The following is a 226300-nucleotide window of genomic DNA, read 5'->3' on the forward strand; positions in this document are numbered from 1 at the left end:
GTGGCCCGCACTCCCCTCGTAGTGCGGGCCACCCGTGCTCGGAGTGCCGGGTCAGCCGCGCTCGCCGGCCTTGTCCACCACCGCCCACGCCGCCGTCGAGCTGCCGCCGACGGCCTTGCCGTCCAGGAGCATCCGCGTCCCGACCATCCGGTACGTCTGCGGATCGAACAGCCACTGATCCGCCTCCCCTGACTTGAGCGTGCCGCTCCGGACATAGGTCAGGGCGATCACCCGGCGCCCCGCCGCGTCCTTCACCAGGTGGTCGGTGACCTGGCCGCCGGGCAGGGTCGCGAGGGCACGGTAGAGCGAGGCCAGCCCCTTGGACGTCATCAAGTGGGCGGTCAGGAGGACGCTGATCTCGGTGTAGTCCGCGTCGGCCTGCGTCTGCCCCTTCCGGTCGGCGATGGCGTTCTCGTGCCGGAGGAACTCCAGGGTCTGTTCACCGCCGGCCGGCAGCTCCGTCAGGACCCGGTACATCTCGCGCGGCGAACGGTCGTCGCCCTCCCCGCCGTTCTCCAAGTGCATGGGGGTGACGATGAGTTGGGGGCGCTGCCCCTTGGGGGCGATGCCCTCGGACGCCGTCGCGCTGCCGTCGTACCGGATCCAGCTCGGCATCTCGGTCACCGCCGCCGTGGACGCCTCCGACATCTGCATCGTGTAGATCCACTGATCGGCCCTCGGTACGGCGGAGTCCGGCTCCGTCTCGACCAAGTCGGCGGCGCGCTCCAGGAGTTGGGCCGCGCTCAGCCCCTTCAGACTCGTGCCGGGCGTACGCGCGGGCTCCACCTTGCGGCTGCCGGGCGCGGTACCGCCCAGCAGTACGGTCACGGTGACGGCCACGGCGGTGACCGCCGCCACCACCGCGACGATCACGAACTCCCGCCGCCGCCAAGGGACTTGGCGCCGCGCTCCGGCCCGCGCCGCCTCGGTCAGCCGCGCCCGCCCCGCCGCGAGCCGTCCGCGGTCGGGCACCGGCGCTCCGGCGCGCAACTCACGCACCTGCGTCATCTCGTCCATCGCTACGCCACCTCCGCCGCGTCGTGCACGAATGCGGGATCGGCGCCCAGTGCCGAACGCACCTTGCGCCGCGCCCGGTTGAGCCGGGAACGGACCGTGCCGACCGGTATGTCCAGCGCCTCGGCGACCTCCTGATAGGTGAGATCGGCCCAGGCGACGAGCAGCAGCACGTTCCGGTCACCGGCCGACAGCGCGGCGAGGGCACCGGCCAGCGGCCCCTGCGCGGCGATCCGGCTGTCCGTCTCCTCGACCCAGGAGTCGCCCCAGGACGCGGCCACGGCGTCATGCCCGGTCCGGGCCAGCGCCTTGAGCGCCCGCACTTCGGTACGGCGCTGCCTGCCGATGAGGTTGCCCGCGATGCCGTAGAGCCAGGGGCGCGCGTTGGCCCGCGTCAGGTCGTACCGCGAACGGATGCGGAACGCCGTGAGGAAGGTGTCGGCCGTGATGTCGTCGGCCGCCCCGTCGCCCAACCGCCGCGCCGCGTACCGGTGGATGTCCGCCGCGTACCGGTCGTAGAGCAGGGCGAAGACCTCCGGCTGCTCCAACGACCGGGCGACGACCTCCGCGTCGTCGCCGTCCCGAGCCGCGCCCGGCGGTGGTCCACTCACGAAACTTCCCCCGATTCATCAACGCCGAATACTGCCGTGCCGCCTCCTGTTACCCGGTGAGGGCCGAAGAGTTCACGGGCGGAGAGTTCGCGGGAGGGAAAGTTCGCCGGGGGGCCGGGAAAGCGCTTCAGCCCTCCGCGGGCCGCGGGATCACCCGCCCCAACACCTCCCGCGCATATGCCTCGTCGTACACCGCGTCCGTCAGCAGCACCTGCAGACAGATCCCGTCGATCAGCGCGACGAGTGCCCGCGCGGTCACCGGGTCGGTACGGCGGGCCAGTTGCTCGGCGAGATCGCGGCCCCACTCGTCGGCGACGGGGCGCAGGGCGGGGCGGCGCAGGGCGGCCAGGTACAACTCGTACTCCAGCTCCACGCCCGTGCGGTCGCCCGCGAGCCACTCCCCCATCCAGCCGGCGAGCTCCCCGGCCAGGTCGGTGCGCGGGTCCTCCAGACCACCGCGCGAGGCGATCACCTTGGCGAAGGCCTCGTTGGCCTGGCGCAGTGCGGCGACCATCAGTTCGTCGAGGGTCGTGAAGTGGTACGTCGTCGAGCCGAGCGGCACATCGGCCTCGGCGGCGACGGAACGGTGGCTGAGGCCCGCGATGCCCTTCTCCCCGACCACCCGGATCGCCGCGTCGATGATCCGCTGCCGCCGCTCGGGGTCGTAGCGCCGGGCCATCAGTGCGTGCCTCCCCTGGTCATCAGTGCGCTCCGCCCAGGTTGAGGACCACGACCCCGACGATGATCAGCGCGATGCCGGCGGCCTTCGCGAGGGTCATGCCCTCGCCGAGGAACACCGTCCCGATGCCGACGATGGCGGCGGTGCCGAGGCCCGCCCAGATCGCGTAGGCGGTACCCACCGACATGGACTTCAGCGTCTGCGCGAGCAGCGCGAAGGAGAGCACGTATCCGAGGACCGTGAGAACCGACGGCCACAGCCGGCTGAAGCCGTGGCTGAACTTCATGGCGGTGGTGCCGCCCACCTCCGCGGCGATCGCCGTGAGGAGCATCAGGAATCCCATGTGTACGAGTGTACATAACAGCGGCGACATGGCGGGCCCACAGGACCGACCTGAGGGATGACCTGTAGGCCTGTCGCCCAACTGCCGTACAACTTGCGCCTGTTGACGAGCCGGTGCCGGGAGGGCGGCGCCGAGAACGCACACGGCGAAGGCGCCGAGAACCGGGCGCGGAGTCCCATACGTCACGCGAGTACCCGTACGTCTCGCACGGACCAGGGAATCTCGTAGAAACCGCTCACCGAAACGGCTGCTCACACTCCTCCCGCTCCACTACTGTTTCACCGTTCACACACCTGGCTTTCACGGTCACGGCCGTCGCCACGGGCGCCGCTGGAGGAACAGCGCATGCCAGACAGTTCACCCCCGCCCTCCCCCAGCCCCCCTTGGGAGAACGGCTGGACCCCCGACAGCTCCCGGGCACCCGGAACCCGCCGGCTCTATCTGGCCGGGGCGCTCGCCGTCACCACGATCGTCGTGTGCGTCACGGCAATCGTCGTGACGGACAAGCAAACTGACGACACATCACGCACGAAGAAGGCGGACCCGACGACATCGGCCGGCGCGGACGGCCCCGGCCTGCTCTCGTACGCGTCCCCGTCGAAGCAGGGCACGCCGACACCGGACGAGCACACATCGAAGTCGACGCCCGCGAAGGCGACCGGCACGGCGTCCGCCACGGCCACGGAACACGGCTCGACGCCCTCCGCGAAGGCACCGTCGCCGTCCAAGTCGACCTCGTCCCACGGGAGTTCGTCCGGGTCGTCAGGCTCGTCGGGCTCCTCGTCCTCCGCCGCCTGGAAGTCCGTCCGCTCGGTCAACTACCCGGACCGCTACTGGCAGGTGAGCGGCGACTTCGTGAAGCTCAACCCGGCCAACTCGGCCACGGCCCGCCGTGCTTCCACCTTCAAAGTGGTCAAGGGCCTTGCGAACAGCTCCTGTTACTCCTTCACGACGACCAACGGCAGCTACCTCCGCCACCGCAACTTCATCCTCCGCGCGGAACGCGACGACGGCTCCCCCCTCTTCAAACAGGACGCCACGTTCTGCCCCCGCCCGTCCCCCTACTCCGGCGCGGTGATGCTGGAGTCGGTCAACTACCCGGGCCGCTTCCTCCGCCACCAGAACTTCCAGCTCAGACTGGACCGGTACCAGGACAGCACCCTGTACCGGTCGGACTCGGCGTTCCGGCTGGTGGCGGGGCTGAACTAGGCGGACGCTCACGGAAGATGAGGCGCGTCACCGAACACGAGGCGCGTCACGAAAGGTGATCAGCGAGGCCTTGGGCCGCAGGACGCAGAACTCGTTGCCCTCCGGGTCGGCGAGGACCACCCAGCCCACGGCCTCGCCCTGCCCGATGTCGACCCGCTCCGCGCCCAGCGCGAGGATCCGCTCGACCTCGGCCTCCTGATCGTCGGGGGCGAGGTCGAAGTGCAGCCGGTTCTTCACGGCCTTCGGCTCGCTCACCGGCATGAAACAGATGCCGGTCCCCGCGAACTCGTCGGGCCCGATGACCACTTCGCGCGGCTTCTCGGAGAGCACCCGCCAGCCCAGGACCCCGCACCAGAAGCGGGCGAGCCCGGGAAGGTCGTAGGTGTCGACGACGATGTGATGCAAAGAAACGGCCATACCCCGAAGGTATGGCCGTTTCCGGTGCGTCGGACAGCTCCGACTCAGACGTTGAACCCCAGCGCCCGAAGCTGATCGCGGCCGTCGTCCGTGATCTTGTCCGGGCCCCACGGCGGCATCCACACCCAGTTGATGCGGAGTTCGTTGACGAGGCCGTCCGTGGCGGACTTGGCCTGGTCCTCGATGACGTCGGTCAGCGGGCAGGCCGCTGACGTCAGGGTCATGTCGATGGTGGCGATGTTGGCGTCGTCGATGTGCACGCCGTAGATCAGCCCGAGGTTGACGACGTCGATGCCCAGTTCGGGGTCGACGACATCGAGGAGGGCCTCGCGGACCTCCTCCTCGGAGGCGGGCTTGATCTCCATGGTCTCGGTGTCGCTCATGCCGTCTTCCTTTCCGCGTCGGAGTCGGCTCCGCCCAGGGCCTGGGCCGTCGCGTCCTTCCACGCCATCCAGCTGAGGAGGGCGCACTTCACCCGTGCCGGGTACTTGGAGACACCGGCGAACGCGATCGCGTCCTCCAGCACCTCCTCCATCGCGTCGTCGGGCTCGATCCTGCCCTTGGACTGCATCAGCTCCAGGAAGGTCCCCTGGATCTTCTGCGCCTCGGACAGCTCCTTGCCGACGAGGAGGTCGTTCAGTACGGAGGCCGAGGCCTGGCTGATCGAGCAGCCCTGGCCCTCGTAGGAGATGTCCGTGATCTGCTCGCCGTCGTACTTCACGCGCAGCGTGATCTCGTCGCCGCACGTCGGGTTGACGTGGTGCACCTCGGCGTCGCCATCCCGCAAGCCCCGGCCGTGCGGGTGCTTGTAGTGGTCCAGGATGACTTCCTGGTACATCGAATCCAGCTTCACGTTCAGCCAGCTCCTCAGCCGAAGAAGTTCCGTACGTGCTCCAGACCGTCGACCAGTGCGTCGATCTCGGCCGGCGTGGAGTACAGATAGAACGACGCTCGCGTGGTCGCAGGAATTCCGTAGCGGAGGCAGACGGGCCGCGCGCAGTGGTGGCCGACACGGACCGCGATGCCTTCCTCGTCCAGTACCTGGCCCACGTCGTGCGGGTGGATGTCACCCAGCGTGAACGAGATCGCCGCGCCCCGGTCCTCGGCCGTGGTGGGGCCGATGATCTTCAGACCGGGGACGTCCAGCAGGCGCTTCACCGCGTACTCGGTCAGCGCGTGCTCGTGGGCGAGGATCTTGTCCATGCCGATCGCCGACAGATAGTCGATCGCCGCGCCCAGACCCACCGCCTGCGCCACCGGCGGGGTGCCCGCCTCGAACTTGTGCGGCGCCGGGGCGTACGTCGACGAGTGCATCGACACGGTCTCGATCATCTCGCCGCCACCCAGGAACGGGGGGAGGTCTTCGAGCAGCTCCTGGCGGCCCCAGAGGACGCCGATGCCCGTCGGGCCGCACATCTTGTGGCCGGTGAAGGCCACGAAGTCGGCCTGGAGGGCCTGTACGTCCAGCGGCATGTGCGGCGCGGCCTGCGAGGCGTCGATCAGGACCAGGGCCCCGACCTCCTGCGCGCGGCGCACGATCTTCTCGACCGGGTTGACCGTACCGAGGATGTTCGACACCAGCACGAAGGAGACGATCTTCGTCTTCTCGGTGATGATCTCGTCGATGTTCGAGAGGTCGAGCCGGCCGTCGTCGGTCAGGCCGAACCACTTCAGCTTCGCGCCCGTGCGCTGCGAGAGCAGCTGCCACGGCACGATGTTGGAGTGGTGCTCCATCTCCGTGATGACGATCTCGGTCTCGTGGTCCACGCGGTAGGGCTCGTCGGCCCAACCCAGCATGTTCGCCACGAGGTTGAGCGACTCCGAGGCGTTCTTGGTGAAGATCACCTCGTCGCGGGAGGGCGCGTTGATGAACGCGGCGACCTTGTCCCGCGCGCCCTCGTACAGCGCCGTGGCCTCCTCGGCGAGCACATGGATGCCACGGTGCACGTTGGCGTTGTGCTGCTCGTAGTACTCGGAGAGTACGTCGATCACCTGGCGGGGCGTCTGCGAAGTCGCCGCGTTGTCCAGGTACACGAGCTTCTTACCGTCGTGAACCGTACGGTCCAGGATGGGGAAGTCCTTGCGGATCGCCTCGGTGTCGAGGAGGCCCGGCAGCTCTGTCACGCGGATACGCCACCCTTCGTGGTGTAGGCCTCGTAGCCCTCGTTCTCCAGCTTGTCGGCGAGCTCGGCGCCGCCGGACTCGACGATCTTGCCGCCGGAGAAGACGTGCACGAAGTCGGGCTTGATGTAGCGCAGGATGCGCGTGTAGTGGGTGATCAGCAGGGTGCCGACCTCGCCGGTCTCGCGGACGCGGTTGACGCCCTCGGAGACGACGCGCAGGGCGTCGACGTCCAGGCCGGAGTCGGTCTCGTCGAGGATCGCGATCTTCGGCTTGAGCAGCTCCAGCTGAAGGATCTCGTGGCGCTTCTTCTCACCGCCGGAGAAGCCCTCGTTGACGTTGCGCTCGGCGAAGGAGGGGTCCATGGAGAGGCGCTCCATGGTCTCCTTGACCTCCTTCACCCAGGTCCGCAGCTTGGGGGCCTCGCCGCGGACGGCGGTGGCGGACGTACGGAGGAAGTTGGAGACCGACACACCGGGGACCTCGACCGGGTACTGCATCGCGAGGAAGAGGCCGGCGCGGGCGCGCTCGTCGACGGACATCTCCAGGACGTCCTCGCCGTCGAGGGTGACGGTGCCGCCGGTGATCGTGTACTTCGGGTGGCCCGCGAGCGAGTAGGCGAGGGTCGACTTGCCGGAGCCGTTCGGGCCCATGATGGCGTGGGTCTCGCCCTGCTTCACGGTGAGGTCGACGCCCTTGAGGATCTCCTTCGTGGCGTTGTCGGCCTCGACGGTGACGTGCAGGTCGTGGATTTCAAGCGTTGCCATGGGTTCCTCAGGACTCCTGGGTGAGGGAGGCGCGTACGTCAACGAGGACGCTGCCCCCTTCGATCTTTACGGGGTAAACGGGTACGGGGCGCGTGGCGGGAAGGCCGGACGGCTTGCCGGTGCGCAGGTCGAACGCGGAGCCGTGCAGCCAGCACTCGATCTGGCAGTCCTCCACCTCGCCCTCGGAGAGCGAGACGTTCGCGTGCGAGCAGATGTCGTTGATCGCGAACACCTCGCCCTCGGTCTTCACGACCGAGACCGGCGTGCCGTCGAGTTCCACCCGCTTCGGGGTGTCCTCCTCCAGCTCGCCGAGGCCACAGGCGCGTACGAAGGACATCAGACCGACGCCTCCAGCTCCGCGTCGATCTTCTCCAGCAGCCGCTCCTGGATGTCGGCGACACCGATCTGCTGGACCAGTTCGGCGAAGAAGCCGCGGACCACCAGGCGTCGGGCGTCGTCGGCGGGGATGCCGCGGGCCATCAGGTAGAAGAGCTGCTCGTCGTCGAAGCGGCCGGTCGCGGAGGCGTGGCCGGCGCCGACGATCTCGCCGGTCTCGATCTCCAGGTTCGGCACGGAGTCGACGCGGGCGCCGTCGGTCAGAACCAGGTTGCGGTTCATCTCGTACGTGTCGGTGCCCTCGGCCGTGGCCTCGATGAGCACGTCGCCGATCCACACCGCGTGGGCGCCCTCGCCCTGGAGCGCGCCCTTGTAGACGGCGTTGGACTTGCAGTGCGGGACGTTGTGGTCGACCAGGAGGCGGTGCTCCTGGTGCTGGCCGGCGTCCGTGAAGTACAGGCCGAACAGCTCGGCCTCGCCGCCGGGTCCGGCGTAGGCCACGCGCGGGTGCAGTCGTACGAGGTCTCCGCCGAAGGTGACGACGAACGACTTGAAGGTGGCGTCCCGGCCGATCAGGGCGTTGTGCTGGCCGACGTGCACGGCCTTGTCGTCCCAGTCCTGGACGGAGACGACGGTCAGCTTGGCGCCGTCGCCGAGGATGTAGTCGACGTTGGCGGCGAGGACCGCGTCACCGGTGTGGTCGATGACGACGACGGCCTCGGCGAAAGCTCCGAGTTCGACGACCTGGTGGCCGTAGGCGACCCCGCCCTCGCCGTGCACGACGATGCGGATCGGCTCGGTCAGGACCGTCTCCTTGGGGACGGTCACGACCGAGGCCTTCTCGAAGGACGAGTAGGCCTGCGCGGCCACGCGGTCCACCGGGGTGCCGGCCTTGCCGAGCCGCGCGTCGTCACGGCCGACGGTCTCCACGGTGACCCCTTCGGGGCTTCCGATGGCGACCTTCACGCCGTCGCCGGTGGCGACCGCGGTGCCGTCGTGCAGCCCGCGCAGGCGCTCCAGCGGGGTGAACCGCCACTCCTCCTCGCGGCCGTGGGGGACCGGGAAGTCCGCCACGTCGAAGGAGGGGGGCGCGCTCATGCGCGTGGCGACGGTCGACTCGGCGGCAACTGCCACCGCGCCGGCGGTGGTTGACCCCACCGGAATGCTCTGAGCCTCAGCCATGGCTGTCGGTCTGCTCTCTTTCCTGCGTCAGAATTCGCTTGCTGCTGTGCGGACGGCCGGTCTTAACCGACCGAACCCTCCATCTGCAGCTCGATCAGCCGGTTGAGTTCGAGGGCGTACTCCATCGGCAGCTCCTTGGCGATCGGCTCGACGAAGCCGCGCACGATCATCGCCATCGCCTCGAACTCCGTCAGACCCCGGCTCATCAGGTAGAAGAGCTGGTCCTCGGAGACCTTGGAGACGGTCGCCTCGTGGCCCATGGACACGTCGTCCTCGCGGACGTCCACGTACGGGTACGTGTCCGAGCGGGAGATCGTGTCGACGAGCAGCGCGTCGCACAGCACGTTCGACTTGGAGCCGTGGGCGCCCTCGCCGATCTCGACGAGACCGCGGTAGGACGTACGACCGCCACCACGCGCCACGGACTTCGACACGATGTTGGAGGAGGTGTTCGGCGCCATGTGGACCATCTTGGAGCCGGCGTCCTGGTGCTGGCCCTCGCCCGCGAAGGCGATGGAGAGGGTCTCGCCCTTGGCGTGCTCGCCCATCAGGTAGACGGCCGGGTACTTCATCGTCACCTTGGAGCCGATGTTGCCGTCGATCCACTCCATGGTCGCGCCCTCGTACGCCACGGCGCGCTTGGTGACCAGGTTGTAGACGTTGTTCGACCAGTTCTGGATGGTCGTGTAACGGCAGCGGGCGTTCTTCTTGACGATGATCTCGACGACCGCGGAGTGCAGCGAGTCCGACTTGTAGATCGGCGCCGTACAGCCCTCGACGTAGTGCACGTAGGCACCCTCGTCGACGATGATCAGGGTCCGCTCGAACTGACCCATGTTCTCCGTGTTGATCCGGAAGTACGCCTGCAGGGGGATCTCGACCTGCACGCCCTTCGGCACGTAGATGAAGGAACCGCCGGACCAGACCGCGCTGTTCAGCGACGCGAACTTGTTGTCGCCGACCGGGATGACGGTGCCGAAGTACTCCTTGAAGAGCTCCGGGTGCTCCTTCAGCGCGGTGTCGGTGTCGAGGAAGATGACGCCCTGCTCCTCCAGGTCCTCACGGATCTGGTGGTAGACGACCTCGGACTCGTACTGCGCGGCGACACCGGCGACGAGGCGCTGCTTCTCCGCCTCGGGGATGCCGAGCTTGTCGTACGTGTTCTTGATGTCCTCGGGCAGGTCCTCCCAGGACTCCGCCTGCTTCTCCGTGGAGCGCACGAAGTACTTGATGTTGTCGAAGTCGATGCCGGAGAGGTCGGAGCCCCAGTTCGGCATGGGCTTCTTCTCGAACAGGCGCAGGCCCTTGAGACGGAGCTTGGTCATCCACTCCGGCTCGTTCTTCTTGCTGGAGATGTCCCGGACGACGTCCTCGTTGATGCCGCGCTTGGCGGAGGCACCGGCCACGTCGGAGTCGGCCCAGCCGTATTCGTAGGTGCCCAGACCCTCGAGCTCGGGGTGGGCGGTCTCCTCGATGGGGAGCGTCATGCGGGGTTCCTCCCGGCGGTACTTGCAGATGTGTCAGATGCGTTCTTGGAAATCTTCGGGATAAACGTGGTGCACACGCCGTCGCCGTGGGCGATGGTGGCCAGTCGCTGGACATGGGTGCCGAGCAGCTGGGAGAAGAGCTCTGTCTCCGCCTCGCACAGTTGCGGGAACTGCTCGGCGACATGGGCGACCGGGCAGTGGTGCTGGCAGAGCTGCTCACCGACCGGTGCGCTACGCGCCGTAGCAGCGTACCCGTCCGCGCTCAGGGCCTTGGCCAGGGCTTCCGCGCGGCTCTCGGGCGCGGCGGCCTCGACGACCTTGCGGTAGGCGATGGCCTGGGCGGCCATGCGGTCACGGGCGAAGGCCACGACGGCCTCGTCCCCGCCGCCGTGCGTCGCGATCCAGCGCAACGCGTCCGCGGCGAGCTTGTCGTAGGACTGGTCGAAGGCGTCCCGGCCGCAGTCGGTCAGGGCGAACACCTTGGCGGGCCGGCCGCGCGTACGCGCTCCGTAGACCCGCTGCTCACGTGCTTCCACCACGTCGTCGGCGACGAGTGCGTCGAGATGACGGCGTACGGCGGCCTGGGTCAGCCCCAGCCGGCCGGCGAGGTCGGCCACGGTCGACGGGCCGTGGTCCAGGATGGAGCGCGCGACACGGTTGCGGGTGGACCGCTCACCGGTCGCGAGTTCCTCCTGCGGAGCCTCGCCAACGTTTTTCACAACGCCATTGTTGCGTAATTCCTCAGAGGCAGGCAACCCGCGCCCGGCGGATGGACGGTGCGCTGCATCACTTAGGCATACCTAATCTGACCTGCGAAAACGATCTTTGATCGATCAATTCACTGGCACCCCGGACCCCCTTCGAGGACACTCCACGACCATGCCCACACCCCCTCCCACCGGCCCACTTGTCACCCGGGACACAGTCGCCGCACACCTGCGCGAGCTCGGCGTCCGCCCCGGCGAGACCCTCCTCGCGCACACCTCCCTGAGCTCCCTCGGATGGGTCTGCGGAGGCGCCGTGTCGGTCGTCCGGGGACTCCTCGACGCCCTCGGCCCGGACGGCACCCTGGTCGTCCCCACCCAGTCCGCCGACCTCTCGGACCCGGCCCACTGGGGAAACCCGCCGGTCCCCCGCGAGTGGTGGGACACCATCCGCAGGTCCATGCCGTCCTACGCCCCCCTCGTCACGCCCTCGCTGGGCGTCGGCGTCGTCCCGGAGACCGTCCGCACCTGGCCCGGCGCCCTGCGCTCCGCGCACCCGCAGACGTCCTTCGCGGCGCTCGGCCCGCGCGCGGCGGAGATCCTCACCGACCACGCCCCCGACTGTCGGCTCGGCGAGCGCAGCCCGCTGGCCCGCCTGGAGGCCCTCCACGCGCGCGTGCTGCTGCTCGGCGCGGGCTACGACACCTGCACGAGCTTCCATCTCGCCGAGTACCGCATCCCGTCCCCGCTGGTCGAGGTCGGCCGCCCGGGCCCGGACGGCTGGGAGACGGTGACCGAGGTGTCGATCTCCTCGGACCGCTTCGACGAACTGGGGCACGACTTCGAACGGGACCGTCCAGTCGACCGCCCTGTCATCCGCGGCAAGGTGGGTGCGGCCGACGCACGCCTGTTCCCGGTGGCGGACGCCGTGGCGTACGCGGAACGGTGGCTGCCGCTGCACCGCCCCCGCGAGGAGGAGATCCCGTACGGGGAGTTCTCGTCCGAGGGGAGATCACGTTCGGGGCAGATCCCGTCCGGGGGAAATCTCGTCCGGGGGGAGATCCCGCACCCGCCCGCCTGAGGCGCGGGCCGCGTACCTAGACTCGGGCTCATGCGAAGCGAGCCCGTGCTCCAGGTCCAGGCCCTGGTGAAGCGGTACGGCACGAAGACCGCGGTGAACGGCCTCGACCTGGTGGCCCATGCGGGTGTCACCGCCGTGCTCGGCCCCAACGGGGCGGGCAAGACGACCACCGTCGAGACCTGCGAGGGGTACCGGAAGCCGGACGCCGGCACGGTGCGCGTCCTGGGCCTCGACCCGGTCCGCGAGTCCGCCGCACTGCGCCCCAGAATCGGCGTGATGCTCCAGTCCGGCGGCGTCTACTCGGGCGCCCGCGCCGACGAGATGCTCCGCCACATCGCCAAGCTGCACGCGCACCCGCTGGACGTGGACGCGCTCATCGAGCGCCTGGGTCTCGGCAGTTGCGGCCGCACGACGTACCGCCGTCTGTCGGGCGGCCAGCAGCAGAGATTGGCCCTCGCGATGGCGATCGTAGGCCGCCCGGAGCTGGTCTTCCTGGACGAGCCGACGGCCGGCCTGGACCCACAGGCCCGCCGCGCTACTTGGGACCTGGTCCGGGACCTCCGTACGGACGGTGTCTCGGTCGTCCTCACGACCCATCACATGGACGAGGCCGAGCAGTTGGCCGACGACGTGGCGATCATCGACGCGGGCAAGGTCATCGCGCAGGGCTCCCCCGAGGACCTGTGCCGGGGCGGCGCCGAGAACACCCTCCGCTTCACCGGCCGCCCCGGCCTCGACGTCGGCTCCCTACTGAAGGCCCTCCCGGCCGACTCCACGGCCGCCGAACTGACCCCGGGCTCCTACCGCGTCGGCGGCAAGGTCGACCCGCAACTGCTCGCCACGGTCACGTCCTGGTGCGCGCAGCACGGGGTGATGCCGGAGAAGATCTCGGTCGAACGGCACACCCTGGAGGACGTGTTCCTGGAACTCACCGGCAAGGAGCTGCGCTCATGACCACGACTGTTCCGGGGACCTACACCCCGCGGCCCGGGGCGGCCCCGCTCCCCCGCATGATCGCGGCCCAGGCGGCGCTGGAGACAAAGATGCTCCTGCGAAACGGCGAGCAACTCCTTCTCACGGTAGTCATCCCGACCCTCCTCCTGGTCCTGTTCAGCTCGGTGGACATCGTCGACACCGGCAAGGGCAAGTCCGTCGACTTCCTCACCCCCGGCATCCTGGCCCTCGCCGTGATGTCGACGGCGTTCACGGGCCAGGCCATCGCCACGGGCTTCGAACGCCGCTACGGCGTCCTGAAGCGCCTCGCGTCCTCCCCGCTCCCCCGCTGGGCCCTGATGACCGCGAAAACGGCATCGGTCCTGGTCACGGAGATCCTCCAGATCATCCTGCTGACGGCGATCGCCTTCGCCCTGGGCTGGTCCCCGCACGGCAACCCGCTGTCCGTCCTGCTCCTCCTGATCCTCGGCACGGCGGCCTTCTCGGGCCTCGGCCTGCTGATGGCAGGCACCCTGAAGGCAGAGGCCACGCTGGCCGCCGCCAACCTCGTGTTCCTGCTGCTCCTGGTCGGCGGCGGGGTGATCGTGCCGATGGACAAATACCCGTCGGGCGTCCAGGACGTGCTGGGCCTGCTGCCCATCTCGGCACTGTCGGACGGGCTGCGGGACGTGTTGCAGCACGGGGCCGGGATGCCGTGGGGGGACCTGGGGATCCTGGGGGTGTGGGCGGTTGTGGGGCTGGCGGTGGCCGGGAAGTGCTTCCGCTGGGAGTGACGTTCGTACGGAGCGGGAAGAGTCGCTGCGTGTTGGAGACGGCGGAACCGAAGAGTGTCCGCGCCCTGCACCCGCTGCTGCACGACGTGGCGAGCGGACGTGTTGGGACTGCTCGTCGGCTGGAAGTCAGCGGCGGAGGGTGACCGTCAGCGTTTCCCGGTTGGTATCACCGAGTGATCCCGTGCACAGCGGGCAGGTGTGCTTCATGGCAGACGTCTCCTGGCCTGCGTTCCAGCGCCTGTTCGTGTGCGGCCGCACCGGCATCCGAGTTGCCGTGGACTGGGAACGGCTCGCGCTCTTTCACAGGCAGGGAGCTGCCACGATCCTGCGCGAGGACGCCACGCTGGACCAACTGCCGCCACCACACCGCTACTACGCTCCGTGGTACGCCGACAGATCAGGACGGGCCACCGACTACCGGGCCACCGACGCCCGCCCCTTGCGCTCCGTCGACATCGCAGGCGACGGGCGAGCTCTGTCCCCAGCACAACGTGAGCAAGTTACGTACTTCGAGCGCATCCTTCCTCGATCTGGTAGCAGGCTCCCGCTGCCTGTCCTCGATCTCGGCGGCGGCCGTCGGCTTGTACTCGACGGCAACCACCGGCTCGTCGCGCTGTTGCGCCACGTGGCCACAGGTGGCTCGTTCCGAATCGCGGAGTACCGGATCACCGCACCCCTGGACCCGCATTTCCTTCCTGATCTTCGTCACTGGATGGCAAACTGAGCCGATCCGGAACAAGCCGCTTGTGTGCCGGTGACTTTGGGGGGAGTCATGAGGGATCCGAACACGTCACCGAGCGCCTTACGGGTCAGGTTATGGGGGCGTTACGGGCCATGGTTGATCGGAGCGCTGGCCGCGCTGGGCAGCTACGCCTCGGCCGTCGCGACGATCCCAGGTACTGGTTGGTGGCGTTATCTCGCCGCTGCCGCAGGGGCCGTGGCGGCTGCCAGCGCGGTGATCGCCGCCTTGCCACGAGACACGCACGCTCTCCCTGGCCAGGCCCCCGTCGTTCCCGCGCCTCGGCCACGCGTGGCCGTCAGGTACACACCAGGGGACGCAACGTGGGCAAAATGGCTGACCGATCTGCTGGAGCGCACCAACCGGAACCCGGTGGTGGAGCAGTGGGACCAATCTGCAGCGGGCTCGCAAGAAGTGGCTCTCACCGTCGTGATTGTTTCGGCGGCCGCGGCTTTGTGGCCCGGCACGTCCGTCACGGATCGGCGTTGTCTGTACCTGCGTGTTGAGGAGTGCCCGGCACCTGAAGACACTGCGGACAGCACCGTGCTGGACCTGGCTCCGCTAGCCGCCGAGATCGCGGTCGAGCACGTGTTGAACGGGATCGACTCCGAGGTGTCGCCCTCGGAAGAACCAATCGCGCACACGGAGGCCGTCCCCTACCCGGGGCTGGACTCCGCCGTGTCCAACGTTCCGCCCCGCAGCGCTTTATTCATCGACCGCGCCGATGTCCTGGCCCGCGTCGTCACAGTGTTCCTGGGCCCGCAGCAGGTCGGCACACTGCGCTCGTGCGCGGTCGTCGGAGTCGGAGGGGTGGGCAAGACGCAGCTCGCCCTTGAGTACGCTCACCGCTTCGCCTCGCACTACGATGTCATCTGGTGGATCAGGGCCGAGTCCCCGGTGTCACTCCTGGACGACCTCACCCATCTCGCCCGGCGGCTCGGGGTTCCCCGTGACGACGACAGCGGGGTGGTTCTAGGTGCTCTGTGGGAGACGCTTCGTGTCCGCCGCCGCTGGCTCCTGGTGTTCGACAACGCGCTCGACAGCGCGGCCGTGGCCTCGCACTTGCCCCCGCTGACCAACGGGGATGTGTTGGTGACGTCGTACGTGCGCAGCTGGCATGGGGGCACCGTCACGGAAGTCGTCCCGCTGGAAGTCTTCCAAGAAGAGCACGCCGTGGAATTCCTACGCAGGCGCAGCCACGACCGGGTGACAGCGTCGGCCACCGCCGCCCACGTGGCACGTGCCCTGGGGCGCCTACCGCTGGTGCTGGAACATGCTGCGGCCTACGCCGAGGAAACCGGCTCGACGCTTGCACAGTTCGAACGGGTCCTGCACCAACAGCCGGTTTCACCTCCCGTCCTCTCCCAGGAAACCTGGTATCAGCCCGTCATGACCGCGACGTGGCGGATGTCCCTGCAGCAGGCCTGCGAGGAGGAGCCCCGGTCCCGCGAACTCGTCCTGCTCTTCGCCTTCTTCGCCTCCGACCGCATCCCGCGCGCTCTGTTTCCAGACCACGTGCAGGTCCTGTCGTCTCCGCTGCGCGACCACCTGGCGACCGAATTGGGCGTCAACGCGCTCTTGCGGCCGCTGCTGTCCTTCTCCTTGGTGCGCGCGGACGACGACGGCACGCTGGGAGTCTCCCGACAGATCCAGGACTTCCTGCGTTCCACATTGCAGGCCGACGAACACAGGTGGTACGCGGACGCGGCGTCGCTACTTCTGGAATCGGCCTTTCCGGCCGATCCGGTCGCCTCCCCGAACTGGCCCGCTTGCGCCGCGCTTCTTCCGCACGTGCTGTCAGCCGTGCAGCACGGCGGGAGGAACGGCACCACCGAGCCTCTGGCTCTGGGCCGGCTGCTGTACCGCACGGGCACGTATCTTCACCACCGAGGGGACTATCCACGAGCCCGGGACCTGCTTGAGCAAGCTCTCGCGATATGGGAGACCGCCCCGGATGACCATCGCCCGGAACTGGCTCGGACCCTGGCCTCGCTCGGCCGGGTGCAGTATCACTTGGCTGCGCTCGACGAGGCACGCCGCACCACGGAGCGAGCCGTGCGGCTCAGCGGGGAACTGTACGGCGAGGATGACCCCCGCATCGTGCCGCAGTTGCTGCACCTCAGTCGGATCCAACGCGAGCAGTGGCAACTGGCCGAGGCCGAGGAGACGGCCGCCAAAGCCCTTGAACTGTGCACCACGGCCCATGGTGAGAACCACGCCGCCCGCGCGGACTGCCTGATGGTCCTCGGAGATGTGCACTGGCGCGGTGACGCCCTGGACGCGGCACAGGACTGTTATCTCACCGCCCTCACGTTGCGCGAACGGTTGCACGATTCCCGCCCCGGCGAACTGGCCACCGGCCACAAACACCTGGCGATCATCGCCCTTGAGCGTGACGTCCCCGAGGAGGCCGCAGGCCACCTGGCCCAGGCTCGGACGCTGCTCACTTCCGTGTACGAGGAGGACCATCCAGACGTCGCCGACGTGGACAATCACCTGGGCGATGCACTGCGCAGGCTCGGGCGCACTGATGAGGCGCGGGTGGCTTTGGAACATGCCTTGAAAGTGCGCAGCCGCCTCGGTGACCACCCCGACGGGGTCGGCACACTGATCGGGCTGGGACGGCTCGACCGTGACACGGATGAACTGACACGGTCGGCCGAGCACCTGGAGGAAGCGCGCCGGATGGCGTCGGCGGCAATGGGCCCGAACCACCCCTACGTAGCCAACGCGGAGCGCGAACTGGCCGAGACGCTGTTCGCCCAAGGCCATGCGGACCAGGCGATCGCCGTCCAGACAGAGGCCGTACGTCGCTACGAAGAGGCGTACGGCCATGACCACACTCAGTCCAGGCGAGCAAGGAGCCGTCTTGAAGAAATACGCAGGAGTACTTCCGGCGGTAACACTCCCGAGAGCTGACAGGCCATTCACTTCGTCCCGTGAACACCGTCACTCGGAATCTGGTAACAGAGCGACCCTCAACGTCCTTTTCCCGCTGACACGGTCGAATGACCAGACGTACGGCTTCCTCTGTCAATGCAGAGGATTCTTTACTTTCTCAGCGCGGAGGCATGAGCCACGAGAGCGCCCCGAGAACGAGCCCCATCGTGGCAGCAAAGCTACTACCGCCAAAGCCGAGGGCAACCACAACAGGCTCACCAGCTGCCACCGCCACGATTCCCACGCTAAGGGCGACTACCAGAGCACCCAGCAACCCCGCAACGAGCAGCACCTTTCGTCGGGCGAATTCCTCATGGCCAGGTGTCGGGTTGGGCGTGTGATCCATGACGTGCCCCCTGTTTCCCGCGTTGGAAGTGTGGCTGCCTGTTCCCACATCCGGTAAACGGCAGAACAACTTTCGCGAGCCGGGATCGTATCCGAACGACTCGCTGCTTACCTGTTTAACGAAACGCTTGCTCACCAGTTGCAAGGACAAGTACCGGGGAAAACTGAGGATTAGACGACATTCGCCCGCAAACTCGAGTGAGAGCTCGTGGGATGGCGGGCGATCCCAAGGGGGCACATGCGGTCGTGGGTGATCAATTTATCCGCTGGTATGGGGACCGCGGTGGCCACCGTCCTCACCGTGGCAGCCGGCGACGCCGACTCGGGCAAGGCGCCGCTCTGGTGGCTGGCCGCCGGCATCGCGGTCGTCATCGGCATCAGCGCCGCCGCCGGCACCCACATGGCACGCAAGCCTGCCGAGAGCCTCCGTCCGAAATCGACCAACCCTTTGCAGGGCCCGCCGAACAACCTGCCCATGCTCAGCATGTACTTCACGGGCCGCACGGCGGAGAGCGAGCGGATCGTGAGCGTACTGCGCCGCCCGAACGCCGAACGCCGCGAGAAGAACGAAAGGTCTCTCCCACGCGTCTGTGTCCTCTACGGGGCGACCGGCGCCGGCAAGTCCCAACTGGCCGTGGCCTACGCCCACCGGCATCTGTACCGGCACACCCTCACGTGGTGGCTCCACGCCTCCCGGCCCGACGCGCTGCGTACCGAACTGCTGGAGCTCGCCGAGTACGTGGGCATCCCCGACCAGAAGAGCAAGAACGTCGTCCTCATGAATCTCTGGTCCCTGCTGCGCGACCAGCCGGGATGGCTCCTCGTCTACGACGGGTGCCCGGCGTACGACGATTCCCTGCGCACCCTGTTGCCGTCCGAGGGCGACGGCGAGGTGCTGATCACCACCCAGCAGCACCACGGCTGGACCGGCCTGTGCGCCGACCCGATCGAACTGCGGGCCTTCCCCGAGCGCGAGGGCATCGAGTTCCTGCGCCGCCGCTTCAGTATCGCGACCAAGGACGTCACGGACGAGGACCACCAGGCCATGGCCTCCCTCGGCCGCCAGCTCGGCTGGCTGCCGCTGCCCCTCGAACAGGCCGCAGCCCACATCGTGCAGGCCGAGATCACCGTGGCCGAGTACCTGCGCGACCTGCCCGGCGGAGCCTCCGTCGAGGACACCTTCCGGCTGTCCATCACCAGGGTCTCGGAGGCCTCACCGGCCGCCGTGGACCTGTTGCAGTTGCTCGCGTTCCTGGCGTCGGAGGACGTGCAGAAGACAACGCTGACCCAGCACCGCTCGGTGCTTCCGGGCCGGCTGTGCGCCGTCATGACCGACCCGGTCACCTTCAACCGCGAGGTGATGCTGCTGGTGGGCCACTCCCTGGTGACCCGCAGCGGCGACTGGCGCGACGGATCGGCCGCGTACGGCATGCATCCACGGGTCCAGATACTGATCCATGACGAGTTGAACGAGGCGGAGCACCTGGAATGGTCCCAGGCGGCGGTACGGCTCATGGAGGCCTGCTTCCCCGCGACACCGGACCTGCTGGCGTCGTGGCCCGTGTGCGAGCGGCTGATGCCGCATGTCGAGGCCGTGATCGACAAGCTGGCCTGGGGTGACGACGCGGACGGCGGATACGGCGCCTCGCAGGACCCGGAGGCGTTGGCCCGGCTGCTGCACCGCGTCGGCATGTACCAGGAACACCGCTGCGACTGGGTACGAGCGCTGGACTTCTTCGAGCAGGAGGCCGAACTCCGCGAGATAGGGGACGACGACGAACTCGCCCGCGCCACCGCCCGCTACGCGATGGCCCGCCAGCACTACCTGCTGGCCGCGCTGGACGAAGCCGAACATGAGTGCCGTCTGGCCCTCGGCCTCTGCGCGGACCACAAAGGGGAGACGTTCCTTCGGCTACGGGCGCAGTGCCAGCGGCAGTTGGGCGGCATCATGCGCGAGCGCAACCGCTTCCCCGAGGCGCTGAAGGCCGTACAGACGGCGGTGGACATCTACGAGGGGCAGACCTGGCGGGAGGAGAGTCTCGACTGGGCCGTCGCCGAACAGGAGATCGGCCTGATCCACCGCAACGCGGGCCAGCTCGCCCAGGCCGCCGTCCACTATGAGCGCGCCGAGCAACGAATACCCAGCCGGGGCAGTCAGGAGCCGCCGGAGTACACGGTCTTCCGCGCCATGCTCCAGCGTGACCTCGGCATCGTCGCCCAGGACCGCGGAGAGTTGGAAGTCGCCGAAGAAAGGCTGAACTCGGCCCTGGAGGTGTTCAAGGTCCACCGGGGAGGAGAGGACTTCGAGACGGCGCAGGTCGCCAAGTTTCTGGCGGACGTGCTGCGTCGGCTGGGCGAACAGCACCGGGAGGACGCCCGCCGTACCGTGCAACCCCTGCGCCGCCTCGACCTCATGCGCCAGGCCCGTGCGGCACTGGTGCGGGCCGACGCGATACTCGGGCCCGTGGTGGAATTGCACAGCAAGCGCAGCGAGGCCGAGGAGCACAAGTACGCGTCCTGCCTCAACAAACTGGGCTCGTTGCGGCTCGCCCAGGGCAGGACAGCCGAGGCGAAGCAGGCTCTGGAGCAGGCCGAAGGAATCTACCGGCGTGCGTACGGCAATCAGCACTACTACCGTGCCAAGTCGCTCACCCGGCTCGGCCCCGTGCTGCGTGCCGGAGGCGACGTCCCGGGCGCGGAGCGCGCACTGCGGGACGCGGAGGAAATCTTCCGGACCGCGCTCGGCGGCGACCACCCCGTGCTGATGACGGTGTACGAGCACCAGGCCGACTGCGCCGCGGACCGGGGCGACACCCGTGAGGCCCGGCGGCTCAGGGCCGAGGCCCACCGTATCCGGCAGTCGCTGTGACCAGCGCCTCCGTACGCTGCACGAGACAAAGCCCGGCCCACGTGAATTCGTGCACAAGCACCCCCCTACGATGGTCCCCGTGCCAAACGTGACCCGTGCCGACGTCCTAGCCGCCGCGCGCAACCCCCTCGCCTTCATCGCCGCACGTTGGACCCCGGATCCCCGGACGGTTCAGCGGGCGGCTCTCGCCGCGCTCGTCATGTCGGTGGTCATCGTGGTCACCGGCGGTGCCGTGCGGCTGACCGGATCCGGGCTCGGCTGCCCGACCTGGCCCAAGTGCACGGACGACTCGCTCACCACGACCAGCGCGATGGGCTTCCACGGAGCCATCGAGTTCGGCAACCGGATGCTGACGTACGTGCTGTGCGCCGCCGTCGGCTGGGCGATCATCGCCGCGCGCTCGGAGAAGCCGTACCGCCGCACCCTCACCCGGCTGGGCTGGGCGCAGTTCTGGATCGTGATGAGCAACGCGATCCTCGGCGGGATCGTGGTGCTGGTCGGCCTCAACCCGTACACGGTCGCGGCCCACTTCCTGCTCACCACGGCGCTGATCGCGGTCGCCGCGCTGATGTGGCAGCGCAGCCGGGAGGGCGACGCTGAGCCCAAGCCGCTGGTCGGCAAGGCCGTGCAGCAGCTGGTGTGGTTCCTGGTCACCGCCTCCGTGCTGCTGATCGCGGTCGGCACGGTGGTCACCGGCGCGGGCCCGCACGCGGGCGACTCCAAGGAGGTCGAGCGGATCCCGATCGACTGGGAGACGGTCGCCAAGCTGCACGCCGTGCTCGCCTGGATCGTGGTGACGCTGACGTTCGCCCTGTGGTTCGTCCTCAAGGCGGTCGACGCCCCCAAGGGCCCCCTGGACCGCACCCGCGACCTGTTCCTGATCCTGCTCGCACAGGGCGTCATCGGGTACGTCCAGTACTTCACTAACCTCCCCGAGGCCCTGGTCGGCCTGCACATGTTCGGCGCCTGCCTGGTGTGGATCGGGGTGCTGCGGGTGCTGCTGTCGCTGCGCGAACGGCCGGACGTCGTGGCCGACCTTCCGGGCCCGTCGGTGGAACAGTCACTGCCCACGCGCGCGTGAAGCGTCACCCGTAGCGAACGGCTCACCCGTAGCGCGTCACGAACTCGTCGATCGCCGGGCCCAGATAGGCCCGGGTCAGCTCCGCCCTGCGGTGGAGCCAATCGCCCTCTACGGAGGCGGCGGACGGTACCGGATCGTCGTAACGCCGCCGTACGACGTCCTCCACGACCTCCACCGGAGCGCCGAGCGAGGGCAGCAGGTCGAGGGCCTCGCGCTTGGTGATCAGGCGGCCGTCGCGGCGGGTGACGGTCGCGCGGGCGAAGGTGGTCAGGCCCACGTCGACCCAGCCGTTCTCCAGCCAGACCTCCGGCTTGTCGACGGCCGGCCGCCAGTACTCCCGCTGGTCCCGTACGACGAACTCGGCCAGCTCCTGGTCCGTCACGGCCGGCAGCAGGTCCTTCGGTGATCCGCCGTGCAACACCCGCCCGAATTGGTGCAGTTCGCGACGCGTGACCGGCGTGACGGGCCGACGGATGACATGGTCGTGGGCCCAGGTGAGGTGGCGCTGGTTCGGGGCGTCCTGTGTCCCCGGGGCGAGGTAGCTGCAGTGCAGCCGGACGGCGAGGGGGTCGGTGCGCAGGCCGCGGTGCAGGGTGATGAGCTGTCGGGCGGTGCTCGGCTTGAGGGGATGGTCGAGGATGGCTATCAGGTCCAGGTCGCTGCGCCCCTCCTGGTAGTCGCCCCCGGCGAGCGAACCGTGGGCCCACACGGCGATGGGCTCCAGGGGGGCCAGTTCGTTCAGGAAGCGGTCGAGCAAGGCGTCGGTCGGCATGGGCCCAGTCTGTACAGCTCACTCCAGCCCGTACACCCTCTTCGCGTTGCCGACCGCGATCAGTCCCGCGACCCGTTGCGCGTCGGCCAGTGACCAGGCCCCGTCGGCGACCCAGGTACCGAGCACCCGCGCGAGCGCCTCGCGGAACAACCGGGCTCCTACGACGTGCAGTTCGGGCAGTCCGTGGGCCCCGCTGGAGAAGAGGATCTTGCCGAAGGGGGCCAGCTCCAGGATCTCGGCGAGTACGGTCGCGGCGCGGGCGCCTGTGCGGACGAGCGCGGCGCCCGAGTCGGCGTAGACATGCGGGAAGACGCCCGCGAGATGGGCCGCGTGGCGGTGGTACGGGTAGCTGTGCAGCAGGACCAGGTCGGTGCCGAGCCCGGCCGTCGCGCGGACGAAGTCGGTGAGCAGGACGGGGTCGGTGCGGTCGATGCGGGCGCCCGGTTCGCCCAATCCGGCGTGCAGTTGGAGCGGCAGACCGGACGCTACGGCGATCCACAGCAGGTGCCGTAGCAGGACCGGGTCGCTGAGCGTGCCGCCGACCCGGCGGCCGGCCAGCCAGCGGCCCGCCGCGCCGCGTACCTCGCCGGGGCCGGGCGGTTCCGGTGCCAGCGCGAGGCCGTGCCGTACGCCCGCCACGGATGTGAAGGCGACCGCGCTCGCGGCGGCGCCGTGCACCGACTCGGCGAGGTTGGCGAGAAAGGACTCCACCGTGCCGGACGTGTCGGCGACCTGTTCGGCGAGGAGTTCGAGGCGGACGATCTCCCGGGCGTCCGCCTGCCCGGCCGTCGCCATCTCGGCGGGGCCCGTGAGATCGCCGGGCAGGCCCGTGTCGATCAGGTACGTCGTGATGCCGCTGCCGCGCAGGAGTCGGCGGCCCGTTTCCAGTACGCCCAGTTCACGGCGCCGGGCGAGGTAGCGGGCGGGGGGACAGTGCGGCTCCAGGCCCAGCAGGGGTGGACACCATCGTCGTACGGCGAAGCCCGTCTGGGTGTCGAAGAGAGTGGTGCCGGGGGCGGGTGGGCCTTCGGTGCGGGCGAGTTGGGCCTCGAAGGTGCCGAGGCCCAACTCCGTTCTCAGTACGCCGTGGCAGTACTGGTCCACGAGGGACGGCGTTTCGATCATCCGGGCTCCCCGTTGCTGGACCGTGCGTTCCTCAGGTCCTAACGGGTGAATCGGGTGTGAGGTGTTGCTCGTCCACACCCCGTGTGAGGGGGCGCCATGGGGAGGGGGTGCGGGTGAGTCTCGCGACCGACGGTCCGTTGTGGCTTGTCGCGCCCACGCGGCGGAGCCGCAAATCGATACAGCCCCGCGGCCCCCGTTCAGCTGTTGCTCGGGCCGCCCACCTGGATGCCCGCCATGCGGCTCCACTCGTACGGCCCGGTCTTCACCTTGGCCGCGAACTCGCCGTCGAAAGCCCCATGGACGGTGATCCCGGACTTCTCGACCGCCTGCTGGGCGATCTCGTACGTCGTGGCGACCAGGTCGCCCCAACCGCCGTCCTCGCCCACGAGGACGATGCGGGCGCCGCGTTCGCCGATGTAGGCGACCTGGGCCTCGGCGCCGCCGTGGGCCTTGGAGAAGGTGCCGATCTGCTGGGCGAGGCGGGCCACCTGGCGCTCGGCCTTCGCGTCAACCTGCTGCGTGTCTGCCATGGTCAGGATGCTACCGACGGGTAGGTCGAACGGCGACGGGCGGGGTGAGTGACTCCCGCCTCAGCGGGACCCGTACCTCAGGGTCCCTACCTCAGGAAGGGGTCCACCGCGATCGCCACGAAGAGGAGCGACACATAGGTGATCGACCAGTGGAACAGCCGCATCTCCTTGAGCTTGCCGCCCGTCACCTCGGCCTTGGCCCGGTTCTGGAGCCCGTGCGCCTCCCACAGCCAGAAGCCGCCGGCCAGCAGCGCGACCGTGGTGTAGAACCAGCCCGTGTAGCCGAGAGGCGTCAGCAGGAGCGAGACCGCGACCATGACCCAGCTGTAGATGACGATCTGCTTGGCGACGACCTTGTTCGAGGCGACGACCGGGAGCATCGGCACGCCCACGCGCGCGTAGTCGTCGCGGACCTTCATGGAGAGCGGCCAGTAGTGCGGCGGCGTCCAGAAGAACATGACGAGGAAAAGAATGACCGGGGCCCAGGACATGGAGTCCTTGACCGCGGACCAGCCGATGAGGACGGGCAGGCAGCCCGCGATGCCGCCCCACACGATGTTCTGCGAGGTACGCCTCTTGAGGATCATCGTGTAGACGACGACGTAGAAGAGGAGTGCTCCGAGCGCCAGCCAGGCGGACAGCCAGTTGACGGTCAGGCCGAACAGCAGGGTCGAGATGACGCCGAGCGAGATGCCGAAGGCGAGGCATTCGCGGGGGCTGACCATGCCGGTGACCAGGGGGCGCTGCGAGGTGCGGTCCATGAGCGCGTCGATGTCGCGGTCGATGTACATGTTGAGCGCGTTGGCGCCACCCGCGGAGAGGTAGCCGCCGACACAGGTGAGGAGGACCAGCTTGAGATCCGGCACACCCTGCTGCGCCAGGAACATCACCGGAACGGTGGTGATGAGCAGCAGCTCGATGATTCGCGGCTTGGTCAGCGCCACGAACGCCATGACCCGGGCCCCGATCGGCCGCCGGCTCGGGCTCTGGCTCGCCCCGACAATCCCCGCTGGACGGGATTCAACGGCCGTCACGCACACCCCTGACAGAGACATCCCAGCAAGCCTTCGGGTGTGAACTCCCCGTAAAGGCTCACGCGTACCACGCCACTGTAGACGTTGCCCAGACCCGGACATTCGCGGGGGTGGGGTCGTGTTGGGGACCACCCCCGGAAGAGCCGATCACCTCTCTGTTGAGCACTCGAACGAGCACCTCCGTATTCAGTTGCCGGATGCGAAACGACCCAGTCGGGAGGCGGATCCGCGAGAGTCCCGGCAGTCTGGAATGACTCGAAAAAATGCACGTTCTTACGGGGGTAGGCTCGACAACGGCCGGTGGGCGCCGCGTGCACCGGCATTCGACATGCGTGACATGTGGAGAGGAGCCCTGACCCAGGGTGAGCACCAAGCCGACCACAACAGACCTCGACTGGACCGAGTTGGACCAGCGCGCGGTGGACACCGCGCGCGTCCTGGCAGCCGATGCCGTACAGAAGGTCGGTAACGGCCATCCCGGTACGGCGATGAGCCTGGCCCCGGCCGCGTACACCCTCTTCCAGAAGGTGATGCGCCACGACCCCGCCGACGCCGACTGGGTGGGGCGCGACCGGTTCGTCCTGTCCGCCGGGCACTCGTCCCTGACCCTCTACACGCAGCTCTACCTGGCCGGGTTCGGCCTGGAGCTGGCCGACCTGGAAGCGTTCCGCACGTGGGGCTCCAAGACTCCGGGTCACCCCGAGTACGGCCACACCACCGGTGTCGAGACGACGACCGGCCCGCTGGGCCAGGGTGTCGCCAACGCCGTGGGCATGGCCATGGCCGCCCGCTACGAGCGCGGTCTGTTCGACCCGGACGCGCCGCAGGGCGAGTCCCCCTTCGACCACTTCATCTACGCCATCGCCGGTGACGGCTGCCTCCAGGAGGGCATCTCCGCGGAGGCCTCCTCCATGGCGGGCCACCAGGAGCTCGGCAACCTCATCCTCCTGTGGGACGACAACCACATCTCCATCGAGGGCGACACCGAGACGGCCGTCTCCGAGGACACCGTCAAGCGCTACGAGGCCTACGGCTGGCACGTCCAGCGTGTCGCCCCGAAGCCGGACGGCGACCTGGACCCGCACGCCATCTACAACGCCATCGAGGCCGCGAAGAAGGTGACGAACAAGCCGTCGTTCATCGCGATGCGCTCGATCATCGCCTGGCCCGCGCCGAACGCGCAGAACACCGAGGCCGCGCACGGCTCGGCGCTCGGCGCCGACGAGGTCGCGGCCACCAAGCGTGTCCTCGGCTTCGACCCGGAGAAGTCCTTCGACGTCTCCGACGAGGTCCTCAAGCACACCCGCCAGGCGCTGGAGCGCGGCCGCGAGGCGAAGGCCGCGTGGGACCCGTCGTACCAGGAGTGGCGCACCAACAACCCGGAGCGCGCGGCCGAGTACGACCGCATCCGCGCGGGCGAGCTGCCGGCCGGCTGGGAAGAGCAGCTCCCGGCCTTCGAGACGGGCAAGTCCGTCGCCACCCGTGCCGCGTCCGGCAAGGTGCTCCAGGCGCTCGGCGCGGTCATCCCGGAGCTGTGGGGCGGCTCGGCCGACCTCGCGGGTTCGAACAACACGACGATCGACAAGACGTCGTCCTTCCTCCCGGCGGACAACCCGCTGCCGGAGGCGAACCCGTACGGCCGCACGATCCACTTCGGTATCCGCGAGCACTCCATGGGCGCGGAGCTGAACGGCATCACGCTGCACGGCAACACGCGTGCCTACGGCGGTACGTTCCTCGTCTTCTCCGACTACATGCGCAACGCGGTCCGGCTTTCCGCGCTGATGCACCTGCCGGTGACGTACGTGTGGACGCACGACTCCGTCGGTCTCGGCGAGGACGGCCCGACCCACCAGCCGGTCGAGCACCTGGCCTCGCTGCGCGCCATCCCGGGCCTGAACGTGGTCCGCCCGGCCGACGCCAACGAGACGGCGATCGCCTGGCGCGAGGTCCTGCGCCGCTACACCAAGGTGTACGGCGAGGGTCACCCGCACGGTTTCGCGCTGACGCGCCAGGGCGTGCCGACGTACGACGCCAACGAGGACACCGCCAAGGGCGGCTACGTGCTGTTCGAGGCGTCCACGGGTACGCCCGAGGTGATCCTCATCGGTACGGGTTCCGAGGTGCACGTGGCCGTCGAGGCGCGCGAGCAGCTGGAGGCCTCCGGGGTTCCGACGCGGGTCGTGTCCATGCCGTGTGTGGAGTGGTTCGACGCGCAGGACCAGGGGTACCGGGACAGCGTGCTGCCGCCGTCCGTCAAGGCGCGGGTCGCGGTCGAGGCCGGGATCGGTCTGACCTGGTACCGGTTCGTCGGGGACGCCGGCCGCATCGTTTCCCTGGAGCACTTCGGGGCTTCCGCCGACGGCAAGGTGCTCTTCCAGGAGTTCGGCTTCACTGCCGAGAACGTGGCCGAGAAGGCCCGGGAATCCATCGCCGCCGCCCAGAGCTGACGCTGACAAACGACACGTAGGAGATGCATTTTCCATGACAGACGCACTCAAGCGCCTCTCTGAAGAAGGCGTCGCGATCTGGCTGGACGACCTGTCGCGCAAGCGGATCACGTCCGGCAACCTCGCCGAACTGATCGACCAGCAGCACGTCGTGGGCGTCACCACCAACCCGTCGATCTTCCAGAAGGCCATCTCGTCGGGCGACGGTTACGAGCAGCAGCTCGCCGACCTCGCCGCCCGCAAGGTCACCGTCGAGGAAGCCATCCGCATGATCACGACGGCGGACGTCCGTGACGCCGCCGACATCCTGCGCCCGGTCTTCGACACGACCGCCGGCCAGGACGGCCGGGTCTCCATCGAGGTCGACCCGCGCCTGGCGCACAACACGGCGGCGACGATCGCCGAGGCCAAGCAGCTGGCCTGGCTGGTGGACCGCCCGAACACCCTGATCAAGATCCCGGCCACCCGGGCGGGTCTGCCGGCGATCACCGAGGTCATCGGCCTCGGCATCAGCGTCAACGTCACGCTGATCTTCTCGCTGGCGCGTTACCGCGAGGTCATGGACGCGTTCATCTCCGGCCTGGAGAAGGCCAAGGAGCGCGGCCTGGACCTCTCGAAGATCCACTCCGTGGCGTCCTTCTTCGTGTCCCGCGTGGACACCGAGATCGACAAGCGGATCGACGCGCTGGGCACCGACGAGGCCAAGGCCGCCCGCGGCAAGGCCGGTCTCGCCAACGCGCGGCTCGCCTACGAGGCGTACGAGGAGGTCTTCTCCTCGGACCGCTGGGCCGCCCTCGACAAGGCGCAGGCCAACAAGCAGCGTCCGCTGTGGGCCTCGACCGGCGTCAAGGACAAGGCGTACAAGGACACGCTGTACGTGGACGACCTGGTGGCGCCGAACACGGTGAACACCATGCCGGAGGCCACCCTCGAGGCCACCGACGACCACGGCCAGATCACCGGCAACACCATCTCCGGCACGTACGAGCAGTCGCGCGCCGAGATCGCCGCCGTGGAAGCGCTCGGCATCTCGTACGACGAGGTCGTGCAGCTGCTGGAGGACGAGGGCGTCGAGAAGTTCGAGGCGTCCTGGACCGACCTGCTCAAGTCGACCGAGGCGGAGCTCGCGCGCCTCGCCCCTTCGGAGGGCTGAAACCTTGTCGAGCAGCAACCCGCTGCGTGACCCCGCAGACCGACGGCTCCCGCGTATCGCGGGGCCGTCGGGCCTGGTCATCTTCGGCGTCACAGGCGATTTGTCACGCAAAAAGCTGATGCCCGCCGTGTACGACCTCGCGAACCGTGGTCTGCTGCCGCCGGGTTTCTCGCTCGTCGGCTTCGCCCGGCGCGAGTGGGCCCACGAGGACTTCGCCCAGGAGGTCCACGACGCGGTCAAGGAGCACTCCCGTACGCCGTTCCGTGAGGAGGTCTGGCAGCAGCTCGTCCAGGGGATGCGCTTCGTCCAGGGCACCTTCGACGACGACGACGCGTTCGAGCGGCTCCGCGACACGATCGACGAACTGGACAAGGCCCAGGGCACGGGCGGCAACTTCGCCTTCTACCTGTCGGTGCCGCCGCGTTCCTTCCCGGTCGTCATCCAGCAGCTGAAGAAGCACGGTCTCGCCGACCAGGAGAAGGGTTCCTGGCGCCGCGCGGTCATCGAGAAGCCCTTCGGCCACGACCTCAAGTCGGCCGAGGACCTCAACAAGGTCGTGCACGAGGTCTTCGCCGCGGACCAGGTCTTCCGCATCGACCACTACCTCGGCAAGGAGACCGTCCAGAACATCCTGGCGCTCCGCTTCGCCAACACGATGTTCGAGCCGATCTGGAACCGGTCCTTCGTGGACCACGTGCAGATCACCATGGCCGAGGACATCGGCATCGGCGGCCGGGCCGGCTACTACGACGGCATCGGCGCCGCCCGTGACGTCATCCAGAACCACCTGCTCCAGCTGATGGCGCTGACCGCGATGGAGGAGCCCTCCTCCTTCTCCGCCGACGCGCTGGCCGCCGAGAAGGAGAAGGTGCTCGGCGCGGTACGGCTGCCGAAGGACCTGGGCAAGAACACGGTCCGCGGGCAGTACGCGGAGGGCTGGCAGGGCGGCGAGAAGGCCGTCGGCTACCTCCAGGAGGACGGTATCGACCCCAAGTCGAAGACCGACACCTACGCCGCGATCAAGGTCGAGGTCGACAACCGCCGCTGGGCGGGCGTCCCCTTCTACCTGCGCACCGGCAAGCGCCTGGGCCGCCGCGTCACCGAGATCGCGGTGGTCTTCCAGCGCGCCCCGCACTCCCCCTTCGACCAGACGGCGACGGAGGAGCTGGGCCAGAACGCGATCGTCTTCCGCGTCCAGCCCGACGAGGGCGTCACGGTCCGCTTCGGCTCCAAGGTGCCCGGCACCTCGATGGAGATCCGGGACGTCTCCATGGACTTCGCCTACGGCGAGTCGTTCACGGAGTCCAGCCCGGAGGCGTACGAGCGACTGATCCTCGACGTCCTGCTCGGCGACTCGAACCTCTTCCCGCGCACCGAGGAGGTCGAGCTGTCCTGGAAGATCCTCGACCCGATCGAGCAGTACTGGGACAAGCACGGCAAGCCCGCGCAGTACCAGTCCGGGACGTGGGGTCCGGTCGAGGCGGACGAAATGCTCGCACGAGAGGGACGGAGCTGGCGCCGGCCATGAAGATAGACCTCACGGACACCACGGCCAGCAAGATCAACAAGGGGCTGGTGAAAGCCCGCCGCGCCATCGGCACCCCGGCCGTCGGCATGGTGCTCACCCTCGTCGTCGTCACGGACGAGGAGAACGCCTACGACGCGCTGAAGGCCGCCAACGACGCGTCGCGCGAGCACCCCTCGCGCACGCTCGTGGTCATCAAGCGCGTCTCGCGCTCACCCCGGGACCGCACCCAGTCCCGCCTCGACGCCGAGGTCCGGGTGGGCACGGACGCGGGCAGCGGCGAGACGGTCGTCCTGCGGCTCTACGGCGAGGTCTCCGACCACGCCCAGTCCGTGGTGCTGCCGCTGCTGCTGCCGGACGCGCCGGTGGTGGTCTGGTGGTCGGTGGACGCGCCGCGCGACCCGGCGAACGACCCGCTGGGCGCCCTGAGCCAGCGCCGGGTCACCGACAGCTACGCGGCGGAGAAGCCCGTCGACGAACTGCGGTCCCGCGCCGAGAGCTACGAGCCGGGCGACACCGACCTGGCCTGGGCCCGGATCACCCCGTGGCGTTCGATGCTGGCCGCCGCGCTCGACCAGGTCGACTCGGAGATCGTCTCCGTCGAGGTGGCGGGCGAGGAGTCCAACCCGAGCGTCGAACTGCTCGCGATGTGGCTCGCCGACCGCCTCCACGTGCACGTACGGCGTGCGGTCTCCGCGGGTCCCGGTCTGACCCAGGTGCGCCTGGAGACGACCGGCGGCCCCATCACGCTGCACCGGTCGGACGGGGCGATGGCCACCCTGGCCCTGCCCGGCCAGCCGGACCGCGCGGTGGCGCTCAAGCGCCGCGAGACGTCCGAGCTGCTCGCGGAGGAGCTGCGCCGGCTCGACCCGGACGACACCTACGCGTCCGCGCTGCGGTTCGGCGTGGACCGGCTGGGCGGTATCCAGTCGGCGGCGGAACGCGCGGAAGCGGCGGCTCAGCCGGTGCCCGCCCTGCCGGTGCGCGCGGTGACGGAGCCGGCGGCGACCGGTGTGCAGCCGGCCTCCTCGGAGAGCGGGGGCGCCGACCGGCCCACCCCCGCGAAGATGCCCCCGGTCAAGAAGCAAGAAGGCTGATCCGCAGTGAGCACTCCCCAGCTCGTCGTCCACCGCGACAAGGAACTGATGGCCCAGGCCGCCGCGGCCCGGCTGATCACGAAGATCGTGGACGCGCAGGCCTCGCGCGGCTACGCCTCGATCGTGCTCACCGGCGGTCGCAACGGCAACGGTCTGCTGGCAGCCCTGGCGGGTCAGCCCGCCCGGGACGCCGTCGACTGGGGCCGGCTCGACCTGTGGTGGGGCGACGAGCGGTTCCTGCCCGAGGGCGACCCGGAGCGCAATGTCACCCAGGCCCGCGAGGCACTGCTCGACGCGGTGCCGCTGGACCCGAAGCGCGTGCACGCCATGCCCGCGTCCGACGGTCTCTACGGCAACGACGTGGAAGCGGCCGCGGCAGGCTACGCCGAGGAACTCGCCCGGTCCGCCGGTCCCGAGAACCACGGTTCGGTCCCGACCTTCGACGTCCTCATGCTGGGCGTCGGCCCGGACACCCATGTGGCGTCGCTCTTCCCGGAGTTGCCCGCCGTACGGGAGACCGAGCGCACGGTCGTCGGCGTCCACGGGGCGCCCAAGCCGCCGCCGACCCGGGTCACGCTGACCCTGCCGGCGATCCGCTCCGCCCGCGAGGTGTGGCTGCTCGCGGCCGGCGCGGACAAGGCGGAGGCCGCGGCCATCGCCCTGTCCGGCGCGGGCGAGATCCAGGCACCGGCGGCCGGTGCGCAGGGCCGCGCCCGCACCCTGTGGCTGCTGGACGCGGCGGCGGCTTCCCAGTTGCCCCGCGCGCTGTATCCGCCGGCTTCCGCCTGACACCGGCGCTTCCGGCACCCGGCTGAAGAGCCCGTACGACCTCGGTCGTACGGGCTCTTCCGTGTCTCAACGCCCGCGCAGCTCGCGGTACTTGGCGACCAGGGCCGTGGTCGACGCGTCCAGACCCGGGACGTCCGCGCCTTCGCTCAGGGCGGGTTCGACGCGCTTGGCAAGGACCTTGCCCAACTCGACGCCCCACTGGTCGAAGGAGTCGATGTTCCAGACCGCGCCCTGGACGAACACCTTGTGCTCGTAGAGCGCGATGAGCTGGCCGAGGACCGAGGGGGTCAGCTCGCGGGCCAGGATGGTCGTCGTGGGGTGGTTGCCCTTGAACGTCTTGTGCGGCACCAGCTCCTCCGCCACACCCTCCGCACGCACCTCGTCCGGCGTCTTGCCGAACGCCAACGCCTGTGTCTGGGCAAAGAAGTTGGCCATCAGCAGGTCGTGCTGCGCCTTGAGTCCCTCGCTCAGTTCGGCCACCGGCTCGGCGAAGCCGATGAAGTCCGCCGGGATCAACTTCGTGCCCTGGTGGATGAGTTGGTAATACGCGTGCTGGCCGTTCGTACCGGGCGTACCCCAAACCACCGGCCCGGTCTGCCAGTCGACCTCCTGGCCGTCCCGGCCCACGTACTTGCCGTTCGACTCCATGTCCAACTGCTGCAGATACGCGGTGAACTTGGAGAGGTAGTGGCTGTACGGCAGCACCGCGTGCGACTGGGCGTCGTGGAAATTGCCGTACCAGACGCCCAACAGGCCAAGAAGCAAAGGCACGTTGGACTCGGCGGGTGCGGTGCGGAAGTGCTCGTCGACGGTGTGGAAGCCGTCGAGCATCTCGCGGAAGCGGTCGGGTCCGATGGCGATCATCAGCGACAGGCCGATGGCCGAGTCGTAGGAGTAGCGGCCGCCGACCCAGTCCCAGAACTCGAACATGTTGTCCGTGTCGATGCCGAAGTCCGACACCTTCCCGGCGTTCGTCGACAGCGCCACGAAGTGCTTGGCGACGGCGTCCTGACCGGCCTTCAGCTCGGTGAGCAGCCAGTCGCGGGCGGAGGTCGCGTTGGTGATCGTCTCGATCGTGGTGAACGTCTTGGAGGCGACGATGAACAGCGTCTCGGCCGGGTCCAGGTCGCGGGTCGCCTCGTGCAGGTCGGCGCCGTCCACGTTCGACACGAACCGGACCGTCAGACCTCGGTCGGTGAAGCTGCGCAGCACCTCGTACGCCATCGCGGGACCGAGGTCGGAGCCGCCGATGCCGATGTTGACCACGTTCTTGATGCGCTTGCCGGTGTGACCGGTCCACTCGCCGGAGCGGACGCGGTCCGCGAAGCCGGCCATCTTGTCGAGCACGGCGTGGACTTGGGGCACCACGTTCTCGCCGTCGACCTCGATCACCGCGTCACGCGGGGCACGCAGCGCGGTGTGCAGGACCGCGCGGTCCTCGGTGACGTTGATCTTCTCGCCCCGGAACATCGCGTCCCGCAGGCCGAACACGTCCGTGGCGGCGGCCAGCGCGTGCAGCAGCCGCAGGGTCTCGTCGGTGACGAGGTGCTTCGAGTAGTCGAGGTGCAGGTCACCGACCTTGAGCGTGTAGCCGGTGCCGCGCTCGGGATCGGCGGCGAACAGCTCCCTCAGCTGCACCTCGCCGAGCTCCTCACGGTGCCGGGCCAAGGCGGTCCACTCGGGCGTCTGGTTGAGCCTGGTACGGCCGTCTGCGTTCATTGCGACTTCAGCCTTCTTTCCTACCGACCTGCGGGCCTGTTCCAACCTAATTGATCAGCCCGTGACGCGAGCTGTCGTCGCGTCGTCCTCCAGGGCAACAACAGGTACGTCCGGCTTGAGTGCCGGTATCAGTGCCAGGACCGACAGAACGAAGAAAACCGCGGTGAGCAGGGCGGGTGTGTTCAGCCCCCAGGCCGTGGCAACGGCGCCACCGAGGAGGGCGCCCAGCGGGGCCCCGGCGACGGCCAGGGTACGGAAGGCGGAGCTGACCCGGCCCAGCATGTCGGCGGGGGCGCGCTGCTGCATCAGCGTGGTCGTGTTGACGTTCCACACCATGCCCATGAATCCGAAGACGGCGAGGGCCACCGCGACGAAGGCAAGGCTCCGCACGCTGCCCATGACGACGAGGGCGCCGATCTGCACGAGACCCGCGAGCAGCACGCTCCGCAGTGGGCCCAGCCGGGTGGTGATCCGCCGGTGCACCACTCCCCCGGCCAGGCCGCCGATGGTGTACGCGGTGGTCGCCGCCGCGTATCCGGCGGTTCCGGCGTCCAGCCAGCCGGTCACGAGGACGACCAGGGTGGCGATCAGGGCGCCCATGCCCATGTTGCACAGCGCTGTCGCGGCGCACAGTCCCCGCAGGGGCCGGTCGCGCCACAGCGTGCGCAGCCCGTCCGCGATCTCTCCGCGCAGCGTGCTGCCCGCCGGTTTCGGTGTGCGCTCGGGCGCCGTGATCCGCAGCGAGGCGACCAGCGCGGCGGCAAGGAGGAAGGTCCCCGCGTCGGCCGCGAAGGGCACGGCCGCCCCCGCGGCGAACAGCACCGGCACCACGGGTGCCCCCATCAGACCGCCCGCGATCTGCTGCCCGGTCATCAGCCGGGCGTTGGCGCTGCCGAGCGCCGCACGGTCCACCAGGGCCGGCAGCAGGGCCGTAGAGGCGTTGTCGAACAGGGTCTGGAGCGTGGTCAGTGCGAAGGCCAGCGCGATGAGCAGCGGGATCGAGGCGTGGCCGAGAGCGACGGCCACGGCGAAGGCGGCGACGAGCAGTCCGCGCACCGCGTCGACCGTCCACATCGCGCGCCGCTGGTCCACCCGGTCCGCGACCGCGCCGCCGAGCAGGCCGAAGATGATCCAGGGCAGATAGCCGCAGGCGGTCACGGAGGCGATGAGGAGAGGCCGGTCCGTGAGCGACACGGCGAGCAGCGGCAGTGCCGCACCCCGCAGCGCGTCCCCGAAGCGCGACACCACGGCCGCGCTCCACAGTCGCCCGAACCCCCCGCGCCACGCGGGCACATGACTGCCCGTCACCTCGACCGTCGTCACCGCTCCCCCTCACGATTCGTCACTTCACAAACCGTAGAGGGCACCACTGACAATCGGTCCGGGGCGGGTCGGCCACCGGACTGCGAAACAGCTCCGGCCAGACACCTTGTGGGCGTCCGGCCGGTTCAACTCCTAGATTTCTCCCCGCAGTTTGGCGAGCGCCTCGGCGAGGATCGCCTCGCCGTCCGCGTCGCTGCGCCGCTCCCGTACATACGCGAGGTGCGTCTTGTAGGGCTCGGTGCGCGGCGGGTCCGGCGGGTTGTCCCGGTCCTGTCCGGCCGGGAAGCCGCAGCGCGGGCAGTCCCAAGTGTCGGGAACCTGCGCGTCGCTGGCGAAGCTGGGCTGCGTCTCGTGCCCGTTGGAGCACCAGAAGGAGATGCGCAGCCGGGGCGCGGACTCGCCACGCTCGGCCTCGCCCATCGGCCCCGCCCCGACCCGGCTTCCACGGATCGCGTTGCCACTTGCCACGGTCGTAACTCCCTGCGTGATGGTGCCGCGAAGCGAGTCGGCGTTTTCGCTCCGTTGCGAGCGCCTCAGTCTACGTAAGGCCCAACGCGCGTCCAGTGGTTGGAGTTACAGCCCCTACACCTAGACGCAAGCCCCATGATAGGCCGCGCTCAGCTGCGCGTACCGAACATGGGGCCTTACGTACGGAATGTGCGACGGAACGTGCGGTCAGCTCGTCTTCATCAGCAGACCGAGTACGACGATGCAGGCGAACCAGAGCACACCGAGCACCACGGTGATGCGGTCCAGGTTGCGCTCGGCGACCGACGAGCCGCCGACGGACGACGCCATGCCGCCACCGAACATGTCGGAGAGACCGCCGCCCTTCCCCTTGTGCATCAGCACCAGCAGCATCAGCAGCAGGCTGAAGACGATCAGGGCGATCGAGAACCCCAAAACCACGGCTGGACCAACTTCCTCGGATTCGGATGGACGACAGGGGCATAGCGGCTGGCGCTATGCCCCCGCAAGGGTACGACGGATCGTCGCTACCGCCTACACGCGGCCGGACTCACTGGTCGCGGAAGCGCACGATCTTGACGAACTCGTCGGCGTCCAGGGAGGCACCGCCGACCAGGGCGCCGTCGACGTCGGGCTGGGCCATGATCTCGGCGACGTTGCCGGACTTGACGGAGCCGCCGTACTGGATGCGGACCTGGTCGGCCAGCTCCTGGGTGTACAGCTCGGCGAGCTTGCCGCGGATGGCCTGGCAGACCTCCTGGGCGTCGCCGGCGCCGCAGACCTTGCCGGTGCCGATGGCCCAGACGGGCTCGTAGGCGATGACGATCGACTCGGCCTGCTCGGCCGGGACGTCCTTGAGGCCGCCCTCGACCTGGGAGAGGGTGTGGGCAACGTGGTTGCCCGCCTCGCGGACGTCCAGCTCCTCGCCGACGCAGAGGATCGGGGTCAGGCCGTGCTTGTGGGCGGCCTTCACCTTGGCGTTGACGACCTCGTCGGTCTCGGCGTGGTACTGGCGGCGCTCGGAGTGGCCGATCGCCACGTAGGTGCACTTGAGCTTGGCCAGCATCGCACCGGAGATCTCGCCGGTGTAGGCGCCGGAGTCGTGCGCCGAGATGTCCTGGGCGCCGTACTTGATCTTGAGCTTGTCGCCGTCGACCAGGGTCTGCACGGAGCGCAGGTCGGTGAAGGGCGGCAGGACGGCGACCTCGACGGCCTCGTAGTCCTTGTCCGCGAGGGCGAAGGCGAGCTTCTGGACGTGGGCGATGGCCTCGAGGTGGTTGAGGTTCATCTTCCAGTTGCCCGCCATGATCGGCGTGCGCGTGCTCATGTAGGTCAGTCCTCCAGTGCGGCGAGGCCGGGGAGCGTCTTGCCCTCTAGGTATTCGAGGGAGGCGCCGCCGCCGGTCGAGATGTGGCCGAATGCGGTCTCGTCGAAGCCCAGGATCCGGACGGCCGCGGCGGAGTCGCCACCGCCGACGACCGTGAAGGCCGGGGAGTCGAGAAGGGCCTGGGCGACCGCCTTGGTGCCCTCGGCGTAGTCGGGGTGCTCGAAGACGCCCATCGGACCGTTCCAGAAGATGGTGGCCGCGTCGGCGAGCTTCGAGGCGTACAGGGCACCGGTCTCGGGACCGATGTCGAGGCCCATCTGGTCGGCGGGGATGGCGTCCGCGGCGACGGTGGTGGGGTTGGACGGGGCCTTCGTCTTCAGGTCCGGGAACGCGGACGAGGTCACGACGTCGACCGGGACGACCAGCTCGACGCCGTTCTTCGCGGCGCGCTCGACGTACTCGGTGACGGCGGGAATCTGGTCGTCCTGTACCAGGGAGGCGCCGATCTCGTAGCCCTGGGCCTTGAGGAAGGTGAAGGCCATGCCGCCGCCGATGAGGATGCGGTCGGCCTTGCCGAGCAGCTGGTCGATGACGGCGAGCTTGTCGGAGACCTTGGAGCCGCCGAGGGCGACCACGTAGGGCCGCTTGACGTCCTCGGTGAGCTTCTTCAGGACGCCGACCTCGGTGGCGATGAGGTAGCCGGCGTAGTGCGGCAGGCGGGCCGGAAGGTCGTACACGGAGGCGTGCTTGCGGTGCACGGCACCGAAACCGTCCCCTACGTAGACATCCGCCAGGGCGGCGAGCTGGTCGGCGAACTCGCCGCGCTCGGTGTCGTCCTTGGAGGTCTCGCCCGCGTTGAAGCGCAGGTTCTCGATGACCGCGACCTGGCCGGGCTCCAAGCCGCGCACCGCGTCGTGGGCGGCGGGGCCGACGGTGTCCTGGGCGAACGCGACCGGCGCGCCGAGGAGTTCGGCGAGGCGCTCGGCCGGCTGGAGGAGGGAGAAGGCCGGGTCCGGGGCGCCCTTGGGGCGGCCCAGGTGCGAGGCCACGATCACCTTGGCGCCCGCCTCGACGAGGGCCTTGACGGTGGGCAGCACGGCGCGAATGCGGCCGTCGTCGCTGATGAGGCCGTCGGCCAGCGGGACGTTGAGGTCGGCGCGGACGAAGACCCGCTTGCCGTCCACGCCTTCGGCGAGAAGTTCGTCGATCGTCTTCATAAAGGGACTCCTAGGGAGGGCTCTTCAGATCCGAGAGGGCTGATCGATCACTACGTAGCGAAGGTTCGGACACTACGTAGCAAGGGCTCGGACAGCGCGGCGTGCGCTGCCCGAGCCCTGACTCACATCGAGTTGCCTGCTCTGGGAGTTAGAGCTGGCCGCCGACGAAGACCGTGAGGTCGACGAGGCGGTTGGAGTAGCCCCACTCGTTGTCGTACCAGCCGAGGATCTTCACCGTGTTGCCTTCCTGAACCATGGTCAGGAGGGAGTCGAAGGTGCAGGAGGCCTGGTCGCCGACGATGTCGGAGGAGACGATCGGGTCCTCGGTGTAGGACAGGTAGCCCTTGAGGTCGCCGTCGTCGGCGGCCTTCTTGAACGCGGCGTTGACCTCGTCCTTGGTGACCTCGCGCTGCAGCGTCACGACCAGGTCGGTGGCCGAACCGGTCGGGACCGGGACGCGCATCGCGATGCCGTCCAGCTTGCCCTTGAGCTGCGGGAGGACCAGGGCGGTCGCCTTGGCGGCACCGGTCGTGGTCGGGATGATGTTCTCGGCGGCGGCACGCGCGCGGCGCAGGTCCGAGTGCGGGAAGTCCAGGATGCGCTGGTCGTTCGTGTACGCGTGGACCGTCGTCATCAGGCCCTTGACGATGCCGAAGTTCTCGTCGAGAACCTTGGCCATCGGCGCCACACAGTTGGTGGTGCAGGAGGCGTTCGAGATGACGTGGTGGTTGGCCGCGTCGTACTTGTCCTGGTTGACGCCCATCACGATCGTGATGTCCTCGTCCTTGGCCGGAGCCGAGATGAGGACCTTCTTGGCGCCGCCGGCGATGTGCTTCTCGGCGTCGGCCTTCTTCGTGAAGATGCCGGTCGACTCGATGACGATGTCGACGCCCAGCTCGCCCCACGGGATGTCGGCGGGGTTGCGCTCGGACAGCACCTTGATCGTGTGCCCGTCGACGGTGATCGTGTCGGCGGTGTGCGACACCTCGGCCTGGAGGCGGCCCAGGATGGTGTCGTACTTGAGCAGGTGAGCGGTGGTCGCGGTGTCACCCAGGTCGTTGACAGCCACGATCTCGATGTCAGCACCCTGCTTCAGCAGCGCGCGGAAGTAGTTACGACCGATGCGGCCAAAGCCGTTGATGCCTACGCGGATCGTCACGAACCGATCTCCTCGTTGGTACGCCGGCTCAGTGCCGGCGAGTTGTATGGGATGTCCCCGACCGCCTACGACCCTACCTCCCTGAGGCCTCCGTGGTGACATCGAGATGCCCCATACACGGCAGGGCGGTCCGTACCCGCCAGTAGGGGTACGGACCGCCCTTGATGTTCATGACATCGTCACACAGGGTCAGCTGGTCAGAGCCGTCAGCGCCTTCTTGAGCAGGGCCGCACGGTCGGTCGCCGAGGTCACCTGTTCCAGGCCGAAGCCGAGCAGCACGGTGCGGTCGGTGGTGATCGCGCCGTACGTCTGGAACAGGGCTCCGGTGCGGGCCCAGTCGTTCAGGACCGCGGGGCTGCCGGCGGGCGGGCCCGGCACGCTCCAGGCGCCCAGCGAGGTCTCGAAGCCCTCGGTCTGGGTCGCCGTGCCGCCGACGACGAGCGAGGTGTCGTCGGCGAGGACGCCGTGACCACCGGTGTTCGGGTCGGTGATGTAACTGAGCGAGACCTCCACGGACTTGCCGGCGTAGGCGCTCAGGTCGAAGCCGACCTGCTGCCAGCCGTTGGAGGCGCCGGTGAAGCTGTTCCACGAGCCGGAGGTGCCGGTCGCGGTGCAGCCGCTGGTGGCGACGGTCAAGTAGTGCTTGAGCCACGGGTGTTCGGCGACCAGGAAGCCGGCCGCGCACTCGGACGGAAGCGCGGTGCTGCTGGCGCCGCCGAGGTCCGGGAGCGTGGTCCAGTCGTCGGCTCCGGTGGTGTGGATCTCGACCACGGCGTGGTCGTAGCCGGGCTCGGTGTCCCACAGCAGCTCGCTGCGCAGCGTGGGCTTGTCGGCCGCGCTCACGCCGGTGAGGTCGATGGTGCGGGTGAGGCGCTTGTAGGAGTCGTCGGTGTGGACGGCGGCCGCCATGTAGGAGCCCGCGTACGGGCCGTACGGGTTGACGGTCCCGGCGAACTGGCCCGCGCCCGCGCTCGCGAACTGCGGGTACGTGGTGGGCGACAGCGAGTCGGAGGTGACGCTGTAGGTGCCGGCCCGGTCCAGCGGGTTGCCGGGCGCGCCGCTGAGCGGCCCGGTGAAGCCGGCGAGCTTTCCGGAGCCGGTGAAACCGGTGGCCCCGGGGGTCGACGTACGCGAATAGGCGCCCAAGTAGTACTGGCTGAAGTCGTTCGAGGGGGTGCCGTCGCCGAGGTCGACGGAGCCGCCGGCCTGTTCGCCGGCCTCGATCAGCTTGCCGCCCTCGTTGAGGAAGGCGCGCAGCTGGAGCTGGGTGTCGTTGCCCGGTCCCGCCGCGCCCGAGTAGTGGACGACCGTCTTGAAGTGGTCGAGCACGCCGAGCGCGTCGGGCGCGCCCTGGGTGGCGACGTCCCAGACGACCGCCTTGCGTCCGTCCGCCTTCAGGGCGTCGACGTAGGTCTGCGCCTGGGTGGCGGCGGCACCTTCCTCGGCGACCACGAGGGTGTCGGCCGCGGGCCTGTTGGCCACCGTGTAGGTGAAGTGCGCGCTGGAGGTGGGCTTCCCGGCCTTGGTCTCGCCGGTGAACCAGACCTCGACCTTGTCGCCCGGGTCGCCGTCCTTGACCTTGGCCCGGTACTCGTCGAAGTACAGGTTGTCGTCCCCGCCGTAGGTCTGGCCGCCCTTCCAGGACTTGAGTGCCATGTCCTCCGTACGGCCGCCGTTGACGCGGTACTTGAGCTCCTTGTCGCGCACGGACTTCCGTACGACGACGGAGACCTCCTGGTCGGCGCCGCGCGAGTACGACGTCGGGAAGGTGGCCGGGGTGAAGTCGGCGGCGCTGAGGCCGACCGACGACGTGGGCTGGTCGGGGTGGACGGCGGTCTCGGCGACGGAGAGCGCGAAGGGGATGTTCTTCTCGAACTCGTCCTGGATCAGCTTCTCGTCGTCGGGGAAGTTGAAGACGGACTGGCAGTCGGCCGCGTTCCAGGCGTCGTTCGGGTCGATGTTCGACGCGGTCTGGCAGGTCGACATCTCCGGGGTGAACATCGACATGCTGTTGACGTTCGACGCGTGGCCGTCCGCCTCGCCGTTGGTCGTGTACAGCTCCGAGGAGACCTGTGAGCGGTAGCCGGGGATCGCCGGGTTGTCCGGGGTGCCGGCGAGCGCCTTGTAGAGGACGTCGTCCGGGGTCGGGGTCGCGACCTGCCAGCCGACTCCGTAGAGGAGGAGTTCGGCGGCGGAGTGGTAGTTGATGCCGTAGGTGAAGCCGATCCGCTTCTCGAAGGAGTCGAGTGCCTGGGTCTCCGGTTCGGAGGCCGGAGCCGTGCCGCGGTAGGTCTCACTCGTGGGGTTCGGGGACGAACCCTCGTCGTCGTAGCCCCACTTGTAGGCGAAGTTGCGGTTGAGGTCGACGCCGTCGCCGGTGGAGATGGTGCCGTCGCCGTTGACGTCCCGCAGGTTCTTGCGCCACAGGCGGGTGTCGGAGTTCTGGAAGGTGTAGTCGTAGCCGTCCGGGTTGGCGGAGAGCACGAACCACAGTTCCGTGGAGTCGACGATCTTCTTGATGCGCTTGTCGGTCTTGTAGTTGTCCAGGTAGTAGTGCATCAGCCGGCGGGTCATTTCCGGCGTGATCCACTCGCGCGCGTGCTGGTTGGACATGTACAGCACCGAGGGCTTGGAGCCGTCCTTGGTCGTCTTCGCGCCCTTGGTCAGTTTGAGCGCGAGGATGTCCTGGCCGTCGATCGTCTTGCCGATGGACTCGACCTTGGTGAGACCGGGGTTGGCCTGGCCGGTCTTGACGATCTCCTCTTCGAGCCCGCCGCTTCCGCTGTACGGGCGGAACACGCCCTGCGCCGCGTCCTCGACGCGCGTCTCGGCCTTGGCCGACAGGGTGTGTTCGGTGAGGTCGACGCCCTGCTTCTCCAGCTTCTGGGCCTGCTGGTCGGTGAGGTAGACCTCCACGGCGGTCTTGCCGGACGCGGAGAACTGGTTGTCGCCGAGTTCGTGGGCGTCCTGCCCGGCCTTCAGGAGCAGGGGTATCTGCTTCTGGGTGACGTCGGCGTGGAAGACCTTGACCTCGGCGGGGTCGGCCTTCGTCGGACTCCCGCCCTGTGCCTGGGCGATCGGTGCGACGCTCGCCCCTGCGATCAGGAGCGCGCCGACAGCGAGGATCGATCTCGCTCTGTGTCTCATGAACCCCCCTAGCAATCGTTCGCCGCAGCGGCGAACAGTTGCCAGGCTCATGACACTTCATGATCGAGTCAAGGGCGCTTCAAGGACACACAAATGGCCGGGTGGGGTCTTTCGGGAACGTGGCGGACCGTGCCGGGGAGACGGGAGCCGCCAGCCGTTGCTCTGCGGGACCCATGCAGCCTTGCGTTTCGGCCGGGCCGGGCGGTGCTGACGGGTCGTCAGCGGCCGATCGAGGAGACCCAGGACAGCAATACGCCGGTGCCGACGCCCCAAGTGGGCGTCGGCACCGGCGTATTGACGGATCATCGGCCGACCCGCGTCGAGTGATCGTCAGCCGACCATGTTGTCGGCCATCTCCTCGGTGATGCTGGACTCCGTGCCCGGGATGCCGAGGTCCTGGGCGCGCTTGTCGGCCATCGCCAGCAGGCGGCGGATACGGCCGGCGACCGCGTCCTTGGTGAGCGGCGGGTCGGCGAGCGCGCCCAGCTCCTCCAGGGAGGCCTGCTTGTGGTCCATGCGCAGGCGGCCCGCTGCCGCGAGGTGCTCGGGGACCTCGTCGGCGAGGATCTCCAGCGCGCGCTGGACACGGGCGCCGGCGGCGACGGCCGCGCGGGCCGAGCGGCGCAGGTTGGCGTCGTCGAAGTTGGCGAGGCGGTTCGCCGTGGCGCGCACCTCGCGGCGCATCCGGCGCTCCTCCCAGGCCAGCACCGACTCGTGCGCGCCGAGCCGGGTGAGCAGGGCGCCGATCGCGTCGCCGTCACGGACGACCACGCGGTCCACGCCGCGCACCTCACGGGCCTTCGCCGCGATCGACAGCCGGCGGGCGGCGCCGACCAGCGCGAGCGCGGCCTCGGGCCCCGGGCAGGTCACCTCCAGGGAGGAGGACCGGCCGGGCTCGGTCAGCGAGCCGTGCGCCAGGAACGCGCCTCTCCAGGCCGCCTCGGCGTCACAGGTCGCCCCGGAGACCACCTGCGGCGGCAGACCCCGGATGGGGCGTCCGCGGCCGTCCACGAGGCCTGTCTGCCTCGCCAGCTGATCGCCGCCCGCGACCACCCGGACGACGTAACGGGAGCCGCGGCGGAGGCCGCCGGGCGCCATCACGATCAGTTCGGAGCTGTGGCCGAAGATCTCCAGGATGTCCCGCTTGAGCCGGCGCGCCGCCATCGCGGTGTCCAGCTCCGCCTCGATCACGATGCGCCCGCTCACCAGGTGGAGGCCTCCGGCGAACCGCAGAATGGCGGAGACCTCCGCCTTCCTGCAGCAGGTCCGGGTGACGGGGAGCCGGGAGATCTCATCCTTCACCGCTGCCGTCATCGCCATGGGCCGATCCTTCCATGCATCCGAAAAATACGGTCGTACGCGGCGGCCAACAGCTCCGGGTCGTGCCTTGGAGTTCCGTCGGTCCGGGCCACCGGCGCCAGCTCGACCGCGGCGTCCAGCCGCTTGGCGGCTTCGGTGAGCGACGCGCGATCGGGCACGGCGGCCTCGTCGGCCAGCACCACGTCCAGGGCGAGTTTAGGGGCGTGTCGTCCCAAAACCTCCAAATGACGCTGCGGGGAGAAGCCATCGGTTTCTCCGGGCTGCGGCGCGAGGTTCAGGGAGAGTACCCGGCGCGCCTTCGTCTCGGTGAGCGCGTCGAGCAGTTCCGGCACCAGCAGGTGCGGGATCACCGACGAGAACCAGGACCCCGGGCCGAGCACCACCCAGTCCGCGTCGAGCACGGCGGCGACGGCCTCGGGCACGGCGGGCGGGTCGTGCGGTACGACGTGCACGGACATCACCTCGCCGGGCGTGAGCGCCACGGTCGCCTGCCCCCGCACGGTGTCGACGTCGTCGGGCCGCGCCGGATCGTGCCCCTTGACCAGGGCCTGGAGCTCCAGCGGTACGGCGGACATGGGCAGCACGCGCCCGTGCGCGCCGAGCAGCTTGCCGACCAGGTCGAGGGCCTGGACGTGGTCGCCGAGCTGCTCCCACAGGGCGACGATCAGCAGATTGCCGACCGCGTGCTCGTGCAGGTCGCCCTTGGACTGGAAGCGGTGCTGGATGACGCGGGCCCAGGTCTGGCCCCAGTCGTCGTCGCCGCACAGCGCGGCGAGGGCCTTGCGGAGGTCGCCGGGGGGCAGTACGCCGAGTTCGTCGCGCAGGCGTCCGCTGGAGCCGCCGTCGTCGGCCACGGTGACGACGGCGGTGAGGTCGCCGGTGATGCGGCGCAGTGCGGTGAGCGAGGCGGACAGGCCCATGCCGCCGCCGAGGGCGACCACCTTGGGCTGGGTGCCGCGCCGGCGCGGCTTGCCGCCGCGGGCCTCCACGGGCCGGGTCGTCCGCCCTTCGGGCACCACGCGGCGCAGCCTGCCCAGCCGTGGGCTACGTCCTGTCATTCCCGTCCCATGTCCCGGTGTACGACCACCGTCTCCACGCCCTCGGCCGCGAGGCGCGCGGCGAGCTTCTCCGCGGTGGCGACCGAGCGGTGCTTGCCGCCGGTGCAGCCGATCGCGATCGTCACGTACCGCTTGCCCTCGCGCCGGTAGCCGGCCGCGATGAGCCGCAGGAGCTCGGCGTACCGGTCGAGGAACTCCTTGGCGCCGGGCTGGTTGAAGACGTACGCCGAGACCTCTTCGTTGAGGCCGTTGAAGGGGCGCAGCTCCGGGATCCAGTGCGGGTTGGGCAGGAAGCGCATGTCGGCGACGAGGTCGGCGTCGACCGGGAGGCCGTACTTGAAGCCGAAGGACATGACGGTGGCCCGGAGTTCGGGCTCCTCCTCGCCGGCGAACTGGGCGTCCATCTTGGCGCGCAGTTCGTGGACGTTGAGGCTGGAGGTGTCGATGACGAGGTCGGCGTCGCCGCGCAGTTCGCGCAGGAGTTCGCGTTCGGCGTCGATGCCGTCGACGATGCGGCCGTCGCCCTGGAGGGGGTGGGGGCGGCGCACCGACTCGAAGCGGCGCACCAGGGCCTCGTCGGAGGACTCCAGGAAGACGATCCGCCGGGTGACGTGCTTCGACTCCAGGTCGGCGAGGGACTCGCGGAGGTTGTCGAAGAAGCGCCGGCCGCGGACGTCGACGACGACCGCGATGCGTGCCACGTTGCCCTGGGAGCGGGCGCCGAGCTCCACCATGGTGGGGATCAGGGCGGGCGGGAGGTTGTCGACGACGAACCAGCCGAGGTCCTCCAGGCACTTGGCGGCGGTGGACCGTCCGGCTCCGGACATGCCGGAGATGATCACCAGCTCGGGGATGGCCGCTTCGGGCACCCCGGGGGTCGTGCTGTCCGTACTCACCTGTGCTCCGTCGTCCTGGACCTCTTGTTGCGGAGCCCGATCGTCGCCGGTTTCCTTGTGCGTCCGATCTCGGTCCGCTGTGGGCTGCTTCTCTTGTTCGGTCATGTCTCCTGCCCCCGTCGCTCGTCCGGGGCTCCCGCGGGTACGGGCTCCCCTGGGGCACCCGCCGTGGTCCCGGGTGTCCCGTCTTCCGTGTCTTCCATGATCTCTCCAGTCGCCGTGTTCACGGCGGGTGCGGCCGGGGCCGCCTGGGCGAGGGCGACCGCGATGGTCTCGGCGGTCTTGCGACCTATGCCCGGAACCTCGCAGATCTGGTCGATTGTCGCGGATCGCAGCTTCTTCACCGAACCGAAGTGCTTGATCAGCGCCTGTTTGCGGGTCTCGCCGAGGCCGGGCACGTCGTCCAGGGGGCTCGACCGGAACCGCTTGGCCCGCTTGGCGCGCTGATAGGTGATCGCGAAACGGTGGGCCTCGTCGCGGACGCGCTGGAGGAGGTAAAGGCCCTCGCTGGTGCGGGGCAGGACCACCGGGTCGTCGTCGTCCGGGAGCCAGACCTCCTCCAGGCGCTTGGCGAGGCCGCACACGGCGATGTCGTCGATGCCCAGCTCGTCCAGGGCCTTCTTGGCGGCGGCGACCTGCGGCTGCCCGCCGTCGACCACGACGAGCTGCGGCGGATAGGCGAACCGCTTGGGGCGGCCCTCCTCGTCCTTGAGGTCCCTCAGCTCGTCACCGTCCGCCCACTCCCCCGTCTTCTCCTTCTCGGCGAGATAGCGCCGGAAGCGGCGGGTGATCACCTCGTGCATGGAGCGGACGTCGTCCTGGCCCTCGAAGCCCTTGATCTGGAAGCGGCGGTACTCGCTCTTGCGCGCCAGCCCGTCCTCGAAGACGACCATCGACGCCACGACGTCGTCGCCCTGGAGGTGCGAGATGTCGTAGCACTCGATCCTGAGCGGGGCGCTGTCCAGGTCGAGGGCCTCGGCGATCTCCTCCAGGGCGCGGGAGCGGGTGGTGAGGTCGGAGGCGCGCTTGGTCTTGTGGAGGATCAGCGACTGCTGGGCGTTGCGCGCGACGGTCTCCATGAGGGACTTCTTGTCGCCGCGCTGCGGGATGCGCAGCGACACGTTCGCCCCGCGCCGGTCGGTGAGCCACTGCTGGACGGGCTCCACCGGGTCGGGCAGGGCCGGGACGAGGACCTCCTTGGGGACGGAGTCCCCGGTCTCCTCGCCGTAGAGCTGCTGGAGGGCGTGTTCGACGAGGGCCGCGGTGGTGACGTCCTCGACCTTGTCGGTGACCCAGCCGCGCTGGCCGCGCACGCGTCCGCCGCGGACGTGGAAGATCTGGACGGCCGCCTCCAGCTCGTCCTCGGCGACGGCGATCAGGTCGGCGTCGGTGGCGTCGGCGAGGACGACGGCGCTCTTCTCCATGGCCTTCTTGAGGGCGTCGATGTCGTCGCGCAGGCGGGCGGCCCGCTCGTACTCCATCTCCTCGGCCGCGTCCGTCATCTGCTTCTCCAGACGGCGGATGTACGTGCCCGTGCGGCCGGCCATGAAGTCGCTGAACTCCTCGGCCAGTTCGCGGTGCTCCTCCTCGGAGACGCGGCCGACGCAGGGGGCGGAGCACTTGCCGATGTAGCCGAGCAGGCAGGGGCGGCCGGTGCGCGCGGCGTTCTTGAAGACGCCGGCCGAGCAGGTGCGGACGGGGAACACGCGCAGCAGGAGGTCCACGGTGTCGCGGATCGCCCAGGCGTGTCCGTACGGCCCGAAGTAGCGGACGCCCTTCTTCTTGTGACCGCGCATCACCTGCACGCGCGGGTACTCCTCGTTCATCGTCACCGCGAGGTACGGGTAGCTCTTGTCGTCGCGGTACTTGACGTTGAACCGGGGGTCGTACTCCTTGATCCAGGAGTACTCCAGCTGGAGTGCCTCGACCTCCGTGGACACCACCGTCCACTCCACCGACGCGGCCGTGGTGACCATCGTGCGCGTGCGCGGGTGGAGTCCGGCCAGGTCCTGGAAGTAGTTCGCCAGGCGCTGGCGCAGGCTCTTCGCCTTTCCGACGTAGATCACCCGGCGGTGCTCGTCGCGGAACTTGTAGACCCCGGGCGAGTCCGGGATCTCTCCCGGCCTGGGGCGGTAGCTGGAGGGATCGGCCATGTTTCACACCCTACTGGCGCGGGGTGACAGCGCGGCGGGGCTGTGGACAACGCCGGACACGCCCGGCGGAACTCCTGACGGAAGGATTGTCGGATGTCCTGCCGGAACTCTTACCGGGACTCCAGAAACGTGAGAACCGCCAGGACACGGCGGTGGTCGTCGGAGGCTTCCGGAAGGCGGAGTTTGCCCAGGATGCTGCGGACGTGCTTCTCGACGGTGCCCTCGGTGACCCACAGCCGGCGGCCGATGCCGGCGTTGGAGCGGCCCTCCGCCATCAGCGCCAGGACCTCGCGCTCGCGGGTGCTGAGGAAGGACAGCGGGTCGTCGCGGCGCTGCGCCGAGAAGAGTTCGTGCACCAGGGAGGGGTCGACGACCGAGCCGCCCTTGTGGATGCGGTCGAGGGCCTCGATGAAGTCGTCGACGACCGTGATCCGGCTCTTGAGGAGATATCCGACCTTGTGTCCGCCGGCCAGCAGCTCCAGGGCCTCCTCGACCTCGACGAACGCGGACAGCACGAGGATGCCGGTGTCGGGGTGGCGCTCCCGGATCGTGCGGGCCGCCTTGAGTCCCTCGGTGGAGTGGTCGGGCGGCATCCTGATGTCGACGATCGCGAGGTCGGGCCGCTCGGTGTCGACCAGTTCCAGGAGCCGTACCGCGTCGCCTGCCTGGCCCGTGACCTCGTAGCCCAGGCGTTCGCACAGGCTCGCGAGACCCTCCCTGAGCAGGACGTCGTCGTCGGCGAGGACGACCCGTCCCTTCGCGGTCTGCTGCGATGCGTCCATCGTCCCGGCTCCCCTTGCCCGACCAGTGCCGTGCGCCACGCACAGCCTGCCGGACCGGGTCGGGTACGGCTAGCCGGTAAGGGAATTGGGGGGTGACAGTGAAGACAGGGCGCCGCGTCCGGGCGATTCTCGTAGGAGTGCGAACGCGGGCGGACCGGTCGCCTCGGGCGAGGTGACGGCCCCGGGCAGGACGGTCGGAAGGGCTGCGGGAGATGCGGCGGACACGGGCAGACAGACGACGGCGGTCGGTCCGTGTCCGCCCGTACGAGGACGACACACGGTCCCTGAAGGACCTCCTCGACCCGCGGGACCCCGACGTGGTCCGCGCCAAGCAGCTGCGTGCGAGGACCTCGCGGCACCCCTAGAGCCGGACGGCTGCCTCTCCGTCCGAGAAGACCGCCCGACGCGTACGCGACGTCACCGAGTCCAAGGCTCCCCCCGACCTGGACCTCCGTCGCGTACGCCTCGGGCGGTCACCCCTCCGTGCGGGGAAGTGGCAGTCGTACGACGAGAGTTGTGCCCTCCCCCGGTGGGCTGACGACGTGCAGCTTGCCGCCGATCGCCTCGACGCGGTCGACGAGTCCGATGAGCCCGGAGCCGTGCCCGAGGTCGGCGCCGCCCACTCCGTCGTCGGCGATCGTCACCTCCAGGACGTCGTCCTCGACCCGCGCGGACACCGCCACGAAGCTCGCGCGCGCGTGCTTGACGGCGTTGGTGAGGCACTCGGAGGTCACGTAGTAGACGGCGACCTCGATCCGCTCCGGGAGGCGGCCGGCGGGCAGCCGCAGATCGAGTTCCACGGGGACGGCGGAGCGGCGGGCCAGCGCGCGCAGGGCCGGGCCCAGGCCGCCCTTGGAGAGGATCGCGGGGTGGATGCCGCGCGCGACCTGCAACAGGTCGCCGAAGGTGTCGTCCAGGCCCTTGGCGATGTGGTCCAGCTGCTCGGCGAGTTCCTCCGGCTGCTCGTCCAGCATCGACTGGGCCATTCTCAGGTCGAGTTGGAGCGAGACGAGCCGCTGTTGGACGCCGTCGTGCAGATCGCGTTCGATACGGCGCCTGGAGGCGTCGCCGGCGGCCACCACGCGCGCGCGTGACGCGGTGAGCTGGTCGCGGCTGTCGGCGTTGGCAAGGGCGGTGGCGACGAGTTCCGTGAAGTCGGCGAGCCGGGACTCGGTGCCCGGGGGCAGCGGCTCGGGTCCTGCGGCAGCCGCGACGACGGCACCCCACAGCCTGTCGTCGACGACGATCGGGACGCCCACCGAGCGGCCCACGCGCGCGGGGCGGGCGGTGCGCGCGACCTCGGCAGCGGCGGCGGTCTCGGCCTCGGCGGCGGGCCCTCGGGCGGAACCGAGGACGGTGGCGGCTCCGTCGGCGCCGTAGCGCAGGACCGCGGCGGAGCCGCTGCTCAGGACCCTGCCCACCTGGTCGGCGACTTCGGAGAACACCTCGTGCGGTGGCACCCCGCGTGCGACGAGGGTGGCGACCCGGCGCAGCGCGGTCTGTTCGCGGGCGGCGCGGCGGCTCTCGGTGACGTCGCGTGCTGCGGCGTAGATCAGGCCGTCCCGGGTGACCGGGCGGGCGCTCCACTGGAGCCAGCGTTCGGTGCCGTCGGCCCGGACGAAGCGGTTCTCGAACTCGGCCAGTTCGACGCCGCTGGCCAGCCGGTCGAGGACGGCACGCGTGCGTGCGCGGTCCTCCGGGTGCACGAGCTCCAGCCAGGGTCTGCCCAGGAGTACGTCGGCGGAGTGGCCGAGGGTCCGCTCGAAGGCGGGGTTCACGCGCTTGAAGTAGCCGTCGAGTCCCGCGATGCACAGCAGGTCGAGGGAGAGGTGGAAGATGCTCGCCAGTTCCTGCTCGGCCTTGTCGCGCCGCCCGTGCGCGGCGGCGAAGGACGCCATGGTGCCGTTCATGCCGCCGAGCAGCTGTGCCCAGGTCCCCTCGAACGCGGCGACGTCCGCGCGGTGGCCGAGCCGGTTGTCGTCGATCGCCGTGTTCATGGTGTGGATCTCGCCGGCGAGCCGTTCGGTGGTGACCCGCAGTTCCCTGAACGTGTCGGCCACGGCGCCGAGTTCGTCCCGGCCCGCGTACCGGATGTCGTACGACAGGTCGCCCTCGGAGAGCGCCCGGGCGCCCGCGGAGACCTCGCTGAGGGGGCGGGTGATCGACCGGCGCAGGGTCAGGGCGAGGAAGGTGACAGCGAACAGGACGGCCAGCGACACGCTGAGGTCGCGTGCCTCACGCGTGCGTGCGGTGTCGAGATCGCTTGCGGCGTCGCGGCCCAGTTCGGCGGCGGCCTGGTGCTGGATGACGCGCAGGGCCTCGATGCGCTGGGTCGACGCGGTCAGCCAACCGGCGTACGTGGGCCAGGCGTTCTTGTCGGCGTGCGGGTCGGCGAGGGTCTCGCGGGTCGTGCGGACGACGAGGCCGGGGTGTTGGAGGAGCGCGACGTAGAGCCTGCCCTTGAGGCCGGCGGGCGCGGTCTGGCCGAAGTCGTCCAGGAGGGCCTTCTCCAGGGCCGACCAGCGGTCCGTGGCGGTGGCGTGCGGGGCATCGGGGGTGTCGAACAGCACGGCCAGTTCGGTGCGTTCGCGTTCGGCGGCCTCGATGGCGTTCAGGAGCGCGATGTGGGCGTCGGCCGCCTGCCCGGAGGTGCGGGTGGGGCGGCCTGACTCCAGGGTGGCGGCCAGCTCCAGGAGGTCGTCCTCGATCGTGTCGTACTGGGCGGCGAGTTGGGGCGCGGTGAGGGAGCCGGTCCCCAACTGGAGCCGTAGGGCGTGCAGTTGGCGGCTCCGGGCGTCCAACCGGCCCGGTACATCGGGCGGTCCGGACCGGCCGGCGGCGCCCAGGAGGGCGGCGTTCAGGGCCTGGTCGGTGGCGTGCTGCGCGCCGGTGCGTTCCTTCAGGGTCGCCGGGCCGGGACGCAGCCTGGCCTTCACGGCGGCGATGCGTTCCCTGGCGATGGCATCGGTCAGCGCGGTGGTCCGGAACGACAGCCCGGTCGCCGTACGGAAGTCCCGCATCCTCTGCGCTTCGTGCCACTGGGTGAAGGCGCCGAACACGGTGAACGCCAGCATGCCAGTCACCGGGAGCAGCACCAGGAGCATCAGCTTGCGCCCGACGCGCAGCCGGGCGAGGAACGGGACGCGAGGGGCGGTGCCGGGCCGCGGGCGCCGTCGGCGGGGGCCGTGCGGGGCGGGGTGGTCGGAGCGCGGGCTGCGCAGCTCCGGGAGCGCGGTGGGCGTGGCGAGGTCGGGCTCGGGGCGGAGCCCTGCGAGAACCCTACGGAGCGGGCCCGGGGACAGGGGGCGACGCACGGCGGGCTCTCAGCGGCCCGGTGGCGGGGAGTGTCGATGATGGTGGGTCACGTGCCCAGCCTGCCCCCAACAGGCCATGATCGTCAGGGCCTTGGGGAGGAGGGCTCCCTCGAAATCGGTCACGCGCGCGTGACACCCGCTATCGCTATGCGTCGGGCACACGCGCGTGGCACCCGCTTTCGCCACGTGTCGGGCACACGCGTGCAGTGCCCGCTTTCGCTACGTGTTCGGCGGATAGCCGTCGTGTGCCGCGAGGTCCTTGTCGATCTTCGTGGCGGCTTCGTCGAGGGTGGCCTTGACCGGCGCCCGGTTGAAGATGATCTTCGCGAAGGCCCGGGAGAAGGCGTCGGTGATCGCCGGATAGGCGGGCGTCTGCGGCCTGGGGCGGGCCACTCCGTCCCGGAGCTGCTCGATGAAGAGGTGCTCGGGGCCGCCGGGCGCGTACTGCGGCGAGAGCTTGATCGCGCTCTCGGTGGCCGGGATCGCGCCGTTGGCCACGGTCATCCGGTGCACCTGGGCGGGCCGCAGCAGGAAGGACAGGAAGCGCCAGACGGCGTCACCGTCGGCGTTGCCCGCCGGGACGCCCCACTGGAACGAGCCCATGCCGGTGACGGTGCCCTGGCCGAAGTCGGGCAGCGGGACGATCGCGACGTCCCCGGGGAATGCCTTGTTGAATTCCGGATAGGTCCAGTGCCCGCACCAGGAGATCGCGCTGCGGCCGCTGACGAACGCCTTGTCGTCCTTGACCATGTCGATGAGCCCCGCCTTGGCCCAGTTCTGCATGTCGGTGAGCGCCTCGACCGAACCGGGGCCGTTCACATAGCCGTCGGCGGTGCGGTAGTTCCCGGGTTCGACGAGGTCGCCGCCCGCGGACCACACGGCGGGCGCGAAGCCGTACGTGTTCCATTCCTCGCCCGGCTGGGAGTAGACGAGCCGCAGGTCGAGCGGCGCCTTGTAGCCCTGCTTGCGGAGCTTGCCCAGGATGCCGGTCATCTCGGTGGCGGTCCAGGCGTCCTTGGGGCCGGTCGGGAGGCGGATCCCGGCCTTCTTCATGACGGACTTGCGCACATACAGGCCCATGCCCGAGTCGAAGGTGCCGATGCCCCACAACCTGCCCGCGTAGGTGCCCTGTTGACGGATCGTCGGCAACAGGTCGGCGCGGACGCTCGCGGGCACACAGGAGTCGATCGGCCGGAGCTTGCCCGACCAGGCGTAGCTGTAGAGGTTCGGCCCGTCGAAGTCCAGGAGGTCGGGGAGGTCGCCGCTGGCCGCCGCCGACAGCACCAGGGCGGTGTAGGCACGGTCCTCCGGGAGGGTGACCAGCTCGACCCGCACCTGTTTCTGCTGCCTGTTGAAGTCCTTCACCTGGTTCTGCAGGGTGGTGAACTCGCCGCTCGGGCCCGCGTGGTACCAGACCGTGATGTGCGCGGTGCCGTGGATCTTCCCGTCGCAGGTGGTGTCCTTCGGGGTCGCGCTCGCCCCCTTGGCGCCGCTCCCGCCGCCGTCGCACGCGGCCAGCAGCAGGGCCGCGCACGCCACCCAGGGGACCAGGGTGGCGCGGACCCGGCGGATCCCGCGGCTGCCGGTCCACGCGCGCGTGGCGCTCGTTCCGTTCATGGCACACCCCCCACTCGACCGGACGACACGGTCTCCCCCAGGGCGCGGTCATGCTACCGCCCGTCGTATCCGCATCGCCCTGCGTGCACGAGAACGTTCGTTTGTGGCACAGGACTTCAGCACTTTCCGGCTAGCTGGAAGGCGCGACCGACCACCGGTTGGCAAGCTGAGGACATGTCGCTGCGCTGTCTCCTCGTCGATGACAGCGCCCGGTTCCTGGAGGCCGCTCGCGCCCTGCTGGAACGCGGCGGCGTGGAAGTCGTCGGCATCGCCTCGACGGGCGCGGATGCCCTCTCCCAGGCCCGGGAGTCGGCCCCCGACGTCGTCCTGGTCGACCTCGACCTCGACGGCGAGAACGGCTTCGAGGTCGCACACCAACTCGTGGGCAACGTACCGGCGGTGATCCTCATCTCGACCCACTCCCCGGAGGACTTCCAGGAACTCATCGCCGCCAGCCCCGCGCACGGCTTCCTCCACAAGTCCGCCCTGTCCGCACGGGCGATCAGGGACGTGCTGGGCGACACCGGGTCGCCCGCACCACCGTGAGAACACCCACCACGACTCGGCCAGGTCACATATGCCCGATGGGCGACAGGTGTTGTCGGGACTTGGTCAACACGCTTCAATGCGGGGGAACTCGGGGCGTGAACGACGTCGTACGGATGTGAAGACTTTCCTCCGGCGCCGACGGGGGCCCCGAAAGCAACTCGCGTGAACGGCCTGACCAGCCGTTGTGAACATTCACAGAAAGGGCCCCTGCATGCCGCACGCCACACAGCAGGCGGACGTCGCCACCGCGGAACTGGACTCGGCCCTGCGCGGCGGCCCCTTCCACGTCGCGCTGCGCGCGGCCATCGCCGCCCGGGGACTGCCCCTGCAGCGCGTCCAGCACCATCTGACGCGCTACGGGGTCAAGGTCGGCGTCACCAGCCTGAGTTACTGGCAGCAGGGCGCCCGCCGCCCGCAGCGCCCCGAGTCGCTGCGCGCCGTACGAGCGCTGGAGGAGATCCTCCAACTCCCGGAGGAATCACTGATCCGGCTGCTCGCCGAGGCCGAGGAACGCTCCGTCGCGCAGCGCCCGGCGGCCCGCTCGTACCGCTCCTTCGTGGAGGCCTCCGGCGTCCTGGAGCAGCTTCTGGCCGAACTGGAGTCCTCGCTCGACACCGGCCTGCACTCCCTCGGGCTGCACGAGCGCGTGCGCGTCGGGCCGCACCGCGAGCTGGCCGGCCGCGAGTCCCACCACATCGTCCGCGCCCACCGGGACGGCATCGACCGCTTCATAGCCGTCCACTACGGAGACCCCGGCTGCGCCCCGGACCGCATGACCGTGCACGCCCTGGAGAACTGCCGCACCGGCCGCGTCCACCGCCACCACGAGACCGGCATCCTGGTCGCCGAGCTCCTCTTCGGCACCCGCTTGCGCTCGGGAGATACGTTCCTCTTCCGCTACGGCGTCGAGGACGGCACCGCCGGCGTCTCCCGCGAGTACGTCCGTGACTTCGGTATCGCGGGCGGCCAGTACGCGCTCCAGGTGCGCTTCGACGAGAACGCGCTCCCGGTGCGCTGCCACCGCTTCACCCAGCACTCGGCGGCGGCCCCGCGCAGCGGCCGCCAGGAACTGCGCCTGGCCGGAGGACACCACTCGGTGCACCTCGTCGAGCCGAGGATGCGGTCGGGGATCGTGGGGATCGGCTGGGACTGGGAGTGAGCCGCCGGGGCGCGGACGCCCCGAGGATCAGGCAGCCGGCCCCGCGACGATCTTCCCGTTCTCGGCCGTCACCTTCAGCTCCTGCAAGGGCTCGGTGGCCGGCGCCTGCACGACCTTGCCGGTCATCGCGTCGAACTCGCTGCCGTGGCACGGGCAGACGAGCGTCGTGCCGTCCAGCTTGTTGATGGGGCACTGCGCGTGCGTGCAGATCGTGCTGTACGCCTTGAGGGTGCCGTTCGCGGCCCGGCTGACGACCACATTCTGATCGCGGTACAGCTTGGCGCTCCCCTTGGCGACCTCGCTCTCCGCGCCGAGCTCCACGGGCGCGGTCGGGGTCGCGGCGGCCCCTGAGCCACCGCCCGAGCAGGCGGTGAGTCCGAGCCCGGCGACGGGCGTGAGGGCCGCGCCGCGCAGGACGGTACGACGGCTCGGGGCGGGGCGGCCGGGCATGGGGGTCTCCAGCTGTTGTCGTTCGGGGCGTTCTGGCTGTTCAAGGCGCGGTGCGCACCTGCGCGGCGGCCGGTGCGCGACTGCCCAGCGGTCGGTGCACGGCGACGATACCCGTGGCGTTCCGACCGCTTTGAGGTGGGTTCACCGGACGGGCACTCACGGTACGTAAACGTTTGCGCAAGCGTTTACGTCGGGCGGCGGATGGGATACGTTCCCGACCGGAAGGCCCGCCGCAGTTCACGGCCAGCCGCACCTCGGGGAGGGGGATCCGCAATGGCCACCATGGTCGACGTCGCTCGGAGCGCCGGTGTGTCCGTCGCGACCGTCTCGCACGTCCTGAACGACACCCGGCCGGTGCTGCCCAGTACCCGGGAGGCCGTGCTGGCCGCGATCGAGGAGCTGGGCTACACGCCCAACACCCTCGCCCGCTCCCTGGTCACGTCCCGCACCCGTTCCATCGGCCTCGCGGTGTCGGCGATCAGCAACCCGTACTTCACGGAGATCCTCCAGGGCGTCGAGGCCGGCGCCCTGGAACAGGGCTACAGCCTGCTCATCGCCGATCCGCACGACGACCCGGAGCACGAGCGCACGGTCGTCCAACTCCTGCACGAGCGCCGGGTGGACGGCATGATCGTCGCCCCCTCGGCGGCCCCGGACGCGCTGATCGCCTACCTCGGCCGGCACTCCGTACCGACGGTGTTCCTCGACCGGGTGGTGGAAGCACCCTCGGCCGACGCGCCGCCCGTCGACCAGGTGTGCGCCGAGAACATCGAACCGATGACCCATCTCGTCACACACCTCGCCGGGCTCGGCCACCGCCGGATCGGCCTCGTCGCGGGCCTGCCCGGGCTCAGCACCACCGGCGAGCGGATCGCCGGGTACCGGCACGGTCTCGCCGCCGCCGGACTCCCGTACGACGAGCGGCTGTTGACGTACGGCGACTCCGAGTCGGCCGCCGCCGAGCGGGCCACCGAGAAGCTGCTGTCCCTCGCGGCCCCGCCCACGGCCCTGGTCACCGCCAACAACGCGATGACCATCGGGGCCCTGCGGGCCCTGCGCGAGCGCGGTCTGTCGGTCCCCGGCGACCTCGCGCTGTGCTGCTTCGACGACTTCGCCTGGGCGGACCTGTTCGAGCCCCGGCTCACCGCGATCGCCCAGCCCAGCAAGGAGATCGGCGCCGAGGCCGTACGGCTCCTGCTGGACCGACTGACCGCGCCGGACCGGCCCGCCCGTGTCGTACGTCTGCCCTGCACCTTCGTCCACCGCACGTCCTGCGGCTGCCCCACCCCGTCCGAACAGTCCCAGAAGGGAAACATCTCGTGATCGTCGTAGCCGGTGAGGCCCTGATCGACCTGGTGCCGCAGGGCACGGCAGCCCTCGCCGCCCTGAAGCCGGCGCTCGGCGGCGGCCCGTACAACACCGCCATCGCGCTCGGCCGCCTCGGCTCCCCCACCGCCTTCTGCTCACGCGTCTCCGACGACGCGTTCGGCGAGGCCCTCCTCGCCGGACTGCGGAAGGCCGACGTGGACGTCCTGGACGTACAGCGCGGCCCGGAGCCGACCACCCTCGCGGTCGCCACGCTCGACGCGCACGGCTCGGCCACGTACTCCTTCTACGTCGACGGCACCGCCGACCGGCTCTTCACGGTGCCGGCGGCGCTGCCCGCCGAGACGGAGGCGGTGTCCTTCGGCACCTGCTCGCTGGTCCTGGAGCCGGGCGCGACCGCCTACGAGGAACTGCTGCGGACCGCGTTCGGCCAGGGCGTGTTCACGCTGCTCGACCCGAACATCCGGGCGGGCCTGATCCCCGACCCGGACGCGTACCGGGCGCGCTTCAAGAGCTGGCTGCCGTACGTCTCGCTCCTCAAGCTGTCCGAGGAGGACGCGCTGTGGCTGGGCGGCACCCCGCGCGAGTGGCTGGACGCCGGTCCCTCGGCCGTCGTGATCACCCAGGGCGGCGACGGGCTCGCGGCGTTCACCCAGGACGGCACGGTGTACCCGGTGCCGGGCGAGAAGGTCGACGTCGTGGACACGATCGGCGCGGGCGACACCGTCAACGCGGCGCTGCTGCACAACCTCTCCACCCGGAACGCGCTGTCGGCGGAAGGGATGGCCGTCCTGGGCCGCGACGGCTGGACCCAGCTGCTGAAGTTCGCGGCGCGGGCGGCGGCGATCACGTGCTCACGGGCGGGGGCGGAACCGCCGTACGCCTCTGAACTGGGCGGTCTGTAGAGGCTGTTGAACGCGTGTGGCGCCCGGCGGGGAATTCCCGCCGGGCGCCACACGCGCGTGCTCGCTGCCGGTCAGGCCTTGCGGGCTCGCGTCGTCTTCTTCGCGGGCGTGGCCTTCTTGGCGGGCACGGACTTCTTCGCGGGGACCGCCGCGGTCTTCTTGGCGGCCGTCTTGCGCGGGGCCTTCACGGGGGCTCCGTCGCTGATCCGGTCGGCGTCGAGGATCTCGCGCAGGAACTTGCCGGTGTGGCTGGCTCCTACTGCGGCGACCTGCTCCGGGGTGCCCTCGGCGATGACGAGACCGCCGCCCGCGCCGCCCTCCGGGCCCATGTCGACGACCCAGTCGGCCACCTTGATCACGTCGAGGTTGTGCTCGATGACGATGACCGTGTTGCCCTTGTCGACCAGTCCGCCGAGCACGGTGAGGAGCTTGCTGATGTCCTCGAAGTGCAGGCCGGTGGTGGGCTCGTCCAGGACGTAGACCGTACGGCCGGTGGAGCGGCGCTGGAGCTCGCTGGCGAGCTTGACACGCTGGGCCTCACCGCCGGACAGGGTGGTCGCGGACTGGCCGAGCCGGACGTAGCCGAGGCCGACGTCCTTGAGGGTGTTGAGGTGGCGGGCGATCCCGGGGACCGCCTCGAAGAACTCCGTGGCCTCCTCGATCGGCATGTTCAGGACGTCGGCGATGGACTTGCCCTTGTAGTGGACGTCCAGCGTCTCCCGGTTGTAACGGGCGCCGTGGCACACCTCGCACGGGACGTAGACGTCCGGCAGGAAGTTCATCTCGATCTTGATGGTGCCGTCGCCCGCGCAGTTCTCGCAGCGACCGCCCTTGACGTTGAAGGAGAAGCGGCCGGGCAGATAGCCCCGCACCTTCGCCTCGGTCGTCTCGGCGAACAGCTTGCGGACGTGGTCGAAGACTCCGGTGTACGTCGCCGGGTTCGACCGGGGGGTGCGGCCGATGGGCGACTGGTCGACGTGCACGACCTTGTCGACGAGGTCGTCGCCGTCCACGCGCGTGTGCCGTCCCGGTACGTTCCTCGCGCCGTTCAGTTCGCGGGCCAGGTGCGTGTACAGGATGTCGTTGACCAGGGTCGACTTGCCGGAGCCGGAGACTCCGGTGACCGCGGTGAACACACCCAGGGGGAACGAGACGTCGATGTCCTGGAGGTTGTTCTCCCGGGCACCGTGCACCGTGAGCCGGCGGGAGGGGTCGAGCGGGCGCCGGATCTCGGGCAGCGGGATGGCCTTCTTGCCGGACAGGTACTGCCCGGTCATCGACTCGTCGTTGGCGAGCAGCTCCTTCAGGGAGCCGCTGTGCACGACCTTGCCGCCGTGCTCGCCCGCGCCGGGGCCGATGTCGACGATCCAGTCGGCGACCTTGATGGTGTCCTCGTCGTGCTCGACGACGATGAGCGTGTTGCCCATGTCGCGGAGCCGGACCAGGGTCTCGATCAGCCGGTGGTTGTCGCGCTGGTGCAGGCCGATGGACGGCTCGTCCAGGACGTACAGGACGCCCACGAGGCCGGAGCCGATCTGGGTGGCCAGGCGGATGCGCTGGGCCTCGCCGCCGGAGAGCGTGCCGGCCGCGCGGTTCAGCGAGAGGTAGTCGAGGCCGACGTCGACCAGGAAGCGCAGCCTCTCGTTGCACTCCTTCAGTACTCGCTCGGCGATCTTCTTGTCGCGGGCGTCGAGCTTCATCCCGCCGAGGAACTCCGCGCAGTCGCTGATGGACATGCCGGAGATCTCGGCGATCGACTTGTCCATGATCGTGACCGCGAGGACGACCGGCTTCAGACGCGTGCCGTGACAGGTGGGACAGGGCACCTCGCGCATGTAGCCCTCGAAGCGCTCGCGGCTCGCGTCGCTCTCCGCCTCGCCGTGCCGCCGCTTCACGAAGGGGACGGCGCCTTCGAACGGCGTCGTGTAGACCCGCTCGCGTCCGTACCTGTTCCGGTACCGCACCTCGATCTGCGTCTTGTGGCCGTAGAGCAGGGCCTTCTTGGCGCGCTGCGGGAGGCCCGCGAAGGGGATGTCGGTGCGGAAGCCCAGCGCGTCCGCGAGGGCGCCGATGAGCCGGCTGAAGTAGTCCTTGGTATGGCCGTGCGACCAGGGGTGGATGGCGCCCTCGTCCAGGGACTTGTCCTCGTCCGGGACGATCAGCTCGGCGTCGACCTCCATGCGCGTGCCGATGCCGGAGCACTCGGGGCAGGCGCCGAAGGGCGAGTTGAAGGAGAAGGAGCGGGGCTCCAGCTCCTCGAAGGAGAGGTCGTCGTACGGGCAGTACAGGTGCTCCGAGTACATGCGCTCGCGCTCGGGGTCGTCCTCGGGGAGGTCGACGAAGTCGAGGACGACCATGCCGCCGGACAGTCCGAGGGCGGTCTCCACGGAGTCGGTGAGGCGGCGCTTGGCGGAGTCCTTCACCGTGAGGCGGTCGATGACCACCTCGATGGTGTGCTTCTCCTGCTTCTTCAGGGTGGGCGGTTCGGAGAGCTGGATGGTCTCGCCGTCCACGCGCGCGCGGCTGTAGCCCTTGGTCTGGAGGTCCGCGAACAGGTCGACGAACTCGCCCTTGCGCTCGCGCACCAGCGGCGACAGGACCTGGAAGCGGCTTCCCTCGGGCAGCGCCAGGACCTTGTCGACGACGGCCTGCGGCGACTGGCGCGAGATGGGCCGGCCGCACTCCGGGCAGTGCGGCTTGCCGATGCGCGCGAAGAGCAGACGCAGGTAGTCGTAGACCTCGGTGATGGTGCCGACCGTCGAGCGCGGGTTGCGCGAGGTCGACTTCTGGTCGATGGAGACGGCCGGGGAGAGACCCTCGATGAAGTCGACGTCCGGCTTGTCCATCTGGCCGAGGAACTGGCGGGCGTACGAGGAGAGCGATTCCACGTAGCGCCGCTGGCCCTCGGCGAAGATCGTGTCGAAGGCCAGGGAGGACTTGCCCGACCCGGACAGGCCCGTGAACACGATGAGCGAGTCGCGTGGAAGGTCGAGCGAGACATTCTTCAGATTGTGCTCGCGCGCGCCACGGACGATGAGACGGTCGGCCACGCCGGTCCGCACCTTTCTTGAGAGAAGTGACAGGGGCGGGGCCCCCGTCGTTCTCAGACTAGGGGGAGCCACTGACAACGCCGGTCGGAATCCCGGCCGAGGCATAACAACCTCCGGCCTTCCAGCATGCCCGACGCCGCACCCGACGATATAGCACGTGCATTCGATTTACGGCACTGCTTCACCACCTTCACCCAAAGGTGTGGCGGGACTAGGGTCAGCAGCATGATTGATCACGCTCATGACCTGGCCTCTGTACGTGATGCGACCGAACGGGTGCTCACCGCAGCCGCCGAACTGGACAACGCCTCTGTGGCCGAGCCGTCACGGCTTCCCGGCTGGAGCCGCGGCCACGTCCTCGCCCATCTCGCCCGGAACGCGGACGCCCTCGTGAACGTCCTGGAGAGCCGCCCCATGTACGCGACGGCGGACATCCGCGACTCCGACATCGAGCGCGACGCCCCGCGCCCCCTCGACGTCCAGCTCGCCGATGTGCGCGAGAGCGGGGCCCGCTTCCAGGCGGTGGGCGCCGCTCCGGCGGACTGGTCGCGCCGGGTGGAGCTGCGCAACGGGGTCATCGACACCGCGTCGCGGGTGCCGTTCCGGCGGTGGGTCGAGGTCGAGCTGCATCACGTGGACCTGGGGATCGGGTACGAACTGGAAGACCTGCCCGAGGAGTTCACCCAGCGGGAGATCGACTTCCTGGTGGAGCGGTTCGACGGCCACCCGGATGTGCCGTCTACCCACCTCGCCGACGGCACGCACGCGTGGAGCACGGGCCGGCCTGCCGAGAAGCCCGAAATCACCGTCACCGGCAGCCCGGCGGATCTGCTCGGGTGGCTCTGCGGGCGCCGGGACGGGTCGGGCCTGACGGTCGACGGGGGCTCCTTGCCGACGCTGCCTCCGCTATAGCCCCACGGCCCGGCGGTACAGCCTTTGATGCCACGCGTCGGCGTCGGGTGCGGGCTCGGCGGCGAGCACGGGGTTCGGGCCGGTCTCGATGAGGTGGAGAAGCGTCCAGGCGACGCCGTAGCAGTCGTCAGGGCGGAAGCAGGCGACGAGCGCGCGCACTTCGGGTCTCATGGGCGAATGATCGGCCTCCGTCGCCGCGGCGGGGAAGGCGTCACGCTCCCGCACCCGAACGCCGGAGGGCGCCGGTCCCTTCGGAACGTCTTCGAGAACGCACTAGGCTGACCGCCATGACGTACAGCGGCGAGGTGACGGTCGGTGGACCGGCGGATGTGCACGAGCTCACGGACCTGATGATCACCAAGATCGCAGTCGGGCCCATGAACAACAACGCCTATCTGCTGCGCTGCCGGGCCACGGACGAGCAGTTGCTGATCGACGCGGCCAACGACGCGGAGACCCTGCTCGGCACGATCGGCGACGACGGCATCGCGTCCGTCGTCACCACCCACCAGCACGGCGACCACTGGCAGGCGCTCGCCGAGGTCGTGACGGCCACGCGCGCGCGTACGTACGCGGGCCGCGAGGACGCCGACGGCATCCCGGTGGCGACCGACGTCCTGGTCGACGACGGCGACACGATCCGGGTGGGCCAGGTCGAACTGACCGCGCGTCACCTCGTGGGCCATACGCCGGGTTCGATCGCGCTCGTCTACGACGACCCGCACGGGCACCCTCATGTGTTCACCGGGGACTGCCTGTTCCCCGGCGGCGTGGGCAACACCTGGAAGAACCCCGCGGCGTTCGCGAGCCTGATCCACGACGTCGAGACGAAGATCTTCGGCACGCTCCCGGACGAGACCTGGGTCTACCCGGGGCACGGCAACGACACGACGCTGGGCGCCGAACGCCCGCACCTGCCGGAGTGGCACGCGCGCGGGTGGTGAGGATCGGCCGGAGTGGTCAGCGTCCGGCGTGAACCGGCGTGTGCGCGCCCCGTGTGAACCCTTCGCACGCGCCGGTGTTCCGCGCGCGCTCCCAACGCACGTGGTTGCGCGGTCAACTGGAAGCAGCCCCGCTCAGGACGACGGCTCCTGCGCGGATGGGCCGCCGGTCCGTCATTCCCCCGCCCTCGGCCGGCGGCCCCGGCGAGCGGGCCGGAATCGGCGGCCCCACAGGCGCCGTTCACAAGAGCGCAACAAGTGTTCCCACTATGCGGACATTCGGGGCTGTGACCTGGACAATCAGGACGTCTGACTGTCACTCTCCCGCCATGCACCTTGCCCCTCGCGTACTGCGACGCGCGATATCCGCCGCGACCATAGCCCTGCTCGCCACCGCCGTCGGCTGTGCTCCGCAGCCGGAGGAGAAGGCCTCCGACCAGGCCTCGGGTTCGACCGCGACCACCTGTGCCAAGGGCAAGTTGGCCACCCAGACCTCCGGCAAGCTGACGATCGCGACGGACGAGCCCGCGTACGAGCCGTGGTTCGAGGACGACAAGCCCGCCAACGGCAAGGGCTTCGAGTCGGCGGTCGCCTACGCCGTGGCGAAGCAGCTCGGCTACGACAAGAGCGCCGTCGCCTGGCAGAGCGTCCCCTTCAACAAGGCCTTCGCGCCCGGCGTGAAGACCTTCGACTTCGACATCAACCAGGTGTCGATCAGCGCCGAGCGCAAGAAGGCCGTCGACTTCTCCTCCGGCTACTACGACGTGCGGCAGGCCGTCATCGCGCTCAAGGGCAGCAAGGCCGCCAAGGCGACGACCATCGCGGGCCTGAAGGGCCTCAAGCTGGGCGCCCAGGTCGGCACCACGAGCCTGAACTACATCAGCGACGTGGTGAAGCCGACGCAGCAGGAGGCCGCGTTCTCCAAGAACGACCAGGCCGTGTCCGCGCTCAAGAACGGCCAGGTCGACGCGATCGTCGTCGACCTGCCGACCGCGTTCTACATCACCTCGGCCGAGGTGACCAACGCCAAGATCGTCGGCCAGTTCGAGAACCAGGGCGGCACGCCCGAGCAGTTCGGGCTGGTCCTCGACAAGGGCAGCGACCTCACGTCGTGCGTGTCGTCGGCCGTGGACGCGCTCCGCAAGGACGGCACGCTGGCCGCGCTGGAGAAGCAGTGGCTCTCCGACGCCGTCGACGCCCCGGTCCTCAAGTGACCGTGGTGAAGGACGAGTCGGGCCGGGAGGCCGCGGACGACAAGGGCGACATGCCCGGCGGGGGCGACACGTACGTCCCCTCGCAGCGGCGCCTGGACCGCGAGCGCCACAAGCGCACGCGTGCCCGGCGCGCGACCGCGATCGCCGCGGTGTCGACCCTGGTCACGGCCGTCGTCCTGTACGTGGTCGTGGTCAGCGCGCCGGGCTGGGAGCGCACCAAGGAGACCTTCTTCGACGGGCACTACGCGCGCGAGGCGTTCCCCAAGGTCCTCGAAGGGCTGTGGCTCAACGTCCGGCTGCTGCTGATCTGCGGCGTCCTGGTGCTCGTCCTGGGCATGCTGATCGCCATCGCGCGCACCCTGCGCGGCCCGGTGTTCTTCCCCCTGAGGGTGCTGGCGGCCGCGTACACGGACTTCTTCCGGGGACTGCCACTGATCATCAACTTGATGATCGTGGTCTTCGGAGTGCCCGCCCTGCGCCTCCAGGGCGTGACCGTCGACCCCGTATGGCTGGGCGGTGCGGCCCTGACGCTCACGTACTCGGCGTACGTCGCCGAGGTGTTCCGCGCGGGCATCGAGTCCGTGCACCCCTCGCAGCGCGCCGCGGCCCGCTCCCTGGGCCTGAGCAACCGGCAGGCGCTCCGGCACGTGGTACTCCCCCAGGCCGTACGCCGGCAGGTGCCGCCCTTGTTGAACGATCTCGTGTCCCTCCAGAAGGACACCGGGCTCGTGTCCATCGGCGGCGCGATCGATGCCGTACGGGCGTCCGACATCATCGCGCAGCGCGCCCTGAACTACACGCCGTACATCGTCGCGGGGCTCGTCTTCGTGGCGCTGACCATCCCGATGACCCGCTTCACGGACTGGGTGACCGCGCGGATGGACAAGCAGCGCGCCCAGGGAGGCACGACATGAGCACCGACACCACCTCACCCGTGCTGCGCATGGAGTCCGTCCGCAAGACCTTCGGTACGTCCGTGGTCCTACGGGACGTCGACCTGGAGGTCCCGCAGCACACGGTGACCGCGCTGATCGGCGCCTCCGGCTCCGGCAAGTCGACGCTGCTGCGGTGCGCGAACCTCCTGGAGGACATCGACGACGGCGCGATCTGGCTGGACGGCGAGGAGATCACCGACCCGCGCGTCGACCAGGACGCGATACGGCGCCGTATCGGCGTGGTGTTCCAGGCCTACAACCTCTTCCCGCACATGACCGTCCTGGAGAACATCACCCTCGCCCCGCGCCGGGTGCACGGCGTGTCCCGCGCGGAGGCCGAGGCACACGCGCGTGAGCTGCTGGAGCGGCTCGGACTCGAGGACAAGGCGGGCGCCTACCCGGACCGGCTGAGCGGTGGTCAGCAGCAGCGGGTGGCGATCGTGCGCGCCCTGGCCGTACGTCCGCGACTGCTGCTCTTCGACGAGATCACCGCCGCGCTCGACCCGGAGCTGGTGGGTGAAGTGCTCGCCGTGGTGCGGGACTTGAAGGACGAGGGCATGACCATGGTGCTGGCCACGCACGAGATGGGCTTCGCCCGGGACGTCGCCGACCAGGTGTGCTTCCTGGACGGAGGCGTGGTCCTGGAGCGCGGCACGGCCCAGCAGATCTTCGGCGACCCGCAGCAGGAGCGCACGCAGCGCTTCCTGCGACGGATCGTGGAGGCGGGCCGCCTGTAGCAGCGGCCTTGTGCAACGGGCGGTCTGTAAGGGGTGTGCGCCAGGAGGCCGGCGCTTACCGCCCTACGCCTTACGCGTCGGCCTTCCCCGCCCCCGCCAGCGCGGCGACCCGCTCCACGCCGAACACGTACCCCTGCACACCGCACCCCGCGATGACCCCGTCGGCGCGCAACGAGACGTACGAGTGGTGCCGGAAAGCCTCGCGCTGGTGGATGTTGGAGATGTGGACCTCCACCACCGGCAGCCCGTCACAGGTGTTGAGGGCGTCCAGGATCGCGACCGAGGTGTGCGAGTAGGCGGCCGGGTTGATCACGATGCCGCAGTGGTTCAGCCGGGCCTCGTGGATCCAGTCGACCAGTTCGCCCTCGTGGTTGGACTGCCGAAAGTCCACCGTGCCGCCGAGCCCGGCCGCCGCCTTGACGCACAGGGCCTCGACGTCGGCGAGCGTGTCGGAGCCGTAGATCTCCGGCTGGCGCTGGCCCAGGAGGTTCAGGTTGGGGCCGTTGAGGATCATGATCGGGGCGTTGGCCAGGGTGCGGGGCACGGTTCCTCCGGTCCGTTCGGACATGTCGTTCGAGGCGGGGCCGCCGGTCGACGGTCGCTGCTCGGACCCGGTCTATCACGACCCCTCCGCACCTCCGCGCGCCCCCGTAACCGTTGCTCACTGTGGGTAGTTGACGCGGCATGTACGATGCACGCACCGTAAACCCCCCGTCCATGCTGCGCCTCGCGGCCGCCTCCCTCGCCGGCACCGCGATCGAGTTCTACGACTTCTTTGTGTACGGCACGGCGGCGGCCCTGGTCCTCGGCCCCCTGTTCTTCCCGACGTTCTCACCGGTGGCGGGGACGCTCGCGGCCTTCGGAACGTTCGGCGTGGGCTTCGTGGCGCGACCGCTGGGCTCGATCCTGTTCGGGCACTTCGGGGACCGGCGTGGGCGGCGGCCGGTCCTCGTCGCGTCCTTGCTGCTGACGGGAGCCTCGACGGTCGCGGTCGGCTGCGTACCGTCGTACGGCTCGATCGGGGTGGCCGCTCCCGTTCTCCTCCTGGTGCTGCGTTTTCTGCAGGGGCTGGGTCTCGGCGGGGAGTGGGGCGGGGCGGTGCTGCTGACCGCCGAGCACGCGCCGGCCGGGCGGCGCGGACTGTGGTCGAGCTTTCCGCAGGCCGGGCCCGCGGTGGGGTTCCTGTTGGCCAACGGCGTGATGCTGGCGCTCTCGGCGACGTTGACGGACGCGCAGTTCGCGCGGTGGGGCTGGCGGGTGCCGTTCTGGGTGGCCGGGGTACTGGCCCTGGGCGGGCTGTGGCTGCGGTCGTCGCTCGCCGAGAGCCCCCGGTTCCTCGAAATCGACGACCACGCGCGTGTGCCGCTCGCCGAAGTGGTGCGCGGGCACTGGCGGTTGGTACTGCTGACCGCCGGGGCACTGTCCGTGGGGTACGCCATTTTCTACGCGGTCACGACGTGGTCCCTCGCCTACGGCACGGAGCGGCTAGGGGTGAGCCGTACCGTCATGCTGGCCTGCATCATGGCCGCCGTGGTGGTGAAGGGCTCGCTCACCCCGCTGGTGGCGCTGCTGAGCGACCGCTACGGGCGCCGTCCGCTGTGCCTGCTGGGGTGCGCGGGCGCCGCGCTGTGGATGTTCCCGATGGTCGCGCTGCTCGCCACGGGTGCGCCGCTGCTGATGTTCCTCGGGTTCCTCGGGGCGCTGCTCGCGTTCGTGACGATGTTCGCCGTGCTCGGCGCGTATCTGCCGGAGTTGTACGAGCCGCGGGTGCGCTGCACGGGTGCCGCCGTGGGCTACAACCTCGGCGGGGTTCTCGGCGGCGCGCTCACCCCGATCGTGGCTACGGCGCTCGCCGAGCACGGCGGGCGCGTCCCCTGGGGTGTGGGCGCCTATCTGACGGGGGTCGCCCTGTTCAGCCTGGGCTGCTTCGCGCTGCTGCCGGAGACGCGGCCGGTGGGGGTGGCGGCGGTGGAGCCGGTCACCGGGTGAGGGCTCGCGCAACAGGCGGCAGAGGGACGTAAAGGTTTGCGCAAGCGTTTACGTCCCGCCCGAACCCCCGCGCCTCACGGACGTCCTCGCTTCACGGAAATTCTCGCCTTGCGGAACCGCACACGCGGCGGGCGGGACGCCTCCCGCTACGGATTGATCGCCAGCTCCAAGTACGCCGCGAACAGCACCAGATGGACCCCACCCTGAAGCGGGGTCGCCCGTCCCGGCACCACCGTCAGCGAACTCACCACGACCGTCAGGGCGAGCAGCACCATGTGTGTGGAGCCGAGGCCGAGGACGAGGGGCCCGGAGAGCCAGATGGACGCGAGGGCGACGGCAGGGATGGTGAGGCCGATGCTGGCCATCGCCGAGCCGAGCGCGAGGTTGAGGCTGGTCTGCACCCGATCGCGGCGGGCGGAGCGCAGGGCGGCGATGGTCTCGGGGAGCAGCACGAGCAGCGCGATGATCACGCCGACGACGGCATGGTGCAGCCCGGCCGCCTCGACGCCGGACTCGATGGTCGGCGAGACTCCCTTGGCCAGTCCGACCACGCCGATCAGGGCGAGGCCCAGCAGGCCCAGGCTGATCAGGGCGGTACGGGCGGACGGTGCGTCCGCGTGGAGGTCCTTGGTGATCGTCTCGCCCTGGTGGGAGACGGGCAGGAAGTAGTCGCGGTGCCGCACGGTCTGCGTGGCCACGAAGAGGCCGTACAGGGCGAGTGACGAGAGCGCGGCGAAGGTGAGCTGGGCGCCGGAGAACTCCGGGCCCGGCTTGCTGGTGGTGAAGGTCGGCAGGACCAGGCTGAGCGTGGCCAGGGTCGCCACGGTGGCGAGGGCGGCGCCGGTGCCCTCGGGGTTGAAGACAGCCGTGCCGTGGCGCAGCGAGGCGACGATGAGGACCAGGCCGACGATGCCGTTGCAGGTGATCATGACGGCCGCGAAGACGGTGTCTCTGGCGAGGGTCGAGCTCTTGTCGCCGCCGTCGGCCATCAGGGTGACGATCAGGGCGACCTCGATGATCGTCACGGCGACGGCGAGCACCAGGGAGCCGAAGGGTTCTCCGACCCGGTGGGCGATCACCTCGGCGTGGTGCACCGCGGCCAGCACGGCACCGGCGAGGACCACGGTCACCAGAGCGACGACCACGCCGGGCAGGTCCTTCCGACCCCAGGTGAAGACCAGGAGGACGGCCGCGAGCACCGGTACGAGGGTCGTCCACCGGGTGGTGAGCGGCCTGAGCCGAGTGATCATGAAGCGATCCTCGCAGAGGCGTACGGGCCCCGCATTCCGGCGGCGCGGGGCCCGCCGGGCGCTACTTGAACTCGGTCATGTCCAGGACGTCGCAGTCGGTGAACGACGGCGGCCTGGTACACAACGCGGCCATCTGCTCGGCCATTTTGCCGGTCTCGGGATCCTGGCTGTTGCGCATGGCGTCCTCGTACGAGTCGAACTCGATCACGACGAGGACATGGCCGGGATTGTTCCGGTCCCGCAGGACGAGGCGGTGCGTCGGCCCGCCGGGCCGGCCGGCGATCCGCTTGTCGGCCTCCTCGGCCACCGCCTGCATCTCGTCGAAGCGATCGGTCTCGAAGTCGACGATCTGCACGAACTTCTGCGATACGTCCATGGATACCTCCACCCGGCCGTGGCGCTCCCGGACCGGTCGCGCTCGGTATCCAACGAAGCACCGGGAGCAGCGGTCGGCAATTCATCGTGCGGTGCTCCCGGTGATCGTTTCTCCTACGTCGGACGTGGTCAGGCGTCGATGCTGTCCTTCGGGGCGCCTTCGGTCCCGGACTGCGCCGCCTCGGCCGCCGCCTGCTTCTTGTTGGCCATCAGGCTGGTGATCGTGGTGACGATCAGGACCGCGCAGATCACGCCCAGCGAGACCGGGATGCTGATCTCCGGGACATGTACGCCGGACTCGTGCAGCGCGTGCAGCACCAGCTTGACTCCGATGAAGCCGAGGATGACCGACAGGCCGTAGCTGAGGTGGACCAGCTTCTTGAGCAGGCCGCCGATGAGGAAGTACAGCTGGCGCAGGCCCATCAGGGCGAACGCGTTGGCCGTGAACACGATGTACGGGTCCTGGGTCAGGCCGAAGATCGCGGGGATGGAGTCGAGGGCGAAGAGCACGTCCGTCGTACCGATGGCGAGCATCACGACCAGCATCGGCGTCATGATCCGCTTGCCGTTCTCCCGGATCCACAGCTTGGTGCCGTGGTACCGGTCGGCCACGCCGAAGCGGCGCTCGGCGGCCTTGAGCAGCTTGTTCTCCTCGAACTCCTCTTCTTCCTCGTCGGCGCGGGCCTCCTGGATGAGCTTCCAGGCGGTCCAGATGAGGAAGGCGCCGAAGATGTAGAAGACCCACGCGAAGCTGGCGAGGATGGCCGCGCCGGCCGCGATGAAGATGGCCCGCAGGACCAGGGCTATGAGGACGCCGACGAGCAGCACCCGCTGCTGGTACTGCGAGGGCACGGCGAACTTCGCCATGATCAGGACGAAGACGAAGAGGTTGTCGACGCTCAGCGACTTCTCGGTGATGAAGCCGGCGAAGAACTCGCCGCCGGCCTGGCCGCCCCCGAAGAGGAGCAGGCCGAGTCCGAAGAGTCCGGCGAGAGCGATCCAGACGATCGTCCAGATCCCGGCTTCCTTGATCGACACGTCATGCGGCTTGCGGCCGATGAAGAAGTCGACCGCGATCAGGGCCGCCAGCCCCACGATGGTCAGGACCCACAGGGTCACGGAAACATCCACTACTGCTCCTCCGGCGGTATTAACGGCAAATGGTCAGCGTCGTCGCTACCGGAGGTCTCTTCCACCTTGGACGGGCGCCCAGGGCCGACGCCCCGGGATCTGGCCTGATCCGTATTGACGGGTACGCCGCAGCAGATAGGGAGTACTCCCCTCCGTACGGAAAAGCCTACCCCAACCACCAAGGAAAGGTAAAGCGATTACCAAAGAAAGGATAAACGTGCAGGTGGGAGCCCTTTACCTGAGCTTGGTGCGGGCCGTCGCGACCTCCGTCAGCACCTGCTGGAGCACCTGGCTGCCGCGCGGTACGAGCGAGGGCTCGTACGTCCAGGCGTGTCCGACCCACGGGTCGGCGAGGTGGTCGTCGGGCAGCGGGGTGAGTCGCATCAGCGAACGCCAGAGGGGGTCGAGCAACGGGCCGTAGCCCGCGGCGTCCTCGCGGTCCGCGACCATCATCAGATGGACGCCGACGCTCGGGCCCTCGTCGGCGAGATAGCGCAGCTGGGTCACGGCCCGGTCGTCGAAGCCGTGCGGGAAGTCGTTGACGATCAGCAGCTGCTCGGCCGTGTCGAGACCGGGCGGCAGTGAGTCGGCGGCGCCGCCGCGCACCGCCATCTGCACCAGGTCCACCCGCTGGGTGAGCCGGGCCAGGACGTCCGCCACCCCGGCGGCACCCGCGGCGGGCGGCGCCGCGAGCACTCCGGTGTGCACCAGCGGGGCCAGCGCCTGCGCCGCCGAGCCGGCCGGGTCGATGACGTGCACGGCGAACTCGCCCGCCGGATAGACGGCGAGCAGCCGGGCCGCGTGCGCCACGGCCGTGTCCAGTGCGAGACGCCGCAGTTCGTGCGAGTCGGTGAACGAGCCGTCGAATGACTCCGCGCCACCGCTGTCGATCCACAGGCCGCGCTCCAAGGGCAGCCGGACCAGCATCGGGATGCGCAGCTCGGGGCTCTCCGGGAGGTGGAGATCACCGAGGCGCACGGCCATCGGGATCTCCATGGGGACGCGGTAGCCGTGCCAGACGGGGTTGTCCCAACCCGCGAACGCCAAGGGGAGCGCGGGTTCGACCACCTCGGACTCGGCGGCCAGCTGGTCGAGGTCCCGGTCCAGGGCCGCCCGTGCCTGGTCGACGAGTTGGGCGTGCTTGGCCTGCGCCGCCTCGCGGGCCGCGTCGCCCTGCCCGCCTATCCGGCTGCGCGGGTCGGACAGCGCCTGGTCGAGCTCCTTCTCCATGCGCGAGTCCGCGAAATCGACGGCGCTGCGGTACGCGGCCATGGTGCGCGCCAGGTCCTCGAACATGCCCCACACCTGGTTGTACAGCCGCTCCTCCATCGACCACCCGGTCGCGTCCCCGGCAACGGGCCGCGCGTGCTGCCCGGGCGGAGCCGGCGGCGCGGTCGGCGCAGGCGCCGGAGGCGCCCCGGTCTGCCGACGCGGATGGCTGTAGTCGATCGGACCGCCGGTCGCGGGGGTCGCGGGCTGGGTGGCTCCGGGGTCCTCGGGCGCGGCGGAACCGGGGAATCCGGACTGCGGCCCTACGGCCCCCGGGGTGCCCTGCGCCCCGTACGGAGATGTCGGCTGCGGTGCTACGGCTCCGGAGGCGCCCTGTGTCGTGGATCCGCTCCCCTCGGGGCCGAGGGCCGGAGTGGCGCTCTGGCGGGTGCGGTCGCCGTCCGCAGTGCGGGGCGGGGGTGCGGCCACGGAGCGGGCGACGCCCTGGGCCACCGCTTCGTTGATGCTGCCCGCGAGGTGGGAAGCCTGGGGCAGGCCCTGGTCGGTGAGGAGTTCGGCGAGGCCGCCCGCGTAACCCTGGCCGACGGCTCGTACTTTCCAGGCACCCTGTCTGCGGTACAACTCCAGGGCCACGACGGCTGATTCGGCGTCCAGGCCGGTGATCGTGTAGCTGGCGACCTCGGTGCCGTCGAGGCCGGTGACCGCGACGAAGGGCGCGGCCACGGCGCCGAAGCGGGCGGGGCCGTCGCCGTCGAGGGGCAGGGCGAGGAGGACGCTGACGCGGTGCACGGCCTCCGGCATGGCGCCCAGGTCCACGGCGAGGCGGTGGTCGGCGGCCGCCTGCTTGGAGACCTCCAGGCCGGGCAGGGTGGGTGTGCCCGGGTGGGCCACCCACTCGATGCCGTGGATCCGGCCGCGCTCGTCGCCGAGCGTGGCGGCGGCCACGACCGGTTTGCCGGCCGCGACCCGGATCTCCAGGCGCACTTGGGAGAGCGGGTGGTTCTGCCCCCGCACCAGCTCGGCTGCCATCGCTCGCGTCCCCCTGCTCAGCCGTGTCGTGTCGTGTGCGCCGGGCCGTCCTACAGGTGGGGCAGGATCGCCGGCATCAGGTCCTGGAAGGTGCGGCCGTTGGTCGGCGTACCGAGGGCCGTCAGCGTCCAGCCCGAGCCGGTGCGGTGCACCTTCGCCATGATCTGGGCCGTGTACTGGCCGCCGCCCGCCAGCGTGTAGCGGGCCAGCTCCTGGCCGTTGGTCTCGTCGACCAGGCGGCAGAACGCGTTCTGCACCTCCTGGAAGGTCTGGCCCGTGAAGGAGTTCACGGTGAAGACGATCTGGTCGATGTGGACCGGCACGCGCGCGAGGTCGACGAGGATCGCCTCGTCGTCCCCGCCCTGGCCGACACCGCCGACGAGGTTGTCACCGGTGTGGCGCACGGAGCCGTCGTCGCTCACCAGATGGCGGAAGAACACCACGTCGACCGGCTGCTTGTCGGCGAACAGCACGGCGGACGCGTCGAGGTCGATCTCCCGGGTGCGCGAGCCGAACAGGCCGCGCCGGGGAGCCGCCTGCCAGCCGAGACCCATGCGCACCGCGGTCAGGCCGGACCCGTCGTTCTTCTGCAGACTGATGGCCTGACCCTTGGTCATGTTGACCGTCACGGCTGTTCCCCTCTCGAACTGTCCCCTGTTGCCGCGGAATCCGCGGATGTCCAGAACCCTACGCAGCGCCACTGACAGTGCCGAACCCCGCATCGGACTTTGTGTCGGTCTTGCAACACAGAGCGCATACCCCGAGGTCCGGCGGTCCACCCGGGCGGTCAGGCCAGGCCGCCCTCCTTCATCTGGCGCAGCTCCTTCTTCATCTCGTGGACCTCGTCGCGCAGCCGGGCCGCGACCTCGAACTGCAGGTCGGCGGCGGCGGCACGCATGCGTGCCGTCATCTCCTCGATCTGCTCGGCGAGTTCGGCCGCGGGACGGTCGGTCGGCACCGTGTCCTTGGCCTTGCCCTTGGCGGACTTGGCGCTCTTCGCGGCCTTGCCGCCGAGGGCGGGCACGGGGGTCTTGGCGCCCTTGCCGTCCTTGGACTGGCGGTAGCCCGAGCCGAGCAGCTGCTCCGTGTCGACGTCCTCGCGGGCGATCTGCGCGACGATGTCGTTGATCTTCTTGCGGAGCGGCTGGGGGTCGATGCCGCGCTCCGTGTTGTACGCGACCTGCTTCTCCCGGCGGCGGTTGGTCTCCTCGATGGCCTTCTCCATCGCCGGGGTGATCCGGTCGGCGTACATGTGGACTTGACCGGACACGTTGCGCGCCGCGCGGCCGATGGTCTGGATCAGGGAGGTGCCGGAGCGCAGGAAGCCTTCCTTGTCGGCGTCCAGGATGGCCACCAGGGACACCTCGGGGAGGTCGAGGCCCTCGCGGAGGAGGTTGATGCCGACCAGGACGTCGAACTCGCCGGAGCGCAGCTCGCGCAGCAGCTCGATGCGGCGCAGGGTGTCGACGTCGCTGTGCAAGTAGCGGACCTGGATGCCGAGTTCGAGGAAGTAGTCGGTGAGGTCCTCGGCCATCTTCTTGGTGAGCGTGGTGACCAGGACCCGCTCGTCCTTCTCGGTGCGCTTGCGGATCTCGTGCACCAGGTCGTCGATCTGGCCCTCGGTGGGCTTGACGACGACCTCGGGGTCGATGAGGCCGGTGGGGCGGATGATCTGCTCGACGGCGCCGTCCGCGCGCGACAGCTCGTACTTGCCGGGGGTCGCCGACAGGTAGACGGTCTGTCCGATGCGCTTCTGGAACTCCTCCCACTTCAGGGGACGGTTGTCCAGGGCGGAGGGCAGCCGGAAGCCGTGGTCGACGAGGGTGCGCTTGCGGGAGGCGTCACCCTCGTACATGGCGCCGATCTGCGGGACCGTGTTGTGCGACTCGTCGATGACGAGCAGGAAGTCTTCCGGGAAGTAGTCGATCAGGGTGTTCGGCGCGGAGCCGGGCTCGCGGCCGTCGAAGTGCATCGAGTAGTTCTCGACGCCGGAGCAGGAGCCGATCTGGCGGAGCATCTCCAGGTCGTACGTGGTCCGCATGCGCAGCCGCTGGGCCTCCAGGAGCTTGCCCTGCTTCTCCATCTCGGCCAGCCGCTCGGCGAGTTCCTTCTCGATGTCGTTGACGGCCCGCTCCATGCGCTCGGGGCCGGCGATGTAGTGGGAGGCCGGGAAGACGTAGAGGTGCTCGTCCTCGCTGATGATCTCGCCGGTGAGCGGGTGGAGGGTGGAGAGGGCCTCGATCTCGTCGCCGAACATCTCGATGCGGACGGCCAGCTCTTCGTAGACCGGGAAGATCTCGATGGTGTCGCCGCGGACGCGGAAGGTGCCGCGGGTGAAGGCCACATCGTTGCGCGTGTACTGGATGTCCACGAAGCGGCGCAGCAGCTGGTCGCGGTCGATCTCCTCGCCGACCTTGAGGGGGACCATGCGGTCCACGTACTCCTGCGGAGTACCGAGGCCGTAGATGCAGGAGACCGAGGCGACCACGATGACGTCGCGGCGGGTGAGCAGCGAGTTGGTCGCGGAGTGGCGCAGGCGCTCGACCTCCTCGTTGACCGAGGAGTCCTTCTCGATGTAGGTGTCCGACTGCGGGACGTAGGCCTCGGGCTGGTAGTAGTCGTAGTACGAGACGAAGTACTCCACCGCGTTGTTCGGCAGGAGCTCGCGGAACTCGTTGGCCAGCTGGGCGGCCAGGGTCTTGTTCGGCGCCATCACCAGGGTGGGGCGCTGGAGCTTCTCGATCATCCACGCGGTGGTGGCGGACTTGCCGGTGCCGGTCGCGCCCAGCAGGACGACGTCCTTCTCACCTGCCTCGACGCGTCGGGCCAGCTCGGCGATGGCCGCCGGCTGGTCGCCGCTGGGCTGGTAGGGGCTGACGACCTCGAAGGGCGCCACCGTACGTTCGATGTGAGAAACGGGCCGCATGGAACCAACCGTACGACCCACCACTGACAACGGGGTCGGATCAGCGGTTCTGCGGGGTGCGGGAGCGGCGGTGACCGAGGTCGCGGACGGCGCGGACGGGGGCGCGCCGGGGGTGCGGGACGAGGGCGCCGGCCGGGACGCCGGGCTTGTGCTCGACGGGGGCCTGGGCGGGCTTCCCCATGACCATCAGCGGGTCGAACATCACGACGACGCCGGCCAGGAGGAGGAAGGCGAGGGGGCCGATCATCATGGGCGCGAGGAGGGACGCGGGCGACACGCCGTCGCTGGTCGGGGCCGTGCCGTGGACGTGGACGCTGAGGGCGGCCATGCCGGTGTAGTGCATGCCGGCGACGGCGAGCCCCATGACGAGGCTCGCGCCCACGCTCCACAGGAACCCGCGGACCTGTCCGGCGGCCCAGAGGGCGCTGATCGCGGCCACGACCGCTATGACGACGGACACGGAGACGGTGAACGTGTTGTATTCGAGCTTTCCGTTGAGCCGCATGCCGGCCATGCCCAGGTAGTGCATCGAGGCGATGCCCAGGCCGGTGAGGGTGCCGCCGGTGAAGAGTGCCGTCCCCCTGGCTCCCCTGTAGCCGACGATGAAGATCCCGACGCCCACCATGACGATGGCGACGGCGAGGCTCGCGAAGGTCATCGGTTTGTCGTAGTGGACCGGTGTCTGGCGGACCGAGAAACCCATCATCGCGATGAAGTGCATCGTCCATATGCCGGAACCGATCGCCGCCGATCCCAGGGCGAGCCAGCCGGGGCGCCAGGACTGGGCGACGAGCATCGATCTGGTGGTGCAGCGCAGGCCGAGGGCGCCGCCGAGGCACGCCATGAGGTAGGCCACCAGCGGTGTGACGAGTCCGTAGCTGAATCCGTCGACCGTGCCCTGCATGCGCAGTTACCCTTCCGCCCTGTTCTGTCCCGGAACTCCGTGAACGCGCCCGGCCCCAGCACCGCGGGAACGGTCAGGGTCGACGCAGAGAGTATGACCCCCACCGGAATGGTCGAACGATTTTCCGGCAAAGAAACACGGCCCTGCCCCAGTTGTGCGGCACCGGTGAGCGGACTTGGGCAACACCATTCATTCTGTGTCCATCCTGTACCCCACGGGTAGTGACGTTCCGCTGTCATCCTTGAGCCGTATGTGATCGCTCGATGCGAGGAGTACGCATGCACCTGCGCGCAGTTGCCGCCTCGACCACCGCGCTCCTGGGGGCCGCCGCCCTTCTGCTCCCTTCCCCCGCCGCCCGGGCCGGCGACGCCACCCAGTGGCCCACGGTCGTGGCCCACCGGGGTGCGTCCTCGTATGCGCCCGAGAACACCCTGGCCTCCATCGACAAGGCAGCCGAGCTCGGCTTCCAGTGGGTCGAGAACGACGTCCAGCGCACCAAGGACGGCGAGCTCGTCGTCATCCACGACGACAGCCTGAAGCGCACCACCGACGTCCAGAAGGTGTTCCCGGATCGAGCTCCCTGGAAGGTGAAGGACTTCACCGCCGCCGAGATCGCGCGCCTCGACGCGGGAAGCTGGTTCGGGCCCGCGTTCACAGGCACGCGCGTGCCCACCCTCACGCAGTACATGCGCGAGGTGGAGCACAATCACCAGAGCCTGCTCCTGGAGATCAAGAACCCGGAGCTGTACCCCGGCATCGAGCAGCAGACCCTGAAGCTCCTGGGCAACGAGGGATGGCTGGACGAGGGGCACCTCGACGACCGGCTGATCGTGCAGAGCTTCAGCGCGGACAGCATCCGCATCGTGCACGACCTGAAGCCCGCCATCAGGACCGGCTTCCTCGGCACACCCGCCGTGTCCGCGCTGCAGTCGTACGCCGCCTTCACCGACCTGATCAACCCGTCGTACGGCTCGATCTCGATGGGCTACGTCTCCGCCGTGCACGGGCACACGGGCCCGCACGGCAGTCCGATGGAGGTGTACGCCTGGACCGTGGACGACGCTCCCACGGCCTGGAAGGTCGCCGGGTACGGCGTGGACGGGCTGATCACGAACAAGCCGGACGTGGTGCGGTCCGCGCTGAACGGGTTCTGAGGCCGCTCGCAGGGCGTTGTCAGTGCCGGGTCGTACGGTGGGCGCATGGACAGCCATGGGCAGAACGAGCAGCGGGTGGTGTGGACCGTCGTCGGCACCGACATCGGTCCCCTGCTGCTGGCCGCGACACAGGACGGCCTGGTCAACGTCGTGTTCCACGCCACGGACGCGGTGCGCGACAAGACCCTCGACCGACTGGCGACCCGGCTGGGCACCGAGCCGGTCGAGGCGCCCGACTCCCCGTTGCTCGCCGAGGCGATACGTCAGATCGAGGCCTACTTCGCCGGTGACCGGCGCGACTTCGACCTGCCGCTCGACTGGTCCCTGATCTCCGGCTTCAACCGGCAGGTGCTGCGCGAGCTGGCGTCCGGTGTGCGGTACGGCTCGGTCGTCGGGTACGGCGATCTGGCCGGGCGGGTCGGGCAGCCGCTCGCGGCCCAGGCGGTGGGGGTGGCGATGGGGTCCAATCCGCTGCCGGTCGTCGTGCCGTGCCATCGGGTCGTCGAGAGCGACGGCGGCATCGGCGGGTTCGGGGGCGGACTGGAGACGAAGAGGAAACTGCTGGCGCTGGAGGGGGTGCTGCCCGAGCCGTTGTTCTGAGGGCTCGGGCGGACACGGAAACAGGGGGGCTTTGTGCTGGTGAGGACCGGCTTCACGTGCGCGTGCGGCGACGGCGGTACCGGGTGCGCGCCATGACCGCCGTCGAGGGGCGGAGCGCGCCGCCCGTCGCCGCCGACCGGCTGCCCGCGCTGCGGCGCAGGGTGTCCGGTGTGCTGATCACGACCCAGATCCTGGGCGGGCTCGGCGTCGCCACCGGGGTCGCGCTGGCCGCCGTACTGGCCAAGCAGGTCAGTGGGACCGAGTCGCTGTCCGGGCTGGCGCCCACGGCGACCGTGACGGGGACTGCGGTGCTGTCGATGCCGTTCGCGGCGCTGATGACGGCGCGTGGGCGGCGTCCCGGGCTGGTCCTCGGGTATCTGGTCGGGGCGCTGGGAGCCGGGGTCGTGGTGCTCGCGGCGAGCATCGGGAGTTTTCCGCTGCTGTTGTGCGGCATGGCCGGGTTCGGGGCGGCCTCGTCGGCGAATCTGCAGTCCCGGTTCGCCGCCGCCGATCTGGCCGAGCCGGAGCAGCGGGCCCGGGCGATCTCCCATGTCGTGTGGGCGACGACCATAGGGGCGGTCCTCGGACCCAACATCGCCGCGCCCGCGGGCCGTAGCGTCTCCGGGCTCGGGATACCCGCGGCGGCGGGGCCCTTTCTGTGGGCGGGCGGGATCTTCCTGGTCGCCGCCGTCGTGGTCGCCGTACTGCTGCGGCCCGATCCGTTGCTGACGGCGCGGGCGCTCGCGCCGGACGAGGACCGGTCGCCTGCCGCGCGGTCGTTGCGGGCCGGGTTCGCCGCCGTGGCGGCTTCGCCGCGGGCGCGGCTGGCGTTGGTGACGGTGGCCGTGTCGCACACGGCGATGGTGTCGGTGATGGCGATGACGCCGGTCGAGTTGGGGCACCACGGGGCGAGCATCGATCTGGTCGGGCTGGTGATCAGCGGGCACATCGCGGGGATGTACGCGTTCTCGCCGCTGATGGGGAGGCTGTCCGACCGGGTCGGGCGGCTGGCGGGGATAGGGCTCGCGGTGGGGCTGCTGGCCTGTGCCGCGTTCATCGCCGGTACGGCGGGCGGGAGTCACGGCCGGATCGCGCTGGGGCTGTTCGTGCTGGGCCTGGGCTGGTCGGCGGGGCTCGTGTCCGGCTCGGCGCTGCTCACGGACTCGGTGCCGCAGCCCGCGCGGGCCGCCGCACAGGGGCTGTCCGACCTCACGATGAACACCTCGGCGGGCATTGGCGGGGCGGTCGCCGGGCTGGTGGTCGCGGAGGCGAGCTACGGCTGGCTGAACCTCACCGCCGCCTGCCTGCTGATACCCCTGGCCGCGCTGGCCCTGTTCACCCGCTCCCGGAAGATCCCGGTTTCCGATGTCCCGCGAAGGGTGGCCGGGAGGCCGAGCCGGTAGCAGACTCCGCCGTGCGCGCGCACAGCCACTGGCATCCGGGGGATCGGAGCCGAAGGGACGGCGAACACGCATGAGTGGAAGCGGAAACAGGGCAGTCGCGTATCTCAAGCCGGGAGCGGTCGAGGTCAGGACCATCGACTACCCGACGCTTGAACTGCAGGACGGGCCGGGAGTCGCCCCCGCCAACGTCGGCCGCAAGGTCCGGCACGGGGTGATCCTGAAGGTGCTCGCCAGCAACATCTGTGGCAGCGACCAGCACATGGTGCGCGGCCGGACGACCGCGCCTGAGGGGCTGGTCCTCGGACACGAGATCACCGGAGAGGTCGTCGAACGGGGTCCGGACGTCGAGTTCATCGACGTGGGCGACATCGTCTCCGTACCGTTCAACATCGCCTGCGGCCGGTGCCGCAACTGCAAGGAACGCAAGACCGGCATCTGCCTGAACGTCAACCCGGCCCGCCCCGGGGCGGCTTACGGCTATGTCGACATGGGCGGCTGGGTCGGCGGTCAGGCCGAGTACGCCATGGTCCCGTACGCGGACTTCAACCTGCTGAGGTTCCCGGACCGGGACGAGGCACGCGAGAAGCTGCTCGATCTGACCATGCTGTCGGACATCTTCCCGACCGGGTTCCACGGCGCGGTCACCGCGGGCGCCGGGGTCGGGTCCACGGTGTATGTCGCCGGGGCGGGTCCGGTCGGGCTTGCGGCGGCCGCGTCGGCGCAGCTCCTGGGCGCCGCGGTCGTCATCGTCGGCGACCTGAACGCCGAACGCCTCGGCCAGGCAAGGAGTTTCGGCTGCGAGACCGTCGACGTCTCGCGCGGCGACATCGGGGAGCAGATCGCCGAGATCCTCGGCGAGCCCGAGGTGGACGCCGCGGTCGACGCGGTCGGCTTCGAGGCACGGGCGCACGGCCCGGACGCCCCGGAGGCGCCGGCGACGGTGCTCAACTCGCTGATGGGCGTCACGCGCGCGGGCGGTGCCCTGGGCATCCCCGGGCTGTACGTCACCGCCGACCCCGGCGGGGTCGACGAGGACGCGAAGAGCGGCACCCTGAAGGTGCGGCTCGGGCTCGGGTGGGCCAAGAGTCACGCGTTCACGACCGGTCAGTGCCCGGTGATGACGTACCACCGGAGTCTGATGATGGCGATCCTGCACGGGCGCGTGCACATCGCCAAGGCCGTCAACGCGACCCCGATCTCCCTGGAGGACGCACCGCGCGGCTACGCCGAGTTCGACCAGGGCGCCAGCCGCAAGTACGTGCTCGATCCGCACGGGACGCTGGCGGGTGTGAGCCCGGTCTGACGCACGGAAAAGTGGGGGCCACGCACGCGTGGCCCCCTTTTTCCACGTCGAGTGGTGGTGTCCCCCACAGTCCGCGAGGGTTTGACCGGGCCCGACGCCCGCCAGGGATGAGGGAAGACCGAACGACAGGAGGCGCGTGGTGCTGGTGGTGTCCGAGGAAGTACGCGAGGCGATCGACGCGCGTCGACCCGTGGTGGCCCTGGAGTCGACGATCATCGCGCACGGGCTGCCGCGCCCGCGCAATCTCCAGGTGGCGCTGGAGCTGGAGGCGGCGGTACGGCAGGAGGGTGCCGTACCCGCGACGATCGCCGTGCTGGACGGGCGGCCCCATGTCGGCCTGGACAAGGAGCAGTTGGAGCGGGTCGCCAACGAGGACGGCATCCGCAAGCTGGGCCACCGCGACCTGCCGCTCGCCGTCGCGGCGGGGGCCAGCGGAGCGACCACGGTGTCGGCGACGGCGCTGCTGGCGGCGCGGGCGGGCATCCGGGTGTTCGCGACCGGCGGGCTCGGCGGGGTGCACCGGGAGTGGACGGTGACACAGGACGAGTCCGCCGACCTGGGACTGCTGGCGTCCACCCGGATCACGGTGGTGTGCGCGGGCGTGAAGTCGATCCTGGACGTGCCGGCGACGTTGCAGCGACTGGAGACGCTGGGCGTGGCCGTCGCCGGGTACGGCACGGACCGCTTCCCCGGCTTCTACCTCTCCGACTCGGGGTACCCGGTGGACTGGACGCTGGACACACCTGAGCAGGTCGCCGCCGTGATGCGGGCGCAGAACTCGCTGGACGCCCCGGAGTCGACGCTCATCGTCGCCAACCCGGTGCCCGAGGACGAGCAGTTGGATCCCGAGCTGCACGCGCGTGTGCTCGCCGACGCGCTGCACGCGTGCGAGGCGGAGGGCATCACCGGACAGGCGGTCACCCCGTTCCTGCTCGGCTACCTGGTCGAGCACACCGACGGCGCCTCGCTGACCGCCAATCTGGCGGCCGTACGCGGCAACGTACGGCTGGCGGGCCGGATCGCGGCGGCCTGGGCCGAGGCGTGACGACGGGGCCGAACGGCGCGCTCCTGGTCGTCGGGGACGTCGTCACGGACGTCGTCGCCCGGCACCGGGGGCCGCTCGCCCCGGGCACCGACACCGCCGCCGCGATCCGCACCGTGCCGGGCGGCGCGGGCGCCAACGTGGCGTGCTGGGCGGCCCATTGGGGCTGCGCGGACGTACGGCTGCTCGGCCGCGTGGGTACGGACGCGGCGGCGTGGCACGAGCGGGAGCTGGTCGCCTCCGGGGTGCGGCCCCGTCTCGTCGTCGATCCGGAGGCGCCGACCGGGACGGTGATCTGCCTGGTCGACACGGGGGCGGCGGCCGAGCGGACGTTCCTCACCGACAGCGGCGCGGCCCTGCGGTTCGATCCCGACGACTGGTCGGACGCGCTGCTCGACGGTGTCGTACGGCTGCATCTGTCGGGGTATCTGCTGTTCTCGGAGCCGAGCCGGGCGCTGGTGGCCGTGGCGATGGAGTCGGCACGCGCGCGTGGGGTGCCGGTGAGTCTGGATCCGGCGTCGGCGGGGTTCCTGGTGGAGCTGGGCGTGGACCGCTTCCTCGCGCTCGTCGAAGGGGTGGACGTCCTGCTGCCGAGCCGGGACGAGGCGTGCCTGCTCACGGGGTTGCCCGATCCGTCGGACGCGGCGGCCAAGTTGAGCCGCCATGTCCCCCTGGTCGTCACCAAACAGGGCGCCGAGGGAGCCCTGGTCGCCCACTCCGGCACGGTCCACGCACGCGTACCGGCCGAGCCGGCCACACCCCGGGACACCACGGGTGCGGGGGATGCCTTCACGGGGGCGTTCCTCGCAACGCTGTTGGCGGGCGCGGAACCGGAGGAGGCGGCGCGGGAGGGTTGCCGGGCCGGGGCTCGGGCGGTGGAACGAGTGGGAGGGCGACCGCCTGGGCGGGGGTGACGGCCAGCGACCCGCGCAGCAAAGGCCCACGGCACCCCGTCGCCAAGGTCACCGGCGCCCGAGCCGACACCCGGAACCGGGTAACCCGGCACCGCATCTGCCGGCACCGCGCCTGAATCAACCCCGGCGTCAACTCCCGCTCCCCCACTGCCCCTTCGCCTACGCCTTCCGCCCCCACGCCGAGATCATCGGAGCCGTCGCCAGATCCATCGTGCCGGAGGCGACGTTGGCCAGGTGGCGGTCGATGTCCTCGTCCGTGGCCAGGCCCGCGGTGACGAGCTGGTCGCGGATCTGGCGGACCGTCGCGGACTCCAGGGCGGCGCAGGCCGGTGAGGTGACCGGGAAGTACGCGTCGGCCTCCACGCGGCGCAGGCCGGCCTCGCGGAGCAGGCGCGGGAGCCGGCGGCCGTAGGAGAGGTCGGCGCCGCGGTCGGCGAGGAGTTCGCGGAAGCCGTGGCGGAGGCGGTTCGCGAGTTGCTGCTCGGGGCCGTGTTCGTCGGGGCAGAGCAGGGGCTGGAGGGCCGGGTCCGCGTCCTCGATCAGGAGACGGCCGCCGGAGCGCAGGGACTTGATCATCGAGCGCAACGCCCGTTCCCGGTCCGGGACATGGACGAGGACGAGCCGGGCGTGCACGAGGTCGAAGCCCTCCCCCGGCGGTTCCTCGGCGCCCACGTCGTGCACGCGCACCTCGATCGGCGGGCGGGCGGCCGAGGCGACCTGCGAGGTGTCAATGTCGGTCGCGACGACCTTCCCGGTCGGGCCGACCTTCTTGGCCAGCCAGGACACCACCGAGGTGCCGCCGACGCCGACCTCCCAGACGCGCCAGCCGGGTCCGACGCCGAACCCCTCCAGGTGCCGGAAGGTCGTGGGGTCGAAGAGCGTGGCGAAGGCGTCGAAGCGCTGCCCCGCCTCGGACTGCCGGTTGTCGAGGAGATACCCGTCGGATCGCGTCATGCCGCGATCATCCCAGTTGCTCCGGTTGTGGGGAGGGGGCGACGCTCCGGTTCGCCACCCCCGTGCCACAACCGTGCTCCGGTTCCTCAACGGCTTCGTCCACAGCCGGGAACAAAGCGGAGGATTCCGTTCCCACAGGCTTACCCGCGGCTCACTTCGGCCTGGCAAACTGGCACGCCAAGGCGCAGAAATGCGATGCGAGGGGATCCACGCAAGGAGATCCGGATGTCCATGGCAGGGAATCTTCGGAAGGTCACGGGCCTCGGCAGGGTCGGCGGCCTCCGCAAGGTGGCACGGCTGGCCCGGCGGCACCCGCGGGTCGACCTGAGCCACCACGCCCGGTCGCCGCTGGGCTCCTCGGTGGTGAAGTGCGTGACGTACCAGGACGGCGTCCGGGTCCCGCTCGGCGGCGATCTGGTGGACGCCGTCGAGCGGGTGCGCAAGAAGGACGACGGCTTCGTCTGGCTCGGTCTGCACGAGCCGACGAACGAGGAGTTCGCGGGCATCGCCGAGCTCTTCGACCTGCACCCGCTGGCGGTCGAGGACGCGATCGAGGCCCATCAGCGCCCGAAGGTCGAGCGCTACGGCGAGACGCTGTTCGCGGTGTTCAAGACGGTCTGCTACGTCGAGCACGAGAAGCTGACGGCGACGAGCGAGGTCGTGGACACCGGCGAGATCATGGTGTTCGTCGGCGCCGAGTTCGTGATCACCGTGCGGCACGGCCGGCACGGCTCACTCGGGCCGCTGCGCGAGGAGTTGGAGTCGAACCCGCGGCAACTCGCCAAGGGCCCGGCCGCCGTGCTGCACGCGATCGCGGACCACGTGGTCGACGACTACCTGAGCGTCACGGACTCCGTGCAGGCGGACATCGACCAGGTGGAGACGGACGTGTTCGCGGAGAACGGCGCACGGGCGGACCCGGGCCGTATCTACCAACTGAAGCGTGAACTCCTGGAGTTGAAGCGGGCGGTCGTCCCCCTCAGCCGCCCGCTGGAGGAGCTCGCCACCCGGCCGATGCGGGTGGTCGGACCGGAGATACAGGCCTACTTCCGCGATGTCTCCGACCATCTGCTGCGCGCGAAGGAACAGATCGCGTCCTTCGACGAACTGCTCAACTCGATTCTGCAGGCGCACCTCGCCCAGGTGACGGTCGCGCAGAACGAGGACATGCGGAAGATCACGGCCTGGGCCGCGGTGATCGCCGTGCCGACGATGGTGTGCGGTGTGTACGGCATGAACTTCGACCACATGCCGGAGCTGCACTGGCGGTTCGGCTACCCCCTGGTCATAGGCGTGATACTCGTGTCCTGTCTGGCGCTGTACCGGGGCTTCCGGCGCAACGGCTGGCTGTGAACGGCAGCGGCAGCCGCTGAACCGGAAACGGTCCGGTGGTGCAACGCCCGGGAACGGTCCGGCAGTTCGGTGCCCGGAACCGCCCGGCGATTCAGCGCATGCCGCTCCGGGCGTAGACGCTCTCGACCCAGCCGGCGAGCTGTTCCTCCGTCAGATGCTGGGCCAGGTCGGCCTCGCTGATCATGCCGACGAGGCGTTTGTTCTCGATGACGGGGAGCCGGCGGATCTGGTGTCCCTGCATCTCCTGGAGCACCTCGCCGACATCGGCGCCGGAGTCGATCCAGCGGGGGGTGCCCTGGGCCATCTCGCCGGCGGTGATCTTGGCCGGGTCGTGGCCCATGGCCACACAGCCGACGACGATGTCCCGGTCGGTGAGGATGCCGCAGAGCCGTTCGTTCTCGTCGCTGATGGGCAGGGCTCCGACGCCCAGTTCGCGCATCAGCTGGGCGGCGCGGTCCAGGGTTTCATGGGCGGGGATCCACTGGGCGCCCCGGTGCATGATGTCTCCGGCGGTGGTCATGAAGTACCTCCCGGTGCCGGACGGCCGGCGCGGCACAGAACGTTCCGCTAGTCCCGGCGCCCTACATTCTCGCCGCGCGACGGGACGAACGCACCCGGACGGACGGTCACGACTTCAGGTGCGCCGGTGCGGATCAGCCGCCCCACGCCGGGTGCCGCGGGTCGTCGGCGCGGACCAGGACGTCCGCGGTGCCGGCCGGGTCGGTCTCGTCCTCGTAGCGCTCGAAGGCGGGGAGGGTCCAGTGCTCGGTCTCGGGGGTACGACGGCGCAGGGCGCCGGGTGAGAGGAGGACGTGGACGGTCAGGTCGAAGGGGAACCAGTGCCGAAGGAGGAGGGGGCCGTGCAGCAACAGGACGGCACCGGGCGGGAGTTGGACGTAGGGGCTGCGGGTGGCACGGTCGGCGACCGGGTCCCACAGGTCGGGCAGGACACGGCCGTCGCCGTCCGGTTCGAGCGGGCCGAAGACCTCGCGCCACAGGGCACGGGTGTCGAACCAGCCGTCGTAGTACGTCTCGACGTCCTGACGCCCGTACTCCAGGCGCAGCGAGGCGGGGCGCAGGAAGCCCTCGGTGCCGACGACGAGCGAGGAGCGGCCTCGGACGCGCAGCGCCTCCGCGACACGTTCGGCGAGGTCGCCGGGGCGGCCCGCCGGGGCGCCGTCGAAGGCGACGCGCGGCCAGGGGCTGCCGTCGGCCGGCTTCAGGTCGAGCAGACGCTCGGCGAGGAGGTCGCCGAGCCGGTCCCAGGTGATCGCTTCCAGTCGCACACGGCCCATGATGCGTCAGGCCGGAGTCGGGCATGACCGGGATCGCGGCCCTCGGGGCGGACTGGGGACGCTCACCCCCGGCGGCGAGCGGGCGCGCCCGCGCTGTCACACGTGGAGACGCGCCCGCGCTGTCATACATGGAGAGAGGAGAGAGGCCCGCAGCAGAAGGGAATGCTTCTCGTATGGCTCGTCTGGCTCGCACGGCTCATACCGGACCGCTCGCGACTCCATCGCCCCGTAGTGGACTGCTCGTTGTCCAGCCGCTCAGGAAGCGGAACTGTGCCGAGTGCCGGCGGGGGCCGTTGCCGCTGCTGGTCGTCGAGGGCGGGGTGCCGAGGTGCCTCGACTGTGTGGATCTCGGGCATCTGGTGTTCCTGCCGCGCGGCGACACGGCGCTGACGCGCAGGGCGCGGGAGGAGAGCGCGCTGTCGGCGGTGGTCGTGCGCTTCAACCGGCGCCGGAGCCGGTACGAGCGGCAGGGCGTCCTCGTCGAGGAGGCGGGGCTCGCTCGGGCCGAGGCGCGGTGCCTGGCGGACGCGGAGGCGCGACGGCGGCGCCGGGTGCGGGACGCGGGGCGGCGGGCCGCGGAGGACGTGCGGTTCACGGAGGCGTTCGCGGCGGAGATACGACGCCTGTTCCCCGGCTGCCCGGAGGCCCGGGCCCGGGCCGTCGCCGCTCACGCCTCGGCGCGGGGCAGCGGGCGGGTGGGGCGGAGTGCGGCGGGGCGGGCGTTGTCCGAGGGCGCGGTGGTCTCGGCGGTGGTGGCGTCCGTACGGCATGTGGACACGCCCTACGACCAGTTGCTGATGAGCGGGGTGCCGCGGCACGAGGCGCGGCGGCGGATCTCGGTGGGAGTGGAGGGGGTGCTACGGGGGTGGCGGGAGGGCGGGGTTCGCACGGGGACCGGGGCGGAGGCGGAGGCCGGATGAGGAGGTCAAGGGGGAAGCCGGTTGCCCAGGGTGCCGTCGCCGGCCCGGAGGATGTCGTGGACGTTCGCGTACGCCCCGGCGATTCTCGGCCATGGTGACCGGGCCGGGGACTGTTTCGACTTGTCCCGGTGGTTGGTGGTGGGCAGGATCTCGGCTCTACGGGCGGGAGTTGATGTCGGCATGATCGGTGAACCGTATTTCACCCTGACGGTTCTGGGGGTGCTGACGACCGGCGTGATGGCCGGGGTGTTCTGCGCCTTCTCCGTGCTGGTCATGCGAGGGCTGGCCGAGCTGCCGCCCGCGCAGGGCGTCGCCGCGATGAACGCGATCAACACGGCGGCGATGACGCCGGCCTTCATGCTGCTGTTCGCCGGTTCCGCGGTGGTGTGCGCGGTGATCGCGGTGGTGACGTTCGTGCTGTGGCCGGATCAGGGCACCGTGGAGTTGCTGCTGGGCAGCGCGCTGTATCTGTTCGGGGCGTTCGGGCTGACCCTCGTCGCGAACGTGCCCCGCAACGAGGCGCTGCTGAAGCTGGACCCGGGGACGCCGGAGGCCGCCGCGTACTGGCCGTCGTACGTACGCGAGTGGACGATGTGGAATCACGTCCGCGCGGTCGCCTCGGCCGCCGCCGCGCTGGTGTACATGCTGGCCCTCACCTGAGAGAAACCCCATGATCAACTGAGCGAGGGCTGGTGAGAGGCCGCACAACCCCGCGGAAAGCCGCCGAGAAAGCCGTCTCGTCCACTCTGCGCACCTGGCCGAGGGGCCTTATCGTGGCTGAAAGAGTGCCGCCCGATGACGCACGGCCTGTCGTAAGCGGACGCGAGGAAGACGGCCATGGCCGATCCCAAGGGTTTTATGACCACTCCGCGCGAGGAGTGGCCCCGCAGGCCTGTCGAGGAGCGGGTGCGTGACTGGGACGAGGTGTATGTCCCGGGCGCGCTGCTGCCGATCGTCACGAAGCAGGCCGACCGCTGCATGGACTGCGGCGTCCCGTTCTGCCACGACGCCTGCCCGCTCGGCAATCTGATCCCCGAGTGGAACGACCTCGTCTCGCGCGAGGACTGGCGCGCGGCGAGCGACCGTCTGCACGCGACGAACAACTTCCCCGAGTTCACCGGGCGGTTGTGCCCGGCGCCGTGCGAGGCGGGGTGCGTGCTCGCCATCAACCAGCCCGCGGTCACCATCAAGAACGTCGAGGTGGCCATCGCGGACCGCGCCTGGACCGACGGTTTCGCGCCACCTCGGCCACCGGACCGGCTGTCCGGCCGGACCGTCGCGGTGATCGGCTCCGGCCCCACCGGCCTCGCCGCGGCACAGCAGTTGACCCGCGCCGGGCACACGGTCGCCGTGTACGAGCGGGACGACCGGCTCGGCGGCCTGATGCGGTACGGCATCCCCGAGTTCAAGATGGAGAAACGGCATCTCGAACGACGCCTGGAGCAAATGCGGGCCGAGGGCACCAAGTTCCGTACGTCGACCACGGTCGGCCGGGACATCGGAGCGGCCGAACTACGGGCGCGCTACGACGCGGTGGTGATCGCCACGGGAGCCACGGCCTGGCGTGAACTGGCCGTGCCGGGGCGGGAGTTGACCGGCATCCACCAGGCCATGGAGTACCTCCCGCTGGCCAACCGGGTGTGCGAGGGCGACTTGACGGCCTCACCCCTGTCCGCCGCCGGGAAGCATGTCGTGATCGTGGGCGGCGGCGACACCGGGGCCGACTGCCTGGGTACGGCGGTGCGTGAAGGGGCCGCGTCCGTCACGCAGTTGGACATCTACGCCCAGCCGGACGCCGAGCGCGACGAGGACGCGGAGCCCTGGCCGACGTATCCGAAGATCTATCGGCTCTCGGCCGCGCACGAGGAGGCGCGGGACCTGGAGACGGCTCCGGCGGCGCACGCGGACGCGCGGCTGTTCGCGGCGTCGACGCTCCACTTCGAGGGCGACGGGGACGGACACGTGCGGTCCCTGCATCTGGTCGAAGTGGACGCGCAGCGGCGCCCGTTGGACGGTTCCGGGCGCAGTCTGCCCGCCGATCTCGTGCTGCTCGCCCTCGGCTTCTCCGGACCCGACCGGGCGGACGGGCTCATCGACCAACTGGGGCTGGCGATGGCCCCGCGCGGCACGGTCACCCGGGACGCGGACTTCGCGACGAGTGCGCGCGGGGTGTTCGTCGCCGGGGACGCGGCGCGCGGGCAGTCGTTGATCGTGTGGGCGATCGCGGAGGGACGGGCGGTGGCGGCGGCCGTCGACCGTTATCTGACGGGGAGTTCCCAACTCCCGGCGCCCATCGGGCCGTACGACCGGCCGATGACCGTGTGAGGAGCCGGCGGAGGTCGAGACACCTCTGCCGCCGGACGAGCAGGCGTACGTCGGGGCTCCCTCCTGCGGAGGAGGCGGGGCGTACTGCGCCGGTACGAGGCGTGGCGTCCGTTCTCCTCCCGGCTCACGAAATCCGTCGGCGGCGGGCCGGAAAGTGGCTTCCGGCCGACGCGTGAACCGACGGCGGTGGGATCATCGGCGTAGGAGGCGAGTCGTGGTCGGCCCGGAGTGGGGTCGGTCGCGGCGGCGCCCCCATCCTTCGTTCCGTCGTCAGGCGCAGGGCCACCCCCGCGCGTCCCCCCTGTTGGCGGTCGGTCCTGGAGGGTGTTGATGACGACGCTCGACGAACGTCATGGCGAGGGCGCGCGGGAAGCGGCGGGGGCGTACCGCCCGTACTCCGCCCTCCCCCTCGATCAACTCGCGGCGGAACAGCCCCTGTTCGCCGGTTCCAAGGCGGCGAACCTCGCCCGCGCGGCCCGTGCCGGACTGCCCGTGCTTCCCGGGTTCGTGATCCCCGAGGGCGCGGGCGACGACCCCGCCGCCCTGCGCCGCGCCTGGGAGAACCTCTCCGAATCCGGCAGGCTGCCCCTCGTCGTACGGTCCTCCTCTCCGCAGGAGGACACCGAACAGTCGTCCCTGGCCGGGCAGTTCGCCTCCGTGCTCGATGTGCGCGGGTGGTCCGCCTTCCGTACGGCCGTGCGGACCGTGCTCGATTCGGCGCACCGGCCCGACGGGTCCACCGCGCCGATGGCGGTGCTGGTGCAGCCGATGCTGACGGCGCGGGTCGGCGGGGTGATGTTCGGCGCCGATCCCGTCGAGGGGCGGGCCGACAGGATGCTGGTGAGCGCGGTGCGCGGCGGGCCGGACAGTCTGGTCAGCGGTGAACAGGCGGGCACCGCCTACTGGTTGAGCCGACGCGGACGACTGCTGCGCACCGAGCCGCCGACCGCCGACGCGCTGCTCACGCCCTCCGAACTACGGCGGCTGGCCCGGCTCGCGCACCAGGCACGGCAGGTGTTCGGCGGACCGCAGGACATCGAGTTCGGATTCGGGTTCGACGAGGAAGGGGATCAAGTCGGGCGCGGGCGGCTGTGGTTGTTCCAGAGCCGCCCGATCACCGCCATGGCCGCGCTGCCGTCGCGCGGGGCGCGGTTGCTCGGGCCGGGGCCGGTCGCGGAGACGCTGCCTGAGCAACTCCAGCCGCTGGAAGAGGACTTGTGGGTCACGCCGATGGCCCGTGGGCTGACCGCCGCGCTCGACATCGCGGGCAGCGCACCACGTCGGCTGCTGCGGACGGTGCCCGTGGTCACGACGGTCGACGGCTGGGCCGCGGCCGACCTACGGCTGCTCGGCGCGGCCCCGCCCAGGCACCGCCGGCTCGCCCTCCTCAACCCGGCGCCGGGAGCACGGCGGCTCGGCGCGGCCTGGCGGGTCGGCCGACTCACCGCCGCGCTGCCCGGGTTGGCCGCAGACCTCGTGGCGGACATCGACCGCCGGCTCGCCCAGATCCCGGCACCCGGCGAACTCCCCGGCCCCGACCTGGCCGCCCAACTCCGCTGGACCCGCGCCGCCTTGGTCTCCCTGCACGCCCAAGAGGCCCTCGCCGGGGCCCTGTTGGCCGAGCCGCCAGGGTCCCGTACGGCGGCGGGGGCCGCCCTGACCGCCCTCGCGGAGACACGGGCCCTGGGCATACCGGACGACCAGGCAGCCGCCGTAGCGCCGACCGTCCTGGCGCTCACGGCACAGAGCCTGCGGAAGCCGGAACACGGGCAGGGGCTGGGGCGCTTGTCGCAGGGCCAGGCGCCGGGTTCCGGAAACGCCGGCCCGGAACAGCGGCCGGTCGCGCCGGCCGAGCGGAGAACACCGGGCGACCGGATGCCGGGGCCCGCACACGCACCAACGCATGGCGGCAACGGCCCCTCCCCAACACTCACGCCAACACTCACGCCAACACCCGCACCCGCACCCGCACCCGCACCCGCACCCGCACCCGCACCCGCACCAACGAACCACCACTCCCCCGCCCCCCTCACCGCCTCCCGCACCCCCGTCCTCCCACCCCGAGAATCCCTCCGCCTCCGCATCCGCTGGGTCCAAGAGCTGCAGGTACGCCTCGTGCGAGAGGCCGCGCGCCGGCTCGGCCCGGCCGACGCGGACCGCGTAGGGCTGCTGCGCTGGCGGGAGTTGGCCGCCGTACTCGACGGTGAACCGCTGCCCGGCGATCTCCGCGCGCGCGTGCCGCAGGCCGAGTCGCCGCCGTTGCCGGACGCCTTCCGGCTGGCCGCAAAAGGCACGGTGGTCGCCGAACGCACCGGAGCCGCCGGCAACGACGACAGCCGGGGCGTGTCCGGTGGCCGGGCCGTCGGGACAGTCTGGGACGGAACCGGCCCGCGCCCCTCCGACCCCGTGCTCGTCGTCCGCACCCTCGACCCTGCCCTCGCCCCACTGCTGCCCCAACTCACCGCGCTGGTCGCCCAGACCGGCAGCCCGCTGTCCCATCTCGCGGTACTGGCACGGGAGTTCGGATTGCCCGCCGTGGTCGGCGCGACGGATGCGGTACGGCGCTTCCCGCCCGGGTCACGCGTCACCGTCGACGGCACCACCGGTGACGTACGGACGGAGGGCGCCCGGTGAGACGCATCGCGTACGTCTTCGGGAGCCTGGCCGCCGCCGGAGCGGGGACCTACCTCGTCGTCTACCTGTACCGCTGGCAGTGGCAGCGCGCCATCCTCTGCGGAATCCTGCTGCTGGTCGTCGAAGTCATGCTGCTCGGCATCGTGTTGCTCGCCCGGCTCACCCGGATCGAGGAACGGGTGAAGGAAAGTGACGCCAGGCAACGGGAGTTGACGGCACGTCAGGAGGACGTGCTGGCGCGGCTGCGGCAGACGTCCACCGAGCGCGAGGGTGCCCGTTTCCGCTGGCTGGAGGAGACCGCCGACCGTACGTACGTCTTCGTGCCCGTCCTCATGGTCACCGGGGTGCTGCTGTCCGGGCTCGCCTGGGTGGTGCAGCGGATCGCCGCCGCGACCGGGCGTCCGGCCGAACGGCGGCTCGCGGGACGCCTCGCTGTGCTGGCCGCCCCCGAACAACCGGGCGCTGTGGGCGAGTTGGAGGACCGTCCCGCACTCGGCCGGCGTTCCAAGGGCCGCGCCACCCGCGTGGCCGTCGTCGGTGTCGTCGGCGCCGCACTGCTCGCCGCGCTCGTCGTCGGGCTCGCCGATCTCACGCAGACCCGGGAGCAGAGCGCGAGCGACTCCGAGGCGACCTCGGTCCTCGTCCAAGTCGACGTGCGGGGCGCGGACATGACCGCCGAACGGCAGGCCCTCGCCGCCCAACAGGTCTGGGAACGCTGCCGGGACTCCACCTCCGTGCCGCTGAACCACGCCACCCTCGGCAGCCTCGGCGACGGCATGTTCGCCGGGGTCGTACGGCCCGCGCTCGCCGAGCACGACCGTATGCGGCTGCGCGGCTGCCTGGAGGACGCGGCCCTGGACCGCGCCCACCTCACGGTGATGGGCATGGGCGACACGGACGCGGACGACGACTGAACGGGACGCGCGGAGCGGACGCCGGACGGCAGGCCACACCCCACCGGAACACACAATGCGGACGTACGATGCCAAGGCGCCCCCGTCCCCGAGCACCCCGGGTCGCCCATGGCAACCGTACTCACGCCCGCACCCCGACTCCGCCTGCCCAGGCGCACGATGAGGCTGCTCCTCGCCGTCGCCGTCGGCTACCTCGCCCTGTGGGCCACCGGTGCGCTGGGCATCCTCGTGTTGTCGTACTGGGCACGTGAGGAGACCCCGCCGCCTCCGGGGACCCGTACCGTGCAGGGCATCCGTCACTTCCAACCCGTCGACACCGAGGGGCGGTTGTGGCGAGGCGCCGCTCCCTCCCCCGGCGGCTACCGGGAGTTGGCCCGCCTCGGCTTCACCACGGTCGTGGATCTGCGGGCCGAGGACCTGACCGCGGCGCAGCTCGCCGAACCGCGCAGGGCCGGGCTGGATGTCGTACGACTGCCCATTCGGGACGGGCAGACGCCAACTCCCGTGCAGGTGGGGCGGTTTCTCGATGTCGTCGCGTCGGCCGCCGGGCCGGTGTTCGTGCACTGCGGAGCCGGGGTGGGCCGTACCGGAACGATGGCGGCGGCGTATCTCGTGCGGACCGGGGAGGAGTCCTCCGCGCGGGCGGTGCGGCGGAATCTCGCCGTCGGGCCGCCGTCGATCGAGCAGATCTACTACGCGCTGAGCCTCCGCCCCGGCCCGGGCCGGCTGGAGCAACCGCCGTTGCCGGTGGTCGCCGTCAGCCGGCTGGTGGACGCGCCACGACGGATGCTGTCGTGGTTCTGACGCCGCAGGCAAGGGACTTCAGGGCTTGCGCCCCACCGCCCCGTACCCGGGGATCGTGCCGTCGTCCTGGCCCGGCACCGGTTCGCCCAGCTCCGGATGCCATCGGTCGACGACCGTCACGCCCGGTTCGACCAGGTCGAGCCCGGTGAAGAAGCGGGCGAAGCCGGTGCGGGAGCGGAGGGCCAGGGTGATGCCCGCCGCCGTGAGCTTCTCGACCGCCGCCGTCGACTCCTCCGGGGTGAAGTCGGCGGTGGCGTGGGTCATCATCAGGTAGCTGCCGCTGGGGAGTTGGGACAGCAGGCCGTCGACCAGCTCGTGCGCGCCGTCCTCGTCGGGGACGAAGTGCAGCAGCGCGACGAGGGACAGGGCGACGGGCCGGGTGAGGTCGAGGACCGCCCGCGCGGCCTCGACAACGGTGTCGGGATCGCGCACGTCGGCCTGCACATACGCGGTCGCGCCCTCGGGTGTGCCGCGCAGCAGGGCCGCCGAATGGGCCGCCACGGCCGGGTCGTTGTCGCAGTAGACGACACGTGCCTCGGGCGCGAGGGCCTGCGCGACCTGGTGCAGGTTCGGCTCGGTCGGGATGCCGGTGCCGATGTCCAGGAACTGCCGTACGCCGTGCTCGGTGAGCCAGCGGGTGGCCCGGTGCATGAACGCGCGGTTGACACGTGCCATGACCGGCACCCTCGGGTCGAGGGCGAGCATCTGGCGGCCCATCTCGGCGTCGACGGGGTAGTTGTCCTTGCCACCGAGATACCAGTCGTACATGCGGGCGGGGTGGGGCCTGCTGGTGTCGATCCCGTTGGTCTCGCCGGTGGGCCGCACGGTCATGGCGTGCTCCATAAGGTCGTACAGGGGATGGTGCGGCAACATGTGCTCAAGTCAGTACCAAAATAAGGAGGTTGGGTAAGGAAAAAGCATTCAGCACAAGCTCGTCGGCTCAGGACAGCAAGAAGTCCGCGTCGCCCGCCTTCGCCCCCTCGATGAAGGCCGTCATCTCGTCGGTCGTGTAGATCAGGGCCGGCCCGTCCGGGTCGGTGGACTGGCGGACGGCGATCCGGCCGTCGGCGAGCTTCATCGCCTCCAGGCAGTTGCCGCCGTTGCCGCCGCTCCACGGCTTGTGCCAGCCTTCGCTTCCCAAGTCCCGCGCGGGCATACCGTTGTAGACGCTCATACGCGGCTTGATGCGATCCATTCACAGCTCCTTGCGGAGATCCTTGAGGATCTCCTTCGTGCGATGTGCCGTAGCGGCCTGCGCCGCCATGCGGTCCATGACCTCGAGGTGGGTCGCCACCTCTTCGCGCGCGTCCAGATAGACGGCGCCGGTCAGGTACTCGCTGTAGACCATGTCCGGCAGTTCTGACATGGCAAATCGGAACAGCACGAAGGGCCCGTACGTGCCCGGGTGCGGCCCCGAGGAGAACGGGGCGACCTGCAGGGTCACGTTGGGCAGCTTCGTGGCGTCGAGCAGTTTGTCGATCTGGGCGCGCATCACGTCCGGGCCGCCGACCGGGCGGCGCAGGGCGGTCTCGTCCATGACGACCCAGAAGCGGGGCGCGTCGGGACGGGTGAGCAGGTCCTGGCGCTGCATGCGCAGCGCGACATGGCGCTCGATGTCGTCGGGATCGGTCTGGCCGATGGCGCCGGACTTCAGCACGCCGCGCGCGTACTCCTCGGTCTGCATCAGCCCGGGCACGAAGTGCGGTTCGTACGCCCGGATGAGCGCGGCCGCGCCCTCCAGGCTGACGTGCATCGAGAACCAGCCGGGCAGGATGTCGTGGAAGCGCTGCCACCAGCCGGGCCGGTTGGCCTCCTCGGCGAGCTGGACGAAGGCCTCGGCCTCCTCGTCGGAGACGCCGTAGGACTTCAGGAGGAGCTGGAGGTAGGGGATCTTGAGCGAGACCTCCGCCATCTCCATGCGGCGGACCGTGGCGGGGGCGACGCGGAGGACGCGGGCGGCCTCCTCGCGCTTGAGCCCCGCGCGTTCCCGCAGGTCCAGCAGGCGCCGGCCGAGGACGACCTGGCCGACCGTCGGTGCGGACCGCGGCTCGCTCACGCTCCACCTCCACGAATGAGTACCGGGTATTGACCTGAGTGCCGAGTGCTGAGTACTGCCGGGTGACGCGCGCCGAGTAATGGGTTGAGTACGTACAGCGCATACGTCCGTACAACCCGGCGAAAGGGTTCTCGCGGCCCGACGGACCGATCCCGGCGAACCGAATCCTGACAGCCCTGCGGCGCCATTCGAAGACTCATTCGAAGATCGGGACAGACCTCCGGAGATCCCAACTGGCGCCGCGCGACTTTCTGTTGCGAGCAGTGTGCCACGACCGTGCAGAGCGTCATACAGCACTCTGCATTTTTCATAGTGACACTTGCCAAGTGTTCACGGCGGGGCGATAGTGGCAAGCGTGATTCCGTCCGCGCCCTTAGGAACAGACGCCGCCGCAGGCCGCCTCGGTCTCGGTGCCGCCGCGGGAGCCGTCCCTGGTGGGGCCGCTGCCGAGCGCCGGTTCCGGTTCGAGCTGGCCGCGCATCCGGGTTCCCCGGCCCAGGCGAGACGCCTGACGCGGGCCCGGCTGTCCGGCTGGTCCGTGTGCGAGGACACCTGCGACACGGCGGTACTGGTCGTCTCCGAGCTGGTCACCAACGCGATCGTGCACACCGCGAGCAGCCACATAGTCTGCGAGCTGCACGATGGCGACGACCTGGTGCGGATAGCCGTCCGCGACGAGGGCTGTGCTCCCGGCGAGCCGCGTCCGTCCCCGCAGCGGCCCGATGAGGAGCACGGGAGGGGACTGCTTCTCATCGACGGGCTCTGCCGGGCCTGGGGCGCCCAGGAACACGGACCCGGCCTGCTGGTCTGGGCCGACCTGCCACGGCAGGCGGACCCGGCGCACGGCCACCACCCGGCCCCCGGCCACGACAGTTCCGTACCGCGCAACGACCTGGGATGGGGCGCACGACCCAAGCCGGGTTCGTCGGGCGGTTCGGGCGACGAGGACGAGGCGACGGCACACTTCGGGGCTTTCGAGGATCTGGGCGTATTTCCGGGGCGGGGGCATGGGGGTGCCTCCGGCAGCTGGCATGGGGGTGCCGGCGACTTCGGAGGTCCGGATCTCGGCGGCTTCGGGGGCCGGGAGCACGAAACCGGAGGTGGTCCTGCTCGTGGGTCCGGCTCCGGTACGCGGGGCCGGGAGGGCGCGGGCCACTTCGGGGGCCTCGGTCAGGAGACCACCGGTCTCTTCAGGGGCCGGGGACACCAGGACGCCGGCGACCTCCCGGACTCCGCGGAAACCGGGGAATCCAGTGGGTTCGGGGATTTCGGGACGGGAGTCGAATGGGTGTGAGCGGCGTGTCCGGTCCCGGCCAGGTGCTCAGTCTCGACACGCTGGTCCGGCTGGGGCGCGCACTGCACGGGCCGGCGGGTACGCCCCGTCGGCTGGCCGTCCCCGAGGGCATGACGGCGCCGCTCGGCTGTGACGCGGTGGCGGTTCCCGCGCGGTTCGGGCCGCTGGTGCTGCCCCGGCTGCCGCGGGTCGGCTGTGTCTACGCCGACGAGACGCACTGGTGGTGGATCGTGCCGTCCGACTCGGATTACGCGCTGGACTGGCCTGCGCCGGCGCGGTACACGACGGGGGCGCTGGTGCCGGACTCGCCTCGCGCGCCCGGTCTCATTCATCGGCCGGACGGGAAGCTGCCGTATACGCCGCCGATTCCGTTGTACCTGGCGGTGTGCCGGGTTACGGGGACTACGCCGTCGTGGTCTCGCCCCATCAGCGCGTAGCGCTCCGCGGGTTGACCGGGTTTTCCTGCGGGTTCGGTGGAGTTCTGTCTGCGGGTTCGGTGGGGGCTTCTCTTACGGGTTCGGTGGAATCTTGTCTGCCGGTTCGGTGGGGGCTGGGCGCGCAGTTCCCCGCGCCCCTTACGGGCGCGGAGCGCCCGCCCCGGCCGCGCGGCTGCGCCGCGCATCAACAACGCCCGCCCCGCTGCCTTCCCGGCGTACGCCCGCGCGCTGCTGCCCCTCCCTCTCGCGCTCTCCCCCGCACCCGCCCCACCCCGCGATAGTGGCCGTTCGGTCACGATCGGGGGAGGTTGGCGATGGGGAGTAAGGGGGACCCGGGGGCAGGGGAGCCGTCCGCGTCGGAGTTGCTGCTCTTTGGTGGGCCCTTGCGGTACGACATGGGGTGGAATCAGCACAACGGGGCATTTCTGGAGCTGAGTTTCCGGGCGATGGTGACGCGGTTGCCGTCGATGCTCGGGTCGAGTTTCCGGCTGGCGTGGCAGGCCGATCGGCGGGCCGCGCGGATCGTGGTGGTCGCGGAGGCGGGCCGGGGTGCGACGCAGGCGGTGAGTCTGCTCGCGGTCAACAGCGTGCTGGGGCGGCTGATCACCGGCGGTGCCATCGCGGACCGGCTGCACGGTGCCGTTCCCGCGCTGGTCACGATGGCCGCCGTACTGCTGGTGGGCGCGCTGCTGCGGGCCGCGTCGACGTACGCGACCGGGCGGCTGGAACCGAAGGTGGAGCGCGTCGCCACCGAGCTGTATCTGGAGCGGGCGTCGGCCGTCGAGCTGGCCGCGATCGAGGACCACACGTTCCACAAGCTGCTGGACACCGCCCAGTACGGCGCGTCCTCGGCCCGCCGCATGATCTCGCAGGCGACCCGCGTGATGAACGCGCTGATCTCCCTGATCGCGGCGGCGGGCGTGCTGACCGTGCTGCATCCGGCGCTGCTCCCGCTGCTGGCGACGATGACCCTGCCGAGCGCGTGGGGCGCCCTGACGAACGCGCGCCGGCAGTACGAGTCGTTCCACACCTGGGTGCAGCACGCCCGCGCCGGTCATCTCCTCGGTGATCTGCTGACCCAGCCGGAGGCGGCCCCGGAGATCCGCGTGCACGGCGTCGGACCGTTCCTGCTGCACCACTTCCACGAGATGGCGGAGAGCGCGGAGGCGGAACAGGCCCGGCTGGCCCGGCTCGCGGCCCGTACGGGTCTGATCGCGGCGACCTGGACGGGGCTCGCGACGGCGGCGACGTACGCGACGCTCGGCGGGCTGCTGCTGTCCGGTGCGATGGCGCTCTCCGTGGCGGGTACGGCGGTCATCGCGATCCGCACCGGCTCCGCGAGCCTCGACAACCTCGTCCTGGCGGTCAACCAGCTTCATCAGGAAGCCCTGTTCGTGGGCGACTTGCAGAAGCTGTACGACGAGGCGGCCGCGTGGGCGATCCCGGTCGGCGGGACGGCGCTGCCCGAGGAACCCCTGGAGATCCGCTTCGAGAACGTCACCTTCAGCTACCCGGGCGAGTCCACCCACCCCGCGCTCGACGACGTCACGCTCACGCTGCCGCTCGGCCGGATCATCGCGCTGGTCGGCGAGAACGGTTCCGGGAAGACGACCCTGGTCAAGCTGCTGGCCGGGCTGTACCGGCCGGACCGGGGCCGGATCCTGTGGGACGGCGTCGACGCGGCCACCGCCGACCGGCGCCAACTGGCCGACCGGATCGCGATGGTGGCGCAGAACTTCAAGCGCTGGCCGTTCACCGCCCGGGTCAATGTGGCCATCGGTCGGTCGGCGGCGCCGCTCACCGAGGAGCGGCTGGCCGGTGCGGTCGCCGAGGCCGGCGCGCAGGAGGTGGTCGCTGATCTGCCGCGCGGCCTGGACACGCTGCTGGCCCGCAACTTCAGCGGCGGGCACGAGCTGTCCGGCGGTCAGTGGCAGCGGCTCGGGATCGCGCGGGCCGCCTACCGCAAGGGCCGCATCCTGATCGTGGACGAGCCGACGGCGGCCCTCGACGCCCGGGCCGAGCTGGAGGTCTTCGAGAAGATCCGCGCGCTCGCGGGCACCGGGCAGACGGTCGTGCTGATCACGCACCGGCTGGCGTCCGTACGCCACGCGGATCTGGTGCACGTCCTCGATCAGGGGCGGCTGGTGGAGTCCGGGACGCCCGACGAGCTGCTCGCGAGCGGGGGTGTGTACGCGGAGCTGTACGCGCTCCAGGCGGACCAGTTCACGGCGAAGCTGCCCGCCCCGAAGGCGGGCTGACCTCTCAGGCGGCGACGTCCACGACGTCGCCGCTGCGCACGATCACCAGGAACGCGTCGGTCGCGATGTCCATGACGACCTCAGCCTGCAGGCCCTCCAGACGGCGCGCCTGCGCGAACTCCTCCGCCGGCCACGAGCCACGCGGCCCGCCGGCGGGAAAACGCTCAAGCACCATTCGCCCGTTCACTCTGTACCTCCCTGTCGTGCTGAACCCGGAGCACTCCGTGACGTCTCGCAGAGGAGACCGTCATGAAGCCTCGTAGAGTTAAACGCCGACAGTACGGTGAACGGCTCGCGAAGTGACGGTACTGAGACATAGTCGACACCCGGCCGCGCACTTTCCCCGCACTTTCCGTATCAGTCCTCGTACTCGTCGTGATAAAGCACGCGCGCGCTACCGGCGGGCGCCCCGAGCGCCGACGCGCGCCCCTTGGGCTCCTCCCACTCCTCCTGCCGCCCCAGTGCGGTCAGATCCAGGAAGGTGGTGGTCGAGCCGAGCCCGTCGAGCCCGCGCTCATAGGTCGAGTAGGTGTGGAAGACCCGGTCCCGGTCCCGCAGGAAGCAGCTGACACCGGGCCGCTCGACGGGTTCCCCGTCCCCGACGAGCGTGACCTCGAAGTCCCAGTTGAAGTCCCCGCCGAAGGACGAGTACCAGGGCAGCGTCCACCCCATCCGCGCCTTGAACGGCAGGATCTTCGTGTACGGCGCCCTCGACACGGCGGCGAACGTCGTGCCGCGCGCCTTCAGATGGGCCAGGTGTCCGATCTGGTCGAGGAACGCCGAGCAGCTGCGGCAGCCCGCGTCCCACTCGGGGGCGAACATGAAGTGGTAGACGACGAGTTGGCCGCGTCCCTCGAAGAGGTCGAGCAGGGTGGCCTTCCCGTCGCCGCCCTCGAAGAGGTACTCCTTGTCGATCTCCACCATGGGCAGCCCGCGCCGCTCGGCATTGAGCGCGTCCCGCGCACGCGTGGCCGCCTTCTCCTTGACCAGCAGTTCCTCGCGCGCCGCGCGCCACTGGGCAGGCGAGACGATCTCGGGAAGCGACATGAGGGCCCTCCTGTGACAACGGTCCGTTGAGGGGTGGACCGGAGGGAGGACCGGAACTCATCGCCGCGTCGGAAAGTTTCTTGAAGAGATCTTCAGAGGGCCGGGGGTGTTCGGGCCGGGTGTGTTCGGGCCGGGGACATTCAGAGGGACTTCGTCGCGTACGTCACCGGGAGCGCGAGCAGTCCCCGCCCGCGCAGCGAGGGCCGCCACCGCAGCTCGTCCTCCCCCACGCCCAACTCCAGCCGCGGGAACCGCTCCAGCAGCGCGGCCAGCGCGATCTCCGTCTCGGCACGGGCGAGCGGCGCGCCCAGGCAGTAGTGGATGCCGTGGCCGAGCGCGAGATGCCCGGAGGTGTCCCGGGCGAGGTCGAGCCGGTCGGGCTCGGGGAAACGGTCCGGGTCACGGTTGGCTGCGGCCGCGGACACCAGGACCGTCTCACCGGCCGGGACGGTCACCCCGCCGATGGCGACGTCCTCGACGGGGAAACGCCGGATGGCGAGCAGCGCGGGCCCTTCAAAACGCAGGAACTCCTCTACGGCGGCCGGGAGTTGAGCGGGGTTCGCACGCAACGCGGCCAGCTGCTCGGGGTGTTGCAGCAGGGCGAGCACCGCGTTGCCGATGAGCTGGACGGTGTTCTCGTACCCGGCGAAGAGGATGAGGAAGGCGAGGGACATCAGCTCGTCCTCGCTGAGCCGGTCGCCCTCGTCGCGTACGGCGATCAGGTCGGAGAGGAGATCGTTGCCGGGCTCTTCCCTTTTCTCGACGAGGAGTTGGGTGAAGAAGCCGAGCAGCGCGACGACCGCGTGCTTGCCGGCCTCGGGCGGTGTCCCGGGGGCGGGTGCGACGAGGGTGTCCGTCCACTCCCGGAAGTCCCGCCGGTGCCGGTCGGGCACACCGAGCAGGTCGCAGATGACGGTGACGGGGAGGGGCGCCGCGTAGGAGGCGATGAGGTCGATGCCGCCCTCCTCCCCCAGCGCGTCGAGGAGTTGGTCGGCGGTGCGCCGGACCGGCGTACGGAGCAGCTCCGTTCGGCGCGGGGTGAACGCGCGGCCGACCAGGCGGCGGATGCGGGTGTGGTCCGGCGGATCCATGTTGAGGAGGTTCGCGTCGAGCGCGGGCGGCAGCGCGAACCCCTTGTAAGTCCCGGCCGTGGCATGCCTCTTGTCCAGCGAGAGCCGCGGATCGGCCAGCGCCGCCCGCACGTCGTCGTACCGGGTGACGAGCCAGGCGGGGGTGCCGTCGGGGCCGGCGATGCGGTGCACGGGGGCGCTGTGGCGCAGGCGCCGGTACACGTCGTACGGGTGGTCGAGAAGGCCGTCCGCGAGATCCATGGGCACAGCCTAGAGGCGCGGCTCAGGTGTCGTATTCCTGGATGCGACGACCGTGACTCCGGTCGACGAGAGCAGGCAAACGGTCCTCCAACTCCCCTACGACAGCCGGTACATCGAGCGTGAGCAGCTCGCGGTCGCGCATCAGCACCCGGCCGTCGACGACCGTGGTGCGGACGTCGGACGAACGGGCGCTGTGCACGAGGGTCGCGGCGAGATCGTGCACGGGCTGGGTGTGCGGCCCGGTGAGGTCGACGAGGACGAGGTCGGCCCGGCGCCCCGGCGCGATGGACCCGATCGAGTCGCCCAGCCCGACCGCCCGCGCGCTCTGGAGGGTTGCGTGGTGCAGGGCTTGACGGGACGTCAGCCAGCGCGGGTCGCCTTCGGCGGACTTCTGCACGAGCGACGTGAGGGCCATCGACTCCCACACGTCGAGGGAGTTGTTGGAGGCGGCACCGTCCGTGGCGAGCCCGACCGGCACGCCGATGGCGCGCAGGGCACGGATCGGAGTGGTGTCCGGCCAGGCGAACTTGAGGTATCCCCGGGGCGCGGTGGCGACCGCCGTACGGCCGCTCGCGCGCTCCAGGACGGGGAGGTCGCGGTCGATGATGCCGGTGCCGTGGGCGATGAGCAGGTCGGCGGCCAACAGGCCCGCACGGTCGAGGACTTCGATGGGGGTGATGCCGTGGCGGGCGAGGCTGGTGTCGGTCTGGTCGCGGTTCTCGGCGGCGTGGATATGGACGGGGAGGCCGTGTTCCAGGGCGAGTCGGGCGGTGACGGCGAGGTCGGCGTCGGTCACGGTGTAGGGGGCGTGCGGGGCGAGGGCGGTAGTGATACGTCCCCCTGCCGTCCCCCGGTGCCGTAGCGCGAACTCCAGGGATTTCTCCCGGCCTTGAGGACCCTGGGAGGAGAAGTAGGCCTCGCCGAGATGAGCGCGCATCCCGCACTCGGCGACCACGGCGGCGACCGTATCCATGGAGAAGTAGTGGTCGGCGAAGCAGGTGACCCCGGCGCGAATCATCTCGGCGCAGGCGAGCCGGGCCCCCAACTCCACATCCTTTTCAGTGAGGTTGGACTCGACGGGCCACACGACGTCGTTGAACCACTCCTCCGTGGGCAGGTCCTCGGCGAGCCCGCGCAGCGCGACCATCGGGGCGTGGGTGTGGCAGTTGATCAGCCCCGGGAGGGCGACCTGCCCGCGCGCGTCGATGCGTTCGACGGCGGCGAGACCGACCACGTCCGCCGCGCTGGTCACCGACTCGACGCGCCCGTCCCGTACGACGATCGCGGCGTCCTGCTCGAAGCGAATGCGCTCGTGATCGTCATGGACAAGGACGGTGCAGCCGGCAATCAGCAGATCGGCGGGAGAGTCGCTCACACTCCCAACGTACGACGCCGTCCTCGCCCCGCGTGAGCCGAACCGCGCATCCCGGCGTGGCGCTGTCGCGAGCCGCCCCGGACCAGCACGCTTGCCTCACCACCAAGGCTTCCGGCGCACGACCACAACGTCACGACCAAGGCTTCTGGAAGGGGCCCGCATGCTCCTCGGCACCTGGAATCTGGAGAACCTGTTCCGTCCCGGCGGCCCGTCCGGCCCGAAGGACAAGGCCACCTACGAGACGAAGCTCGCCTCCCTCGCCGCCGTGATCACGGAACTCGACCCGGTGCTGCTCGGCGTCCAGGAGGTCGGGGACCCGGCGGCGCTCGACGACCTGGCCGGGATGCTGGACGGCGAGTGGCACACCGCCACCTCCGCACACCCGGACGTCCGGGGCATCCGGGTCGGCTTCCTCAGCCGTACGCAGCCGCGGGTCGTCGCCGACACGAACACGTTCCCGCCCCACCTGCGCCCGGTGCAGTCCGACGACTCGGGCGCCGAGGAACCGGGTGCGGGTCGCGGTTTCCTGGCGGTGGAGGTCGAGACGCCGACCGGCTCGCTGACGGTGGCGGTGGCCCACCTGAAGTCGAAGCTGCTGACGTACCCGGGCGACCGTTTCTTCCCGCACGACGAGGGCGAACGGGCCCGCTACGGCGCCTACGCCCTGTACCGCCGGGCCGCCGAGGCGGCGACCCTGCGCGCCCTGGCCGACGACCTGCTCGCCGGCGAGGGCCGTACCCGGGACGTGGCCGTCCTCGGCGACATGAACGACGAGGTGCAGGCCGCGACCACCCAGATCCTGCTCGGCCCGCCCGGTTCGGAGCTCGGCACCCCCGGCTACGACCGGCCCGACCAGGGCGACGCGGTCCGCCTCTGGGACGTGGCCCCGCTGATCCCCGCCGACCAGCGCTACTCCCGCATCAACTCCGGGCGCCGCGAGCTGATCGACCACATCCTGGCCAGCCATCACCTGGTCCACCGGGTGACGGCGGCGGGGACGGGTCTGCCGGGTGAGGGAGCGCCTCAACTCCCGTCGGTGGGGCCGGATCCGGCGGCGCGGAGGGAGGCACCGGGGTCGGATCATGCGCCGGTTTGGGTGCGGGTGGAGTGAGCTGGGGGCGGGTCCAAGTGTCGGCGGGGGCGGCCGGGTTGCCAGGCGTACCGGCCCAAGTGCCGTCCCGGTCCGACTAGTTGATGGGCAGGCCGATCCACGTGCCGGTCAGGTCAGCTTGGCTGCCTGGCGAGCCGGTCCACGTGCCGGTCAGGTCAACTTGGCTCCCTGGCGGGCCGATCCAAGTACGGGCAGGTCGGCCTGGTTGCCGAGCGGGCCGGACCAAGTACCGACCAGGTCAGTCGAGTCGCCAAGTGGGCCGATCCACGTATCAGCCAGGTCAGCCAGGCCTGGTTGCCGGGTGTATCGGCCCAAGTGCCTTTCAGATCAACCTAATCTCCGGGCGGGCCGATTCAAGTACCGGCCAGATCAGCCTGGTTACCGAACGGGCGGATCCAAGTACCAGCCAGGTCAGTCGAGTCACCGAGCAGGCCGAGCAGGCCGAGCAGGCCGAGCAGGCCGAGCAGGCCGAGCAGGCCGAGCAGGCCGAGCAGGCCGAGCAGGCCGATTCAAGTCTGCCCGGGTCAGCCCAGTTCGCCGACCTGACCCGACCTTCGCCGACCTGACCCGACCAGACCAAGTAGTGGCCGAGCGGGCCGAGTTGCCGATCGCGCCGGTCCACGTCTCTATACGGCGATGGTCAGTTCGATCGCGCGCAGCCCGACCCGCCCCCGCCCCCGCTCGAACTCCTCCAGCAACTCGGTGAGTTGCTCGACGTGGCGGGAGGTGAGCCGCCCCGTGTCGTCGAGGTGGACGGCGCAGGCGGTGGTCGTGTCGACGAGGCGTTCGAGGACGGCGGCGACCTCGTCCGTGCCCTCCGTGTGGCGGGCGAGGGCGGGGAGTTCGGCGGCCGAGACGGCGATGGCGCCGCGAGCCTCGGCGAGGGTGCGGTAGGCCTCGCGGCGCAGGGTCCAGCGCTCGGCGCGGTCGTCGGACTCGCTCAACACGTGGACGAGGTAGGCGTGCGCGGCGGCGCCCGCGGCCCCGAGCCGGGCGCGTACACCCCCGCCGCGCTCCCCCGGCATCGGCAGATGCCCGACGATCAGCACGATCGCGCAGGCCAGCAACGTCTCCCCGATCCGGCTCGCGGAGGCCTGCGGCTCGCCGCCCACCATCACGAGGGACAGCACGAGGACGGTGACGACGGCGGTCTGCGCGGCGAAGTGCCGGGTGGCGACGGGAATCAGCGCACCACTGAGCGCCACGAGCGCGATCAGCCCCTCCGGCCGGGGCAGCACGGCGGCGAACCCGGCAAAAACCAGCGCCCCCAGCACAGTCCCCGCCGCCCGGCTCAGCGCCCGCGAGGCGAGCGGCCCGAGGTCGGGCTTGACGAGGAACACGGCGGTGGCGGGCAACCAGTACCAGTGCTCGTGCTGCCCGTACCAGCGGGCCTGGTGCAACGCCTGAGCGACAGCGACACTGGCCCCGAAGCACAGAGCCACCCGCAGCCCGTACTCCCTCCCCCCGGCCCCAAAGGCCTTACGGAGCAGGTCGGTTGGCGTACGCCGACGCGTGTGCAGACTCGATTCGCTCCCCTCCGCCTGGTCGAAGGCGTCGGCAGCCTGCAACAACGCGTCGTCGAGGGCGCGCAGCGCGGGCGCGGAACGGTTGGGCGCGGGCAGCGGCCCGGTGGGCGCGTTGTCGCGCACGGCGGCGGCAAGCCGACGCGGCCCTTCGCCCGCCCGCGCGGACACCGCCTCCCCGGCCCAGGCGATCGCGGTCGCGGCCTCGGCGAGCGGCAGCGCGGCGGCGTACTGCCCGTGCAGCCGCCGCTCGGCCGCCGAACTGGCGTACCGCCGCAGCCGCGGCCCGGCGAGCGCGTCCTGCGCGTGATCGAGCGCGGCGGTGAGCGCGGCGCGCCGCCCCGTCGCCTCCGGCCCACCGGTGGCGTCGAGCAGCGCGGCGATCGCGTCGTACACGGCGGCTACGGCGTCCCGCTCGCCGTCGAACCGGTAGTCACCGGCGATGGCACCGGGCGTGGGCAGCGCCAGCCGCAGCAGGACCAGCCAGGCGGCCCCGGCGAGGAAGGCGAGGGCTCGCTGCCACCCGGGTTCGGGCAGGGGCATGCCGGCGCCGATGGCGGAGGCGACGAGCAACTGGGTACCGGCCCCGGAGGCCACGGGCCCGATGGCACTGAACCCACCGGCGACCAGCCCGATCCCGGTCAGCAGCAGAGTCAGCACGACAGCCCCGACATGCTCCCCGGCATACGTCCCGACCAGCAGCCCCGCGGCTCCCGCGAGCGCGGGCCCACCGAGCCGCTTGACCGAGGCCCGCCGACTGCCGGGCCGGTCGTTGATCCCGGCGAGCATCGCCCCGAGCGCGGCCAGCACCCCGAGAGACGTCCGCCCCACGAGCACGGCCACCATCAGCAACGGCCCGGCGGCCAGCGCCCCGCGCGTCACCGCGCTCCAGGGAACCGGCCCGCGCTGGGCACGGAGCGTGTGGGCGAGCCAGGGCGGAAGCGAGAACGCGGCGGTACGACGGGACACAGGGCTCCTGTCTTGACGAGGGCGGGGTGTGCCTTCGGGCGACGGTGGCCGGGGCGGTAGCTGAAGCCGGTGCGGGCGGCTGGGGTGGTAGCCGTGGTGTCCACGGTAGTTCGCGACCTTGTGCGGAACGGGCCTCACGCATTTCGGGAATGTGAAGGTTGACCGGGAGGCCGCTTTCTTTATGAACGCAACGCCGAAAAGAGGGCTTCCGCGTCGGAAACCGCACGATCGAGCACGTCCGGTTCGGGGCGCAGCCCGGCCACGATGCCGTCGACCGACCGCAACCCGGCCCGCTCCAGCAACCGCTTCTCGTTCGTCACCCACTCCCCCCGTTCCGCCAACACCCCGTGCCCGGCCTGTACGGCGGCCACGGCGAGCGCACCGGCGACCTCGGTGAGCCGACCGTGGGAGGCGCGGTTGGCCCGCGCGTACGCGAGGGTGGCGTCGGCGGTGCCGTACCAACGCTCGGCGGCGGAGAGCCGTAGCTTCGCGGGATAGCCGTCCGGGCGGGGCAGTTCGCCGCGCAGGACGCGATTGATCGCCAGTTCGGCGACGCCCAGGTAGCTGGGAATCCCGGCGAGATGAAACAGCAACGGCTCCACCCGGAACCGCCCCTCCTCCGCCTCCCCCAACTCCCGCTCCACCACGTCGAGATCGCGATAGTGCACATCGACACGCCGCCCCTCGAAGGTCAACCAGGCACCCCCGTTGAAGACCCCGCCACCCCAACCACCGACCTCGGAGACCTCACCCTCCCACCCGAGTGCACGGAGGCCGGCGGGCTCGAAGGTCCCGCGGTAGTAGACCGCCAAGTCCCAGTCGCTGTCGGGGCGTTGGGTGCCTTGGGCGCGGGAACCACCGAGGGCCACGGCGTGGACGGTGGGGAGGGTGGCGAGGCGGTCGGCGATGGTGTCGAGGAACTCCGCGTCGTCGGCGGGAGGCGGCGTGAGTGCGGGAGTGGGTGCGGGAGTGGGCGTGGGCACGGCTGTGGCTCCAACTGGTCGGCCGGGGGCGGGAATCGACGGGAGCGTATGCAGGGATCGGGCAGGCCGCCACGCGTTATTGCGCGCCCCTTCGACCCGGCGCAACGCGTTAATTCGGTGCGCATCGGGTCGGCCTGGGGCCAGGCCCCAGGCCGCCTCATGTCCGTCGGCCACCAGGGCGGCGGGATCGGCGGCCGAGGCGTGCCGGGCGCCGCGGAGTTCGACGGGGTGGATGTGGCAGATCACGGCCGGACTGACGATTCCGTTCGTCGGCGAGATCTCCGGCATCTGGGAACCTGCCGACGCGGAGCGCAGCGCGGCCTGGGAGCTGTACCTGCAGCTCGTCCCCCGCGTGTCGGTCGAGGAACCCGCCGCCGACGAGGGCTTCCTGCGCGAGACGCTGTCCTCCTTCCACACGCTCTTCGGCACCACCCGAGACATCCTCCACCGCCACGGACCTCAGCTCGCCCCGCCCGTACCCCCCGGTCACATCAGCTTCGCCGTCCTCGCGGTCACCGTCCTCAACCGCGTCCTGCGCCCCCTCCTCGCGACCTGTCATCCCCGCCTCGCCGCCTACGAGTCCCAGCGGCCCGAAGGACGCGATCCGGTGGCGTGGGAACGGGAGTGGGAACACGCGGACGCGCTGCGTGACGCGATCGCGGAGATCCTCGGCGTACTGAGGTCGTTGGCGCGAATCTTGCAGGAGGTGGCCGGGGTCGGCGACCTCATCGTCTGAGGTCGCCCCCTCGCCGCGTGAGGCCGTCGGGGCGATTGTCAGTGGTGCGCGCTTCACTGGAGTGGTCACTGAGAGTCACCACGGGGGAGCGGGCGATGACAGCGCACGAGACGAACGAGAGCGGGCAAGGGCGGGAGCAGGGACCGGAGCAGGCGCAGGACGCGGAGGGCGGCGGCGACACTTATGCCGCTCGTACGCATCTCTCGGCCGCCGGGTTGCGGGCTCGGGGTTGGACGGCCGGGATGGTGCGTCAACTGCTCGGTGAACCCGACCTGTTGCGGGTCAATCCGCATTTCCGGGCGGCTCCGCGCATCCGGCTGTACTGCGTCGAGCGGGTCGAGGCCGCCGAGCCGAGCGAGCAGTTCCGGGCCGTTGCGGCGGCTGCGGCACGGCGGTCCGCGGCGGCGCGGGTCGCCGCTCGGCGCAGGCGACGGGAGGTGCTGGCGCGGATCGCCGCCGAGCCGATCGACGTGCCGCGACTGGCTCCGCACAAGCTCGCGGCGCTGGCAGTCGAGCACCGCGATCGGCGGGACGAGGAACGGGCCTACGAGCGGCGGGGGCCGCTGCCGGAGGGTGGCGCCGCCAGGGGCGGGAGTGCTGATGCCGCCGGGCTCGATCGGTGGAAGGTCGACTATCTACGGCACCGATTGGCTCGCTACGACGAGTTGCTGAGCGGGTTGCACGGGGGTGCGGGGCGGGCCGCGGCGGAGGAGTTGCTCCGGCGGCGGGTCTACGCGGCCATCCGCGAGGCGTACCCCCTCCTTGCACAGGAGTGCGAACGCCAACTGTCTGAACGTGAGTGCGGTCCTCCCCCGGAATGACATGCCGGGGCGATGTTCCCGGCACCCTCGGCCGAACGCCGGCGGCGACCTTACGCCTCCGGGGCCATGAAGGATGATCAAGTCCAGCGCGTGCATGAGCAGTTGGCGGCTTCTCCCTTGCTACGACCCGTTTCGTTCGGTGAGGGGCGCCGGTTCGGCCTCTGGGAACTCGCCTCGCTCGCCGAAGGTGCGTTGGGTGTGTGCGTCGATCCCGACTCGCTCACGGTGTCGAGTGAGAAGCGGTTGCGGGGGCCGCTGGGGGCTGCCGGGCAGGAGCACAGGCGCGGGCGCGGCGAGGATTGCCGTAATCGGGGTCTTCGAGCGGGTGGCGCGGGAGGACGGCTGGCGGGTGGAGAGTCCGAGCTCGGCCTCCGGGTCCGATGAGCCCTCTGGGCCCGTCGAGTCCTCTGGCGGAAATTCGGATGCGGGCGGCGGCGTCCACGTGGTCGGCTGACGCCCGCACCGCGCCGACCGCCCACCGCCCTCTCCCATCACCCATCACCCATCACCGACTGCCGACCGCCGACCGCCGACCGCCGAACCGCTAACGACCGATCAGCCGATCACCCCTGGGAGACCCCGTGCTCGAACGCGTCACCGTCCCCGCGCTCTTTCCGCCGCCCACCTACTCCCACGCCACCGTCGTCGAAGCCGGTACGAGACTCGCCTTTCTCGCCGGGGCGGTCCCGCTCGACGTCGACGGCAAGGTGGTCGGTGTGGGGGACGCGGTGCGGCAGGCCGAGCAGGTGCTGGTGAATCTCGGTGAGCAACTGCGGGCCGTCGGCAGCGACTTGGGGCAGGTCGTCGCGACGGATGTGTATGTCGTCAGTAGCGAGCCCTCGGTGTTGTCCGCCGTGTGGGAGGTGGTCGAGGCGTCCGGGCTCAGTGCGGGACCGCATTCGTCCACGCTCGTCGGCGTGGCCTGCCTCGGGTACACCGGGCAGCTCGTGGAGATCACGGCAACAGCTGTCGTACCGGAAAAGGATGAGGTGGGACCGTCTTGAACCCCGGCTCCGAGGTCGCCGTCACGATCCGGCGGGCCACCGGGACCGATGCGCGCCCCGCCGCCGACGTCTGGCTGCGTTCGTTCGCCGCCGCGCTGCCGACCGTTGTCAGTCCGCGGTCCGCCGATGACGTGCGGGGCTACTTCCGGGATGTCGTCGTGCCGTTGCGGGAGATGTGGGTGGCCGATGCGGGGGACGACGGTGGGGTCGTGGGGCTGATGGTGATCGACGGGGATGAGTTGTCGCAGCTGTATCTCGAACCGGACTGGCGGGGGCGGAGGCTCGGGGACCGGTTCGTCGGGCTTGCGAAGGAGCGGAGTCCGGGGGGCCTGGAGCTGTGGACGTTCCAGGTGAACAAGCCCGCGCACCGGTTCTACGAGCGGCACGGCTTCGTCGCCGTCGAGTTCACGGACGGCAGCGGCAACGAGGAGCGGGAGCCGGATGTGCGATACGTGTGGAAGCCCAATCCGTAAGCCCCAAGCCATAGGCCCCGAGCCGTAGGCCCCGAGCCGTAAGTCGTGATTCACAAGTCATGTGTCACAAGTCATGTGTCAGGGGCGGGCGTTGCGGGCCAGTTCGAGGGCGTTCGCCGGCCACCACTGGCCTGCCGCCGGGCCGCCTCGGCAGGTGCCGTCGGACTCGCCGGGGCGTTTGATCCACAGGTAGGCGTCGAGGAGAGGGTTGTCCGTGCGGGTGGTCGGCGGGGTGCCGAGGGCGCGGCCGGGTGGATTGCACCACGCGTCGGTGCCGGTGCCGGTGTAGGGGCCGTTGCCGTTGCGGCTGGTGTCGATGACGTAGTGCTTGCCGGCGAGGTCTTTGGAGAGTTCGTCGCCGTACGTCGAACTCGCCTTTTTCGTCTGGTAGTTGGAGACGTTCAGGGCTACGCCGTCGGCACGGGTGACGCCGGAGGCCTTGAGCGCGGTGACCAGGCGCCAGGCCTCGGGGATCCAACTGGAGTTGCCGGCGTCGAGGTAGACGTGGGTGTTCGGTTGTCGTTTGAGGTGATCGACGGCGTAGGCGAGCAGGGCGTAGCGGTCGTTCGCCGTGACGCGGGTACAACCGGCGACCACCTGGGCGACCGCGTCCGGTTCGACGATCACATAGGCGCCCCGGTCGCCGAGGGCGGTCGCGAACTCGTCGATCCAGGTGCGGTAGGCCGTCGCGGTGGGGGCGCCGCCGAGGGAGTACTGGCCGCAGTCCCGGTTCGGGATGTAGTACGCCACGAGTACGGCGGTGCGGCCGGCTTGGGCGGCGGCGGTGGTGCGGGCGCGGACGACTGGGCCGGGGTTGGGTCCGTTGAGCCACTCGGCCTCGGGTCTGGCGGCGATACGGTCCATCAGCGTGGCGTCCGTTGTCCGGCCCGCCTCGCGCCAGGCGGCCGCCTGTTGGGCGGCCCGGGAGTCGGGGGCGGTCCAGAACGGTTCCGGTACGTCGCGGGTCGCCCCGGCGCAGCAGAATCCTGCGAGGAGGGTGGCGAGGAGGGCTCTCGGTACCGGGTTGGGCAAGGGGGTCTCCTTCTCGCCGACGGTGACTCGTTCTCCCCGGAGTCTGCGGGGCACGCGTCCACGAGTCGCCGTAGAGCCGGTCAGGGCGCCGCAAGATCACCCCGACGGATGCGGCTACTGAGAGTGCCGCGATGTGTCGTATGCCGGCTGCGGCGCCGTCGTGGCTGGTCGCGCAGTTCCCCGCGCCCCTTAAAAGCCTCAGCTGGTCCGAGTTCAAGGGGCGCGGGGAACTGCGCGAGCAACCCCCCCACACACCCGCACCCCGAACTCAAACCAGTAACCCCCCTCTCACACCCCCCGCCCCCACCCCCTCCTCTTAACCACCGGCCGCGCAAAACTCCCCACCCGACTCGTCCTCAACCCCAACCCCACCAACGACTCCGCCAGCTTCACCCCCGCCCCCACCCCATCCACCACCGGCAACCCCAACTTCTCCCCCACCACCCGCTGCAACCCCGTCATCCCGGCACACCCCAGCACCAACACCTCCGCCCCCGCCGCACACACCCGTTCCGCCGCCGCGAGGAACGCCGCCTCCGTGCGGGCCTCGTCGCCGCTCAGGTCGAGGACACTCAACCCCGTCCCCACCACCCCCGCGCAGTTCCGCCCCACCCCCGCCAACTCCAGGCTGTCCTCGATCTGCCCGCAGGACCGTTCCAGCGTGGTGACGACGCCGTAGCGGCGGCCCAGCAGGCAGGCCAGATGGGCGGCCGCCTCGGTGATGTCGACGACCGGTACGTCCACCAACTCCCGTACGCCTTCCCGCCCATGCTCCCCGAAGCCGGCCATGACGACGGCGTCGTACGCAGGACCCTCATACGTGCTCAGCAAGTCCATCACCGCCGCCGCCGACAAATAGCTGTCCAGCCAGCCCTCCGCCGACTCGGGACCCCACTCGGGTGTCAGGCCGATCACGGTGGTGCCCGGGCCTGCGGCGGCCCGGGTACCTCGTACGATCTCCTCGGTCATCTCCTGCGTGGTGTTGCAGTTGGTGACGACGATGCGCACGCTGGTCAGGCCTCCAGCGGCTCGGGAGCGGGCTCGGTCGCGGCTCGCTCGGTGCGGCAGATCAGTACGTACAGACCCGCACCCAGCGCCGTACCGATGAACCACGAGTACGGGGCCACGTCGCTGAACGTCTTCACCAGGGCGAGTACGCCCGCGACCGCCGCCGCCGGCAGGAACGCCGCGAGTGCCTTGGGGTTCACGCCGCCCCGGTAGTAGTAGCGGGAGCCAGGGGTCGCGTCGAACAGCGCCTGCACATCGACCCGGCCGCGCTTCACCCAGTAGTAGTCGACCATGATCACGCCGAACAGCGGGCCCAGGAAGGCGCCGAGGCCGCCGAGGAAGTAGTTGACGACCGTGGGGTTGGAGAAGAGGTTCCAGGGAGTTACGACCAGTGCCGCGACCGTGCTGATCATGCCGCCGATCTTGAACGTGATCTTCTGCGGCCAGACGTTGGCCAGGTCGTACGCCGGTGAGACGAAGTTGGCGACGATGTTGACGCCCATGGTGGCGACGGCGAACGTGAACGCGCCCAGCACCATCACCCAGGTGTTGCCGACCTTGGCGACCAACTCCGCCGGATCCGTGATGGCTTGGCCCCAGACCTCCAGCGAACCGGCCGTCACGATCACCGAAACGACCACGAACGCCGTGGAGTTGATGGGCAGACCCCAGAAGTTGCCGCGCCGGACCGTCTTGTAGTCCGGTGCGAAGCGGGAGAAGTCGCAGAAGTTGAGCATCAACGTGCCGTAGGTGGCGAGGATCAGGCCAATCGCGCCGAACCACTGCCGCCACTGCTCGCCGAACGACACCGGGTGCGGGGTGGAGGTGAGCGAGATCGACCAACCGGCCTTCGCCAGCACCCAGATGGCCAGCGCGATCATCACCAGCCAGATCGCGGGACCGCAGAAGTCCTGGAACTTCCGTACGGATTCCATGCCCTGACTGATGATCACCGCCTGGATCAGCCACAGCGACACGAAGGAGACCCAGCCGAGGGCGTCAAGTCCCAGGAAGGAGTGGTGAGTCCAGGACTCCAGGCCCGGCCAGGCCGCCAGCAGCATCACGTTGACGGCGACGGACGCGAGGTAGGTCTGGATGCCGTACCACATGATGGCGATCACGGCCCGGATGAGGGCCGGGATGTTCGCGCCCCACACGCCGAAGCTGATCCGGCTGACCACCGGGAACGGGACGCCGTGCGCCTGCCCGATCTTCCCCATCCAGTTCATGCCGACGTAGATGAGCACGAAGCCGACGAGCAGGGAGGTGAAGACCTGCCAGACGTTCATGCCGAGGACCAGCAGTCCGGCGGCGAAGGTGTAGTTGCCGAGGTTGTGGACGTCGGACATCCACATGGCGAAGAGGTCGAAGACCTTCCAGTTCCGCTTGTCGGCGGGCGCGAGGTCTTCGTTGGTGAGCCGGGGGTCGGGGACGAACGCTGGTGTGCCGGTGGCTTCGGCACTGTCGGCGAGGGACACGGGGCCTCCAGGGCAAAGGGGGACGGAGGAGGGAGAACTGGGAGAACAGCTCGGCTACCGATGTCGTTTGGTATACCAAACTGCCGTCATAGTCCTCCCGTCAACCGTTCCGACCGATGTCCCCGTTGTTAACGCTCCGTAAAACACCCCCGGAGTCGGCGAAGATAACCCCATGAGCTCCATGACAGCGAAGATCGAACCCCTCGGAGCGGTGCGCGAGCGCGTCCTGGCCACCCTGCGGCAGGACATCATCGCCGGTCGCCTCCGTCCCGGTGACCGGCTGGTGGAGCGCGAGCTGGCCGAGCGCTTCGGGGTCTCGCGGGTGCCGGTCCGTGAGGCGATCCGCGCCCTGGTCGCGGAGGGCTTCGTCCTGTTCGAGTCGGCGCGCCGGACCGTCGTACGGCGGCTGACCCCGACCGACGTCAAGGAGCTGTTCGAGCTGCGCGAGGCGCTGGAGGTGTACGCGGCCGGGCTCGCCGCGTCCCGCGCGACACCCCAAGCCCTCGCCGAACTACGGGAGTTGCTGGACAGCGCGGCCGAAGCCACCCGGTCCGACGACGCCGAGGCGATCACCGACGTCAACACCCGCTTCCACGACCGCATTCTGGCCCTCGCCGGCAACAGCCTGCTGATCTCCGTCATGGAACCGGTCGACGGCCGGCTCCGCTGGCTCACCCGGCAGAACGAGGAGTGGCCCCAACTCCTCACCGAACACCAGGAGTTGTACGAGGCGATCGCATCCGGCGACCCGGACCGCGCCCGCGCCCATGCCCTGAGCCACGTGCAGGCCAACTACCGTTCCACGGTGCGGCATCTGTTCGGGGACGCCGCACAGCCGTAGGGAGAGGGAGCGAACATGGTCAGCAGACGTGGCCTGTTGAGCGGGGCCGCGCTGGTCGGCGTCGGCGCGATGGCGGGCGTGACGCAGGGGGCGGGGGTGGCCGTGGCGGACGTGGCGCTGGACACTCCGTTCACGCCGGTCGGCACGCCGCATCTGGCGCAGGCCGAGCAACTGGTGGGATATCAGCGGCTGTTGGCGGCCGGGTATCTGGTGGACGGGTTGGCGGGGCACTGGGCGCTGGACGGCTCGGGCGCGGACCGTTCCGGGCACGAGCATCCCGTCACGCTCGGTTCCGGCTCCGGCGCGACCTGGTCGGCACTGCGCGCGGGCGGCGAGCTGAGCCTCGACGGGACGGCCGGGGCGTACGCGGCCACGGACTCCGTGCTGGACACCACCGCCCCCTTCACCGTCTCCGCGTGGGTGCGGCTGGCGAGCGACGCCGACCCGGCGACCATGTACACGGCGGTGAGCCAGGACGGCGCCACCACCAGCCGCTTCCTCCTCCAGTACGACAACACGGTCTCCACCTGGGCCTTCAAGGTCCGCAGCGAGGACCAGGCGACCAAGGTGTCCGCCGTCGCCACGTCACCGGCCGTTCGCGGCAGCTGGACCCACCTGACCGGCGTCTGGGACGGCACGCAGATCCGGCTGTACGTCGACGGGCAGCCGCAGGGCAGCGCCGCGACCACCCTGTCCTGGGCCGCGACCTCCGGCTTCTCCATCGGCCGGGCCCGCTTCGACGGCGCGCCCGTCAACCGCTTCAAGGGCGCGATCGACGACGTACGGACCTACGCCCGCGCCCTGACCGCCGACGAGATCGCCCTGATCAGCGGCCGTACGGCCCGCCTGAACAACGTCTATCGGACGGACCCGGGCGCCACCCTCACCTGGGGCACGCCCGACGACCCGGCGAGCTGGGTGGCCCGCGCCCGCTGCGCGTCCTTCGTCACCGGCGTCCTCAAGCACACCTACGGCTGGGCGAGCGACGACTACTTCCTCCAGTACTTCCAGGAGAAGGTCCCGGAGGCCGCCGACTACTGCGCCGCCTTCCTGAACGGCACCGCCGGCCCCCGCTTCCGGCGCATCCGCAAGGTCGCCGACCTCCGGCCCGGCGACATCATCGCCGTCGACTACCAGGGCAGCGACCCCGACAACACCGGCCACATCGTCATGGTCCGCGAGGTCAAGGGCGTCTTCAGCGGCACCGCCGACTTCACCGGCGAGACGCAGTACGCCGTCGAGATCGTCGACTGCACCTCCGACCCCCACGGCGTCTACGCCCTGACCAACTACCCCACGTACCCCGACACCCGCATGGTCAGCAACGTCCCCGGCGAGAACCTCCAGGGCGTCGGCATCGGCCACATGATGTTCTACGCCTCCGACACCACGGGCGAGTTCTCGCGGTACCGGTGGAGCGTCAACTCCTCGAAGAGCACCGGGACTTACGACGTGACGGTACGACCGGTGGCGGCGGCGCGAGTCGGCTGACCAACTGGGCTAGCGGCGGGCGTACTTGTCCGTCGCCGCCACCAGCGCTTCCGCGACACCGGGCGCGCTCGCGTTGTGCCCGGCCTCGTCGACGATCACCAACTCGCTGCCGGGCCAGGCGTGTTGGAGCCGCCAGGCGACACCGACGAGGTTGCCGAGGTCGAGGCTGCCCTGGACGAGGGTGCCGGGGACGCCCTTGAGGAGGGGCGCGTCCCGCAGGACGACGCCCTCCTCATTCCCCTCCCCCAGGAAGTGGTCGTTGCCGAAGTAGTGCGTGACGGTCCGGGCGAAGCACATCCTGAACTCCGGGTCCTCGTACCGGGGTTCGGAGCGCGGCGGGGCCGGGACGATCGCCGTCTCCCAGTCGGTCCAGGCGCGGGCGGCCCGCTCCCGCACCGCACGGTCGGGCGACTCGATGAGCCGGTTGTAGGCGGCGGCGAGATTGCCTTCCCGTTCAGCGGCGGGGAGTTCGGAGAGGAACGCCTCGAAGGCCTCCGGGAAGAGCTTCCCAAGTCCCCTGGTCAGCAAGGCCACTTCGGGGTTGGAACCGGTGGCGACACACGTCAGCGCCAGCTCCGACACCACCCCGGGATGCGTCTGCGCGTACCGCAGCCCGAGCACCGACCCCCACGACGCGCCCCACACCAGCCACCGTTCGATCCCCAACTCCCGCCGCAGCAGCTCCAGATCGGCGATGAGGTGGGCCGTCGTGTTCACGCTCATGTCGGTGTCGTACGCGCTCGCGTGCGGCGTGGACCGTCCACACCCGCGCTGGTCGAGCAGCACGATCCGGTAGGCGGCGGGGTCGAAGTACCGCCGGGGGTACGGGGAGCACCCCGACCCCGGTCCGCCGTGCAGCACGACGGCGGGCTTGCCGTGCGGGTTGCCGCAGGTCTCCCAGTAGACGCGGTTGCCGTCGCCGACATCGAGCATGCCGTGGTCGTACGGTTCGATCTCCGGATACAGGCCCATCCCGCGACCCTAACGTTGCTACGACCCCAGTGTCCTTGACCTCACTACGGCGTGGTCGCCAACCCCGCCGCCCCGGCCGCCGTGCGCAGCACGTCCCGCAGCATCGCGGGCGTGAGTTTGCCGGTGAAGGTGTTGCGCTGGCTGACGTGGAAGCAGCCGAAGAGGTCGAGGCCGTCGAGGGAGACCCGGGTGCCGTGCCCGAACGCGGGCCGTGGGCGCGGGACTTGCCAGCCCGCCGCCGCGAACGCGGGCAGCGCCGCCTGCCAGCCGAAGGCGCCGAGGACGATCACGGCCTTCAACGTCGGCCGCAGCAGGGTGAGTTCGTCGACGAGCCAGGGACGACAGGTGTCCCGCTCCTCCGGGGTGGGCTTGTTGGCGGGCGGGGCGCAGCGCACCGGCGAGGTGATGCGCACGCCGTACAGTTCCAGGCCGTCGTCGGCGCTCACGGCGGTCGGCTGCGAGGCGAGACCCACGTCGTAGAGGGCCTCGTACAGGACGTCACCGGAACGGTCGCCGGTGAACATGCGTCCGGTGCGGTTGGCGCCGTGCGCGGCCGGGGCGAGGCCGATGATCAGGAGCGGTGCGTCGGCGGGGCCGAAGCCGGGTACCGGCCGGCCCCAGTACGTCCAGTCGGCGAAGGCGGCGCGTTTGGTGCGGGCGACCTCCTCGCGCCAGGCGACCAGGCGGGGGCAGGCCCGGCAGCCGGTGATCCGCTGGTCGAGGTCGGACAGGTTCATGCGCCCACCGTATGCGTCCGTCTCCGTGCCGGTTCAGGTAAGCATCCCGAAGGTGAGGACCGCACCGGCTCAGGTGAGGACCGCACCGAACGCCACGAACCCGCAGATCATCAGGAACAGCAGCGCCAGCAACGGCCATACGAACCTGAGGTACTTGTCGTAGCCGACCTTCGCCAGCGCCACCCCGCCGATGGTGACGGCGGTCGTCGGCACCCAGAGGTTCATCCAGCGCGGCGAGGGCGGCCCGGTAGGCGGGCCCGCCGGTCGCGGCCTCATATCCCGGGCCGGTGTCGCCGGCGGTGACAGTGAGCGGAACGCCAAAGGGCGCAAGGGAGTTGAGGTGATCGACAAGACGCGCCTGTGCCTCGCGCGGATCCTGACGCGGATGGAAACGAAGGTTGAGCTTGGCCCGTGCGTACGGCACGACCGCCGAGGCCGCGCGATCGACGCTCGGCGCGTCCAGCCCGATGACGGTGATCGCGGGCCCGCTCCACAACCGCTCCCCGAGACTCCCGCTCCCGACGAGCGGCACCCCGTCCCGCACCCCCGCCAACTCCCGGAACTCCTCCTCCGTGTAAGCCGCCCCACCCCACTCCTCCCGCCGCAACCCCTCCACGGCCACATCCCCGTGCACGTCGTGCAACGTGGCCAGCGCCTTGACCAACACGAGCAGCGCGTCGGGCGCCGCACCCCCGAACTCCCCACTGTGGCGCGGCTCTTCAAGGGTCCGCACTTCTACGACCACCTCGGCCGCGCCGCGCAGTCCGGTGGTCAGGGTCGGGGTGCCGGGGCGCAGATTGCCGAGGTCGGCGATGACCATGGCGTCGCAGGCGAAGCGGTCGGCGTCGGTCGGCGGGTGGGTGTCGAAGGGGCTGCCGTACTCCTCCTGTCCCTCGAACACGATCTTCACGCCGACCGGCGGCCGCCCCTCGTACGCCCGCAGCATCCCGAGGTGCGCGATCACGTTCGACTTGTCGTCCGCGATACCGCGCGCCCGCAACCCGCCCTCCACGGGGTCGGTTCGAAGGGCGGCGAGTGCCACAACTCCTCGTCCCCGGGCGGCTGGACGTCGTAGTGCGAGTAGAGGAGGACGGTCGGGGCGTCGGGGCTCGGCGGCGGGATCTCCGCGAAGATCACCGGCGCGGTGTCGGGCAGATCGATCCGCTCGATGTGTTCGACACCGGCCTCGCGCAACAGCCCGACGAGCAGGTCGTGCGCCTCCCGCACCGGCTCCCCCGGAAACCCGGGAAAGGCCACGGAGGGAATCGCGGCAAGCCGCACCAGGTCGTCCCGCAGCCCGTCCATCAGCGCGTCGACCTTCGCTGCCCTGTCCTCCACGTCCGACCCCTTACTCCTTACGGCGTCCACGACCCCGATGACCTCTCATGACCTGTGCGCCCGCTGCGACCTCTCACCCTCTACGACCTCGGAAGACAGCCTCTGCGGTGCGGCATGGGGCTGCATCCGGGGTGAGCCAGCGGGGTGCCGACCGCAGACCGCGGTGGGCCCCCCGGGGTTCAGGTCGGCGACCGAAACCCGCCGGAGCCGGCCGACCGGAGGCACTAAAGTCGGGGCATGGCTTCCGAGGGAATGGACGAGACCGACCAGGACGGCGGAACCGGCACGCCCGCTCCCCCTCAGGAGCCCGCTTCCGAGCCCGACAGCGATGCCGTGGCCGCCGCGAAGGCCGCCGGTCCCGCGAACGGCGGGAGCGTCCGCGTCGACAGCTGGATCTGGTCCGTCCGTCTGGTCAAGACCCGTTCCATGGGCGCCGCCGCCTGCAAGGGCGGCCACGTCCGCGTCAACGGCGAGCGCGTGAAGCCCGCCCACTCCGTCCACGTCGGCGACGAGGTACGCCTCCGCCACGAGGGTCGCGAGCGCATCGTCATCGTGAAGCAGGTCATCCGCAAACGGGTCGGCCCGCCGGTCGCCGCCCAGTGCTACGTGGACAACTCCCCGCCGCCCCCGCCCCGCGAGGCCGTCGCCCCGGCCGGCATCCGCGACCGAGGCACCGGCCGCCCCACCAAACGCGACCGCCGCGACCTGGAACGCCTGCGCGACCTCCCCGGAGCCGGCGCCGCCGCTCCCGATTCCCACCGGGAGCGGGACCGGGACACCCGCCGCGACTCACACCGCAGCACCCACCGCGATCCGCAACGGTGACGTCCGGCCCAGGCCCCTCGGCCCACCGGACGTCACCGTCACCCTGCGCTCAGCCATAGCCATAGCCATCGCTGTAGCTGTAGCTGTAGCTGTAGCTGTAGCTGTACGGCACGGATCACGCCCGTCGTCGTAGCACCCGCAGCAACTCCGCGTTCTGCCCCCGCCGTGCCCAGGCGATCAGGGCGAGCGGGATGATCAGGATCAGCGGTGTCGCCGCGTTCTCCCCGTGGAACACGGTCATCTGCACGATGAACGCGCCCACCATCAGCGCACTGAGCGCCGTCGCCGCCACCGACTGCAGCAGCGGGACCAACAGCGCGACGGCACCGGCGAGTTCGAGCGCGCCGATGACGTACATGGCCCCGCTGCCCCAGCCGATCTTGTCGAAGGACTCCACGGCCGACGAGTTCGCGGTGAGCTTGGGCAGCGCGCTCGCGATGGCGTAGAACAGCGCGATGAGCACCTGGAGGGCGCGCAGCGCGATGCGGGCACGGCGGCCGCGAGCGGTCGCCGTCTCGGCGACGACGACCGTACGGGAGGTGGCGGAAGCGGCTGCGGCTGCGGAAGCGGCGGTCTCGGACATGAGGTTCTCCTGTGGGAAGCGGTCCGTGTTGCTGTCACAGGGGTAGACCGACCCGCGCCCTCGAACTCATCGCTGCCGTACGGGACTTCCTCCGCTAATCCGAGGCGGTCGCCGTCACCGGCACCGCCCGCACCCATATCCGGTCCGGTGTCAGATAGCTGTCCACTCTCAGTCCCGCCTCCGCCAGCGCCTCCTCGAACTGGTCCTTCGTGAGCGGCCGGGACAGGAACGTCTGGGTCCAGACCGCGTCCGGGAACACATACTCCGCACGCACCGAGTCGACCCCGTCCGCGACCGGCTCCGCCAACACCATCCGCACGGTGAAGCCACCGGGGTCGATCCGCTCGCGCGGCAGGTTCGTGTGGTAGTCCTCGCCCTCCCGCTGGATCAGCACGCAGCCGCCCGGTGCGACATGCCGCACGCAGGTCCGCAGCAGTCCGCGCCGCACCTCGGCATCCCCGGCGTGCACCAGGAACGACGCGAGCATCACCACGTCGAAGGTCTCGCCCAGATCGAGGTTCTCGATCGGGCTGCATATCGTGCGCGCGCCCTTGACCCGCTCCAGCATCTCGGCGGACTCGTCGACCGCCGTGACCGTGAACCCGCGCTCCTGGAGGGGGTGGGTCATCCGCCCCACCCCGCTGCCCAGCTCCAGGATGCGCGCGCCCGCCGGCACGGCCGCGCCGATGATGTCCGGCTCCTGGCCGATCGACAGCCGTGAGTACAGCTCCACCGCGCAGCCGTCCGGGGTGATCGCCCCGGGGCCTGTCCCCTCGTATCCCTCACGCATTTCGATTCGCATGCCCGTCCAACGGGCCGCGTCCGCACGTCCGTTCCCGACTCGCACTGGTTCACCCGTACGAGTCAATTCCCTTCAGGGAGGCAACGGTTGACAGCTGTCGGAGGTCGGAACCGAGCCGGGGATCAGAGCGGAAACCACCCGTGCCCGAGATACCAGTGACCGCCCGCCCGCAGATGGTCCCCGACGGCCCGCTCCACGGACGTACGCCGCGGCAGGCTCTCCACCGCCTGGTCGGGATGGCCGAAGACGAACTGGACGGGCTCGGTGTCGGCCGGCTCCGTGTCCTCGCGGATCACCCGGAACCGGTCCTGGAAGTGGACGATGTTGGAGTCGGCGGAGAGATACCGCTTCAACTGCGGGTCGAGCAGCCAGGAGTGGCAGGTCGCGACCTCGTGGTGTTCCTCGGGGAAGTAGCGGGCGAAGAAGGCGCGGGCCAGCTCCAGTGAGCGGTCGCACGCGGCCGGGGTGAGCGGTCCGGAGTAGTCGGGGATGTGCAGGTTCAGACAGGGCGTGTCCGGCCCGGCGTCCAGTCCGGCCGCCGTGAGCGCCTGCGCGGTGCGCTCGCCGAGCCGCGCCCGCTCGAACTGCAGCCGCCCCAGCTGGTACAGCTCGCCGCGGAAGTGCGGGACGAGCCACTGCGGGAACGGCAGTCCCGCCCCGCCGAACCGTCTGTGGTGCACCGCGATGTTGCGTCCCAGGTCGGCGAGGGTACGCCGGGAGACGTCGGCGGGGATGCCGCGTTCGCGGTGGTACGCGCGCGTGAAGGGCAGCGCGGCGACGAACACGTACACGGGGAAGTGGGCGCCGATCTCGGGCGGGGCCTCGGGCAGCCGGGCCAGGAGCAGCTCGGTGAGGTGGGTCCAGTGGCCGTGCTCCCCGATGTCCTTGACCAGTTCACCGACGCACTCCTCCAGGAGCCGCGTCGCGTCGGGGTCACGCGTCAACTCCCGGCGCAGTCGCACCAGTTCGTTGATGTCCTCATGGGGTACGGCGAGGTCGAGCAGGACCTCGGGCAGTTCGTCGGCGTCCGGCAGCACGGTGCGCTTCCCCTCCCTGTGGAGCCCTGTGGAGCCCTGTGGAGAACGTCCGAGCCGAAGAGTACGTTGAAAGAAGGAGTAGTGATCCCGATGCGTACAGGCAGTGAGCCGACGACCGCGCGCAGTCCGCTGCGGACACGGTTCTGGCTGAGCGTGTGGGGGCTCGTCTGGACGATCTTCGGCACGGTCGCGTTCGCGCTCGCCGGACGTCCCGGCTGGGCGGCGGCCTGCGCGGTGCTGTGGCTGATCGTCACGATCGACATGACCGTGATCCTCAAGCACATGCGCGAGGGCCCGCACTACCAGCCGGGCCCCGACATCCCGCCGTACCGCCCGCCGGAGCACCGCCACCCCTGACGTGCGGGAGCACGCTCTACAGGCGTGCGCCTACTCCTCGAACCGGGCCGCCTTCAGGTACTGCGGTTTGGGGTCGAGCGCGGCGGCCAGCCGGAAGTGGCGCTTGGCCTGGTCGGCGCGGCCCTGCCGTTCGTAGGTGCGGGCGAGCGCGAAGTGCGCGAAGGCGTTGTCCGGCTCGCGCTCCAGGACGATGGTGAACTCCAGCTCGGCCGGTCGCAGTTGCGCGGCCGCGAAGAAGGCACGCGCGCGCAGCAGGCGCGCGGCGGTGTTCTCCGGGTGCGCGTCGATGACGCGGTCGAGCAGCTTCACCGCGCCCCGCGGGTCCCGCGCGTCGAGCAACTGCTCGGCGGCGCGGAAGTCGATGACATGCGTTTCCGGAGTACGTCCGGTCGTTCCGCTGTTCTCGGGCACGGCAAAGTCCTTCCCTCACTCGGACGTTTCAACGCCCCGGGAAAGGGCCGCTATTCCTGAGGGGGCTGCTGGGGCACGTGGGCCCTGCGCACGAGTTCGGCCCATACGTCCCGTACGCGCCGCTCCAGCGTCTCCAGGGGTACGTCGTTGTCGATGACGATGTCGGCGATGGCGAGCCGCTTCTCGCGCGTCGCCTGGGCGGCCATACGCGCGCGTGCGTCGTCCTCGGTCATCCCCCGCAGCCGGACCAGCCGGTCGAGCTGGGTCTCGGGGCTCGCGTCGACGACGATCACCAGGTCGTAGAGCGCGGCGAGGGCGTTCTCGGCGAGGAGGGGGACGTCGTGGATCACTACGGAGTCGTCGGCCGCAGCGGCTTCGAGTTCGCGGGAGCGTCTGCCGACGAGGGGGTGGACGATCTCGTTGAGGACGGCCAGCTTCTCGGGGTCGGCGAAGACGATGGAGCCGAGCTTCGGCCGGTCCAGGGCGCCGTCCGCGCCGAGCACGTCCTCGCCGAAGGCCTCGACGACCGCCGCCAGCCCGGGAGTTCCGGGGGCGACGACCTCGCGCGCGATGCGGTCGGCGTCGATCAGCACGGCGCCGTACCCCACGAGCAGCCGTGACACTTCACTCTTACCGGCACCGATGCCCCCGGTGAGGCCGACCTTCAGCATGAACCGAAGCCTACGGCCTGTCACTGACAGGGCACGCGGTGACCGGCGGCGACCGCCCGGGACCTGTCAAACGGACAGGCCCTGGCACGCTCTAGTTGTCGCCCTCGCGCTCCGCCAGGAAGCGCTCGAATTCCTGCCCGATCTCGTCGGCCGAGGGGATCTCGACCGGCTCGGCGAGCATGTTGCCGCGGCTCTCGGCGCCCGCGGCGGCGTCGTACTGGTGCTCCAGGCCCTGGACGAGCGCCACGAGCTCCTCGTCGCCCTCCTGGATCTGGCGGTCGATCTCGGTCTGGGTGCGGTGGGCCTCGGTGCGCAGGGAGTGCGCGATGCCCGGGAGGACCAGTCCGGTGCCCGCCGTGATGGCCTCCAGGACGGTCAGGGCCGCGTCCGGGTACGGGGACCGGGCGATGTAGTGCGGGACGTGCGCGGCGACGCCCAGGACGTCGTGACCGGCCTCCATGAGGCGGTACTCGACGAGTGCCTCGGCACTGCCCGGGACCTGCGCCTCGTCGAACGGACTGCGGTGCCCGGGGACGAGGTCGTTGCGGTTGCCGTGCGGCGTGACGCCCACGGGGCGGGTGTGCGGGACGCCCATGGGGATGCCGTGGAAGTTCACGGACAGCCGGACGCCGAGCCGCTCCACGATCTGCTGGACGGCCGCGGCGAAGCGCTCCCACTCCACGTCCGGCTCGGGGCCGGAGAGGAGCAGGAAGGGGGCTCCGGTGGCGTCCTGGACCAGTCGTACGTCGAGCGTGGGCTCCTCGTACTCGGTCCAGCGGTCCCGCTTGAAGGTGAGCAGCGGGCGGCGGGCGCGGTAGTCGACGAGCCGGTCGTGGTCGAAGCTGGCCACGAGCTGGTGGGGCAACGTATCGAGCAGACGTTCGACGATCTGGTCGCCTGTCTCGCCCGCGTCGATGTATCCGTCGAAGTGGTAGAGCATGACAAGACCGGCCGACTCCTGTGCGAGCGCCATGTCGACGACTGCCAGGCCCTTCGGCTCCCATGCGTACAAACCCTGCGGATCAAGCACAGTGACCGCTCCTCCTCGTGTTCGTACTGCACAACGCCCTCCAGGGCATGGGCATTCCCGCCCATGCCCCTGATCAGGCACCTCTTACGGGCTTTTCATGCGCCGCGCCCCTGAGTCACCAGGTGGGCGTCCACGTCACGAGGACAGCACGCGCGCGTGGAGTGCGGTCACGGCCTTGCGGGCGGAGGAGAACGCGCCGTGCTGCCAGGCGTCGGTGTAGCTGAGCCAGTCGCCGGCGAAGTAGACGCGTCCGGTGGGGTCGTTGAGCGGCTTGTAGCGGACGTCGTCGGGCCCACCCGGGGTGTCGTGCCACGCGGCCTCCAGGTGGGGTGTCTGACGCCAGTGGTGGGAGAAGGACGACGCCAGTTCGCTGCGGTACTTCTCCCCGTAGATCTTCACGCCCGCGGCCACCGCCCGCTCTTCCCGCCCCTTGGGGGTGAGCTTCGCGTAGGAGTCCGCGTTGTCGTCGTAGTTGTAGTACCCGATGAGGACGCCCCGCTCACCGTGGAAACCGTAAGAAGGGTGCCAGATGTGGGTGACGTCCTGGTCGGTCTCGGTGATACCGCCGTAGATCCGGTGATCGAGCTCCCACCAACGGGACTTGTACTCCAGGCCGATCTTCGCGGCGGACGACGGGGTGATCGCCTCCAGCGCGGTCTGGACGCCGCTGCCGAGGTTGTGCGGGATCTTGGCGAGGATGTTGGGCGGCAGGGCACCCACGCAGTAGTCGGCCTCGACCACCTTCGTCCGGCCGCCCTGGGTGTAAGTGACCGAAACGCCACTCCCCTTGTCGGTGATTTTCGAGACGACCGCCCCGGTACGGATGCGGTGCGCGCCGATCGCCCGGGTGAGGGCCTTCGGGATCTGGTCCATGCCGCCGACCGGCTGGAACATCAACATGGCCTGGTCGAAGCCGAATTCGAAGGAGAAGTAGCGGCCGACACCACTGGCGAGGACCTCGGAAGCGGTGGGTACGTCCCCGAGCAGCACACCAGGAGTACCCGCGGCGGCCGGAATGGTCGAGTACCCGCGGAAGTCACCGCCCTCATAGGTCAGTTTGTCCCCGAGCTCTCCCCACCCCTTGAGGAACTCGACGAGCCGCTCCTGGTCGGTGGCGGTCAACTCCTTGTCCAGGGCTCCCTTGTCGGTGGCCTTGGCGAGCAACTCCGAGACGTAGCCGTAGACATCCGCCTTGGCGGTACGGTAGCGCTCGGGCTTGGTCATGCCGCTGGACTCGTTGTAGATGTACGCGTCCGCGTTGACGTTGGTGAACACCTGGATGGGGACGCCGAGTTCACGGCAGTAGTCGAGGGTGACCATCCACTGCGGGATCCGCGCGGGCCCGCAGTTCATGTAGTGCCCGTCGGCGAAACGGGCGGTCTGCCGGTTGCCGTAGAGGTCGGTCGTCGTGTCCCCGCCGCGGACGGTGAAGTTACGGCCGCCGGTACGGTCCCTGGCCTCCAGGATCGTGCAGTCGTAGCCGGCCTTGCCGAGTTCGTACGCCGTGGTCAGTCCGGCGATGCCACCGCCGACGATGACGACCTTCGCCGCGCCGCGTCCGGTGAGATGGAAGTCGCCGGCGCTCAGCGCACGAAAGGGCTGCTCCCGCTGAGCGGCCTGCGCGGTGGGAGCGAGCCCGAGGGCCCCCATGGTGGCGAACATCGTGCCCGCGCCACCGGTGAGACCCACGTTCCGCAGAAAAGCACGACGGCTCTGGTTACTTGCCAAGGTCCGGCTCCCTTTCTCCGATCATGAATGACCGAGGCAGGGTCCCAACGACCGGTTACGGCACGGCAGTTACTGATGTATCCCGCACGTTTCTACAAGGCCGAGGAAAGCGCCCCTTCAGCGGCGCGTCCCGAAGGGGCGCGGGGAACTGCGCGACCAGCCACATACGGCCCGCACCCGAAACACGACTGAGGGACCGTACCCCGAAAGGTACGGCCCCTCAGTCAAGAGCTACAGCTCAGTGGGCGTTCAGCTCTGCCCACCCGCCAGCTTCTCACGCAGCGCGGCAAGCGCCTCGTCCGAAGCCAGGGCACCAGACGTGTCCGCACCCTCGGAGGAGTACGAACCGCCGCCGCCACCACCGGCCGCGGCCGGAGCCGCACCCGCCGTGTCGACACCCTCGGCCGCCGCCTGGGCGTCGGCCTCGCGGGACTTGATGACCTGCGCCTGGTGCTGCTCGAAGCGCTGCTGCGCCTCGGCGTACTGGGTCTCCCACACCTCGCGCTGAGCCTCGAAGCCCTCGAGCCAGTCGTTGGTCTCGGGGTCGAAGCCCTCGGGGTAGATGTAGTTGCCCTGGTCGTCGTACGACGCGGCCATGCCGTACAGCGTCGGGTCGAAGTCGACCGTGGCCGGGTCGGCACCGAAGGCCTCGTTGGCCTGCTTCAGCGAGAGGCTGATGCGACGGCGCTCAAGGTCGATGTCGATGACCTTGACGAAGATCTCGTCGTTGACCTGGACGACCTGCTCCGGGATCTCCACGTGGCGCTCGGCCAGCTCGGAGATGTGCACCAGACCCTCGATGCCCTCGTCCACGCGGACGAACGCACCGAACGGAACCAGCTTCGTGACCTTTCCGGGCACGACCTGGCCGATCTGGTGGGTGCGGGCGAACTGCTGCCACGGGTCTTCCTGGGTCGCCTTCAGCGACAGGGAGACGCGCTCGCGGTCCATGTCGACGTCGAGGACCTCGACGGTGACTTCCTGGCCGACCTCGACAACCTCGGAGGGGTGGTCGATGTGCTTCCAGGACAGCTCGGAGACGTGGACCAGACCGTCGACGCCACCCAGGTCCACGAAGGCACCGAAGTTGACGATCGAGGAGACCACGCCGGAGCGGACCTGACCCTTCTGGAGGGTCGTGAGGAAGGTCTGGCGGACCTCGGACTGGGTCTGCTCCAGCCAGGCACGGCGGGACAGGACCACGTTGTTGCGGTTCTTGTCCAGCTCGATGATCTTGGCCTCGAGCTCCTTGCCCACGTAGGGCTGGAGGTCGCGGACACGGCGCATCTCGACGAGAGAAGCCGGCAGGAAGCCACGGAGGCCGATGTCGAGGATGAGTCCACCCTTGACGACCTCGATGACGGTACCGGTGACGATGCCGTCCTCTTCCTTGATCTTCTCGATGGTGCCCCAGGCGCGCTCGTACTGGGCGCGCTTCTTCGAGAGGATCAGGCGGCCTTCCTTGTCCTCCTTCTGGAGAACAAGGGCTTCGATCTCGTCGCCGACCTTGACGACCTCGTTCGGGTCGACGTCGTGCTTGATCGAGAGCTCGCGGCTCGGGATGACACCTTCGGTCTTGTAACCGATGTCGAGCAGGACCTCGTCCCGGTCGACCTTCACGATGACGCCGTCGACGATGTCGCCGTCGTTGAAGTACTTGATCGTCTCGTCGATCGCGGCGAGGAAGGCTTCCTCGTTACCGATGTCGTTGACCGCTACCTGCGGGGTGGTGGCGGTGGTCTCGGTGCTGCTCGTCATGTGGGAAAGGGCTCCGGTACGGACATTGAAGTCGTAGGTACTGCTCACGCCGAGAGCCTTTTTCGCTTCGCTCTGCAGAAGGCCGGACAGCCAAGGAAGCGCCGATCCGGAACACCAGGTGTCCGGTGGCGCCTCGAAAACCGAGGGGACATACATACAGATGCGAGCGCAACCTGCTACGTCTGAGGTGCGCAGGCCCGCAGCGCAACTTGTAGCATACGGGGGCAGCCAGGCAGGGTCAATGCGCGAAGGCGCACACCCGGGGCGGATCGCCGCATACCCGGCACAAAACGTGTCCCGCGAGGCCACGCAGGCCTGAACCACCCCTTCAGTGACGCCGCCGGGGACAGCCGCACCGTAGAGGTGACGGAAGAGTACGACGAGGGAGCCGATCATCCAAGAGCCCGATGCGTTCGAGCCGGAAGCCACCCGGCGTGATGCCGACATCACCGAGAGTTCCCGGGCCAACCGGGGCTGGTGGGACCGGAACGCGGACGACTACCAGGTCGAACACGGCACGTTCCTCGGCGACGACCGCTTCGTGTGGGGCCCCGAGGGCCTCGACGAGGTGGAGGCCGAACTGCTCGGCCCGCCCGAGGAGCTGAAGGGCAAGGACGTCCTGGAGATCGGCGCCGGCGCGGCCCAGTGCTCGCGCTGGCTGATCGCCCAGGGTGCCCGCCCGGTGGCCCTGGACCTCTCCCACCGCCAGCTCCAGCACGCGCTGCGGATCGGCGGATCGTTCCCTCTGGTGTGCGCCGACGCCGGCGCGCTGCCCTTCGCGGACGAGTCCTTCGACCTGGCCTGCTCGGCGTACGGGGCGCTGCCGTTCGTCGCCGACCCGGTGCTGGTGCTGCGCGAGGTGCGCCGGGTGTTGCGGCCCGGCGGCCGGTTCGTCTTCTCGACCACGCACCCGATCCGCTGGGCGTTCCCCGACGAGCCGGGCCCCGAGGGACTGACCGTCTCCGCCTCGTACTTCGACCGCACTCCGTACGTCGAACAGGACGACGACGGCCGCGCGGTCTACGTGGAGCACCACCGCACCCTCGGCGACCGCGTCCGGGACATCGTGGCGGCGAACCTGCGCCTGGTGGACCTGGTCGAGCCGGAGTGGCCCTCCTGGAACACCGCCGAGTGGGGCGGCTGGTCGCCCCTGCGCGGCAACCTCATCCCCGGGACGACGATCTTCGTGTGCGAACGCGACCGGTAGGAGAACCCCTGAGGGACTGAACAGAACGCGGGCACGCGCGCGTAGAGGTCGTTTCGCACGGCGTACGACACTGGGGTCGTGATCCGCTACGACGCCCTCGACGCGCTGCCCGTCCGCAGTGCCCTGCCCGGACTCGACGCCGCCCTGGAGGCGGGCGGTGCCGCCGTGCTCGTCGCGCCGCCCGGCACCGGCAAGACGACGCTGGTGCCGCTCGCGCTGGCCGGGCTGCTCGGCAAGGAGAACGAGGGGCCCGCGAGGCGGGTGGTCGTCGCCGAGCCGCGGCGGATCGCGGCGCGGGCGGCGGCCCGGCGCATGGCGTGGCTGCTGGGCGAGAAGGTCGGCGAGAGCGTCGGCTACACCGTGCGCGGCGAGCGGGTCGTCGGGCGGCACGCACGCGTGGAGGTCGTCACGACCGGTGTGCTGCTCCAACGGCTGCAACGGGACCAGGAGTTGGCGAGCGTCGACGCCGTGATCCTGGACGAATGCCACGAACGGCACCTGGACGCGGACACGGTGGCCGCCTTCCTGGTCGACGTACGCGAGGCGCTGCGGCCCGAGTTGCGGCTCGTCGCGGCGTCCGCGACCACCGACGCACAGGGCTGGTCCCGATTGTTGGGCGATGCGCCGGTGGTCGAGGCGGAGGGTGTCGCGTACCCGGTGGAGGTCCTCTGGACGCCTCCGCCACGTCCCGTACGGCCGCCGCACGGGATGCGCGTGGACCCGGCGCTGCTCACGCACGTGGCGTCGACGATACGGCGGGCGCTGGGCGAGCGGGACGGCGACGTGCTGTGCTTTCTGCCGGGCGTGGGGGAAATCGCGCGCGTGGCAGGGCAGTTGGGCGACCTGGGCGGGGTCGAGGTGCTCCAGGTGCACGGGCGGGCACCGGCCGCCGTACAGGACGCGGTGCTGTCCCCCGGCGCACGGCGGCGGGTGGTGCTCGCTACGTCCGTGGCGGAGTCGTCGTTGACGGTTCCCGGTGTACGGGTGGTCGTCGACTCCGGGTTGGCGCGGGAGCCGCGGGTCGATCACGCGCGCGGGCTGAGCGCGTTGGCGACGGTACGGGCGTCGCAGGCGGCCGGGCGGCAGCGGGCGGGGCGGGCCGGGCGTGAGGCGCCGGGCGCGGTGTACCGGTGTTGGGCCGAGGCCGAGGATTCCCGTCTGCCGCGTTTTCCGGCGCCGGAGATCAAGGTGGCCGATCTGACGGCGTTCGCGCTTCAGGTGGCGTGCTGGGGGGATCCAGGGGCGTCGGGGCTGGCGTTGCTGGACGCGCCGCCCGCCGGGGCGATGGCTGCGGCTCAGGGTGTGTTGGCGGCGGTGGGCGCCGTCGACTCGGGTGGGCGGGCTACGTCACGGGGTGTGCAGTTGGCTCGGCTCGGGCTGCATCCCCGGCTGGGGCGGGCCCTGTTGGACTCGGGTCCGGCCGGCGCCGAGGTTGTCGCGCTGCTGAGCGAGGAGGCGCCGCGGGCTTACGGGGATGATCTCGCCGGGGCTTTGCGGAGTGCTCGGCGTGGAGGGGACGCCTATGCCGGGCGGTGGCGTGCGGAAGTTCGGCGGCTGCGGGCCGTGAGGGCAGAAATCTCCCGCCCATCCACCCGTTACGGCCCTCAAGAAGTCGACGTCACAAGCGATGACCGTGCCGTCGGACTCGTCGCCGCCCTCGCCTACCCCGAACGCGTCGCCAAAGCCGACGGCGGTTCCTACCTCCTCGTCTCAGGAACCCGTGCCGAAGTAGGCGAAGCCAGTGCCCTGCGCGGGGCGCCCTGGATCGCTGTCGCCGTGGCCGATCGCCCCATCGGCAAGGGGCACGCGCGTGTGCAGCTCGGGGCCGCCGTCGACGAGGACATCGCCAGGTTCGCGGCCGGGGCGCTGCTCAGTGCGGCGGACGAGGTCCACTGGGCCGGCGGCGACGTGGTGGCCCGGCGCGTGGAGCGGCTCGGGGCAGTCGAGTTGACGGTGCGGCCGCTGAAGGACGCCGACCCCGTTGCCGTACGGGATGCGCTTGCCGATGGGCTGCGGCAGGAAGGGTTCGGGCTGTTGCGGTGGTCCGACGATGCTCAAGTGCTGCGGCAGCGGCTGGCGTTCCTGCATCTGAATGTCGGGGAGCCTTGGCCCGATGTGTCCGACGAGGCGCTCCACGCGCGCGTGGAGGAGTGGTTGGAGCCGGAGTTGGGGCGGGCTCGGCGGCGCGGGGATCTGGGGCGGATCGACGCGGGGCAGGGGTTGCGGCGGTTGTTGCCGTGGGCCTCGGGGGATGCGGGGCGGTTGGACGAGTTGGCTCCGGAGCGGTTCCTCGTGCCGAGTGGGTCCAGGATCCGGATCGACTACGGGAATCCCGAACAGCCCGTGCTCGCCGTGAAGTTGCAGGAGATGTTCGGGCTGCACGAGTCGCCGACCGTCGCCGGGGTGCCGGTGCTCGTGCATCTCCTCTCCCCCGCCGGGCGGCCCGCCGCCGTCACCGCCGATCTCGCGTCCTTCTGGAAGGACGGCTACAGGGGCGTGCGGGCCGAGTTGCGGGGGCGGTATCCGAAGCATCCGTGGCCGGAGGACCCTGCCGCCGCCGAGGCCACGCGGTTCACGAACGCGCGGCTCAGGCGGTGACCGGTTCCGGTTCGTGGACTTCGGTGGGGGCCGGGTCTCCGGGGCGCCTGCTGCGGGCCTCCAGGTAGAGGGAGAGCGCCAGCAGGAGGAGGCCGAGGGTCAGGAAGCCCCAGGGAAGGTAGGAGACCATCAGCAGGACGAGCGTGCGGTTGGACTTCACCAGGGCGACGGTGTGCTTGATGTAGTCCTCGCGCATCTTCACGTCACCGGCGAACGCCGTCACCTTGTCCCGGCCCCCCAGGAGGGTGCCGCCACGCAGCTCCTCCTTGTGGATCTCCTCGCCGTAGACCGGTGCCCCGGTGACCGGTTCGACCCAGAACTTGCGGACCGTGGTGTACCAGCGGGTGGTGCCCGTCTTGGCGACGGACTCCGGGGTGATGCCCTTCACGGGCATCGTCTTCGGGAAGGGGACCTTGGTCCAGGGGATGGTCTGCTCGAAGTAGTAGACCTTGACGCCGCGGAAGTTCTCGGTGCCCTTGTAGTGGATGGGGTTGGTGGTGCGGGTCTGCGCGTCGAAGTACTCGTAGTCCCGTTTCTGCGTCAGGAACGGCCACTTGAACTCGATGCCGTCCCGTTTCACCGGGTCGCCGTCGACCATCTCGCCGGTGGCGTGGACGGGGTCCTGGGTGTGCGCGTCGAAGATGTAGCGCTCGGGGATGGAGGAGACCATCTTGCCGTCGGGGCCCTGGACGTAGGACAGGCCGTCCCAGACGACGACGTCCCGGCCGGCTGTCTTGTCGATCTTCTTCGCGGCCTCCACGTTGCCCTTGAGGGTCTGCACGATGGTGACCTTGGGGACCGTCTTGGCCTGCATGGTGCCGTAGTCGAGGAGGGTGGCGTTCTTCGCCTCCAGGACCATGTCCTGGTACTGGTTCGCCGAGATCTTGGCCAGGCGCGGGAAGGCGTACCAGCGCAGCAGCGGGGACAGCGCGGTGAAGAACACGGCGAGGGCGAGCAGGATCAGGCTGGCCTTGCGGCGCATCTCGGCCTCCATCCCAGGGAGTTAAACGCTTGCGCAAGCGTTTACGGGTGCGCGGGCACCGTCGTCAGCAGTGGCTTCGGGGAGGTCTTGCCCATCGGTGAGCCCATCGCGGTGATGGTCAGGACCAGCGCGAACGCGAGCGCGAGTCCGGTCGCGGCGGCGATCAGGGCACGCATGCCGGCCTCCCGACAGACAGGAACTGATAGGTCGTCAGGTCCGGCACCGTAGCAACGCACGGGCGAGATGAGAACACGTTGCACACGCACGAGGGGCGTACACGACGAGGGCGCCCGTCCGCCGTGGCGGAGGGCGCCCCTGTGTCCTGCGGTCGTACGGCCGGGCTATGCGCTCGGTGTCGCGGAGCTGCTCGTGCCGGCGCCGGCACTCGGGCTGGGGCTCGGGCTGGCCGAGGAGGTGTCGGCCGCCGTCACGGTCAGTTCGACCGTGAGGGTCGCGCCGCCCGTGGTGGTAATGCGGAGCAGGAAGGTGCCGGTGGTGTCGTCGGCGTACAGCTTCGGCAGCTTCAGGAGGCCGTCGGCGTCCGTGGCCAGGCCCGTGAGGGTGCGTACGGTCTTGCCGTCCGCGTCCTTGAAGTAGGGGCCCTTGTCGTTCTCGGTGGCGTCGTCGGCGGCCTTGATGAGGGTCGCGGTGGCGGCGACCTTGTCGGCGACGGCGCCGTTCTCCGTGGCCTTCACCTCGACCTGGTCGGCGAACTCGCCGCCCGCCGTGCAGGTCAGCGCCGTGGTGCTGGTGCGGACGAGAGTGTCGGCGACGCGGGGCGTGACGCTGGCCGTGTAGTCGAGACCGGCGATCGTACGGCCGACGACGGTCGCGCGGACGGTGAAGTCACCGGTCGTCTCGCCGGCTTGGAGGGCGGGGGCGACGGCGACACCGGAGGCGTTGGTGTTCACCGAGGCGACCTTCTCGCCGCCGACGAACGTGGCGTCCGTGGTCCCGATGATCGTGAACCGGATCCTGACCTTGGCGACGGCCTTGCCCGCCGAGGTCTGGGCCTTGGTGCTGATCTTCTTGCCGAACTGCTCGCCCGCGACCGCCGTGAGCTTCGCCGTGCCCGCGTCCGCCAGCTTGGTCACCGTGTCGGTGGGGGTCGGAGTCGGCGTGGGAGTGGGCGTGGGCGTCGGGGTGCCCGTGGAGGGCGTCGTCGGGGTGGTCGGCGTGGAGGGGGTCGCCGGGGTGGTCGGAGTCGGCGACGAGGGCGAAGTCGTAGGACTGGACGGGGAGTTGTCGTCGCTGCGGCCCGACGGGACGGTGCCCGTGCCGTCCGGGACCGAGTGGGTGCCCTTGCGGTAGTACTCCAGCCAGGACAGGACCGTGTTCAGGTAGTCCGTCGAGTTGTTGTAGCTGAGGATCGCGCTGCGCAGGCCCGCGTCGGTCGACAGGTTCCAGTTGTTGCGGCACAGGTAGTGGCCGGCGGCGAGGGCGGCGTCGTAGATGTTGTTCGGGTCCTTGACCCCGTCGCCGTTGCCGTCGCGGCCCGCCCAGGCCCAGGTGGACGGGATGAACTGCATGGGCCCGACGGCCTGGTCGTACGTGCTGTTGCCGTCGTACTGGCCGTTGTCGGTGTCCTTGATGAGCGCGAAGCCGTTGCCGTCGAGCGCGGGGCCGAGGATCTTGGAGGTCGTGGTGCCGTTCGCGTCGACCTGGCCGCCGCGGGCCTGGCCGGACTCCACCTTGCCGATGGCGGCGAGGAGTTGCCAGGGGAGGTTGCAGCCGGGCTTGGAGGAGGCGAGTTCCGTCTCGGCCTTCTTGTAGGCGTCGAGGATGGTCGCCGGGATGCCGGCCTCGGCCTCGCCCACCGAGACCGGGGTCCCTATGGACGGCGACTGGCTGTCGCTCGGGCTCGGGTTGGGGCTGCTCAGGGGCGGGAGGTCCGTGTAGTACGGCGAGTCTCCGGTGGCGCTGTGGTCGGTGCTCCCGTCGGGCGTCGCCTGGTCGGTGGCGAGCGTTCTGTGGGCACCGGTCACCGCCGGAGCCTGGGACGCGGACAGTGCCGCGACCGCTGCCGCGGCCACCGCCGTCGTCGCCGCACCCTTGCGCAGCCGCCTGCCGAAATGCGCCGTCATGGAGTGAACCCCTCCCAGGGACGCCCGAGCGCCCGTCTTTGTCTGTTGCCTCTGCGCCTGTTGTGACGGTCGACCCGCCCCGCAGGTTGCCCTCGTGGTGCTTTTCGGATGGTGTGTACTTCTGTTCCGGTGCCTCCGCCCGCCCGTGCTCCCCTGCGCGGGGACCCAGGCGACCCTACGACAACTTGCTTTGCACGGGCACCCGTTCGTGACCGTTATTCACCGCCTGGCCATATGCCGATGTCTCCTACGGGGAGCCCTGTTGCCGTTCACTTTGAGTCATGCCGCCGCCGTACTGCCCGCCGTGCGCGGCGACGGACGGGGGCGGGGGCGTCTCGTACCGGCGGTGCTCGTGGCGGGTTCCTTCGCTCCCGACATGACGTACTACGCGGCGAGCGCGGTCCCCGGGGCGATGGGGTTCGGAGAGGTCACGCACTCCTTCCCGGGTGTCTTCACGGTCGACGTCGCGATCACCTGGGCGACGGTCGCCCTGTGGCTGCTCCTGCGCGAACCCCTGGTGGCCCTGCTCCCGCGCGCCCGCCAACCCCGGACGGCGACCCTGTTGCGCTGCGGCACTCCACGCGCGCGTGTGTCCCCGTCACTGGTCGCGTGGTGGTACGTCTCGGCGGTACTCGGCGGCCTGACCCACGTCGTGTGGGACGCGTTCACGCACCACGACCGGTGGGGCGTACGCCTGTTCCCCGTCCTGGACCGGGAGTTGGCGGGCAGGCCACTGTTCTCGGCCCTCCAATACGGCAGTTCGGCGGTCGGCGCGCTGCTGATCACGGCGTTCGTGGTACGTGCGCTACGACGGGTTCCGGCCGCCGAGCCGGTGGGGGTGCCCGAGCTGTCGGTACGGGACCGGTGGGCGGCCGGGGTCGTCCTGGCCGCCTGCGCCCTAGTCGCGGCGGCGGAACGAGCGTCGACCTGGTGGGCCTACTGGGGCTCGACGGCGACCCCCTGGGACCTGATCCCGACCCTGTGCTTCGGAGCGGGCGCCGGGCTGGTGCTGGGCGTGCTGCTCTACGTGGCCGGCGTCCGCGTATGGCGCCCGGCGGCGACCGGGGTGCCTGACGACCCGGACGGGTTCAGCGCACCGTCAGGGGGCGACGGAGGGCCGAGGGGCAGCGCGAGGGAGACGCGATCACGCTGAACCGTCCGGCGGGGTCACGATGAACACCGTCATGGTGTGCACGGAACGTGACTGCGGGAGCCGGCTGAGGACGAGATCCAGGTAACTGCGCCCCAGATCGGCCCAGAGCCGCCACACGGGAGTGCCGGTGGGCGTGATGGCGGGCCCTTGCGGATGTCTGGCTTGTTCTCGGGGGTCTACGGCCGTGTCGTCCCGGAACGTGAGGCGCCGCCGGAGGCCCGCGGCCGTGTGCCGGACGGCCATGGCGAGGTCGGCGGGGATGCGGGCGGTGCTTGCGCCGACCGAGAGGGCCGGAACCGGCGAGCGGCGCCCACCGTGCGCGGCAGCGTCACCCGCTGCCCGCACCTGGGCCGTCCGGCGGTGGAGCGTGCGTATACCCATGCCCGCATCCTTACGGTCGCCGGGGCCGGGGGGCGCTTCCGGCGGGGCCACGCGGGTGACGGGCCCTCCGGGGGTTGGGCGGGGGGTGTGCGGCGGGGTTCGTGTGTGCCGGGGGTGGTGTGTGCCGGGCGGGGTGGGGTGCGGGGCGGATACCCTGCGGGGCGGGTCAAAGCAGAGGTCAGGGGCGCGCCCGCCCACGCCAGCCGTAGCGCTCGCCACCCCAGCCGGCCCGCATCCCGGCCCGCCCCTCGCAGACCGCCCCCACCACACCCCGTCCCACCCCGGTCGGCACACCCCACCCCCGGCCGGAGAAACCCCCCGCACAACCCCCACCCAACCGCCGGAGGCTAGTGCGCGGCCGACTCCCAGTCCGGACCCACTCCCACCGAGACGTCCAGCGGTGCCCGGAGGTGGACCGCGCCGGCCATCGCGTGGCGGACGAGTTCCTCTGTGGCCGTGCGCTCGCCGGGGGCGATCTCCAGGACGATTTCGTCGTGGACCTGGAGGAGCATGCGGGACTTGAGGTCGGCCTCGCGCAGGGCGGTGTCGACCTTGAGCATGGCCATCTTGACGATGTCTGCCGCGGTGCCCTGGATGGGCGCGTTCAAGGCCATCCGCTCGGCCGCCTCGCGGCGTTGGCGGTTGTCGCTGTTGAGGTCGGGGAGGTAGCGGCGGCGGCCGAAGAGGGTCGCCGTGTAGCCCGTCGCCCTCGCCTCGTCGACCGCGCGGCGCAGATAGTCCCGTACGCCGCCGAAGCGCTCGAAGTACGTGTCCATCAGGACCCGTGCCTCGCCCGCGTCGATGTTCAGCTGCTGGGAGAGGCCGAAGGCGGAGAGGCCGTAGGCGAGGCCGTACGACATCGCCTTGATCTTGCGGCGCATCTCCGCGTCGACCGCGGAACCCTCGACCGAGAACACCTGGGAGGCGACCGTGGTGTGCAGGTCCTCCCCCGAGGTGAAGGCCTCCAACAGGCCCTCGTCCTCGGAGAGATGGGCCATCACGCGGAGCTCGATCTGGCTGTAGTCGGCCGTCATGAGGGATTCGTAGCCCTCGCCCACCACGAAGCCCCTGCGGATCGCCCTGCCCTCGTCCGTGCGGACCGGGATGTTCTGCAGGTTCGGGTCCGTCGACGACAGGCGGCCGGTCGCCGCCACCGTCTGGTTGAACGTCGTGTGGATGCGGCCGTCCGTCGCGATCGTCTTGATCAGGCCCTCTACGGTGACACGCAGCTTCGCCTGTTCGCGGTGGCGGAGCATGATGACCGGCAGTTCGTTCTCGGTCTGGTTGGCCAGCCAGGCCAGCGCGTCCGCGTCCGTCGTGTAGCCGGTCTTCGTCTTCTTCGTTTTGGGCAGGCCGAGTTCGCCGAAGAGGACTTCCTGGAGCTGCTTGGGCGAGCCGAGGTTGAACTCGTGCCCGGCCGCCGCGTGCGCCTCCTTCACCGCCTGCTGCACGGCACCGGCGAACATCTGCTCCATGGCTTCGAGGTGCGCCTTGTCGGCCGCGATGCCGGACCGCTCAAGGCGGGCCAGCAGGATCGACGTGGGCAGCTCCATGTCCCGGAGCAGGTCCGCCGCGCCGACCTCCTGAAGGCGCTCCCCGAAGGCGTCCCCGAGGTCGAGGATCGCGCGGGCCTGCACCATTAGGGCGTCCGCCTCGGCGCCGTCGTCCGCGCCGAAGGCAAGCTGGCCGTCGGCCGTGGCGGCGGGGGCCAGTTCGCGGCCGAGGTACTCCAGGGACAGGGCGTCCAGGTCGAAGGAGCGGCGGCCGGGCTTGACCAGGTAGGCGGCGAGCGCGGTGTCCATGGAGATGCCGGCGATCGTCCAGCCGTGCTCGGCGAAGACCCGCATCGCGCCCTTGGCGTTGTGGAACACCTTGGGGCGGTCGGCGTCGGCCAGCCAGGCCGCGAACGCGTTCTCGTCGCCCTCGTCCAGCTCGGCGGGGTCGAACCAGGCGGCCGCTCCCCCGGTGGTGGCCAGCGCGACCTCGGCCACCGAACCGGTGCCCAGCGCCCAGGTGTCGACGGTGGCGACGCCGAGCGGCTCGGTGCCGTAGTCGGCCAGCCAGCCCGTGAGTTCGCCGGTGCCGAGGACCGAGCCGTCGACCGCCACACCGCTCTCGGCGGGCGGGGTCGCGTCGGCCTCCTCGTTGCCCGGGTCGACGGCCAACAGGCGCTCGCGCAGGGAGGGGTTGCGGATCTCCAGGGTGTCGAGAACCATCGCGAGGGCCGTGCGGTCGTACGGAGCGCGCTCCAAGTCGAGGACCGTCTTGGGCAGTTCGACGTCCTTGACCATCTCGGTCAGGCGGCGGTTGAGCTTGACGGCGTCCAGGTGGTCGCGGAGGTTCTGCCCGGCCTTGCCCTTGACCTCGTCGACGCGCTCGACCAACTCCGCGAACGAACCGAACTGGTTGATCCACTTCGCGGCGGTCTTCTCGCCGACGCCGGGAATGCCGGGGAGGTTGTCGGACGGGTCTCCGCGCAGCGCCGCGAAGTCGGGGTACTGGGCGGGCGTCAACCCGTACTTCTCGACGACCTTCTCCGGAGTGAACCGGGTCAGCTCGGAGACGCCCTTCGTCGGGTACAGGACCGTGGTGTGGTCGGACACCAGCTGGAACGAGTCGCGGTCGCCGGTGACGATCAGCACGTCGAAGCCCTCGGCCTCGGCCTGGGTGGCGAGCGTGGCGATGACGTCGTCGGCCTCGAAGCCGTCGACCGCGAACCGCGACACGTGCATCGTGTCGAGCAGCTCGCCGATCAGCTCGACCTGGCCCTTGAACTCGTCCGGGGTCTTCGAGCGGTTCGCCTTGTACTCCGTGAACTCCTCGGAGCGCCAGGTCTTGCGGGACACGTCGAAAGCCACCGCGAAGTGCGTGGGCGCCTCGTCGCGCAGGGTGTTGGCCAGCATCGACGCGAAGCCGTAGATCGCGTTCGTCGGCTGGCCCGTCGCGGTCGTGAAGTTCTCCGCGGGCAGCGCGAAGAACGCGCGGTAGGCCAGCGAGTGCCCGTCCATCAGCATCAGCCGTGGACGGTCTCCGCCGGAGGTGTTCCCGGAGGTCTTGTCGGTCTTCTTCGATGCTGTCTCTGCCACGCCCCCGATCCTGCCACGCCCCACTGACAGTCGGAGTCACAGCCGCCGCGTCGGAGGTCACGGTCGCGACGGCCGACTCGCACCGGGGGTGGCGAAAGTCGCCGCCGAGACGGCGCGAGCGGCGGCTGAAATCGCCGTGGCCCGCAGCCCAGAGGCGCATAAGGAGGCGGAGGCGAAGGTGGCGGGCTCGGTGGCGTCGCGGCGACGGCCGTAGGAGAAGGCGACGGTCGTAGGAGAACCCGTCCCCGTGGCCGCGCGGCACGCGCGCGTGATCGAGGTCGCCGACCGGCATCCCCGACCCGACCTCGACCACCGCGTGCACCGCGTGGCACGCGCGCGTGCAAAGGTCCCCGCCGTCGCGGCAACGGACGCGTCCCGGCCAGTCCCGGTGCACGTCGGACGGACCCGGCACCGCCCGCCGCAGCACAGGCCGGACAAGCCCACCCCGCGCCTCACCTCACCCCGCGTACGCGCCGGACCCCCTCGTAGCCGCCGCCCGCCGCGAAGAAGCCGTTGCCCCACCCCCCGCACACCGCACACCGCACACCACCCCCGCCCACCTCACCCCACCCCACCTCACCCCACCTCACCCCACACGCACGCTCACCCCGCCCAGCTCACCCCACGCGCTCACCACACCCCCCGAACCCATAGATCCCGCAAACCGACCTCGGCGTTGTCACTGCCGCATGCGAGGATCGAAGGTGTAGCGCACATGTGCCAGTGAAGGAGGGCCCGCGATGGCCACGAAGCCGCCCAAGGGTGATCCCGTTCAGGATGCCCCGCAGGTCACCGAGCCGAAGCACGCCGCGGCCGGGCTTCCGGCGATCGGGCACACGTTGCGCATCGCGCAGCAGCAGATGGGGGTCAAGCGCACCGCGTTGACGCTGTTGCGGGTCAATCAGAAGAACGGGTTCGACTGCCCGGGCTGCGCGTGGCCGGAGCCGGACCACCGGCACGCGGCGGAGTTCTGTGAGAACGGCGCGAAGGCGGTCGCCGAGGAGGCCACCCTGCGCCGGGTCACCCCGGAGTTCTTCACGGCCCATCCGGTGGCCGATCTCGCGACCCGCAGCGGGTATTGGCTGGGGCAGCAGGGGCGGCTCACGCATCCCATGTACCTCCCCGAAGGGGCGGAGCGCTACGAACCGGTCTCCTGGGAGCGTGCCTTCGACATCGTCGCGGAGGAGATCGCCGCCCTCGGCTCCCCCGACGAGGCACTGTTCTACACCTCGGGCCGGACCAGCAACGAGGCCGCGTTCCTGTACCAGCTGTTCGCACGGGAGTTGGGCACCAACAACCTGCCGGACTGCTCCAACATGTGCCACGAGTCGAGCGGTTCGGCGCTGAACGAGACGATCGGCATCGGCAAGGGCAGCGTCCTGCTGGAGGACCTCTACCAGGCCGACCTGATCGTCGTCGCCGGCCAGAACCCGGGGACCAACCACCCGCGCATGCTCTCCGCCCTGGAGAAGGCCAAGGCCAATGGCGCGAAGATCATCAGCGTGAACCCGCTGCCCGAGGCGGGCCTGGAGAAGTTCAAGAACCCGCAGACCCCGCAGGGCATGCTCAAGGGCGCCGCCCTCACCGACCTGTTCCTGCAGATCCGCATCGGCGGCGACCAGGCCCTCTTCCGACTCCTGAACAAGCTCATCCTTGAGACGGAGGGTGCGGTCGACCAGGCCTTCGTCGACGAACACACCCACGGCTACGAGGAGTTCGCCGCCGCCGCGCGGGACGCCGACTGGGACGAGACGCTCCTCGCCACCGGGCTGACCCGCCCGGAGATCGAGAAGGCCCTGGAGATGGTCCTCGCCTCCGAGCGCACCATCGTGTGCTGGGCGATGGGCCTCACCCAGCACAAGCACGCCGTACCGACCATCCGCGAGGTCGTCAACTTCCTTCTGCTGCGCGGCAACATCGGCCGCCCCGGCGCCGGCGTGTGCCCCGTGCGCGGCCACAGCAACGTGCAGGGCGACCGCACCATGGGCATCTTCGAGCGGCCCGCACCCGCCTTCCTGGACGCCCTGGAGAAGGAGTTCGGCTTCGCCCCGCCGCGCGAGCACGGCTACGACGTCGTCGCCGCGATCCGCGCCCTGCGCGACGGCGACGCGAAGGTCTTCTTCGCCATGGGCGGCAACTTCGTGTCCGCCTCCCCCGACACCGAGGTCACCGAAGCCGCCATGCGGCGCGCCAGCCTCACCGTGCACGTGTCGACGAAGCTCAACCGCTCCCACGCCGTCACGGGCGCGCGTGCCCTGATCCTGCCCTGCCTGGGCCGCACCGAGCGCGATCTCCAGGGCGGCGGCGAGCAGTTCGTGACCGTCGAGGACTCCATGGGCATGGTGCACGCCTCCCGCGGCCGCCTGGAGCCCGCGGGCGCCGAGCTGCTGTCGGAGCCGGCCATCGTGTGCCGCCTCGCCCGCCGCGTCCTCGGCAGCGAATCCCGCACGCCCTGGGAGGAGTTCGAGAAGGACTACGCGACGATCCGCGACCGCATCGCGCGCGTGATCCCCGGCTTCGAGGACTTCAACGCGCGCGTGGCCCACCCCGGAGGCTTCGCCCTCCCGCACGCCCCGCGCGACGAACGCCGCTTCCCCACCGCCACCGGCAAGGCCAACTTCACCGCGGCGCCCGTCGAATACCCCGAACTCCCCGAAGGGCGCCTGCTGTTGCAGACACTGCGCTCGCACGACCAGTACAACACCACGATCTACGGCCTCGACGACCGCTACCGGGGCATCAAGAACGGCCGCCGGGTCGTCATGGTCCACCCCGACGACGCCGCCCGGCTCGGGATCGCCGACGGGTCGTACGTCGATCTGGTCGGCGAGTGGAAGGACGGGGTGGAGCGGCGGGCGCCCGGTTTCCGGGTCGTGCACTATCCGACCGCGCGCGGCTGCGCGGCCGCCTACTACCCCGAGACCAACGTCCTGGTCCCCCTGGACGCCACCGCCGACACCAGCAACACCCCGGCCAGCAAGTCCGTTGTCGTACGTCTGGAACAATCGGCGACCGACTGAGCGTCCGCTCAGCCGTCAGTCAGGTCCACCAGCCAGGCGCAGGACGAACGGAGTCGGCCCCATGGGCGAGCAGCAGCACGGAAAGTTCCCGCAGGACGTCATCGACGAGTACTCGGCACTCGGCATCGACCTGGTCGCCCTCTTCTCCGCGGGGCACCTCGGCACCCGGATGGGCGTGGAGATCGTCGAGGCGTCCGCCGAGCGCGTCGTCGGCACCATGCCCGTCGAGGGGAACACCCAGCCGTACGGACTGCTCCACGGGGGCGCCTCCGCCGTCCTGGCCGAGACCCTCGGCTCGCTCGGGTCGATGCTGCACGGCGGCAGCAAGAAGCTCGCCGTCGGCGTCGACCTGAACTGCACCCACCACCGCGGCGCCCGCTCCGGCCTCGTGACCGGCGTCGCCACCCCCGTCCACCGGGGCCGCTCGACGGCGACGTACGAGATCGTGATCAGTGACGAGGACGGGCGACGGGTGTGCACCGCGCGGCTGACCTGCATGCTGCGGGACCTGAAGCCGGGCGATCCGATCCCCGCGAACACCGCGGGCTGAAACCCCGCCAACCGGCCCCGGACCGGCGGATGTCGACCCCGTCTTCCGCACCCCCGTCCACTCCCCTACCGTTTCCCCATGAGGCTGCCGGCATGAGCGGTATCGGGCCCGTCGAATCCGTCGACTCTCGGGAGGCGGACGGGAGTTACGAAGTCATCGGGGGTGACTCGCCCCGCCTGACGGACCATTGGCACACCCTGCCCCGGCGCACCCGCCAGGCCGCGCTCGCGGCGGGCACCGTCGTCGCCGTGGCCGTCGGAGCCGTCCTCCTGCCGCCCTTCCACGACGGGCGGCAGGAGAGCCCCACCCCGCCCGTGCCCTGGCCCGCGAACATCACCGAATGGCGCTACACCGGGCTCGCCCAGACCACCGACACCCCCACCACGACCGGCTTCTTCCGCTTCGCGGTCACCGTGGACAGCGGACCCCCCGTCGCCATCCGCGTCATCGGCGCCGCCTTCGACGGACTCACCGCCCAGGCCGTCCCGCACCCCGTCTTCACCGTCGACAACGGGACGACCCGCCGCGTGACCGTGGAGATATCGGTTTCCGACTGTTCAGGACTGCCCCTGAATGCGGACCTCGCCTTTCTGGACGTAACGCTGCGTAACACGCGCGCAATACAACACCACAGTTTCATCTTCGGCAGCGCCTACTCGAAGGACCTTTCCCAGCTCCTCCACAGGGCCTGCGGCACGACAAACGCCAGGCCAGGCCCACGGCCAAGCGGAAGTGCAGGTTCTCAAAATGTGGACCGTGGCTGAATTCCGCCAAACCGGCCGAGACCCACCCTCCGGGATCCCCGCCAACCTGCACGTCATAACAAGAAAGTCACAAGCCAGCGCACGACGATGCCCATGCCCACAGACCGGGCTTAGAGTCACGGCCAGTCACCGCTCCATCGGGAGTTGGGTACCAGCGCAGCACCTTGCCGCTCCACACCGGGGCGGTTGTGCCTGCGGAAAGGACTGATTGTGCGACAGCGTTCTTTGGTGATACTGACCTCCGTTCTCACGACCGGAGCTCTGACCCTCACCGCCTGCGGCTCCCGGGACAGCGGTAGCAAGAGTGACAGCGGGTCGACCACCCTGACCATCGGTGTCGACGCCCCGCTGTCCGGTGAGAACTCCACCACCGGGCTCGGCATCCAGTACGGCGTCCAGATCGCCATCGACGACGCCAACAAGAACAACTGGGTCCCCGGCGTCAAGTTCAAGATCAAGGCCCTGGACGACAAGGCGCAGCCCGCCACCGGCCAGTCCAACGCCACCGCCTTCACCGGCGACAGCAACGTCGTCGGCGCCGTCGGCCCGCTGAACTCCGGCGTCGCCCAGTCGATGCAGCAGGTGTTCGCCTCGGCCAACATGGTCGAGATCTCCCCCTCGAACACCAACCCCGCCCTGACCCAGGGCAAGGACTGGGCGACCAGCAAGACGCGGCCGTACAAGACGTACTTCCGCACCGCCACCACCGACGCCCTCCAGGGTGCCTTCGCCGCCGACTACGCGTACAACGGCCTCAAGAAGAAGAAGGCCTTCGTCGTCGACGACAAGCAGACCTACGGCGCCGGCCTGGCCGGGATCTTCAACAGCGCCTTCAAGAAGCTCGGCGGCTCCATCGCGGGCACCGACCACGTCAACACCGGCGACACCGACTTCAGCTCGCTCGTCACCAAGATCAAGAACTCCGGCGCCGACCTGCTCTACTACGGTGGCCAGTACGACGAGTCGGAGAAGATCACCAAGCAGCTCAAGGGCGCCGGCGTCAAGATCCCGCTCTTCGGCGGTGACGGCATGTTCGCCACCACCTACATCCAGACCGCGGGCAAGGCCGCCGAGGGCGACCTCGCCACCTCCGTCGGTGTCCCCGCCGACACCCTGCCCGCCGCCAAGCAGTTCATCGCGACCTACAAGGCCAAGGGCTACAAGGGTGACTACGGCGCCTACGGTGCCTACGCCTACGACGCCGCCACCGCCATCATCAAGGCCGTGAAGGCTGTCAAGGACGGCAACAGCGACAAGCTGCCCTCCGGCAGCGACCTCCGCTCCAAGGTCGTCGACGCCGTACAGAAGTCCGACTTCGAAGGCATCTCCGGCAAGGTCGCCTTCGACCAGTACGGCGACACCACGAACAAGCAGCTCACCGTCTACCAGGTCACCAACGGCGCCTGGAAGGCCGTGAAGACCGGCACGTTCAACGGCAGCTGACCTCACCAGCTCCAGCACCACCGCACCACGGGCCGCGCGGAAGGAGGATCCCGACCGCGCGGCCCGTTGTCACACCCCCCCACCACCCCCAGGCACGCGATCTGTGCACACGACACCAGCGACAATGGAGGCCATGCGGTGCACACCCTGCCGCAGCAGCTGGCCAACGGGCTGCTCCTAGGCTCGATGTACGGGCTGATCGCCATCGGCTACACGATGGTGTACGGCATCGTCCAGCTCATCAACTTCGCGCACGGCGAGATCTTCATGACCGGGGCCTTCGGCGCCCTCACGGTCTACGCCTACATCCTGCCCGACGGCACCTCGATGGTGATCGCCGTACCACTGATGCTGATCGGCGGCGGTATCGTCTCCGTTCTCGTCGCGGTAGGGGCCGAGCGATTCGCCTACCGCCCCCTGCGGCAAGCACCACGACTGGCGCCCCTGATCACCGCCATCGGCCTCTCCCTGGCACTCCAGGAAGTCGTCCGCAACTTCTACCCCGGCGCCGACAAGGACCGCTCCTTCCCCAGCCTCGACGGCACCCACTCCCTGGGCTCGGTCACCATCACCGACGCCGACATCTTCCTGGTCATCGCCGCCGTCGTCTGCATGTCCGGCCTGGCCTGGTTCGTCCGCAAGAGCCGCACCGGCCGCGCCATGCAGGCCACCGCCCAGGACCCGGACACCTCCCAGCTCATGGGCATCGACACCAACCGCATCATCGTCATCGCCTTCGCGATCGGCGGTTTCTTCGCCGCGGTGGCCGCCGTCTCCTACGGCCTCAAGTACGGCAACATCGGCTACCGCATGGGCTTCCTGATGGGCCTCAAGGCCTTCACCGCGGCCGTCATGGGCGGCATCGGCAACATCTACGGCGCCATGCTCGGCGGAGTCGTCCTCGGCGTCGCCGAGACCCTCGCCTCCGCCTACATCAACCACATCCCCGGCATGCAGCAGCTCGGCGGATCCGGCTGGGCCAACGTCTGGGCCTTCTGTCTCCTCATCCTCGTACTGCTGTTCAGGCCACAAGGCCTGCTCGGCGAACGCGTCGCGGACAGGGCGTGATCACATGACCGAGACGACCGAGACCCCCCAGACCCCGGCCACCGCCCCCGCGGCACAGCGCGGCCTCATCCCGCTGCCCCTCGCGGCCGCCCGCGCCCTCCTCCTGGGCGGCGGCATCCTCACCGCCGCCTCCACCTTCCTGCGCTGGACCTGGACCTCCGACTTCCCCGGCGACCTCACCGTCAACGGCTACCCCGGCGGCCTCCAGGTCCTCACCCTCGTCGCAGGCCTCCTCACCACGCTCTTCGCCCTCTCCGCCTACGGCGTCCGAGGACTCGGCTGGCTCCGGCCCGCCGACAACAACGCACCCCTCGTCCTCACCGCCCTCGGCGGCTTCGCCGTCACCTGGTACACGGTCATCGCGATCGCGGCCGAACTCGGCGGCATCGTCAACTGGGAACCCGGCACCTACATCGCCGCCGTCGCCTCCCTGCTCCCCGTCATCGGCGCCCTCGCCCTCCCGCAGGACGCCACCGACACCACCAAGGAAGCACTCAAGGCGTACATCACCAAGGCCGACCGCGTCCCGGCCCCCCAGGCGACCGCCCCCTGGATACAGCGACTCGTCATCACGGTCGTCGCCGCCCTCGCCCTCACCGTCTTCGCCTACGGCATCGACGCCGAGGACGAACTCTTCGTCGGCTTCCTCATCGTCGTCGTCTTCACCGCCTGGGCCCTGCAGACCGCCGGCCTCTTCGACCGGTTCAGCCACCTCACGGCCAACAACCGCAGCTTCGCCCTCGCCATGGGCTTCGTCGCCGCGATCGGCTTCCCCTTCACCCAGACGAACGACCACTACGCCAACCTCGGCGTCAACATCCTGATCTTCGGCACCGTCGCCCTCGGCCTCAACATCGTCGTCGGCCTCGCCGGACTCCTCGACCTCGGCTACGTCGCCTTCCTCGGCGTCGGCGCCTACACGGCCGCCCTGGTCTCCGGCTCCGAGTTCTCGAAGTTCTCCGGCGTCCAGTTCCCCTTCTGGGCCGCCGCCCTCACCGGCGCAGCCGCATCACTGGTCTTCGGCGTCCTCATCGGCGCCCCGACGCTGCGCCTGCGCGGCGACTACCTGGCCATCGTGACGCTCGGCTTCGGAGAGATCTTCCGTATTGCCGTGAACAACATGGACGGCGTCTCGGGCCCGGACATCACCAACGGCCCGAACGGCATCCCGTCCATCCCCGACCTGTCGTTCTTCGGCTTCAACTTCGGTGACAGCCACGACATCGGCGGCTTCACCCTCGGCCGGTTCGCCAACTACTACCTGCTCATGGTCCTGATCATGGCGCTCGTCATCACGATCTACCGCCGCGCCTCCGACTCCCGCATCGGCCGATCCTGGATCGCCATCCGCGAGGACGAGACCGCCGCCACCGCCATGGGCATCAACGGCTTCCGCGTCAAGCTGATCGCCTTCGCCCTGGGCGCCACCCTCGCCGGCCTCGCGGGCACCGTCAGCGCCCACGTCACCTACAGCGTGGTGCCCAACCCGTACCAGTTCGCCGGAGCGGCCCCGCCCAACTCCGCGTTCCTCCTCGCCGCCGTCGTCCTCGGCGGCATGGGCACCGTCTCCGGACCCTTCCTCGGCGCCGCCCTGCTCTACCTGCTCCCGGAGAAGCTCGTCGCCCTCCAGGACAAGTCACTCCTCGCCTTCGGCATCGCGCTCATCCTCCTGATGCGCTTCCGCCCCGAAGGCATCATCCCCAACCGCCGACGCCAGCTGGAATTCCACGAGACCGGCCAACTCGACGTACCGGAGACCACGACCCTGACCGACGAACCGGCCATCACCAAGGCAGGGGCGTAGAGAGCCATGACGACACCTGTACTCGAAGCCCGTGACGTCACCATGCGCTTCGGCGGCCTCACCGCCGTCCGCTCCGTCGACTTCACGGTCAACGCCGGCGAGATCGTAGGCCTCATCGGCCCCAACGGCGCCGGCAAGACCACCTTCTTCAACTGCCTCACCGGCCTCTACGTCCCCACCGAGGGCACCGTCTCCTACAAGGGCACGGTGCTCCCGCCCAAGCCCCACCTGGTGACCAAGGCCGGCATCGCCCGCACCTTCCAGAACATCCGCCTGTTCTCCAACATGACGGTCCTGGAAAACGTCCTCGTAGGCCGCCACACCCGCACCAAGGAAGGCCTCTGGTCGGCCCTCCTCCGCGGCCCCGGCTTCAAGAAGGCCGAAAAGGCGAGCGAAGAACGCGCCATGGAACTCCTGGAGTTCATCGGCCTCGCCCACAAGCGCGACCACCTGGCCCGCAACCTCCCCTACGGCGAGCAGCGCAAGCTGGAGATCGCGCGGGCGCTGGCGTCCGAGCCCGGCCTCCTCCTGCTGGACGAGCCGACGGCCGGCATGAACCCGCAAGAGACGCGCGCCACCGAAGAGTTGGTCTTCGCCATCCGTGACAAGGGCATCGCCGTCCTCGTCATCGAGCACGACATGCGCTTCATCTTCAACCTCTGCGACCGCGTCGCCGTCCTCGTCCAGGGCGAAAAACTCGTCGAAGGCACCTCCGACGTCGTCCAGGCCGACGAACGCGTCGTAGCCGCCTACCTCGGCGAACCGTTCGAAGGCACCCCCGACGAAACGGCACCCACCGCCGAGACCACGGAAGCGGAGAGCACCACCAGCACCAAGGGAGAAGCCCAGTGACCGCACTGCTAGAGGTCGAGGACCTCAGGGTCTCCTACGGCAAGATCGAAGCCGTCAAGGGCATCTCCTTCAGCGTCGAAGCCGGCCAGGTCGTCACCCTCATCGGCACCAACGGCGCCGGCAAGACCACGACCCTGCGCACCCTCTCGGGCCTGCTGCAGCCCTCGGGCGGCAAGATCACCTTCGACGGCAAACCGCTCAACAACGTCCCCGCCCACAAGATCGTCGCCCTCGGCCTCGCGCACTCCCCCGAAGGCCGGCACATCTTCCCCCGCCTCACCATCGCGGAGAACCTCCAACTCGGCGCCTTCCTCCGCAAGGACAACGCGGGCATCGAGAAGGACATCCAGCGCGCCTACGACCTCTTCCCCATCCTCGGAGAACGTCAGAAGCAGGCGGCGGGCACGCTGTCCGGCGGCGAGCAGCAGATGCTGGCGATGGGCCGCGCCCTCATGTCCCAGCCGAAGCTCCTGATGCTCGACGAGCCCTCCATGGGCCTCTCCCCGATCATGATGCAGAAGATCCTGGCGACGATCGTGGAACTCAAGGCGTCCGGCACGACGATCCTCCTGGTCGAACAGAACGCCCAAGCGGCGTTGTCGCTGGCCGACCAGGGCCACGTCATGGAGGTCGGCAACATCGTCCTCTCCGGCACCGGCGAGGACCTCCTGCACGACGAGTCGGTACGGAAGGCGTACCTCGGCGAGGACTGAGGTCCCTGCCACCGTCTCCGTTTTCTACGACGAGGCCCGCGCCCCCAGCTTCGGGGGCGCGGGCCTCGTCGTACGTACTGCCGCGGGTGCCGTGGGTCGGCGTCAGCCCTTGGAGGACTTCTTCTCGTCCGCGTCCTGGATGACCGCCTCGGCGACCTGCTGCATCGACATCCGACGGTCCATCGACGTCTTCTGGATCCACCGGAACGCGGCCGGCTCCGACAGACCGTACTCGGTCTGCAGAATCGACTTCGCCCGGTCGACCAGCTTGCGGGTCTCCAGCCGCAGCGTGAGGTCGGCGACCTCCTGCTCCAGCTGCTTGAGCTCCGTGAACCGCGAGACGGCCATCTCGATCGCGGGTACGACGTCACTCTTGCTGAAGGGCTTCACCAGGTACGCCATCGCACCGGCGTCCCGGGCCCGCTCCACGAGGTCGCGCTGCGAGAAGGCGGTCAGCATCAGCACGGGCGCGATGCCCTCTTCGGCGATCTTCTCGGCGGCCGAGATACCGTCCAGCTTCGGCATCTTCACATCGAGGATCACCAGGTCGGGCTTGTGCTCACGGGCCAGCTCGACGGCCTGCTCACCATCACCGGCCTCACCGACGACGGTGTACCCCTCTTCTTCGAGCATCTCTTTGAGATCGAGCCGGATCAGGGCCTCGTCCTCGGCGATGACGACACGGGTCGTCAGCGGAGGCACGTGCGACTTGTCGTCGTCGGGCGCGTCTACGGGCTGGGGCGACTCGGGGGCGGTCACGGGGGCTCCTCGTTCAGGGCACGGGGGTAGTGCTGACAAGAGCCTACCTAGCTGCGATAAGGTGGGGGCACAGCGGGAGACCGCTGACCTTCTTATCGAAGGGGGCCCCGGTAGCCCAGCGGTAGAGGCCATGGATTCAAAACCCATCCAGCGTCGGTTCGAATCCGACTCGGGGCACTTTTCCTTCAAATCGAAGGCAGCCGTTTAAAGCGGAGGTTCACGTTCGCGTGAACCTCCGCTTTCTGCTGCGTGTCGCGACGATCACTCTCACAGAGTGTGCACATGTACGACATCAGCACACGCAAGCGAGCGCTCGCGCTGCTTGAACAAGGCCGCAGCCTGAACTCCGTAAGCCGTGAGACCGGCATCTCACGCGCCGCGATCCGCTCCTGGCAGGGACGCCTCGAACCCCTGCCCGGCATCACGACTCCGGCTCCCGGGCCACCCGCCGATCATCAGGCCTACGCCTACCTCCTGGGCCTCTATCTCGGCGACGGCTGCGTCAGCGCGCACCCGCGCGGCACCGGCCACTACCTCAGGATCGCGTGCGCCGACGCCTGGCCCGGGCTCATCCAACTGTGCCGTGAGGCCATAGCGAAGGTGCGCCCCGGCATCGGCGTCTTCGCACTCCAGAAGGAGGGCTACGCGATGGTGACCAGCTACTACCGACACTGGCCCCACCTCTTCCCCCAGCACGGCCCCGGCAAGAAACATGACCGCCGCATCGCCCTCGAACCCTGGCAGCAGGACATCGTCGACGCCCACCCCTGGGAGTTCATCCGGGGTCTCGTCCACTCCGACGGCTGCCGTATCACCAACTGGACGACTCGCGTCGTAGGCGGTGAGACGAAGCGCTACGAATACCCCCGGTACTTCTTCACCAACCTGTCCACGGACATCAGGCAGCTCTACACGGACACCCTCGACAAGGTCGGCGTCAGCTGGAAACAGGCGAACGCCCACAACATCTCCGTCGCCCGCAAAGCCTCAGTCGCCCTCATGGACACCCACTTAGGTCCCAAACACTGACCCCGCACCCCTGAACAGACGAGGTTTCTACATGTACGGCGCCCAGCTCCCCCTGCGGATGCTCAACTCCGGTCTCACCGCGCGCGAAATCACGGAGGGAGTTCCAACTGCCGCCCGTGCTCGCGGAGGTGTGGGTGAACCGGGGTTATTACGGGTCCATCAGCCAAAGCGTTGGACGATCCGGAATCCGCCCTGTCGAAAGCCCGCGCATTCGTCCGTGACGGCGGTCTCCGTTTCGCCGCCACTCTTCTCAACGATTGTGTATTCGCGTAGCCAGATCAGAGGAAACCCTGGGAACTCCTCGCCCAGGTCTGCAAAAAGCTGGCGTAAGCGACGGAGAACGCCGTCTGGCGGACCTTCTATCTCACTGACCACGTTGTTCTCCGTGATCGTGACTCCTGCGGCGAACGTCTCAATTGTCACGCCGTAGACGCTACTTGGGGCTGTCGTCCTCGCCGACGTGGTGGACGCGGACGAGGTTCGTCGAGCCGGCGACTCCGGGGGGCGAGCCCGCCGTGATGACGACGATGTCGCCCTTCTGGCAGCGGCCGTACTTGAGGAGGAGTTCGTCGACCTGGTCGACCATCGCGTCGGTGGAGTCGACGTGCGGGCCGAGGATGGTCTCCACGCCCCAGGTGAGGTTCAGTTGGGAGCGGGTGGCCGGGTCGGGGGTGAAGGCCATGACCGGGATCGGGGAGCGGTAGCGGGAGAGGCGGCGGACGGTGTCGCCGGACTGGGTGAAGGCGACGAGGAACTTCGCGCCGAGGAAGTCGCCCATCTCGGCGGCCGCTCGGGCGACCGCGCCGCCCTGGGTGCGGGGCTTGTTGCGTTCGGTCAGCGGCGGGAGGCCCTTGGCGAGGATGTCCTCCTCGGCCGCTTCGACGATGCGGGACATGGTGGTGACGGTGGCGATGGGGTACTTGCCGACGCTGGTCTCGCCGGAGAGCATCACCGCGTCCGTGCCGTCGATCACGGCGTTCGCCACATCGCTGGCCTCGGCGCGCGTGGGGCGGGAGTTCTCGATCATCGAGTCGAGCATCTGCGTGGCGACGATGACCGGTTTGGCGTTGCGCTTGGCGAGTTTGATGGCGCGCTTCTGGACGATCGGGACCTGTTCGAGGGGCATTTCGACGCCGAGGTCGCCGCGGGCGACCATGATGCCGTCGAAGGCGGCGACGATGTCGTCGATGGCCTCGACCGCCTGGGGTTTTTCGACCTTGGCGATGACGGGGAGGCGGTGGCCTTCCTCGTCCATGATGCGGTGGACGTCGTCGATGTCCTTGCCGCTGCGGACGAAGGAGAGGGCGATGACGTCGAAGCCGGTGCGCAGGGCCCAGCGGAGGTCGGCCTCGTCCTTGTCGGAGAGGGCCGGGACGGACACGGCGACTCCGGGGAGGTTCAGGCCTTTGTGGTCGGAGACCATGCCGCCTTCGACGACCTTGGTGTGGACGCGGGGGCCGTCGACGGCGGTGACTTCGAGGCAGACCTTGCCGTCGTCGACGAGGATGCGCTCACCCGGGATCACGTCTGCGGCAAGGCCGGCGTACGTCGTTCCGCAGGTCTGGCGGTCGCCTTCGGCGCCTTCTTCGACGGTGATGGTGAAGGTGTCTCCGCGTTCAAGGAGTACGGGTCCTTCGGTGAAGCGGCCGAGTCGGATCTTCGGACCTTGAAGGTCGGCGAGCATTCCGACGCTGCGGCCGGTCTCCTCGGAGGCCTTTCGGACGCGCTGGTAGCGCTCCTCGTGTTCGGCGTGGGTGCCGTGGCTGAGGTTGAAGCGGGCTACGTCCATTCCGGCTTCGACCAGGGCTTTGATCTGGTCGTACGAGTCGGTGGCGGGGCCCAATGTACAGACGATTTTTGCTCGGCGCATAGTTTGAGCCTAGGCCTTACCGACGGGTAGGGAATTGGCCGTGCATGACTACTCAACAACCTTTGGGTGAAGGGTTATTGACAAGGCTTGAATGTGCGGCGGGGTGCTCCAATGAGCGTTCGAATCACCGAATTGCGGTTGCCTATGAAAGGCGCATGTCAAAGGCGCGGGGGTGCCATCGTGAAGCGTGCGTTGACCTGGGCGTAGACGTGTTGCCGTTGGGGTTCGAGGTCGAGGGGGGCTGCGGTGGTGTCCTCGCCTCCGCCGGCGGCAAAGGACATGGAGCGCATACGGCCCTGGGGGGCGCCGTAGGTCTGGGCGTTCTCGGCGCCGATGTCGGCAAGTTCGACGAGGGCGGCGAGGGTGGTGCCGAGTGCTTCGGCGTATTCGCGGGCGCGTTGGACGGCTTCGCGGACGGCTTGTTGGCGGGCCTGGCGGTGGACGGGTGAGTCGGGGCGCAGGGCCCACCAGGGGCCGTCGACGCGGGTGAGGTCGAGGTCGGCGAGGCGGGTGGTGAGTTCGCCGAGGGCGGTGAAGTCGACGAGTTCGGCGGTGATGTTGACGCGGCCGTGGTAGCGGTGGACGCGTTCGCCGCGGCCGTGTTTGGTGAGTTCGGGGGTGATGGAGAAGCCGCCGGTCTCCAGGCGTTCGACTGCTTCGCCGTAGCTTTTGACGAGGTCGAGGACGGTGGCGTTGCGGCGGGTGAGGTCGTCGAGGGCGGTGCGGCGGTCGGTGCCGCGGGCGGCGACGGTGATGCCGATGCGGGCGATCTCGGGGTCGACTTCGAGGCGGGCCTCGCCGCGGACCGCGATGCGGGGGGCGTCGGGAGTGCCGTAGGGGACGGGGGGTTGGGGTTCGTCTGTGGGCGTGGTCATGCGTCCCACTGTGTCATTCACCGGTGGGTCACAGCTTGTGGTGGTCATCAGATCGAAACCTGCGGGGGCTGTTGCGCCAGGTAAGAAACAGGTCAGAATCTACGCGCGTTGTTGACCGTTTCCCGAGGAGATCCAGACATGCCCTTGAACCGCCGGAAGTTCCTGAAGAAGTCCGCCGTGACGGGCGCGGGGGTGGCGCTGGCCGGTACGGCGGCGGCTCCGGCGGCGCAGGCCGCGGAGAGGAAGAAGCCGGGCAAGCCCGCGAAGCGGTACTCGCTGACGGTGATGGGCACGACCGACCTGCACGGGCATGTCTTCAACTGGGACTACTTCAAGGACGCGGAGTACGCGGACGCGGCGGGCAACGCGATGGGTCTTGCGCGGGTGTCGACCCTCGTGAATCAGATCCGTCAGGAGAAGGGCCGTCGCAACACGCTGCTGCTGGACGCGGGCGACACGATCCAGGGCACTCCGCTGACGTACTACTTCGCGAAGGTGGACCCGATCACCGCCAAGGGCGGTCCTGTGCATCCGATGGCGCAGGCGATGAACGCGATCGGGTACGACGCGGCGGCGCTGGGCAACCACGAGTTCAACTACGGCATCGAGACGCTGCGCAAGTTCGAGGACCAGTGCCGCTTCCCGCTGCTCGGGGCGAACGCGCTGGACGCGAAGACACTGAAGCCCGCCTTCCCTCCCTACTTCATCAAGACGTTCCGGGTGCCGGGTGCGCCGCCGGTGAAGGTGGCGGTGCTCGGGCTGACGAACCCGGGTATCGCGATCTGGGACAAGGCGTATGTGCAGGGGAAGTTGACGTTCCCGGGGCTTGAGGAGCAGGCGGCGAAGTGGGTGCCGAAGCTGCGGTCGATGGGGGCGGATGTCGTCGTCGTGTCGGCGCACTCCGGGTCGTCGGGGACGTCGTCGTACGGTGATCAGCTGCCGTACGTGGAGAACTCGGCGGCGCTGGTCGCGCAGAAGGTGCCCGGCATCGACGCGATTCTCGTGGGCCACGCGCACGTGGAGATCCCGGAGTTGAAGGTCACGAACACGGCGACGGGCAAGACGGTCGTGCTGTCCGAACCGCTGTGCTACGCCGAGCGGTTGAGCGTGTTCGACTTCAACCTGGTGTTCGAGAAGGGGCGTTGGAGCGTCGAGTCGGTGGCGGCCTCGCTGCGGAACGCGAAGACGGTCGCGGACGATCCGAAGATCACGCGGTTGCTGAAGGACGAGCACGCGCTGGTCGTGGAGTACGTCAACCAGGTGGTCGGTACGGCGACGGCGACGCTGACGACGGTCGAGGCGCGGTACAAGGACGCGCCGATCATCGACCTGATCACCAAGGTCCAGGAGGACGTGGTGAAGGCGGCGTTGGTGGGGACGGCGTACGCGTCGCTGCCGGTGATCGCGCAGGCGTCCCCGTTCTCTCGGACGTCTCAGATCCCGGCGGGCAATGTGACGATCCGGGATCTGTCGGGTCTGTACGTGTACGACAACACGCTGGTGGCGAAGCTGCTGACGGGTGCTCAGGTGCGGGCGTATCTGGAGTACTCGGCGGAGTACTTCGTGCAGACGGCCGCCGACGCGGTCGTCGACACGGAGAAGTTGACGAACGCGGGTGGCCGCCCGGACTACAACTACGACTACGTGTCGGGGTTCTCGTACGACATCGACATCGCGCAGGCGGCGGGTTCGCGGATCAAGAACCTGACGTACAACGGTGCGGCGTTGGACGACGCGCAGCAGTTCGTGCTGGCGGTGAACAACTACCGGGCGAACGGCGGTGGTGCGTTCCCGCATGTGGCGTCGGCGACCGAGGTGTGGTCGGAGTCGACGGAGATCCGGACGCGGATCGCGGAGTGGGTGACCGCGAAGGGTGTGCTGGATCCGAAGGACTTCGCCTCGGTGGACTGGAAGTTGACGCGGAACGGGACGCCGGTGTTCTAGAGGTCGAGCAGGGTGGTGTCGATGGCGTCGGCGATGGCTTTCGCGCCGGCGTCGTTGACGTGGAGGCCGTCGCCGGCGTTGAACTCGGCCCGGATGCGGGTGGGTTGAGCCGGGTCGGCGACGGCGGCGGCGATGTCCACGACGGCGTCGAAGGGCTGGTCCGGGCCGAGGAGCCAGTCGTTGACGCGGCGGCGGGTGGCCTGGCCCTGTGGGGTGTCTACGCCGTCGTAGATGGCGCCTTCGTAGGGTCCGAGGGTGCCGGCGACGGCGATGAGTCCGGCGGTGTGGAGGCGGTCGGCGAGGGCGGTGAAGCCCGCGATGAGGTCCTCGGCGGTGGGGGCGCCGGTGGGGGGTTCGGGGAAGGACTGGGCGCCGGGCAGGCCGATGTCGTTGAGGCCGACGTGGATCAGGACGTGGCTGACGCCGGGCACGTCGAGGACGTCGTGTTCGAGTCGGCCCAGGAGGTGTTCGCCGGCCTCGTCGGTGAGGAGCCGGTTGCCGGAGATGCCCTGGTTGACGATCCAGCCGTGGGCGAGGCGGCGGCCGAGCTGGGCGGGGAAGCTGTTGTCGGCGCCGGGGGTGGTGGCCGCGCCCTCGACCCATGAGTCCCCGACGGCGACGGCGATACGGGTGCCGGCGGGCGCGAGGACGTCGGCGCCGAGAAGGAGGTGACTGGTCGTCAACTCTTCCGCGTCGTCGAGGACTTCGGCGGCGAGCTGGTTGCCGGGGACGGCGTGTCCGGTGTCGTGGGCGACGGCGGAGTAGGTGGTCGGTCCGGTGTCGCCCGGCAGATAGAGGCTGAGGACGAGTTCCTCGCCCGCGTGCGCGGGCCGTTCCACGGGGTCGCTGAGGAGTTCTTCGCCGGCCGGGATCGTGGTGGTCGGGGCGCCGGAGAAGGTCAGCGGGGTGTCGGTGGCGGGGTCGATGCCGCTGCCCCGGGTGCGGGTGGCGAGGTGGGCGCCGCCGATGTCCAGGGGTTCCTTGCCGTAGCGGTTGCTGAGCCTGATGCGGAGTGCGTCACCTCCTCCGGCCAGGCGCAGGGACTGCCGTACGGTCTGGTCGGTGAAGGCGCGGGGTTCGAAGAGGTGGAAGTCCTCGTGGGGGCTGAGGACGGCGGAGCGGTGGGCTGCGATCCACGTCGATGTCATGGCGGGCCCAACGCTTCCGCCGTCGGGCGTCTTCCTGCCCTTGCGCGTTTTTTACTCTCCGCTTCCGCTCTCCGCTTCCTACCGTCCCTCGACGAGCGGGGTGAGGGTGCGGGTGGCCTGGCGGGCCGTCGGGATCTGGGCCTGGGGGTCAAGTCCGAACGTGGTGAAGGCGGTTCGGCCGGGGAGGGGGTAAGGCTCCTTGCCGGTGAGGGAGTTGAGGATGGTGGCGCTGCGCCAGGCGGCGAGGCCGAGGTCGGGGGCGCCGACGCCGTGGGTGTGGAGTTCGGCGTTCTGGACGTAGACCTGGCAGCCGGAGCCGGTGACGGACGGGTCGAGGACGAGCCTGAACTGGTCGTCGATACGCGGGCGTTCGGCGCTGTCGCGGCGCAGGTAGGGGTCGAGTCCGGCGAGGATGCGGCCGAGGGGGCGTTCGCGGTAGCCGGTGGCGAGGACGACGGCGTCGGTGGTGAGGCGGGAGCGGGTGTTCTGCTGGAGGTGTTCCAGGTGGAGTTCGACCTTGGTGGTCGCGATCCGGCCGGCGGTGCGGACGCGGACGCCGGGGGTGAGGACGGCGTCGGGCCAACCGCCGTGCAGGGTACGGCGGTAGAGCTCGTCGTGGATGGCGGCGATGGTGTCGGCGTCGATGCCCTTGTGGAGCTGCCACTGCGAGGTGACGAGGCGGTCGCGGACGGGTTCGGCGAGGGCGTGGAAGTAGCGGGTGTAGTCGGGGGTGAAGTGCTCCAGGCCGAGCTTGGAGTACTCCATGGGCGCGAACGCCTCGCTGCGGCCGATCCAGTGGAGTTTCTCGTGGCCTGCGGGGCGGTTGCGGAGCAGGTCGAGGAAGACCTCGGCGCCGGTCTGTCCCGAGCCGATGACGGTGATGTGGTCGGCGGCGAGAAACGTTTCGCGGTGGGCCAGGTAGTCGGCGGCGTGGATGACGGGGACGCCGGGGGCCTCGACGAGAGGCTTGAGCGGGTCGGGGACGTAGGGGGCGGTGCCGACGCCGAGAACGATGTTCTTGGTGTACGTCCGCCCGAGCGCTTCCGCCTCGCCGTCGCTGTCGAGCTGGGTGAAGTCGACCTCGAACACGTCGCGTTCGGGGTTGAAGCGGACGGCGTCGACCTGGTGGCCGAAGTGGAGTCCGGGGAGGCTGTCGGCGACCCAGCGGCAGTAGGCGTCGTACTCGGCGCGCTGGATGTGGAAGCGCTCGGCGAAGTAGAAGGGGTAGAGGCGGTCGCGGGCCTTGAGGTAGTTGAGGAAGGACCAGGGGCTGGCGGGGTCGGCGAGGGTCACCAGGTCGGCCAGGAACGGGACTTGGACGGTGGCGCCGTCGATGAGCAGGCCGGGGTGCCAGTCGAAGCCGGGGCGTTGCTCGTAGAAGGCGGTGTCGAGTTCGGTGAGCGGGTGGGCGAGGGCGGCCAGCGAGAGGTTGAACGGTCCGATGCCGATGCCGACCAGGTCGCGGGGTGAATCGGGTTCGGGGCGTGGGGGGTTGGGGGTCTGGGGGTGACCCGTCGGGGGGTGGCTCATCGGGGGGTGTTTCCTTCCACGAGTTTCAGGAGGGCGGCCAGGTCGTCGGGCCGGGTGTGGGGGTTGAGGAGGGTGGCCTTGAGCCAGAGCCGGCCGTCGAGCGCGGCCCGGCCGAGGACGGCCCGTCCGTCGTGGAGGAGTTGGCGGCGTACGGCGGCCACGGCGTCGTCGGTGGCGTCGGCGGGCCGGAACAGGACGGTGCTGATGACGGGTGGGGCGTAGAGCTCGAAGCGGGGATGGTCGCGGATCATGGCGGCGAACTCCCGTGCGCGGGCGCAGACTTGGTCGACGAGGGTGCCGAGTCCGGTGCGGCCGAGGATTTTCAGGGTGACGGCGAGTTTGAGGACGTCGGGGCCTCGGGTGGTGCGCATCGAGCGGCCGAGGAGGTCGGGCAGGCCGGCTTCGGTGTCGTCGTCGGCGTTGAGGTAGTCGGCGCGCTGGGTGAGGGCGGCGAGGTCGCGGGGGTGGCGTACGGCGAGGAGGCCGGCGGCGACGGGCTGCCAGCCGAGTTTGTGCAGGTCGAGGGTGACGGTGTGGGCGCGGTCGAGGCCGGCGAGTTTGTCGCGGTGGCGGTCGCTGAAGACGAGGCCTCCGCCGTAGGCGGCGTCGATGTGGAGGCGGGCGCCGTGGGCGGCGCACAGGCCGGCGATCTCGGGGAGCGGGTCGATGAGTCCGGCGTCGGTGGTGCCCGCGGTGGCGGCGACCAGGACGGAGCCGCGGGCGCCGGGGAGTGCGGTGAGGGCGGCGTCCAGGGCGGCGGGGTCGAGGGTGCCGGTGGGTGCGGGGACGACGACGGGGTCGGGCAGGCCGAGGAGCCAGGCGGCGCGGGGCAGGGAGTGGTGGGCGTTGCCTCCGCAGACCAACTGGACGCTGCCGCCCTGGGCTTCGCGGGCGAGGAGCAGGGCGAGTTGGTTGGCTTCGGTGCCGCCGGTGGTGACCAGGGCGTCGGCGAGGCCGATCTCGTGGGCGAGGGTGCGGGTGACGAGGGCTTCGAGGGCGGAGGCGGCGGGGGCCTGGTCCCAGGAGTCCAGCGAGGGGTTGAGCGCGCTGACGGCGAGGTCGGCCGCGGCGGCGACGGCGAGGGGCGGGCAGTGCAGGTGGGCCGCGCACAGCGGGTCGGCGGGGTCGGCGGCGCCTTCCGCCAGCGCGTGCACGAGGGTGCGGAGGGCGTCGGGGTCGCCGTCGTCGGGAAGTACGTCTCCTACGGCGTCCCTGAGCCGGGCGGCGACGGCGTCGGGGCCGCCTGCCGGGAACGGGCCGCCGCGGGCCCTGCGTCCCGTGCCGAGTGCGTCGAGGACGGTGTCGAGCAACGGCCGCAGGGCGTCGGGGCCTTCGGCGCCTGAGGCGAGGGGCGCGTTGCTCATGGGCTGTCCTCCGGGGCGCGGGGCAGGGGGAGTTCCAGCTTGGACCTGGTTGGGTCGACGCGCCCGGGGAGAACAACGATCAGAACCCGAAAGGGGGTACTGCCGTACGGGGAGAACGTGTTGGGGGTCAGGCCGTGAAGTCGTCCGCGTGGTCCTTCGCCCAGGTGGCGAACGTGCGGGCCGGAGTGCCGGTGATTTCCTCCACCGTGGTGGTGATCTCCGGTGTGGTGCCGACGCTCGCGGCGAAGCCGCGCAGGAGGCCGCGGAGCATCTCCGGAGGTACGTGCGGGAAGAGTTCCGTGCCGGCCGTGTCGGCCGGGATCTCGGTGAAGCGCAGGTCGCGGCCGAGGGCGTGGCCGATCGCGGTGATCTGCTGGGCCGTGGTGACCGGTTCGGGGCCGGTGAGGCGGTGGGCGGCACCTTCGTGGCCGCCGTCGAGGAGGGTGCGTTCGGCGACGGCGGCGATGTCGTCCTCGTGGATGGGAGCAGCCACGGCGTCGGCGTAGACGCCGCGCACGGTGTCGCCGGCGCGGATCTGCGGCGCCCACTGGAAGGCGTTCGTCGCGAACGCGTTGGGGCGCAGGAAGGTCCACTCCAGGCCGCTGTCGCGGACCTGTTGTTCGGCCTTCTCGTGCCAGACGTAGATGGGGTGGCTGGTCTCGGCGCCCTCGCGGACGATTCCGGAGGAGAGCATGACGACGTGGCGGACGCCGGCCGTGCGGGCCGCGTCGAGCAGTGCCGGAGTGGTGTCGCCGGTGGCCTGGAGGTTCAGGAAGAGGTGGGTCGCGCCCTCGAACAGGGCCGAGGGGGCGTCGAGTTGGTGCCGGACCACCTCCGCCTGGTCCGGCAGTCCGGCCCGTCGCGGGTCACGGGTGAGTGCCCGCACGGGCCGGCCCGCGGCGGTGAGCCGTTCCACTAACGCCCGGCCGACGTTGCCGGTCGCGCCTGTCACTACGATCACGGGTCCTCCTGGGCTGATCGTCTCTGTCGGCGTCGAGCCTAGGAAGGACGATCAGCCCGCCGCATCGTCGGCGGGGACGAGGCGTGCCGGTGACGGCGTAGGGCCCGGGTCCTACACCTCCCGTACCCGCAACGCCCGCTCCAGGTCGTCGAGTTGGTCGACGAGCTTGCGGCGCAGGGCCGGGGTGAGGTCGGCGTCGCGGAGACACTCCTCGCCCAAGCGCAGGGTTTCGGGGTCGACGGCGTGGGTGGGGAAGGCCCAGCGGCCGGCGGCGTCGGCCATGGCGGGGCCTCGGCGGGTGGCGAGGGCTGCCGCGTCGGTGAAGTAGCGGGGGACGTACTCCCGTACCAGGTCGGCCTGTTCGGGTTGCCAGAAGCCCTGGGCGGTGGCGGTGAAGAGGTAGTTGGAGAGGTCGTCGGTGGTGAACATCGCCTCCCAGGCCTTGTGTTTGGCCTCGGGGTCGGGGAGGGCTGCCCGGCAGCGGGCGGCGCCCTCCTGGCCGGTGGCGGAGGGGTCGCGTTCCAGTTCGGCGGCGATGGCGGCTTCGTCGGTGGCGCCGAGGACTGCCAGGCGGGACAGGACGCGCCAGCGGAGTTCGGGGTCCAGCTCCGGGCCGCCGGGGACGGTGCCTTCGGTGAGCCAGGCGGCGATGGTGTCGGGGTGGGCGGCCACGTCGATGAGGTGGCGTACGGCGATGAGGCGCAGGCCGGGGTTGGAGCCGTCCTCGGTGCGGCGGATGAGGTCGCGGCACAGGGCGGTGAGGGTGGCGAGGGCGACCGGGCGGGCCTCGGGGGTGAGGTAGCGGTCGGTGATCTGGGCGGAGGCGAAGGCGAGGACGCCCTGGACGAGGGCGAGGTCCGTCTCGTGCGGGAGGTGGGCGCGGGCGGCGTCCAGGTAGGCGGAGGCGGGGAGTTGGCCGTCGCGGACGGTGTCGCGCAGGGCGTTCCAGACGACCGCGCGGGTGAGCGGTTCGGGGAGGCCGGAGAGGCTGGTGCGGACCGTTTCGAGGGATTCGGCGTCGAAGCGGATCTTGGCGTAGGTGAAGTCGCCGTCGTTGAGGACGACGAGGGCGGGGCGTGGGCCCATGGTGCTGGTGAGGCTGCCGCCGGGGGTGGTGGCGAGGTCCTTCTCCATGCGGCCGCGCAGGGTCAGGCGGCTCGCGTCGTGGAGGTCGCGGTCGTAGAGGCCGATGGTGATGCGGTGCGGGCGGCTGCCGCCGGACGGTACGAGGGTGTTGAGGTGGGTGAGTCCGTCGTGGTCCAGGGAGGGGTCGCGCTTGAACCAGACTCCGGGGCTGCCCTGGTGGTGGATGTCGAGGTGCCACCATCCGTCCTCGGCCCGGACTTCGGGCGTGAGGGTGTCCACGCCCGTCGTGCGCAGCCACGCGTCGGCCCAGGCGTGGACGTCGCGTTCGGTGCCGGAGGCGAGGGAGTCGATGAAGTCGGCGAGGGTGGCGTTGCCGAACTTGTGGCGGGCGAAGTGGGTGTTGATGCCGGCGAGGAAGTCCTTCTCGCCGAGCCAGGCCACCAACTGCCGTAGTGCGGAAGCCCCCTTGGCGTACGAGATGCCGTCGAAGTTGAGGAGGGCGGAGGCGGTGTCGTCGACGTTCTCCGGGGCGACGGGGTGGGTGGAGGGGCGCTGGTCGGCGTCGTAGCCCCAGGCCTTGCGGACGACGCCGAAGTCGGTCCAGGTGTCGGTGAAGCGGGTGGCCTCGGTGAGTGTCTGGTAGCCCATGTACTCGGCGAAGGACTCGTTCAGCCAGATGTCGTCCCACCACTGGAGGGTGACCAGGTCGCCGAACCACATGTGGGCCATCTCGTGGGCGATGACCATGCCGCGGGTCTGCCGCTCGGTGTCGGTGACGGCGGAGCGGTAGATGAACTCGTCGCGGAAGGTGACCAGGCCCGGGTTCTCCATGGCGCCCGCGTTGAACTCGGGGACGAAGGCCTGGTCGTAGGAGTCGAAGGGGTAGGGCTCCTCGAACTTCTCGTGGTAGCGGTCGTAGCACTGGCGGGTGATGTCGAGGATCTCCTCGGCGTCCGCGTCGAGGTGGGGGGCCAGGGAGCGGCGGCAGTGGATGCCGAAGGGCAGGCCGCGGTGTTCGGTGCGCACCGAGTGCCAGGGGCCGGCGGCGACGGCGACGAGGTAGGTGGAGATGAGGGGGGTGGGGGCGGCCTGCCAGCGGCCTTCGCCGAGGTGTTCGGTGATGCCGTTGGCGAGGACGGTCCAGCCTTCGGGGGCCGTGACGGTGAGGGCGAAGACGGACTTGAGGTCGGGCTGGTCGAAGGCGGCGAAGACGCGCTGGACGTCCTCCATGAAGAGCTGGGTGTAGAGGTAGGTCTCGCCGTCGGTGGGGTCGGTGAAGCGGTGCATGCCCTCGCCGGTGCGGGAGTAGCGCATGCTCGCGTCGACGCGCAGTTCGTGCTCGCCGGCGGTGAGGCCGGGCAGCGGGAGCCGGTTCTCGACGAGGTGTTCGGGGTCGAGGGGGCGGCCGTCGAGGGTGACGGAGCGCAGCTCGGCGGGCTTGAGTTCGACGAAGGTGTCCGCGTCGGCACGAGCGGTGAACGCGATGACGGTGCGGGAGTCGAAGGTGTCTTCGCCCGTCGTCAGATCGAGTTCGATCGTGTAGCGGTGGACGTCGAGGAGCCTGGCACGGGTCTGCGCTTCGTCGCGCGTCAGTACGGACATGCTGAACATGCTGCCTGATGGCACTGACATGGCACAGAGGTGGCCGGTGAGCGGACACCGAGGCGGTCCGGTACGCGGCTTATGTTCGGTCTAGGTGCGGTCGGGTGCGGGGGTGCCGCTCTGGGCGTCGCGCTGGTAGGGCACGCGCGCGTCCGGGTGGGGCAGGGCGGGGCGGGGTTCGTGCGGGTCCTTGAGGAGGGCGCGGAGTTCGCGGACCTCGCGTTCGAGGGCCTGGTGGCGCTGGTGGGCGTCGTAGAGGTAGCGGACCTTGGTGCGCAGGGCCCAGGGGTCGACGGGTTTCATGACGAGGTCGGCGACGCCGAGGGTGAAGGCGGCGGCGGTCGTCTCGGGGTCGGGGCCGAAGCCGGTGAGGAGGAGGACGGGGATGTGCTGGGTCTGCTCCAGGCGGCGCAGGTAGCGGACGACGTCGAGGCCGCTGACGCCGGGCATGCGCACGTCGAGCAGGAGGAGGCCGACCTGGCCGCGCAGCACCTGCTTGAGCGCCTCGTCGCCGCTGGTGGCGCGGGCGAGCCGGTGGCCCAGTGGGGCGAGGGCGCTCTCCAGGGCGTACAGGGTGTCCTCATGGTCGTCGACGATGAGGATCTTGGCATCCGACGGCATGGCCCGACGTCCCTCCCGCGTGGGACAACCAGCTTATGACGCAGGCGCTGACGGGGTGTGCCCGCCGGCTGACGAGGAGTGCACAGCGCAGCATGGCCCCGAACTCGCCCCGCTGTCACGCCCCTTGCGGGAGCGGCGAGGTCAGTTCGCCGTGGGTGAACCGCCGTTCACGGCGTCCTCGGCGATGCGCTCGTGGTGGCGGATCACCTCGCCGATGATGAAATTCAGGAACTTCTCAGCGAACGCCGGGTCCAGTTTGGCGCTTTCGGCCAGGGCGCGGAGGCGTTCGATCTGGCGGGCCTCGCGGGCCGGGTCGGCGGGCGGCAGCCGGTGGGTGGCCTTGAGGACGCCGACCTGCTGGGTGGCCTTGAAGCGTTCGGCGAGCATGTGGACGACGGCGGCGTCGATGTTGTCGATGCTGTCGCGCAGCCGGGCGAGCTCCTCGCGCACGGCGGGGTCGACGTCACCGGTTCCGTTGATGCTGGTGGTCATGGGCGACCACCCTACGTGGCGTGCGGGCACTCGATCATCGGGCCCTGTGCGGCCCGCGCCCACTCGCTGACCGGACCTACGTGGCGTGCGGCCACTCGATGACCGGTGGGTCGGCCGGATCGGGTACCTGGTCGCTCCAGCCGCCGGGGACGGTGCGGCCCTGCTGGGCGCGGAAGCGGACCGGGGGCATGCCGACGCGGCGGGTGAACAGGCGGCTGAAATAGGCGGGGTCGTCGTAGCCGACGCGGCGGGCGACGGCGGCGACGGGGAGTTCGGTGGCCGCGAGGAGTTCCTTGGCGCGGCCCAGGCGGATGCCGAGGAGGTAGTCCTTGGGGCTGCATCCGGCGCCCTGGCGGACGGCGGCGCGCAGGGCGGCGGGGGTCATGCCGTGCCGGGCCGCGTGGTCGGCGACGGTCAGCGGCAGGCAGGCGTCGCGGGCGAGCGCCTGGAGGACGGGGTCGCCGTCGGGGGCGAGGTCGGCGCGGGCGCGGCGCAGGGCGACCAGGAGTTCGTGGACGGCGGCGCCGGTCTCCACCTCCAGGAGGGGGTTGCCGCGCCGTGCGGCGCGCGCCATGCGCCCGATGACCGCGCGGGGACCGGCCGCGTCGGAGAGGGGCACCACGGGCCGTTCCGGCTCGATGTAGCCGAGTTCGGTGTACGTCGTCGTCGCGGGCCCGGTGAAGTCGACGAACCCCTCGTCCCAGCCGCCACCGGGATCGGGCGCGTAGTGGTGCGGGACGCCCGGGGTGAGCCACAGGAGCGCGGGCGCGGTGACGGCCGTACGGCGGCCGTCGGGGGTGAGGTACCAGCCGCCGCCGGCGCTGATGACGACGGCGACGTGGTGGTCGAGGGTGCGGGGGCCGACGGTGGGCAGGGCGCCGTACTGGAGACCGACGCCGAGGCAGGCGAGGCCGAGGCGGTGGTGGGCGGGTGTGGGCGTGAAGAACCGCATCCAGGTGTGGTACATCGGCGCCCGCGCCCCCTCACACAGTGTTCGGTCCAAGTAGCGGTGATCTTTGTCCATGGACGTGATCGGCGCCAAGGGGAGAGAGTCGTCGGTATGAGTGAGTTCACCGTGGGCGACAGGGACTTTCTGCTGGACGGGCGGCCTGTGCGGCTGCTGTCCGGGGCACTGCACTACTTCCGGGTGCACGAGGCGAGCTGGGGGCACCGGCTGGCGATGCTGCGGGCGATGGGCCTCAACTGCGTGGAGACGTACGTCCCGTGGAACCTGCACGAGCCGGCGCCGGGGGATGTGAGGGACGTCCAGGCCCTTGGCCGGTTCCTGGACGCGGCGCGGGAGGCGGGTCTGTGGGCGATCGTGCGCCCGGGGCCGTACATCTGCGCGGAGTGGGAGAACGGCGGGCTGCCGCACTGGCTGACCGGCGAACTGGGGGCACGCGCGCGTACGCGTGACGCACGCTTCCTGGGTCACCTGGAGCGCTGGTTCCGGCAGCTGCTGCCGGAGGTGGTGTCCCGCCAACTCGACCGCGGCGGCCCGGTGATCATGGTGCAGATCGAGAACGAGTACGGCAGCTACGGCTCCGACGCGGTGTATCTGCGGCGCGTGGAGGAGTTGTTGCGGGACCAGGGGGTCACGGTTCCGCTGTTCACGTCGGACGGTCCCGAGGACTTCATGCTGAGCGGCGGCTCGGTCCCCGGTGTGCTCGCGACGGTGAATTTCGGGTCCCACGCGCGCGTGGCCTTCGAGACGCTGCGCCGGCAGCAGCCCGAAGGGCCGTTGATGTGCATGGAGTTCTGGTGCGGCTGGTTCGACCACTGGGGCGGCGAGCACGTCGTCCGCGATGCCCAGGACGCGGCGGCCGCACTGCGCGAGATCCTGGAGTGCGGCGCGTCGGTCAACCTCTACATGGCGCACGGCGGCACCAACTTCGCCGGCTGGGCGGGCGCCAACCGGGGCGGCGGCGCCCTGCACGAGGGCCCGCTGGAGCCCGATGTGACGTCGTACGACTACGACGCGCCGATCGACGAGTACGGGCGCCCCACGGACAAGTTCTGGGCCTTCCGCGAGGTGCTGGCCGCGTACGCGGACGGGCCGCTGCCCGAACTCCCGCCCGCGCCAAGCGTGTTGGGCGACCCGGCCGAGGTGCGCCTGACGGGCTGGGCGTCCCTGGCCGACGTACTGGAGGCACGCGGCGGGCCGGAGACGGCGGGTCCGGTGCCGCCGACCTTCGAGGAACTGGACGTCGACCGCGGAATCGTCCGCTACGAAGTGACCGTTCCGGGACCGCGCGCCCCGTATCCGCTGATCGCGCGCGGGCTGCGGGACCTGGCTGTGGTGTACGTCGACGGGGAGCGGACCGGGGTCCTCATGGAGGGCGACGAGCAGCTCAAGGAGCCCGTCGCCGGGCACGCGCGTGTGCAGCTGTGGGTGGAGTCCCTGGGGAGGGTCAATTACGGGCCCCGGCTCGGGGAGGCGAAGGGCATCACCGGAGGACTGCTGCACGAGCGGCAGTATCTGCACGACGTACGCGCGCGTGGGCTGCGGTTGGACGCGCTGGACTCGTTGGACGACATCGGGGCGGTGCCGTTGCGGGAGTTGCCGGCGGACGACTCCCCCGGGCTGTATCGCGGCAGCGCAGAGGTGCGCGGCGCGGGGGACGCCGTGCTCGAACTGCCGGGCTGGACACGGGGGTTCGTGTGGGTCAACGGGTTCAATCTGGGGCGGTACTGGTCGGCGGGGCCGCAACGGGAGTTGTACGTCCCCGGTGCCGTCCTGCGCGAGGGCGTGAACGAGGTGTGGGTGCTGGAGCTCCAGGAGGCGCAGGTTCTCTCGGAGTCGGCCCTCACGCTGCGCGGCCTCTGAAGGGTCATCGGGTGAAGGGTCACCGGGCGATGGGAGCGGCCCCGATCTCGACCACCCGTGCCCAGTCGGGCGGTGTGTCCGGCACGTAGTCGGGGTTGTCCTCGGCGTACTCCCCGGTCTCGTAGCGGCGCGGGAAGAGGCCCACCACCGTGCGGCAGGGCGGTCGGGTGTCCGGCCAGCGGGTCTGGCCGTCGGTGAGGACCACGACCGCGTCGGGCGGTGGCTGGGTGCGCAGCGCCTTGGCGAAACCGGTGCGCAGATCCGTGCCGCCGCCGCCCAGCAGCTCGATGCCCTCGGCGCGGCACAGCGGTTGAGCGACCCGGGCCGCCGCGTCGCACGGCACCACGGTGACGAGGTCGCGGCGGCCGCCCACGGCCCGTGCGATCGCGGCGACTTCGAGGAGCGCGCTGCCCAGCTCGGCGTCGCTGACCGACCCGGAGGTGTCGATGACCACGCACACCCGGGGCGGCCGGCGGCGCAGGCTCGGCAGCACGATGCCGGGCAGCGACACCGAGCGGCGCGAGAGCCTGCCGTAGGTGTAGTCCTCGCCGGCGCCGGGCGCGGAGACCGCCGAGCGGACCGCCGCGCCGAGCAACTGCCGCCAGGGCTGCGGCGGATGGAACGCCTCCTCCGCCCACCGCCGCCATCCGCTGGGCGCGCTGCCGGGGCGGCCGGTGATGCCCTGCGCGACCCGGAAACGGACGGCGTCACGCTGCTGCTCGGTGAGCCCGTTCGCGCCGTCCGCCCCCAGGTCCCACTCCCGGTCGAGCCCGTCGGCGCCGCTGCCGCAGTCCAGCCAGGCCAGGTCCTGGGTGCGCGCCCCGAGTTGGAACCAGCGCAGGTAGTCCTCCATGAGGTTCCCCGCGGGCAGTCCCAACAGCCCCGGCTGGACGGCGCCTTCGGGGGTGACCAGGCCGTCGCCGAACGCGTCGTCGTTGATCTCGAAGTCGGCGGCGATGTTCATCCGCAACCGCTCCCCCGGGCCGGTCAGTCCCCGCTCACGCGCGACACGGTCACTGCGCCCATGGTGATCGCGGAGCAGATGCGACACCTCGTGAACCCAGATACCGGCCAGATCCTCGACCGTCATCCGGTCCACGAAACCCGGCGACACATAGCAGCGCCAGTACCGGTCGACGCCCATCGTCGGCACGTGCCGCGACTCGACGACGTGCAGGGCGAACAGGGCCGTGGCGAGGTAGGGGCGGACACGGGCGGCGTAGAGGCGAGCGGCGAAGAGCTTGTCGCGGTCGAGGGTGGTCGGCGGGGTCGCGGTGACTCGGGCGTTCGGTGTGTTCACAGCGCCCTGAGTGTCCGGGGCGTTCACGGCGTCCGGCGCGTCCGGCGGGTTCACAGCATCCTGGGCGCTCGGCGGGTTCACAACCCTCTGAGTACCCGGCGGGTTCACAGCGCCCGCGCTGTCCGGCGCGTTCACGGCGCCCCGCGCGTCCGGCGGGTTCACAACCCTCTGGGTGCCCGGCAGGTTCACAGCGCCCCGAGCGCCAGGGGCGTTCACAGCGTCCCAGGCGTTCGCGGTGTTCACAGACCCCGGCTTGTTCATCGGCCCCCCTTCGCGACGACGGCGGCGGCGCGGGCCTTCGCGAGGTCCGCGCGGTGGGAGAGCGCGACCGTTCCGGCGAGCTGTTCGATGGACGCGGGCACGTCCCAGTCCTCGCGGCGCAGTGAGGCGAGGGTTGTCGCCGGGACGACGACCAGGTCCGGGGCGCCGGTCTCCAACGCGCGGACCAAGAGCGCCCAGGCCGCGTCCCAGCGGGCCCGGTCGGGACGGTTGCGGACCGCGGCCACCACCCCGTCGAGCACGGCCTGCCGCAGATCCCCGCGCTCGGGCAGCTCGCCGGCCGTCGGGTCGACGAGGAAGATCTCGGGGTCGGGCAGGTCCATCCGGTCCACACTCGCGAGCAGTTCCAGCCCGGGACCGTCCCCCACCGTTCCCCTGACCAGCAGGGACAGCACCTCCCGGGAGGACCCGGCCGCCGTGGCGAACGCGATCAGGCTCATCGCCATCTCCCAGCTCCGGGGCGAGGGCCAGGCGCCCCCGCGTCGCGTCTCGTTGCCGGGCAGTTGGTGGACGAGCTTGGGCCGCCCGGTGAGCAGCCCGCACACCGCGCGGCGCGCGAAGTCCACGGCCTCGGGGAGCTTCTCCGGGTCGAGCCGCGGCAGGGTCGCGCGGGGCCAGGTGCCGCCGAGTCCGCGTACGACGACCTCGTGGTCGTGGGTCCACTGGAGGTGCACGAACCGGTTCGCGAGGGGCGCGCTCAACTCCCAGCCGTCGGCCGCCGAGGACCGCGGGTTGGCGGCGGCCACGATCCGCACCCCGGGCGGCAGCCGCAGCGCCCCGATCCGCCGCTCCAGCACCAGCCGGAGCAACGCGGCCTGCACGGCCGGCGGGGCGGTCGACAACTCGTCCAGGAACAACAGCCCTTTGCCCGCCCGCACAAGCCGTACGGCCCAGTCCGGCGGGGCCATCGGAACACCCTGCTCGGCGGGATCGTCGCCCACGACGGGCAGCCCGGAGAAGTCGGACGGCTCGTGCACGCTGGCGATCACGGTGGTCAACGGCAGGTCCAGGGCCGCGGCGAGCTGCGTCAGCGCGGCCGTCTTGCCGATGCCCGGCTCGCCCCACAGCAGCACGGGAAGGTCGGCGGCCACGGACAGGGTCAGGGCCTCCAGCTGGATGTCGGGGCGGGGTTCGGTGGTGGTGTCGCGTAGGAGGGTCAACAGGTCTTCGGCGACGTCGAGTTGGGCGGGTGCGGGGATGGGGTCGGTGGGGTTGAGGGCGGCGTACAGGGTGCGTGTGGGCATGACGGTTCACCTTCGGGGTCGAGGCGGAGCACGGATGAGAGCAGGGGCAACGGCGACCTCAGCGGTCGGCGACGGCGCCCGGTACGGTCAGCGGGCGGTGGTGTGCCGAGGGCGCGAGGTGGGGCGGAGCCGGGGACGCGGACGCCCCGGGGAGAAGTGACCGGATCGCGGGCCGGGATCGGCCAGTCCCGCCCTGAACAGCCCGTACGCGAGCCGCCGTTCGGCAGCGGCCTGCAGTTCGTCCCGCAGCGCGCCGCCACGCAGCACCGCGTCGGCACCGAGCAGTCCTTCTACGACGGCCAGCGCGCCGGCGGTGTCTCCGTGGATGAGGCGTTCGCGCACGCCGACGAGGCAGTCCGGGTGGCGGTGTGCCTCGTCGATGGCCCGCAGACAGGGCAGCGGGGTGCCGGTCAGCGCGACCAGCAGTTCCTCGCGACGGATCTCGGCCGGGTCGTGGTCCAGGGGAACCAGTACGCCGTCGACCAGGCCGATGCGGTGCGCGGCGCCCCGGCATTCGACCAGATGCGGATCCCCTGCGCGGCCCAACTTCCTTACGGAAGCGGATGGTTGAGGCCGAGGACAGGGAGGGTCCGGTACGAGTGCGGCGGCGACCAGCGGATGCAGTTGCCCGGCGTCGATCGCGCCGGTGCGGAGCAGATCCAGGTCGGGCAGGACCCAGGTCGCGGCGTCGGGGAGGACCGGTAGCGCGCGGGCGCTGCCGTCCGTCGGCGCCGGTGCGATCCGCAGGGTGTCCGCGACCGGATCCGGGGTCAGCGCGAGCCGATGCCGGGAACCGAGCCGTACGACGACGGGACCGGCCGTACACCCCTCCGCGCGAAGCAGGATCACCGCCTCGGCCGCCCATCGGTCGACGGCGCAGTGAAGCCCCTCCGGCACCAGCTCCGGCACCTCCAGCGGGTCCGGCGGGTCCGGCGGGTCCGGCATCTCGGGCCGATCCGCCCCGGACCGGGCCCGCAGCTCACCGCTCCTCCCCGCGTCCCACAGATGCCGGTGCAGGTCGAGGCGGAACGAACGGCTGGGCCGGGGGTGCGGATGCCGGCGGGCGTCGGCGTCGCGATGGGTGCCGTCCCACAGGGCGAGGCTGATGCGCTGGCCGCCGTCCGCCCAGGCCGGTGGCGTCCGGACCACCAGATGCGGCGGGCCGGTGGCGTCGTCGCCGTAGCGGGCCAGGGTGATCGTGAGTCCCGGGCGCAGCAGGCCGTCCGGGGCGATTCTCGGGAGGTACCAGCGGAGCAGGTCGGGGGCGAGGCGGCGGAGGTCGGCGCGGACCCTGGCGGCCAGTTCCCGGCCGTGGGCGCGCGCTACGGACCGTAGGTCGAGATCGACGTCGACGCGGGCGGCGGCGCAGGCGCCCGCCCAGTCACCGGCAGCACGGCGGGCCGTAGCCGTCTCGATCATGGAGGGCGGCACGGCGAACTCGCGCACGCGCGGCCAGAAGGAACGTAGGGAATCCTCGTTCGCGGGGTGAAGGTGCATCAGCACTCACCTTGCGCGGACGGGACCCCCATTCTGTGAACAGAGTGAGTGGTCATCGCGGGGAGCATAGCCCTCCCGGCGGCGATCTGTCAGGGGGATTTCGGGGGCGTGCATTCGTGCGCGTCGGCATAGAGTGGATGCGGGTTCAGGGCGTCTCTGGGGGTTGTGGACGTGGCGGACGACGGACCGGTCGAGCACGGCTACCCGCACCTCGATACGGTGCGGGACGCCATCACCGCGCTCTACAAGCGGTTGTCCTACGACACCGTCCAGACGTTCGCGACCAGCGTGGCCCCTGTCGACGTGGCGTTCGGCGACATGGACGACCTGCATCTGGGCGCGCAGCGGGTGGCCCGTGAGATGGTCCGGCACTACCGGCTCCCGGACGCGCGGCCGATCATCAGTTTCCGTGAGATGACACATGCGGCGAACGTCGAACTCACCGCCGGGCCCGAGTACTTCATCGAGTTGAACGACCGGTTCCGCACGCATCGGCGGGACATCGGCGCGGCTCTCGCGCACGAGGTCATGCACGTCTATCTGCACCGCCTGGACCTGTCCTTCCCCGGCACCCGCGAGAACGAGATCCTCACGGACACGGCGGCGACGTATCTGGGCGCGGGGTGGCTGCTGCTGGACGCGTACCGGGAGGACTCGGCGTCCTCGCAGAAACTCGGCTATCTCACGCCGGAGGAGTTCGGGTACGTCCTCGCGAAACGTGCCCTGGTCTTCGGCGAGGATCCCTCCGTGTGGTTCACCAGCCCGCAGGCCTACACGGCGTACGTCAAGGGGATGGCACAGGCCCGACGCGACGAGCAGCAGCCGCCCTTGACTGCGGCAGGGTGGGCCGGGCGACGCCGGTACGCCCACGACCGGCGACATGCCCCCGGCCCGGGTTCTCAGCCAGGCGTGCGGTACGCCTTCAGCGGGGACCAGGGTGGCAGCTTGCGGGTGTCGTTTCCTTGCCCTACGTGTCATCAGCGGATCAGGGTGCCGGTGCGGGGGCGGGTACGGGCCCGGTGTTCCTTGTGCCGGACGGTGTTGGAGTGCGATACGTAAGTCGCTTTCAGGTGAACGGTGTTGGAGTGCGATACGCAAGTCCCTTTCAGGTGAACGGTGTTGGGGCGAACGCCCTGGGGGCTCCGCCCCCAGCCCCCCGGGCCCATGCCCACCCACCACCCGTGGCAGTTGGCCAAGAAGTTGACGTAAAACGTCTCCGCCTACGCCCCGTACACCGCCCCCACCACCCCCGCCTCCCCCAACAACTTCACCACCGTCTCCCCCACCTCCCCCACACCCCACCGAGCCCCCTTGTCCGCACTGGGCCCGACCCTCCACCCCTCCATCACAGCGACCCGCCCACCCTCAACCTCGAACACCCGCCCGGTGACCCCAGCCCCCTCCCCCGACCCCAACCACACCACCAAAGGCGACACATTCTCCGGCGCCATCACATCGAACCCGGAGCCGGGCGCGGCCATCGTCTCCGCGAAGGTGTGTTCCGTCATGCGGGTCCGCGCCGCGGGGGCGATCGCGTTGACCTGGACGCCGTAGCGGGCGAGTTCGGCCGCCGCGACCAGGGTCAGGCCGACGATCCCGGCCTTGGCGGCGCTGTAGTTGCCCTGCCCGACCGAACCCAACAACCCCGCTCCGCTACTGGTGTTGACGATCCGCGCGACCGGCGTGCGGCCGGCTTTCGTCTCCGCCCGCCAGTACGCCGCCGCGTGTTTCAGGGGCAGGAAGTGCCCCTTCAAGTGGACCCGCATCACCGCGTCCCAGTCGTCCTCGTCGAGATTGACGAGCATCCGGTCGCGCAGGTAACCCGCGTTGTTGACAAGGGTGTCGAGCCGCCCGTAGGTCTCCAGCGCGGTCGCGATCAGGGACGCGGCACCGGCGGTCGTGGCGATGTCGCCGCCGTGGGCCACCGCCTCGCCGCCCGCCGCGTGGATCTCGGCGACGACCTGGGCGGCCGGGCTGTCGGGGTCGGGGGTACCGTCGAGGCCGACGCCTAGGTCGTTGACGACGACCCAGGCACCCTCGGCGGCGAACGCGAGGGCGTGCGCGCGGCCGAGACCCCGGCCCGCACCGGTGACGACGACGACCCGCCCGTCACAGATTCCGCTCATCTCGATCACCCTTCAACTCGCTTGCTCTTGTTGGCGGTTGCCGCGTCCAGGAAGGCCGGCCGCTCCCCGCCCCCATGCATCAGAAGGCTCGCCCCGCTGATGTACGCGGCCGCGTCGGAGGCCAGGAAGACCGCCGCCGCACCGATGTCGGAGGGGTCGGCGAGGCGGCCGAGCGGCACGGTGCGGGAGACGGCGGCGATGGCATCCTCGCCGCCGTAGTGCAGGTGGGACAACTCCGTGCGGACCATGCCGACGACGAGCGTGTTGACGCGGATGTCCGGCGCCCACTCCACCGCCATCGAACGCGCCAGGTTCTCAAGACCGGCCTTGGCCGCCCCGTACGCCGCCGAACCGGGCGAGGGGCGGCTGCCGCTGACGCTCCCGATCATCACGACCGAACCCTTGGCACGCTTGAGGTGCTCGTACGCGGCGAGGGACGCGGTGAGCGGGGCGAGGAGATTCAACTCGATGATCCGCGCGTGCCGTTCGGCCTCCGCGTCGACGAGTGGGCGGTACGGCGCGCCGCCCGCGTTGTTGACCAGGACGTCGAGTCGGGGCAGCGCGGCGAAGAACTCCCGTACGGCGTCCGGGTCGCGCAGGTCGAGGGAGCTGAACTCGGTTCCCTTGACCGGGTCTTCGGACGGTCGGCGCGCACAGGTCAGCACCTCGGCACCGGCCTCGACGAAGGCCCGTGCGATACCGGCGCCGACGCCTCGGGTGCCGCCGGTGACGAGGACGGTTCTGCCGGCCAGCGGGGCGTCACGCGAGTTGTCCACAGGGCGATCGTCGGCAGGGTGGTTATCCACAGGGCCTCCCGCTCGGATTCTCCGGCTGCTAGCTTCGAAGCCTCGCACCTAACAAATGTTTGGTGGAAAGGTAGCTGATGCGCTCATGGGTGTCTCCACCTCCTCCCCGGAAACCTCGGGAAGCTCGGGAAGTCCCGTTACAGACAAGGGAATTGCCGTCGTCACGGTCGACTACCCGCCGGTGAACGCGCTGCCGGTGGACGGCTGGTTCGCCCTGGCCGACGCCGTGCGCTCGGCCGGGCGCGACCCCGATGTGCGCTGTGTGGTGCTGGCGGCGGAGGGGCGGGGTTTCAACGCGGGCGTGGACATCAAGGAGATACAGGCGCGCGGGCAGTCGGCGCTGGTCGGGGTGAACCGTGGCTGTTTCGAGGCGTTCGCGGCGGTGTACGAGTGCGAGGTGCCGGTCGTCGCGGCCGTGCAGGGGTTCTGCCTCGGCGGGGGCATCGGGCTGGTCGGCAACGCGGACGTGATCGTGGCGAGCGAGGACGCCACCTTCGGCCTGCCCGAGCTGGACCGGGGCGCGCTGGGTGCCGCGACGCATCTGTCCCGGCTGGTCCCCCAGCACCTGATGCGCGCCCTGTACTACACCTCGCGTACGGCGACGGCGGCCGAACTGCACGCGCACGGCTCGGTGTGGCGGGTGGTGCCGCGTGCCGAACTCCTGCCCTCCGCACTGGAGTTGGCAGCCGAGATAGCCGCCAAGGACGGCGAGCTGATCCGCCTCGCCAAGTCCGCGATCAACGGCATCGACCCCGTCGACGTCCGCCGCAGCTACCGCTACGAACAGGGTTTCACCTTCGAGGCGAACGTCAGCGGCGTGGCCGACCGGGTCCGCGACACCTTCGGAAAACCTGAAGAGACCGGCCAGACAGTGAGGGAGGAGGCATAGGTGACCGACAAGACGATGACGGCCGACGAGGTCGTCGCCCGGCTGCACAGCGGCATGACCCTCGGCATCGGCGGCTGGGGCTCCCGCCGCAAACCCATGGCCCTGGTCCGGGCGTTGCTCCGCTCGAACCTCACCGACCTCACCGTCGTCTCCTACGGCGGCCCGGACGTCGGCATGCTCGCGGCGGCCGGCCGCATCCGCAAGCTGGTGGCCGCCTTCGTCACGCTCGACTCGATCCCCCTCGAACCCAACTACCGCGCGGCACGCGAGAGCGGAGCCTTCGAGCTGACGGAGGTCGACGAGGCGATGTTCATGTGGGGCTTGCGCGCCGCCGCGAACCGGCTGCCGTTCCTGCCGGTGCGCGCGGGAATCGGTTCGGACGTCATGCGGGTCAACCCCGGCCTGCGGACGGTGACTTCACCGTACGACGACGGGGAGACGTTCGTCGCGATGCCCGCGCTGCGGCTGGACGCGGCCCTGGTCCACGTCAACCGCGCCGACCGGCTGGGCAACGGCCAGTACCTGGGCCCGGACCCGTACTTCGACGACCTGTTCTGCGAGGCGGCCGACGCCGCCTACCTCTCCTGCGAACGGATCGTGGACACGGCCGAGTTGACGAAGGAGGCCCCGCCACAGTCCCTGCTCGTCAAACGGCTGAACGTGACCGGGGTCGTCGAGGCCGCCGGCGGCGCCCACTTCACGTCCTGCGCTCCCGACTACGGCAGGGACGAGGACGTCCAGCGGCTGTACGCGACGACACCCTGGGCGGAGTTCTCCGAACGCTTCCTGTCCGGTGACGAACAGGCCTACGAGTCGGCGGTGCGGAACTGGCAGGAGGAGCAAGGGTGATGGACGTATCGCGTAGCGACGAACAGCGCAGGAACGTACAGCACACGGACGTACTGGACACGGACGTACAGCTCACGGACGTACAGCGCTCCGAGTACTGCGTGATCGCCTGTGCCGAGGCCTGGCGTGACGCCGGGGAGATTGTGGCCAGCCCGATGGGGTTCATCCCGTCCGTGGGCGCCCGGCTGGCCCGGCTCACCTTCGCGCCGGATCTCCTGCTCACCGACGGCGAGGCGATGCTCGTCCGCCCGGACGGGACGCCGGAGGGCTGGTTGCCGTACCGGCAGCATCTGGCGCTGGTGGCGAGCGGGCGGCGGCACGTGATGATGGGCGCGAGTCAGATCGACCGGTACGGCAACCAGAACATCTCGTGCATCGGCGACTGGGCGCGGCCGAAGCGGCAGTTGCTCGGGGTGCGCGGGGCGCCGATCAACACGCTGAACAATCCGACGAGTTACTGGGTTCCCCGGCACTCGCGCCGGGTGTTCGTGGAGAAGGTCGACATGGTGTGCGGGGTGGGGTACGACCGGGTCGCCGAGCACCCGGGGACAGCACGTTTCCACCGTATCCCCCGGGTCGTGTCCGACCTCGGTGTCTTCGACTTCGCGACCCCGGACCACTCGATGCGGCTGGCCTCGCTGCATCCCGGGGTGAGTGTGGAGCAGGTGCGGGAGGCGACGGGCTTCGACCTCGCCGTCCCGGACGAGGTCCCGTCGACGCGCGAACCGACCCCGGAGGAGCTGCGGCTGATCCGTGAGGTGATCGACCCGGCCGACACCCGCCGCAGAGAAGTGGGTTCGTGATGGAGACCGCGCTGACCCGGCTGGTCGGGGTCCGGCATCCGATCGTGCAGACGGGCATGGGCTGGGTGGCGGGACCCCGCCTGGTGTCGGCCACGGCGAACGCGGGCGCGCTCGGCATCCTGGCCTCCGCGACCATGACCACGGACCGGCTCCGGGACGCGATCCACGAGGTCAAGTCCCGTACGCGGGAGCCGTTCGGGGTGAATCTGCGCGCGGATGCGACCGACGCCGGCGACCGGGTGCGGATCATCATCGAGGAGGGCGTCCGGGTCGCGTCCTTCGCGCTGGCGCCGTCCGCCGAGCTGATCGCCGAGTTGAAGGGGGCGGGGGTCGTCGTGATCCCGTCGATCGGGGCGCGGCGGCATGCGGAGAAGGTCGCGGCGTGGGGCGCGGACGCGGTGATCGTGCAGGGCGGGGAGGGCGGCGGACACACCGGGGAGGTGGCGACGACGGTGTTGTTGCCGCAGGTCGTGGACGCGGTGGACATACCGGTCGTGGCGGCCGGCGGTTTCTTCGACGGGCGGGGTCTCGTCGCGGCACTGGCCTACGGGGCGGCGGGCGTCGCCATGGGCACCCGGTTCCTCCTCACCTCGGACTCGACGGTCCCGGACGCGGTGAAGGCGGCGTATCTGGCGGCGACGGTCAAGGACGTCACGGTCACGAGGGCGGTCGACGGCCTCCCGCACCGCATGCTCCGTACGGAACTGGTCGACGCCCTGGAGAACTCCGGCCGCACGAGAACCCTGCTCCAGGCGATACGCCGAGCGGCCGGCTTCCGCCAACTGTCCGGCCTGACCTGGCGCCGAATGATCCGCGACGGCCTCGCCATGAAGCACGGCAAGGACCTGTCCTGGAGCCAGGTCCTGCTCGCCGCGAACACACCGATGCTGCTGAAGGCGTCGATGGTGGACGGCCGCACGGACCTCGGGGTGATGGCGTCCGGGCAGGTCGCCGGGGTGATCGAGGATCTGCCGTCGTGTGCGGAGCTGGTGGCCGGGATGATGGCTCAAGCGGCTTCAATTGTCGGCGAGTTGGCGTCCGGCAGTGCTTCAATGCGCGCATGACGCAGATGATCGGACAGCCCTGGGGGCTCAGTGTGTACGGGGCGGGCAGTGTGCGGGTCGAGCCGCAGCTGGTCCGGGTGAAACTGACGGTCACCATGCTGGAGCCCTCGGCGGACCGGGCGTTCCAGGAGGCGGACGCCGCGGTGGTCCGGCTGCGCGAGGTGGTGCGCGGGCACGGGATACCCGACGGGTCGGTCTCGGGCTCCCGGCTCAGGCTCAACTCGGAGTACAGCGGATACGGAGAGGAGCGGAAGTTCCTCGGGTACCGCTGCCAGGCCTCCTATGTCATCGAGACCGAATCGCTCGACGACCTGCGGCAGTTGATCGTGGACGCGGTGGACGCCGGGGCGCACCAGATCGACAGCGTCGAGTTCGATGTGCGCGACAAGCCCGCGCTGCGGGACGAGGCGCGCCGCAAGGCGGTGGCGGCGGCCCGCCGCAAGGCCGAGGTGTACACCGAGGCGACGGGCGTGCCGCTGGGGTCGGTGGTGCACATCCAGGACGTGGACTCGGAGTCGTACGAGTTCTACCAGTCACGCGGTCACGGGAGCGCGAGCGGGAGTTCGCAGGGGGATCTCGCGCCGGGCCTGGTGGAGGTGTCCGCGGCGGTGGTGCTGGGCTACACGCTGGACGACTGACGTCTCCGGCCCGCGCCGGGGCCTGAGGGCGGAGTCCCGGGGGCGCTCGGCAGGGTCGCGGGGTCGCTCGGCCCAGCCGCACTGCGGCTCCCGGCACTCCCGGCGCTTCCGGGTCGTCCTGCCTCCGCTCAGAGCCGTTCGATGATCGTCACGTTGGCCTGGCCGCCGCCCTCGCACATGGTCTGGAGGCCGAACCGGCTGCCGGTGCGCTCCAGTTCGTGGAGGAGGGTGGTCATGAGTTTGACGCCGGTCGCGCCGAGGGGGTGGCCGAGGGCGATCGCGCCGCCGTTGACGTTGACCTTCTCGGGGTCCGCACCCGTCTCCTTCAGCCAGGCCAGGACGACCGGCGCGAAGGCCTCGTTGATCTCGACGAGGTCGATCGCGTCGATGGAGAGGCCGGTCTTCTTCAGGGCGTGGGCGGTGGCCGGGATCGGCGCCGAGAGCATACGGATCGGATCCTCGCCCCGGACCGAGAGGTGATGGATACGGGCACGAGGGCGCAACCCGTGCTCCCGCACCGCCCGTTCCGAGGCGAGCAGCATCGCCGCCGCGCCGTCGGAGACCTGGGAGGAGCACGCGGCGGTGATGGTGCCGCCGTCGACGACCGGCTTCAGGCCGGCCATCTTCTCCAGCGAGGTGTCCCGGCGCGGGCCCTCGTCGACCGCGACCGCGCCGTACGCCACCGTCTCCCGCTCGAAGCGGCCCTCGTCGATCGCGCGCAGGGCCCGCCGGTGCGAGCGGAGGGCGAACTCCTCCTGGTCCTGCCTGCTGATCCCCCACTTCGCGGCGATCATCTCGGCGCCGGCGAACTGGTTGACGGGCCGCGTCCCGTACCGCGCGCGCCAGCCCTCGCTGCCCGCGAAGGGGCCGTCGGTGAGGCCGAGCGGTTCGGCGGCCTGGCGGGAGGCGAAGGCGATGGGAATCAACGACATGTTCTGGACTCCCCCGGCGACGACCAGATCCTGCATGCCGGACAGCACACCCTGCGCCGCGAAGTGCACGGCCTGCTGCGAGGAACCGCACTGCCGGTCCACCGTCACGCCCGGCACCTCCTCGGGCAGCCCGGCCGCCAGCCAGGCGGTACGCGCGATGTCCCCGGCCTGCGGCCCCACCGCGTCCAGACACCCGAAGACGACGTCCTCGACGGCGGCGGGATCGATCCCCGAGCGGGCGACCAGCTCCTTGAGGACATGCGCCCCGAGGTCGGCCGGATGCACCCCGCTCAGCCCTCCCCGGCGCCGCCCGACGGGCGTACGGACCGCTTCGACGATATAGGCCTCGGCCATGTCAACTCCCCATACAGAACCGTGAGTTACGTGCGTACGGCGATCCCGTCCAGCACCATCGACAGGTACTGCCGGGCGATCTCCTCGGCGCTGTGCTGTCCGCCCGGCCGGTACCAGGACGCGGCGACCCACACCGTGTCGCGGACGAAGCGGTAGGTGAGCCGGACGTCGAGGTCGGCCCGGAAGACCTGGGCGGCGACCCCGCGCTCCAGCGTGGACAGCCACGCCTTCTCGAACTTGCGCTGCGACTCGGCGAGGAACGCGAACCGCTCCTGCGCGACCAGCTGCTTGCTCTCCTTCTGGTAGATCGCGACGGCGGCGCGGTGCCGGTCGATCTCCCGGAACGACTCGGTGACCAGGGCTTCGAGCGTCTCGCGCGGGTCCAACTCGGCGTCCAGGACCGTGTCGTAGCCGCCCCACAGCTCGTCGAGGAAGGTGCGCAGGATCTCCTCCAGCATCGATTCCTTGGAGTCGAAGTGGTAGTAGAGGCTGCCCGCGAGCATGCCCGCGTGGTCGGCGATCTTCCGTACGGTGGTGGCGTTGTACCCCTGCTCGGCGAAGACCTCGGCCGCCGTGTCGAGGAGTTCACGACGGCGGGCCGGAGCGGCGGTCACCGGGGGCTTCTTCTTGGTCGGCACGGCACCATTGTCGTGCCCCGGCCCCGGCGCCTCGCGCGTCCCTTCGCACCGCTAGGCATGCTGACTGCTCACGGCGACGACCTCGCCCGTCATGTACGACGAGTACTCCGAGGCCAGGAACACGATCACGTTGGCCACCTCCCAGGGCTCCGCGTACCGCCCGAAGGCCTCGCGCGCGGTGAGTTCGGCCAGCAGCTCCGGTGTCGTCACCTTCACCAGGTGCGGGTGCATGGCGAGGCTCGGCGAGACCGCGTTGACCCGCACCCCGTACTCGGCGGCCTCGATCGCCGCGCACCGCGTCAGCGCCATCACGCCCGCCTTGGCCGCCGCGTAGTGCGCCTGCCCGGCCTGGGCACGCCAGCCGACGACGGAGGCGTTGTTGACGATCACCCCGCCGCCCGTCTCGCGCATCGCGCGCAGGGCCGCCCGGGTGCAACGGAAGGTGCCGTTCAAGGTCACGTCCAGGACCTTCGACCACTGCTCGTCGGTCATGTCGACAAGGTCCGAAGTCCCGCCCAGACCAGCGTTGTTGACGACGACGTCCAGCCGCCCGTGCGCGGCGACGGCCGCGTCGAACAGAGCTCGCACCTGAGCCTCGTCCGTCACGTCACACGGCAGCGCTACGACCGCCTCCGCCCCGAACTCCCCTGCCAGCGCTGCCTCGTACTCCTTCAGCCGCCGCGCGTGCGCGTCGCTGATGAGTACGCGCGCGCCCTCCTCCAGGAAGCGGCGCGCGGTGGCGCCGCCGATGCCCGCGCCGGCGGCGGCGGTGACGACGGCGGTGCGTCCCTTCAGCAGCCCGTGCCCGGGGACGTATGCCGGAGTCTCGACGCCTGTCATGGGGCCACGCTAACCTACCAAACACTTGTTAGGGAAGGACTGTTGAGGAGGGACGGCCGCATGGACCTCGACTTCACGCCCGACCAGCAGGCGTTCCGCGCCGAGGCCCGCGCCTGGCTCGACGCGCATGTGCCGACCACGCCCCTCCCCTCCCTGGAAACAGCCGACGGCTTCGCCGCGCACCGCGCCTGGGAGGCCCAACTCGCCGCGGACCGTTGGTCGGTGGTGTCCTGGCCGGAGGAGTACGGCGGCCGGGGCGTGGACATCATGCGGTGGCTGGTCTTCGAGGAGGAGTACTACGCGGCGGGCGCCCCGGGCCGGGTCGGCCAGAACGGCATCAACCTGCTCGCCCCGACCCTCTTCGACCACGGCACGCCCGAGCAACGCGCGCGCGTGCTGCCGCCGATGGCGACCGGCGAGGTGGTGTGGGCGCAGGCGTGGTCGGAGCCGGAGGCGGGATCCGACCTGGCGTCGCTCACCTCGCGCGCGGTGCGCACGGACGGCGGCTGGCTGCTGACCGGCCAGAAGACGTGGTCGTCACGGGCGGCCTTCGCGGACCGCGCGTTCGGCCTGTTCCGCAGCGAGTTGGGCACCCCGAAGCCCCACCAAGGCCTGACCTACCTGATGTTCGACCTGCGTGCGCCCGGCGTCACGGTCCGCCCGATCGGCCGCCTCGACGGCAAGCCCGCCTTCGCGGAACTCTTCCTGGACGACGTCTTCGTCCCCGACGAGGACGTGATCGGCGAGCCGGGCCAGGGCTGGCGGGTCGCCATGTCGACCGCCGGCAGCGAACGCGGCCTCACCCTCCGCTCCCCCGGCCGCTTCCTCGCCGCCGCCGACCGTCTCCTCAACCTCTGGCGCACGCACGGCAGTTCACAGACCACGCGGGACCAGGTGGCCGACGCGGTGATCGGCGCCCGCGCCTACCAGCTCTTCACCTACGCCAACGCCTCCCGTTTCCTCGACGGCGAGTCCATCGGCCCGGAGTCCAGCCTGAACAAGGTCTTCTGGTCCGAGTACGACATCGCCCTGCACGAGACGGCCCTCGAACTGCTCGGCGAGGAGGGCGAGTTGGCGGACACGGAGTGGGCCGAGGGCTATGTCTTCTCCCTGGCGGGCCCCATCTACGCCGGTACGAACGAGATCCAGCGCGACATCATCGCCGAGCGCCTGCTCGGCCTGCCGAAGGGCCGCCGCTGATGCGCTTCCTCCTCGACCCCGAACAGCGGGCGTTCGCCGACTCGTTGAACGCGATGCTGACGGCGGCGGACACCCCGTCGGTCGTACGGGCATGGAGTCGCGGCGAGCATACGAGCGGGCGCGCGCTGTGGCGCCGTATCGCGGAGGCCGGGGTGTTCGCGCTGGCGATACCGGAGGCCCATGAGGGGTTGGGACCCCGACCCGTCGAACTCGCCGTGGGGTTCGTGGAGTTGGGGCGGCACGTGGTTCCCGGTCCGGTCGTGGAGACGGTCGCGGCGGCGGCGCTGCTGACCGCGCTGGACGATTCGGCCCCGGCCAAACGGCTGTTGCCCGCGCTGGCCTCCGGCGAGTCGACGGCAACGCTGGCGACAGGGCGGTACGCGCTGGATGCGGACTTCGCGGACGTACGACTGACGGCCCGGGCGGCGAGAGCGGCGCGGGGTCCGATGGGACGGACCGCGACGGAGCCGGCCGTAGAGCCCGAGGCGGCGGGGCGGCAGGTGTTCGGAGCAGGCGGGTCGGCGTCCCGGGCAGGTGGGTCGGCGGCGGAGCCGCGGGGCGCCTCCCTGCCCGGTGACGCGCCTCCGGCGGCCGAGTTGCGGCTCGGGCCCCCGCCCGGTCACGGGCCCTCGGCGGCCGGGCCCCGCGCCTCGCTCGACCCCGCCCGCCGCCTCTTCCCCACCCCCACCGGCGGTGAACTCCTCGCCGTCGGCCCGCACGTGACCGCCGCCGTCGCCCACGCCCTCACCTGGGCCCGCCTCGCCACCGCCGCCCAAGCCCTCGGTGTCGGGCTCGCGTTGCTCGACAGGACTGTCGCCTACGTCAAGCAGCGCAGCCAATTCGGGGTGCCCGTCGGCTCGTTCCAGGCCGTCAAGCATCAACTGGCCGATGCGAAGGTCGCGTTGGAGTTCGCGCGACCGATGATCTTCGGTGCCGCGCTCACCATGACGGAGTCGGACGTGGCCGCGGCCAAGGTCACGGCGTGCGAGGCGGCGTACCGGACCGCCCGTACGGCGCTTCAACTGCACGGTGCGATCGGTTACACCGCGGAGTACGACCTGTCGCTGTGGCTGACCAAGGCCCGTGCCCTGCGCGGGAGTTGGGGCAGCCCGGGTGCGTGCCGGGCGGCCGTACTCGGGGTCTTTGGTGACGTCAGTGGTGGTGGTCGCCGCTCGTGAGTTCCTTGTACTCCTCCGCCGTCGGCTTGGGGATGCGGGACTCGGGGCCGAACATCGCCTTCGCGAGCCGGGCCCGTACCCGCTGGCCGCCCTTGACCTGCCGCTGGACTCCGTTCGCGTCGACGAGCGGGCCGATCGCGTACGGCGGTTCCTGTTCGTGCTGGGTGAGCCTGAACCGCTCGTCCGGGGTGAGGGGTTCGTGGACCTCGACATACTCGCCGTGCGGCAGCATCTTGATGAGGCCGGACTCGCGGCCGTGCAACACCTTGTCGCGGTCCCGGCGTTGGAGCCCCATGCAGACCCGTTTGGTGACGATGAAGGCGACCACCGGCAGCACGAAGAACGAGATCCGCACGAACCAGGTGATTGTGTTGATCGACAGGTTCAGATGGGTGGCCACGACGTCGTTGCCGCCGCCGATCAGCAGCACCCCGTAGAGACTCAGCCAGGCCACCCCGAGCCCGGTGCGCACGGGCATGTTGCGCGGCCGGTCCAGGATGTGGTGTTCGCGTTTGTCGCCGGTGATCCAGGACTCGATGAACGGGTAGGCGCCGATCGCGGCGAGGATCAGCGGGAAGAGCGTGAAGGGGATGAAGACGCCCAACTCCAGTGTGTGGCCCCAGGCGTTGAGTTCCCATCCCGGCATCACCCGGATCAGTCCCTCGGAGAAGCCGAGATACCAGTCGGGTTGGGCGCCGGTGGTCACCAGGTCCGGCCGGTACGGTCCGAAAGCCCACACGGGGTTGATGCTGGCGATCCCGCCCATGATCGCGAGGACGCCGAAGACGAGGAAGAAGAAGCCGCCCGCCTTGGCCATGTAGACGGGCAGGAAGGGCATGCCGACCACGCTCTTCTGGTCCCGTCCGGGGCCCGGGTACTGCGTGTGCTTGTGGTAGAAGACCAGGATCAGATGCGCGACCACCAGGCCCAGCATGATCCCCGGCAGCAGCAGGACATGGATCGGGAAGAGCCGCGAGATGATGTCGTGCCCGGGGAACTCCCCGCCGAACAGGAACATCGACATGTACGTCCCGACGACCGGCACGGACAGCATCGCGCCGTCGGCGAAGCGGATGCCGGTGCCGGACAGCAGGTCGTCGGGGAGCGAGTAGCCGGTCAGGCCGGTGAGGATGCCGAGGAACAACAGGGTCCAGCCGAATACCCAGTTGAGCTCGCGCGGCTTGCGGAACGCGCCGGTGAAGAACACCCGCATCATGTGGATGAGCATGCCGGCGATGAAGACGACGGCCGCCCAGTGGTGGATCTGCCGGATCAGCAGCCCGCCACGCACGTCGAAGCTGATGTCGAGCGTGGACTCGAACGCCCGGGTCATCGGGATGCCGTTCAACGGCGCGTACGTCCCGTGGTAGATGACCTCGACGCCGCTCGGCTCGAAGAACAGGGTGAGGTAGATGCCGGTGAGGATCAGGATGATGAAGCTGTAGAGGCAGATCTCGCCCAGCATGAAGGACCAGTGGTCCGGAAAGACCTTGCGCATATTGGCCTTGGCCAGCGCGTACAGCCCGAGCCGGCCGTCCGCCCAGTCGGCGAGCTTCTCCCCTTTGCCGGCCTCGGCCGGCCGTGGGGCACCCACCGCTCCGTTCACCGATCGTGCGCCGTCCATGAGTTGGCCGCCCTCCCCGTCGGATCACCCCACAGGGTGTCACGCGGCCCCGGCTAAGCCAACGGTGCGTCAGCGGGCAATGACAGCCCGATCACCGCGGTGCGCCCCTGCGCGTGCAGCACCGCCTCGTCCCCCAACTGCGCGGCGTCGTACGGCCCGAGGGCCACCCCGGCCACTTCGGCGGGCCCGTCGAGCGCCACGACCAGCGTGCCCGCGCCCAGCCGCAACCGCCCCCGCACGACAGCCACCGTAGGAACAACAGCCGTAGGAACAGCGGCCGTAGAGACCGCGCCCCTGCGCCACATGACGTTGAGGTTGACCACCGGCCCGTCCAGCAAACGGCAGTCGGTCGGTACGTCGCCTCTGAAGTCCCGTGGTTCGTAACGGGTGTTGACCAGTCGCCGTTCGCCGCCCACCGTGAGGTCCATGCCGGCGCCCTCGACGACGGTCAGGGTCCGGTCCACGTCGGGAAAGGCCGAGAACGGACCGTCCGTCGCGACCTCGGCGAGGCTCACCCGCCACACGAAGTCGTCCATGTCCGTACCCTCGGGCCAGGCGGCGATCTCGCGTGTGACACCGCCACCGTTCTTCCAGGGCACGGCAGTTCGGGCCGAGGCGGGCAGGGCGCGGATCACTGGACGAACCCCCGCTCGCGCGCCGACGCGAGCCACTGCGGGAACTCGCCCACGAGCCGGTCGTAGAGTTCCGCGTCGGACATCTTCAGCGGATCCGAACCGGCGTGGAAAAAGCCCGCGTTGTCGATCTCCCGCTTCTGCGGTACCGCCAACTCGTCGAGTTTGCGCAGGAATTCGAACTGCTTGCTCTTCGCGTCGCCGAACCCGACGAACTGCCAGAACAGCGGGAGCTTGGCCGCCTTGCACAAGTACCGTTCCGCGGCGAGCTTGTTGATGGGTCCGCCGTCGGTCTGGAAGACGACGAGGGCCGGGTCCTTGGCGCCGCTGTCGAGGTAGTGGTCGATGACGGCGTCCATGGCGAGGTGGTAACTGGTCTTGCCCATGTGCCCGAGCCCGGCCACGATCCGCTCGATCCGCCCCTCGTGATCGGCCAGCGCGATGTCCGTGACCGCGTCGACGTCGGTCGAGAAGAATATGACCGGTACGGTCCCGTCGTCGTCGAGGTGCGCCGAGAGGCCCAACACCCGGTCGGCCAGGGCCTGGACGCTGCCGTCCTTGTAGTACGGCTTCATGGAACCCGAGTAGTCGACCACGAGATAGACGGCGGCCCGCTGCCCGTCCAGACCGTGCTTGCGCAGCGACACCCCGGCACTCTTGTACAGGCTGACCAGCGCGGGCGCGGTCTCCTCGACCTTGCTGAGAGAGATCGCGGCCACGGAGGCTCCCTTCGGATCACGATGAAAGGATCGAGATTACGCCACGGAAGTCCGCCAGGCGCATTGTCCCCTCAACCCCCGAAATAACGGACGTAACCGCCCTTACGCTGGGCCCATGAAACGCGCCGGCGTCCTGATGCTCGCCGCCGTACCCGTCGCCATCGCCGCGACGGCCTACGGCCTCTCACCCACCGCCCACACCGACCCTCGGTCCGCGCACCCGTCCGCGTCCGAGTCCGCGTCCGTTTCCGCCGCGACGCAGCGCAGAGCACCGCAGGGCCTGGCCGCGCCGGCCATGAAGAACCTCGCCCAGGAGCTGGTGGCCAGCGCCGAGAACTCGACCCTCAACTGGCGCAGCGCGTACGGCTATGTGCAGGACATCGGCGACGGGCAGGGCTACACCGCGGGCATCATCGGCTTCTGCACCGGCACCCACGACCTCCTCGTCCTGGTCGAGCGCTACACCGCCGCCCACCCGGACAACGGCCTCGCCCGCTACCTCCCCGCCCTCCGCAAGGTCGACGGCACGGCCTCCCACGAGGGCCTGGACCCCGGCTTCCCGACGGCCTGGCGCGCCGAGGCGAAGGTCCCCGCCTTCCAGGCGGCCCAGGACGCGGAACGCGACCGCATCTACTTCGACCCGGCGGTCACCGCCGCCAAGCACGACGGCCTGGGCCCCCTCGGCCAGTTCATCTACTACGACGCGATCGTCTTCCACGGCCCCGGCACGGACGGCTTCTACGGCATCCGGAAGCGCGCGATGCAACGGGCCGAGCCCCCTGCCGAAGGCGGCTCCGAGAAGGCCTACTTGAGCGCCTTCCTCGACGTCCGGCGCGCCACGATGCAGGCCAAACACCCCGGCATCGACACCTCCCGCATCGACACGGCCCAGCGGAAGTTCCTGGAAGAGGGGAACCTGGAACTGCGGACGCCGCTGGTGTGGAAGGTGTACGGGGAGACGTACAAGGTGCCGTAGAGGAACGGGAGTTGGCCCCGGACATGCGGCGGCGCCTGCCGGGTCCGGTCGGGGACAAAGCAGGCGCCGACCCCTTTTCGACGCCTTCCTCGCACTGCTCGGCCGCAAGCGGCCTCCCAGCCACGCCGCGGTAGCGGCATATCGACACCGCGCAAGGCTGCGCCGGACTCCGTCCGTCGGGTGCCCGGGACGCGCCACGGCGCCTGCCGGTCCGGTCGGGGACTGGGCAAGCGCCGCGCTCTGTTCCGCACGCCATTGTGCGGGACGTTTTTGACGGGCCGTCAGGCCCGTGAACCGTCAGACCATCAACGCCCGGTCCGTCGGTCGGATCGGGGCCGGCAGTTCGCTGACGCCCGTCAGGAAGCGGTCGACTCCGCGGGCGGCCGAGCGGCCCTCCGCGATCGCCCAGACGATGAGGGACTGGCCGCGGCCCGCGTCGCCGGCGACGAAGACGCCGGGGACGTTGGTCTGGAAGTCGGCGTCGCGGGCGATGTTGCCGCGCTCGTCGAGGTCCAGGGCGAACTGGTCGACCAGGCCGTTCTCGCGGTCGGTGCCGGTGAATCCCATGGCCAGCGTGACCAGTTGGGCCGGGATCTTGCGCTCGGTGCCGGGCTTCTGGGTCAGCTTGCCGTCGACGAACTCGACCTCGACGAGGTGCAGCCACTGGACGTTGCCGTCCTCGTCGCCCTCGAAGTGGGTGGTGTTGACGGAGTAGACCCGCTCACCGCCCTCCTCGTGCGCGGACGTCACCTTGTAGAGCATCGGGAAGGTCGGCCAGGGCTGCGCGACCGCGTTCCGCTCGTCGCCCGGGCGGGGCATGATCTCCAACTGCGTGACGGACGCGGCCCCTTGGCGGTGCGCCGTACCGACGCAGTCCGCGCCGGTGTCGCCGCCGCCGATGACGACGACGTGCTTGCCCTCGGCCGAGACCGGGGCGGTGACGTAGTCGCCTTCCTGGACCTTGTTCGACAGGGGCAGGTACTCCATCGCCTGGTAGACGCCGGTCAACTCCCGTCCGGGGACGGGGAGATCACGCGCGGTGGTGGAGCCGGCGGCGATGACGACCGCGTCGTAGCGCTTGCGGAGGTCGGTGGCCTTGAGGTCGACGCCGATCTCGATGCCGGTGCGGAAGCGGGTGCCCTCCGCGCGCATCTGCTCGATACGGCGGTTGATGTGCCGCTTCTCCATCTTGAACTCGGGGATGCCGTACCGGAGAAGACCCCCGATGCGGTCCGCGCGCTCGTAGACGGCGACGGTGTGACCCGCCCGCGTGAGCTGCTGCGCGGCGGCCAGGCCCGCCGGGCCCGAGCCGATGACCGCGACGGTCTTGCCGGAGAGGCGCTCGGGAGCCTGCGGGGCGACGTCGCCCGTCTCCCACGCCTTGTCGATGATGGAGACCTCGACGTTCTTGATGGTGACCGGCGGCTGGTTGATGCCCAGCACACAGGCCGCCTCGCACGGCGCGGGGCACAACCGCCCGGTGAACTCAGGGAAGTTGTTGGTGGCGTGGAGGCGCTCCGACGCCGCCGTCCAGTCCTCGCGGTACGCGTAGTCGTTCCACTCGGGGATCAGGTTCCCCAGCGGACAGCCGTTGTGGCAGAACGGGATACCGCAGTCCATGCACCGGCTGGCCTGCTTGCCGATGATCGGCAGCAGCGAACCGGGGACGTAGACCTCGTTCCAGTCCTTCAGACGGACGTCCACGGGGCGGGACTTGGCGACCTCGCGCCCGTGGTTCAGAAAGCCCTTCGGGTCAGCCATTGATCGCCGCCTCCATCATCTTCTCGGTGATCTCGGTCTCGGAGAGACCCGCTTGCTCAGCGGCGTCCTTGGCGGCGAGCACTGCCTTGTATGCGCTGGGGATGATCTTGCTGAAGCGGTCCACGGAGACGGGCCACTCGGCGAGCAGCTTCTCGGCGACCGTGGAACCGGTCTCCTCGGCGTGCCGGCGCACCACGTCGTGCAGCCACTGCTTGTCGGTGTCGTCCAACTCGCTTACGGCGCCCGCGTTTCCGACATTGACGTTGTCGGGGTTCAGGTCGATGACGTAGGCGATGCCGCCGGACATGCCCGCCGCGAAGTTGCGGCCGGTCTCGCCGAGCACGACCGCCCGGCCGCCGGTCATGTACTCGCAGCCGTGGTCGCCCACACCCTCGGAGACCACCGTGGCACCGGAGTTGCGGACACAGAACCGCTCACCGGTACGCCCGCGCAGGAACAGCTCGCCGCCGGTCGCGCCGTAGGCGATGGTGTTGCCCGCGATGGTGGAGAACTCGGCGAGGTGGTCGGCGCCCCGGTCGGGGCGGACGACGACCCGGCCGCCCGAAAGGCCCTTGCCCACATAGTCGTTGGCGTCGCCCTCCAGGCGCAGCGTGACACCGCGCGGGAGGAAGGCGCCGAAGGACTGGCCGGCGGAACCGGTGAAGGTGATGTCGATGGTGTCGTCGGGCAGACCCGCCCCGCCGAACTTCTTCGTCACCTCGTGGCCGAGCATCGTGCCGACCGTGCGGTTGATGTTGCGGATCGCGACCTGCGCGCGGACCGGCTGGGCGTCGGTGGCGCTGGACGCGGCCAGCGCGTCGGCGGCGAGCTTGATCAACTCGTTGTCGAGCGCCTTCTCCAGGCCGTGGTCCTGCTTGATGACCTGGTGGAGGGCTGCGCCGTCCGGGAGTTCGGGGACGTAGAAGAGGGGGGCGAGGTCCAGGCCCTGTGCCTTCCAGTGGTCCACGGCCCGCTCGACGTCGAGCGTGCCCGCCTGGCCGACGGCTTCCTCGATGGTGCGGAAGCCCAGCTCGGCGAGGATCTCGCGGACCTCTTCGGCGATGAACTGGAAGAAGTTCACGACGTATTCGGCCTTGCCCGCGAACCGGTCACGCAGCACCGGGTTCTGGGTGGCGATGCCGACCGGGCAGGTGTCGAGGTGGCAGACGCGCATCATGACGCAGCCGGAGACGACGAGCGGCGCGGTCGCGAAACCGAACTCCTCGGCGCCGAGCAGCGCGGCGATGACGACGTCACGGCCGGTCTTCAACTGGCCGTCGGTCTGGACGACGATCCGGTCGCGAAGTCCGTTGAGGAGCAAGGTCTGTTGGGTTTCGGCGAGGCCCAACTCCCAAGGCCCACCGGCGTGCTTGAGCGACGTGAGCGGCGAAGCGCCCGTACCGCCGTCGTGGCCGGAGATGAGCACGACGTCCGCGTGCGCCTTGGAGACACCCGCGGCGACCGTGCCGACACCGACCTCCGAGACCAGCTTGACGTGGATCCGCGCCTGCGGGTTCGCGTTCTTCAGGTCGTGGATCAGCTGGGCGAGGTCTTCGATGGAGTAGATGTCGTGGTGCGGCGGCGGAGAAATCAGACCGACACCGGGCGTCGAGTGACGCGTCTTCGCGACCCACGGGTAGACCTTGTGGCCGGGCAGCTGGCCGCCCTCGCCGGGCTTGGCGCCCTGGGCCATCTTGATCTGGATGTCGTCCGCGTTGACCAGGTACTCGGAGGTGACGCCGAAGCGGCCGGAGGCGACCTGCTTGATCGCGCTGCGCCGGGCCGGGTCGTAGAGCCGGTCCGCGTCCTCGCCGCCCTCACCAGTGTTGGACTTGCCGCCCAGCTGGTTCATGGCGATGGCGAGCGTCTCGTGTGCCTCCAGGGAGATGGAGCCGTACGACATGGCGCCGGTGGAGAAGCGCTTGACGATCTCGGAGACGGGCTCGACCTCGTCGATGGAGATCGACGGGCGGTCCGACTTGAAGCCGAAGAGGCCGCGCAGCGTCATCAGCCGCTCGGACTGCTCGTTCACGCGGTCCGTGTACTTCTTGAAGATGTCGTAGCGGTTGGTGCGCGTCGAGTGCTGGAGGCGGAACACCGTCTCCGGGTCGAACAGGTGCGGCTCGCCCTCGCGGCGCCACTGGTACTCGCCGCCTATGTCGAGGGCGCGGTGCGCGGGCGCGATGCCGCTGGCCGGGTACGCCTTCGCGTGCCGGGCGGCGACCTCCTTGGCGATGACGTCGATGCCTACGCCGCCGATCTTGGTGGCCGTACCGCTGAAGTAGCTGTTGACGAACTGCTCGTCGAGGCCGACCGCTTCGAAGACCTGGGCGCCCCGGTAGGAGGCGACCGTCGAGATGCCCATCTTGGACATGACCTTGAGGACGCCCTTGCCGAGCGCGTAGATCAGGTTCCGGATGGCCTGCTCGGCCTCGATGTCGGTGAGGAAGGTGCCCGCGCGGACGAGGTCCTCGACGGACTCCATCGCCAGGTACGGGTTGACGGCCGCGGCGCCGAAGCCGATGAGCAGGGCGACGTGGTGGACCTCGCGGACGTCACCGGCCTCCACCAGCAGGCCCACCTGGGTGCGCTGCTTGGTGCGGATGAGGTGGTGGTGGACGGCGGCGGTGAGCAGCAGCGAGGGGATCGGCGCGTGCTCGGCGTCGGAGTGCCGGTCCGAGAGGACGATCAGGCGGGCGCCGTTCTCGATCGCGGCGTCGGCCTCGGTGCAGATCTCGGCGAGGCGGGCCGCGAGGGCGTCGCCGCCGCCGGAGACCCGGTACAGACCGGACAGGGTCGCGGCCTTCATGCCGGGCATGTCGCCGTCGGCGTTGATGTGGATGAGCTTGGCCAGCTCGTCGTTGTCGATCACCGGGAAGGGCAGGGTGACGCTACGACAGGACGCGGCCGTCGGCTCCAGCAGGTTGCTCGCCGGGCCCAGCGACGAGCGCAGGGAGGTCACGAGCTCTTCCCTGATCGCGTCCAGCGGCGGGTTGGTGACCTGCGCGAACAGCTGCGTGAAGTAGTCGAAGAGCAGGCGGGGCCGGGCGGACAGCGCGGCGATCGGCGAGTCGGTGCCCATCGAACCGATGGGTTCGGCACCGGCCTTGGCCATCGGCGCGAGGATGACGCGCAGCTCCTCCTCGGTGTAGCCGAAGGTCTGCTGGCGGCGGGTGACCGAGGCGTGGGTGTGCACGATGTGCTCGCGCTCGGGCAGGTCGGACAGCTCGATCTCACCGGCTTCGAGCCAGTCGCCGTACGGCTTCTCGGCGGCGAGGCCGGCCTTGATCTCGTCGTCCTCGATGATGCGGTGCTCGGCGGTGTCCACGAGGAACATGCGGCCGGGCTGGAGGCGGCCCTTGCGGACGACCTTCGCGGGGTCGATGTCGAGGACGCCGACCTCGGAGCCGAGGACGACGAGGCCCTCGTCGGTGACCCAATAACGGCCGGGGCGCAGGCCGTTGCGGTCGAGGACCGCGCCGACCTGGGTGCCGTCGGTGAAGGTGACACAGGCCGGGCCGTCCCAGGGCTCCATCATCGTGGAGTGGAACTGGTAGAAGGCGCGGCGGGCCGGGTCCATGGAGTCGTGGTTCTCCCACGCCTCCGGGATCATCATCAGCACGGAGTGCGGCAGCGAACGCCCACCGAGGTGGAGCAGCTCCAGCACCTCGTCGAAGGACGCGGAGTCGGAGGCCTCGGGCGTGCAGATCGGGAAGATCCGGTCGATCTTGTCCTGGTCGCCGAACAGGTCGGAGGCGATCTGGGACTCGCGGGCCGCCATCCAGTTGCGGTTGCCCTTGACCGTGTTGATCTCGCCGTTGTGCGCGACGAAGCGGTACGGGTGGGCAAGCGGCCACGACGGGAAAGTGTTCGTGGAGAACCGGGAGTGCACGAGCGAGATCGCGGAGGCGAAGCGCCGGTCGGACAGGTCCGGGAAGAAGGGCTCCAGCTGACCGGTGGTGAGCATGCCCTTGTAGACGATGGTCCGCGCGGACAGCGACGGGAAGTAGACGCCGGCCTCGCGCTCGGCGCGCTTGCGCAGCACGAAGGCCTTGCGGTCGAGGTCGATGCCCTGGCTCTGCCCGTCGCTCACGAAGAGCTGACGGAACAGCGGCATGGTGGAACGGGCTGTGGCGCCAAGGAGTTCGGGCGCGGTCGGAACCTCGCGCCACCCGAGAACCGTGAGGCCTTCATCTACGGCGATCGTCTCAACCTGCGAGACGATCGCGTCGGCGCCGTCCTCGGGCAGGAAGGCGATGCCGACCGCGTATCCACCGGCGGCGGGGAGGTCGAATCCGGCCACCTCACGGAAGAAGGCGTCCGGCACCTGGGACAGGATGCCCGCGCCGTCTCCCGAGTCGGGCTCGGCACCCGTAGCACCGCGGTGCTCCAGGTTGCGCAGCACTGTGAGCGCCTGCTCGACCAGCGCGTGGCTCGCCTCGCCGGTGAGGGTGGCCACGAAGCCGACGCCACAGGCGTCGTGCTCGTTGCGGGGGTCGTACATACCCTGCGCGGCAGGGCGAGCATCCATGAAGGACCAGTTCTGGCCATTCGTGGTGTGCTGGGACGGCTGGCGCGGCGTACGCATCGGCTCTCCCGTCGTCGTCGTGACATATGCGAGTGCATAGGGACGACGTTGGCCCTCTGCGGGTAAGCGCAAAATTTCGTGCAGGTTACATGATGGAGCGGTTCTCGGGAACCGGATACTGCGTTCCAACATGCGGACGCCGCGGGGTGGCGGCGCGGCACCGCACAAGCGGTGGAAGTTAAGGGGACCTAAGCGGACAGATCGGTGTCCGTCGGTCCGGGGCAGAGGGAGCGTTGTCGCCCATCCCGCGGGTGCGCCGCGAGCGTCATTGCCCACAGCGCTTACGGCTCATGCCCAGTGGTTAAGCGTTCGAAACCAGCGAGTAACGGCTACTTATGCGACCCAGCGCATAAGTGCGCGTCGAGCTATCCTACGACCGTTCCGAACAGGGCGCCCAGGGCGTACGTCACACCGGCCGCCGCACCGCCCAGCGCGAGCTGCCGCAGCCCGCTGAACCACCAGGTCCGCGCGGTCACGCGGGCCACCACGGCACCGCACCCGAACAACCCGACGAGCGCGAGCAACAGCGCCGGCCACAGCGCGGTCGCCCCGAGCAGGAACGGCAGCACGGGAAGCAGAGCGCCCAGCGCGAACGCCCCGAAGGAGGAGACGGCGGCGACGAGCGGGGAAGGCAGATCACCGGGGTCGATGCCCAGCTCCTCCCGGGCATGTATCTCAAGAGCCTGCTCAGGATCACGGGACAACTGCCGGGCAACTTCACGGGCAAGCGCGGGCTCGACCCCCCGGGACACATACAGCGAGGCAAGCTCCCCTTCCTCGTCCTCCGGGTGCTTGCGCAGCTCGCGCCGCTCGACCTCCAGCTCGGCCTCGACCAGCTCGCGCTGGGAGGCGACGGAGGTGTACTCGCCGGCCGCCATGGAGAAGGCACCGGCGGCGAGCCCGGCCAGCCCGGTGATGACGACGGTCTGATGACTGACGGCGCCGCCGACGACACCGGTCATCAGGGCGAGGTTGGAGACGAGGCCGTCCATCGCGCCGAACACCGCGGGGCGCAGCCAACCGCCGCTCACATCACGGTGGGTGTGGTTGTCACGGTGCGCCTCGTGGAGCGTCGCTTCGGTCTCGATGATGGCCATGCGGTGATCCCCCAGGAGGTTCAATTCGCCTAAGGTAAGGCTAAGTTTAGACAAGTTCCACTCTTCGACAACACTCAACATACGCCTTTCATTTCGCACCCTCCAGCAAGGAAAGGCTGCGCTAACCAGCACCTTTACCCTCGAACGCTCATCCGTGAAGAAGACCGATCAAATGTCGACCGGGTGACGCTGCACTCCGTCAGGCTCTGCCGAAGGCCTCCCGTGGGAGACATCCGCAAAGGGTTCCGCGCCCTGAGGCGCCCTGAGGGAACCCCGTAGGAGAGGCCGCGTATGGCATCGATCGCCTGCATTCCCCCGGTCCCGGCGCCCAAGAACGCCACCGAACTCCGCGAACGGGCGCGCGGCGCGCTGCTCGGCCTGGCGGTGGGAGACGCCCTCGGCGCACCGGCGGAAAACATGAAGCCCTCGGAGATCCGTGCCCGTTGGGGCCGCATCACGGGCTACGTCGCGGAGCACCCGGCCGGCACGGACGACACGGAGTACGCGATCTTCTCCGGCCTCCTCCTCGCCCGCCACGGCTCGGCCCTCACCCCGACCCACGTGGAGGCGGCCTGGCACGAGTGGATCGCGGACCGCGACGAGGGCCCGTTCAGGGGCGCGGGCTTCAGCGAACGCGGCACGTTGGAGAACCTCCGCAGGGGACTGGCAGCCCCGATCTCGGCACAACACCGCCACGCCTGGAGCGACGGCCTGGCCATGCGCGCGGCCCCCTTCGGCGTCTTCGCGGCGGGCCGCCCGGCGGAAGCGGCCCGTCTCGTCGCGATCGACGGTTCGGTGAGCCACGACGGCGAGGGCATCTACGGCGGCCAGGCCGTGGCGGCGGGTGTGGCGGCGGCGATGGCGGGAGCGCCGACGATCGCGGTGGTCGCTTCCGCCCTGGCGGTGGTCCCGGACGACTCCTGGACGGCCCGCTCCCTCCGCCGAGCGGTGGCGGTGGCCCACCGGGGCGAACGAGCGGTCCGCTCCGCGGTGGTCATCGGCGGCTACCCATGGACGGACCTGGCCCCGGAGGCGGTGGCGTTGGCCTTCGGCGCGTATGCGGCAGCGGACGGCGACTTCGTGGAGTCGGTCCTGACCGCGGTGAACATGGGGAGGGATGCGGATACGACGGCTGCGGTGGCGGGCGCCCTGGCGGGCGCGACCCGGGGCGCGTCCGCGATCCCGGCGGACTGGGCGACGGCGATCGGTCCGGCACGGGGGAGCTGCCTCCCGGCGATGGCTGGTCACCATGTGCTGGACATCGCCGAGTTGTTGGTTCCGGGGGAGGGCGGCAAGTGGGGCACGGGGAACGGGCTTCGCCGGGACCAGCGGGAGCAACGGGAGTATGTGCTGGCTGCGGATGAGGATGAGGTGCAGCTGTGAGAACGGATGCTGACAGACCAGCCGCGACTGGCGAACACGCACCGAACCCCGTTGACCACCCCACCCCACTCGAACTCGCAGCCGCCGACGGTGATTTCGCCCCACAGGGGCCACCCGTACCCGACGACGAAAGTTGCACGGGCGGTGCAGGTGGGAGCAAAAATGCCGATGGCGGAGCCGAGGCCGTTTGCAAGGTCCGCCGGATCGAGGGGCTGCTCCTCGGGCTAGCCGCAGGTGATGCCGCCGGTTGGCCAGCCGCACGGCACCGCGCTGCCAGGATGCCCGAGTGGACCCGCCGCCTCACCCGCGAGCTGGACACCTTCGCCGAACAGAACGCGACCACCACCCTCCCCGTACCCATCGCCCTGAACCAACCCCCCGAGCCCCTACGCCTCGGCCCCTCCGACGACGCCGAATGGGCAGCCTTCGCCGCAGAAGCCGTACTACGAGCCGGCGACGACACAGTCCTCGGCGACCTCAGCAGAGAACGCCGGACCCGCGCCGCCATCGACCTCACCTGGAACGCCATCGCCAGCGAGGTCGCCGCCGCAGCAGACCGCGCCCCCGAGGTCGAATCCGCCGTACTCCCCCTCCGCGCCCGCATCTCGGTACGCGCCGGTCTCGGCAACCTCGCAGCAGGCCTACGCCCACCCGCGACAGGCCACGACAACCCCCACTACTTCGACGACGCGGCCTGCGTAAGAGCCTGCGTACTGGCCGTCGCGCACCCCGGCGACCCCCAACGCGCCGCCGCTCTCGCCGAGTTCGACGCCCACTACACCCAGGACGGCGACGGAGTCCACGGCGCGAGAGCCATGGCGGCAGCCCTCTCCCTCGCCCTGGTCGGCAAGGACGTGGACGACTGCGTGGCGGCGGCCCTCGCCGAACTCCCCGAATCCACGGAGATCGGCCGCAACGCCCGCCACGCACTGAAGTTGGCCCAGGACACCGACAACGCCTTCGCCCTGATCCCCCTCTTGGAACACCAGATCGTCGACCACGTCTACAGCTACGGCATCGCGGCCGCCGAAACCGTCCCGGTAGCCCTCGCGTTGGCGACAGCCGCCCGCGGCCGTATCGCCGAAGCGGTCCCCGCAGCGGCCTGCCTCTCCCGGGTGGCCGACTCCGCCCCGGCCCTTGCAGGCGCCCTCACCGGAGCACTCAGCGGAGGCGGAGCCATCCCCGCAACCTGGCGGGACGCCTGCCGCACCCTCTCCGGCTGCGCCCTCCCCCGCCTCACCGGCACGGACCTCGTAGAACTCGCCGAACTCCTGGAAGCCACACAACCGGCCCTCCCAAGAGGATGATTCAGGGCATGACGCCCAAAGAACCAGAAAGCAGCCTTGAGGAGAGGATCACCGGAGCCCTCGTGGGCGCCGCCGTCGGCGACGCCCTCGGCGGCCCCGTCGAGGGCTACTCCCCCGACCAGATCCTCGAACGTCACGCCGGCCGCGTCCACGGCATCGTCGGCCCCTGGAACGGCGAAGCCTGGCGCACGGCCCGCCCCATCGCCCCGTACCACAAGGGCGACGGCCACGTCACCGACGACACCTTGATGACCCACGCCCTCGTACGGGTCTACGCGACCGTCCGCGACCACCTCGACGCCTACTCCATCGCCGACCACCTCGTCCCCGACCTGATGCGAAACCCGCGCTGGATCCCGGAGTTGGAGGCGGAGGCCATCCCCCTCCAGCGCATCTTCCTCGCGGAGAAGTGGCTCGCGACCCGCCTCCACTACGGCCACGTCGACCCCCGCGAGGCAGGCGTCGGCAACATCGTCAACTGCGGTGCCGCGATGTACATGGCCCCGGTCGGCCTGGTCAACGCGGCCAATCCGGCGGCCGCTTACGCCGAGGCCCTCGACATCGCGGGCGCCCACCAGTCGTCGTACGGCCGCGAGGCGGCGGGCGTCTTCGCAGCGGCCGTAGCCGCAGCCTGCGTACCGGGCGCCACCCCCGACTCGGTCGTGACCGCCTGCCTCGCCCTGGCCAAGGACGGCACCCGCACCGCCATCGAGAAGGTCTGCGAAGTGGCCGCCCGTTACTCGGACTTCGAGTCGGCGCTGGCTCCCCTGCGGGAAGCGATCACGCCGTACGACACCGTCGGCCCCGACTACCGCGCCCCCTCCCTGGACGCCCGCCGACCCTCCCGCACCAAGGCGATCGAGGAACTCCCCGTCGCCCTGGGCATGTTGGTGGTCTCCGGCGGTAACTACCGCCACGCGGTGCTGGGTTCGGTGAACTACGGCCGGGACTGCGACTCGATCGCGACGATGGCCGGCGCGGTGGCCGGTGCCCTCGGCTCCACGATCCCGCAGGACTGGTCGAAGACGGTCGCCGAAGCCAGCCGCCTGGATCTCTGGGAACCGGCCACCACCCTCACCGCCGTCACCCGCGAACTCTTCGAGCGCGATGTCCTCCGACGCCGGGCCCACGAGGCCGCGTTCACCGAGATCGGAGGGCTGAAGTGCTCCGACTGACCTGGGTCCAGCCGGAGGACCTGCTCGGCCACGAGCTGCGCCAGGCCGCCCAGGACGGACGCGAACCGTCGGCGATCGCGGCGCGCTGGCGAGCGGCGGGCGGTGCGGAGGCACCGGAACGGGCGGGCGCTTCGGCCCAACCCCCCACCCGTTACCTCCGGTTGCTCGCGGAAGACCTGCTGGACGAACTGGCTGACCTGCCCAGCAGGTTGACGGACCAGGAACCCACCGACCTGGCCCGCATCCGCGCCCTCTGCCCCAACTGGCCCACCCCACAAGCCACTTCCCCACCCCGCCCGGCCCGCTTCGAGGCCGCCTGGCTGGGCCGGGCCGTCGGCTGCCTCCTCGGCAAACCCGTCGAGAAGATCACCCTCGACGGCATCCGCCAACTCGCCCGCGCCACCGGCAACTGGCCCCTCACCACCTACTTCACCGCCCGGGGCGTCCCCGCCGACCTCCTCGCCGCCCACCCCTGGAACCGCCGCTCCGCCCCCACCTCCCTCGCCGAGAACATCGACGGCATGCCCGAGGACGACGACCTCAACTACCCCCTGTTGAACCTCCTGTTGCTGCAACGCCACGGCAAGGACTTCACCACCGCCGACGTGGCGAAGCTCTGGCTCGACGAACTCCCCGCAGGCCGTACCTTCACCGCCGAACGCATCGCCTACCGCAACCTCCTCACCGGCCTGGAACCCCCGCGAACGGCCCGCCACCGCAACCCGTTCCGCGAGTGGATCGGCGCCCTGATCCGCGCCGACGTGCACGGCTGGACCAACCCCGGAAACCCCGCCGCCGCGGCCGAACAGGCCCACCGCGACGCCACGTTGACCCACACCGCGAACGGCGTCTACGCGGCGATGTTCACGGCCGCCGTCATCGCCACCGCGACCACCGGCACCCACGACATCCACACCTGCCTGCGCACCGGCCTGACGGTGATCCCGCCCGACTCCCGCCTGGCCAAGGCGGTTCACCACGCCCTCCAACTGGCCCGGAAACACCGGGACTTCGACGAGGTGGTGGACCAACTACACGCCACCTACAGCGGATCCCACCACTGGGTCCACGCGATCCCCAACACCGCCCTGATCGCCGCCGCCCTCACCCACGCGGACGGCGACTTCACCGGCTCCATCTGCCGTGCGGTGTCCGGAGGTTGGGACACCGACTCGAACGGCGCGACGGTCGGCAGCATCGCCGCCCTCCTCTCGGACACCGCGCTCCCCGACCGCTGGACGGCCCCGCTCAAGAACCGACTCGCCACCTCCGTAGGCGACTTCAACGGCATCGGCTTCGACACCCTCGCCCGGCTCACCCACCAGGAGACCGCCCGCCCATGACCCACATCGCCGTGCTCGGCAGCACGAACATGGACCTCGTCGCCTACGTCGCGAAGGCCCCGCAGCGCGGAGAGACCGTGACGGGACGGGAGTTCCGCACGATCCCCGGCGGCAAGGGCGCCAATCAGGCGATCGCCGCGGCCCACGCGGGCGCGACCGACGTCACCATCGTGGGCGCGGTCGGCAACGACGCCTACGGCTCCCAACTCCGCGCCACCTTCGAGCACTCCGGCGTCGACACCGACCATCTGCGCACCGTCGAGGGCCCGTCCGGCACCGCGCACATCGTCGTGGACGACGAGGGCGGCAACGCGATCGTCGTGATCCCCGCCGCCAACGGCACCGTCGACCACCTCGCCCCCGGCGACGAGGCCACGATCGCCACGGCCGACGCCCTGCTCCTCCAGCTGGAGATCCCCCTCGCGGCGGTGATCGCGGGCGCGGAGGCGGCCCGCCGCCACGGAGTCCGGACGATCCTCACGCCCGCGCCTGCCCAGCCCCTACCCCCCGAACTCCTCGCCGCCGTAGACCTGTTGGTCCCCAACGAGCACGAGGCCACCACCCTCACCGGCCGCACCGACCCGCGCGAGGCAGCGGCGGCCCTGCTCGACCAGGTGCCCGAGGTGATCGTCACCCTCGGCGCGGCGGGCAGTCTGTACGCGGCCCGGGGCGCCGAGCCGTTGATCGTCCCCGCGCCCCGCGTGACCGCCGTGGACTCGACCGGCGCGGGCGACACCTTCGTCGGCGCGCTGGCGGTGGCGCTCGCCGAGGGCCGCCCGATGCGGGAGGCGCTGGGCTGGGCGGCAGCGGCGGCGGCGCTGTCCGTGCAGCGGCCCGGGGCGACGGCGTCGATGCCGTACCGCGCGGAGATCGACAAGCAGTACGCGTCATGACCGAGACGACCCCAACTCCCTTGTCGGGACTGCGTGTTCTCGACCTCGCGACGCTCTTCGCCGGGCCCCTCGCCGCCACCATGCTCGGCGACTTCGGTGCCGAGGTCATCAAGGTCGAGCACCCGACGAAACCGGATCCGTCCCGGGGGCACGGCCCCTCGAAGGACGGCATCGGCCTCTGGTGGAAGCTCCTCGGCCGCAACAAGCGCACGATCACCCTCGAACTGTCGAAGCCGGGCGGGCGCGACACCCTCCTCCGCCTCGCCGCGACCGCCGACGTGATCATCGAGAACTTCCGCCCCGGCACCCTGGAGAAATGGGACCTCGGCTGGGCCGAACTGTCCGCCGCCAACCCGAAGTTGGTGCTCGCCCGGGTCACCGCCTTCGGCCAGTTCGGGCCCTACGCCCACCGCCCCGGCTTCGGCACCCTGGCCGAGGCGATGAGCGGTTTCGCCGCGATCACCGGCGAACCGGACGCGCCCCCGACGCTCCCGCCGTTCGGCCTCGCCGACTCGATCGCGGGCCTGGCGACGGCGTACGCGGTGATGACGGCCCTCGCCGCCCGCGACCGCACGGGCGAAGGCCAGGTGGTGGACATGGCGATCATCGAACCCATCCTCACCGCGCTGGGCCCCCAGCCCCTCTGGTACGACCAGCTCGGCCACGTCCAGCCGCGCACCGGCAACCGCTCCCAGAACAACGCCCCGCGCAACACCTACCGTACGGCTGACGGCAGTTGGGTCGCCGTCTCCACCTCGGCCCAGTCGATCGCCGAGCGCGTGATGCGCCTGGTCGGCCGCCCGGAGCTGATCGGCGAACCGTGGTTCGCGACGGGCGCGGACCGGGCCCGGCACGCCGACGTCCTGGACGCGGCGGTCGGCGACTGGATCGCGCAACGCACCCGCACGGAGGTGCTGGCCGCGTTCGAGAAGGCGGAGGCGGCGGTCGCCCCCATCCAGGACGTGCGGGATGTGATGTCGGACCCGCAGTACCAGGCCCTCGACACGATCACCACCGTCGACGACCCCGAACTCGGCCCGCTCCGCATGCAGAACGTCCTCTTCCGCCTCTCCGCCACCCCCGGCGCCATCCGCTGGACCGGCCGCCCGCACGGCGCCGACACGGACACGGTCCTGTCCGAACTCGGCCTGACCGACGCCGAGTTGACCACCCTCCGCCAGGCGGGCGCCCTGTGACGGCGCACCCCCTGACCTGGCTCTACGTCCCCGGCGACCGCCCCCCGATCGTCGCCAAGGCCCTCGCCGCCGGCGCCGACGTGGTCGTCGTGGACCTGGAGGACGCGGTCGCCCCGGACCGCAAGGAGTACGCCCGCGCGGCCACAGCGGAGCTTCTCTCAGAACCCCAACTCACCGTCCACGTACGCGTGAACGCCCTGGACACCCCCTGGGCCGCCGACGACCTCCGCACCCTCGCACCCCTCCCAGGTGTGTCCGGCCTGCGGCTCCCGAAGATGACGTCCCCGGAGGACGTCGTAGCCGTAGCGGAGAAGGCCCGCGACCTCCCCCTGTACACCCTCCTGGAAACAGCCCTCGGCATCGAGCGGGCCTTCGCGATCGCCGCCGCGCATCCCTCCGTGCACGGCGTCGCGCTCGGCGAGGCGGATCTACGGGCCGACTTGGGCGTACGCGACGACTCCGGCCTGGACTGGTCCCGGTCGCGGGTGATCGTCGCCGCGCGGGCGGCGGGACTGGCTCCGCCGCCCCAGTCCGTCCACCCGGACATCCGCGACCTGGAGGGTCTTGCGGCCTCCTGCGCGCACGGCCGTGCCCTGGGTTTCCTGGGGCGCACGGCCATCCACCCCCGCCAGCTCCCCGTCATCGAGCAGGCTTATCTCCCCACCATCCAGGAGATCGAACAAGCCGAAACGATCATCAAGGCGGCTGCGGAGGAGGAAGGAGCCCAAGCGCTCCCGAACGGTCAGTTCATCGACGCGGCGGTGGTGACGGCAGCCCAGCGCACCTTGTCCCTGGCCCGCCGAACCTGAAGACGATGAGGGCGCCCCGTCGGACAGGGGGCGCCCTCATCGTCGTAGAACCAGCCGTCAGCTCTTCTTCGCCGACTCGGGCTCGTCTTCCTTGACGTCTTCCGTCGCTTCCGCGGCGTCGTCCTCAGCCTCGGCCTTCGGCTCCTCCTCCGATGCCGCCGCACTGTCACCTTCGGTCTCACCGCCGGAGGCATCCGTGTCCGTGTCCGGTTCGACGACCTCTTCGCGGCCCGGGCGCTTCTTCGCCGAGATCACGAAGTAGAGGACCGCGAGGAGGAAGACGATCATCGCGGTCCAGTCGTTCAACCGCAGGCCCAGGAAGTGGTGGGCGTCGTCGACGCGCATGTACTCGATCCAGCCGCGGCCGACGCAGTACGAGGCGACGTACAGCGCGAACGCCCGGCCGTGGCCCAGCTTGAAGCGGCGGTCGGCCCAGATGACGAGGAAGCCGACGCCGACGCACCACAGGGACTCGTACAGGAACGTCGGGTGGTAGTAGCCGGGGACGCGGCCGTCCGTCGAGGACGTGATGTGCAGCGCCCAGGGGAGGTGCGTCTCGCGGCCGTAGAGCTCCTGGTTGAACCAGTTGCCCCAGCGGCCGATGGCCTGGGCGAAGGCGATGCCGGGGGCCAGCGCGTCGGCCCAGGCCGGCAGCGGGATGCCACGGCGGCGGCAGCCGATCCACGCGCCCACCGCGCCGAGGGCGATCGCGCCCCAGATGCCGAGGCCGCCCTGCCACACCTTGAAGGCGTCCACCCAGTCGCGGCCCTCGCTGAAGTACAGCTCGTAGTCCGTGATCACGTGGTAGAGGCGACCGCCGACAAGGCCGAACGGCACGGCCCAGACAGCGATGTCGGCCACCGTCCCGACCTTGCCGCCGCGGGCGACCCAGCGTTTGTTGCCGAGCCAGACGGCGACGAAAACGCCGATGATGATGCAGAACGCGTAGCCGCGCAGCGGAATGGGGCCGAGGTGGATGACCCCGCGCGACGGGCTGGGAATGTAGGCAAGTTCCATGGCAGGGTCGACGCTACCGTGCCGGACCGTGACCTCGGCAAGCGGCCCGGCTACGGCTCCATAACGGGCCGGTGTGAAAACCGGCCCGCGCGCTTACCCGTTGTCACCCCTTGTTCGCCGCCTGGACCAGCTGCTTCAGCTTCGCCGGGGTCATCGTCTGGTCCGCGTAGATGTTCTTGCCGTCGAAGAGGACGGTCGGGGTGCCGGTGAATCCGCCGGCCTGGAACGCGGCGGCCGACTTCAGGACCCAGCTGTCATGCGTACCGCTGTTGACGCACTTCTGGAAGGCGGGCGTGTCGAGGCCGCTGACCTTGCCCGCCAGCTCGATCAGCTTGGCGTTGCTGGAGTACGCGTCGTTCGTCTCCTTGGGCTGGTTCTCGTACAGCACGTCGTGGTAGTCGCGGAACTTTCCGGCGTCCTGGGCGCAGGCCGCCGCGTTGGCCGCGCGCTTGGAGCCGGTGCCGCCGAGGTTGCCGTCGATGATCGTGACCAGGTGGTACTGCACCTTGAGCTGCCCGGAGTCGGTCAGCTCGTGCAGTGTCGAGCGGTACGCCGTCTCGAAGGCCTGGCAGGCCGGGCAGCGGAAGTCCTCCCACACCGTGAGCGTCGGCTTGGCACTGTCCTTGCCGACCTGGATCGCCAGGCTGTCCTTGCCGGTCGCCCCTGAGGGTGCCACCAGGGGGCCCGCCTTGCTGCTGCCGCTGTCGTCCTTGCCATGGTTCGCGGCGAGGACGCCGATCACCGATGCCAGACCCAGCACGCAGACGACGCTGGCGGCCACGATCAGCGTGCGCCGCCGCCTCTCCGAGGCCTTCTGCTTCTCACGCTCGACCGCCAGCCGCTCGCGGGCGGTGCGCTTTCCGTCACGGTTCTTCTCGCTCACACCCCGCAGAACGAACCGGGGAGGCGCAGCGCGCCTCCCCGGTCCCAGGTCCACCCATACGGGGGACGGTTGTTCCTTTACGCCGATGCGCTACGCCTGTCCGCGCACGCCCTTCGCGAGGTCGGCCGCGAGTGCGCGGACCGCCTCTACGCCGGCCGCGTCGTCCGGCGCGTCCAGCATCCCCTTGACGAAGGCCGAGCCGACGATCACGCCGTCCGCGAAGCGGGCCACCTCAGCAGCCTGCCGGGCGTTCGAGACACCGAGTCCGACACACACGGGCGTGTCGGTGGTGGCCCGGGTGCGCTCGACGAGGTCCTGCGCCTGCGCGCCGACCGACTCACGGGTGCCGGTGACGCCCATGAGGGAGGCGGCGTAGACGAAGCCGGTGCCGACCTTGGTGATCTCGGCGAGGCGGGCGTCCTTGCTGCTGGGCGCGACCACGAAGACCGTGGCGAGCCCGTGCTTCTCCGCGTGCTCCCTCCACAGCCCCGCCTCCTGCACGGGCAGGTCGGGCAGGATGCAGCCCGCGCCGCCCGCCTCGGCCAGCTCGGCGGTGAAACGCTCGACTCCGTAGCGGTCGATCGGGTTCCAGTACGTCATGACGAGTACCGGCTTGCCGGTCGCCGCGTGCGTCTCGCGGACCGTGCGCATGACGTCCGCGATCTTGACGCCGCCGCGCAGGGCGATGTCGTCGGCGGTCTGGATGACGGGACCGTCGAGGACGGGGTCGCTGTGCGGGAGGCCCACCTCGACGATGTCGGCGCCGCCGTCGAAGGCCGCCTTGATCGCCTCGATGCCGCCGTCCACGGTCGGGAACCCGGCCGGGAGATAGGCGATGAGCGCGGCGCGTCCCTCGGCCTTGGCGGCGGCGAGGGTGTCGGACAGCAGCTGAATGTTCCCGCTCACTTGGCGTCCCCCTCGATCTCCGCGACGTCGGCGGTGTTCGCCGCGACTTCGGCATCGGTGTCGTACAGGCCGAAGTAGCGCGCGGCCGTGTCCATGTCCTTGTCGCCGCGCCCGGACAGGTTGACGACGATCAGCCCGTCCTTGCCCAGCTCCCTGCCGACCTCCAGCGCACCGGCGAGCGCGTGGGCGCTCTCGATGGCCGGGATGATGCCCTCGGTGCGCGACAGCAGGCGCAGGGCCTGCATGGCCGCGTCGTCGGTGACCGCGCGGTACTCGCCGCGTCCGCTGTCCTTGAGGTAGGAGTGCTCGGGGCCGATGCCCGGGTAGTCCAGACCAGCCGAGATCGAGTACGGCTCGGTGATCTGGCCCTCCTCGTCCTGGAGGACGTAGGACCGCGAACCGTGCAGGATCCCGGGCTCGCCCGCGGTCAGCGTGGCCGCGTGCTCGCCCGTCTCGACGCCGTGTCCGGCGGGCTCGCAGCCGATGAGGCGGACGTCCGCGTCCGGGATGAAGGCGTGGAACAGGCCGATGGCGTTCGAACCGCCGCCTACGCACGCGATCGCCGCGTCGGGGAGGCGTCCGGCGCGCTCCAGGATCTGCCGGCGGGCCTCGACGCCGATGACCCGGTGGAAGTCGCGGACCATGGCGGGGAAGGGGTGCGGGCCGGCGACCGTACCGAAGAGGTAGTGCGTGCGGTCGACGTTGGCGACCCAGTCGCGGAACGCCTCGTTGATCGCGTCCTTCAGGGTGCGGCTGCCGGATTTCACGGCGATGACCTCGGCGCCGAGCATGCGCATCCGGGCCACGTTCAGCGCTTGGCGCTGGGTGTCGATCTCGCCCATGTAGATGGTGCATTCGAGGCCGAACAGGGCGCAGGCAGTGGCGGTCGCGACACCGTGCTGGCCGGCGCCGGTCTCCGCGATGACCCTGGTCTTGCCCATGCGCTTGGTGAGCAGGGCCTGGCCGAGGACGTTGTTGATCTTGTGCGAGCCGGTGTGGTTCAGGTCCTCGCGCTTGAGGAAGATCCTCGCGCCACCCGCCTCCGCGGCGAACCGGGGTACCTCGGTGAACGCGCTTGGCCTGCCGGTGTAGTTGAGGAGGAGGTCGTCCAACTCGCGGGCGAACTCGGGGTCGTGCTTGGCCTTGTCGTACTCGACGGCTACCTCGTCCACGGCGGCGACGAGCGCCTCCGGGATGAACTTGCCGCCGAATGCGCCGAAGTAGCCCTCGGCGCTGGGGATTTGGCCGTCGGGGTCTGGGATGAAGAACTCGCTGGGCATGCGGAAACCTCACGGTGAGTTTGTGGAAAAACACTAAACGCCGTGGGGGCAGGGGTAGTTAGTTGACTGCGGGCCCGTTGGGGCTGGTCGCGCCCGCGCGGCCGTAGCCGCAAATCAAATACTGCCCCGCGCCCCTAAAGGCCTGCTGCCATCGCATGCCGTTCACTTGCCCGGGTTCGTCTCCGATGACGTACCGCACTCTGCGGCCGTGCACCCGGCGTGCGGGCGCACGGCAACCACGAGGACGGCAGCCGCGCGCCAGGCGGGCGTACCGGTCCGTGGGAGAGGTCGTCGGAGTCATCGCGGAAAACTCTACCGGGTGATCAGCTGCGGCCGTGTCGCAGTGCGGGGTGTTCGCCCGCCGCCACCAGATCCGACACCGCCGACTTCGGGTCGCGGCCGGTGACCAGGGACTCGCCCACCAGGACCGCGTCGGCGCCTGCGTTGGCGTAGGCGATGAGGTCGTGGGGGCCGCGGACGCCGGACTCGGCGATCTTGACGATGCGGTCGGGGATCTCGGGGGCGACGCGCTCGAAGGTGCCGCGGTCGACCTCGAGGGTCTTGAGGTTGCGGGCGTTGACGCCGATGATCTTCGCGCCGGCGTCGACCGCGCGGTCGACCTCGTCCTCGTCGTGGACCTCGACGATCGGCGTGAGGCCGATCGACTCGGCGCGCTCGATGAGGGACTCCAGGGCGGGCTGGTCCAGGGCCGCGACGATCAGCAGGGCGAGGTCGGCGCCGTAGGCCCGGGCCTCCCAGAGCTGGTACGACGTGACGATGAAGTCCTTGCGCAGGACCGGGATGTCCACCCGCGCGCGGACGGCCTCCAGGTCGGCCAGGGAGCCGCCGAAGCGGCGCTGTTCGGTGAGGACGGAGATGACGGCGGCGCCGCCCGCCTCGTAGTCCGCGGCGAGGCCCGCCGGGTCGGCGATCGCGGCCAGCGCGCCCTTGGAGGGGCTGGAGCGCTTGACCTCGCAGATGACCTTGACGCCGTCGCCGCGCAGGGCCGCGACGCCGTCCTTGGCAGCGGGAGCCTTCGCCGCGCGCTCCTTGAGTTCGTCGAGGCTGACGCGCGCCTGCCGTTCCGCCAGGTCGGCACGGACTCCGTCGATGATCTCGTCGAGCACACTCACGCGAGCGGCCCCCTTCCGGACGGTGGAAAAGCCATGGTCACATCTGACAACGATGGTATCCGGAGGAAGGCGTAGCCCTCGCATCCGGTTGACGCCGGTCCCACTACCTGGACATGTGCCGGTTGATCAAGGATGTAGCCAGCCACCGAACGGCAGGTTCCGGACAACCGTGAAGACCAGCACCAACGCGCCCAGACCCCACAGCTGGACCCGGCCGAGTTCGATCCGCGCGGGCCGGCCGCGCGCCGCACGGACCACCCAGACGGTCCATACGACCGTGAAGGCCAGATAGCCCACCACGGCGATCGCGTTGTCCTGGAGTGCGGCGAGAAAGTCGCCGTGGATGAACTCGTGCGCGCTGCGCAGGCCGCCGCAGCCAGGGCAGTACAGGCCGGTGAAGCGGTACAGGGGGCACACGGGGTAGTGGCCCGGCTGGTTCGGGTCGACCGCGCCGACGTAGGCGAAGGATCCGGCCACGGCCGCGAGGACGGCCGCGGGCACGGCGACGCGGTTCAGCACGGAGGCGGAAGCGGGGGCGGTACCGGGGGCGCGCGGTTTCGGCACGCTCTGGCTGTCGGCGTTCACGTCTCGCATTGTGCCCCCTGGCCCTTTCGTGCGGCACGCGCGCGTGAGGGGCGGTTCCCGGTGCTCCCGGGACCGCCCCTCCACGAAGTGGTGGCTGACAGCCGCGCGGCTCAGCTGTCGGCGTGCGCCGTCTTGCCGAGCAGCTCGGTCAGGTCCTGGGGACGGTCCTTGGGCATGCCCATTCCCATCGCGCTCATGACCCAGCCGACGATGCCACCGACGACCGTGATCCCCATCCCGGCCCAGAAACCGGCCGGCTGCGCCATCACCATGAAGGCGCCGGCGACCAGGAACCCGATGAAGACGATGGTCGTACCGGTCCAGGCGGCCAAAGTGTGACCGTGGCTGTTGCCCGCCATGACGTGCTCCTCGTTGCTGTGTACGTGTGTGAGCAGACGCTCACGCTTCATTGTTCCGCACGCGCGCGTGCGCGCTGCTTCGGGGTGGCCCCGTGTCCGCTCCAGTTCGGCAGCGCCCCGTCAGGGGCGCGGGGCTGTATTTGATTTGCGGCTACCGCCGCGCGGGCGCGACCAGCTCCAACGGCGCCGCAGCCAACCAACGACGGACGCTTCCTAGCCTCTCCAGCGGAGCGCTTACGCCCCGGTGGGGTCCTCACCGCGGTCCAAGGCCTTCCAGATGTCCTCGGGGCGGTCAGGGTCCACCACGGGAGCCCGCCGCGGGCGAGGCGTGCCATTGCGTTCGTACCGGCCCGACATCGCGGGCCAGCGGCGACCGTAGAGGAGGGCGAGGAGACCAGCCAGCAGGATCAGGCCGCCGCCCACCGCAGCAACGTACGGCCAGGCAGTGTGGTCGAAGGCGTGGACGACGGACGAGGTATCGCCGGAGGCCTGCGCCGCCTTGTCGTCCAGCGCGGAGCTGTCCGTCGCACCGAGCAGCGCCGCGGCGACGATGCCCGCGCCGGAGAGCGCGAGAAGGGCGGAGACCGCGAAGCGGCCGGTACGGCGGACCGCGAAGACGGCGACGAGCGCGGCGAGGCCCACTATGGCGAGCGCCGCGGGCACACCCGTGACGTCGCTGCCCTTGGCGGACAGCGGGAACGCGTCGCCGGCCACCGTCGCGGTCCCCATCGACCAGCGCTGACGGGTGGCCAGCAGGGCCACGGCCGCGCCGAGCGCACCGCTCAGCAGGGCCACGGCGAGGCTGCGGCGGCCGGCGCGCGCGGGGCCTTCGCCTTCGGAACGGGGGTGAGGAACAGCAGCAGTCACGTAGTCCACTATCGCTCGAACCCCGGGCGAACCGTCACCCGGGGTTCATATGACCCTCGTCCTATTGCCCGAGTCGGTTCGCCGTGTGCACGGCGCGGAGGACCGCCGCCGCCTTGTTGCGGCACTCCTGGTCCTCCAGCTCGGGGTCCGAGTCGGCGACGATGCCGGCGCCCGCCTGGACGTAGGCGGTGCCGTCGCGGAGGAGGGCCGTACGGATGGCGATGGCGGTGTCGGAGTCGCCCGCGAAGTCGAGGTAGCCGACGCAGCCGCCGTACAACCCCCTTCTGGAGGGCTCCAGTTCGTCGATGATCTGCATCGCGCGGGGCTTGGGCGCGCCGGAGAGGGTGCCGGCCGGGAAGCAGGCCGTGAGAACGTCGAAGGCGGTGCGGCCGGGGGCCACGCGGCCGGTCACCGTCGAGACGATGTGCATCACGTGGGAGTACCGCTCGACGGACATGAAGTCGACGACCTCGACCGAGCCGGGCTCGCAGACGCGTCCCAAATCGTTACGCCCGAGGTCGACCAGCATGAGGTGTTCGGCACGTTCCTTGGGGTCGGCGAGGAGTTCGTCGGCGAGGGCCTGGTCCTCCTGCGGGGTCGCACCGCGGTGCCGGGTGCCGGCGATGGGGTGGACCATCGCGCGGCCGTCCTCGACCTTGACGAGGGCCTCGGGGGAGGAGCCGACCACGTCGAAGCCGTCGAAGCGGAACAGGTACATGTACGGCGACGGGTTGGTCGCCCGCAGCACCCTGTAGACGTCCAACGCGCTTGCCGTGCACGGGGTTTCGAAGCGCTGCGAGGGGACGACCTGGAAGGCCTCGCCCGCGCGGATGCGCTCCTTGATGTCCTCGACGGCCACCTTGAAGTCGGGGCCGCCCCACAGCGCGGTGTACTCGGGGAGCTCGGAGGGCGGGAGCTGGGCGGGCGGCTGGGCAACCGCGCGGGAGAGATCCGCCTCCATGGCGTCCAGGCGGGCGATCGCGTCCGAGTACGCCTCGTCGACTCCGGTGTCGAGGTCGTTGTGGTTGATCGCGTTGGCGATCAACAGGACCGAGCCCTCCCAGTGGTCCATCACGGCGAGGTCGCTGGTGAGGAGCATGGTCAGCTCGGGAAGCTTGAGGTCGTCCCGCTCCCCCGGGCCGATCTTCTCCAGGCGGCGGACGATGTCGTAGCCGAGATAGCCGACCATGCCGCCGGTGAAGGGCGGCAGGCCCTCCTGGTGGGGGGTGTGCAGGGTCTCGATGGTGGCGCGCAGGGCGGCGAGCGGGTCGCCGTCCACCGGGACGCCGACGGGCGGGGTGCCGAGCCAGTGGGCCTGCCCGTCGCGGGATGTCAGGGTGGCTGCGCTGCGCACGCCCACGAACGAATAGCGGGACCAGGAGCGGCCGTTCTCCGCGGACTCCAGGAGGAAGGTGCCGGGGCGCTCCGCGGCCAGTTTGCGGTAGAGCGCGACCGGGGTGTCGCCGTCGGCGAGGAGCTTGCGGGTGACCGGGATGACGCGACGGTCGGTGGCCAGCTTGCGGAACGTCTCAAGGTCCATGGCGGCTGACCCTACTGATCCGAGGCGGGGGTGCCGGAATCAGCACCTTCTTTAAGAAGGCCTGTGTTGAAGCCTTCTTCGAGGTCTTCTTTGAGCAGCACGTCCGCGTCGAAGCAGGTGCGGGCGCCGGTGTGGCAGGCGGCGCCGATCTGGTCGACCTTCACGAGGACCGTGTCGGCGTCGCAGTCCAGGGCGACCGACTTGACGTGCTGGAAGTGGCCGGAGGTGTCGCCCTTCACCCAGTACTCCCGGCGGCTGCGGGACCAGTACGTGCAGCGGCCCGTCGTCAGGGTGCGGTGCAGCGCCTCATCGTCCATCCAGCCGAGCATGAGCACCTCACCGGTGTCGTACTGCTGGGCGATCGCGGGGACGAGCCCGTCGGCGCTGCGCTTGAGGCGGGCGGCGATATCGGGATCGAGGCTGCTGGGTGAGGGCGTGCTGGTCATGGGGCCATTGTGCCGCGCCCCACTGACAGTCCCGGCCGGGCGTCCACTGTGCGGACCGGGGTGGCGGTCGTAGGCTGACGGTATGTCGACCTTCGCCAAGCGTGAACGACTTCTTCTCGCCGACCTCCTGGAGACCGCGGGCCCGGACGCCCCGACTCTCTGCGAGGGGTGGCGGACCCGGGACCTCGCCGCGCACGTGGTGGTGCGCGAGCGCCGCGCGGATGCCGCCGGCGGCATCATGATCAAGCAGCTCGCGCCGCGACTGGAGCGGGTGATGACGGAGTTCGCGGCGAAGCCGTACGAGGAGCTGATCCAGCTCATCCGTACCGGCCCGCCGCGTTTCTCGCCGTTCCAGCTCAAGCAGCTCGACGAGGCGTCCAACACGGTCGAGTTCTACGTCCACACGGAGGACGTACGGCGGGCGCAGGATGACTGGACGCCGCGCGAGCTGGACCCGGTGTTCCAGGACGCCCTGTGGTCCCGTCTGGAGCGCATGGCCCGGCTGATGGGCCGCTCCGCGCCGACCGGGCTGGTGCTGCGCCGCCCCGACGGTCAGACGGCGGTCGCCCACAAGGGGGCGCCGGTCGTGACGGTGACCGGTGAGCCCTCGGAGCTGCTGCTGTTCGCCCACGGGCGGCAGAGCGTGGCCAAGGTGGAACTGGACGGCGACGAGAACGCGATCGCCAAGCTCCAGGAGGCCAAGCAGCTGGGGATCTGAGCCCGCGGTCTCAGGGCGGGTCAACAGGCCGGATCAGCCGGGCAGTTCGGCCCGCCGCAGGTCGCGGACGCACAGCGCGATGACCCCGCCCAGACCGCAGACCACCGCACTGCCGACGAACACCGGGCCCGTGCCCCACGCCCCGATCGCCGCCGCCGACAACGGCATGCTGAGCGGTGCGAAGCCGAGGCTGGCCAGGCTGGACACGGCGGTGACGCGGCCCAGGTAGGCGGGGTCGGAGTGGGTCTGCAGCAGGGCCCCGCACATCGCGCCGCTGAGACCGGCGAGCAGCCCGATGAGCAGGGCGATGCCTACCGCCGCGAGGACAGTCGGGACGTAGGCCAAGGCGCCTATCGCGACGGACCCGGCGATGATCGACCAACCGGCGACCTGCCCGGCGTGCGGCAGCCGGCCCCGCACGGTCAGCAGCAGGGCCGCGGCCCCGGCACCCGTGCCGAAGCCGGAGAGCACCCACCCCATGCCGGAGGCGCCCCAGCCGCGTTCGTCGGCGAGCAGCGTCAGTCCCACGTTGAGCGGGCCGACGAAGCCGAGGTCGCCCAACGCGATGGCCAGCATCAGCGGGGCGAGGACACGGTGGGCCCGGATGTAGCGCAGGCCGGCCTGGAGGTCGCCGAAGGCGGTTGTCGGGTGGGTGGGGGCCGTGGCGCCGACCGCTTCGGGGTCGGCGGCGCTGACGACAACTGCGCCGGGCGCGGTGCCACGACCGGCCGCGCCATCACCAGCAGTGGTGGTGCCGCCGCTCGCGTCGGCCTTGCCGTCGACGGCCAGTTCCCGCATCCGTACGGAAATCAGCAACGGTACCGAAACCGCGATCAGCAGCCCGGCGAGCCCGAACGCCGCCGCCGCACCGCCGACCGCGACACCGAGGCCGCCGAGCGGACCGCCGACGACGTTGGCGAAGCGGATCGCCAGCCCCCGCATGCCCTGCACGCGCGCGAGTTGGTCACGGCTCGTCACGCGCGCGGGGAGGGCGCCCACCGCCGGCATGAACACGGCGTCCACCGTCCCGAACACCACGGCGAGCAGCGCCAGCGGCCACAGTCCCGGGCTCGTCAGGAACAGCAGCGCCGCCACCGCCAGCACGGCCGCGCAGCGCACCGTGTCACTCCCGATGACCACCCTGCGCGGCCCGAACCGGTCGGCGATCACTCCCCCGCCCAGCATCAACAGGGCACGCGGTACGGCACTCACCGCCATCACGGCACCGGCCTGCGCGGGCGAGCCGTGCTGAACGGCCGCCCAGGACAGCGCGATGTAGTACACGTTGTCGCCGACCATGGACGCCGTGTACGCACCGAGCCAGCGCAGGACGTTCGGGTCGCGGTGCGCGGGTCTGTCGGTGGCTGTGGCGTGAGCTATGAGCTTGGTGGGCACGGGAGTTCGTCCTCTCCGGGGCTCAGGCGCGGAACGGGAAGCCGTACAGGTGGATCGCGACGTTCTCCCGGCCCTGGATGTCGCCCGCCTGCTCGGCGGCCCGTCCCCTGGCCTGGTACTTCTTGATCACGGCGTCCAACTCGCTCTGGAGCTCGGCGAGTTCGGGCGCGTTGAGCCGTGGGAGGTACTCGGCGTCGAAGCCCGCCGAGCGCCACTCGTCGCTCCAGGACTCGGACTCGTCGAGGTGGCGCCGGTAGAGGTCGACACGCTGCTCCAGCAGCGACCGCACGAGCGCCCCCTGGGCGGCGAGCTTCTCGGGGGCGTCCTTCACGTCCTCGTGCCGCACGCTCAGGCTCTCGGCGGCGGTCCGCCACCAGCGCTCCCGGCCGTCACCGCTCTGCTGCTCGGCCTCCTCGATCAGCCCGTGCTCCGCGAGCTTGCGCAGGTGGTAGCTGACCAGCGAGACGGCCTCGTCGACCTGGTCGGCGAGCTGCGACGCGGTCGCCGTACGGGCCACGTACAGCGCCCGGTACAGCTTGAGGCGCAGCGGGTGCGCGAACGCCTTGAGCGTCCCGAGATCGGTGATGGCGCGGGTGTCGTCCGAGGTCATGCACCCAACGTTAGATGCGAAAGGAAAGTTGCGCAATCTTTCTTGCGCAACTTTCCTTTCGCATCTGCCCACAAGTAAGCCCCGACCGCCAGGCGGCCGGGGCTTACAACACCGCTCAGAGGATCACCGAACTGGATGTCCGGCTTCCCTCAGCGCCTGCTTCACTTCCCCGATCCGCAGATCCCCGAAGTGGAAGACCGAAGCCGCCAGCACCGCATCCGCCCCCGCCGCCACCGCCGGCGGAAAGTCCGCGAGCTTGCCCGCTCCCCCGGAGGCGATGACCGGCACGGTCACGTGCTTGCGGACCGCCGCGATCATCTCCAGGTCGTAGCCGTCCTTCGTACCGTCCGCGTCCATCGAGTTGAGCAGGATCTCCCCCGCCCCCAACTCGGCCGCCCGGTGCGCCCATTCGACGGCGTCGATGCCGGTGCCCTTGCGGCCGCCGTGGGTCGTGACCTCGAAGGAACCCGACTCCGTACGGCGCGCGTCCACCGACAGCACCAGCACCTGCCGCCCGAACCGCTCCGCGATCTCCCGGATCAGCTCAGGCCGCGTGATCGCCGCCGTGTTGACGCCGACCTTGTCCGCGCCCGCCCGCAGCAGCTTGTCCACGTCCTCGGCCGTGCGGACGCCGCCGCCGACCGTGAGCGGGATGAAGACCTGCTCGGCGGTGCGGCGGACCACGTCGTACGTCGTCTCGCGGTTGCCGGAGGACGCGGTGATGTCCAGGAAGGTCAACTCGTCGGCGCCCTCGGCGTCGTAGACCTTGGCCATCTCGACGGGGTCGCCCGCGTCGCGCAGGTTCTGGAAGTTGACGCCCTTGACGACCCGGCCGTTGTCCACGTCCAGGCAGGGGATGACTCGTACGGCCAGGGTCATGCGGACCCCCCGGCTTCCCCGCCGGAGCGGTACGCCTCCACCTCGACCTCGACGACCAGGCTCGGGTCGACGAAGCCGGACACGATGATCATCGAGGCGGCGGGGCGGATCGCGTCGAAGAGTTCCTTGTGTGCGCGGCCCACGTCCTCGACGTCCCGGGCGTGGGTGATGTACATGCGGGTGCGCACCACGTCGGCGGGGCCCAGACCCAGTTGCTCCAGCGCCGAGAACGCGACGTTGAACGCGTTGACCGTCTGCTCGTAGGGACCGCCGCCGGCGATCTCGCCGTCCACTATCGACGTGCACCCGGAGACCAGCACCAGGCCGTTGGGCAGCTCCACCGCGCGGGAGTAGCCGAAGGCGTCCTCCCAGGGCGCGCCGGTCGACATGCGTCGTAGCTCGGTCACCGGGCCACCGCCTCCAAGGCCTCTTCCAGGGTGAACGCCTTCGCGTACAGGGCCTTCCCGACAATGGAGCCCTCGACACCGAGGGGTACCAGCTCGGAGATGGCGCGGAGGTCGTCCAGGGAGGACACGCCGCCGGAGGCCACGACCGGGCGGTCGGTGGCCGCGCAGACGTTGCGCAGCAGCTCCAGGTTGGGGCCCTGGAGGGTGCCGTCCTTGGCGATGTCGGTGACCACGTAGCGGGCGCAGCCCTCGGAGTTGAGGCGGTCCAGCGTCTCGTAGAGGTCGCCGCCGTCGCGGGTCCAGCCGCGTCCGCGCAGGGTCGTGCCGCGTACGTCGAGGCCGACCGCGATCTTGTCGCCGTGCTCGGCGATGACCTTGGCGACCCACTCCGGGGTCTCCAGCGCGGCGGTGCCGAGGTTCACCCGGGTGCAGCCGGTGGCGAGGGCGGCGGCGAGGGTGTCGTCGTCGCGGATGCCGCCGGACAGCTCGACCTTGATGTCCATGGCGCCGGCGACCTCGGCGATGAGCTTGCGGTTGTCGCCGGTGCCGAACGCGGCGTCCAGGTCGACGAGGTGCAGCCACTCGGCGCCGGAGCTCTGCCAGGCGAGGGCGGCCTCCAGGGGGGAGCCGTAGGAGGTCTCGGTCCCGGACTCGCCGTGGACGAGGCGGACGGCCTGGCCGTCGCGGACGTCGACGGCGGGGAGGAGTTCGAGCTTCGAAGGCATCAGAGGGTTCCGATCCAATTGTTCAGCAGCTGCGCTCCGGCGTCGCCGGACTTCTCGGGGTGGAACTGCGTGGCCCACAGGGCGCCGTTCTCCACGGCGGCCACGAAGGGCTTGCCGTGCGTCGACCAGGTCACCAGGGGGGCGCGCATCGCCGGGTTCACGACTTCGAGGGACCAGTCGTGGACGGCGTAGGAGTGCACGAAGTAGAAGCGCGCGTCCGCGTCGAGGCCCGCGAAGAGCTGGGAGCCCGCAGGGGTGTCAACGGTGTTCCAGCCCATGTGGGGCACGATCTCGGCCTGGAGGGGCTCGACCGAACCGGGCCACTCGTCCAGGCCCTCGGTCTCGACGCCGTGCTCGATGCCGCGCGCGAACAGGATCTGCATGCCGACGCAGATGCCCATCACCGGGCGCCCGCCGGCCAGCCGGCGCCCGACGATCCAGTCGCCGCGCGCCTCCTTCAGGCCCTGCATGCAGGCGGCGAAGGCGCCGACGCCGGGCACCAGCAGGCCGTCCGCGTTCATGGCCTTGTCGTAGTCACGCGTTATCTCGACCTCGGCACCCGTGCGCGCGAGGGCGCGCTCGGCGGAACGGACGTTCCCGAAGCCGTAGTCGAAGACGACGACCTTCTTGGACGCGTTCTTCGTTGCGCTCAATTCCACACCGCCAACCGCATGACCCCCGCGACCAGACACATCCCCGCGCCGATGGAGACCAGCACGATGAGGCTCGCCGGCATCTTCTGCTTGACGAAGGAGTAGACCCCGCCGAGGAGGAAGAGTCCAACGACGATCAGGAGGCTGGAGAGGCCGGTCACAGCGCGCCCTTCGTGGAGGGGAGGATGCCGGCCGCGCGCGGGTCGCGCTCGGAGGCGTAGCGCAGGGCGCGGGCGAGGGCCTTGAACTGGCACTCCACGATGTGGTGCGCGTTGCGCCCGTACGGCACGTGCACGTGCAGCGCGATCTGGGCCTGGGCGACGAAGGACTCCAGGATGTGCCGGGTCATCGTGGTGTCGTACTCGCCGATCATCGGCGCCATGTTCTCGGGCTCGGTGTGCACGAGGTAGGGGCGGCCGGACAGGTCGACGGTGACCTGGGCGAGGGACTCGTCCAGCGGAACCGTGCAGTTGCCGAACCGATAGATCCCCACCTTGTCGCCGAGCGCCTGCTTGAAGGCGGCGCCGAGGGCGAGGGCGGTGTCCTCGATGGTGTGGTGCGAGTCGATGTGCAGATCGCCCTCGGTCTTCACGGTGAGGTCGAACAGACCGTGCCGGCCGAGCTGGTCGAGCATGTGGTCGTAGAAGCCGACCCCTGTCGACACGTCGACCTTGCCGTGCCCGTCGAGATCGATCTCGACGAGGACCGAGGTCTCCTTGGTCGTCCGCTCAACCCGTCCTACGCGGTTCATGTGCTCTGCTCCTTCATCAACTCACGGACCGCGTCGAGGAACGCGTCGTTCTCTTCGGGGGTTCCGGCGGAGACCCGCAGCCACCCCGGGATGCCGTTGTCCCGGACCAGGACGCCCTGGTCGAGGATCTTCTGCCAGGCGGTGTGCGAGTCCGCGAACCGCCCGAACTGCACGAAGTTCGCGTCGGACTCGACGACTTCACACCCGAGGGCCTTCAACTCGCCCACCAGCCGGTCCCGTTCACTCTTCAGCTGCTCCACATACCCGAGCAGCGTGTCGGTGTGCTCCAGCGCGGCCAGCGCGGTCGCCTGGGTGACGGCCGACAAGTGGTAAGGCAGGCGTACGAGTTGGACGGCGTCGACGACCGCCGGGTGCGCGGCGAGATAGCCGAGGCGGAGCCCGGCCGCCCCGAACGCCTTCGACATGGTCCGCGAGACGACGAGATTCGGCCGACCTTCGAGCAGCGGCAGCAGCGAATCCCCGTGGCTGAACTCGATGTACGCCTCGTCGACGATCACCATCGACGGCTTGGCGGCCTGCGCGGCCTCGTACAGCGCGAGCACCGTCTCGGGCGGAACCGCGTTGCCCGTGGGGTTGTTGGGGGTCGTGACGAACACGACGTCGGGCTTGTTCTCCGCGATCCACCGCTCGGCGGCGGCGAGGTCGATCGTGAAGTCCGCATTGCGCGGCCCGGAGATCCAACCGGTGCCCGTGCCGCGCGCGATGAGCGCGTGCATCGAGTACGACGGCTCAAAGCCGATCGCGGTACGGCCGGGCCCGCCGAAGGTCTGGAGCAGTTGCTGGATGACCTCGTTGGAGCCGTTGGCCGCCCACACGTTCTCGACGCCGACCCGGTAACTCCCGGTCTTCGTCAGGTAGTTGGCCAGCCCGGTGCGCAGCTCCACGGCGTCGCGGTCGGGGTAGCGGTTGAGGTCACGGGCGGCTTCACGCACCCGCTCGGCGATCCGCTCGACCAGCGCCTCGGGCAGCGGGTAGGGGTTCTCGTTGGTGTTCAGCCGTACGGGGACGTCCAACTGGGGCGCGCCGTACGGGGACTTGCCGCGCAGCTCGTCCCGTACGGGAAGATCGTCGATTCCGAAGCTCACTTGCCGGGCACCTTCCAACCGAACCTTGCCTTGACCGCCGCACCGTGCGCGGGCAGATCCTCCGCCTCCGCCAGCGTCACCACGTGATGCGCTACGTCGGCCAGCGCGTCCTTCGTGTAGTCGACGATGTGGATGCCGCGCAGGAACGACTGCACGGACAGGCCCGAGGAGTGGCAGGCGCAACCCCCGGTCGGCAGCACGTGGTTGGAGCCGGCCGCGTAGTCGCCCAGCGACACGGGCGCCCACGGTCCGACGAAGATCGCGCCGGCGTTCCGCACCCGGTCGGCGACCGCAGCGGCGTCGGCGGTCTGGATCTCCAGGTGCTCGGCGCCGTACGCGTCGACGACCCGCAGGCCCTCGTCGATGCCGTCGACGAGGACGATCGCGGACTGCCGGCCGGCCAGCGCCGGGGCGATCCGGTCCTCGATGTGCTTGGTGGCCGCGACCTGCGGTTCGAGTTCCTTCTCGACGGCGTCCGCGAGCGTCACGGAGTCCGTGACGAGGACGGCGGCGGCGAGCGGGTCGTGCTCGGCCTGGCTGATCAGGTCGGCGGCGACGTGCACCGGGTCGGCGGTGTCGTCGGCGAGGACCGCGATCTCGGTGGGGCCTGCCTCGGTGTCGATGCCGATCTTGCCGGTGAAGTAGCGCTTGGCGGCGGCGACCCAGATGTTGCCGGGGCCGGTGACCATGTTGGCCGGGGCGCAGGACTCGGTGCCGTGGGCGAACATCGCGACGGCCTGGGCGCCGCCGACGGCGTAGACCTCGTCGACGCCGAGCAGGGCGCACGCGGCGAGGATCGTCGGGTGCGGCAGGCCGCCGAAGTCCGCCTGCGGCGGGGAGGCGAGCGCGACGGAGCCGACTCCGGCTTCCTGGGCCGGGACGACGTTCATGATCACGGACGAGGGGTAGACCGACCGACCGCCGGGCGCGTACAGCCCCACCCGGTCGACCGGCACCCACTTCTCGGTGACCGTGCCACCCGGTACGACCTGCGTGGTGTGGGTCGTACGGCGCTGCTCGCGGTGGACGAGCCGGGCGCGCCGGATGGACTCCTCCAGGGCCGCGCGCACCTCCGGGTCGAGCTGCTCCAGCGCGTCGCTGAGCGCCTGGACCGGGACCCGCACCTGCTCAAGCCGCACGCCGTCGAACTTCTCGGCGAAGTCGATCAGCGCCGCGTCGCCCCGATGATGCACGGCCTCGCAGATCGGCCGCACCTTCTCCAGGGCGGCCGAGACGTCGAAGTCGGCTCGGGGCAGCAGGTCGCGCAGGGCGGGCCCTTCGGGGAGGGCGTCACCGCGCAGATCGATTCGGGAGATCACGGGGCCAATTCTCTCAGACTGAGATCGGGCACCGTTCGCGCGTATCAATGGCTGATACAGAACGTGGCCGGAACCCGGAAGATCCCCTTCACGTCTAGTGTTCCGGGGGTTACTCAGCGGGCATGAACTGCTGTGCGAAACCCGTGAGTAGCCGAGAGGGATGAAAGAGCAGTGACCGAGGGTGTCGGCATCCGCGCGGGGGATGTGCCGGACGATGCGACCGCCGCCGAGGCCGGTATGTGGCAGGCCTTCCGCAATGGCAGCGTGTACGACCTGAGCAGCGGCGACAGTGTCGTCGACGATCCGCACGGCGGACATCCGTGGGGCCCGGAGCGGACCGTGCGGGCACGGTTCGTGTGCTGGCTGCTCCTCGACGGACCGCCCGCGCTGTCGGGCCGGGTGGCGTCCCTGAAACTCACCGGCGTGCAGATCAGCGGCGTGCTGGACCTGGCGGGCGGCACCGTCACGCCGTACGTCGAGCTGAAGGGCTGCCGTTTCGAGCGGGAGGTGCTGCTGCCGGAGGCCCGCTTCCAGACCGTACGGCTGGTGGACTGCTCGGTGCCCCGGCTGGAGGCGGCGCGGGTGCACACGGAGGGTGACCTCCATCTGCCGCGCTGCCGCTTCCACAACGGGGTGCGGCTGACCGACGCGCACATCGGCACCGATCTGCTGCTGAACCAGGCGATCGTCTACCGGGACCGCACCGGACGTTCGATCGCCGCCGACGGCATGACCGTGGGCCAGGACCTTCAGGCCGAACTCCTGGAATCGCACGGGGAGTTGAGCCTGCGCAGCGCCAAGGTGGGCGTCTCGCTGAGCCTGCGCGGGGCCCGGCTGGCGAATCCGTACAGCCGACTCGCCCTGAACGCACCCCAGTTGACCGTGGGCCGCACCCTGTACCTGACCCCGGCCGGTGTCGGCGGCCCCTGGCTGAGCGGCACAACTCCCGCGCGCGGGACGCGTATTCAGCGTTTCTCGTGCCAGGGCGGGGTGCGGCTGGACGACGGGCGGTTCGGGGACGCGGTGGACCTGGAGCGGGCCCGGTTCACGTTCACGGACGACCAGGAGCTGTCGCTGTTGCGGATCCAGGCGCCCGAGTTGCGCTTCCTCGGGGAGCGGCCGCGGCGCGGCAAGGTGGTGCTGTCGGGAGCGCGGGTCGTCAACCTGATCGACCAGGCGGGGAGTTGGCCGGGTCCGGGCAACCTGCACATGGGCGGCTTCGTGTACGAGAACCTCGTACCGCAGGGCCCGTTCCCGCTGGACACCCGCCTCGACTGGGTGGCGGCGGCGACCGCCGAGTACAACCCGGAGCCGTACGAGCGGCTCGCGACCGTGCTGCGGAACGCCGGTGAGGACGTGGACGCGCGGGAGGTGCTGCTGGCCAAGCAGCGGCGGCGCCGGGAGAGCCTGCCGCTCGCGGCCAAGGTGTGGGGGGTCGTGCAGGACTGGACGGTCGCCTACGGGTACCGGCCGGGCCGGGCGGCCGTATGGATGGCGGTGCTGTGGGCGGCGAGTTCGCTGGCCTTCGCGCACGCCGACCACGCGCCGGTGAACGGGAACGGGCATCCGCCGTGGAGCCCAGCCCTGTTCGCGCTGGACCTGCTGCTGCCGGTGATCGACCTGGGGCAGGTGGGCCAGTGGCAGCTGCACGGCGGCTGGCAGTGGCTGTCGGTGGCGCTGATCCTGCTGGGGTGGATCCTGGCGACGACGGTGGCGGCGGGCGCCACACGGCTGCTCAGGCGCGGTTAGGGACCCTCCTCGGAGCCCGCGCGCACAGCACTCGAACAGGTGAGCAACAGTCACCTTTTGCCTGGGCTTGACCAGAGTGCGTACAACTTTCAGCCGGGTACTAAATCGCTCTGGCGCACGCCGATCCACGGTCTTTCAATGGTCGACACCATGGCTCTGCTGCGCGCGTTCATCCGTACCGCCCGGATGGCAAGGAACACCTCGCGGCTCGCCGCCGGGCTGCCGGCCGACGACGAGGTCCTCCTCGACGCGCCCGACGACCGGCTCGGCCCCGCGCTGGTCGCGGCCGGACGCGGCGAGTACGGCCCCGCGTCCGAGCTGCTGGCCGCCACGCGCGCGGCCGCCGAGTGGGAGGACCGCGACCGCCACACGCGCCGGCTCGCCGCGTTCGCCCGCTGCCGCCCCGAGTGGCTGGACGACTGGTGCGCGGCCGCCCCGCGGAACCCGGACGCGCTCCTCCTCACGGCACAGCTGGCGATGGACCGCGGCTGGGAGTCACCGGCCCGCGCCGAGCTGCTGCGCGAGCTGAGCCCGCTGATCACGGCGGCGGCCGAGGCCGAGCCGCGCGACCCGGTGCCGTGGCGCATCGCCCTGGACCGGGCGCGGGGCACGAACGCCGGGCACGCCGAGTTCGAACGGCTGTGGGGCGAGGCGGTCCGCCGCTCCCCGCACCACTACGGCTGCCATGTGGCCGCCCTGCAGTACCTGTCGGCGGCCTGCCGCACACAGTCGGGGAACGCGCCCCACACCGCCCGCTGCTCCCACCGCGCGTGCTTCGACTTCGCCGAGCCGGCCGCGCAGGACGCCCTGCCCGGCTCGCTCGTCCAGGCGCTGCCGGTCCGCGCGGCCTTCGCCTGCCTGACCGACGGCTGCGGCACCACGGTGCCCCGGGCCCGCCTGGACGCGGCGGCCGACCTGGCGATCACCCTCTCGGCGACGTACGCGGCGGCCGACCCATGGCCGGCCGAGGTCCGCAACCTCCTCACGTACGTCCTCATCCGCCTGGAACGCTGGCCGGACGCGCTGGACCAGCTCCGCCTGATCGGCCCGTACGCCACGTCGTTCCCCTGGGACCGGATCTCCGACGACCCGCTCGGCCAGTTCCTGGAAATACGCGACGGTGTACGCATCGCGGTGGCCTCGGATCTCCCCCTCGGAGGCCCGGTTCCCCCCGTTCTGCGGGCGATTCCGACGCAGCCGTGGGCCTTCGAGGACGCACCCGGGTATCCACGGAGTGAGCACGGCGGA

Annotated in this window: 204 protein-coding genes, 1 tRNA gene and 3 pseudogenes (1 of these 208 running past the window's edge); 83 read left to right on the plus strand and 125 right to left on the minus strand. The window is 70.3% G+C overall.

All coding sequences use genetic code 11. The features are described from left to right. Positions 1-51 precede the first annotated feature (51 nt). The 4 genes from ACIBK4_RS08125 to ACIBK4_RS08140 form a co-directional block, all read right to left on the minus strand. Positions 52-1017, minus strand: coding sequence for a CU044_5270 family protein (locus tag ACIBK4_RS08125; protein ID WP_398993280.1), 966 nt, complete (start codon positions 1015-1017; stop codon positions 52-54). Positions 1018-1019: 2 nt separating this feature from the next. Continuing rightward, positions 1020-1625 (minus strand): RNA polymerase sigma factor, encoded by a 606-nt coding sequence (locus ACIBK4_RS08130; RefSeq protein ID WP_398993282.1) that lies wholly within the window; start codon positions 1623-1625, stop codon positions 1020-1022. 127 nt (positions 1626-1752) lie between these two features. Continuing rightward, positions 1753-2304 (minus strand): TetR/AcrR family transcriptional regulator, encoded by a 552-nt coding sequence (locus ACIBK4_RS08135; RefSeq protein WP_398993284.1) that lies wholly within the window; start codon positions 2302-2304, stop codon positions 1753-1755. A gap of 22 nt (positions 2305-2326) precedes the next feature. Next, entirely contained in the window at positions 2327-2647 is a 321-nt protein-coding gene (locus ACIBK4_RS08140) for a multidrug efflux SMR transporter (RefSeq protein ID WP_318015597.1), read from the minus strand. A gap of 345 nt (positions 2648-2992) precedes the next feature. Here ACIBK4_RS08140 and ACIBK4_RS08145 point away from each other — a divergent pair, with 345 nt between their 5' ends. Continuing rightward, the gene (locus ACIBK4_RS08145) at positions 2993-3856 is read left to right on the plus strand and encodes an AbfB domain-containing protein (RefSeq protein WP_398993287.1); all 864 of its coding nucleotides are present in this window, start codon (positions 2993-2995) and stop codon (positions 3854-3856) included. A 27-nt stretch (positions 3857-3883) separates the two neighbouring features. Here ACIBK4_RS08145 and ACIBK4_RS08150 read toward each other — a convergent pair whose 3' ends face one another. From ACIBK4_RS08150 to ACIBK4_RS08190, 9 genes are all read right to left on the minus strand, one after another. Continuing rightward, positions 3884-4273: a VOC family protein gene (locus ACIBK4_RS08150; protein WP_398993289.1), complete on the minus strand. Its 390-nt coding sequence runs from the start codon at positions 4271-4273 to the stop codon at positions 3884-3886. Positions 4274-4317: 44 nt separating this feature from the next. Then, entirely contained in the window at positions 4318-4656 is a 339-nt protein-coding gene (locus ACIBK4_RS08155) for a metal-sulfur cluster assembly factor (RefSeq protein ID WP_019060535.1), read from the minus strand. After that, positions 4653-5126, minus strand: coding sequence for a Fe-S cluster assembly sulfur transfer protein SufU (gene sufU / locus ACIBK4_RS08160; RefSeq protein ID WP_366432157.1), 474 nt, complete (start codon positions 5124-5126; stop codon positions 4653-4655). The genes ACIBK4_RS08155 and sufU overlap by 4 nt, the downstream gene beginning before the upstream one ends. 14 nt (positions 5127-5140) lie before the next feature. After that, positions 5141-6397: a cysteine desulfurase gene (locus ACIBK4_RS08165; RefSeq protein ID WP_398993292.1), complete on the minus strand. Its 1257-nt coding sequence runs from the start codon at positions 6395-6397 to the stop codon at positions 5141-5143. Next, positions 6394-7161, minus strand: a complete 768-nt coding sequence (sufC, locus tag ACIBK4_RS08170) for a Fe-S cluster assembly ATPase SufC (protein WP_033283137.1) — start codon at positions 7159-7161, stop codon at positions 6394-6396. Before sufC ends, ACIBK4_RS08165 begins: the two co-directional genes overlap by 4 nt. 7 nt (positions 7162-7168) lie before the next feature. Further along, entirely contained in the window at positions 7169-7498 is a 330-nt protein-coding gene (locus ACIBK4_RS08175; RefSeq protein ID WP_366432160.1) for a non-heme iron oxygenase ferredoxin subunit, read from the minus strand. After that, positions 7498-8679 carry a Fe-S cluster assembly protein SufD gene (gene sufD / locus ACIBK4_RS08180; protein ID WP_398993295.1) on the minus strand — a complete coding sequence of 394 codons (1182 nt, stop codon included), beginning with the start codon at positions 8677-8679 and terminating at the stop codon, positions 7498-7500. Before sufD ends, ACIBK4_RS08175 begins: the two co-directional genes overlap by 1 nt. A gap of 62 nt (positions 8680-8741) precedes the next feature. Further along, the gene (gene sufB / locus ACIBK4_RS08185; protein ID WP_398993297.1) at positions 8742-10166 is read right to left on the minus strand and encodes a Fe-S cluster assembly protein SufB; all 1425 of its coding nucleotides are present in this window, start codon (positions 10164-10166) and stop codon (positions 8742-8744) included. Beyond that, positions 10163-10885 (minus strand): helix-turn-helix transcriptional regulator, encoded by a 723-nt coding sequence (locus tag ACIBK4_RS08190; RefSeq protein ID WP_398993299.1) that lies wholly within the window; start codon positions 10883-10885, stop codon positions 10163-10165. The genes sufB and ACIBK4_RS08190 overlap by 4 nt, the downstream gene beginning before the upstream one ends. Positions 10886-11045: 160 nt before the next feature. On the opposite strand from ACIBK4_RS08190, the gene ACIBK4_RS08195 reads away from it, so the two are divergent. The 7 genes from ACIBK4_RS08195 to ACIBK4_RS08225 all read left to right on the plus strand — a co-directional run bounded on the left by ACIBK4_RS08195 (position 11046) and on the right by ACIBK4_RS08225 (position 21652). Next, the gene (locus tag ACIBK4_RS08195; RefSeq protein WP_398993301.1) at positions 11046-11951 is read left to right on the plus strand and encodes an aminoglycoside N(3)-acetyltransferase; all 906 of its coding nucleotides are present in this window, start codon (positions 11046-11048) and stop codon (positions 11949-11951) included. A 30-nt stretch (positions 11952-11981) separates the two neighbouring features. Beyond that, complete coding sequence (locus ACIBK4_RS08200) at positions 11982-12905, plus strand: ABC transporter ATP-binding protein (protein WP_398993303.1); 924 nt, start codon at positions 11982-11984, stop codon at positions 12903-12905. Further along, positions 12902-13678, plus strand: a complete 777-nt coding sequence (locus ACIBK4_RS08205; protein ID WP_398993305.1) for an ABC transporter permease — start codon at positions 12902-12904, stop codon at positions 13676-13678. Before ACIBK4_RS08200 ends, ACIBK4_RS08205 begins: the two co-directional genes overlap by 4 nt. A 205-nt stretch (positions 13679-13883) precedes the next feature. Further along, a complete protein-coding gene (locus ACIBK4_RS08210) occupies positions 13884-14402 on the plus strand; it encodes a hypothetical protein (protein ID WP_398993307.1) in 519 nt (172 codons plus the stop codon). Between the two features lie 114 nt (positions 14403-14516). Next, positions 14517-17336 carry an FxSxx-COOH system tetratricopeptide repeat protein gene (gene fxsT / locus ACIBK4_RS08215; protein ID WP_398993309.1) on the plus strand — a complete coding sequence of 940 codons (2820 nt, stop codon included), beginning with the start codon at positions 14517-14519 and terminating at the stop codon, positions 17334-17336. 667 nt (positions 17337-18003) lie between these two features. Further along, the gene (locus ACIBK4_RS08220; RefSeq protein WP_398993311.1) at positions 18004-20571 is read left to right on the plus strand and encodes a tetratricopeptide repeat protein; all 2568 of its coding nucleotides are present in this window, start codon (positions 18004-18006) and stop codon (positions 20569-20571) included. A 70-nt stretch (positions 20572-20641) separates the two neighbouring features. Next, positions 20642-21652, plus strand: coding sequence for a heme A synthase (locus ACIBK4_RS08225; RefSeq protein ID WP_398993313.1), 1011 nt, complete (start codon positions 20642-20644; stop codon positions 21650-21652). A 22-nt stretch (positions 21653-21674) separates the two neighbouring features. Here ACIBK4_RS08225 and ACIBK4_RS08230 read toward each other — a convergent pair whose 3' ends face one another. The 4 genes from ACIBK4_RS08230 to ACIBK4_RS08245 form a co-directional block, all read right to left on the minus strand. Then, entirely contained in the window at positions 21675-22424 is a 750-nt protein-coding gene (locus tag ACIBK4_RS08230; protein WP_398993315.1) for a nucleotidyltransferase domain-containing protein, read from the minus strand. Positions 22425-22442: 18 nt separating this feature from the next. After that, positions 22443-23549, minus strand: coding sequence for an amidohydrolase family protein (locus ACIBK4_RS08235; RefSeq protein ID WP_398993317.1), 1107 nt, complete (start codon positions 23547-23549; stop codon positions 22443-22445). A 197-nt stretch (positions 23550-23746) separates the two neighbouring features. After that, positions 23747-24079 carry a hypothetical protein gene (locus ACIBK4_RS08240; protein ID WP_398993319.1) on the minus strand — a complete coding sequence of 111 codons (333 nt, stop codon included), beginning with the start codon at positions 24077-24079 and terminating at the stop codon, positions 23747-23749. Positions 24080-24165: 86 nt separating this feature from the next. Beyond that, positions 24166-25119: a heme o synthase gene (locus ACIBK4_RS08245; RefSeq protein ID WP_398994374.1), complete on the minus strand. Its 954-nt coding sequence runs from the start codon at positions 25117-25119 to the stop codon at positions 24166-24168. Between the two features lie 356 nt (positions 25120-25475). Here ACIBK4_RS08245 and tkt point away from each other — a divergent pair, with 356 nt between their 5' ends. Genes tkt through pgl form a run of 5 tightly spaced genes read left to right on the plus strand, consistent with a single transcriptional unit; the run spans position 25476 to position 32127 of the window. Then, positions 25476-27563 (plus strand): transketolase, encoded by a 2088-nt coding sequence (tkt, locus tag ACIBK4_RS08250; protein WP_398993321.1) that lies wholly within the window; start codon positions 25476-25478, stop codon positions 27561-27563. Positions 27564-27597: 34 nt separating this feature from the next. After that, positions 27598-28716, plus strand: coding sequence for a transaldolase (gene tal, locus ACIBK4_RS08255; RefSeq protein WP_398993323.1), 1119 nt, complete (start codon positions 27598-27600; stop codon positions 28714-28716). Between the two features lie 4 nt (positions 28717-28720). Continuing rightward, entirely contained in the window at positions 28721-30244 is a 1524-nt protein-coding gene (gene zwf, locus ACIBK4_RS08260; protein WP_318015613.1) for a glucose-6-phosphate dehydrogenase, read from the plus strand. Further along, positions 30241-31338: a glucose-6-phosphate dehydrogenase assembly protein OpcA gene (gene opcA / locus ACIBK4_RS08265; RefSeq protein ID WP_366432172.1), complete on the plus strand. Its 1098-nt coding sequence runs from the start codon at positions 30241-30243 to the stop codon at positions 31336-31338. Before zwf ends, opcA begins: the two co-directional genes overlap by 4 nt. A gap of 6 nt (positions 31339-31344) precedes the next feature. After that, on the plus strand, positions 31345-32127 hold the full coding sequence (pgl, locus tag ACIBK4_RS08270) for a 6-phosphogluconolactonase (protein WP_398993326.1): 783 nt from the start codon (positions 31345-31347) through the stop codon (positions 32125-32127). A 66-nt stretch (positions 32128-32193) separates the two neighbouring features. Here the strand turns inward: pgl and pgi are convergent, their stop codons facing one another. From pgi to ACIBK4_RS08345, 15 genes are all read right to left on the minus strand, one after another. Beyond that, positions 32194-33846 (minus strand): glucose-6-phosphate isomerase, encoded by a 1653-nt coding sequence (gene pgi, locus ACIBK4_RS08275; RefSeq protein WP_398993328.1) that lies wholly within the window; start codon positions 33844-33846, stop codon positions 32194-32196. Positions 33847-33900: 54 nt separating this feature from the next. Beyond that, a complete protein-coding gene (locus ACIBK4_RS08280) occupies positions 33901-35169 on the minus strand; it encodes an MFS transporter (RefSeq protein WP_398993330.1) in 1269 nt (422 codons plus the stop codon). 132 nt (positions 35170-35301) lie between these two features. Further along, on the minus strand, positions 35302-35637 hold the full coding sequence (locus ACIBK4_RS08285) for an RNA polymerase-binding protein RbpA (protein ID WP_003957010.1): 336 nt from the start codon (positions 35635-35637) through the stop codon (positions 35302-35304). A 207-nt stretch (positions 35638-35844) separates the two neighbouring features. Continuing rightward, positions 35845-36078 carry a preprotein translocase subunit SecG gene (secG, locus tag ACIBK4_RS08290; RefSeq protein ID WP_078652560.1) on the minus strand — a complete coding sequence of 78 codons (234 nt, stop codon included), beginning with the start codon at positions 36076-36078 and terminating at the stop codon, positions 35845-35847. Positions 36079-36187: 109 nt separating this feature from the next. Continuing rightward, positions 36188-36964 (minus strand): triose-phosphate isomerase, encoded by a 777-nt coding sequence (gene tpiA / locus ACIBK4_RS08295; RefSeq protein ID WP_398993333.1) that lies wholly within the window; start codon positions 36962-36964, stop codon positions 36188-36190. 5 nt (positions 36965-36969) lie between these two features. Beyond that, positions 36970-38181 carry a phosphoglycerate kinase gene (locus ACIBK4_RS08300; RefSeq protein WP_398993335.1) on the minus strand — a complete coding sequence of 404 codons (1212 nt, stop codon included), beginning with the start codon at positions 38179-38181 and terminating at the stop codon, positions 36970-36972. A gap of 148 nt (positions 38182-38329) precedes the next feature. Continuing rightward, positions 38330-39340 (minus strand): type I glyceraldehyde-3-phosphate dehydrogenase, encoded by a 1011-nt coding sequence (gene gap, locus ACIBK4_RS08305; RefSeq protein ID WP_033283115.1) that lies wholly within the window; start codon positions 39338-39340, stop codon positions 38330-38332. Between the two features lie 189 nt (positions 39341-39529). Next, positions 39530-42487, minus strand: coding sequence for a M14 family zinc carboxypeptidase (locus tag ACIBK4_RS08310; RefSeq protein WP_398993337.1), 2958 nt, complete (start codon positions 42485-42487; stop codon positions 39530-39532). A 330-nt stretch (positions 42488-42817) separates the two neighbouring features. Beyond that, positions 42818-43807, minus strand: coding sequence for a DNA-binding protein WhiA (whiA, locus tag ACIBK4_RS08315; RefSeq protein WP_019067568.1), 990 nt, complete (start codon positions 43805-43807; stop codon positions 42818-42820). Next, positions 43798-44865, minus strand: a complete 1068-nt coding sequence (gene yvcK / locus ACIBK4_RS08320) for a uridine diphosphate-N-acetylglucosamine-binding protein YvcK (RefSeq protein WP_026150944.1) — start codon at positions 44863-44865, stop codon at positions 43798-43800. Before yvcK ends, whiA begins: the two co-directional genes overlap by 10 nt. Further along, on the minus strand, positions 44862-45866 hold the full coding sequence (gene rapZ, locus ACIBK4_RS08325; protein WP_398993340.1) for an RNase adapter RapZ: 1005 nt from the start codon (positions 45864-45866) through the stop codon (positions 44862-44864). Before rapZ ends, yvcK begins: the two co-directional genes overlap by 4 nt. Next, entirely contained in the window at positions 45863-47914 is a 2052-nt protein-coding gene (gene uvrC, locus ACIBK4_RS08330; RefSeq protein ID WP_398993342.1) for an excinuclease ABC subunit UvrC, read from the minus strand. The genes rapZ and uvrC overlap by 4 nt, the downstream gene beginning before the upstream one ends. 110 nt (positions 47915-48024) lie before the next feature. Next, positions 48025-48696 (minus strand): response regulator, encoded by a 672-nt coding sequence (locus ACIBK4_RS08335; RefSeq protein ID WP_398993345.1) that lies wholly within the window; start codon positions 48694-48696, stop codon positions 48025-48027. 473 nt (positions 48697-49169) lie between these two features. Next, the gene (locus ACIBK4_RS08340) at positions 49170-51800 is read right to left on the minus strand and encodes a nitrate- and nitrite sensing domain-containing protein (RefSeq protein WP_398994376.1); all 2631 of its coding nucleotides are present in this window, start codon (positions 51798-51800) and stop codon (positions 49170-49172) included. 429 nt (positions 51801-52229) lie between these two features. Next, positions 52230-53627, minus strand: coding sequence for an extracellular solute-binding protein (locus ACIBK4_RS08345; RefSeq protein ID WP_398993347.1), 1398 nt, complete (start codon positions 53625-53627; stop codon positions 52230-52232). Positions 53628-53801: 174 nt separating this feature from the next. Here ACIBK4_RS08345 and ACIBK4_RS08350 point away from each other — a divergent pair, with 174 nt between their 5' ends. Together ACIBK4_RS08350 and ACIBK4_RS08355 are read left to right on the plus strand one after the other, a co-directional pair. Further along, positions 53802-54173 carry a response regulator gene (locus ACIBK4_RS08350; RefSeq protein ID WP_398993349.1) on the plus strand — a complete coding sequence of 124 codons (372 nt, stop codon included), beginning with the start codon at positions 53802-53804 and terminating at the stop codon, positions 54171-54173. A gap of 214 nt (positions 54174-54387) precedes the next feature. Further along, positions 54388-55335 (plus strand): hypothetical protein, encoded by a 948-nt coding sequence (locus ACIBK4_RS08355; protein ID WP_398993351.1) that lies wholly within the window; start codon positions 54388-54390, stop codon positions 55333-55335. Positions 55336-55362: 27 nt separating this feature from the next. Here the strand turns inward: ACIBK4_RS08355 and ACIBK4_RS08360 are convergent, their stop codons facing one another. Then, positions 55363-55785 carry a Rieske 2Fe-2S domain-containing protein gene (locus tag ACIBK4_RS08360; RefSeq protein WP_398993353.1) on the minus strand — a complete coding sequence of 141 codons (423 nt, stop codon included), beginning with the start codon at positions 55783-55785 and terminating at the stop codon, positions 55363-55365. Between the two features lie 273 nt (positions 55786-56058). On the opposite strand from ACIBK4_RS08360, the gene ACIBK4_RS08365 reads away from it, so the two are divergent. Continuing rightward, positions 56059-57108 carry a LacI family DNA-binding transcriptional regulator gene (locus ACIBK4_RS08365; RefSeq protein ID WP_398993355.1) on the plus strand — a complete coding sequence of 350 codons (1050 nt, stop codon included), beginning with the start codon at positions 56059-56061 and terminating at the stop codon, positions 57106-57108. Next, the gene (locus tag ACIBK4_RS08370; RefSeq protein ID WP_398993357.1) at positions 57105-58016 is read left to right on the plus strand and encodes a carbohydrate kinase; all 912 of its coding nucleotides are present in this window, start codon (positions 57105-57107) and stop codon (positions 58014-58016) included. The genes ACIBK4_RS08365 and ACIBK4_RS08370 overlap by 4 nt, the downstream gene beginning before the upstream one ends. Positions 58017-58087: 71 nt before the next feature. Here the strand turns inward: ACIBK4_RS08370 and uvrA are convergent, their stop codons facing one another. Beyond that, entirely contained in the window at positions 58088-61066 is a 2979-nt protein-coding gene (gene uvrA, locus ACIBK4_RS08375; RefSeq protein ID WP_398993359.1) for an excinuclease ABC subunit UvrA, read from the minus strand. A gap of 225 nt (positions 61067-61291) precedes the next feature. On the opposite strand from uvrA, the gene ACIBK4_RS08380 reads away from it, so the two are divergent. Continuing rightward, positions 61292-61978, plus strand: coding sequence for a maleylpyruvate isomerase family mycothiol-dependent enzyme (locus ACIBK4_RS08380; RefSeq protein ID WP_398993362.1), 687 nt, complete (start codon positions 61292-61294; stop codon positions 61976-61978). On the opposite strand, the gene ACIBK4_RS08385 is transcribed toward ACIBK4_RS08380, so the two are convergent. Next, positions 61973-62149 carry a hypothetical protein gene (locus tag ACIBK4_RS08385; protein WP_398993364.1) on the minus strand — a complete coding sequence of 59 codons (177 nt, stop codon included), beginning with the start codon at positions 62147-62149 and terminating at the stop codon, positions 61973-61975. The genes ACIBK4_RS08380 and ACIBK4_RS08385 overlap by 6 nt on opposite strands. A 40-nt stretch (positions 62150-62189) precedes the next feature. Next, positions 62190-62336 carry an MYXO-CTERM sorting domain-containing protein gene (locus ACIBK4_RS08390; protein ID WP_366432188.1) on the minus strand — a complete coding sequence of 49 codons (147 nt, stop codon included), beginning with the start codon at positions 62334-62336 and terminating at the stop codon, positions 62190-62192. On the opposite strand from ACIBK4_RS08390, the gene ACIBK4_RS08395 reads away from it, so the two are divergent. The 4 genes from ACIBK4_RS08395 (at position 62266) to ACIBK4_RS08410 (ending at position 65805) form a co-directional block, all read left to right on the plus strand. Beyond that, positions 62266-62922 carry an MBL fold metallo-hydrolase gene (locus ACIBK4_RS08395; RefSeq protein WP_398993366.1) on the plus strand — a complete coding sequence of 219 codons (657 nt, stop codon included), beginning with the start codon at positions 62266-62268 and terminating at the stop codon, positions 62920-62922. The genes ACIBK4_RS08390 and ACIBK4_RS08395 overlap by 71 nt on opposite strands. Before the next feature lie 326 nt (positions 62923-63248). Beyond that, on the plus strand, positions 63249-64133 hold the full coding sequence (locus ACIBK4_RS08400) for an ABC transporter substrate-binding protein (protein ID WP_398993368.1): 885 nt from the start codon (positions 63249-63251) through the stop codon (positions 64131-64133). Then, positions 64130-65047, plus strand: coding sequence for an amino acid ABC transporter permease (locus tag ACIBK4_RS08405; protein WP_366432191.1), 918 nt, complete (start codon positions 64130-64132; stop codon positions 65045-65047). Before ACIBK4_RS08400 ends, ACIBK4_RS08405 begins: the two co-directional genes overlap by 4 nt. Then, a complete protein-coding gene (locus ACIBK4_RS08410) occupies positions 65044-65805 on the plus strand; it encodes an amino acid ABC transporter ATP-binding protein (protein ID WP_398993371.1) in 762 nt (253 codons plus the stop codon). The genes ACIBK4_RS08405 and ACIBK4_RS08410 overlap by 4 nt, the downstream gene beginning before the upstream one ends. A 70-nt stretch (positions 65806-65875) precedes the next feature. Here the strand turns inward: ACIBK4_RS08410 and aroQ are convergent, their stop codons facing one another. Then, a complete protein-coding gene (gene aroQ / locus ACIBK4_RS08415) occupies positions 65876-66349 on the minus strand; it encodes a type II 3-dehydroquinate dehydratase (RefSeq protein ID WP_398993373.1) in 474 nt (157 codons plus the stop codon). Positions 66350-66522: 173 nt separating this feature from the next. Here aroQ and ACIBK4_RS08420 point away from each other — a divergent pair, with 173 nt between their 5' ends. Then, on the plus strand, positions 66523-67794 hold the full coding sequence (locus ACIBK4_RS08420) for an MFS transporter (protein WP_398993375.1): 1272 nt from the start codon (positions 66523-66525) through the stop codon (positions 67792-67794). A 146-nt stretch (positions 67795-67940) separates the two neighbouring features. On the opposite strand, the gene ACIBK4_RS08425 is transcribed toward ACIBK4_RS08420, so the two are convergent. The 7 genes from ACIBK4_RS08425 to ACIBK4_RS08455 form a co-directional block, all read right to left on the minus strand. Next, positions 67941-69044, minus strand: a complete 1104-nt coding sequence (locus ACIBK4_RS08425; protein WP_398993377.1) for a calcium:proton antiporter — start codon at positions 69042-69044, stop codon at positions 67941-67943. Positions 69045-69105: 61 nt separating this feature from the next. Continuing rightward, the gene (locus ACIBK4_RS08430) at positions 69106-69420 is read right to left on the minus strand and encodes a hypothetical protein (protein ID WP_398993379.1); all 315 of its coding nucleotides are present in this window, start codon (positions 69418-69420) and stop codon (positions 69106-69108) included. 128 nt (positions 69421-69548) lie between these two features. Continuing rightward, the gene (locus ACIBK4_RS08435; RefSeq protein ID WP_398993381.1) at positions 69549-70550 is read right to left on the minus strand and encodes a TerC/Alx family metal homeostasis membrane protein; all 1002 of its coding nucleotides are present in this window, start codon (positions 70548-70550) and stop codon (positions 69549-69551) included. A gap of 234 nt (positions 70551-70784) precedes the next feature. Then, positions 70785-72809: a TerD family protein gene (locus ACIBK4_RS08440; protein WP_398993383.1), complete on the minus strand. Its 2025-nt coding sequence runs from the start codon at positions 72807-72809 to the stop codon at positions 70785-70787. Between the two features lie 50 nt (positions 72810-72859). Continuing rightward, on the minus strand, positions 72860-73438 hold the full coding sequence (locus ACIBK4_RS08445) for a TerD family protein (RefSeq protein WP_033283094.1): 579 nt from the start codon (positions 73436-73438) through the stop codon (positions 72860-72862). Between the two features lie 158 nt (positions 73439-73596). Further along, positions 73597-75735: an excinuclease ABC subunit UvrB gene (gene uvrB, locus ACIBK4_RS08450; RefSeq protein WP_366432198.1), complete on the minus strand. Its 2139-nt coding sequence runs from the start codon at positions 75733-75735 to the stop codon at positions 73597-73599. A gap of 40 nt (positions 75736-75775) precedes the next feature. Further along, positions 75776-76639, minus strand: coding sequence for an MHYT domain-containing protein (locus tag ACIBK4_RS08455; RefSeq protein WP_398993386.1), 864 nt, complete (start codon positions 76637-76639; stop codon positions 75776-75778). A 278-nt stretch (positions 76640-76917) separates the two neighbouring features. On the opposite strand from ACIBK4_RS08455, the gene ACIBK4_RS08460 reads away from it, so the two are divergent. From ACIBK4_RS08460 to ACIBK4_RS08485, 6 genes are all read left to right on the plus strand, one after another. Beyond that, on the plus strand, positions 76918-77793 hold the full coding sequence (locus ACIBK4_RS08460) for a glycerophosphodiester phosphodiesterase (RefSeq protein WP_398993388.1): 876 nt from the start codon (positions 76918-76920) through the stop codon (positions 77791-77793). 45 nt (positions 77794-77838) lie between these two features. Next, positions 77839-78393, plus strand: coding sequence for a methylated-DNA--[protein]-cysteine S-methyltransferase (locus ACIBK4_RS08465; protein WP_398993390.1), 555 nt, complete (start codon positions 77839-77841; stop codon positions 78391-78393). A 92-nt stretch (positions 78394-78485) separates the two neighbouring features. Further along, positions 78486-79796 (plus strand): MFS transporter, encoded by a 1311-nt coding sequence (locus ACIBK4_RS08470; protein WP_398993392.1) that lies wholly within the window; start codon positions 78486-78488, stop codon positions 79794-79796. A 70-nt stretch (positions 79797-79866) separates the two neighbouring features. Beyond that, on the plus strand, positions 79867-81099 hold the full coding sequence (fdhA, locus tag ACIBK4_RS08475) for a formaldehyde dehydrogenase, glutathione-independent (RefSeq protein WP_398993394.1): 1233 nt from the start codon (positions 79867-79869) through the stop codon (positions 81097-81099). Between the two features lie 136 nt (positions 81100-81235). Continuing rightward, positions 81236-82144, plus strand: coding sequence for a pseudouridine-5'-phosphate glycosidase (locus tag ACIBK4_RS08480; protein ID WP_398993396.1), 909 nt, complete (start codon positions 81236-81238; stop codon positions 82142-82144). Continuing rightward, on the plus strand, positions 82141-83055 hold the full coding sequence (locus ACIBK4_RS08485; RefSeq protein WP_398993398.1) for a carbohydrate kinase family protein: 915 nt from the start codon (positions 82141-82143) through the stop codon (positions 83053-83055). Before ACIBK4_RS08480 ends, ACIBK4_RS08485 begins: the two co-directional genes overlap by 4 nt. A 159-nt stretch (positions 83056-83214) precedes the next feature. Here the strand turns inward: ACIBK4_RS08485 and ACIBK4_RS08490 are convergent, their stop codons facing one another. Then, positions 83215-84009, minus strand: a complete 795-nt coding sequence (locus ACIBK4_RS08490) for a methyltransferase domain-containing protein (RefSeq protein ID WP_366494182.1) — start codon at positions 84007-84009, stop codon at positions 83215-83217. 225 nt (positions 84010-84234) lie between these two features. Between ACIBK4_RS08490 and corA the strand changes: the two genes are divergently transcribed. After that, on the plus strand, positions 84235-85362 hold the full coding sequence (gene corA, locus ACIBK4_RS08495) for a magnesium/cobalt transporter CorA (RefSeq protein WP_366432206.1): 1128 nt from the start codon (positions 84235-84237) through the stop codon (positions 85360-85362). A gap of 91 nt (positions 85363-85453) precedes the next feature. On the opposite strand, the gene ACIBK4_RS08500 is transcribed toward corA, so the two are convergent. Together ACIBK4_RS08500 and ACIBK4_RS08505 are read right to left on the minus strand one after the other, a co-directional pair. Next, the gene (locus ACIBK4_RS08500; RefSeq protein WP_019060469.1) at positions 85454-85882 is read right to left on the minus strand and encodes a CBS domain-containing protein; all 429 of its coding nucleotides are present in this window, start codon (positions 85880-85882) and stop codon (positions 85454-85456) included. A gap of 133 nt (positions 85883-86015) precedes the next feature. Beyond that, on the minus strand, positions 86016-86657 hold the full coding sequence (locus ACIBK4_RS08505) for a uridine kinase (RefSeq protein ID WP_398993401.1): 642 nt from the start codon (positions 86655-86657) through the stop codon (positions 86016-86018). A 173-nt stretch (positions 86658-86830) separates the two neighbouring features. Here ACIBK4_RS08505 and ACIBK4_RS08510 point away from each other — a divergent pair, with 173 nt between their 5' ends. Continuing rightward, on the plus strand, positions 86831-87577 hold the full coding sequence (locus ACIBK4_RS08510; RefSeq protein ID WP_398993403.1) for a DUF2293 domain-containing protein: 747 nt from the start codon (positions 86831-86833) through the stop codon (positions 87575-87577). 5 nt (positions 87578-87582) lie between these two features. On the opposite strand, the gene ACIBK4_RS08515 is transcribed toward ACIBK4_RS08510, so the two are convergent. Beyond that, positions 87583-87759, minus strand: coding sequence for a hypothetical protein (locus tag ACIBK4_RS08515; RefSeq protein WP_398993405.1), 177 nt, complete (start codon positions 87757-87759; stop codon positions 87583-87585). Here ACIBK4_RS08515 and ACIBK4_RS08520 point away from each other — a divergent pair. The 5 genes from ACIBK4_RS08520 to ACIBK4_RS08540 all read left to right on the plus strand — a co-directional run bounded on the left by ACIBK4_RS08520 (position 87758) and on the right by ACIBK4_RS08540 (position 94254). Further along, complete coding sequence (locus tag ACIBK4_RS08520; protein WP_398993407.1) at positions 87758-88237, plus strand: DUF1772 domain-containing protein; 480 nt, start codon at positions 87758-87760, stop codon at positions 88235-88237. The genes ACIBK4_RS08515 and ACIBK4_RS08520 overlap by 2 nt on opposite strands. 177 nt (positions 88238-88414) lie before the next feature. Next, a complete protein-coding gene (locus tag ACIBK4_RS08525) occupies positions 88415-89902 on the plus strand; it encodes a glutamate synthase subunit beta (protein WP_398993409.1) in 1488 nt (495 codons plus the stop codon). Positions 89903-90232: 330 nt separating this feature from the next. Beyond that, on the plus strand, positions 90233-92536 hold the full coding sequence (locus tag ACIBK4_RS08530) for a PEP/pyruvate-binding domain-containing protein (protein WP_398993411.1): 2304 nt from the start codon (positions 90233-90235) through the stop codon (positions 92534-92536). Continuing rightward, the gene (locus ACIBK4_RS08535) at positions 92533-93450 is read left to right on the plus strand and encodes a hypothetical protein (protein ID WP_398993413.1); all 918 of its coding nucleotides are present in this window, start codon (positions 92533-92535) and stop codon (positions 93448-93450) included. Before ACIBK4_RS08530 ends, ACIBK4_RS08535 begins: the two co-directional genes overlap by 4 nt. 108 nt (positions 93451-93558) lie before the next feature. Continuing rightward, a complete protein-coding gene (locus ACIBK4_RS08540; protein ID WP_398993415.1) occupies positions 93559-94254 on the plus strand; it encodes a dual specificity protein phosphatase family protein in 696 nt (231 codons plus the stop codon). An 18-nt stretch (positions 94255-94272) separates the two neighbouring features. Here ACIBK4_RS08540 and ACIBK4_RS08545 read toward each other — a convergent pair whose 3' ends face one another. From ACIBK4_RS08545 to ACIBK4_RS08555, 3 genes are all read right to left on the minus strand, one after another. After that, positions 94273-95085, minus strand: coding sequence for an SAM-dependent methyltransferase (locus ACIBK4_RS08545; protein WP_398993417.1), 813 nt, complete (start codon positions 95083-95085; stop codon positions 94273-94275). A gap of 109 nt (positions 95086-95194) precedes the next feature. Continuing rightward, the gene (locus tag ACIBK4_RS08550) at positions 95195-95449 is read right to left on the minus strand and encodes a DUF397 domain-containing protein (RefSeq protein WP_366432215.1); all 255 of its coding nucleotides are present in this window, start codon (positions 95447-95449) and stop codon (positions 95195-95197) included. Next, positions 95450-96310, minus strand: a complete 861-nt coding sequence (locus tag ACIBK4_RS08555) for a helix-turn-helix transcriptional regulator (RefSeq protein WP_366432216.1) — start codon at positions 96308-96310, stop codon at positions 95450-95452. It lies immediately after the preceding gene. 346 nt (positions 96311-96656) lie between these two features. Between ACIBK4_RS08555 and ACIBK4_RS08560 the strand changes: the two are divergent. From ACIBK4_RS08560 to ACIBK4_RS08570, 3 genes and pseudogenes are all read left to right on the plus strand, one after another. Continuing rightward, a pseudogene (locus tag ACIBK4_RS08560) lies at positions 96657-97265 on the plus strand (ATP-binding protein); the annotation flags it as partial. Between the two features lie 329 nt (positions 97266-97594). Continuing rightward, positions 97595-98041, plus strand: coding sequence for a hypothetical protein (locus ACIBK4_RS08565; RefSeq protein ID WP_398993420.1), 447 nt, complete (start codon positions 97595-97597; stop codon positions 98039-98041). 314 nt (positions 98042-98355) lie between these two features. Beyond that, positions 98356-100299 carry an ABC transporter ATP-binding protein gene (locus ACIBK4_RS08570; RefSeq protein WP_398993422.1) on the plus strand — a complete coding sequence of 648 codons (1944 nt, stop codon included), beginning with the start codon at positions 98356-98358 and terminating at the stop codon, positions 100297-100299. Between the two features lie 4 nt (positions 100300-100303). Here the strand turns inward: ACIBK4_RS08570 and ACIBK4_RS08575 are convergent, their stop codons facing one another. From ACIBK4_RS08575 to ACIBK4_RS08590, 4 genes are all read right to left on the minus strand, one after another. Beyond that, entirely contained in the window at positions 100304-100486 is a 183-nt protein-coding gene (locus ACIBK4_RS08575) for a hypothetical protein (protein ID WP_329247566.1), read from the minus strand. Between the two features lie 170 nt (positions 100487-100656). Continuing rightward, positions 100657-101346 (minus strand): DUF899 domain-containing protein, encoded by a 690-nt coding sequence (locus ACIBK4_RS08580; protein WP_398993424.1) that lies wholly within the window; start codon positions 101344-101346, stop codon positions 100657-100659. 140 nt (positions 101347-101486) lie between these two features. After that, complete coding sequence (locus ACIBK4_RS08585) at positions 101487-102677, minus strand: cytochrome P450 (protein WP_398993426.1); 1191 nt, start codon at positions 102675-102677, stop codon at positions 101487-101489. A 22-nt stretch (positions 102678-102699) separates the two neighbouring features. After that, positions 102700-104052: an amidohydrolase gene (locus tag ACIBK4_RS08590; RefSeq protein ID WP_398993428.1), complete on the minus strand. Its 1353-nt coding sequence runs from the start codon at positions 104050-104052 to the stop codon at positions 102700-102702. A 160-nt stretch (positions 104053-104212) separates the two neighbouring features. Here ACIBK4_RS08590 and ACIBK4_RS08595 point away from each other — a divergent pair, with 160 nt between their 5' ends. After that, positions 104213-105163: an endonuclease/exonuclease/phosphatase family protein gene (locus ACIBK4_RS08595; protein WP_398993430.1), complete on the plus strand. Its 951-nt coding sequence runs from the start codon at positions 104213-104215 to the stop codon at positions 105161-105163. Positions 105164-105417: 254 nt separating this feature from the next. After that, complete coding sequence (locus ACIBK4_RS08600) at positions 105418-105729, plus strand: hypothetical protein (RefSeq protein ID WP_398993432.1); 312 nt, start codon at positions 105418-105420, stop codon at positions 105727-105729. A gap of 60 nt (positions 105730-105789) precedes the next feature. On the opposite strand, the gene ACIBK4_RS08605 is transcribed toward ACIBK4_RS08600, so the two are convergent. Both ACIBK4_RS08605 and ACIBK4_RS08610 read right to left on the minus strand, forming a co-directional pair. Then, positions 105790-107655: an FUSC family protein gene (locus tag ACIBK4_RS08605; protein ID WP_398993434.1), complete on the minus strand. Its 1866-nt coding sequence runs from the start codon at positions 107653-107655 to the stop codon at positions 105790-105792. Positions 107656-107834: 179 nt separating this feature from the next. Next, positions 107835-108638, minus strand: a complete 804-nt coding sequence (locus ACIBK4_RS08610; RefSeq protein WP_398993436.1) for a nucleotidyltransferase domain-containing protein — start codon at positions 108636-108638, stop codon at positions 107835-107837. 232 nt (positions 108639-108870) lie between these two features. Between ACIBK4_RS08610 and ACIBK4_RS08615 the strand changes: the two genes are divergently transcribed. From ACIBK4_RS08615 to ACIBK4_RS08630, 4 genes are all read left to right on the plus strand, one after another. Then, positions 108871-109374 (plus strand): hypothetical protein, encoded by a 504-nt coding sequence (locus ACIBK4_RS08615; protein ID WP_398993438.1) that lies wholly within the window; start codon positions 108871-108873, stop codon positions 109372-109374. Positions 109375-109469: 95 nt separating this feature from the next. Next, positions 109470-110195, plus strand: coding sequence for a hypothetical protein (locus ACIBK4_RS08620; protein ID WP_398993440.1), 726 nt, complete (start codon positions 109470-109472; stop codon positions 110193-110195). A 581-nt stretch (positions 110196-110776) separates the two neighbouring features. After that, positions 110777-111199 carry a RidA family protein gene (locus tag ACIBK4_RS08625; protein WP_398993442.1) on the plus strand — a complete coding sequence of 141 codons (423 nt, stop codon included), beginning with the start codon at positions 110777-110779 and terminating at the stop codon, positions 111197-111199. Next, positions 111196-111672, plus strand: a complete 477-nt coding sequence (locus ACIBK4_RS08630) for a GNAT family N-acetyltransferase (RefSeq protein WP_398993444.1) — start codon at positions 111196-111198, stop codon at positions 111670-111672. Before ACIBK4_RS08625 ends, ACIBK4_RS08630 begins: the two co-directional genes overlap by 4 nt. A 78-nt stretch (positions 111673-111750) precedes the next feature. Here the strand turns inward: ACIBK4_RS08630 and ACIBK4_RS08635 are convergent, their stop codons facing one another. From ACIBK4_RS08635 to ACIBK4_RS08645, 3 genes are all read right to left on the minus strand, one after another. Then, the gene (locus ACIBK4_RS08635) at positions 111751-112704 is read right to left on the minus strand and encodes a glycoside hydrolase family 6 protein (protein WP_398993446.1); all 954 of its coding nucleotides are present in this window, start codon (positions 112702-112704) and stop codon (positions 111751-111753) included. Between the two features lie 288 nt (positions 112705-112992). Continuing rightward, positions 112993-113712 carry an aspartate/glutamate racemase family protein gene (locus tag ACIBK4_RS08640; protein WP_398993448.1) on the minus strand — a complete coding sequence of 240 codons (720 nt, stop codon included), beginning with the start codon at positions 113710-113712 and terminating at the stop codon, positions 112993-112995. A 5-nt stretch (positions 113713-113717) separates the two neighbouring features. Beyond that, positions 113718-115190, minus strand: coding sequence for an NCS1 family nucleobase:cation symporter-1 (locus ACIBK4_RS08645; RefSeq protein ID WP_398993450.1), 1473 nt, complete (start codon positions 115188-115190; stop codon positions 113718-113720). Between the two features lie 172 nt (positions 115191-115362). Here ACIBK4_RS08645 and ACIBK4_RS08650 point away from each other — a divergent pair, with 172 nt between their 5' ends. Both ACIBK4_RS08650 and ACIBK4_RS08655 read left to right on the plus strand, forming a co-directional pair. Further along, positions 115363-116031: a GntR family transcriptional regulator gene (locus ACIBK4_RS08650; RefSeq protein ID WP_398993452.1), complete on the plus strand. Its 669-nt coding sequence runs from the start codon at positions 115363-115365 to the stop codon at positions 116029-116031. A gap of 15 nt (positions 116032-116046) precedes the next feature. Beyond that, positions 116047-117522: a LamG domain-containing protein gene (locus tag ACIBK4_RS08655; protein ID WP_398993454.1), complete on the plus strand. Its 1476-nt coding sequence runs from the start codon at positions 116047-116049 to the stop codon at positions 117520-117522. Positions 117523-117531: 9 nt separating this feature from the next. Here ACIBK4_RS08655 and pip read toward each other — a convergent pair whose 3' ends face one another. The 5 genes and pseudogenes from pip to ACIBK4_RS08680 all read right to left on the minus strand — a co-directional run bounded on the left by pip (position 117532) and on the right by ACIBK4_RS08680 (position 120569). Beyond that, the gene (gene pip, locus ACIBK4_RS08660; protein ID WP_398993456.1) at positions 117532-118494 is read right to left on the minus strand and encodes a prolyl aminopeptidase; all 963 of its coding nucleotides are present in this window, start codon (positions 118492-118494) and stop codon (positions 117532-117534) included. Positions 118495-118538: 44 nt separating this feature from the next. Next, positions 118539-119231 (minus strand): uracil-DNA glycosylase, encoded by a 693-nt coding sequence (locus ACIBK4_RS08665; protein WP_398993458.1) that lies wholly within the window; start codon positions 119229-119231, stop codon positions 118539-118541. A 69-nt stretch (positions 119232-119300) separates the two neighbouring features. Further along, positions 119301-119459: pseudogene (locus ACIBK4_RS08670) on the minus strand (YfcC family protein); the annotation flags it as partial. Between the two features lie 142 nt (positions 119460-119601). After that, positions 119602-120273: pseudogene (locus ACIBK4_RS08675) on the minus strand (M20/M25/M40 family metallo-hydrolase); the annotation flags it as partial. Further along, positions 120192-120569, minus strand: coding sequence for a hypothetical protein (locus ACIBK4_RS08680; protein WP_398993461.1), 378 nt, complete (start codon positions 120567-120569; stop codon positions 120192-120194). The pseudogene ACIBK4_RS08675 and the gene ACIBK4_RS08680, both read right to left, overlap by 82 nt. Positions 120570-120806: 237 nt before the next feature. On the opposite strand from ACIBK4_RS08680, the gene ACIBK4_RS08685 reads away from it, so the two are divergent. Further along, positions 120807-121394, plus strand: coding sequence for an RNA-binding S4 domain-containing protein (locus tag ACIBK4_RS08685; RefSeq protein WP_398993463.1), 588 nt, complete (start codon positions 120807-120809; stop codon positions 121392-121394). Positions 121395-121509: 115 nt separating this feature from the next. Here ACIBK4_RS08685 and ACIBK4_RS08690 read toward each other — a convergent pair whose 3' ends face one another. The 3 genes from ACIBK4_RS08690 to ACIBK4_RS08700 all read right to left on the minus strand — a co-directional run bounded on the left by ACIBK4_RS08690 (position 121510) and on the right by ACIBK4_RS08700 (position 123816). After that, positions 121510-121977: a DoxX family protein gene (locus ACIBK4_RS08690; protein ID WP_398993465.1), complete on the minus strand. Its 468-nt coding sequence runs from the start codon at positions 121975-121977 to the stop codon at positions 121510-121512. Positions 121978-122071: 94 nt separating this feature from the next. After that, the gene (locus ACIBK4_RS08695; RefSeq protein WP_398993467.1) at positions 122072-122767 is read right to left on the minus strand and encodes a class I SAM-dependent methyltransferase; all 696 of its coding nucleotides are present in this window, start codon (positions 122765-122767) and stop codon (positions 122072-122074) included. 134 nt (positions 122768-122901) lie between these two features. Beyond that, entirely contained in the window at positions 122902-123816 is a 915-nt protein-coding gene (locus tag ACIBK4_RS08700) for an acyltransferase domain-containing protein (RefSeq protein WP_398993470.1), read from the minus strand. Positions 123817-123906: 90 nt separating this feature from the next. Between ACIBK4_RS08700 and ACIBK4_RS08705 the strand changes: the two genes are divergently transcribed. Next, positions 123907-124173 (plus strand): DUF6343 family protein, encoded by a 267-nt coding sequence (locus ACIBK4_RS08705; RefSeq protein WP_398993472.1) that lies wholly within the window; start codon positions 123907-123909, stop codon positions 124171-124173. Positions 124174-124203: 30 nt separating this feature from the next. Here the strand turns inward: ACIBK4_RS08705 and ACIBK4_RS08710 are convergent, their stop codons facing one another. The 5 genes from ACIBK4_RS08710 to rpsA form a co-directional block, all read right to left on the minus strand. After that, a complete protein-coding gene (locus ACIBK4_RS08710; protein WP_033287221.1) occupies positions 124204-124584 on the minus strand; it encodes a tetratricopeptide repeat protein in 381 nt (126 codons plus the stop codon). A gap of 50 nt (positions 124585-124634) precedes the next feature. Beyond that, positions 124635-125255: a dephospho-CoA kinase gene (coaE, locus tag ACIBK4_RS08715; protein WP_398993474.1), complete on the minus strand. Its 621-nt coding sequence runs from the start codon at positions 125253-125255 to the stop codon at positions 124635-124637. A 91-nt stretch (positions 125256-125346) separates the two neighbouring features. Beyond that, positions 125347-126285, minus strand: coding sequence for a PAC2 family protein (locus ACIBK4_RS08720; protein WP_329555502.1), 939 nt, complete (start codon positions 126283-126285; stop codon positions 125347-125349). A gap of 135 nt (positions 126286-126420) precedes the next feature. Then, positions 126421-127947: a flavin monoamine oxidase family protein gene (locus ACIBK4_RS08725; protein WP_398994378.1), complete on the minus strand. Its 1527-nt coding sequence runs from the start codon at positions 127945-127947 to the stop codon at positions 126421-126423. A gap of 315 nt (positions 127948-128262) precedes the next feature. Further along, complete coding sequence (gene rpsA / locus ACIBK4_RS08730; protein WP_318021611.1) at positions 128263-129771, minus strand: 30S ribosomal protein S1; 1509 nt, start codon at positions 129769-129771, stop codon at positions 128263-128265. A gap of 391 nt (positions 129772-130162) precedes the next feature. Between rpsA and ACIBK4_RS08735 the strand changes: the two genes are divergently transcribed. Together ACIBK4_RS08735 and hrpB are read left to right on the plus strand one after the other, a co-directional pair. Further along, positions 130163-130978 carry a class I SAM-dependent methyltransferase gene (locus tag ACIBK4_RS08735; protein ID WP_398994380.1) on the plus strand — a complete coding sequence of 272 codons (816 nt, stop codon included), beginning with the start codon at positions 130163-130165 and terminating at the stop codon, positions 130976-130978. A gap of 78 nt (positions 130979-131056) precedes the next feature. After that, positions 131057-133576 carry an ATP-dependent helicase HrpB gene (gene hrpB / locus ACIBK4_RS08740; protein WP_398993477.1) on the plus strand — a complete coding sequence of 840 codons (2520 nt, stop codon included), beginning with the start codon at positions 131057-131059 and terminating at the stop codon, positions 133574-133576. On the opposite strand, the gene ACIBK4_RS08745 is transcribed toward hrpB, so the two are convergent. From ACIBK4_RS08745 to ACIBK4_RS08755, 3 genes are all read right to left on the minus strand, one after another. Beyond that, positions 133566-134558 (minus strand): DUF3068 domain-containing protein, encoded by a 993-nt coding sequence (locus ACIBK4_RS08745; RefSeq protein WP_398993479.1) that lies wholly within the window; start codon positions 134556-134558, stop codon positions 133566-133568. The two genes, hrpB and ACIBK4_RS08745, sit on opposite strands and share 11 nt — an antisense overlap. 41 nt (positions 134559-134599) lie before the next feature. Beyond that, complete coding sequence (locus ACIBK4_RS08750) at positions 134600-134734, minus strand: SPW_0924 family protein (protein ID WP_329247643.1); 135 nt, start codon at positions 134732-134734, stop codon at positions 134600-134602. 165 nt (positions 134735-134899) lie between these two features. Further along, positions 134900-136642 carry a lytic transglycosylase domain-containing protein gene (locus ACIBK4_RS08755; protein ID WP_398993481.1) on the minus strand — a complete coding sequence of 581 codons (1743 nt, stop codon included), beginning with the start codon at positions 136640-136642 and terminating at the stop codon, positions 134900-134902. Positions 136643-136904: 262 nt separating this feature from the next. Here ACIBK4_RS08755 and ACIBK4_RS08760 point away from each other — a divergent pair, with 262 nt between their 5' ends. Further along, positions 136905-137795: a DUF4184 family protein gene (locus tag ACIBK4_RS08760; protein ID WP_398993483.1), complete on the plus strand. Its 891-nt coding sequence runs from the start codon at positions 136905-136907 to the stop codon at positions 137793-137795. Here the strand turns inward: ACIBK4_RS08760 and ACIBK4_RS08765 are convergent. Together ACIBK4_RS08765 and polA are read right to left on the minus strand one after the other, a co-directional pair. Further along, positions 137787-138176 carry a hypothetical protein gene (locus tag ACIBK4_RS08765; protein ID WP_398993485.1) on the minus strand — a complete coding sequence of 130 codons (390 nt, stop codon included), beginning with the start codon at positions 138174-138176 and terminating at the stop codon, positions 137787-137789. The two genes, ACIBK4_RS08760 and ACIBK4_RS08765, sit on opposite strands and share 9 nt — an antisense overlap. A 347-nt stretch (positions 138177-138523) precedes the next feature. Next, positions 138524-141262, minus strand: a complete 2739-nt coding sequence (gene polA, locus ACIBK4_RS08770; RefSeq protein ID WP_398993487.1) for a DNA polymerase I — start codon at positions 141260-141262, stop codon at positions 138524-138526. Between the two features lie 740 nt (positions 141263-142002). Here polA and ACIBK4_RS08775 point away from each other — a divergent pair. The 8 genes from ACIBK4_RS08775 to ACIBK4_RS08810 all read left to right on the plus strand — a co-directional run bounded on the left by ACIBK4_RS08775 (position 142003) and on the right by ACIBK4_RS08810 (position 151476). Beyond that, positions 142003-144282: an FdhF/YdeP family oxidoreductase gene (locus tag ACIBK4_RS08775; RefSeq protein ID WP_398993489.1), complete on the plus strand. Its 2280-nt coding sequence runs from the start codon at positions 142003-142005 to the stop codon at positions 144280-144282. Positions 144283-144343: 61 nt separating this feature from the next. Continuing rightward, positions 144344-144832 (plus strand): PaaI family thioesterase, encoded by a 489-nt coding sequence (locus tag ACIBK4_RS08780; protein WP_398993492.1) that lies wholly within the window; start codon positions 144344-144346, stop codon positions 144830-144832. Positions 144833-144924: 92 nt separating this feature from the next. After that, positions 144925-145596 (plus strand): hypothetical protein, encoded by a 672-nt coding sequence (locus ACIBK4_RS08785; protein WP_398993494.1) that lies wholly within the window; start codon positions 144925-144927, stop codon positions 145594-145596. Positions 145597-145821: 225 nt separating this feature from the next. Then, entirely contained in the window at positions 145822-147039 is a 1218-nt protein-coding gene (locus ACIBK4_RS08790; protein ID WP_398994382.1) for a branched-chain amino acid ABC transporter substrate-binding protein, read from the plus strand. Positions 147040-147177: 138 nt separating this feature from the next. Next, a complete protein-coding gene (locus tag ACIBK4_RS08795; protein WP_398993496.1) occupies positions 147178-148107 on the plus strand; it encodes a branched-chain amino acid ABC transporter permease in 930 nt (309 codons plus the stop codon). 4 nt (positions 148108-148111) lie between these two features. Then, the gene (locus ACIBK4_RS08800) at positions 148112-149911 is read left to right on the plus strand and encodes a branched-chain amino acid ABC transporter permease (protein WP_398993498.1); all 1800 of its coding nucleotides are present in this window, start codon (positions 148112-148114) and stop codon (positions 149909-149911) included. Between the two features lie 6 nt (positions 149912-149917). Continuing rightward, the gene (locus ACIBK4_RS08805) at positions 149918-150763 is read left to right on the plus strand and encodes an ABC transporter ATP-binding protein (RefSeq protein ID WP_398993500.1); all 846 of its coding nucleotides are present in this window, start codon (positions 149918-149920) and stop codon (positions 150761-150763) included. Further along, positions 150760-151476 carry an ABC transporter ATP-binding protein gene (locus tag ACIBK4_RS08810; RefSeq protein WP_398993502.1) on the plus strand — a complete coding sequence of 239 codons (717 nt, stop codon included), beginning with the start codon at positions 150760-150762 and terminating at the stop codon, positions 151474-151476. The genes ACIBK4_RS08805 and ACIBK4_RS08810 overlap by 4 nt, the downstream gene beginning before the upstream one ends. A gap of 102 nt (positions 151477-151578) precedes the next feature. Here the strand turns inward: ACIBK4_RS08810 and ACIBK4_RS08815 are convergent, their stop codons facing one another. Further along, positions 151579-152235 carry an ANTAR domain-containing response regulator gene (locus ACIBK4_RS08815; RefSeq protein WP_019062225.1) on the minus strand — a complete coding sequence of 219 codons (657 nt, stop codon included), beginning with the start codon at positions 152233-152235 and terminating at the stop codon, positions 151579-151581. Positions 152236-152339: 104 nt separating this feature from the next. Here ACIBK4_RS08815 and ACIBK4_RS08820 point away from each other — a divergent pair. Continuing rightward, positions 152340-152412: transfer RNA gene (locus tag ACIBK4_RS08820), tRNA-Leu, on the plus strand. A gap of 105 nt (positions 152413-152517) precedes the next feature. Beyond that, positions 152518-153264 (plus strand): helix-turn-helix domain-containing protein, encoded by a 747-nt coding sequence (locus tag ACIBK4_RS08825; protein WP_398993504.1) that lies wholly within the window; start codon positions 152518-152520, stop codon positions 153262-153264. Positions 153265-153423: 159 nt separating this feature from the next. Here ACIBK4_RS08825 and ACIBK4_RS08830 read toward each other — a convergent pair whose 3' ends face one another. From ACIBK4_RS08830 to ACIBK4_RS08840, 3 genes are all read right to left on the minus strand, one after another. Then, on the minus strand, positions 153424-153687 hold the full coding sequence (locus ACIBK4_RS08830; protein WP_398993506.1) for a hypothetical protein: 264 nt from the start codon (positions 153685-153687) through the stop codon (positions 153424-153426). A gap of 10 nt (positions 153688-153697) precedes the next feature. Continuing rightward, entirely contained in the window at positions 153698-155134 is a 1437-nt protein-coding gene (pyk, locus tag ACIBK4_RS08835; RefSeq protein WP_398993508.1) for a pyruvate kinase, read from the minus strand. A 158-nt stretch (positions 155135-155292) separates the two neighbouring features. Continuing rightward, complete coding sequence (locus tag ACIBK4_RS08840; protein ID WP_398993510.1) at positions 155293-156009, minus strand: SIMPL domain-containing protein; 717 nt, start codon at positions 156007-156009, stop codon at positions 155293-155295. 138 nt (positions 156010-156147) lie between these two features. Here ACIBK4_RS08840 and ACIBK4_RS08845 point away from each other — a divergent pair, with 138 nt between their 5' ends. Further along, a complete protein-coding gene (locus ACIBK4_RS08845) occupies positions 156148-157953 on the plus strand; it encodes a bifunctional metallophosphatase/5'-nucleotidase (protein WP_398993512.1) in 1806 nt (601 codons plus the stop codon). Here the strand turns inward: ACIBK4_RS08845 and ACIBK4_RS08850 are convergent. From ACIBK4_RS08850 to ACIBK4_RS08885, 8 genes are all read right to left on the minus strand, one after another. Continuing rightward, on the minus strand, positions 157950-159101 hold the full coding sequence (locus ACIBK4_RS08850; RefSeq protein ID WP_398993514.1) for a GDSL-type esterase/lipase family protein: 1152 nt from the start codon (positions 159099-159101) through the stop codon (positions 157950-157952). The genes ACIBK4_RS08845 and ACIBK4_RS08850 overlap by 4 nt on opposite strands. 78 nt (positions 159102-159179) lie before the next feature. Next, positions 159180-160631 (minus strand): lysine N(6)-hydroxylase/L-ornithine N(5)-oxygenase family protein, encoded by a 1452-nt coding sequence (locus ACIBK4_RS08855; RefSeq protein WP_398993515.1) that lies wholly within the window; start codon positions 160629-160631, stop codon positions 159180-159182. Next, complete coding sequence (locus ACIBK4_RS08860; protein ID WP_398993517.1) at positions 160628-161995, minus strand: pyridoxal phosphate-dependent decarboxylase family protein; 1368 nt, start codon at positions 161993-161995, stop codon at positions 160628-160630. Before ACIBK4_RS08860 ends, ACIBK4_RS08855 begins: the two co-directional genes overlap by 4 nt. Before the next feature lie 127 nt (positions 161996-162122). Continuing rightward, positions 162123-162956: an NAD(P)H-binding protein gene (locus ACIBK4_RS08865; RefSeq protein WP_398993519.1), complete on the minus strand. Its 834-nt coding sequence runs from the start codon at positions 162954-162956 to the stop codon at positions 162123-162125. A gap of 111 nt (positions 162957-163067) precedes the next feature. Continuing rightward, positions 163068-165644, minus strand: a complete 2577-nt coding sequence (gene pepN, locus ACIBK4_RS08870) for an aminopeptidase N (RefSeq protein ID WP_398993521.1) — start codon at positions 165642-165644, stop codon at positions 163068-163070. A gap of 90 nt (positions 165645-165734) precedes the next feature. Beyond that, positions 165735-166265, minus strand: a complete 531-nt coding sequence (locus ACIBK4_RS08875) for a two-component system response regulator (RefSeq protein WP_398993523.1) — start codon at positions 166263-166265, stop codon at positions 165735-165737. Between the two features lie 141 nt (positions 166266-166406). Then, positions 166407-166757, minus strand: coding sequence for a chorismate mutase (locus tag ACIBK4_RS08880; protein ID WP_398993525.1), 351 nt, complete (start codon positions 166755-166757; stop codon positions 166407-166409). 76 nt (positions 166758-166833) lie between these two features. Further along, the gene (locus ACIBK4_RS08885) at positions 166834-167724 is read right to left on the minus strand and encodes a helix-turn-helix domain-containing protein (RefSeq protein WP_398993527.1); all 891 of its coding nucleotides are present in this window, start codon (positions 167722-167724) and stop codon (positions 166834-166836) included. Between the two features lie 93 nt (positions 167725-167817). Between ACIBK4_RS08885 and ACIBK4_RS08890 the strand changes: the two genes are divergently transcribed. Continuing rightward, positions 167818-169584 (plus strand): beta-galactosidase family protein, encoded by a 1767-nt coding sequence (locus ACIBK4_RS08890; protein ID WP_398993529.1) that lies wholly within the window; start codon positions 167818-167820, stop codon positions 169582-169584. Between the two features lie 19 nt (positions 169585-169603). On the opposite strand, the gene ACIBK4_RS08895 is transcribed toward ACIBK4_RS08890, so the two are convergent. From ACIBK4_RS08895 to ACIBK4_RS08905, 3 genes are all read right to left on the minus strand, one after another. Further along, positions 169604-171145 (minus strand): VWA-like domain-containing protein, encoded by a 1542-nt coding sequence (locus ACIBK4_RS08895; RefSeq protein WP_398993531.1) that lies wholly within the window; start codon positions 171143-171145, stop codon positions 169604-169606. Then, complete coding sequence (locus ACIBK4_RS08900) at positions 171142-172407, minus strand: AAA family ATPase (protein WP_398993533.1); 1266 nt, start codon at positions 172405-172407, stop codon at positions 171142-171144. Before ACIBK4_RS08900 ends, ACIBK4_RS08895 begins: the two co-directional genes overlap by 4 nt. A gap of 87 nt (positions 172408-172494) precedes the next feature. After that, positions 172495-173904, minus strand: coding sequence for a hypothetical protein (locus ACIBK4_RS08905; protein WP_398993535.1), 1410 nt, complete (start codon positions 173902-173904; stop codon positions 172495-172497). Positions 173905-174075: 171 nt separating this feature from the next. Here ACIBK4_RS08905 and ACIBK4_RS08910 point away from each other — a divergent pair, with 171 nt between their 5' ends. Further along, on the plus strand, positions 174076-174963 hold the full coding sequence (locus ACIBK4_RS08910) for a hypothetical protein (RefSeq protein WP_398993537.1): 888 nt from the start codon (positions 174076-174078) through the stop codon (positions 174961-174963). A gap of 161 nt (positions 174964-175124) precedes the next feature. On the opposite strand, the gene ACIBK4_RS08915 is transcribed toward ACIBK4_RS08910, so the two are convergent. After that, positions 175125-176030 (minus strand): SDR family oxidoreductase, encoded by a 906-nt coding sequence (locus ACIBK4_RS08915; RefSeq protein ID WP_398993539.1) that lies wholly within the window; start codon positions 176028-176030, stop codon positions 175125-175127. A gap of 5 nt (positions 176031-176035) precedes the next feature. Continuing rightward, positions 176036-176806, minus strand: coding sequence for an SDR family oxidoreductase (locus tag ACIBK4_RS08920; protein ID WP_398993541.1), 771 nt, complete (start codon positions 176804-176806; stop codon positions 176036-176038). Positions 176807-176921: 115 nt separating this feature from the next. Between ACIBK4_RS08920 and ACIBK4_RS08925 the strand changes: the two genes are divergently transcribed. The 5 genes from ACIBK4_RS08925 to ACIBK4_RS08945 are packed head-to-tail and all read left to right on the plus strand — an operon-like array spanning position 176922 to position 181079. Further along, positions 176922-177725, plus strand: a complete 804-nt coding sequence (locus ACIBK4_RS08925; protein WP_398993543.1) for an enoyl-CoA hydratase family protein — start codon at positions 176922-176924, stop codon at positions 177723-177725. Beyond that, a complete protein-coding gene (locus tag ACIBK4_RS08930) occupies positions 177726-178574 on the plus strand; it encodes a CoA transferase subunit A (RefSeq protein WP_398993545.1) in 849 nt (282 codons plus the stop codon). Next, entirely contained in the window at positions 178574-179377 is an 804-nt protein-coding gene (locus tag ACIBK4_RS08935) for a CoA-transferase subunit beta (RefSeq protein WP_398993547.1), read from the plus strand. The genes ACIBK4_RS08930 and ACIBK4_RS08935 overlap by 1 nt, the downstream gene beginning before the upstream one ends. Beyond that, positions 179377-180441, plus strand: a complete 1065-nt coding sequence (locus ACIBK4_RS08940) for an NAD(P)H-dependent flavin oxidoreductase (RefSeq protein ID WP_398994384.1) — start codon at positions 179377-179379, stop codon at positions 180439-180441. Before ACIBK4_RS08935 ends, ACIBK4_RS08940 begins: the two co-directional genes overlap by 1 nt. Next, positions 180438-181079 (plus strand): SIMPL domain-containing protein, encoded by a 642-nt coding sequence (locus tag ACIBK4_RS08945; protein WP_398993549.1) that lies wholly within the window; start codon positions 180438-180440, stop codon positions 181077-181079. The genes ACIBK4_RS08940 and ACIBK4_RS08945 overlap by 4 nt, the downstream gene beginning before the upstream one ends. 128 nt (positions 181080-181207) lie before the next feature. On the opposite strand, the gene ACIBK4_RS08950 is transcribed toward ACIBK4_RS08945, so the two are convergent. From ACIBK4_RS08950 to ACIBK4_RS08960, 3 genes are read right to left on the minus strand one after another with little or no spacing between them, the layout of a single operon-like run. Beyond that, positions 181208-182365, minus strand: a complete 1158-nt coding sequence (locus tag ACIBK4_RS08950) for an acetyl-CoA C-acetyltransferase (RefSeq protein ID WP_398993551.1) — start codon at positions 182363-182365, stop codon at positions 181208-181210. A 26-nt stretch (positions 182366-182391) separates the two neighbouring features. Beyond that, positions 182392-183003, minus strand: a complete 612-nt coding sequence (locus tag ACIBK4_RS08955; protein ID WP_398993553.1) for a TetR/AcrR family transcriptional regulator — start codon at positions 183001-183003, stop codon at positions 182392-182394. A gap of 51 nt (positions 183004-183054) precedes the next feature. Further along, the gene (locus ACIBK4_RS08960; protein WP_398993555.1) at positions 183055-183843 is read right to left on the minus strand and encodes an SDR family oxidoreductase; all 789 of its coding nucleotides are present in this window, start codon (positions 183841-183843) and stop codon (positions 183055-183057) included. A gap of 60 nt (positions 183844-183903) precedes the next feature. On the opposite strand from ACIBK4_RS08960, the gene ACIBK4_RS08965 reads away from it, so the two are divergent. Together ACIBK4_RS08965 and ACIBK4_RS08970 are read left to right on the plus strand one after the other, a co-directional pair. Further along, positions 183904-185043 carry an acyl-CoA dehydrogenase family protein gene (locus ACIBK4_RS08965; protein WP_398993557.1) on the plus strand — a complete coding sequence of 380 codons (1140 nt, stop codon included), beginning with the start codon at positions 183904-183906 and terminating at the stop codon, positions 185041-185043. Continuing rightward, positions 185043-186221, plus strand: coding sequence for an acyl-CoA dehydrogenase family protein (locus tag ACIBK4_RS08970; RefSeq protein WP_398993560.1), 1179 nt, complete (start codon positions 185043-185045; stop codon positions 186219-186221). Before ACIBK4_RS08965 ends, ACIBK4_RS08970 begins: the two co-directional genes overlap by 1 nt. Here ACIBK4_RS08970 and ACIBK4_RS08975 read toward each other — a convergent pair. Genes ACIBK4_RS08975 through ACIBK4_RS08985 form a run of 3 tightly spaced genes read right to left on the minus strand, consistent with a single transcriptional unit; the run spans position 186196 to position 189196 of the window. Next, positions 186196-187845, minus strand: a complete 1650-nt coding sequence (locus tag ACIBK4_RS08975) for a cytochrome bc complex cytochrome b subunit (RefSeq protein WP_398993562.1) — start codon at positions 187843-187845, stop codon at positions 186196-186198. The genes ACIBK4_RS08970 and ACIBK4_RS08975 overlap by 26 nt on opposite strands. Before the next feature lie 53 nt (positions 187846-187898). Beyond that, positions 187899-188480, minus strand: coding sequence for a HutD family protein (locus ACIBK4_RS08980; RefSeq protein WP_398993563.1), 582 nt, complete (start codon positions 188478-188480; stop codon positions 187899-187901). Continuing rightward, entirely contained in the window at positions 188477-189196 is a 720-nt protein-coding gene (locus tag ACIBK4_RS08985; protein ID WP_398993566.1) for a vWA domain-containing protein, read from the minus strand. The genes ACIBK4_RS08980 and ACIBK4_RS08985 overlap by 4 nt, the downstream gene beginning before the upstream one ends. Before the next feature lie 115 nt (positions 189197-189311). On the opposite strand from ACIBK4_RS08985, the gene ACIBK4_RS08990 reads away from it, so the two are divergent. Continuing rightward, on the plus strand, positions 189312-190172 hold the full coding sequence (locus tag ACIBK4_RS08990; protein WP_398993568.1) for a chitosanase: 861 nt from the start codon (positions 189312-189314) through the stop codon (positions 190170-190172). Positions 190173-190469: 297 nt separating this feature from the next. Here ACIBK4_RS08990 and ACIBK4_RS08995 read toward each other — a convergent pair whose 3' ends face one another. The 3 genes from ACIBK4_RS08995 to ACIBK4_RS09005 all read right to left on the minus strand — a co-directional run bounded on the left by ACIBK4_RS08995 (position 190470) and on the right by ACIBK4_RS09005 (position 197618). Further along, positions 190470-191933 carry a glutamate synthase subunit beta gene (locus ACIBK4_RS08995; RefSeq protein WP_398993570.1) on the minus strand — a complete coding sequence of 488 codons (1464 nt, stop codon included), beginning with the start codon at positions 191931-191933 and terminating at the stop codon, positions 190470-190472. Then, positions 191926-196521 carry a glutamate synthase large subunit gene (gene gltB, locus ACIBK4_RS09000; protein ID WP_398993572.1) on the minus strand — a complete coding sequence of 1532 codons (4596 nt, stop codon included), beginning with the start codon at positions 196519-196521 and terminating at the stop codon, positions 191926-191928. The genes ACIBK4_RS08995 and gltB overlap by 8 nt, the downstream gene beginning before the upstream one ends. A 365-nt stretch (positions 196522-196886) precedes the next feature. Then, positions 196887-197618 (minus strand): VIT1/CCC1 transporter family protein, encoded by a 732-nt coding sequence (locus ACIBK4_RS09005; protein WP_398993574.1) that lies wholly within the window; start codon positions 197616-197618, stop codon positions 196887-196889. A gap of 291 nt (positions 197619-197909) precedes the next feature. Between ACIBK4_RS09005 and ACIBK4_RS09010 the strand changes: the two genes are divergently transcribed. From ACIBK4_RS09010 to ACIBK4_RS09040, 7 genes are read left to right on the plus strand one after another with little or no spacing between them, the layout of a single operon-like run. Then, positions 197910-199001 carry an ADP-ribosylglycohydrolase family protein gene (locus ACIBK4_RS09010; RefSeq protein ID WP_398993576.1) on the plus strand — a complete coding sequence of 364 codons (1092 nt, stop codon included), beginning with the start codon at positions 197910-197912 and terminating at the stop codon, positions 198999-199001. Next, positions 198998-200308 (plus strand): ADP-ribosylglycohydrolase family protein, encoded by a 1311-nt coding sequence (locus ACIBK4_RS09015; protein ID WP_398993578.1) that lies wholly within the window; start codon positions 198998-199000, stop codon positions 200306-200308. The genes ACIBK4_RS09010 and ACIBK4_RS09015 overlap by 4 nt, the downstream gene beginning before the upstream one ends. A gap of 8 nt (positions 200309-200316) precedes the next feature. Further along, positions 200317-201483 carry an ADP-ribosylglycohydrolase family protein gene (locus ACIBK4_RS09020; RefSeq protein WP_398993580.1) on the plus strand — a complete coding sequence of 389 codons (1167 nt, stop codon included), beginning with the start codon at positions 200317-200319 and terminating at the stop codon, positions 201481-201483. Continuing rightward, positions 201471-202826, plus strand: coding sequence for an ADP-ribosylglycohydrolase family protein (locus tag ACIBK4_RS09025; RefSeq protein ID WP_398993582.1), 1356 nt, complete (start codon positions 201471-201473; stop codon positions 202824-202826). Before ACIBK4_RS09020 ends, ACIBK4_RS09025 begins: the two co-directional genes overlap by 13 nt. Then, positions 202823-203719 (plus strand): ribokinase, encoded by an 897-nt coding sequence (gene rbsK / locus ACIBK4_RS09030; RefSeq protein WP_398993584.1) that lies wholly within the window; start codon positions 202823-202825, stop codon positions 203717-203719. Before ACIBK4_RS09025 ends, rbsK begins: the two co-directional genes overlap by 4 nt. Next, entirely contained in the window at positions 203716-204915 is a 1200-nt protein-coding gene (locus tag ACIBK4_RS09035) for a CaiB/BaiF CoA transferase family protein (protein ID WP_398993586.1), read from the plus strand. The genes rbsK and ACIBK4_RS09035 overlap by 4 nt, the downstream gene beginning before the upstream one ends. Next, positions 204912-205724: an HpcH/HpaI aldolase/citrate lyase family protein gene (locus tag ACIBK4_RS09040; RefSeq protein ID WP_398993588.1), complete on the plus strand. Its 813-nt coding sequence runs from the start codon at positions 204912-204914 to the stop codon at positions 205722-205724. Before ACIBK4_RS09035 ends, ACIBK4_RS09040 begins: the two co-directional genes overlap by 4 nt. A gap of 57 nt (positions 205725-205781) precedes the next feature. Here ACIBK4_RS09040 and lgt read toward each other — a convergent pair whose 3' ends face one another. The 11 genes from lgt to hisI form a co-directional block, all read right to left on the minus strand. Further along, positions 205782-206741: a prolipoprotein diacylglyceryl transferase gene (gene lgt, locus ACIBK4_RS09045; RefSeq protein WP_398993590.1), complete on the minus strand. Its 960-nt coding sequence runs from the start codon at positions 206739-206741 to the stop codon at positions 205782-205784. A 103-nt stretch (positions 206742-206844) separates the two neighbouring features. Next, complete coding sequence (locus ACIBK4_RS09050; RefSeq protein ID WP_398993592.1) at positions 206845-207624, minus strand: DsbA family protein; 780 nt, start codon at positions 207622-207624, stop codon at positions 206845-206847. 90 nt (positions 207625-207714) lie between these two features. Next, a complete protein-coding gene (trpA, locus tag ACIBK4_RS09055) occupies positions 207715-208530 on the minus strand; it encodes a tryptophan synthase subunit alpha (RefSeq protein WP_398993594.1) in 816 nt (271 codons plus the stop codon). After that, on the minus strand, positions 208527-209810 hold the full coding sequence (gene trpB / locus ACIBK4_RS09060; RefSeq protein WP_398993596.1) for a tryptophan synthase subunit beta: 1284 nt from the start codon (positions 209808-209810) through the stop codon (positions 208527-208529). The genes trpA and trpB overlap by 4 nt, the downstream gene beginning before the upstream one ends. A 58-nt stretch (positions 209811-209868) precedes the next feature. Further along, the gene (gene trpM, locus ACIBK4_RS09065; RefSeq protein ID WP_398993598.1) at positions 209869-210111 is read right to left on the minus strand and encodes a tryptophan biosynthesis modulator TrpM; all 243 of its coding nucleotides are present in this window, start codon (positions 210109-210111) and stop codon (positions 209869-209871) included. Between the two features lie 22 nt (positions 210112-210133). Further along, positions 210134-210943 (minus strand): indole-3-glycerol phosphate synthase TrpC, encoded by an 810-nt coding sequence (trpC, locus tag ACIBK4_RS09070; RefSeq protein WP_366432303.1) that lies wholly within the window; start codon positions 210941-210943, stop codon positions 210134-210136. Between the two features lie 126 nt (positions 210944-211069). Beyond that, the gene (locus tag ACIBK4_RS09075) at positions 211070-211537 is read right to left on the minus strand and encodes a DUF2752 domain-containing protein (RefSeq protein WP_366432304.1); all 468 of its coding nucleotides are present in this window, start codon (positions 211535-211537) and stop codon (positions 211070-211072) included. A 101-nt stretch (positions 211538-211638) separates the two neighbouring features. Then, complete coding sequence (locus tag ACIBK4_RS09080) at positions 211639-211887, minus strand: HGxxPAAW family protein (RefSeq protein ID WP_318015744.1); 249 nt, start codon at positions 211885-211887, stop codon at positions 211639-211641. A gap of 234 nt (positions 211888-212121) precedes the next feature. Beyond that, entirely contained in the window at positions 212122-212763 is a 642-nt protein-coding gene (locus tag ACIBK4_RS09085) for a TIGR02234 family membrane protein (RefSeq protein WP_366432305.1), read from the minus strand. Positions 212764-212815: 52 nt separating this feature from the next. Then, on the minus strand, positions 212816-214294 hold the full coding sequence (locus ACIBK4_RS09090) for an anthranilate synthase component I (protein ID WP_398993601.1): 1479 nt from the start codon (positions 214292-214294) through the stop codon (positions 212816-212818). Positions 214295-214305: 11 nt separating this feature from the next. Further along, positions 214306-214740, minus strand: a complete 435-nt coding sequence (gene hisI, locus ACIBK4_RS09095; RefSeq protein WP_398993604.1) for a phosphoribosyl-AMP cyclohydrolase — start codon at positions 214738-214740, stop codon at positions 214306-214308. 82 nt (positions 214741-214822) lie between these two features. Between hisI and ACIBK4_RS09100 the strand changes: the two genes are divergently transcribed. Beyond that, entirely contained in the window at positions 214823-215458 is a 636-nt protein-coding gene (locus tag ACIBK4_RS09100) for a TIGR03085 family metal-binding protein (protein ID WP_398993606.1), read from the plus strand. A gap of 33 nt (positions 215459-215491) precedes the next feature. On the opposite strand, the gene ACIBK4_RS09105 is transcribed toward ACIBK4_RS09100, so the two are convergent. From ACIBK4_RS09105 to hisD, 10 genes are all read right to left on the minus strand, one after another. Next, positions 215492-216853 carry an MFS transporter gene (locus ACIBK4_RS09105; protein WP_398993608.1) on the minus strand — a complete coding sequence of 454 codons (1362 nt, stop codon included), beginning with the start codon at positions 216851-216853 and terminating at the stop codon, positions 215492-215494. 22 nt (positions 216854-216875) lie between these two features. Then, complete coding sequence (locus ACIBK4_RS09110) at positions 216876-217463, minus strand: ArsR/SmtB family transcription factor (RefSeq protein ID WP_398993610.1); 588 nt, start codon at positions 217461-217463, stop codon at positions 216876-216878. A 123-nt stretch (positions 217464-217586) separates the two neighbouring features. After that, complete coding sequence (gene hisF / locus ACIBK4_RS09115; protein ID WP_365307692.1) at positions 217587-218342, minus strand: imidazole glycerol phosphate synthase subunit HisF; 756 nt, start codon at positions 218340-218342, stop codon at positions 217587-217589. Further along, positions 218339-218749, minus strand: a complete 411-nt coding sequence (locus ACIBK4_RS09120; protein ID WP_398993612.1) for a RidA family protein — start codon at positions 218747-218749, stop codon at positions 218339-218341. Before ACIBK4_RS09120 ends, hisF begins: the two co-directional genes overlap by 4 nt. Then, positions 218746-219474, minus strand: coding sequence for a bifunctional 1-(5-phosphoribosyl)-5-((5-phosphoribosylamino)methylideneamino)imidazole-4-carboxamide isomerase/phosphoribosylanthranilate isomerase PriA (gene priA, locus ACIBK4_RS09125; RefSeq protein WP_328683917.1), 729 nt, complete (start codon positions 219472-219474; stop codon positions 218746-218748). The genes ACIBK4_RS09120 and priA overlap by 4 nt, the downstream gene beginning before the upstream one ends. Next, complete coding sequence (hisH, locus tag ACIBK4_RS09130; protein ID WP_366432313.1) at positions 219474-220133, minus strand: imidazole glycerol phosphate synthase subunit HisH; 660 nt, start codon at positions 220131-220133, stop codon at positions 219474-219476. Before hisH ends, priA begins: the two co-directional genes overlap by 1 nt. Then, entirely contained in the window at positions 220124-220288 is a 165-nt protein-coding gene (locus ACIBK4_RS09135) for a hypothetical protein (protein WP_366432314.1), read from the minus strand. Before ACIBK4_RS09135 ends, hisH begins: the two co-directional genes overlap by 10 nt. Continuing rightward, the gene (gene hisB / locus ACIBK4_RS09140; RefSeq protein ID WP_043675308.1) at positions 220285-220878 is read right to left on the minus strand and encodes an imidazoleglycerol-phosphate dehydratase HisB; all 594 of its coding nucleotides are present in this window, start codon (positions 220876-220878) and stop codon (positions 220285-220287) included. The genes ACIBK4_RS09135 and hisB overlap by 4 nt, the downstream gene beginning before the upstream one ends. Beyond that, entirely contained in the window at positions 220875-221984 is a 1110-nt protein-coding gene (locus tag ACIBK4_RS09145; RefSeq protein ID WP_398993616.1) for a histidinol-phosphate transaminase, read from the minus strand. Before ACIBK4_RS09145 ends, hisB begins: the two co-directional genes overlap by 4 nt. Continuing rightward, positions 221981-223303 carry a histidinol dehydrogenase gene (hisD, locus tag ACIBK4_RS09150; RefSeq protein ID WP_398993618.1) on the minus strand — a complete coding sequence of 441 codons (1323 nt, stop codon included), beginning with the start codon at positions 223301-223303 and terminating at the stop codon, positions 221981-221983. The genes ACIBK4_RS09145 and hisD overlap by 4 nt, the downstream gene beginning before the upstream one ends. A 171-nt stretch (positions 223304-223474) precedes the next feature. Here hisD and ACIBK4_RS09155 point away from each other — a divergent pair, with 171 nt between their 5' ends. Together ACIBK4_RS09155 and ACIBK4_RS09160 are read left to right on the plus strand one after the other, a co-directional pair. After that, positions 223475-225052 (plus strand): oxidoreductase, encoded by a 1578-nt coding sequence (locus tag ACIBK4_RS09155; RefSeq protein WP_398993620.1) that lies wholly within the window; start codon positions 223475-223477, stop codon positions 225050-225052. 138 nt (positions 225053-225190) lie between these two features. Next, positions 225191-226300 carry the 5' portion of a hypothetical protein gene (locus tag ACIBK4_RS09160; RefSeq protein WP_398993622.1) on the plus strand. It continues 24 nt past the right edge of the window, so the window shows 1110 of its 1134 coding nt (coding positions 1-1110); the start codon lies at positions 225191-225193; its stop codon lies off the right edge, out of view.

Source organism: Streptomyces sp. NPDC050528 (genome assembly GCF_044457795.1).
Classification (GTDB): Bacteria; Actinomycetota; Actinomycetes; order Streptomycetales; family Streptomycetaceae; genus Streptomyces.

Excerpts from the sequence above, each read along its gene's own strand:
- ACIBK4_RS08125 (WP_398993280.1), bottom strand. The coding sequence starts at position 1,017 with ATGGACGAGATGACGCAGGTGCGTGAGTTGCGCGCCGGAGCGCCGGTG.
- ACIBK4_RS08135 (WP_398993284.1), bottom strand. The coding sequence starts at position 2,304 with ATGGCCCGGCGCTACGACCCCGAGCGGCGGCAGCGGATCATCGACGCG.
- ACIBK4_RS08140 (WP_318015597.1), bottom strand. The coding sequence starts at position 2,647 with ATGGGATTCCTGATGCTCCTCACGGCGATCGCCGCGGAGGTGGGCGGC.
- ACIBK4_RS08145 (WP_398993287.1), top strand. The coding sequence starts at position 2,993 with ATGCCAGACAGTTCACCCCCGCCCTCCCCCAGCCCCCCTTGGGAGAAC.
- ACIBK4_RS08150 (WP_398993289.1), bottom strand. The coding sequence starts at position 4,273 with ATGGCCGTTTCTTTGCATCACATCGTCGTCGACACCTACGACCTTCCC.
- ACIBK4_RS08155 (WP_019060535.1), bottom strand. The coding sequence starts at position 4,656 with ATGAGCGACACCGAGACCATGGAGATCAAGCCCGCCTCCGAGGAGGAG.
- sufC (WP_033283137.1), bottom strand. The coding sequence starts at position 7,161 with ATGGCAACGCTTGAAATCCACGACCTGCACGTCACCGTCGAGGCCGAC.
- ACIBK4_RS08175 (WP_366432160.1), bottom strand. The coding sequence starts at position 7,498 with ATGTCCTTCGTACGCGCCTGTGGCCTCGGCGAGCTGGAGGAGGACACC.
- sufD (WP_398993295.1), bottom strand. The coding sequence starts at position 8,679 with ATGGCTGAGGCTCAGAGCATTCCGGTGGGGTCAACCACCGCCGGCGCG.
- sufB (WP_398993297.1), bottom strand. The coding sequence starts at position 10,166 with ATGACGCTCCCCATCGAGGAGACCGCCCACCCCGAGCTCGAGGGTCTG.
- ACIBK4_RS08195 (WP_398993301.1), top strand. The coding sequence starts at position 11,046 with ATGCCCACACCCCCTCCCACCGGCCCACTTGTCACCCGGGACACAGTC.
- ACIBK4_RS08200 (WP_398993303.1), top strand. The coding sequence starts at position 11,982 with ATGCGAAGCGAGCCCGTGCTCCAGGTCCAGGCCCTGGTGAAGCGGTAC.
- ACIBK4_RS08205 (WP_398993305.1), top strand. The coding sequence starts at position 12,902 with ATGACCACGACTGTTCCGGGGACCTACACCCCGCGGCCCGGGGCGGCC.
- ACIBK4_RS08210 (WP_398993307.1), top strand. The coding sequence starts at position 13,884 with ATGGCAGACGTCTCCTGGCCTGCGTTCCAGCGCCTGTTCGTGTGCGGC.
- ACIBK4_RS08225 (WP_398993313.1), top strand. The coding sequence starts at position 20,642 with ATGGTCCCCGTGCCAAACGTGACCCGTGCCGACGTCCTAGCCGCCGCG.
- ACIBK4_RS08230 (WP_398993315.1), bottom strand. The coding sequence starts at position 22,424 with ATGCCGACCGACGCCTTGCTCGACCGCTTCCTGAACGAACTGGCCCCC.
- ACIBK4_RS08235 (WP_398993317.1), bottom strand. The coding sequence starts at position 23,549 with ATGATCGAAACGCCGTCCCTCGTGGACCAGTACTGCCACGGCGTACTG.
- ACIBK4_RS08240 (WP_398993319.1), bottom strand. The coding sequence starts at position 24,079 with ATGGCAGACACGCAGCAGGTTGACGCGAAGGCCGAGCGCCAGGTGGCC.
- tal (WP_398993323.1), top strand. The coding sequence starts at position 27,598 with ATGACAGACGCACTCAAGCGCCTCTCTGAAGAAGGCGTCGCGATCTGG.
- opcA (WP_366432172.1), top strand. The coding sequence starts at position 30,241 with ATGAAGATAGACCTCACGGACACCACGGCCAGCAAGATCAACAAGGGG.
- pgi (WP_398993328.1), bottom strand. The coding sequence starts at position 33,846 with ATGAACGCAGACGGCCGTACCAGGCTCAACCAGACGCCCGAGTGGACC.
- tpiA (WP_398993333.1), bottom strand. The coding sequence starts at position 36,964 with ATGAGCACGCGCACGCCGATCATGGCGGGCAACTGGAAGATGAACCTC.
- ACIBK4_RS08300 (WP_398993335.1), bottom strand. The coding sequence starts at position 38,181 with ATGAAGACGATCGACGAACTTCTCGCCGAAGGCGTGGACGGCAAGCGG.
- ACIBK4_RS08310 (WP_398993337.1), bottom strand. The coding sequence starts at position 42,487 with ATGAGACACAGAGCGAGATCGATCCTCGCTGTCGGCGCGCTCCTGATC.
- whiA (WP_019067568.1), bottom strand. The coding sequence starts at position 43,807 with ATGGCGATGACGGCAGCGGTGAAGGATGAGATCTCCCGGCTCCCCGTC.
- yvcK (WP_026150944.1), bottom strand. The coding sequence starts at position 44,865 with ATGACAGGACGTAGCCCACGGCTGGGCAGGCTGCGCCGCGTGGTGCCC.
- rapZ (WP_398993340.1), bottom strand. The coding sequence starts at position 45,866 with ATGACCGAACAAGAGAAGCAGCCCACAGCGGACCGAGATCGGACGCAC.
- uvrC (WP_398993342.1), bottom strand. The coding sequence starts at position 47,914 with ATGGCCGATCCCTCCAGCTACCGCCCCAGGCCGGGAGAGATCCCGGAC.
- ACIBK4_RS08335 (WP_398993345.1), bottom strand. The coding sequence starts at position 48,696 with ATGGACGCATCGCAGCAGACCGCGAAGGGACGGGTCGTCCTCGCCGAC.
- ACIBK4_RS08340 (WP_398994376.1), bottom strand. The coding sequence starts at position 51,800 with ATGCTCCTGGTGCTGCTCCCGGTGACTGGCATGCTGGCGTTCACCGTG.
- ACIBK4_RS08345 (WP_398993347.1), bottom strand. The coding sequence starts at position 53,627 with ATGAACGGAACGAGCGCCACGCGCGCGTGGACCGGCAGCCGCGGGATC.
- ACIBK4_RS08350 (WP_398993349.1), top strand. The coding sequence starts at position 53,802 with ATGTCGCTGCGCTGTCTCCTCGTCGATGACAGCGCCCGGTTCCTGGAG.
- ACIBK4_RS08355 (WP_398993351.1), top strand. The coding sequence starts at position 54,388 with ATGCCGCACGCCACACAGCAGGCGGACGTCGCCACCGCGGAACTGGAC.
- ACIBK4_RS08360 (WP_398993353.1), bottom strand. The coding sequence starts at position 55,785 with ATGCCCGGCCGCCCCGCCCCGAGCCGTCGTACCGTCCTGCGCGGCGCG.
- ACIBK4_RS08365 (WP_398993355.1), top strand. The coding sequence starts at position 56,059 with ATGGCCACCATGGTCGACGTCGCTCGGAGCGCCGGTGTGTCCGTCGCG.
- ACIBK4_RS08380 (WP_398993362.1), top strand. The coding sequence starts at position 61,292 with ATGATTGATCACGCTCATGACCTGGCCTCTGTACGTGATGCGACCGAA.
- ACIBK4_RS08385 (WP_398993364.1), bottom strand. The coding sequence starts at position 62,149 with ATGAGACCCGAAGTGCGCGCGCTCGTCGCCTGCTTCCGCCCTGACGAC.
- ACIBK4_RS08395 (WP_398993366.1), top strand. The coding sequence starts at position 62,266 with ATGACGTACAGCGGCGAGGTGACGGTCGGTGGACCGGCGGATGTGCAC.
- ACIBK4_RS08400 (WP_398993368.1), top strand. The coding sequence starts at position 63,249 with ATGCACCTTGCCCCTCGCGTACTGCGACGCGCGATATCCGCCGCGACC.
- ACIBK4_RS08410 (WP_398993371.1), top strand. The coding sequence starts at position 65,044 with ATGAGCACCGACACCACCTCACCCGTGCTGCGCATGGAGTCCGTCCGC.
- ACIBK4_RS08420 (WP_398993375.1), top strand. The coding sequence starts at position 66,523 with ATGCTGCGCCTCGCGGCCGCCTCCCTCGCCGGCACCGCGATCGAGTTC.
- ACIBK4_RS08425 (WP_398993377.1), bottom strand. The coding sequence starts at position 69,044 with ATGATCACTCGGCTCAGGCCGCTCACCACCCGGTGGACGACCCTCGTA.
- ACIBK4_RS08430 (WP_398993379.1), bottom strand. The coding sequence starts at position 69,420 with ATGGACGTATCGCAGAAGTTCGTGCAGATCGTCGACTTCGAGACCGAT.
- ACIBK4_RS08440 (WP_398993383.1), bottom strand. The coding sequence starts at position 72,809 with ATGGCAGCCGAGCTGGTGCGGGGGCAGAACCACCCGCTCTCCCAAGTG.
- uvrB (WP_366432198.1), bottom strand. The coding sequence starts at position 75,735 with ATGCGGCCCGTTTCTCACATCGAACGTACGGTGGCGCCCTTCGAGGTC.
- ACIBK4_RS08455 (WP_398993386.1), bottom strand. The coding sequence starts at position 76,639 with ATGCAGGGCACGGTCGACGGATTCAGCTACGGACTCGTCACACCGCTG.
- ACIBK4_RS08460 (WP_398993388.1), top strand. The coding sequence starts at position 76,918 with ATGCACCTGCGCGCAGTTGCCGCCTCGACCACCGCGCTCCTGGGGGCC.
- ACIBK4_RS08465 (WP_398993390.1), top strand. The coding sequence starts at position 77,839 with ATGGACAGCCATGGGCAGAACGAGCAGCGGGTGGTGTGGACCGTCGTC.
- ACIBK4_RS08470 (WP_398993392.1), top strand. The coding sequence starts at position 78,486 with ATGACCGCCGTCGAGGGGCGGAGCGCGCCGCCCGTCGCCGCCGACCGG.
- fdhA (WP_398993394.1), top strand. The coding sequence starts at position 79,867 with ATGAGTGGAAGCGGAAACAGGGCAGTCGCGTATCTCAAGCCGGGAGCG.
- ACIBK4_RS08490 (WP_366494182.1), bottom strand. The coding sequence starts at position 84,009 with ATGACGCGATCCGACGGGTATCTCCTCGACAACCGGCAGTCCGAGGCG.
- corA (WP_366432206.1), top strand. The coding sequence starts at position 84,235 with ATGTCCATGGCAGGGAATCTTCGGAAGGTCACGGGCCTCGGCAGGGTC.
- ACIBK4_RS08500 (WP_019060469.1), bottom strand. The coding sequence starts at position 85,882 with ATGACCACCGCCGGAGACATCATGCACCGGGGCGCCCAGTGGATCCCC.
- ACIBK4_RS08505 (WP_398993401.1), bottom strand. The coding sequence starts at position 86,657 with ATGGGCCGTGTGCGACTGGAAGCGATCACCTGGGACCGGCTCGGCGAC.
- ACIBK4_RS08510 (WP_398993403.1), top strand. The coding sequence starts at position 86,831 with ATGGCTCGTCTGGCTCGCACGGCTCATACCGGACCGCTCGCGACTCCA.
- ACIBK4_RS08520 (WP_398993407.1), top strand. The coding sequence starts at position 87,758 with ATGATCGGTGAACCGTATTTCACCCTGACGGTTCTGGGGGTGCTGACG.
- ACIBK4_RS08515 (WP_398993405.1), bottom strand. The coding sequence starts at position 87,759 with ATGCCGACATCAACTCCCGCCCGTAGAGCCGAGATCCTGCCCACCACC.
- ACIBK4_RS08525 (WP_398993409.1), top strand. The coding sequence starts at position 88,415 with ATGGCCGATCCCAAGGGTTTTATGACCACTCCGCGCGAGGAGTGGCCC.
- ACIBK4_RS08530 (WP_398993411.1), top strand. The coding sequence starts at position 90,233 with ATGACGACGCTCGACGAACGTCATGGCGAGGGCGCGCGGGAAGCGGCG.
- ACIBK4_RS08540 (WP_398993415.1), top strand. The coding sequence starts at position 93,559 with ATGGCAACCGTACTCACGCCCGCACCCCGACTCCGCCTGCCCAGGCGC.
- ACIBK4_RS08545 (WP_398993417.1), bottom strand. The coding sequence starts at position 95,085 with ATGACCGTGCGGCCCACCGGCGAGACCAACGGGATCGACACCAGCAGG.
- ACIBK4_RS08550 (WP_366432215.1), bottom strand. The coding sequence starts at position 95,449 with ATGGATCGCATCAAGCCGCGTATGAGCGTCTACAACGGTATGCCCGCG.
- ACIBK4_RS08565 (WP_398993420.1), top strand. The coding sequence starts at position 97,595 with ATGGGTGTGAGCGGCGTGTCCGGTCCCGGCCAGGTGCTCAGTCTCGAC.
- ACIBK4_RS08570 (WP_398993422.1), top strand. The coding sequence starts at position 98,356 with ATGGGGAGTAAGGGGGACCCGGGGGCAGGGGAGCCGTCCGCGTCGGAG.
- ACIBK4_RS08580 (WP_398993424.1), bottom strand. The coding sequence starts at position 101,346 with ATGTCGCTTCCCGAGATCGTCTCGCCTGCCCAGTGGCGCGCGGCGCGC.
- ACIBK4_RS08585 (WP_398993426.1), bottom strand. The coding sequence starts at position 102,677 with ATGGATCTCGCGGACGGCCTTCTCGACCACCCGTACGACGTGTACCGG.
- ACIBK4_RS08595 (WP_398993430.1), top strand. The coding sequence starts at position 104,213 with ATGCTCCTCGGCACCTGGAATCTGGAGAACCTGTTCCGTCCCGGCGGC.
- ACIBK4_RS08615 (WP_398993438.1), top strand. The coding sequence starts at position 108,871 with ATGTGGCAGATCACGGCCGGACTGACGATTCCGTTCGTCGGCGAGATC.
- ACIBK4_RS08620 (WP_398993440.1), top strand. The coding sequence starts at position 109,470 with ATGACAGCGCACGAGACGAACGAGAGCGGGCAAGGGCGGGAGCAGGGA.
- ACIBK4_RS08650 (WP_398993452.1), top strand. The coding sequence starts at position 115,363 with ATGAGCTCCATGACAGCGAAGATCGAACCCCTCGGAGCGGTGCGCGAG.
- ACIBK4_RS08655 (WP_398993454.1), top strand. The coding sequence starts at position 116,047 with ATGGTCAGCAGACGTGGCCTGTTGAGCGGGGCCGCGCTGGTCGGCGTC.
- pip (WP_398993456.1), bottom strand. The coding sequence starts at position 118,494 with ATGGGCCTGTATCCGGAGATCGAACCGTACGACCACGGCATGCTCGAT.
- ACIBK4_RS08665 (WP_398993458.1), bottom strand. The coding sequence starts at position 119,231 with ATGAACCTGTCCGACCTCGACCAGCGGATCACCGGCTGCCGGGCCTGC.
- ACIBK4_RS08685 (WP_398993463.1), top strand. The coding sequence starts at position 120,807 with ATGGCTTCCGAGGGAATGGACGAGACCGACCAGGACGGCGGAACCGGC.
- ACIBK4_RS08690 (WP_398993465.1), bottom strand. The coding sequence starts at position 121,977 with ATGTCCGAGACCGCCGCTTCCGCAGCCGCAGCCGCTTCCGCCACCTCC.
- ACIBK4_RS08695 (WP_398993467.1), bottom strand. The coding sequence starts at position 122,767 with ATGCGTGAGGGATACGAGGGGACAGGCCCCGGGGCGATCACCCCGGAC.
- ACIBK4_RS08705 (WP_398993472.1), top strand. The coding sequence starts at position 123,907 with ATGCGTACAGGCAGTGAGCCGACGACCGCGCGCAGTCCGCTGCGGACA.
- coaE (WP_398993474.1), bottom strand. The coding sequence starts at position 125,255 with ATGCTGAAGGTCGGCCTCACCGGGGGCATCGGTGCCGGTAAGAGTGAA.
- ACIBK4_RS08725 (WP_398994378.1), bottom strand. The coding sequence starts at position 127,947 with ATGTTCGCCACCATGGGGGCCCTCGGGCTCGCTCCCACCGCGCAGGCC.
- rpsA (WP_318021611.1), bottom strand. The coding sequence starts at position 129,771 with ATGACGAGCAGCACCGAGACCACCGCCACCACCCCGCAGGTAGCGGTC.
- ACIBK4_RS08745 (WP_398993479.1), bottom strand. The coding sequence starts at position 134,558 with ATGCGCCGCAAGGCCAGCCTGATCCTGCTCGCCCTCGCCGTGTTCTTC.
- ACIBK4_RS08750 (WP_329247643.1), bottom strand. The coding sequence starts at position 134,734 with ATGCGTGCCCTGATCGCCGCCGCGACCGGACTCGCGCTCGCGTTCGCG.
- ACIBK4_RS08755 (WP_398993481.1), bottom strand. The coding sequence starts at position 136,642 with ATGACGGCGCATTTCGGCAGGCGGCTGCGCAAGGGTGCGGCGACGACG.
- ACIBK4_RS08765 (WP_398993485.1), bottom strand. The coding sequence starts at position 138,176 with ATGGGTATACGCACGCTCCACCGCCGGACGGCCCAGGTGCGGGCAGCG.
- ACIBK4_RS08775 (WP_398993489.1), top strand. The coding sequence starts at position 142,003 with ATGGCCACGAAGCCGCCCAAGGGTGATCCCGTTCAGGATGCCCCGCAG.
- ACIBK4_RS08780 (WP_398993492.1), top strand. The coding sequence starts at position 144,344 with ATGGGCGAGCAGCAGCACGGAAAGTTCCCGCAGGACGTCATCGACGAG.
- ACIBK4_RS08785 (WP_398993494.1), top strand. The coding sequence starts at position 144,925 with ATGAGCGGTATCGGGCCCGTCGAATCCGTCGACTCTCGGGAGGCGGAC.
- ACIBK4_RS08800 (WP_398993498.1), top strand. The coding sequence starts at position 148,112 with ATGACCGAGACGACCGAGACCCCCCAGACCCCGGCCACCGCCCCCGCG.
- ACIBK4_RS08805 (WP_398993500.1), top strand. The coding sequence starts at position 149,918 with ATGACGACACCTGTACTCGAAGCCCGTGACGTCACCATGCGCTTCGGC.
- ACIBK4_RS08825 (WP_398993504.1), top strand. The coding sequence starts at position 152,518 with ATGTACGACATCAGCACACGCAAGCGAGCGCTCGCGCTGCTTGAACAA.
- pyk (WP_398993508.1), bottom strand. The coding sequence starts at position 155,134 with ATGCGCCGAGCAAAAATCGTCTGTACATTGGGCCCCGCCACCGACTCG.
- ACIBK4_RS08840 (WP_398993510.1), bottom strand. The coding sequence starts at position 156,009 with ATGACCACGCCCACAGACGAACCCCAACCCCCCGTCCCCTACGGCACT.
- ACIBK4_RS08845 (WP_398993512.1), top strand. The coding sequence starts at position 156,148 with ATGCCCTTGAACCGCCGGAAGTTCCTGAAGAAGTCCGCCGTGACGGGC.
- ACIBK4_RS08850 (WP_398993514.1), bottom strand. The coding sequence starts at position 159,101 with ATGACATCGACGTGGATCGCAGCCCACCGCTCCGCCGTCCTCAGCCCC.
- ACIBK4_RS08855 (WP_398993515.1), bottom strand. The coding sequence starts at position 160,631 with ATGAGCCACCCCCCGACGGGTCACCCCCAGACCCCCAACCCCCCACGC.
- ACIBK4_RS08860 (WP_398993517.1), bottom strand. The coding sequence starts at position 161,995 with ATGAGCAACGCGCCCCTCGCCTCAGGCGCCGAAGGCCCCGACGCCCTG.
- pepN (WP_398993521.1), bottom strand. The coding sequence starts at position 165,644 with ATGTCCGTACTGACGCGCGACGAAGCGCAGACCCGTGCCAGGCTCCTC.
- ACIBK4_RS08875 (WP_398993523.1), bottom strand. The coding sequence starts at position 166,265 with ATGCCGTCGGATGCCAAGATCCTCATCGTCGACGACCATGAGGACACC.
- ACIBK4_RS08880 (WP_398993525.1), bottom strand. The coding sequence starts at position 166,757 with ATGACCACCAGCATCAACGGAACCGGTGACGTCGACCCCGCCGTGCGC.
- ACIBK4_RS08885 (WP_398993527.1), bottom strand. The coding sequence starts at position 167,724 with ATGTACCACACCTGGATGCGGTTCTTCACGCCCACACCCGCCCACCAC.
- ACIBK4_RS08890 (WP_398993529.1), top strand. The coding sequence starts at position 167,818 with ATGAGTGAGTTCACCGTGGGCGACAGGGACTTTCTGCTGGACGGGCGG.
- ACIBK4_RS08895 (WP_398993531.1), bottom strand. The coding sequence starts at position 171,145 with ATGAACAAGCCGGGGTCTGTGAACACCGCGAACGCCTGGGACGCTGTG.
- ACIBK4_RS08900 (WP_398993533.1), bottom strand. The coding sequence starts at position 172,407 with ATGCCCACACGCACCCTGTACGCCGCCCTCAACCCCACCGACCCCATC.
- ACIBK4_RS08905 (WP_398993535.1), bottom strand. The coding sequence starts at position 173,904 with ATGCACCTTCACCCCGCGAACGAGGATTCCCTACGTTCCTTCTGGCCG.
- ACIBK4_RS08915 (WP_398993539.1), bottom strand. The coding sequence starts at position 176,030 with ATGAGCGGAATCTGTGACGGGCGGGTCGTCGTCGTCACCGGTGCGGGC.
- ACIBK4_RS08925 (WP_398993543.1), top strand. The coding sequence starts at position 176,922 with ATGGGTGTCTCCACCTCCTCCCCGGAAACCTCGGGAAGCTCGGGAAGT.
- ACIBK4_RS08935 (WP_398993547.1), top strand. The coding sequence starts at position 178,574 with ATGGACGTATCGCGTAGCGACGAACAGCGCAGGAACGTACAGCACACG.
- ACIBK4_RS08940 (WP_398994384.1), top strand. The coding sequence starts at position 179,377 with ATGGAGACCGCGCTGACCCGGCTGGTCGGGGTCCGGCATCCGATCGTG.
- ACIBK4_RS08945 (WP_398993549.1), top strand. The coding sequence starts at position 180,438 with ATGACGCAGATGATCGGACAGCCCTGGGGGCTCAGTGTGTACGGGGCG.
- ACIBK4_RS08950 (WP_398993551.1), bottom strand. The coding sequence starts at position 182,365 with ATGGCCGAGGCCTATATCGTCGAAGCGGTCCGTACGCCCGTCGGGCGG.
- ACIBK4_RS08960 (WP_398993555.1), bottom strand. The coding sequence starts at position 183,843 with ATGACAGGCGTCGAGACTCCGGCATACGTCCCCGGGCACGGGCTGCTG.
- ACIBK4_RS08965 (WP_398993557.1), top strand. The coding sequence starts at position 183,904 with ATGGACCTCGACTTCACGCCCGACCAGCAGGCGTTCCGCGCCGAGGCC.
- ACIBK4_RS08970 (WP_398993560.1), top strand. The coding sequence starts at position 185,043 with ATGCGCTTCCTCCTCGACCCCGAACAGCGGGCGTTCGCCGACTCGTTG.
- ACIBK4_RS08975 (WP_398993562.1), bottom strand. The coding sequence starts at position 187,845 with ATGGACGGCGCACGATCGGTGAACGGAGCGGTGGGTGCCCCACGGCCG.
- ACIBK4_RS08990 (WP_398993568.1), top strand. The coding sequence starts at position 189,312 with ATGAAACGCGCCGGCGTCCTGATGCTCGCCGCCGTACCCGTCGCCATC.
- ACIBK4_RS08995 (WP_398993570.1), bottom strand. The coding sequence starts at position 191,933 with ATGGCTGACCCGAAGGGCTTTCTGAACCACGGGCGCGAGGTCGCCAAG.
- gltB (WP_398993572.1), bottom strand. The coding sequence starts at position 196,521 with ATGCGTACGCCGCGCCAGCCGTCCCAGCACACCACGAATGGCCAGAAC.
- ACIBK4_RS09005 (WP_398993574.1), bottom strand. The coding sequence starts at position 197,618 with ATGGCCATCATCGAGACCGAAGCGACGCTCCACGAGGCGCACCGTGAC.
- ACIBK4_RS09010 (WP_398993576.1), top strand. The coding sequence starts at position 197,910 with ATGGCATCGATCGCCTGCATTCCCCCGGTCCCGGCGCCCAAGAACGCC.
- ACIBK4_RS09020 (WP_398993580.1), top strand. The coding sequence starts at position 200,317 with ATGACGCCCAAAGAACCAGAAAGCAGCCTTGAGGAGAGGATCACCGGA.
- rbsK (WP_398993584.1), top strand. The coding sequence starts at position 202,823 with ATGACCCACATCGCCGTGCTCGGCAGCACGAACATGGACCTCGTCGCC.
- ACIBK4_RS09035 (WP_398993586.1), top strand. The coding sequence starts at position 203,716 with ATGACCGAGACGACCCCAACTCCCTTGTCGGGACTGCGTGTTCTCGAC.
- lgt (WP_398993590.1), bottom strand. The coding sequence starts at position 206,741 with ATGGAACTTGCCTACATTCCCAGCCCGTCGCGCGGGGTCATCCACCTC.
- trpB (WP_398993596.1), bottom strand. The coding sequence starts at position 209,810 with ATGCCCAGCGAGTTCTTCATCCCAGACCCCGACGGCCAAATCCCCAGC.
- trpM (WP_398993598.1), bottom strand. The coding sequence starts at position 210,111 with ATGACTCCGACGACCTCTCCCACGGACCGGTACGCCCGCCTGGCGCGC.
- ACIBK4_RS09075 (WP_366432304.1), bottom strand. The coding sequence starts at position 211,537 with ATGCGAGACGTGAACGCCGACAGCCAGAGCGTGCCGAAACCGCGCGCC.
- ACIBK4_RS09080 (WP_318015744.1), bottom strand. The coding sequence starts at position 211,887 with ATGGCGGGCAACAGCCACGGTCACACTTTGGCCGCCTGGACCGGTACG.
- ACIBK4_RS09090 (WP_398993601.1), bottom strand. The coding sequence starts at position 214,294 with ATGGACCTTGAGACGTTCCGCAAGCTGGCCACCGACCGTCGCGTCATC.
- hisI (WP_398993604.1), bottom strand. The coding sequence starts at position 214,740 with ATGACCAGCACGCCCTCACCCAGCAGCCTCGATCCCGATATCGCCGCC.
- ACIBK4_RS09100 (WP_398993606.1), top strand. The coding sequence starts at position 214,823 with ATGTCGACCTTCGCCAAGCGTGAACGACTTCTTCTCGCCGACCTCCTG.
- ACIBK4_RS09110 (WP_398993610.1), bottom strand. The coding sequence starts at position 217,463 with ATGACCTCGGACGACACCCGCGCCATCACCGATCTCGGGACGCTCAAG.
- hisF (WP_365307692.1), bottom strand. The coding sequence starts at position 218,342 with ATGACCCTGGCCGTACGAGTCATCCCCTGCCTGGACGTGGACAACGGC.
- priA (WP_328683917.1), bottom strand. The coding sequence starts at position 219,474 with ATGCCTTCGAAGCTCGAACTCCTCCCCGCCGTCGACGTCCGCGACGGC.
- hisB (WP_043675308.1), bottom strand. The coding sequence starts at position 220,878 with ATGAACCGCGTAGGACGGGTTGAGCGGACGACCAAGGAGACCTCGGTC.